General features: G+C 71.6%; 218 protein-coding genes, 2 tRNA genes and 6 pseudogenes (2 of these 226 only partly in view). 118 read left to right on the top strand and 108 right to left on the bottom strand.

The window, feature by feature from the left end; genetic code table 11:
• Both OG332_RS19215 and OG332_RS19210 read left to right on the top strand, forming a co-directional pair.
• Window positions 1-526, top strand: partial view of an enoyl-CoA hydratase family protein gene (locus OG332_RS19215; protein ID WP_327414644.1) — the 3' portion only. 212 nt of this gene lie to the left of the window's left edge; only the last 526 of its 738 coding nucleotides appear in the window; the start codon falls outside the window, past its left edge; its stop codon occupies window positions 524-526.
• A complete protein-coding gene (locus OG332_RS19210; RefSeq protein WP_327414643.1) occupies window positions 514-1,110 on the top strand; it encodes a TetR/AcrR family transcriptional regulator in 597 nt (198 codons plus the stop codon). The genes OG332_RS19215 and OG332_RS19210 overlap by 13 nt, the downstream gene beginning before the upstream one ends.
• A gap of 91 nt (window positions 1,111-1,201) precedes the next feature.
• Here the strand turns inward: OG332_RS19210 and OG332_RS19205 are convergent, their stop codons facing one another.
• Complete coding sequence (locus OG332_RS19205; RefSeq protein WP_327414642.1) at window positions 1,202-2,308, bottom strand: citrate synthase 2; 1,107 nt, start codon at window positions 2,306-2,308, stop codon at window positions 1,202-1,204.
• Window positions 2,309-2,508: 200 nt separating this feature from the next.
• Here OG332_RS19205 and pdxH point away from each other — a divergent pair, with 200 nt between their 5' ends.
• The 4 genes from pdxH to OG332_RS19185 all read left to right on the top strand — a co-directional run bounded on the left by pdxH (window position 2,509) and on the right by OG332_RS19185 (window position 6,977).
• Window positions 2,509-3,171: a pyridoxamine 5'-phosphate oxidase gene (pdxH, locus tag OG332_RS19200; protein WP_327414641.1), complete on the top strand. Its 663-nt coding sequence runs from the start codon at window positions 2,509-2,511 to the stop codon at window positions 3,169-3,171.
• A gap of 360 nt (window positions 3,172-3,531) precedes the next feature.
• Window positions 3,532-4,695, top strand: a complete 1,164-nt coding sequence (locus OG332_RS19195) for an IS701 family transposase (RefSeq protein WP_327419298.1) — start codon at window positions 3,532-3,534, stop codon at window positions 4,693-4,695.
• A gap of 234 nt (window positions 4,696-4,929) precedes the next feature.
• The gene (locus OG332_RS19190) at window positions 4,930-5,556 is read left to right on the top strand and encodes a PH domain-containing protein (RefSeq protein ID WP_327414640.1); all 627 of its coding nucleotides are present in this window, start codon (window positions 4,930-4,932) and stop codon (window positions 5,554-5,556) included.
• A 104-nt stretch (window positions 5,557-5,660) separates the two neighbouring features.
• Window positions 5,661-6,977 (top strand): PAS domain-containing protein, encoded by a 1,317-nt coding sequence (locus tag OG332_RS19185; RefSeq protein WP_327414639.1) that lies wholly within the window; start codon window positions 5,661-5,663, stop codon window positions 6,975-6,977.
• Here the strand turns inward: OG332_RS19185 and OG332_RS19180 are convergent.
• Window positions 6,974-7,492 (bottom strand): serine hydrolase, encoded by a 519-nt coding sequence (locus OG332_RS19180; protein ID WP_327414638.1) that lies wholly within the window; start codon window positions 7,490-7,492, stop codon window positions 6,974-6,976. The genes OG332_RS19185 and OG332_RS19180 overlap by 4 nt on opposite strands.
• A 115-nt stretch (window positions 7,493-7,607) precedes the next feature.
• Window positions 7,608-8,363, bottom strand: coding sequence for an SIS domain-containing protein (locus tag OG332_RS19175; RefSeq protein WP_327414637.1), 756 nt, complete (start codon window positions 8,361-8,363; stop codon window positions 7,608-7,610).
• 191 nt (window positions 8,364-8,554) lie between these two features.
• Here OG332_RS19175 and OG332_RS19170 point away from each other — a divergent pair, with 191 nt between their 5' ends.
• Together OG332_RS19170 and OG332_RS19165 are read left to right on the top strand one after the other, a co-directional pair.
• On the top strand, window positions 8,555-9,247 hold the full coding sequence (locus tag OG332_RS19170; protein ID WP_327414636.1) for a metal-dependent transcriptional regulator: 693 nt from the start codon (window positions 8,555-8,557) through the stop codon (window positions 9,245-9,247).
• A gap of 352 nt (window positions 9,248-9,599) precedes the next feature.
• Entirely contained in the window at window positions 9,600-10,475 is an 876-nt protein-coding gene (locus tag OG332_RS19165; protein ID WP_327414635.1) for an alpha/beta fold hydrolase, read from the top strand.
• A 343-nt stretch (window positions 10,476-10,818) separates the two neighbouring features.
• Here the strand turns inward: OG332_RS19165 and OG332_RS19160 are convergent, their stop codons facing one another.
• The 3 genes from OG332_RS19160 to tnpA (OG332_RS19150) form a co-directional block, all read right to left on the bottom strand.
• Window positions 10,819-12,513 (bottom strand): transporter, encoded by a 1,695-nt coding sequence (locus OG332_RS19160; protein ID WP_327414634.1) that lies wholly within the window; start codon window positions 12,511-12,513, stop codon window positions 10,819-10,821.
• Window positions 12,510-13,352 (bottom strand): ABC transporter ATP-binding protein, encoded by an 843-nt coding sequence (locus OG332_RS19155; protein ID WP_442816177.1) that lies wholly within the window; start codon window positions 13,350-13,352, stop codon window positions 12,510-12,512. Before OG332_RS19155 ends, OG332_RS19160 begins: the two co-directional genes overlap by 4 nt.
• Before the next feature lie 166 nt (window positions 13,353-13,518).
• On the bottom strand, window positions 13,519-13,947 hold the full coding sequence (gene tnpA / locus OG332_RS19150; RefSeq protein WP_327412212.1) for an IS200/IS605 family transposase: 429 nt from the start codon (window positions 13,945-13,947) through the stop codon (window positions 13,519-13,521).
• A 17-nt stretch (window positions 13,948-13,964) separates the two neighbouring features.
• Here tnpA (OG332_RS19150) and OG332_RS19145 point away from each other — a divergent pair, with 17 nt between their 5' ends.
• A complete protein-coding gene (locus OG332_RS19145) occupies window positions 13,965-15,128 on the top strand; it encodes an RNA-guided endonuclease InsQ/TnpB family protein (RefSeq protein ID WP_327414633.1) in 1,164 nt (387 codons plus the stop codon).
• A 73-nt stretch (window positions 15,129-15,201) separates the two neighbouring features.
• On the opposite strand, the gene OG332_RS19140 is transcribed toward OG332_RS19145, so the two are convergent.
• Window positions 15,202-15,894, bottom strand: a complete 693-nt coding sequence (locus OG332_RS19140; protein WP_327414632.1) for a bifunctional DNA primase/polymerase — start codon at window positions 15,892-15,894, stop codon at window positions 15,202-15,204.
• Between the two features lie 216 nt (window positions 15,895-16,110).
• Between OG332_RS19140 and OG332_RS19135 the strand changes: the two genes are divergently transcribed.
• Both OG332_RS19135 and OG332_RS19130 read left to right on the top strand, forming a co-directional pair.
• Window positions 16,111-17,493, top strand: a complete 1,383-nt coding sequence (locus OG332_RS19135; RefSeq protein ID WP_327414631.1) for a transcriptional regulator — start codon at window positions 16,111-16,113, stop codon at window positions 17,491-17,493.
• 130 nt (window positions 17,494-17,623) lie between these two features.
• Window positions 17,624-18,955 (top strand): hypothetical protein, encoded by a 1,332-nt coding sequence (locus OG332_RS19130; RefSeq protein WP_327414630.1) that lies wholly within the window; start codon window positions 17,624-17,626, stop codon window positions 18,953-18,955.
• A gap of 3 nt (window positions 18,956-18,958) precedes the next feature.
• Here OG332_RS19130 and OG332_RS19125 read toward each other — a convergent pair whose 3' ends face one another.
• The gene (locus tag OG332_RS19125; protein ID WP_327414629.1) at window positions 18,959-20,248 is read right to left on the bottom strand and encodes an ABC transporter substrate-binding protein; all 1,290 of its coding nucleotides are present in this window, start codon (window positions 20,246-20,248) and stop codon (window positions 18,959-18,961) included.
• A 196-nt stretch (window positions 20,249-20,444) separates the two neighbouring features.
• Here OG332_RS19125 and OG332_RS19120 point away from each other — a divergent pair, with 196 nt between their 5' ends.
• Window positions 20,445-20,891 carry an SCO4402 family protein gene (locus OG332_RS19120; protein WP_327419296.1) on the top strand — a complete coding sequence of 149 codons (447 nt, stop codon included), beginning with the start codon at window positions 20,445-20,447 and terminating at the stop codon, window positions 20,889-20,891.
• A 14-nt stretch (window positions 20,892-20,905) separates the two neighbouring features.
• Window positions 20,906-21,784, top strand: a complete 879-nt coding sequence (purU, locus tag OG332_RS19115; RefSeq protein WP_327414628.1) for a formyltetrahydrofolate deformylase — start codon at window positions 20,906-20,908, stop codon at window positions 21,782-21,784.
• A 61-nt stretch (window positions 21,785-21,845) separates the two neighbouring features.
• Here purU and OG332_RS19110 read toward each other — a convergent pair whose 3' ends face one another.
• Window positions 21,846-22,364, bottom strand: a complete 519-nt coding sequence (locus tag OG332_RS19110) for an EF-hand domain-containing protein (RefSeq protein WP_327414627.1) — start codon at window positions 22,362-22,364, stop codon at window positions 21,846-21,848.
• A 302-nt stretch (window positions 22,365-22,666) separates the two neighbouring features.
• Between OG332_RS19110 and OG332_RS19105 the strand changes: the two genes are divergently transcribed.
• Genes OG332_RS19105 through OG332_RS19095 form a run of 3 tightly spaced genes read left to right on the top strand, consistent with a single transcriptional unit; the run spans window position 22,667 to window position 25,171 of the window.
• On the top strand, window positions 22,667-23,230 hold the full coding sequence (locus OG332_RS19105; protein ID WP_327414626.1) for a sigma-70 family RNA polymerase sigma factor: 564 nt from the start codon (window positions 22,667-22,669) through the stop codon (window positions 23,228-23,230).
• Entirely contained in the window at window positions 23,227-24,516 is a 1,290-nt protein-coding gene (locus OG332_RS19100; RefSeq protein WP_327414625.1) for a maleylpyruvate isomerase N-terminal domain-containing protein, read from the top strand. The genes OG332_RS19105 and OG332_RS19100 overlap by 4 nt, the downstream gene beginning before the upstream one ends.
• A 28-nt stretch (window positions 24,517-24,544) precedes the next feature.
• Complete coding sequence (locus OG332_RS19095) at window positions 24,545-25,171, top strand: DUF4097 family beta strand repeat-containing protein (RefSeq protein WP_327419295.1); 627 nt, start codon at window positions 24,545-24,547, stop codon at window positions 25,169-25,171.
• A 67-nt stretch (window positions 25,172-25,238) separates the two neighbouring features.
• On the opposite strand, the gene OG332_RS19090 is transcribed toward OG332_RS19095, so the two are convergent.
• On the bottom strand, window positions 25,239-26,792 hold the full coding sequence (locus OG332_RS19090; RefSeq protein WP_327414624.1) for a class I adenylate-forming enzyme family protein: 1,554 nt from the start codon (window positions 26,790-26,792) through the stop codon (window positions 25,239-25,241).
• Window positions 26,793-26,925: 133 nt separating this feature from the next.
• On the opposite strand from OG332_RS19090, the gene OG332_RS19085 reads away from it, so the two are divergent.
• From OG332_RS19085 to OG332_RS19070, 4 genes are all read left to right on the top strand, one after another.
• A complete protein-coding gene (locus OG332_RS19085; RefSeq protein WP_327414623.1) occupies window positions 26,926-28,140 on the top strand; it encodes an amidohydrolase family protein in 1,215 nt (404 codons plus the stop codon).
• A complete protein-coding gene (locus tag OG332_RS19080; RefSeq protein WP_327414622.1) occupies window positions 28,140-29,294 on the top strand; it encodes an acyl-CoA dehydrogenase family protein in 1,155 nt (384 codons plus the stop codon). The genes OG332_RS19085 and OG332_RS19080 overlap by 1 nt, the downstream gene beginning before the upstream one ends.
• 5 nt (window positions 29,295-29,299) lie before the next feature.
• Window positions 29,300-30,211: an acyl-CoA dehydrogenase family protein gene (locus OG332_RS19075; protein WP_327414621.1), complete on the top strand. Its 912-nt coding sequence runs from the start codon at window positions 29,300-29,302 to the stop codon at window positions 30,209-30,211.
• A gap of 344 nt (window positions 30,212-30,555) precedes the next feature.
• A complete protein-coding gene (locus OG332_RS19070; RefSeq protein WP_327414620.1) occupies window positions 30,556-31,020 on the top strand; it encodes an ATP-binding protein in 465 nt (154 codons plus the stop codon).
• 181 nt (window positions 31,021-31,201) lie between these two features.
• On the opposite strand, the gene OG332_RS19065 is transcribed toward OG332_RS19070, so the two are convergent.
• The 11 genes from OG332_RS19065 to OG332_RS19015 form a co-directional block, all read right to left on the bottom strand.
• Window positions 31,202-31,648 (bottom strand): hypothetical protein, encoded by a 447-nt coding sequence (locus OG332_RS19065; protein ID WP_327414619.1) that lies wholly within the window; start codon window positions 31,646-31,648, stop codon window positions 31,202-31,204.
• A gap of 48 nt (window positions 31,649-31,696) precedes the next feature.
• Complete coding sequence (locus tag OG332_RS19060; protein WP_327414618.1) at window positions 31,697-32,149, bottom strand: hypothetical protein; 453 nt, start codon at window positions 32,147-32,149, stop codon at window positions 31,697-31,699.
• A 50-nt stretch (window positions 32,150-32,199) separates the two neighbouring features.
• Entirely contained in the window at window positions 32,200-32,712 is a 513-nt protein-coding gene (locus OG332_RS19055) for a S1 RNA-binding domain-containing protein (RefSeq protein WP_327414617.1), read from the bottom strand.
• Between the two features lie 42 nt (window positions 32,713-32,754).
• A complete protein-coding gene (locus tag OG332_RS19050) occupies window positions 32,755-37,350 on the bottom strand; it encodes a putative T7SS-secreted protein (protein ID WP_327414616.1) in 4,596 nt (1,531 codons plus the stop codon).
• The gene (locus tag OG332_RS19045) at window positions 37,350-37,751 is read right to left on the bottom strand and encodes a hypothetical protein (RefSeq protein WP_327414615.1); all 402 of its coding nucleotides are present in this window, start codon (window positions 37,749-37,751) and stop codon (window positions 37,350-37,352) included. The genes OG332_RS19050 and OG332_RS19045 overlap by 1 nt, the downstream gene beginning before the upstream one ends.
• Before the next feature lie 228 nt (window positions 37,752-37,979).
• Window positions 37,980-38,435: an SseB family protein gene (locus OG332_RS19040; RefSeq protein WP_327414614.1), complete on the bottom strand. Its 456-nt coding sequence runs from the start codon at window positions 38,433-38,435 to the stop codon at window positions 37,980-37,982.
• A gap of 194 nt (window positions 38,436-38,629) precedes the next feature.
• On the bottom strand, window positions 38,630-38,923 hold the full coding sequence (locus tag OG332_RS19035; protein WP_327414613.1) for a hypothetical protein: 294 nt from the start codon (window positions 38,921-38,923) through the stop codon (window positions 38,630-38,632).
• Between the two features lie 378 nt (window positions 38,924-39,301).
• Window positions 39,302-39,502: a DUF397 domain-containing protein gene (locus tag OG332_RS19030; protein ID WP_327414612.1), complete on the bottom strand. Its 201-nt coding sequence runs from the start codon at window positions 39,500-39,502 to the stop codon at window positions 39,302-39,304.
• 10 nt (window positions 39,503-39,512) lie between these two features.
• A complete protein-coding gene (locus OG332_RS19025) occupies window positions 39,513-39,779 on the bottom strand; it encodes a Scr1 family TA system antitoxin-like transcriptional regulator (protein WP_327419294.1) in 267 nt (88 codons plus the stop codon).
• Window positions 39,780-40,011: 232 nt separating this feature from the next.
• A complete protein-coding gene (locus OG332_RS19020; RefSeq protein WP_327414611.1) occupies window positions 40,012-40,704 on the bottom strand; it encodes a hypothetical protein in 693 nt (230 codons plus the stop codon).
• Between the two features lie 147 nt (window positions 40,705-40,851).
• Complete coding sequence (locus OG332_RS19015; RefSeq protein ID WP_327414610.1) at window positions 40,852-41,778, bottom strand: cyclase family protein; 927 nt, start codon at window positions 41,776-41,778, stop codon at window positions 40,852-40,854.
• A 108-nt stretch (window positions 41,779-41,886) separates the two neighbouring features.
• Here OG332_RS19015 and OG332_RS19010 point away from each other — a divergent pair, with 108 nt between their 5' ends.
• The 3 genes from OG332_RS19010 to OG332_RS19000 are packed head-to-tail and all read left to right on the top strand — an operon-like array spanning window position 41,887 to window position 45,136.
• Window positions 41,887-42,798, top strand: coding sequence for an SDR family oxidoreductase (locus OG332_RS19010; protein WP_327414609.1), 912 nt, complete (start codon window positions 41,887-41,889; stop codon window positions 42,796-42,798).
• 14 nt (window positions 42,799-42,812) lie between these two features.
• The gene (locus OG332_RS19005) at window positions 42,813-44,072 is read left to right on the top strand and encodes an acyl-CoA dehydrogenase family protein (RefSeq protein WP_327414608.1); all 1,260 of its coding nucleotides are present in this window, start codon (window positions 42,813-42,815) and stop codon (window positions 44,070-44,072) included.
• The gene (locus OG332_RS19000) at window positions 44,069-45,136 is read left to right on the top strand and encodes a Zn-dependent alcohol dehydrogenase (RefSeq protein WP_327414607.1); all 1,068 of its coding nucleotides are present in this window, start codon (window positions 44,069-44,071) and stop codon (window positions 45,134-45,136) included. Before OG332_RS19005 ends, OG332_RS19000 begins: the two co-directional genes overlap by 4 nt.
• 214 nt (window positions 45,137-45,350) lie before the next feature.
• Here OG332_RS19000 and OG332_RS18995 read toward each other — a convergent pair whose 3' ends face one another.
• A complete protein-coding gene (locus tag OG332_RS18995) occupies window positions 45,351-45,968 on the bottom strand; it encodes a flavin reductase family protein (protein WP_327419293.1) in 618 nt (205 codons plus the stop codon).
• 168 nt (window positions 45,969-46,136) lie between these two features.
• Here OG332_RS18995 and OG332_RS18990 point away from each other — a divergent pair, with 168 nt between their 5' ends.
• Window positions 46,137-46,310 carry a hypothetical protein gene (locus tag OG332_RS18990; protein WP_327414606.1) on the top strand — a complete coding sequence of 58 codons (174 nt, stop codon included), beginning with the start codon at window positions 46,137-46,139 and terminating at the stop codon, window positions 46,308-46,310.
• A gap of 150 nt (window positions 46,311-46,460) precedes the next feature.
• Window positions 46,461-47,252, top strand: coding sequence for a VOC family protein (locus OG332_RS18985; protein WP_327414605.1), 792 nt, complete (start codon window positions 46,461-46,463; stop codon window positions 47,250-47,252).
• A gap of 1 nt (window position 47,253) precedes the next feature.
• Here the strand turns inward: OG332_RS18985 and OG332_RS18980 are convergent, their stop codons facing one another.
• From OG332_RS18980 to OG332_RS18965, 4 genes are all read right to left on the bottom strand, one after another.
• Window positions 47,254-48,057 (bottom strand): enoyl-CoA hydratase/isomerase family protein, encoded by an 804-nt coding sequence (locus OG332_RS18980; protein ID WP_327414604.1) that lies wholly within the window; start codon window positions 48,055-48,057, stop codon window positions 47,254-47,256.
• Window positions 48,058-48,105: 48 nt separating this feature from the next.
• Window positions 48,106-50,340 carry an acetate--CoA ligase family protein gene (locus tag OG332_RS18975; RefSeq protein ID WP_327414603.1) on the bottom strand — a complete coding sequence of 745 codons (2,235 nt, stop codon included), beginning with the start codon at window positions 50,338-50,340 and terminating at the stop codon, window positions 48,106-48,108.
• A gap of 410 nt (window positions 50,341-50,750) precedes the next feature.
• Window positions 50,751-51,236 (bottom strand): MarR family winged helix-turn-helix transcriptional regulator, encoded by a 486-nt coding sequence (locus tag OG332_RS18970; RefSeq protein ID WP_327414602.1) that lies wholly within the window; start codon window positions 51,234-51,236, stop codon window positions 50,751-50,753.
• 72 nt (window positions 51,237-51,308) lie between these two features.
• Window positions 51,309-52,496, bottom strand: coding sequence for a flavin-containing monooxygenase (locus OG332_RS18965; RefSeq protein WP_327414601.1), 1,188 nt, complete (start codon window positions 52,494-52,496; stop codon window positions 51,309-51,311).
• Window positions 52,497-52,958: 462 nt separating this feature from the next.
• Between OG332_RS18965 and OG332_RS18960 the strand changes: the two genes are divergently transcribed.
• The 3 genes from OG332_RS18960 to OG332_RS18950 all read left to right on the top strand — a co-directional run bounded on the left by OG332_RS18960 (window position 52,959) and on the right by OG332_RS18950 (window position 54,363).
• A complete protein-coding gene (locus OG332_RS18960) occupies window positions 52,959-53,309 on the top strand; it encodes a hypothetical protein (protein WP_327414600.1) in 351 nt (116 codons plus the stop codon).
• 83 nt (window positions 53,310-53,392) lie between these two features.
• Entirely contained in the window at window positions 53,393-53,845 is a 453-nt protein-coding gene (locus tag OG332_RS18955) for a DoxX family protein (RefSeq protein WP_327414599.1), read from the top strand.
• Window positions 53,842-54,363, top strand: a complete 522-nt coding sequence (locus OG332_RS18950) for a Zn-ribbon domain-containing OB-fold protein (protein ID WP_327414598.1) — start codon at window positions 53,842-53,844, stop codon at window positions 54,361-54,363. Before OG332_RS18955 ends, OG332_RS18950 begins: the two co-directional genes overlap by 4 nt.
• Here OG332_RS18950 and OG332_RS18945 read toward each other — a convergent pair.
• Window positions 54,258-55,040 carry a pyridoxine/pyridoxamine 5'-phosphate oxidase gene (locus OG332_RS18945; RefSeq protein WP_327414597.1) on the bottom strand — a complete coding sequence of 261 codons (783 nt, stop codon included), beginning with the start codon at window positions 55,038-55,040 and terminating at the stop codon, window positions 54,258-54,260. The genes OG332_RS18950 and OG332_RS18945 overlap by 106 nt on opposite strands.
• 24 nt (window positions 55,041-55,064) lie before the next feature.
• Here OG332_RS18945 and OG332_RS18940 point away from each other — a divergent pair, with 24 nt between their 5' ends.
• Both OG332_RS18940 and OG332_RS18935 read left to right on the top strand, forming a co-directional pair.
• Window positions 55,065-55,643: a hypothetical protein gene (locus OG332_RS18940; RefSeq protein WP_327414596.1), complete on the top strand. Its 579-nt coding sequence runs from the start codon at window positions 55,065-55,067 to the stop codon at window positions 55,641-55,643.
• A gap of 107 nt (window positions 55,644-55,750) precedes the next feature.
• Window positions 55,751-55,957, top strand: a complete 207-nt coding sequence (locus OG332_RS18935; protein WP_327414595.1) for a DUF4287 domain-containing protein — start codon at window positions 55,751-55,753, stop codon at window positions 55,955-55,957.
• Window positions 55,958-56,013: 56 nt separating this feature from the next.
• Here OG332_RS18935 and OG332_RS18930 read toward each other — a convergent pair whose 3' ends face one another.
• Window positions 56,014-57,207: a thiolase C-terminal domain-containing protein gene (locus OG332_RS18930; protein WP_327414594.1), complete on the bottom strand. Its 1,194-nt coding sequence runs from the start codon at window positions 57,205-57,207 to the stop codon at window positions 56,014-56,016.
• A gap of 172 nt (window positions 57,208-57,379) precedes the next feature.
• Here OG332_RS18930 and OG332_RS18925 point away from each other — a divergent pair, with 172 nt between their 5' ends.
• Window positions 57,380-58,642 carry an acyl-CoA dehydrogenase family protein gene (locus OG332_RS18925; protein ID WP_327414593.1) on the top strand — a complete coding sequence of 421 codons (1,263 nt, stop codon included), beginning with the start codon at window positions 57,380-57,382 and terminating at the stop codon, window positions 58,640-58,642.
• Window positions 58,642-59,124 carry a nitroreductase family deazaflavin-dependent oxidoreductase gene (locus OG332_RS18920; protein WP_327414592.1) on the top strand — a complete coding sequence of 161 codons (483 nt, stop codon included), beginning with the start codon at window positions 58,642-58,644 and terminating at the stop codon, window positions 59,122-59,124. The genes OG332_RS18925 and OG332_RS18920 overlap by 1 nt, the downstream gene beginning before the upstream one ends.
• Before the next feature lie 66 nt (window positions 59,125-59,190).
• On the opposite strand, the gene OG332_RS18915 is transcribed toward OG332_RS18920, so the two are convergent.
• Window positions 59,191-59,838, bottom strand: coding sequence for a TetR family transcriptional regulator (locus tag OG332_RS18915; RefSeq protein WP_327414591.1), 648 nt, complete (start codon window positions 59,836-59,838; stop codon window positions 59,191-59,193).
• Between the two features lie 285 nt (window positions 59,839-60,123).
• Between OG332_RS18915 and OG332_RS18910 the strand changes: the two genes are divergently transcribed.
• The 3 genes from OG332_RS18910 (at window position 60,124) to OG332_RS18900 (ending at window position 64,233) form a co-directional block, all read left to right on the top strand.
• Window positions 60,124-60,915 carry a VOC family protein gene (locus OG332_RS18910; RefSeq protein WP_327414590.1) on the top strand — a complete coding sequence of 264 codons (792 nt, stop codon included), beginning with the start codon at window positions 60,124-60,126 and terminating at the stop codon, window positions 60,913-60,915.
• A 367-nt stretch (window positions 60,916-61,282) separates the two neighbouring features.
• The gene (locus OG332_RS18905; RefSeq protein ID WP_327414589.1) at window positions 61,283-63,667 is read left to right on the top strand and encodes a serine/threonine-protein kinase; all 2,385 of its coding nucleotides are present in this window, start codon (window positions 61,283-61,285) and stop codon (window positions 63,665-63,667) included.
• A gap of 68 nt (window positions 63,668-63,735) precedes the next feature.
• Window positions 63,736-64,233 carry a peptidylprolyl isomerase gene (locus OG332_RS18900; protein ID WP_327414588.1) on the top strand — a complete coding sequence of 166 codons (498 nt, stop codon included), beginning with the start codon at window positions 63,736-63,738 and terminating at the stop codon, window positions 64,231-64,233.
• Window positions 64,234-64,368: 135 nt separating this feature from the next.
• Here the strand turns inward: OG332_RS18900 and OG332_RS18895 are convergent, their stop codons facing one another.
• Window positions 64,369-64,839: a hypothetical protein gene (locus tag OG332_RS18895; protein ID WP_327414587.1), complete on the bottom strand. Its 471-nt coding sequence runs from the start codon at window positions 64,837-64,839 to the stop codon at window positions 64,369-64,371.
• 522 nt (window positions 64,840-65,361) lie between these two features.
• Here OG332_RS18895 and OG332_RS18890 point away from each other — a divergent pair.
• Window positions 65,362-65,856, top strand: coding sequence for a hypothetical protein (locus OG332_RS18890; protein WP_327414586.1), 495 nt, complete (start codon window positions 65,362-65,364; stop codon window positions 65,854-65,856).
• A 29-nt stretch (window positions 65,857-65,885) separates the two neighbouring features.
• Here OG332_RS18890 and OG332_RS18885 read toward each other — a convergent pair whose 3' ends face one another.
• The 3 genes from OG332_RS18885 to OG332_RS18875 are packed head-to-tail and all read right to left on the bottom strand — an operon-like array spanning window position 65,886 to window position 68,263.
• Window positions 65,886-66,662, bottom strand: a complete 777-nt coding sequence (locus OG332_RS18885; RefSeq protein ID WP_327414585.1) for an enoyl-CoA hydratase/isomerase family protein — start codon at window positions 66,660-66,662, stop codon at window positions 65,886-65,888.
• Window positions 66,659-67,108, bottom strand: a complete 450-nt coding sequence (locus OG332_RS18880; protein ID WP_327414584.1) for a Zn-ribbon domain-containing OB-fold protein — start codon at window positions 67,106-67,108, stop codon at window positions 66,659-66,661. Before OG332_RS18880 ends, OG332_RS18885 begins: the two co-directional genes overlap by 4 nt.
• A 3-nt stretch (window positions 67,109-67,111) precedes the next feature.
• Window positions 67,112-68,263, bottom strand: a complete 1,152-nt coding sequence (locus OG332_RS18875; RefSeq protein ID WP_327414583.1) for a lipid-transfer protein — start codon at window positions 68,261-68,263, stop codon at window positions 67,112-67,114.
• Window positions 68,264-68,357: 94 nt separating this feature from the next.
• Here OG332_RS18875 and OG332_RS18870 point away from each other — a divergent pair, with 94 nt between their 5' ends.
• On the top strand, window positions 68,358-70,028 hold the full coding sequence (locus OG332_RS18870; protein ID WP_327414582.1) for a FadD3 family acyl-CoA ligase: 1,671 nt from the start codon (window positions 68,358-68,360) through the stop codon (window positions 70,026-70,028).
• Window positions 70,029-70,191: 163 nt separating this feature from the next.
• On the opposite strand, the gene OG332_RS18865 is transcribed toward OG332_RS18870, so the two are convergent.
• From OG332_RS18865 to OG332_RS18850, 4 genes are all read right to left on the bottom strand, one after another.
• Window positions 70,192-71,019, bottom strand: a complete 828-nt coding sequence (locus OG332_RS18865; protein WP_327414581.1) for an LppU/SCO3897 family protein — start codon at window positions 71,017-71,019, stop codon at window positions 70,192-70,194.
• Between the two features lie 96 nt (window positions 71,020-71,115).
• A complete protein-coding gene (locus OG332_RS18860; RefSeq protein ID WP_327414580.1) occupies window positions 71,116-71,841 on the bottom strand; it encodes a methyltransferase domain-containing protein in 726 nt (241 codons plus the stop codon).
• A 156-nt stretch (window positions 71,842-71,997) separates the two neighbouring features.
• Window positions 71,998-72,210 carry a hypothetical protein gene (locus OG332_RS18855; protein WP_327414579.1) on the bottom strand — a complete coding sequence of 71 codons (213 nt, stop codon included), beginning with the start codon at window positions 72,208-72,210 and terminating at the stop codon, window positions 71,998-72,000.
• A gap of 172 nt (window positions 72,211-72,382) precedes the next feature.
• Complete coding sequence (locus OG332_RS18850) at window positions 72,383-75,436, bottom strand: AfsR/SARP family transcriptional regulator (RefSeq protein ID WP_327414578.1); 3,054 nt, start codon at window positions 75,434-75,436, stop codon at window positions 72,383-72,385.
• 132 nt (window positions 75,437-75,568) lie between these two features.
• Here OG332_RS18850 and OG332_RS18845 point away from each other — a divergent pair, with 132 nt between their 5' ends.
• Window positions 75,569-76,795, top strand: a complete 1,227-nt coding sequence (locus OG332_RS18845) for an amidohydrolase family protein (protein WP_327414577.1) — start codon at window positions 75,569-75,571, stop codon at window positions 76,793-76,795.
• Between the two features lie 19 nt (window positions 76,796-76,814).
• Here OG332_RS18845 and OG332_RS18840 read toward each other — a convergent pair whose 3' ends face one another.
• A complete protein-coding gene (locus OG332_RS18840; RefSeq protein WP_327414576.1) occupies window positions 76,815-78,056 on the bottom strand; it encodes an MFS transporter in 1,242 nt (413 codons plus the stop codon).
• Between the two features lie 552 nt (window positions 78,057-78,608).
• On the opposite strand from OG332_RS18840, the gene OG332_RS18835 reads away from it, so the two are divergent.
• Window positions 78,609-79,466, top strand: a complete 858-nt coding sequence (locus OG332_RS18835) for a hypothetical protein (protein WP_327414575.1) — start codon at window positions 78,609-78,611, stop codon at window positions 79,464-79,466.
• Here OG332_RS18835 and OG332_RS18830 read toward each other — a convergent pair.
• From OG332_RS18830 to OG332_RS18820, 3 genes are all read right to left on the bottom strand, one after another.
• The gene (locus OG332_RS18830) at window positions 79,457-80,350 is read right to left on the bottom strand and encodes a hypothetical protein (protein WP_327414574.1); all 894 of its coding nucleotides are present in this window, start codon (window positions 80,348-80,350) and stop codon (window positions 79,457-79,459) included. The genes OG332_RS18835 and OG332_RS18830 overlap by 10 nt on opposite strands.
• A gap of 89 nt (window positions 80,351-80,439) precedes the next feature.
• The gene (locus OG332_RS18825; RefSeq protein ID WP_327414573.1) at window positions 80,440-80,595 is read right to left on the bottom strand and encodes a hypothetical protein; all 156 of its coding nucleotides are present in this window, start codon (window positions 80,593-80,595) and stop codon (window positions 80,440-80,442) included.
• 163 nt (window positions 80,596-80,758) lie between these two features.
• Window positions 80,759-80,902, bottom strand: a complete 144-nt coding sequence (locus OG332_RS18820) for a hypothetical protein (protein WP_327414572.1) — start codon at window positions 80,900-80,902, stop codon at window positions 80,759-80,761.
• Window positions 80,903-81,340: 438 nt separating this feature from the next.
• Here OG332_RS18820 and OG332_RS18815 point away from each other — a divergent pair, with 438 nt between their 5' ends.
• Complete coding sequence (locus OG332_RS18815; RefSeq protein WP_327414571.1) at window positions 81,341-82,699, top strand: helix-turn-helix domain-containing protein; 1,359 nt, start codon at window positions 81,341-81,343, stop codon at window positions 82,697-82,699.
• On the opposite strand, the gene OG332_RS18810 is transcribed toward OG332_RS18815, so the two are convergent.
• Both OG332_RS18810 and OG332_RS18805 read right to left on the bottom strand, forming a co-directional pair.
• Window positions 82,669-83,202 (bottom strand): NUDIX hydrolase, encoded by a 534-nt coding sequence (locus tag OG332_RS18810; RefSeq protein WP_327414570.1) that lies wholly within the window; start codon window positions 83,200-83,202, stop codon window positions 82,669-82,671. The two genes, OG332_RS18815 and OG332_RS18810, sit on opposite strands and share 31 nt — an antisense overlap.
• A 453-nt stretch (window positions 83,203-83,655) precedes the next feature.
• Window positions 83,656-84,468 carry a hypothetical protein gene (locus tag OG332_RS18805; protein WP_327414569.1) on the bottom strand — a complete coding sequence of 271 codons (813 nt, stop codon included), beginning with the start codon at window positions 84,466-84,468 and terminating at the stop codon, window positions 83,656-83,658.
• 105 nt (window positions 84,469-84,573) lie between these two features.
• Here OG332_RS18805 and OG332_RS18800 point away from each other — a divergent pair, with 105 nt between their 5' ends.
• From OG332_RS18800 to OG332_RS18790, 3 genes are all read left to right on the top strand, one after another.
• Window positions 84,574-85,065, top strand: coding sequence for a GNAT family N-acetyltransferase (locus OG332_RS18800; RefSeq protein WP_327414568.1), 492 nt, complete (start codon window positions 84,574-84,576; stop codon window positions 85,063-85,065).
• Between the two features lie 69 nt (window positions 85,066-85,134).
• Window positions 85,135-85,992 (top strand): trypsin-like serine peptidase, encoded by an 858-nt coding sequence (locus OG332_RS18795; protein WP_327414567.1) that lies wholly within the window; start codon window positions 85,135-85,137, stop codon window positions 85,990-85,992.
• 46 nt (window positions 85,993-86,038) lie between these two features.
• Complete coding sequence (locus tag OG332_RS18790; protein ID WP_327419292.1) at window positions 86,039-86,539, top strand: cytidine deaminase family protein; 501 nt, start codon at window positions 86,039-86,041, stop codon at window positions 86,537-86,539.
• Between the two features lie 60 nt (window positions 86,540-86,599).
• On the opposite strand, the gene OG332_RS18785 is transcribed toward OG332_RS18790, so the two are convergent.
• Window positions 86,600-87,043, bottom strand: a complete 444-nt coding sequence (locus tag OG332_RS18785) for an NUDIX hydrolase (RefSeq protein ID WP_327414566.1) — start codon at window positions 87,041-87,043, stop codon at window positions 86,600-86,602.
• Window positions 87,044-87,460: 417 nt separating this feature from the next.
• On the opposite strand from OG332_RS18785, the gene OG332_RS18780 reads away from it, so the two are divergent.
• Together OG332_RS18780 and OG332_RS18775 are read left to right on the top strand one after the other, a co-directional pair.
• Window positions 87,461-88,501, top strand: a complete 1,041-nt coding sequence (locus OG332_RS18780) for an ATP-binding protein (protein WP_442816176.1) — start codon at window positions 87,461-87,463, stop codon at window positions 88,499-88,501.
• 26 nt (window positions 88,502-88,527) lie between these two features.
• Complete coding sequence (locus tag OG332_RS18775; protein ID WP_327414565.1) at window positions 88,528-89,325, top strand: L,D-transpeptidase family protein; 798 nt, start codon at window positions 88,528-88,530, stop codon at window positions 89,323-89,325.
• Here the strand turns inward: OG332_RS18775 and OG332_RS18770 are convergent.
• Window positions 89,297-89,998 carry a transmembrane-type terpene cyclase gene (locus tag OG332_RS18770; protein ID WP_327414564.1) on the bottom strand — a complete coding sequence of 234 codons (702 nt, stop codon included), beginning with the start codon at window positions 89,996-89,998 and terminating at the stop codon, window positions 89,297-89,299. The two genes, OG332_RS18775 and OG332_RS18770, sit on opposite strands and share 29 nt — an antisense overlap.
• A 10-nt stretch (window positions 89,999-90,008) precedes the next feature.
• Complete coding sequence (locus OG332_RS18765; RefSeq protein WP_327414563.1) at window positions 90,009-90,923, bottom strand: hypothetical protein; 915 nt, start codon at window positions 90,921-90,923, stop codon at window positions 90,009-90,011.
• Window positions 90,924-91,060: 137 nt separating this feature from the next.
• On the opposite strand from OG332_RS18765, the gene OG332_RS18760 reads away from it, so the two are divergent.
• The 5 genes from OG332_RS18760 (at window position 91,061) to OG332_RS18740 (ending at window position 97,647) form a co-directional block, all read left to right on the top strand.
• Window positions 91,061-92,008, top strand: coding sequence for an LLM class F420-dependent oxidoreductase (locus tag OG332_RS18760; RefSeq protein WP_327414562.1), 948 nt, complete (start codon window positions 91,061-91,063; stop codon window positions 92,006-92,008).
• A 24-nt stretch (window positions 92,009-92,032) separates the two neighbouring features.
• On the top strand, window positions 92,033-92,818 hold the full coding sequence (locus tag OG332_RS18755; RefSeq protein WP_327419290.1) for an SDR family NAD(P)-dependent oxidoreductase: 786 nt from the start codon (window positions 92,033-92,035) through the stop codon (window positions 92,816-92,818).
• 114 nt (window positions 92,819-92,932) lie between these two features.
• Window positions 92,933-94,054 carry an LLM class flavin-dependent oxidoreductase gene (locus OG332_RS18750; RefSeq protein WP_030706821.1) on the top strand — a complete coding sequence of 374 codons (1,122 nt, stop codon included), beginning with the start codon at window positions 92,933-92,935 and terminating at the stop codon, window positions 94,052-94,054.
• A gap of 384 nt (window positions 94,055-94,438) precedes the next feature.
• A complete protein-coding gene (locus tag OG332_RS18745) occupies window positions 94,439-96,178 on the top strand; it encodes an N-acyl-D-amino-acid deacylase family protein (RefSeq protein WP_327414561.1) in 1,740 nt (579 codons plus the stop codon).
• Window positions 96,175-97,647, top strand: a complete 1,473-nt coding sequence (locus OG332_RS18740; protein ID WP_327414560.1) for an aldehyde dehydrogenase family protein — start codon at window positions 96,175-96,177, stop codon at window positions 97,645-97,647. Before OG332_RS18745 ends, OG332_RS18740 begins: the two co-directional genes overlap by 4 nt.
• Window positions 97,648-97,721: 74 nt before the next feature.
• On the opposite strand, the gene OG332_RS18735 is transcribed toward OG332_RS18740, so the two are convergent.
• Together OG332_RS18735 and OG332_RS18730 are read right to left on the bottom strand one after the other, a co-directional pair.
• Window positions 97,722-97,898 carry a hypothetical protein gene (locus tag OG332_RS18735; protein ID WP_327414559.1) on the bottom strand — a complete coding sequence of 59 codons (177 nt, stop codon included), beginning with the start codon at window positions 97,896-97,898 and terminating at the stop codon, window positions 97,722-97,724.
• Window positions 97,899-97,975: 77 nt separating this feature from the next.
• Window positions 97,976-99,256, bottom strand: a complete 1,281-nt coding sequence (locus tag OG332_RS18730) for an RNA-guided endonuclease InsQ/TnpB family protein (protein ID WP_327414558.1) — start codon at window positions 99,254-99,256, stop codon at window positions 97,976-97,978.
• Window positions 99,257-99,280: 24 nt separating this feature from the next.
• Here OG332_RS18730 and tnpA (OG332_RS18725) point away from each other — a divergent pair, with 24 nt between their 5' ends.
• On the top strand, window positions 99,281-99,709 hold the full coding sequence (gene tnpA / locus OG332_RS18725; RefSeq protein WP_327414557.1) for an IS200/IS605 family transposase: 429 nt from the start codon (window positions 99,281-99,283) through the stop codon (window positions 99,707-99,709).
• A 131-nt stretch (window positions 99,710-99,840) separates the two neighbouring features.
• Here tnpA (OG332_RS18725) and OG332_RS18720 read toward each other — a convergent pair whose 3' ends face one another.
• Together OG332_RS18720 and OG332_RS18715 are read right to left on the bottom strand one after the other, a co-directional pair.
• A complete protein-coding gene (locus OG332_RS18720) occupies window positions 99,841-100,929 on the bottom strand; it encodes a DNA alkylation repair protein (RefSeq protein WP_327414556.1) in 1,089 nt (362 codons plus the stop codon).
• Between the two features lie 67 nt (window positions 100,930-100,996).
• Entirely contained in the window at window positions 100,997-101,686 is a 690-nt protein-coding gene (locus OG332_RS18715) for a hypothetical protein (RefSeq protein ID WP_327414555.1), read from the bottom strand.
• A gap of 315 nt (window positions 101,687-102,001) precedes the next feature.
• Between OG332_RS18715 and OG332_RS18710 the strand changes: the two genes are divergently transcribed.
• Both OG332_RS18710 and OG332_RS18705 read left to right on the top strand, forming a co-directional pair.
• The gene (locus OG332_RS18710; RefSeq protein WP_327414554.1) at window positions 102,002-103,567 is read left to right on the top strand and encodes an APC family permease; all 1,566 of its coding nucleotides are present in this window, start codon (window positions 102,002-102,004) and stop codon (window positions 103,565-103,567) included.
• Window positions 103,568-103,708: 141 nt separating this feature from the next.
• Window positions 103,709-103,987 (top strand): hypothetical protein, encoded by a 279-nt coding sequence (locus tag OG332_RS18705; protein WP_327414553.1) that lies wholly within the window; start codon window positions 103,709-103,711, stop codon window positions 103,985-103,987.
• A 7-nt stretch (window positions 103,988-103,994) separates the two neighbouring features.
• Here the strand turns inward: OG332_RS18705 and OG332_RS18700 are convergent, their stop codons facing one another.
• Together OG332_RS18700 and OG332_RS18690 are read right to left on the bottom strand one after the other, a co-directional pair.
• A complete protein-coding gene (locus OG332_RS18700) occupies window positions 103,995-104,342 on the bottom strand; it encodes a nitroreductase/quinone reductase family protein (protein ID WP_442816175.1) in 348 nt (115 codons plus the stop codon).
• A gap of 41 nt (window positions 104,343-104,383) precedes the next feature.
• Window positions 104,384-104,782 (bottom strand): VOC family protein, encoded by a 399-nt coding sequence (locus OG332_RS18690; RefSeq protein ID WP_327414552.1) that lies wholly within the window; start codon window positions 104,780-104,782, stop codon window positions 104,384-104,386.
• Between the two features lie 271 nt (window positions 104,783-105,053).
• On the opposite strand from OG332_RS18690, the gene OG332_RS18685 reads away from it, so the two are divergent.
• The gene (locus OG332_RS18685) at window positions 105,054-105,581 is read left to right on the top strand and encodes a hypothetical protein (protein WP_327414551.1); all 528 of its coding nucleotides are present in this window, start codon (window positions 105,054-105,056) and stop codon (window positions 105,579-105,581) included.
• A gap of 62 nt (window positions 105,582-105,643) precedes the next feature.
• Here OG332_RS18685 and OG332_RS18680 read toward each other — a convergent pair whose 3' ends face one another.
• Window positions 105,644-105,889, bottom strand: a complete 246-nt coding sequence (locus OG332_RS18680) for a DUF397 domain-containing protein (RefSeq protein WP_327414550.1) — start codon at window positions 105,887-105,889, stop codon at window positions 105,644-105,646.
• Window positions 105,886-106,767, bottom strand: coding sequence for a helix-turn-helix domain-containing protein (locus OG332_RS18675; protein WP_327414549.1), 882 nt, complete (start codon window positions 106,765-106,767; stop codon window positions 105,886-105,888). The genes OG332_RS18680 and OG332_RS18675 overlap by 4 nt, the downstream gene beginning before the upstream one ends.
• Window positions 106,768-106,849: 82 nt before the next feature.
• Here OG332_RS18675 and OG332_RS18670 point away from each other — a divergent pair, with 82 nt between their 5' ends.
• Window positions 106,850-107,290 carry an ATP-binding protein gene (locus OG332_RS18670; RefSeq protein ID WP_327414548.1) on the top strand — a complete coding sequence of 147 codons (441 nt, stop codon included), beginning with the start codon at window positions 106,850-106,852 and terminating at the stop codon, window positions 107,288-107,290.
• Window positions 107,291-107,320: 30 nt separating this feature from the next.
• A complete protein-coding gene (locus OG332_RS18665) occupies window positions 107,321-107,782 on the top strand; it encodes a hypothetical protein (protein WP_327414547.1) in 462 nt (153 codons plus the stop codon).
• A 16-nt stretch (window positions 107,783-107,798) separates the two neighbouring features.
• On the opposite strand, the gene OG332_RS18660 is transcribed toward OG332_RS18665, so the two are convergent.
• From OG332_RS18660 to OG332_RS18620, 9 genes are all read right to left on the bottom strand, one after another.
• Window positions 107,799-108,368: a hypothetical protein gene (locus tag OG332_RS18660; protein WP_327414546.1), complete on the bottom strand. Its 570-nt coding sequence runs from the start codon at window positions 108,366-108,368 to the stop codon at window positions 107,799-107,801.
• A gap of 51 nt (window positions 108,369-108,419) precedes the next feature.
• On the bottom strand, window positions 108,420-109,109 hold the full coding sequence (locus OG332_RS18655; RefSeq protein ID WP_327414545.1) for a hypothetical protein: 690 nt from the start codon (window positions 109,107-109,109) through the stop codon (window positions 108,420-108,422).
• Window positions 109,110-109,174: 65 nt separating this feature from the next.
• Window positions 109,175-110,035 (bottom strand): TIGR03619 family F420-dependent LLM class oxidoreductase, encoded by an 861-nt coding sequence (locus OG332_RS18650; protein WP_327414544.1) that lies wholly within the window; start codon window positions 110,033-110,035, stop codon window positions 109,175-109,177.
• 111 nt (window positions 110,036-110,146) lie between these two features.
• A complete protein-coding gene (locus tag OG332_RS18645) occupies window positions 110,147-111,310 on the bottom strand; it encodes an ADP-ribosylglycohydrolase family protein (RefSeq protein WP_327414543.1) in 1,164 nt (387 codons plus the stop codon).
• A 1,280-nt stretch (window positions 111,311-112,590) separates the two neighbouring features.
• Window positions 112,591-115,182, bottom strand: a complete 2,592-nt coding sequence (locus tag OG332_RS18640) for a bifunctional FO biosynthesis protein CofGH (RefSeq protein WP_327414542.1) — start codon at window positions 115,180-115,182, stop codon at window positions 112,591-112,593.
• Window positions 115,183-115,233: 51 nt separating this feature from the next.
• Window positions 115,234-116,016 (bottom strand): SDR family oxidoreductase, encoded by a 783-nt coding sequence (locus tag OG332_RS18635; protein WP_327414541.1) that lies wholly within the window; start codon window positions 116,014-116,016, stop codon window positions 115,234-115,236.
• 308 nt (window positions 116,017-116,324) lie between these two features.
• A complete protein-coding gene (locus OG332_RS18630) occupies window positions 116,325-117,947 on the bottom strand; it encodes a transposase (RefSeq protein WP_327414540.1) in 1,623 nt (540 codons plus the stop codon).
• A complete protein-coding gene (locus OG332_RS18625) occupies window positions 117,940-118,518 on the bottom strand; it encodes an IS607 family transposase (RefSeq protein ID WP_327414539.1) in 579 nt (192 codons plus the stop codon). Before OG332_RS18625 ends, OG332_RS18630 begins: the two co-directional genes overlap by 8 nt.
• Window positions 118,519-118,571: 53 nt before the next feature.
• Window positions 118,572-118,709: a hypothetical protein gene (locus OG332_RS18620; RefSeq protein WP_327414538.1), complete on the bottom strand. Its 138-nt coding sequence runs from the start codon at window positions 118,707-118,709 to the stop codon at window positions 118,572-118,574.
• Window positions 118,710-118,829: 120 nt separating this feature from the next.
• Between OG332_RS18620 and OG332_RS18615 the strand changes: the two genes are divergently transcribed.
• The gene (locus OG332_RS18615) at window positions 118,830-119,687 is read left to right on the top strand and encodes a hypothetical protein (protein ID WP_327414537.1); all 858 of its coding nucleotides are present in this window, start codon (window positions 118,830-118,832) and stop codon (window positions 119,685-119,687) included.
• 211 nt (window positions 119,688-119,898) lie between these two features.
• On the opposite strand, the gene OG332_RS18610 is transcribed toward OG332_RS18615, so the two are convergent.
• From OG332_RS18610 to OG332_RS18600, 3 genes are all read right to left on the bottom strand, one after another.
• Window positions 119,899-120,108, bottom strand: a complete 210-nt coding sequence (locus OG332_RS18610) for a DUF397 domain-containing protein (RefSeq protein ID WP_327414536.1) — start codon at window positions 120,106-120,108, stop codon at window positions 119,899-119,901.
• Window positions 120,109-120,324: 216 nt separating this feature from the next.
• Window positions 120,325-121,209 (bottom strand): helix-turn-helix domain-containing protein, encoded by an 885-nt coding sequence (locus OG332_RS18605; RefSeq protein WP_327414535.1) that lies wholly within the window; start codon window positions 121,207-121,209, stop codon window positions 120,325-120,327.
• 264 nt (window positions 121,210-121,473) lie between these two features.
• Entirely contained in the window at window positions 121,474-122,208 is a 735-nt protein-coding gene (locus OG332_RS18600) for a GOLPH3/VPS74 family protein (protein WP_030390041.1), read from the bottom strand.
• A gap of 186 nt (window positions 122,209-122,394) precedes the next feature.
• On the opposite strand from OG332_RS18600, the gene OG332_RS18595 reads away from it, so the two are divergent.
• From OG332_RS18595 to OG332_RS18570, 6 genes are all read left to right on the top strand, one after another.
• Window positions 122,395-125,106 (top strand): hypothetical protein, encoded by a 2,712-nt coding sequence (locus OG332_RS18595; RefSeq protein WP_327414534.1) that lies wholly within the window; start codon window positions 122,395-122,397, stop codon window positions 125,104-125,106.
• 110 nt (window positions 125,107-125,216) lie between these two features.
• Window positions 125,217-127,244, top strand: coding sequence for an MFS transporter (locus OG332_RS18590; RefSeq protein ID WP_442816174.1), 2,028 nt, complete (start codon window positions 125,217-125,219; stop codon window positions 127,242-127,244).
• Between the two features lie 146 nt (window positions 127,245-127,390).
• Window positions 127,391-127,594: a hypothetical protein gene (locus tag OG332_RS18585; protein ID WP_327414533.1), complete on the top strand. Its 204-nt coding sequence runs from the start codon at window positions 127,391-127,393 to the stop codon at window positions 127,592-127,594.
• A 183-nt stretch (window positions 127,595-127,777) separates the two neighbouring features.
• Window positions 127,778-128,446 carry a sortase domain-containing protein gene (locus OG332_RS18580; RefSeq protein WP_327414532.1) on the top strand — a complete coding sequence of 223 codons (669 nt, stop codon included), beginning with the start codon at window positions 127,778-127,780 and terminating at the stop codon, window positions 128,444-128,446.
• A gap of 182 nt (window positions 128,447-128,628) precedes the next feature.
• Entirely contained in the window at window positions 128,629-128,766 is a 138-nt protein-coding gene (locus OG332_RS18575; RefSeq protein WP_327414531.1) for a hypothetical protein, read from the top strand.
• Window positions 128,763-130,061, top strand: coding sequence for a HAMP domain-containing sensor histidine kinase (locus OG332_RS18570; protein ID WP_327414530.1), 1,299 nt, complete (start codon window positions 128,763-128,765; stop codon window positions 130,059-130,061). The genes OG332_RS18575 and OG332_RS18570 overlap by 4 nt, the downstream gene beginning before the upstream one ends.
• Here the strand turns inward: OG332_RS18570 and OG332_RS18565 are convergent.
• The 5 genes from OG332_RS18565 to OG332_RS18545 all read right to left on the bottom strand — a co-directional run bounded on the left by OG332_RS18565 (window position 129,985) and on the right by OG332_RS18545 (window position 134,195).
• Window positions 129,985-130,839: a nitroreductase/quinone reductase family protein gene (locus OG332_RS18565; RefSeq protein WP_327414529.1), complete on the bottom strand. Its 855-nt coding sequence runs from the start codon at window positions 130,837-130,839 to the stop codon at window positions 129,985-129,987. The genes OG332_RS18570 and OG332_RS18565 overlap by 77 nt on opposite strands.
• A gap of 230 nt (window positions 130,840-131,069) precedes the next feature.
• Window positions 131,070-131,142: transfer RNA gene (locus tag OG332_RS18560), tRNA-Arg, on the bottom strand.
• 109 nt (window positions 131,143-131,251) lie between these two features.
• A complete protein-coding gene (locus OG332_RS18555; RefSeq protein WP_327414528.1) occupies window positions 131,252-131,473 on the bottom strand; it encodes a hypothetical protein in 222 nt (73 codons plus the stop codon).
• Between the two features lie 140 nt (window positions 131,474-131,613).
• Window positions 131,614-132,834, bottom strand: a complete 1,221-nt coding sequence (locus OG332_RS18550) for an MFS transporter (RefSeq protein WP_327414527.1) — start codon at window positions 132,832-132,834, stop codon at window positions 131,614-131,616.
• A gap of 5 nt (window positions 132,835-132,839) precedes the next feature.
• Window positions 132,840-134,195 carry an NAD(P)-binding domain-containing protein gene (locus OG332_RS18545; RefSeq protein WP_327414526.1) on the bottom strand — a complete coding sequence of 452 codons (1,356 nt, stop codon included), beginning with the start codon at window positions 134,193-134,195 and terminating at the stop codon, window positions 132,840-132,842.
• A gap of 105 nt (window positions 134,196-134,300) precedes the next feature.
• On the opposite strand from OG332_RS18545, the gene OG332_RS18540 reads away from it, so the two are divergent.
• The 5 genes and pseudogenes from OG332_RS18540 to OG332_RS18520 all read left to right on the top strand — a co-directional run bounded on the left by OG332_RS18540 (window position 134,301) and on the right by OG332_RS18520 (window position 136,652).
• The gene (locus tag OG332_RS18540) at window positions 134,301-135,122 is read left to right on the top strand and encodes an NAD(P)/FAD-dependent oxidoreductase (RefSeq protein ID WP_327414525.1); all 822 of its coding nucleotides are present in this window, start codon (window positions 134,301-134,303) and stop codon (window positions 135,120-135,122) included.
• Window positions 135,053-135,352: a hypothetical protein gene (locus OG332_RS18535; RefSeq protein ID WP_327414524.1), complete on the top strand. Its 300-nt coding sequence runs from the start codon at window positions 135,053-135,055 to the stop codon at window positions 135,350-135,352. Before OG332_RS18540 ends, OG332_RS18535 begins: the two co-directional genes overlap by 70 nt.
• 44 nt (window positions 135,353-135,396) lie before the next feature.
• Window positions 135,397-135,765 (top strand): ArsR/SmtB family transcription factor, encoded by a 369-nt coding sequence (locus OG332_RS18530; protein ID WP_327414523.1) that lies wholly within the window; start codon window positions 135,397-135,399, stop codon window positions 135,763-135,765.
• 71 nt (window positions 135,766-135,836) lie between these two features.
• Window positions 135,837-136,163: an ArsR/SmtB family transcription factor gene (locus OG332_RS18525; protein ID WP_327414522.1), complete on the top strand. Its 327-nt coding sequence runs from the start codon at window positions 135,837-135,839 to the stop codon at window positions 136,161-136,163.
• Window positions 136,153-136,652, top strand: a pseudogene (locus OG332_RS18520) (GNAT family N-acetyltransferase). The gene OG332_RS18525 and the pseudogene OG332_RS18520 overlap by 11 nt, the downstream one beginning before the upstream one ends.
• Here the strand turns inward: OG332_RS18520 and OG332_RS18515 are convergent.
• The 4 genes from OG332_RS18515 to OG332_RS18500 are packed head-to-tail and all read right to left on the bottom strand — an operon-like array spanning window position 136,645 to window position 139,420.
• Window positions 136,645-137,187: a DinB family protein gene (locus OG332_RS18515; RefSeq protein WP_327414521.1), complete on the bottom strand. Its 543-nt coding sequence runs from the start codon at window positions 137,185-137,187 to the stop codon at window positions 136,645-136,647. The pseudogene OG332_RS18520 and the gene OG332_RS18515 overlap by 8 nt on opposite strands.
• A 36-nt stretch (window positions 137,188-137,223) precedes the next feature.
• Window positions 137,224-138,264 carry an ArsO family NAD(P)H-dependent flavin-containing monooxygenase gene (locus tag OG332_RS18510; RefSeq protein WP_327414520.1) on the bottom strand — a complete coding sequence of 347 codons (1,041 nt, stop codon included), beginning with the start codon at window positions 138,262-138,264 and terminating at the stop codon, window positions 137,224-137,226.
• The gene (locus OG332_RS18505) at window positions 138,261-139,055 is read right to left on the bottom strand and encodes an MIP/aquaporin family protein (protein WP_327414519.1); all 795 of its coding nucleotides are present in this window, start codon (window positions 139,053-139,055) and stop codon (window positions 138,261-138,263) included. Before OG332_RS18505 ends, OG332_RS18510 begins: the two co-directional genes overlap by 4 nt.
• 50 nt (window positions 139,056-139,105) lie before the next feature.
• On the bottom strand, window positions 139,106-139,420 hold the full coding sequence (locus OG332_RS18500) for an ArsR/SmtB family transcription factor (protein WP_327414518.1): 315 nt from the start codon (window positions 139,418-139,420) through the stop codon (window positions 139,106-139,108).
• 71 nt (window positions 139,421-139,491) lie between these two features.
• Between OG332_RS18500 and OG332_RS18495 the strand changes: the two genes are divergently transcribed.
• Window positions 139,492-139,923: an arsenate reductase ArsC gene (locus tag OG332_RS18495; protein ID WP_327414517.1), complete on the top strand. Its 432-nt coding sequence runs from the start codon at window positions 139,492-139,494 to the stop codon at window positions 139,921-139,923.
• Between the two features lie 7 nt (window positions 139,924-139,930).
• Window positions 139,931-140,092 (top strand): annotated as a pseudogene (locus tag OG332_RS18490) (FAD-dependent oxidoreductase); the annotation flags it as partial.
• Here OG332_RS18490 and OG332_RS18485 read toward each other — a convergent pair.
• Window positions 140,093-140,314: pseudogene (locus OG332_RS18485) on the bottom strand (ATP-binding cassette domain-containing protein); the annotation flags it as partial. It abuts the pseudogene before it with no gap.
• 146 nt (window positions 140,315-140,460) lie between these two features.
• Here OG332_RS18485 and OG332_RS18480 point away from each other — a divergent pair.
• Window positions 140,461-142,077 (top strand): MFS transporter, encoded by a 1,617-nt coding sequence (locus OG332_RS18480; RefSeq protein ID WP_327414516.1) that lies wholly within the window; start codon window positions 140,461-140,463, stop codon window positions 142,075-142,077.
• Window positions 142,078-142,411: 334 nt separating this feature from the next.
• Here OG332_RS18480 and OG332_RS18475 read toward each other — a convergent pair whose 3' ends face one another.
• Window positions 142,412-142,978, bottom strand: a complete 567-nt coding sequence (locus tag OG332_RS18475; protein WP_327414515.1) for an AMIN-like domain-containing (lipo)protein — start codon at window positions 142,976-142,978, stop codon at window positions 142,412-142,414.
• Window positions 142,979-143,575: 597 nt separating this feature from the next.
• Here OG332_RS18475 and OG332_RS18470 point away from each other — a divergent pair.
• Entirely contained in the window at window positions 143,576-144,376 is an 801-nt protein-coding gene (locus tag OG332_RS18470; protein ID WP_327414514.1) for an AfsR/SARP family transcriptional regulator, read from the top strand.
• Window positions 144,377-144,452: 76 nt separating this feature from the next.
• The gene (locus OG332_RS18465) at window positions 144,453-145,205 is read left to right on the top strand and encodes a thioesterase II family protein (protein ID WP_327414513.1); all 753 of its coding nucleotides are present in this window, start codon (window positions 144,453-144,455) and stop codon (window positions 145,203-145,205) included.
• Between the two features lie 188 nt (window positions 145,206-145,393).
• Here OG332_RS18465 and OG332_RS18460 read toward each other — a convergent pair whose 3' ends face one another.
• On the bottom strand, window positions 145,394-146,671 hold the full coding sequence (locus tag OG332_RS18460; RefSeq protein WP_327414512.1) for a M6 family metalloprotease domain-containing protein: 1,278 nt from the start codon (window positions 146,669-146,671) through the stop codon (window positions 145,394-145,396).
• Window positions 146,672-146,950: 279 nt separating this feature from the next.
• Here OG332_RS18460 and OG332_RS18455 point away from each other — a divergent pair, with 279 nt between their 5' ends.
• The 3 genes from OG332_RS18455 (at window position 146,951) to OG332_RS18445 (ending at window position 150,173) form a co-directional block, all read left to right on the top strand.
• Window positions 146,951-147,640: a TetR/AcrR family transcriptional regulator gene (locus OG332_RS18455; protein WP_327414511.1), complete on the top strand. Its 690-nt coding sequence runs from the start codon at window positions 146,951-146,953 to the stop codon at window positions 147,638-147,640.
• Between the two features lie 62 nt (window positions 147,641-147,702).
• The gene (locus OG332_RS18450; RefSeq protein WP_327414510.1) at window positions 147,703-149,241 is read left to right on the top strand and encodes an MFS transporter; all 1,539 of its coding nucleotides are present in this window, start codon (window positions 147,703-147,705) and stop codon (window positions 149,239-149,241) included.
• Window positions 149,242-149,348: 107 nt separating this feature from the next.
• The gene (locus tag OG332_RS18445) at window positions 149,349-150,173 is read left to right on the top strand and encodes a dioxygenase family protein (protein WP_327414509.1); all 825 of its coding nucleotides are present in this window, start codon (window positions 149,349-149,351) and stop codon (window positions 150,171-150,173) included.
• Here OG332_RS18445 and OG332_RS18440 read toward each other — a convergent pair.
• A complete protein-coding gene (locus tag OG332_RS18440; protein ID WP_327414508.1) occupies window positions 150,170-150,316 on the bottom strand; it encodes a hypothetical protein in 147 nt (48 codons plus the stop codon). The genes OG332_RS18445 and OG332_RS18440 overlap by 4 nt on opposite strands.
• Window positions 150,313-150,843 carry a GNAT family N-acetyltransferase gene (locus OG332_RS18435; RefSeq protein WP_327414507.1) on the bottom strand — a complete coding sequence of 177 codons (531 nt, stop codon included), beginning with the start codon at window positions 150,841-150,843 and terminating at the stop codon, window positions 150,313-150,315. Before OG332_RS18435 ends, OG332_RS18440 begins: the two co-directional genes overlap by 4 nt.
• A 196-nt stretch (window positions 150,844-151,039) precedes the next feature.
• Between OG332_RS18435 and OG332_RS18430 the strand changes: the two genes are divergently transcribed.
• Window positions 151,040-152,017: a sigma-70 family RNA polymerase sigma factor gene (locus tag OG332_RS18430; RefSeq protein ID WP_327414506.1), complete on the top strand. Its 978-nt coding sequence runs from the start codon at window positions 151,040-151,042 to the stop codon at window positions 152,015-152,017.
• A 131-nt stretch (window positions 152,018-152,148) separates the two neighbouring features.
• Here the strand turns inward: OG332_RS18430 and OG332_RS18425 are convergent, their stop codons facing one another.
• A complete protein-coding gene (locus OG332_RS18425) occupies window positions 152,149-153,102 on the bottom strand; it encodes a helix-turn-helix transcriptional regulator (protein ID WP_327414505.1) in 954 nt (317 codons plus the stop codon).
• 63 nt (window positions 153,103-153,165) lie between these two features.
• Here OG332_RS18425 and OG332_RS18420 point away from each other — a divergent pair, with 63 nt between their 5' ends.
• The 3 genes from OG332_RS18420 (at window position 153,166) to pfkB (ending at window position 156,641) form a co-directional block, all read left to right on the top strand.
• Window positions 153,166-154,785 (top strand): MFS transporter, encoded by a 1,620-nt coding sequence (locus OG332_RS18420; protein WP_327414504.1) that lies wholly within the window; start codon window positions 153,166-153,168, stop codon window positions 154,783-154,785.
• A gap of 147 nt (window positions 154,786-154,932) precedes the next feature.
• Window positions 154,933-155,694 (top strand): DeoR/GlpR family DNA-binding transcription regulator, encoded by a 762-nt coding sequence (locus OG332_RS18415; RefSeq protein WP_327414503.1) that lies wholly within the window; start codon window positions 154,933-154,935, stop codon window positions 155,692-155,694.
• Window positions 155,691-156,641 (top strand): 1-phosphofructokinase, encoded by a 951-nt coding sequence (gene pfkB / locus OG332_RS18410; RefSeq protein ID WP_327414502.1) that lies wholly within the window; start codon window positions 155,691-155,693, stop codon window positions 156,639-156,641. The genes OG332_RS18415 and pfkB overlap by 4 nt, the downstream gene beginning before the upstream one ends.
• Before the next feature lie 41 nt (window positions 156,642-156,682).
• Here the strand turns inward: pfkB and OG332_RS18405 are convergent, their stop codons facing one another.
• Complete coding sequence (locus OG332_RS18405) at window positions 156,683-157,771, bottom strand: CU044_5270 family protein (RefSeq protein WP_442816173.1); 1,089 nt, start codon at window positions 157,769-157,771, stop codon at window positions 156,683-156,685.
• An 85-nt stretch (window positions 157,772-157,856) separates the two neighbouring features.
• A complete protein-coding gene (locus OG332_RS18400; RefSeq protein WP_327414501.1) occupies window positions 157,857-158,627 on the bottom strand; it encodes a DUF6227 family protein in 771 nt (256 codons plus the stop codon).
• Between the two features lie 192 nt (window positions 158,628-158,819).
• Here OG332_RS18400 and OG332_RS18395 point away from each other — a divergent pair, with 192 nt between their 5' ends.
• Window positions 158,820-159,461 (top strand): vitamin K epoxide reductase family protein, encoded by a 642-nt coding sequence (locus tag OG332_RS18395; protein WP_327414500.1) that lies wholly within the window; start codon window positions 158,820-158,822, stop codon window positions 159,459-159,461.
• A gap of 136 nt (window positions 159,462-159,597) precedes the next feature.
• Here OG332_RS18395 and OG332_RS18390 read toward each other — a convergent pair whose 3' ends face one another.
• Complete coding sequence (locus tag OG332_RS18390) at window positions 159,598-160,008, bottom strand: rodlin (protein ID WP_327414499.1); 411 nt, start codon at window positions 160,006-160,008, stop codon at window positions 159,598-159,600.
• Window positions 160,009-160,279: 271 nt separating this feature from the next.
• On the opposite strand from OG332_RS18390, the gene OG332_RS18385 reads away from it, so the two are divergent.
• Window positions 160,280-160,774, top strand: coding sequence for a hypothetical protein (locus OG332_RS18385; protein WP_327414498.1), 495 nt, complete (start codon window positions 160,280-160,282; stop codon window positions 160,772-160,774).
• A gap of 155 nt (window positions 160,775-160,929) precedes the next feature.
• Complete coding sequence (locus tag OG332_RS18380) at window positions 160,930-161,169, top strand: chaplin (protein WP_327414497.1); 240 nt, start codon at window positions 160,930-160,932, stop codon at window positions 161,167-161,169.
• Between the two features lie 85 nt (window positions 161,170-161,254).
• Here OG332_RS18380 and OG332_RS18375 read toward each other — a convergent pair whose 3' ends face one another.
• The 5 genes from OG332_RS18375 to OG332_RS18355 form a co-directional block, all read right to left on the bottom strand.
• Window positions 161,255-161,602 (bottom strand): hypothetical protein, encoded by a 348-nt coding sequence (locus OG332_RS18375; protein WP_327414496.1) that lies wholly within the window; start codon window positions 161,600-161,602, stop codon window positions 161,255-161,257.
• Between the two features lie 190 nt (window positions 161,603-161,792).
• On the bottom strand, window positions 161,793-162,971 hold the full coding sequence (locus OG332_RS18370; protein ID WP_327414495.1) for a chaplin: 1,179 nt from the start codon (window positions 162,969-162,971) through the stop codon (window positions 161,793-161,795).
• Between the two features lie 119 nt (window positions 162,972-163,090).
• Window positions 163,091-163,324: a chaplin gene (locus OG332_RS18365; protein WP_327414494.1), complete on the bottom strand. Its 234-nt coding sequence runs from the start codon at window positions 163,322-163,324 to the stop codon at window positions 163,091-163,093.
• Window positions 163,325-163,555: 231 nt separating this feature from the next.
• Window positions 163,556-163,966: a rodlin gene (locus tag OG332_RS18360; protein ID WP_327414493.1), complete on the bottom strand. Its 411-nt coding sequence runs from the start codon at window positions 163,964-163,966 to the stop codon at window positions 163,556-163,558.
• A gap of 118 nt (window positions 163,967-164,084) precedes the next feature.
• Window positions 164,085-164,339 carry a chaplin gene (locus OG332_RS18355; protein WP_327414492.1) on the bottom strand — a complete coding sequence of 85 codons (255 nt, stop codon included), beginning with the start codon at window positions 164,337-164,339 and terminating at the stop codon, window positions 164,085-164,087.
• 174 nt (window positions 164,340-164,513) lie between these two features.
• Between OG332_RS18355 and OG332_RS18350 the strand changes: the two genes are divergently transcribed.
• The 9 genes from OG332_RS18350 to OG332_RS18310 all read left to right on the top strand — a co-directional run bounded on the left by OG332_RS18350 (window position 164,514) and on the right by OG332_RS18310 (window position 176,308).
• Window positions 164,514-165,602: a DUF3344 domain-containing protein gene (locus OG332_RS18350; RefSeq protein ID WP_442816172.1), complete on the top strand. Its 1,089-nt coding sequence runs from the start codon at window positions 164,514-164,516 to the stop codon at window positions 165,600-165,602.
• Window positions 165,603-165,621: 19 nt separating this feature from the next.
• Window positions 165,622-166,821, top strand: coding sequence for a glycosyltransferase (locus tag OG332_RS18345; protein WP_327414490.1), 1,200 nt, complete (start codon window positions 165,622-165,624; stop codon window positions 166,819-166,821).
• The gene (locus tag OG332_RS18340; RefSeq protein WP_442816171.1) at window positions 166,818-168,341 is read left to right on the top strand and encodes an exopolysaccharide biosynthesis polyprenyl glycosylphosphotransferase; all 1,524 of its coding nucleotides are present in this window, start codon (window positions 166,818-166,820) and stop codon (window positions 168,339-168,341) included. The genes OG332_RS18345 and OG332_RS18340 overlap by 4 nt, the downstream gene beginning before the upstream one ends.
• The gene (locus tag OG332_RS18335; protein WP_327414489.1) at window positions 168,341-169,747 is read left to right on the top strand and encodes an O-antigen ligase family protein; all 1,407 of its coding nucleotides are present in this window, start codon (window positions 168,341-168,343) and stop codon (window positions 169,745-169,747) included. The genes OG332_RS18340 and OG332_RS18335 overlap by 1 nt, the downstream gene beginning before the upstream one ends.
• Window positions 169,748-170,136: 389 nt before the next feature.
• On the top strand, window positions 170,137-172,149 hold the full coding sequence (locus OG332_RS18330) for a murein biosynthesis integral membrane protein MurJ (RefSeq protein WP_327414488.1): 2,013 nt from the start codon (window positions 170,137-170,139) through the stop codon (window positions 172,147-172,149).
• Window positions 172,139-172,915, top strand: coding sequence for a polysaccharide deacetylase family protein (locus OG332_RS18325; RefSeq protein WP_327414487.1), 777 nt, complete (start codon window positions 172,139-172,141; stop codon window positions 172,913-172,915). Before OG332_RS18330 ends, OG332_RS18325 begins: the two co-directional genes overlap by 11 nt.
• On the top strand, window positions 172,912-174,255 hold the full coding sequence (locus OG332_RS18320) for a glycosyltransferase (RefSeq protein ID WP_327414486.1): 1,344 nt from the start codon (window positions 172,912-172,914) through the stop codon (window positions 174,253-174,255). Before OG332_RS18325 ends, OG332_RS18320 begins: the two co-directional genes overlap by 4 nt.
• 47 nt (window positions 174,256-174,302) lie before the next feature.
• Complete coding sequence (locus tag OG332_RS18315) at window positions 174,303-175,169, top strand: lipopolysaccharide biosynthesis protein (protein WP_327414485.1); 867 nt, start codon at window positions 174,303-174,305, stop codon at window positions 175,167-175,169.
• Window positions 175,166-176,308, top strand: coding sequence for a GNAT family N-acetyltransferase (locus OG332_RS18310; RefSeq protein WP_327414484.1), 1,143 nt, complete (start codon window positions 175,166-175,168; stop codon window positions 176,306-176,308). Before OG332_RS18315 ends, OG332_RS18310 begins: the two co-directional genes overlap by 4 nt.
• Window positions 176,309-176,313: 5 nt before the next feature.
• Here OG332_RS18310 and OG332_RS18305 read toward each other — a convergent pair whose 3' ends face one another.
• Window positions 176,314-177,735 (bottom strand): glycoside hydrolase family 26 protein, encoded by a 1,422-nt coding sequence (locus OG332_RS18305; protein ID WP_327414483.1) that lies wholly within the window; start codon window positions 177,733-177,735, stop codon window positions 176,314-176,316.
• 150 nt (window positions 177,736-177,885) lie between these two features.
• Between OG332_RS18305 and OG332_RS18300 the strand changes: the two genes are divergently transcribed.
• The 5 genes from OG332_RS18300 (at window position 177,886) to OG332_RS18280 (ending at window position 183,468) form a co-directional block, all read left to right on the top strand.
• The gene (locus tag OG332_RS18300) at window positions 177,886-179,427 is read left to right on the top strand and encodes a carboxylate--amine ligase (RefSeq protein ID WP_327414482.1); all 1,542 of its coding nucleotides are present in this window, start codon (window positions 177,886-177,888) and stop codon (window positions 179,425-179,427) included.
• 67 nt (window positions 179,428-179,494) lie between these two features.
• Complete coding sequence (locus tag OG332_RS18295) at window positions 179,495-180,796, top strand: NAD(P)-binding domain-containing protein (RefSeq protein ID WP_327419285.1); 1,302 nt, start codon at window positions 179,495-179,497, stop codon at window positions 180,794-180,796.
• Window positions 180,797-180,820: 24 nt separating this feature from the next.
• Window positions 180,821-181,129, top strand: coding sequence for a hypothetical protein (locus tag OG332_RS18290; protein ID WP_327414481.1), 309 nt, complete (start codon window positions 180,821-180,823; stop codon window positions 181,127-181,129).
• A gap of 12 nt (window positions 181,130-181,141) precedes the next feature.
• A complete protein-coding gene (locus OG332_RS18285; protein ID WP_327414480.1) occupies window positions 181,142-183,229 on the top strand; it encodes a SpoIIE family protein phosphatase in 2,088 nt (695 codons plus the stop codon).
• Window positions 183,230-183,300: 71 nt separating this feature from the next.
• Window positions 183,301-183,468: a hypothetical protein gene (locus OG332_RS18280; RefSeq protein ID WP_327414479.1), complete on the top strand. Its 168-nt coding sequence runs from the start codon at window positions 183,301-183,303 to the stop codon at window positions 183,466-183,468.
• 150 nt (window positions 183,469-183,618) lie between these two features.
• Here the strand turns inward: OG332_RS18280 and OG332_RS18275 are convergent, their stop codons facing one another.
• Complete coding sequence (locus OG332_RS18275; RefSeq protein WP_327414478.1) at window positions 183,619-184,086, bottom strand: DUF6299 family protein; 468 nt, start codon at window positions 184,084-184,086, stop codon at window positions 183,619-183,621.
• Window positions 184,087-184,258: 172 nt separating this feature from the next.
• On the opposite strand from OG332_RS18275, the gene OG332_RS18270 reads away from it, so the two are divergent.
• Both OG332_RS18270 and OG332_RS18265 read left to right on the top strand, forming a co-directional pair.
• Window positions 184,259-184,858 (top strand): hypothetical protein, encoded by a 600-nt coding sequence (locus OG332_RS18270; RefSeq protein ID WP_327414477.1) that lies wholly within the window; start codon window positions 184,259-184,261, stop codon window positions 184,856-184,858.
• A 57-nt stretch (window positions 184,859-184,915) separates the two neighbouring features.
• Window positions 184,916-185,410, top strand: coding sequence for a DUF5949 family protein (locus OG332_RS18265; RefSeq protein ID WP_327414476.1), 495 nt, complete (start codon window positions 184,916-184,918; stop codon window positions 185,408-185,410).
• Between the two features lie 86 nt (window positions 185,411-185,496).
• Here OG332_RS18265 and OG332_RS18260 read toward each other — a convergent pair whose 3' ends face one another.
• Both OG332_RS18260 and OG332_RS18255 read right to left on the bottom strand, forming a co-directional pair.
• Window positions 185,497-186,744 (bottom strand): cytochrome P450, encoded by a 1,248-nt coding sequence (locus OG332_RS18260; RefSeq protein ID WP_327414475.1) that lies wholly within the window; start codon window positions 186,742-186,744, stop codon window positions 185,497-185,499.
• 113 nt (window positions 186,745-186,857) lie between these two features.
• Window positions 186,858-187,814 (bottom strand): annotated as a pseudogene (locus OG332_RS18255) (low temperature requirement protein A); the annotation flags it as partial.
• Window positions 187,815-187,980: 166 nt separating this feature from the next.
• Between OG332_RS18255 and OG332_RS18250 the strand changes: the two are divergent.
• The 8 genes and pseudogenes from OG332_RS18250 (at window position 187,981) to OG332_RS18215 (ending at window position 197,189) form a co-directional block, all read left to right on the top strand.
• Window positions 187,981-189,678 carry a recombinase family protein gene (locus OG332_RS18250; protein ID WP_327414474.1) on the top strand — a complete coding sequence of 566 codons (1,698 nt, stop codon included), beginning with the start codon at window positions 187,981-187,983 and terminating at the stop codon, window positions 189,676-189,678.
• A gap of 1,471 nt (window positions 189,679-191,149) precedes the next feature.
• Window positions 191,150-192,022 (top strand): annotated as a pseudogene (locus tag OG332_RS18245) (phage major capsid protein); the annotation flags it as partial.
• A 742-nt stretch (window positions 192,023-192,764) separates the two neighbouring features.
• Window positions 192,765-193,046, top strand: coding sequence for a hypothetical protein (locus OG332_RS18240; protein ID WP_327414473.1), 282 nt, complete (start codon window positions 192,765-192,767; stop codon window positions 193,044-193,046).
• Window positions 193,046-193,228 (top strand): hypothetical protein, encoded by a 183-nt coding sequence (locus tag OG332_RS18235; RefSeq protein ID WP_327414472.1) that lies wholly within the window; start codon window positions 193,046-193,048, stop codon window positions 193,226-193,228. The genes OG332_RS18240 and OG332_RS18235 overlap by 1 nt, the downstream gene beginning before the upstream one ends.
• Window positions 193,229-193,428: 200 nt before the next feature.
• Window positions 193,429-194,379, top strand: a complete 951-nt coding sequence (locus OG332_RS18230) for a helix-turn-helix domain-containing protein (RefSeq protein WP_327414471.1) — start codon at window positions 193,429-193,431, stop codon at window positions 194,377-194,379.
• Window positions 194,380-194,523: 144 nt separating this feature from the next.
• Entirely contained in the window at window positions 194,524-196,245 is a 1,722-nt protein-coding gene (locus OG332_RS18225; protein ID WP_327414470.1) for a transposase, read from the top strand.
• Window positions 196,246-196,253: 8 nt separating this feature from the next.
• The gene (locus OG332_RS18220) at window positions 196,254-196,601 is read left to right on the top strand and encodes a hypothetical protein (protein WP_327414469.1); all 348 of its coding nucleotides are present in this window, start codon (window positions 196,254-196,256) and stop codon (window positions 196,599-196,601) included.
• 306 nt (window positions 196,602-196,907) lie between these two features.
• Window positions 196,908-197,189 (top strand): DUF7848 domain-containing protein, encoded by a 282-nt coding sequence (locus tag OG332_RS18215; protein WP_327414468.1) that lies wholly within the window; start codon window positions 196,908-196,910, stop codon window positions 197,187-197,189.
• 447 nt (window positions 197,190-197,636) lie between these two features.
• Here OG332_RS18215 and OG332_RS18210 read toward each other — a convergent pair whose 3' ends face one another.
• Window positions 197,637-198,797, bottom strand: a complete 1,161-nt coding sequence (locus OG332_RS18210; RefSeq protein ID WP_442816170.1) for an ISAs1 family transposase — start codon at window positions 198,795-198,797, stop codon at window positions 197,637-197,639.
• Between the two features lie 265 nt (window positions 198,798-199,062).
• Between OG332_RS18210 and OG332_RS18205 the strand changes: the two genes are divergently transcribed.
• On the top strand, window positions 199,063-199,272 hold the full coding sequence (locus OG332_RS18205) for a DUF397 domain-containing protein (RefSeq protein ID WP_327414466.1): 210 nt from the start codon (window positions 199,063-199,065) through the stop codon (window positions 199,270-199,272).
• A 306-nt stretch (window positions 199,273-199,578) separates the two neighbouring features.
• On the opposite strand, the pseudogene OG332_RS18200 reads toward OG332_RS18205, so the two are convergent.
• Window positions 199,579-199,785, bottom strand: a pseudogene (locus OG332_RS18200) (low temperature requirement protein A); the annotation flags it as partial.
• 312 nt (window positions 199,786-200,097) lie between these two features.
• Entirely contained in the window at window positions 200,098-200,289 is a 192-nt protein-coding gene (locus OG332_RS18195) for a hypothetical protein (RefSeq protein WP_327414465.1), read from the bottom strand.
• Between the two features lie 110 nt (window positions 200,290-200,399).
• Between OG332_RS18195 and OG332_RS18190 the strand changes: the two genes are divergently transcribed.
• Window positions 200,400-200,612, top strand: a complete 213-nt coding sequence (locus OG332_RS18190; protein ID WP_327414464.1) for a hypothetical protein — start codon at window positions 200,400-200,402, stop codon at window positions 200,610-200,612.
• 31 nt (window positions 200,613-200,643) lie between these two features.
• Here the strand turns inward: OG332_RS18190 and mscL are convergent, their stop codons facing one another.
• The 9 genes from mscL to OG332_RS18145 form a co-directional block, all read right to left on the bottom strand.
• A complete protein-coding gene (mscL, locus tag OG332_RS18185) occupies window positions 200,644-201,147 on the bottom strand; it encodes a large conductance mechanosensitive channel protein MscL (protein WP_327414463.1) in 504 nt (167 codons plus the stop codon).
• 120 nt (window positions 201,148-201,267) lie between these two features.
• Window positions 201,268-201,711 (bottom strand): hypothetical protein, encoded by a 444-nt coding sequence (locus tag OG332_RS18180; protein ID WP_442816169.1) that lies wholly within the window; start codon window positions 201,709-201,711, stop codon window positions 201,268-201,270.
• Between the two features lie 220 nt (window positions 201,712-201,931).
• Entirely contained in the window at window positions 201,932-202,675 is a 744-nt protein-coding gene (gene pyrF / locus OG332_RS18175; protein WP_327414461.1) for an orotidine-5'-phosphate decarboxylase, read from the bottom strand.
• A 16-nt stretch (window positions 202,676-202,691) separates the two neighbouring features.
• Window positions 202,692-203,249, bottom strand: a complete 558-nt coding sequence (locus OG332_RS18170; RefSeq protein WP_327414460.1) for a carboxymuconolactone decarboxylase family protein — start codon at window positions 203,247-203,249, stop codon at window positions 202,692-202,694.
• 83 nt (window positions 203,250-203,332) lie between these two features.
• Window positions 203,333-203,836: a hypothetical protein gene (locus OG332_RS18165; RefSeq protein WP_327414459.1), complete on the bottom strand. Its 504-nt coding sequence runs from the start codon at window positions 203,834-203,836 to the stop codon at window positions 203,333-203,335.
• Between the two features lie 58 nt (window positions 203,837-203,894).
• Entirely contained in the window at window positions 203,895-204,728 is an 834-nt protein-coding gene (locus tag OG332_RS18160; protein ID WP_327414458.1) for an S-methyl-5'-thioadenosine phosphorylase, read from the bottom strand.
• Window positions 204,729-204,802: 74 nt separating this feature from the next.
• Window positions 204,803-205,111, bottom strand: coding sequence for an FmdB family zinc ribbon protein (locus OG332_RS18155; RefSeq protein ID WP_327414457.1), 309 nt, complete (start codon window positions 205,109-205,111; stop codon window positions 204,803-204,805).
• Between the two features lie 67 nt (window positions 205,112-205,178).
• Complete coding sequence (locus OG332_RS18150; RefSeq protein ID WP_327414456.1) at window positions 205,179-206,534, bottom strand: MFS transporter; 1,356 nt, start codon at window positions 206,532-206,534, stop codon at window positions 205,179-205,181.
• Window positions 206,535-206,900: 366 nt separating this feature from the next.
• Window positions 206,901-208,427, bottom strand: a complete 1,527-nt coding sequence (locus OG332_RS18145; protein WP_327419284.1) for a potassium/proton antiporter — start codon at window positions 208,425-208,427, stop codon at window positions 206,901-206,903.
• 215 nt (window positions 208,428-208,642) lie between these two features.
• On the opposite strand from OG332_RS18145, the gene OG332_RS18140 reads away from it, so the two are divergent.
• Entirely contained in the window at window positions 208,643-211,510 is a 2,868-nt protein-coding gene (locus tag OG332_RS18140) for a penicillin acylase family protein (protein WP_327414455.1), read from the top strand.
• On the opposite strand, the gene OG332_RS18135 is transcribed toward OG332_RS18140, so the two are convergent.
• Entirely contained in the window at window positions 211,505-212,152 is a 648-nt protein-coding gene (locus OG332_RS18135) for a 5-formyltetrahydrofolate cyclo-ligase (RefSeq protein WP_327414454.1), read from the bottom strand. The genes OG332_RS18140 and OG332_RS18135 overlap by 6 nt on opposite strands.
• A 61-nt stretch (window positions 212,153-212,213) precedes the next feature.
• On the opposite strand from OG332_RS18135, the gene galU reads away from it, so the two are divergent.
• The 7 genes from galU (at window position 212,214) to OG332_RS18100 (ending at window position 217,611) form a co-directional block, all read left to right on the top strand.
• Entirely contained in the window at window positions 212,214-213,116 is a 903-nt protein-coding gene (gene galU / locus OG332_RS18130; RefSeq protein ID WP_319727959.1) for a UTP--glucose-1-phosphate uridylyltransferase GalU, read from the top strand.
• A gap of 4 nt (window positions 213,117-213,120) precedes the next feature.
• Complete coding sequence (gene glp / locus OG332_RS18125; RefSeq protein ID WP_327414453.1) at window positions 213,121-214,458, top strand: molybdotransferase-like divisome protein Glp; 1,338 nt, start codon at window positions 213,121-213,123, stop codon at window positions 214,456-214,458.
• 74 nt (window positions 214,459-214,532) lie between these two features.
• Window positions 214,533-215,012, top strand: a complete 480-nt coding sequence (gene moaC, locus OG332_RS18120) for a cyclic pyranopterin monophosphate synthase MoaC (RefSeq protein ID WP_327414452.1) — start codon at window positions 214,533-214,535, stop codon at window positions 215,010-215,012.
• Window positions 215,013-215,083: 71 nt separating this feature from the next.
• The gene (locus OG332_RS18115; protein WP_327419283.1) at window positions 215,084-215,629 is read left to right on the top strand and encodes a MogA/MoaB family molybdenum cofactor biosynthesis protein; all 546 of its coding nucleotides are present in this window, start codon (window positions 215,084-215,086) and stop codon (window positions 215,627-215,629) included.
• Window positions 215,626-216,255: a GNAT family N-acetyltransferase gene (locus OG332_RS18110; RefSeq protein ID WP_327419282.1), complete on the top strand. Its 630-nt coding sequence runs from the start codon at window positions 215,626-215,628 to the stop codon at window positions 216,253-216,255. Before OG332_RS18115 ends, OG332_RS18110 begins: the two co-directional genes overlap by 4 nt.
• Before the next feature lie 169 nt (window positions 216,256-216,424).
• The gene (gene sepX, locus OG332_RS18105) at window positions 216,425-217,459 is read left to right on the top strand and encodes a divisome protein SepX/GlpR (protein WP_327414451.1); all 1,035 of its coding nucleotides are present in this window, start codon (window positions 216,425-216,427) and stop codon (window positions 217,457-217,459) included.
• Window positions 217,460-217,537: 78 nt separating this feature from the next.
• Window positions 217,538-217,611: transfer RNA gene (locus tag OG332_RS18100), tRNA-Ala, on the top strand.
• A gap of 194 nt (window positions 217,612-217,805) precedes the next feature.
• On the opposite strand, the gene OG332_RS18095 is transcribed toward OG332_RS18100, so the two are convergent.
• Both OG332_RS18095 and OG332_RS18090 read right to left on the bottom strand, forming a co-directional pair.
• Entirely contained in the window at window positions 217,806-218,237 is a 432-nt protein-coding gene (locus OG332_RS18095) for an ester cyclase (RefSeq protein ID WP_327414450.1), read from the bottom strand.
• Window positions 218,238-218,373: 136 nt separating this feature from the next.
• Entirely contained in the window at window positions 218,374-219,921 is a 1,548-nt protein-coding gene (locus OG332_RS18090) for an MFS transporter (protein ID WP_327414449.1), read from the bottom strand.
• Window positions 219,922-220,458: 537 nt separating this feature from the next.
• On the opposite strand from OG332_RS18090, the gene OG332_RS18085 reads away from it, so the two are divergent.
• Window positions 220,459-224,036, top strand: partial view of a hypothetical protein gene (locus OG332_RS18085; RefSeq protein WP_327414448.1) — the 5' portion only. Its footprint extends 16 nt past the window's final position; the window shows 3,578 of its 3,594 coding nt (coding positions 1-3,578); its start codon is at window positions 220,459-220,461; its stop codon lies beyond the right edge, outside the window.

The following is a 224,036-nucleotide window of genomic DNA, read 5'->3' as shown; positions in this document are numbered from 1 at the left end:
CCCCGCCGACTTCCTGGCCCTGCTCCGCGAGATCGCCGAGCTGCCCAAGCCCGTGCTCGCCCGCGTGACCGGCCACGTCCGGGCCGGCGGTCTCGGGCTGCTCGGCGTCTGCGACATCGCCGCCGCCGGGCCGAAGTCCACGTACGCCTTCACCGAGACCCACCTCGGCCTCGCCCCCGCGGTGATCTCCATGCCGCTGCTCCCGCGCCTGGACCCGCGCGCCGCCGCCCGCTACTTCCTCACCGCCGAGGCCTTCGACGCCGCCGAGGCCGCCCGGATCGGGCTGCTCACCCTGCACGCCGAGGACGTGGACGAGGCCCTGGAGCCCGTACTCGCCGGCCTGCGCAAGGCCTCCCCGCAGGGCCTGGCCGCGACCAAGGCGCTGACCGCCGCCGCCGTGCGCGAGGCACTGCAGCGCGACGGCGCCCGTCTGACGGAGCTGTCGGGGGAGCTGTTCGCGTCCGCCGAGGCCCGTGAGGGCATCACCGCCCGCTTCGAGCGCCGGGAACCGTCATGGGCACTGTGACCGGCGCGGCCGGCCCCAAGCAGGCGCGCAGCCGCGTCACCCGCCGCCACCTGCTGGAGGCGGCCGTGTCCTGTCTGGCGGAACACGGCTGGGCCGGTTCCACCGTCTCCGTCGTCGCCGAACGGGCCGGCGTCTCGCGCGGCGCCGCCCAGCACCACTTCCCGACCCGCGAGGACCTGTTCACCGCGGCCGTCGAGTACGTCGCAGAGGAGCGGTCCACGGCCCTGCGCGACCTGTTCCACGCGGGCCCGGCCGCCCGCCCCGTCGTGGTGGAGGCGCTGGTGGACCTGTATACGGGCACCCTGTTCCGGGCCGCGCTCCAGCTGTGGGTCGCCGCCTCCAACGAGGAGCAGCTGCGCCCCCGGGTCACCGAACTGGAGGCCCGGGTCGGCCGCGAGACCCACCGCATCGCCGTGGAGCTGCTGGGCGCCGACGAGTCCGCGCCGGGCGTACGGGAGACGGTGCAGGGGCTCCTCGACATGGCCCGCGGCCTGGGCCTGGCCAACGTCCTCACCGACGACACGGCCCGCCGGGCCCGCGTGGTGGCCCAGTGGGCCCGCATCCTCGACGCCGCCCTGGCCTGAGGGCCCCGGCCGGGGAGAGGGCGGGGGGAAACGACGGGGCGCCGCATCCCCGTATCGGGATACGGCGCCCAGCGGTTGCCCGTTGACGCGTTTACGCGGTCGCGGCGATGTCCTCGTAGCCCTCGATCTCCTGCGGGTTGCGCCGGCCCGGGCCCGTGTAGCGGGCCGACGGCCGCACCAGGCGGCCCGTGCGCTTCTGCTCCAGGATGTGCGCCGACCAGCCGGCGGTGCGGGCGCAGCTGAACATGGAGGTGAACATGTGCGCCGGGACCTCCGCGAAGTCCAGCATGATCGCGGCCCAGAACTCCACGTTGGTGGCCAGCACCCGGTCGGGACGGCGCGCGTGCAGTTCCTCCAGCGCGGCCTTCTCCAGCGCGGCGGCCACCTCGTAGCGCGGCGCGTCGAGTTCCTTGGCGGTGCGGCGCAGCACGCGGGCCCGCGGGTCCTCGGCGCGGTAGACGCGGTGTCCGAAGCCCATCAGCCGCTCGCCCTTGTCCAGGGCCTTCTTCACGTACGCCACGGCGTCGCCGGTGCGCTCGATCTCCTCGATCATGCCGAGCACGCGGGAGGGCGCGCCGCCGTGCAGCGGTCCGGACATGGCGCCCACGGCGCCGGAGAGCGCGGCGGCGACGTCCGCGCCGGTCGACGCGATCACGCGCGCGGTGAAGGTGGAGGCGTTCATGCCGTGCTCGGCGGCCGAGGTCCAGTACGCGTCGACGGCCTTGACGTGCCGCGGGTCCGGCTCGCCCCGCCAGCGGATCATGAACCGCTCGACCACGGACTCGGCCTTGTCGATCTCCCGCTGCGGCACCATCGGCAGGCCCTGGCCGCGGGCGGACTGGGCGACGTACGACAGCGCCATCACGGCCGCGCGCGCCAGGTCGTCGCGGGCGGTCTGCTCGTCGATGTCCAGCAGCGGCTTCAGGCCCCACACGGGGGCGAGCATCGCGAGCGCGGACTGCACGTCGACGCGGATGTCACCGGAGTGGACCGGGATGGGGAAGGGCTCGGCCGCGGGCAGGCCGGGGTTGAAGGCACCGTCGACCAGGAGGCCCCAGACGTTCCCGAAGGAGACGTGCCCGACGAGATCCTCGATGTCGACCCCGCGGTAGCGGAGGGAACCGCCTTCCTTATCCGGTTCGGCGATCTCGGTCTCGAACGCGACGACCCCTTCGAGCCCGGGTACGAAGTCGGACATCAGGCGGCTCCTCAGATAGTGCGAACACGCGCGGCTCCCGGCGTGACTCGCGGTCCGGCGCGGTCATCCCCGTTGATGCCCGGCACGGCCGTTGGTCACCCGCGTGGGGACCTTCGGACCGGCCCCAAGATTTTGGCCGCTCCGCCTCGACTGCGGAAGCGTGACATACGGCACACCGCCGACGGCCCGGCTGCGGCAGGATGGCCAGCGTGACCGACCAGGACATTGACCCCGCCATGATGCGCAAGCAGTACCGCTCGGAAATCGTCCTCGAGGAGACCCTCGCCGAGCATCCGATGGACCAGTTCGCCCTGTGGTTCCAGCAGGCCGCGGACTCGCACCTCTTCGAACCGAACGCCATGGTCGTCTCGACGGCCACCGCCGACGGCCGGCCCAGCTCGCGCACGGTGCTGATGAAGCAGTTCGACGGGCGCGGCTTCGTCTTCTTCACCAACTACGCCTCCCGCAAGGGCCGCGAACTCGCCGAGAACCCGCACGCCGCCCTGCTCTTCCCCTGGCACCCCATCTCACGCCAGGTGATCGTCACCGGCACCGCGTCCCGCATCGGCCGCGACGAGACGGCGGCGTACTTCCGCTCCCGCCCGCACGGCTCCCAGCTGGGCGCCTGGGCGAGCGAACAGTCGAGCGTGATCGGCTCCCGCGCGGAACTGGACCGCCGCTACGCCGAGCTCGACGCCCGCTACCCGGAGGGCGAGCAGGTCCCGGTCCCGCCGGAATGGGGAGGCCTGCGCGTGGTCCCCGAAGAGGTGGAGTTCTGGCAGGGCCACGAGAACCGCCTGCACGACCGGCTGCGCTACGTCCTGGACGCGGGCAAGTGGCGCGTCGAGCGGCTCTGTCCGTAGCCGTGCGGGGCCGGGCGGTTGCCCTGGCCCCGCCCCGAGCGGGAGCGGCGAACGCAGGCGACCCGCGGGCTCGGGTCTCTCCCCTGCAGTGGGAGAAGCCGGCCGGACGTACCGGCGAGCCCGCGGGTCGGGTGACTGCTGTGGATTGGCGCCTGGCGATCCCGCCGGGCACCGCACTGGGTGCGTGCGACGACGGGCGCTTAGCCCGCAGCCACCTCACGCGTCCGGTTTCCGTACATTGCGGCAACCACCTCCCTTCTCGTGTACGTCCGAGCCTAGTACTGCAACCGCATGTGGCGTGACGGTCGGTGAGGTTGCTCGTTGTTGTGACTGTGTGATGAATCGCTGACGGTTGAGCAGATCGAGTCGTGGTCCGAGGGTGTAGCGGGGTTGCATGCCCGGTTCGGGCATCGTTTTGGCAGGTCGGAGCCACGTGATCGGGCTCTGGACTACATGACGGGCCTGCTTGCGCCGCTAGAGAAGAAGAACGGGTGGACGCTGGCCGAGCAGGTCGGCCAGCTCCGCCCGGACGGTGTGCAACGCCTGCTCAACCACTCCGAATGGGACGAGAACGCGGTCCGCGACGATGTCCGGGACTTCGTCGTGGAGACCATCGGCGCCAAGGATGGCGTGCTCATCGGGGACGACACCGGGTTCCTGAAGAAGGGCACCAGGTCAGCAGGGGTCCAGCGGCAGTATTCCGGCACCGCTGGCCGCACCGAGAACTGCCAGATCGGCACCTTCCTCGCCTACGCATCCGCCAAAGGGCGGGCGCTGATCGACCGGGAACTCTACGTCCCGAAGTCCTGGACGGACGACCGCGACCGCTGCCGGGCAGCCGGGATCGACGACACCGTGCCGTTCGCCACGAAGATCGAGCACCTCAAGTGGATGCTGCAACGCGCCATCGACGCGGCTGTTCCCTTCGCCTGGGTGACCGCGGACGAGGCATACGGGCAGGTCAAGCACTTCCGCGCCTGGCTGGAAGAACGCCAGGCCGCGTATGTGCTGGCCACCAAGGTCAACGACACCGTGATCACCGCCGACGGCCGGGACGCCCGCGTCGACGAGCTGATCGCGGCCCTGCCGAAGCAGGCATGGAAGCGGATCTCCGCCGGAGCAGGCGCCCACGGCCAGCGGATCTACCACTGGGCCCGCGTCGCGATCCGGCCCGCCGGGGAGGGCGGATCCGGGCACTGGGTGCTCGCCCGCCGCAACCTGTCCGACCCCACCGACATCGCCTACTACGTCTGCTACGGCCCCGTCACTTCCCGGCTGAAAGACCTGGTCAGGACCGCCGGAGCCAGGTGGGCGGTGGAGGAATGCTTCCAGACCGCGAAGGGTGAATGCGGGCTCGATCACTACCAGGTGCGGCTCTACCGGGCCTGGTACCGGCACATCACCCTGGCCATGGCCGTCCTGGCCTACCTCACGGCCATCCGTGCCGCAGAAGCCGCAAAAGGGGCAGCGGAGATGACGAGCAAGACCTCATACCCCTCAGCGTCCCGGAGATCCGCCGGATGATCGGGCACGTCGTCGTCACGCCCCGCTGCCACAGCAACGAGCACCGTCTGCACTGGTCACGCTTCCGGCGCCGCAGCCAGGCCCGAGCCCGCCGCTGCCATTACCAACGCCGAGGCCACGACCCACACATGCGGTTGCAGTACTAGGCAGGCGTCGCGGCAGCCACAACCGTTTATTTCCCCGCCGCGGCGGGAGAGGGTGGCGCCTGTACGGAGCAAGATCCAAGGGGGAGACATGTCGGAAGTGATGCGGCCGCGCGAGTACCGGGTGGGACCGCGGGACTGGCGTTTTCACGCCGTGATCATCGTTGGGGCGGGGGCCCTCTGCCTGAAGCTCCAGGACGCGCCCTGGTCCGGTGAGGTCAAGGTGCTGCTCACCAGCCTGGCCGTGCTCCTCACCGCACTCGGCGTGTACAGCCTGACGGGCAGATTCACCACCGTCGACGATCAGGGCATCACCACGGGCAGCTGGTGCCGCGTGCGCCGGCTCCCCTGGGACGGTATCCACGACATCCGCACTGTTGCCGTGCCCGAGATCCTCTCCGGACCCAGGACCCTCACGTACGCCTATCGATCCGACGGCCGGCGCGTCCTCCTGAGGTGCGTGGACGACGAGGAGCTGCCGGTCCTCGACCTGGAAGTCGCCGTGCTTCGGTCCCTCCTGCGGGAGCGGCGCCCGGCCGACTGGGCGCCGGACCCGCGGGCGGAGCCGTACATCGCGCGCCAGACGGCGCGGACGGACCGGACGGATCGTTTCGCCCTGTGGCTGACGGGGTGGCGGGGGGTCGTCGTGGCCGTCGCCCTCGTCGTCCCCGTCGGGACGGGGTTCATCGGCTACCACATCCTCTTCGGCGGCTCCTGACCGGATTTCCCGCACCCAATCCGCGGAAAGCAGTGTGGGCTGCGTCACGTTCCAGTTGAATGATCCGACGTGCCGCACACGCGAACACCTGCTGGGGGTGCCAGGTGACTGCTTCCGGACGTAACGAGACCGCAGGCGATCTGCTCGCAGCGCTGCTGGACGGGATGGACGCCGCCTTGTGCGCGTTCGACGCCGACGGCGTGATCACCCACTGGAACCGCGAGGCCGAGCGGATCCTCGGCTGGTCCGCCGGCGAGGCCGTGGGGCGCAAGGGGTTCGAGGGGTGGGCAGTGCGGGCCGCCGACGCGCACGACGTGCAGGACAGACTCATGGCCGCCCAGCACGTGCCCGGCCGGCAGGTGCACGAGTTCGCGCTGCTGACCAAGGACGGCGGGCGCGTCCTCGTACGGACGCAGTCCGCCGGGGTGCCGGGCGCGGACGGAAAACCCGCCGGGGTGTACTGCGCCTTCAGCGAGGTGCACGCGCAGATCGACCTGGAGCGGTCCATCGCGCTGAGCGAGGCCCTGATGGAGGACGCCTCGTGGGGCGTCGTCCTCGTCGACGTCGACCTGAGGCCCGCCGTGGTCAACGCGCACGCCGCGCGCGCCTTCGGGACCGGCCGCACCGCCCTGCTCGGGCGCCCGCTCGGGGAGCTGTTGACCCAGGGCGTGGAGGAGCTCGAGGGCGCACTCCAGCACGTGCTCGCCGAGGGAGCGCCGCCCGCGCCGGTGGAGATGTGGGTGTCGGTGCGGACCGCCGAGGGGGTGCGGCGCAGGTGCTGGCGGTGCGGGTTCCTGCGGCTGGCCTCGCCGCTCGCGGAGGAGCCGGTGCCGCTGGGCGTCGGCTGGCTGTTCCAGGACGTCACCCAGGCCCGGCAGGAGCAGCTGGACACCGCGCAGCTGCGGTTCCGGTCGCACCAGCTCCACCGTGCGGGGCGGGCCGCAGCCGAGTGCGAGGACCCGGCCGAGGCGGCCGCCGTACGCCTGGACTTCGCCCTGGCCGGTTTCGCCGAGCACGCACTGCTGGATGTACTGGATCCCGCGGCCGACCCCGAGCGGCGAAGGCTCGTACGGACCGCGGCGTCCCCGCCGGTGCTGCCGGGGCCCGGGTCGATCCCGGTCCGGTACGCGGCCGGGCATCCGGCCCTCCAGGCCCTGGACCGGATCGGCTCGGTGCGCACCAGCGCCCCGCGCGGCGAGGCGGACGCGGAGTGGGCGCGGGCCCGCCAGTGGCCCGAGGGCGCGGCGCACGTGCTGTGCACGGTGCTGCGCAGCCGGGGGCGGACCCTGGGGGCGCTGACGTTCCTGCGCGGGCCCACGCGGGTGGCCTTCGAGCGCGCGGACGCGGAGTACGCGGAGGAGGTCGCGGCTCGGGTGGCCGCCGATCTGGACCTGGCGGCGGGAGGGCACCCGCCGGGCTAGCGCTCGCCCTCGTTCCCGTTCCGGTTCTCGCCGGTCTGGGACGGGGAGGGCAGGGACCACAGGTGGTCCGTGGTGACGATCTGCGTGACGGCCCGGCCGATCGTGGTGCTGTACGAGCCGCCGCGGTCGACGTCGGAGTTGACCAGGACGACCAGCGTGGCCTTCTGCTGCGGCAGTTGGGCCGCGATGGTCTCGTAGCCGGGCAGCTCGCCGTTGTGCCCGAGCCGGCCGTTGACGTCGGCGATGCCGAGGCCGTACGAGATCCCGGGCACGCCGACCGGCCCGGTGCGCAGCCGCTGCGCCTGCGTGGCGGGGGTCAGCAGCCGGCCGTCCGCCAGCGCCGGGGCCCAGGTGTGCAGTTCGTCGAGGTCGGAGACGACGGCTCCGGCGGCCCAGGCCCAGGAGGGGTTCCAGTCGATGGCGTCGGTGACGGTGCTGCCGGGGGTGAAGGCCGGGTAGCCCTGCGCGTGCGGTTCGGGCAGGGCCGAGCCGGTGGGCAGGGAGGTACTGGTCAACTTCAGCGGCTCGGGGCGGGAGTGGCGGACATGCCCGGCCACCTCTGATGTGCGGGGCCCCGAGTTCCGTACCCGTTCATCGTAGGAACGGGACGCGGGCGCGGCGACCGCTCGGTCAGTGGCGGAAGAAGATCCGGTCGCCGTACTCCTGCATCACGCGGCCGTTCCACTCGTGGCCGCCGTCGACGTTGCCCGAGCGCAGCAGCGGTGGCTCCACCCCGCGGCCGGCGAGCTCGCCGGCCGCGGCCGCCATGACCGCCTGCATGATCGCGCTGGTCACGACGGTGGAGGCGGGGGCGAAGGGCGCGTCGATGCCGTCGATGCTGAGCTCGGCGTCCCCGACCGCGATCTTGCTGTCGAGGACGACGTCGCAGTGGTCCTTGAGGAAGCTGCCGGAGACGTGGCGCGACTTGGTCTCGGTCGCGTACGCCACCGAGGTCACGCCGATGACCTTGAGGCCGATGGCGCGGGCGTTCATGGCCATCTCGACGGGCAGGGCGTTGCGCCCGGAGAGGGAGATGATCACGAGGACGTCGCCGTCGGAGGCGGGGCTGCTGTCGAGGACGGCGCCGGCGAGGCCGTCGACCCGTTCCAGGGCGCTGCCCAGGGTCGCGGGCATGACGTCGATGCCGACGGTGCCGGGGACGGCGAGGAAGTTCATCAGGGCCATGCCGCCGGCCCGGTAGACCACGTCCTGGGCGGGCAGCGAGGAGTGTCCGGCGCCGAAGGCGAAGAGCCGGTTGCCGGAGGCGACGGCGTCGGCGATGAGGGAGCCGGCCTCCGCGATGTGCGGGGCCTCCTCGTCCCGCACCCGTTCCAGCAGACCGATGGCGGCGTCGAAGAACTGACCGGCCAGCTTGCTCTCGCTCATACGACGATGGCCCTTCCGGAGGTGGGGGTGCGTCCGTGTCCGCCGCTCACCGTGCGGTCTGGACCAAGGGCGTGTCAATACGAACGCCGTGAGATGTCCGGGACCGGTCTTGACCCCCGGCACGGGACGGTTGTCGGCCCGATGCGTCAGAATTGGGGGCAGGGCCAGCGCACGCAATCCGAGGGGCACGAATGTCCGGACTGATCGATACCACGGAGATGTATCTCCGCACCATCCTTGAGCTGGAGGAGGAAGGTGTGGTCCCCATGCGCGCCCGTATCGCCGAACGGCTGGACCAGAGCGGCCCGACGGTGAGCCAGACGGTGGCGCGGATGGAGCGGGACGGCCTGGTGGCCGTCGCCAGTGACCGGCACCTCGAGCTGACCGAGGAGGGGCGACGGCTGGCGACGCGCGTGATGCGCAAGCACCGGCTCGCGGAGTGCCTGCTCGTCGACGTCATCGGCCTGGAGTGGGAGCAGGTGCACGCCGAGGCCTGCCGCTGGGAGCACGTGATGAGCGAGGCGGTGGAACGGCGGGTGCTGGAGCTGCTGCGCCACCCGACCGAATCGCCGTACGGGAACCCGATCCCGGGGCTGGAGGAGCTGGGCGAGAAGGCCGAGGCGGACCCGTTCCTGGAGGACGGCATGGTCAGCCTGTCCGAGCTCGACCCGGGTGCGGAGGGCAAGACCGTCGTCGTGCGCCGGATCGGCGAGCCGATCCAGACGGACGCCCAGCTGATGTACACGCTCCGGCGGGCGGGCGTACAGCCCGGCTCGGTGGTGAGCGTGACGGAGTCCCCGGGGGGTGTGCTGGTCGGCAGTGGCGGCGAGGCGGCCGAGCTGGGCGCGGAGGTCGCCTCCCACGTCTTCGTGGCGAAGCGCTGACCTGGACGACCCGGACGACCTCCACGGCCTCGGCGCGGGCGATCGCGAGCGCCGGCGTCGATTCGTTGCCGGAGCGGACTCGGTTCGTTGGACTGGTGGGAAGTGGGCGGTCCCGGCGCCTTGCGGCGCCGGGACCGGTCCTCCCCTTTGTGACCCGGAGCCCCGAGCTCTCAAGGTCTCCCCTTCGGACCGTCTTCCCCGAGCGGCCCGCCTCCCTGTTGAAAGGATCTCCATCGGCAGCGGCGGCCAATCCTTGAGCAAGGTCACTCGAAAGAGCGGTGTTGTCGGCGAGAACCCTGTTTTCGAATACGGGTTCGATAGTCTGGCGGGGAGCGAAGGGGGTGCATCTGCGGTGGTACAGCGCATCGATGTGACAGGGGCCGGGGGTGTCCGCCTGGCCGCCTGGGAATTCCGCGAAACGGCCGCCGAGGCCGACCCCCGCCCCGGGGTGCTGTTATTGCACGGGCTGATGGGCCGCGCCTTCCACTGGTCCGGCACCGCCCGCTGGCTCCGTGAGCACCGTCGTGTGGTGGCCCTGGACCAGCGCGGGCACGGGCAGAGCGACCGCCCGCCCGGAGGCCCCGACGTCCACACCTCTTTTGGGCGCGAGGCCTTCGTGGCCGACGCCGAGGCCGTCGTCGAGCAGCTCGGCCTGGCCCCCGTGACCCTGATCGGCCACTCCATGGGCGCCCTCACCGCCTGGCAGCTCGCGGCCCGCCGCCCGGACCTGGTCGAAGCCCTCGTCATCTGCGACATGCGCGCCTCGGCCCTCGGCGCGGCCTCCCAGCAGGAATGGGAGGACTGGTTCCACCGCTGGCCCCTGCCCTTCCCCACCCAGGACGCGGCCCGCCGCTGGTTCGGCGAGGACGACCCCCGGGTGGAGCGCCCCGACCCGGGCCGCGGTGCCTTCTTCGCCGAGGTCATGCACGAGGCCCCGGACGGCTGGCGCCCCCTCTTCTCCCGCCGCCAGATGCTGACGGCCCGCGAGACCTGGGTCCACGACGCCCACTGGGAGGAGCTGGCCCAGGTGCGCTGCCCGACCCTCGTGGTCCGCGGCCTGGACGGCGAGCTGGGCCGGGCCGAGGCCCAGGAGATGGTCCGCGTCCTCCCGGCCGGCCAGTACGCGGAGATCCCCGACGCCGGCCACTACCTCCACTACGACCAGCCGACGGCCTGGCGCGCGGCCCTGGAGCCCTTCCTGGACGGCATCAAGGCCGAGGCGCCGTGACGGGCCTGCGGGAGGTGCGTCAAGTACCCGCCGCTCGGTGAGGTTCCGGCGGCGAGGGGCGTGCCGGCGGGGTGTCCCTGCGGGCGTGCCGGTGGGGCGCGTCAGTGGAGCGTGCCAGCGGTCTGTCAGCGGAGTGTCCGGGGGCTGTCGGCGGGCGACGCCATGGTGGCGACGTCACCAGGCAGGTCCCCAGCAACGAGCAACCCCCGATGAACGCCGTCGCCGTTCTGCAGATCCTGCTCGCCGCCCGGTGACCCCCGCCGCACCGCGCCGGACCCGCAGGCGCCGAAAGGGCCGGCCTCCGCTCCCTCTCGGGAGCGGAGGCCGGCCCTTTCGCTGTACGTCAGCCCTTGCTGACCGCCGACAGGATCTCCGGCAGCTTCCGCGCCACCGTCGGGGCCGCCAGCCGCAGGCCCGCCCAGGTGGCCAGCGCGCCCCAGGCCACGCCCACGGGGAGCACGATCCAGGAAACGTCCTGGTGGTCGGCCACGTTGAGCCAGATCGTCAGGGCGATCACCGGGGCGCAGACCACCGCCGAGGCCAGCATCCCGCCGAAGATGCCCGACCAGGCCAGCCCGGCCTGGCCCGGGGCGACGTTCTTGAAGGCGCCGTCCGACGGGATGGAGTACGGGAAGCGGGCCGAGGCCAGCGCCCCCGTGCACAGCATCGAACCCAGCAGGGCCAGCGCCAGGCCCGTGGCCGCCGGGAAGGCGCGCCAGTTGCCGACCAGCGCGGCCGTGACCACGGTGACGAGGACCGTGTACGGGACGGTGACGAGGGCCAGCGCGGCGGCGCGGGCGCGCAGCTCCACGTACGCGTCGCGCGTGCCGGAGATGGTCTGCGCGACCATCCAGAACGCCGAGGTGTCCTGCCCGAACTGGTTGTACATCTGGATGCCCAGCATGCCCGCGCCGAAGCAGGCGAGGTAGAGGGATCCGGTGCCCTGGAGGGCGTTGAAGACCGGGATGATCAGGCCGATCGCCAGGGCGGTCACCCAGGAGGCCTTGGTCTTCGGGTCGCGGACGGCGTAGCGCAGGGTGCGCTGCATGGCCGCGCCCGTCCGGCCTGCGGGCAGCAGGGACCAGACGCCGGCCGTGCGCCGCTCCTTCGGCGGCCGGGCGGCCGCGATGGTCGAGCCGTCCGGCGTGACCATCAGCTTGGTCAGGCTCCGCTCCCAGAACCACAGGAGGCCGGCCAGGGCGGCGAGGGTCAGGGCCAGCTGGGCGGCCGCCTCCCCGTACGCGCCCTCGCTCGCCGAGTCCACCATGCCGACGGCGGTCGCCGGAGGCAGCCACCGCACCACCGCCTCGACGGGCTCCAGCGTCGACAGGCCGCCCGCCTGGAACAGGTGCTGGCTGCCGAAGTTGACCAGCTGCCCGCCCACCGCGATCAGCAGACCGCTGAGCACGGCCAGGTCTCGCCCCTTGCGGCTGGTCAGCAGCCGCACGTTGGCCGTGGCCACCGCCCGTGCGAGGGCCACGCAGCCGAGCAGCAGGAGCGGCGCGGCCACCACCGCGGCCACCGCCCCGGCGGCGCCGCGCGCGACGGCCACCACCGAGCCGACCGCGAGGCACAGCGTGAACATCGGCCCGATGCCGACCAGCGAGGAGGCGAAGAGGGCCCGTACGAGGGGACGCGGGCGCAGCGGCAGCATGACCAGCCGGCTGGGGTCGAGCGTCTCGTCCCCGGTGGGGAAGAACAGCGGCATGAACGCCCAGGCGAGCGCCAGGATCGCGGCCAGCAGGACGACGACCGTGCCCGCGTGGGCGTTCCCGTGCAGCAGGGCCAGGCCGAGCGTGAGGAAGAAGCCGACGAGCAGGGCGAACGCGAGCGTCGAGAAGTAGGCGGCCTTGCGCTTCGACGAGCCCTTCAGGCCGTTGCGCAGGAGCGACAGCTTGAGGCGGACGAAGACCGGGGTCAGCGGGACCGACGCGACGGAGGTGACGGAAGCCGCCGACGAGGCGGCCGTGCCGACACCGGCACCGACGCCGCTACCGGCCCCGGCGGCACCCGTGGCGGGGGTGGCGGGCGAGCTCATCGCGCGACCGTCCCGGAGCCGCCGCCGAGCCACTCCAGCGAGTCCCCGGCCGCGTCGCGTCCCTGCGCGCCGACCAGTTCGAGGAAGGCAGCCTGGAGGGAGGGCGCGGAGCCCCGTACATCGGCCAGCGGGCCCGCGGCGCGGATCCGGCCGGCGGCCATCACGGCCACCCAGTCGCACAGCGACTCGACGAGCTCCATCACGTGGGAGGAGAAGACGACCGTGGCACCGGACGCGGTGTAACGTTCCAGCACCCCGCGGATGGTCTGCGCCGACACCGGGTCGACGCCCTCGAACGGCTCGTCCAGGAACAGCACTTCGGGGTTGTGCAGCAGTGCGGCCGCCAGGCCGATCTTCTTCCGCATGCCCGTCGAGTAGTCCACGACCAGCTTGTGCTGCGAACCCGCGAGGTCGAGGACCTCCAGCAGCTGCGTCGCCCGCTTGTCGGTCTCCTCGCCCGGCAGCCCGCGCATGCGGCCCATGTAGCCGAGCAGTTCGCGCCCCGACAGCCGCTCGAAGAGCCGCAGTCCCTCGGGCAGCACGCCGATCCGCGCCTTCACCTCGGTCGGGTCCGCCCACACGTCGTGCCCCGCCACGAAGACCCGCCCCATGTCCGGACGCAGCAGGCCGGTCACCATCGACAAGGTCGTCGTCTTGCCCGCGCCGTTCGGGCCCACCAGGCCGATGAACTGGCCCGCGGGCAGCTCCAAGTCGATCCCGGCGACGGCCACCTGCTCGCCGAAGCGCTTCCACAGACCTTCCACCCGCACGGCGGACGGCGCGGTCACCGCGCCACCCGTCCCGTACGTTCCACCCATCGCATCGCCCTGGTCCGGCATGCGCCTGCCTCTCGTGCGTCCCCGTTGGTCGTTCCTTCCTCACCATAGGAGGAGGGGGAGAGGCCCGAGCAGTTACTTATGTCATGAGTTTCAGCATGATCTAGCGAGGAACCCGGGCCTTCAGGCCCGGGAGGAATCGCTTCTCTGGACTGCTCTGACCCGCAGGCTAACGCGGACGTTTCTGCTGCTCGATGTACTCCTTGATGATTGCCAGCGGTGCGCCGCCGCAGGACGCCGCGAAGTAGGACGGCGACCAGAAGTGATCTCCCCACAGGTACTTGCGGATGTGGTCGGGGAACTCCTGCCGGAGCCTGCGGGCTGATACGCCCTTGAGGGAGCCGACCAGGCGGGACAGGGCGACCTTCGGCGGGTAGTGCACGAGGAGGTGCACGTGGTCGTGCTCGCCGTTGAACTCGACCAGTTCGGTCTCGAAGTCGGCACAGACGGCCCGCATGACTTCTTCGCAGCGCGTCAGGATCTCGTCCGTGAACGGGCCGCGCCGATACTTTGGTGTGAAGACCAAGTGTGCATGGAGGCTGTAGACGACGGTTCTACCCCTACGAGTGTTGGGGTTTGGCTCCCAGCGTGGTGACATAGACCAATGCTACGATCATGGGTGTGAAGATCGTGGCGCAGGTGAAGCTGTTGCCGGAGGCCGAGCAGGCCGCCGCGCTGCGCTCCACCCTGCGCACGGTCAACGAGGCCGCGTGCTGGGTGTCCGGTGTGGCGTTCGAGCACGGTGTGCCGCGTGAGTACGAGCTGCGCAAGCACACCTACGCCGAGTTGAAGGCGCGCGGGCTCGGGGCGCAAGCCGCTCAGCACGTCATCAAGAAGACCCGTGACGCCTACACCACGTTGAAGGCGAACATCACGGCCGGGAACCTGGGCAAGCCGGGATCGAAGCGCAGGGTCAAGGCGGAGTCGAAGCCGATCACGTTCCGGCCCCAGGCCGCGCAGCCGTACGACGACCGGTGTTTGAGTTGGCAGTACGACGCCGGAACCGTGTCGATCTGGACGACGGCCGGACGGCTCAAAAGCGTTCGCTTCGCCTGCTCCCCGGACGCGCTCAAGATGCTCCGCGAGCACCGCAAGGGCGAGTCCGACTTGATCGAACGCGACGGCGTGTTCTACCTGATCGCCGTCTGCGACATCCCCGAGGCCGAGCAGTATGAGCCTGACGGGTTCATCGGAGTCGACCTCGGCATCGCCAACATCGCCACCACCTCCACCGGCTACCGGGCCGCCGGTCGCGGCTTGAACCGGCACCGGAAACGACAGCTCGATCTGCGCAGGAAGTTGCAGGCCAAGGGCACCAAGTCCGCGAAGCGCCTCCTCAAGAAGCGCTCCCGCAAGGAAGCCCGGCACACCGCCAACGTCAACCACATCGTCTCCAAGACCATCGTCACCACCGCTGAACGCACCGGCTCCGGTATCGCCCTGGAAGACCTCACGGGCATCCGAAGCCGGGTACGGCTCCGCAAGGACCAGCGGACCTCCCTGCACTCGTGGAGCTTCCACCAGCTCGCCGCCTTCGTTGAGTACAAGGCGAAGCGGGCCGGGGTGTCGCTGGTGTACGTCGATCCGGCGTACACCAGCCGGCAATGCTCCGAGTGCGGCCACATCGACCGGCGCAACCGCGCCGATCAAGCGACGTTCGCGTGCCGGTCCTGCGGGGCCCTCATGCACGCGGACGACAACGCGTCCCACAACATCCGCCGCAAGGGCGAGACCGTGTGGACAGCGGGGCGTGAGTCACGCGTCCCTGCCACCCCATAGGGGTGTCTGGACGGAGGAGCCAACCCAGCAGCCAGTTGGGCGCTACCTCCAAGCCCGGCCCTTCAGGACCGGGTCAAGTTGACGGCTGGCGCCGCTTGCGGTCCGCCGCGGCCTCGCTCCCGCACGCGTACGCCAGCGCGTCGATCAGCTCCTCCGTGTCCGGCAGCCACCGGTTCGCCGGAGTGGGCCGCCGGGCCCACTGGACCGCGCCCCGGCCGCCGAAGCGGGTGGGCGGCGCGGCCACGTACTCGCCCTCGCCGCGGGCGATCAGGTCGATGCCGGTCGGCGACCAGCCCAGCTTCCGCACGAGGTCGGCCATCTTGACGCCGGCGCCCGGCAGGACGAAGAACAGCATCCGGTGGTCGGGCGTGAGGGTGACCGGGCCGAGGGTGCGCTGCATCCGCTCCAGCCGCGCCAGCGCCAGGAATCCGGCCGACTCCGGCACGTCCAGCGCGTCGAACGTCCGACCCGTCGGCAGCAGGATCGAGGCCTCCGGGTGCTTCGCCCAGACCCGCCGGACCTGGACCGCGCTGCCCGTGGCCTGCGCCGCCCAGTCCTTCACCGCCGGGTGTGCGCCGGGCGCGGGGCAGTCCGCCGCCCCGCAGGAACACAGCTCCCGGCCGTCGCCGGGCTCCAGCCAGGTGCCGGCGAAGACGTCCCAGTGCCGTTCTTCCGCGTACCGCACGGCATGGTCCAGCAGCAGTTCGCCGCGCTGCTTGGGGATGGGTGCGGTCTCCGTGACTGTGATGGTCTCTTCCACGCCCATCACAACTCCCCGGGCCACCCGGGGTTACGGGCGTAAACCAGCGGGTGGACGGAGCATCGATCCTGCATACGGGGCGCATTGATGCACACGTGGGGGCGCGTGGGAGGCCGGGGCGCTGGAGTTGGGTAGCGACACGACGCAGAGCGGAAGATTCTCCGCACATCAGGCGGGAAGTGATCATTCCAACGGATCACCCGCGGTCAGCAGGGGGTTTTCATGGCAGCCAGGCCTCTCGTCGCCCGCCAGCCGAACGAACGGCTGCAGGCGCTCATCCAGGAAGCCGGGTGCTCCAACGCCGGGCTCGCCCGGCGCGTGAACATGTGCGGGGCCGAGCACGGCCTCGATCTCCGCTACGACAAGACCTCCGTGGCCCGGTGGCTGCGCGGCCAGCAGCCGCGCGGCCGGGCGCCCGGAATCATCGCCGAGGCGATCGGGCGCAAGCTCGGCCGGACCGTCACCATCGACGAGATCGGCATGGCCAACGGCAAGAACCTCGCCTCCGGGGTCGGCCTGCAGTTCTCGCCCACCGTCATCGGCGCGATCGAGCAGGTCTGCGAGCTGTGGCGCAGCGACGTCGGCCGCCGCGACTTCCTGGCGGGTTCGAGCGTGGCGGCGTCCGCGCTCGTCGAGCCGAGCCGCGACTGGCTGATCACCGGGGCCGACACCCAGGTGGCCCGCAGCGGCGGCTCGCGGGTCGGCATGCCGGACGTCGAGGCGGTGCGGGCGACCACCGAGGCGCTCAAGGACCTCGACCACCGCTTCGGCAGCGGGCACGTCCGGCCGGTGGTCGTGCACTACCTCAACTCGGTGGTGTCCGGGCTGATCGGCGGCTCGTACCGGGAGCCGGTGGGGCGGGCACTGTTCGCCGCCGTGGCCCGGCTGACGGAGCTGGCGGGCTACATGGCGGTGGACACCGGACAGCCCGGCCTGGCACAGCGGTACTACATCCAGGCGCTACGTCTGGCCCAGGCGGCCGGCGACCGGGCGTACGGGGGGTACGTGCTGGCGGCGTCCATGAGCCACCTCGCCGCCGAGCTGGGCAACCCGCGGGAGATCGCGCAGCTGGCGCGGGCCGCCCAGGAGGGGACGCGGGGACAGGTCACCCCGCGCGTCGAGGCCATGTTCTACGCCGCCGAGGCGCGCGGGCACGCGCTGCTCGGGGACACCCGGGCCACGGCGGTGCTGTCGGCGCGGGCGGTCAGCGCGCTGGAGCGGGCGGAGCCGGAGTCGGGCGACGACCCGGTGTGGATCAGCCACTTCGACGCGGCGTACCTCGCGGACGAGCTGGCGCACTGCCACCGGGACCTGGGCCAGGCGGACGCGGCGGGCAAGCGGGCGGAGGAGGCGCTGCGGGGCCTCCCGGCGGGCAAGGCGCGGCGCCGGGCCATCGGGCTGCTGCTGCTGGCGGCGGCGCAGGTGCAGCAGCGGGAGGTGGAACAGGCCTGCCAGACCGCCACGAAGGCGGCGGAACTGCTGGAGGGGCTCCGGTCGAACCGGGGGGCGGAATACCTGGAGGACTTCCGTTCCCGCCTGGAGCCCTACCGGGAGGAGGCGGCGGTACGGGAGTTCGGCGCGCGGCTCGAAGCCCGGGTCGCCTGACCTCCCGGCGTCCCCGGCCCCACCTGCCCGAGGGCCGTCACAAAACCGGCGGGGCTGGGTGCGGCGGTGCGTGACCGGGTAGCGTGACCGACGGTTCCGTAGGGTCGGGCGAGTCGGAGAAGGAGTCCCGGTGACGCAGAGCGGACAAGGGGGCGCCCCCCAGCCGGGTGCCCCGTGGGGTCCGGACCAGGCGTCCGGGTATCCGGTGTACCCGGAGCAGCCGCAGCCGGGGCCCGCGTACGGGTACCCGCACGTGGCACCGGGGCACGTCGTCGGGCCGGGCTACGAGGGGCCGGGGGAGCCGCACGGCTACGGGTACCCGCCGCTGCCCGAGGCCGCCACCCAGTACATTCCGCCCGTGCCGGCGGCCCCCGTGCACGGCGATGCGGCAACGCAGTACATCCCGCCCGTGCCGGCCGCCTCCGCGCACGGCGATGCGGCAACGCAGTACATCCCGCCCGTGCCGGCCGCCTCCGCGCACGGCGATGCGGCAACGCAGTACATTCCGCCCGTGCCGGCGGCCCCCGTGCACGGCGATGCGGCAACGCAGTACATCCCGCCCGTGCCGGCCGCCCCCGCGCACGACGAGGCGGCGACGCAGTACATACCGCCGGTGCCCGCCGACCGCGCCGTTGAGGGGTTCGACGGGCTGTTCCGGGGCGACGACGACTCCGCCGGGCACACCCAGCACCTGCCGCCCGTCCAGGAGCCGGTGCTGCGTCAGCCGCCGCCGCGCCCCTACCCGCCGCGCGCGCAGCGCCCCGTACCCCCACACCCCGCACAGCAGCACCCGCAGCAGCAGTACGCCCCGCCCCCGCCGCCGGAGGCACCCCGCCGGATCTCGCCGGCCGTCATCGCCGCCGTGGTCATCGGCCTGGCCGTGATCGGGCTGGGCGTCGGCTCGCTGCTCAGCGACGGCAAGCCGCAGAACAACGACCCGGGCGCGGTGCCCGCCGCACCGGCCGCGAGCGGCGCCTCCGCCGCGCCCGGCGGCGAGGCTCCCGTGGACCCGGCCCGCCCGCAGGCCGTCCAGCTGGACAAGCTCCTCGCCGACAGCAATGACAGCCGGGCCTCGGTGATCAAGGCCGTCGAGGACATCAAGAGCTGCAACAACCTCGACCAGGCGGGCGCCGACCTGCGCGACGCGGCCCGCCAGCGCGAGGAACTCGTCACCCGCCTCCAAGAGCTGAAGGTGGACAAGCTCCCGGACCACGTGAAGCTGTCCGCGGCCCTCACCAAGGCCTGGCAGTCCTCCGCGGACGCCGACGATAGCTACGCCGCCTGGGCGGACGACGTGGACGATGACAAGTGCAAGGACGGCAAGGCCAAGGTCACCAAGAACGCCTCCGACGGCAACAGGTCGAGCGGCGAGGCGACGAAGGCCAAGGAGTCCGCCGCGGTCATGTGGAACACGATCGCGGCCAAGTACGGCCTCACCAAGCGCGACAAGTCCCAGCTCTGAGCGTCAGGCCGTGCGGGGGGCCTGGACCAGGGTCGGGGTCATGTCCAGGGGCTGCTCGCCGGGCTGCGCCACGAGCCGCCCGGCCTGGACGATCTGGAAGGTGACCTGGCCGTTGACGATGCGGGGGAAGCCGGCGACGGCCCGCATGTCCTGGTAGCGCCAGCTCAGGTCCGGGGTGAGGCCGCCGGTCCTGACGGGCTGGGACTCGTTCAGCGACCGCTTGACCATGCGGGCGCTGATGTCCTCGTCCTCTTTGAAGCGCTTCACGATCTCGCTCAGCACGGTGTAGGCGATCCAGGTGGTCTGCGCCCCGCTGTCGTCGGGGTCGACGTTGTCGTCGCCGAAGGCGAACTCGGTGACGACCGTCCGCATCGGCGTCCAGACCGGATCGGAGGCCACCGGGTACCAGCTGGTGAGGTACGCGCCCTCGAAGGGGCTCTCCTTGCCGCCCGTGCGGTCCACCAGGGACTGGCTGACACTGCCCAGCACGGAGGAGATCTGCGGCTTCTTGCGCTGGGCGTCGGTCCGGCGGAAGGCGTCGAAGAAGGTCTCGGTGCGCTCGCCCAGGACCGCGGTGACGCAGCCCTTCTCCTTCTCCTTCTCCTTGCCGGTGCCGCTGGTGTGGGAGAGGGCCTCCCGGGCCTGCGGTCCGAAGTCCGCGGAGTCCTCGGCGGCCCGGATGTCGGCGGCGTCGGCCATCTTGTTGGCCCGCAGTCCGGCGTTGAGCAGCACCGGCAGCGTGTCGCCCGCGATGGTGTCGGGGCGGACCAGCGCGACCTGGTCGCAGGCGCGTCCCAGCTGGTGGCCGGCGCCGGCGATCAGGACGGACTGGCCGCCGTTGACGGGGTAGGAGAGCGGGGACTGGAACTCCTCGGAGGAGACCCCGTAACCGCCGATGAAGGGGATGCCCTCCGCCTCCAGCGGGGCCATGAAGGCGCGTCCGTGCTGGCTGTACGAGCCGACGACGGCGACGGCCTTCTCGGCGACGGCCTTGCGGGCGCAGTTGGCGGCGCCGGTGGGCGTGTTCTTCTCGTTGCAGGTCAGTACGCGCAGTTTGTGGCCGTTGATCCCGCCCTTGGAATTCACCCAGCGCTCGTACGCCTTGGCCATGCCGGTCATTCCCGGCATGTTGGTTGCTTTGGTGGCTTCCGGGGCGAACGTCATGACCGTGATGGTCTCCCCGGAGCCCGCCGAGCCTCCGGGGAGCACCCCGCACCCGGCGACGAGACACGCACCCATCGCCGTGGCCACGAAGGTGCGGGACAGGGATGTTGCGCGTCGCGAGATGGTCATGTCCATGCACCATTCCGCCCCGCAGGTAACTGTCGAGTGAGATGGACACAACATCGGGTGACGCCCAGGTGAATTGCGGGGGTGCGGTCCGCCGCAGGCGCCTGAAGATCGCGTTCAACGGGAACGTACGATCGAAAGCGTGACATTCGCCCAAGGTTCGAAGAACTCTTCCCGCCGCGGCGGCCGCTCCTCCACCATGGGTGGCATGCCCCTCAACGACATGCCGTGGTGGCGCTGGCGCAGCAACGTGCGCTCGGCGCTGCACATGCTTTCCGATCCGGCCTTCCACAAGGACACGTGGCTGACCGGCGCCGATGGGTACGGAGACATCACCGACGCCGTGTACCGGCTCGTCGAGGACACCTGGCTCGACAGCTGGTCGGCCGAGAAGTACGTCGGCACGATCTTCCGCGACTCGCAGGAGGCCGCCCTCGTCGACCTCGCGGTGCTGCGGGTGCTCCGCATCCTCCACCAGGTCGGGCCCGACGCCCCGGTCTCCGCCTACCTGGAGCACCACGCGTGGCCCGAGGCGGTCCGCGCCGCACGCGAGGCGCACGTACGGCTGGCCGAGGCGGACGGGGACGACCCGGACGTCCGGCCGACGTCGCTGGAAGTGTTGAGGATCCTCACCCGCGCGGTGTGAAAGGCTGTGCGGTCATGAGCGACCCGCACAATGAGGCCCAGGCCCAGCCCCAGTACGTCCTGACCGTGTCCTGCCCCGACAAGCAGGGCATCGTGCACGCCGTGTCGAGCTACCTCTTCATGACCGGCTGCAACATCGTGGACAGCCAGCAGTTCGGAGACCGGGAGACCGGACTCTTCTTCATGCGGGTGCACTTCGAGGCCGAGCCCGCGGTGACCGTCGAGAAGCTGCGCGCCAGCTTCGCCGCGATCGGCGACTCGTTCAAGATGGACTGGCAGATCCACCGCTCCGAGGAGCGCATGCGGATCATCCTCATGGTGTCGAAGTTCGGCCACTGCCTGAACGACCTGCTGTTCCGCTCGAGCATCGGCGCCCTGCCGGTCGAGATCGCGGCCGTGGTCTCCAACCACACCGACTTCGCCGAACTGGTCGGCTCTTACGACGTCCCGTTCGTGCACATCCCGGTGACGAAGGACACGAAGGCGGCGGCGGAGGCGCAGCTGCTGGAGCTCGTGCGCGCGGAGAACGTCGAGCTGGTGGTGCTGGCGCGCTACATGCAGGTGCTGTCGGACACCCTGTGCAAGGAGCTGAGCGGGCGGATCATCAACATCCACCACTCGTTCCTGCCGAGCTTCAAGGGCGCGAAGCCGTACCACCAGGCGCACGCGCGAGGCGTGAAGCTGATCGGCGCGACCGCGCACTACGTGACGGCGGACCTCGACGAGGGGCCGATCATCGAGCAGGAGGTCGAGCGGGTGGGGCACGAGGTGACCCCGGACCAGCTGGTGGCGGTGGGGCGGGACGTGGAGTGCCAGGCGCTCGCGCGCGCGGTGAAGTGGCACAGCGAGCACCGCGTACTCCTGAACGGCTCCCGCACGGTCGTCTTCGCCTGACACCACCCTTCTCCGGCCTCCTCCGGGCAAACCCAGCCCCGCCGGCGAGGCTGGGTTCGCGCTACGCGTCAGGGGCCTCCACGCCGCAGTACGACGCGAAGGCCGCCAGGATCTCCTCCTCCGAGATGCGGCCGTCGCCGTCGGCGTCCAGCGCGGCGGCCAGCTGTGGAGCCAGTTCGGGCGAGGTGCCCAGGACGCGCAGGACGCGGGCGGCGGCCTGCGGGGTCGCCCCCGCGCCGTCCTCGTCCGCCACCGCGATCACGGCCCGCAGGAACGGCCGCGCGATCTCCGCGAACCGCTCCGGGTTGTCGCGCAGCCGCTTCGCGGCCCCGGTGATGAACTCCTCGCGGGACACCCTCTGGTCCCCGTCGACGTCCGCGATCCCGGCCATCCCCTGCCAGAAGGCCTCGGCGCCCGCGAAGACGGCCTGGCCCCTGTCCGACCGGGCGGTGGTACCGAATTCGGCCAGGACGGCCTTCGCGGCCGCGCTGAAGTCCTCCCGGTCGATATACCCGGACCCGTCCTGGTCGAAGGTGGCGAATCGGGCGGCGATCTTGCGCTCGTATTCTGCGCTGTCCATGTTCGGCGTTCCGCCTTCACGTATGCGGTGGGGTTCAGTTCAAGACAAGGCAGGAGCGTAAGGCCTACGTGGCCTGCGCGTTAAGCGAAGTGGTCAAGGAGGCTGCCGCATCGAACCCGCGCACGGGAGCGCGGTGGGGCGCGTACACCTGTCCCCATGTGGCGTCGGCCGTACCACCGTTCACGCCCTGCCACACCCCTATCAACGGAGGGCTCACTTCCAGGGCGAGGTTCTCCCAAAACGGGCGCGAACCGCCATGTGCCCACTACATTCGTTGCGTCGACACACGGCTGGGGGCACTAATGCCGAAGGACGTACCACCGCGCTGGGACCGCCGCATGCAGCAGCGCCTGGCCCGCGGCGAGGCCGCCGCGCTCGGAGAGCTGTACGACCGCTTCGCCTCGCTCGTGCACAGCCTGGCGCACCGGGTGCTCGGCGACGAGAAGGCGGCGGACCGGATCACCCGCGAGGTCTTCGGCTACATCTGGGAGAACCCGGACGCCTACGACCCCAAGCAGGGCTCCATGCGCTCCTGGGTCGCCCGGATCACCCAGGGCCAGGCGGTGGCCCGGCTGCGCCAGGCCGAACTGGGCCGGGGCTCCCGCGAGGAGCTGGAGCAGAAGGTGCGCAGCGCCAACGCGGCCGCCCGCGCGGACTACATCGTCACCTCCATGCCCGCGCCGCTGCGCGCCGCGCTCGAACTCGCGTACTTCAAGCGGCGCGACTACCGACAGGCCGCCGCCGACCTGCAGATCAGCGAGGACGAGGCGCGGCGCCGGCTGCGGCTCGGCCTGCAGCTGCTGTCGACCGCCAACACCCTCCCGCAGGAGGACACCGCCCGGTCCGGATACGGAACGCCCCGATGAACGGCCCTGCCGAGTCGCCCGACGACGGACACGAGCGTCCCGGCGGCCAGGCGCGGATACCGGGTCCGCGCGGAGCCGCCGACGACCTGGACCCGCGGTACGCGCCGCAGCCGCCGCGCATGCCGAGGCCGCTCCCGGAGCCCGTACCCGTACCCGAACCCTTCCCGGAGTCGGTACCCGTGCCGCCTCCCTCGCACGCCGTACTGAAGTCCCTGCTCGGCGCGTGGGCGCTGGCGGCCTGCTCCGCCGAGGAGACCCAGGCGGTCGAGGACCACCTCACCGAGTGCGCACCCTGCGCGGAGGAGGCGTTGCGGCTGCGCGACGCGGTGGGGCTGCTGCACCCCGAGGAGACCCTCGACCTCAAACCGCTGTTGCGCTCGCGCGTCCTGGAGGACTGTCTGGGCAAGCGGCCGGCGCGCATCCCGGTGCCGGTGTGGGCGAGTCCCTACGACACGGAGACCGCGCGGCTCGACGCGCTGCTCCAGGACTTCGGCGACTCGGAGTGGCACACCCCGGTGCGGCTGAAGTGGTTCGAGGAGGAACGGCGCCGTTCGCAGCGGACCACGGTGGCGGGGGTGATCGGTCACCTGATGACGGTGGACGGGCTGATCGCCAACGCGCTGGGGCTGGACGACCCGTTGGGTCCGGACGCACCGAAGGGCGGTCCGACCGCACGGACGGAGCACTTCTGGAACGCCTCGGCGTACCCGGCGACACGGCAGGTCCGCGAGCCCTGGCGCGAGCAGGGGCACACGCTGGTGCGCACGGTGTCCTTCGCGGGCCGGGGCGTCGCCGAGCTGTCCGTGGACTACGGGAGCTTCGCGCTGCCGCTCGGGGACGCGTTCCTGGAGCGGGCCTTCGAGTGCTGGGTGCACGCGTGGGACATCGCGGAGGCGGTGGACTACCCGTACGAGCCGCCGTCCGGGCCGCACCTGCACGGGATGATCGACTTGGCGGCGCGGCTCCTGCCGGGCGCGCTGGCTCAGCGGCGGCGCGCGGGCCTGGCGGCCCCGGCACGGGGCCTGGTCGCGGCGGGCGCGCCCGGGCGGACCCTGCACCTGGAGATCGAGGGCGCGGGTGGCGGCGGCTGGGACATCGCACTGGACTCGCCGGGGGCGAAGCCGTCACCGGAGCGCACGGTGGCGGAGATCGCCCTGGACGGCATCGAGTTCTGCCAGCTGGCGGCCGGCCACATCTCACCCCAGGACGCGGCCGTGGGCCAGCACGGCGACCGCGAGGCCATCCGCGACGTGTTGTTCGCGGCGGCGTCTCTGAGCCGCCTGTAGCCGGAACGTCGTCTCGGCCGTCCTCGACATTCCGGCGGGTCGTATCCGCCTCATCGCCGCGGACCGGGCGGACACCCGGGTCGAGGTGCTGCCGGCGAACGCGTCGAAGGGCCGTGACGTGAAGGCGGCGGAGCAGACCACCGTCGAGTACGGCGAGGGGGTTCTCCGGATCACGACGCCGGAGGGGAGGAACCGGCTCCTCGGGGCTTCCGGGTCGGTCGAGGTGACGGTCCGGCTGCCGGCGGGTTCCCGGGTCGAGGCGAAGGCGGCCAGTGCCGAGTTCCGCGGGGTCGGACGCCTCGGTGACGTCGCGTTCGAGGCGGCGCAGGGCACGGTCAAGCTCGACGAGACCGCCGGTGCGCAGCTGACGCTGTTGGCGGGTGACGTGTCGGTCGGCCGGCTGGGCGGTCCCGCCCGGGTCAGCACGCAGAAGGGCGACATCAAGGTCGCCGAGGCGGTGCACGGTGTGGTCGAGCTGCGGACCCAGGCCGGTGACGTGTCGGTCGGCGCCGCCCGCGGGGTCTGCGCCTCCCTGGACGCCGGTACCGGCCACGGCCGGATCCACAACTCCCTGCGGAACAGCGACGGCGCCACCGCCGCCCTCACCATCCACGCGACCACCGCCTACGGCGACATCACCGCCCGCAGCATCTGAGGAAGCGGCCGTCAGGCGCGGCCGTCCCGTGCCTTCGGCGGGCTTTCGCCCCGCACGGTAGGCGCCGTCAGGCGTACCGTTCGCGGAGTTTGTACTTGAGGATCTTGCGCAGGGCCTCGTTGCGCGGGAGGGATTCCAACAGCTCCAGTTGTTCGGGGAGCTTGTGCGTGGCCAGGCCTTCCGCGCGGAGGTGGGCCGTCAGTCGGGGCAGGGTCAGGGGAGCGGCGCCCGGGGTCTGTTCGACCACCGCGCAGACGCGTTCGCCGCGGGCCGGGTCGGGGAGGCCGATGACCGCGACGTCGGCGATGCCCGGGAGGAGGTGGAGCAGGTCCTCGATCTCCTTCGCCGAGATGTTCTCGCCCTTGCGGATGATGACGTCCTTGCTGCGGCCGGTGAGGACCAGGTAGCCGTCCTGGGTCAGGTGGCCGAGGTCGCCGGTGATCAGGTAGCCGTCGGCGTCGAAGACCTCCGCCGGCTGGTCCCGGTTCAGGTAGCCCTGGCAGACGGCCTCGCCCCGGAGCCGGACCTCGCCTTCCGTGTTCGGGGGGAGCGGGGTGCCGTCCGGGGCGGTGATGCGGATGGACATGCCCGCCGGAGGGCGGCCCTCGGTGGTCGCCAGGTGGTCGGGGGTGTCGTCCGGGGCGCCCATGGTGATCATCGGGACCTCGGTCATGCCGTAGCCGTGGGTCAGCTGGCAGCCCATTTCGCGGACGACGGCGTGGTAGATCTCCGGCGGCTTCGGGGCGCCGCCGCCCGCGAGGAGGCGGAGGGTGGGGATGAGCGGGGCCGAGGGGTTCTTGCGCTGTTCCGTCAGGAACATGGAGTAGAAGGCGGTCGATCCGCCGGCCACCGTGACCCCGTGGCGGCGGTAGCCGTCCAGCGCGTCCGGCATCGCGAACTTCTCGAAGAGGACGGCCGGGAAGCCGTAGAGGAGCAGCATCACCGTGTAGTCGGGCCCGGCTATGTGCGCGAAGGGGAAGGCCATCGAGCCGACGTCGTACGGGGTCGGCTGCAGGGCGTGCGCGAGGCAGGAGCCGCCCGCGATCAGGGAGCGGTCGGTGTGCAGGACGCCCTTGGGGTCGGAGGTGGTGCCGGAGGTCCAGTAGATCCATCGGACGTCCGTGCCGGAGACGGGCGGCGACGGGAGTGCGCAGGGGTCGCCGTCCGGGAGGTCGTCGTAGGCCTCGAAGACGCCGCGCGCGCCGAGCCGACGGGCCATCGCGGGGTGGTCGAAGCCGCGCCAGATCCCGGGGACGGCGAAGAACTCGGCCTTGGACTCGCGGAGCGCGAAGCCGACCTCGCGGTCGCGGTAGAACGGGATGACCGGGGTCTGGACGGCGCCGAGCCGGGCGAGGGCCGCGGAGAGCAGCACGGTCTCGATGCGGGTGGGGAGCTGCCAGGCGACGACCGTGCCGGGGCGGACGCCCATGTCGTACAGGCCGGCGGCGACGCGTTCGGAGCGGTCGCGCAGTTCCCCGAAGGTCAGCCGGCGGTCCTGCGCCGGGTCCTCGGCCGCCTCGATCAGGACCGTGGCGTCGGGGGTCAGTGCGGCCCGGCGGGTGATCAGTTCCCACAGGGTGCGGGAGCCGCTCAGTTCTGTCGCGGTCGCGGTGTCCGTCATCCCAGACCTCCCCATAGCTGACGGATAGTCAGATCAAGCGCAGAGCGTAGGGCTCCGGCGCTTGTCGGTCCAGGGGTGGCGGGGCTAGCTTGTTTCTGACGATCCATCAGATTGGCATCGGATTGGGGAGCCCATGGAACTGCCTCGGATCATCAGCGTCGACGACCACGTGATCGAACCCGCACACCTCTTCGACGTCTGGCTGCCCGCCAAGTACCGCGACCGCGGGCCCAAGGCGCTCACCGCCGGCATCGGCGAGCTGGCGTACACGGGCGGCAAGTACGTGATCACCATGGACCCCGAGGGCCCGCCGACCGACTGGTGGATCTACGAGGACCTGAAGTTCCCGTACAAGCGCAACATCGCCGCCGTCGGCTTCGACCGCGACGACATGACGCTGGAGGGCATCACGCGGCAGGAGATGCGCCGCGGCTGCTGGGATCCGAAGGCGCGCCTCGCCGACATGGACCTCAACCACGTCGAGGCCTCGCTGTGCTTCCCCACCTTCCCGCGCTTCTGCGGGCAGACCTTCGCCGAGGCCCACGACAAGGAGGTGGCCCTCGCCTGCGTGCGCGCCTACAACGACTGGATGGTCGAGGAGTGGTGCGGCGACAGCGGCGGCCGGCTGATCCCGCTGTGCATCATCCCGCTCTGGGACATCGACCTGGCGGTCGCGGAGATCCGGCGCAACGCCGCCCGCGGGGTGCGCGCCGTGACCTTCTCCGAGATCCCCACCCACCTGGGCCTGCCGTCCATCCACTCCGGCTACTGGGACCCCTTCTTCGCCGTCTGCCAGGAGACCGGCACGGTGGTCAACATGCACATCGGGTCCAGCTCCCAGATGCCCGCCGCCTCCCCCGACGCGCCGCCCGCCGTCCAGGCCTCGCTCAGCTTCAACAACGCGATGGCCTCGATGATGGACTTCCTCTTCAGCGGCGTCCTCGTCAAGTTCCCGACGCTCAAGCTCGCCTACAGCGAGGGCCAGATGGGCTGGATCCCGTACGCCCTGGAGCGGGCCGACGACGTCTGGGCGGAGCACCGGGCCTGGGGCGGGGTCCGCGACCTGATCCCCGAGCCGCCGTCCACGTACTACTACCGGCAGATCTTCTGCTGCTTCTTCCGCGACAAGCACGGGATCGCCTCGATCGACGTCGTCGGGCGCGACAACGCCACCTTCGAGACCGATTACCCGCACGTGGACTCGACCTTCCCGCACACCAAGGAGGTCGCCCTCGACCACGTGAAGGGCCTCGACGAGGAGACGACCTACAAGCTGATGCGCGGCAACGCCATCCGCATGCTCGGCCTCGATCTCGACCGTGACCGTGACAAGGACCGGGCCAAGTAGTGGACCTGACCTACACCGAGGAGGAGCAGGACTTCCGGGCGCGGCTGCGCGCATGGCTCGCCAAGGTGCTCCCCGAGCTGCCGGCCAAGCCGTCCCCCGACGACTGGCCGGGCCGGCGCGCGTACGACCTCGGCTGGCAGCGCAGGCTGTACGAGGCCGGGTACGCGGGCCTGCACTGGCCGGTGGACGCCGGCGGCCGCGGGGCCACCCCGACCCAGCACCTGATCTTCCTGGAGGAGACGGAGCGCGCGGGGGCCCCGTACGTCGGCGCGAACTTCGTCGGGCTGCTGCACGCCGGCCCGACCATCGCCGCCGAGGGCAGCGCCGAGCAGCGGGCGCGCTGGCTGCCGCCCGTACTGCGCGGCGACGAGGTGTGGTGCCAGGGGTTCAGCGAGCCGGACGCGGGATCCGACCTGGCCTCGCTGCGTACGAGGGCGGTCCGCGACGGCGACGCGTACGTGGTCACCGGGTCGAAGATCTGGACCTCGCACGCGGAGGTCGCCGACTGGTGCGAGCTGCTGGTGCGGACCGATCCGCAGGCCCCCAAGCACCGGGGGATCTCCTGGCTGGCCATGCCGATGGACGCGCCTGGGGTCACCGTACGGCCGCTGCGCACGCTCGCCGGGTCGACGGAGTTCGCGGAGGTGTTCCTCGACGAGGTACGGGTCCCGGTCGCGAACCGGGTCGGGGCCGAGAACGACGGCTGGCGCGTCACCATGGTCACCCTCTCCTTCGAGCGGGGCACCGCCTTCGTCGGCGAGGTCGTCGCCTGCCGCCGGACCCTGGGCGAGCTGGCCCGTACGGCGAAGGCGAACGGCCGCTGGGACGACCCGGTGCTGCGGCGCAGGCTGGGGCGGCTGTACGGGGAGTTCGGCGCGCTGTGGCGGCTCACGCAGTGGAACGTCAGCGAGTCGGAGGGCTCCGGTGGGGTCCCCGGCATCGGCGGCTCGGTCTTCAAGCTCGCCTACTCGCACGCGCGGCAGGAGCTGTACGACGTGGCGGCGGAGGTGCTGGGCGCCGCCTCCCTGTCCCTGGAGGAGGAATGGACCCTGGACCGGCTCTCCTCGCTCTCGTACACGATCGCGGCGGGCACCTCGCAGATCCAGCAGAACATCGTCGCCGAGCGGATCCTCGGCCTCCCGAAGGGCCGGTGAGGGGCGTGCACTTCCAGCCGACCGAGGACCAGCGGGACCTGCGGGCAGGTGTACGGGAGCTGCTCGCGGGGCGGTACGGGCGCGGGGCGCTGCGGGCCTCGGTGGACACGGGCGCCGCCGTGGACCGGGGGCTGTGGCGGGAGCTGGGCGAGGCGGGCTTCTTCGCCCTGCGGCTGCCCGAGTCGGCCGGCGGCGTCGGCCTCGGTCTGCCGGAGGCGGTGCTCGTCTTCGAGGAGGCCGGGCGGGCGCTGCTGCCGGGGCCGCTGGTGGCCACGCACCTGGCGGCCGGGGTGGTCCCGGGGGCGGCGGCGGGGACGGCGGTGGTGACCGCCTTCGACCTGGAGGGCGGCCTGGTCGCGTACCTGGAGGAGGCGGACGCGGTGCTCGGGGAGCCCGGGGTGCCCGCCGGCTCACCGGTCCGCTCGGTGGACCCGCTGACGCCGCTGCACCGGGTGGCCCCGTACGGGGACCGCACGGACGGGGACCGTTCCCCGTACCGCGCGCAGGGAGCGCTGCTGACGGCGGCGCTGCAGGTCGGCAGCGCCCTGCGGACGGTGGAGCTGGCGGTCCGCTACGCGGGCGAGCGCGAGCAGTTCGGGCAGCCGATCGGGGCGTTCCAGGCGGTCAAGCACCTGTGCGCGCAGATGCTGGTGCGGGCGGAGGTGGCCCGTACGGCCGTCTACGCGGCGGCGGTGACGGGAGATCCGGGGGAGGTCGCGGCGGCCAAGCTGCTGGCGGACGAGGCAGCGGTACGGGGCGCCCGGGACTGTCTGCAGGTGCACGGCGGGATGGGCTTCACGTGGGAGGCGGACGTGCACCTGCACCTGAAGCGGGCGTGGGTGCGGGCCGAGCAGTGGCGGACGGCGGGGGAGGCGGAGGAACTGCTGGCGGCGGAGCTGCTGGACTCGGCGGTGTAGCCGGCCGCGGTCGTGCGTCTCCTGGCGCGGCCTTCGCGGGGCACGGGAGGGACGCCACGGGACGCATGTCCGATTACAGAGAGTTGATATCGGTTTGTGTCCTTCGCCCCTCTCGTTACGGACCGGAGTCGGGGGGCTGCTCCGGTACGCTCCCACAAATGCGAGCGGTTGAGCGGCGCGAGCGTCGCACAGTATGCACCACGCCCACTCCTTCGCGCGGGAATATGCCCGAAGCGCTTGTTGTGGTGACTGTACGTCAACCAAGCTGCTCCGCAAGGGGATCACAGTGGGTGATCCCATCCTGTCGCGAGGCGAAGTGTCCGCCGGTTCGGATGGTGTGAGCGGTGCAGGTGCTTCAGGTTCAGCTGGAGGTAGGCCCGGACCCAGCCGAGGTCGGCCGGGCCCGCCGTTGGGCCCGGTCCCGGTTGGCGGGGTCGGGCATAGGGGATGACGAGCCGCTCGCCGAGACGCTGATCCTGCTGATCTCCGAGCTGGTCACCAACGCGGTCGTGCACACGGGCTGTCCGGCGGTGCTGCGGATGCTGTTCGGGGGACCCGGGGTGCGGGTCGAGGTGGCCGACGCGAGCGACCGGGCACCGGCCCGCCGGCAGGCGGCCGGGGACGACACCGGCGGTCGCGGCCTGGAGCTGGTGGACGGCCTGGCGGACCGCTGGGGCTGGCAGCGCGAGGGTGCGGGCAAACGCATCTGGTGCGAGATCGACCGCGCGAAGAAGGCGGCGTCGGACTGCGCCTCCGACGGGCCGTCGGAAGTTCACCCCTCCGTGCGGGAACCGCGCGTGTACCTCTAACGAGGTGTTGACGTTCCGTCACATCTTGATCACCCTGGTGTGGAGCGATTCGACGCGAGGGGACGCCAAGGACACGCCTTGACGAGTGCGGGTCGCGGGGTGGCGGCTGCCGTGCCGCGCTCGGGGCGTGCACGCGCGCCGCCGCCACCCGCAGTACCTCCGAAGCGGCAGCCGGCGGTCCCTACGGGCTCAACGGTGGCCAGTCGTCCGCGAACGGGCTGTCGACACCGACCCAGTCGAAGGTGAACCGATGGTCGGATCGGTCGTAGCGGACCGCACTCCCGCAAGGCGGGAGGTGAAGGTTCTGGTGGATCCAGCCGTCGATTGCGAGGGCGGCGACTTCGGCCCGGTAGTCGGCAATCGGGTATACGAGAGAGGCGACATCCAGAACCAGGTGATCGCTGCCCGGTCGCCTCTCGGCCAGCTCGTCTGTGTGCAGCGACATCCCGAAGGCGAGCCAGGCGGCGTCCTTCCAATGCAGTCCACTGGCGGGCAGGCGAAGGTGGACGTTCCCGTATATGCGCAGCGCGTGAGGGGGAGGGGAGTCCACCTCAGCCGCTGCGGCGGTGATGTTGGCGGCAAGCCCCACGCCGCCGCTCATGAATCGATATGTGAAGGTCTCAGCCATGTCTTGCTCCCGGACGGTGGGTGCCTAGGGCTCCCAGGGCGGCGCGTGTCACTTGGGCTCTCTGATCGGGGCCGTGACCAGTTGAAAGCGCTTCAGAGCAGCGAGATAGTCGTCCGAAGCATGATGCTCAGGGTGCGGTGGCGCGAGGTGTCGGCTCGCCAGCTCCTCCGCTGCCGAAAGCACCGCTTCGGCGAGCTCGGCATGGCTGACGTGTGCCACCGGTCCGGATCCACCCTTCACGGTGATCGTCTTTCTCGTCGTCCGGAAATCGAGCCTGAAGGAAGAATCGATGGCAGCGAAGGACGCGCTGACGGAACGTCTGGTCAGCAGCCCGGCGAGGGAATCGAGAAGCTCGGGTACGGAAAGGTAGAGCATCATCCCCTGGTCGGGTACCTGCCCCACGGAGCTCGCTTCGCCCAGCGGGCCGGAGCAGACGATGTCTCCACGGTCGAACCCACTGGGTTCCCCCTGATCGGCGCGCACGGTGAATTTTACGATCACGGCTCGTGACTCTCGCCTCCCGGGAATTTAAGGGTCCGCCTTGCTTGCCTTCATTGCGAAGGTGGAGAGTTGGATGAGGTGTGAGGGTTGGAGACGCGCACCTGTCGGCGGTGCACATTGATGTACTCCACCTTGACTTCGAACTCGTCACCAACGGCGGCGTGATTTAGGCCCACATTCCGGGGCTCGCTTTTTGGTAGGAGGGCCTCGATTCCTGACGGGAAGCGCAGGAAGATTCCAATCGCGGTGAGTTTCGTAACTTTCCCGAGAGCGATCTGCCCAAGCTGAGTGCGGGCGAATTCAATAAAAGGGTCGGGTTCGATGTCTTTTAGCGATAGGGAGATAATGTTGCGATCGAGATCGGCGCTCAGGAAGACGACGGTTACGCTCTGGCCAACTTGTGCAACCTGTGAAGGGTGGTCCACCCTAACCCATGACAGGTTCGCGGATGTGATTGTGCCATGCGCTCCTCCTTCCAGCTCAACGTTCAGGTAGTGGTCGCTCACCGTGGTAACGATTCCTTTGCAGACCTGTCCGGGCTGCAACTCTTGGATCATTTGCATGTAACGGATGTCTCCTTTACGGAAGATGTGTGAAGACTGTAATCAATCTAGCCAGCGGTATCCTTCGTACCAGTTGATCCATGTGACGTCGTCGATGAATGAGTTGAAGTGGGGGATGTCGCCTTGATCGATGATCCACTGCCACTCGCCCGGCCTATTGTCGTGTGGGATTCGGAGTTTTGGTCCGCCGGGATGTCCATCCGGTGGGAATGCCTCCAAGAATCCTGGCTTCATGACGAACTCGTGGTATCCGTCCTCGTACCCTCCCTGGACTGCGTACCTACGAGCGACCTCTTCGCTCTCTCCGAGATAGGCGGTGCCAGCGCCGCCTTTCGTTGTGGCCGGGTGAAGGGAAGGGTCAAGGCCGTGAGCCTCGAGTGCTTTGTTGCCCGCGTGTGGAGATCGATACAGCTTGACAGGTTCCTCGGGGCACCCCTCCGGAGCAAGTCCGTGAGGATCCGACCAGGTGTGGGGGTTGTGGACGTAGGTGCCCGGGTTCGGGGCGGGCGTCAGGCCCAGGGGGTCCGGGGTGAGGTAGCGGGCTGTTTCGGGGTCGTATGTGCGGAAGTAGTTGTGGTGGAGGCCTGTCTCGGGGTCAAAGTACTGGCCCGGGAAGCGGAGGGGGGTGTAGGCGGTGGCGTTGCGGGTCCAGGTGGTGGAGCCCCAGAGGGTGGAGCGGGCGCGCCAGGCGATGTCGCCGGACTCGTCGATCAGTTCGCGGGGGGTGCCGATGAGGTCCGTGACGATGGCGAAGAAGCGTTCGTCGGTGGTGCCGAGGACGCGTTCCGCCTGGGTGAGGGGGTGGAGGCCGTTGTGGGTCCAGGTGAGGGTGACCTGGCCGGTCGTCTCCTCGCACAGGGTGGTGCTGTCCCACGTGAAGAGGGTTTCTTCCGACACCTCGCCGGTGGGCGCGAGGCGTTGTTTGGCCGTGCGGCGGGACAGGGCGTCGTAGCGGTAGCGCCATCGTGTGCCGTCGGGGGTGGTGACCCCGGTCAGGCGGTCTTCCGCGTCCCACTCGTAGCACCACGTGTCGGGCTTGCGGGACAGGCGGGTCTTCTGGCGGAGGACGACCCGCCCGAGGGCGTCGTGCTCGTAGCGGATCGAGCCGGCGCGGGTGATGCGGGTGCCCTGGTATGAACGGTCGCCTTGGGACTCGGCGCCTGGGTGGCGGGTCGGCCAGGAAGCGCTGGTCTGGTTGCCGGCCTCGTCGTAGGCGTAAAGCTCCGACCAGTTGGACGCGTCGACTGCCGTTACCCGGGCCGCCGCGTCCAGGGTGAAGGTGCGGAGGCCTGCGAGTGCGTCGTCGATGGCCGTGAGAGCGCCGTCGGCGCGGTAGCTGTAGCCGCGGCGCTGTAGGGTGCGGCCGTCCTGGCCGACTAGGTGCTGGTCGGTGAGGCGCCCGAGTGGGTCGTACGCCTGCACCAGGTCGAGGTCCGCGCCGATGGTGCGGGTCAGTTCCCGGCCTGCGGCATCCCGTTCGAAGGCCAGGGTGCGGCCAGATGCATTGAGGGCGCTGCGGCGGCCGGCCGCGTCGTAGGTCCACTCGGACTGCGCCCCGGCGGGGGTGGTACGGCCGGCTCTGCGGCCCGCGGCGTCGTAGGTGTGGGAGAGGGCGCGTCCGTCGACTGTTTCCGAGACGACGCGTCCGAACCGGTCCCGTAGCAGGGTCAGCGTGGTGCCGTCCGGCGAGACGGCCCGGGCGAGCTCGCCGAAGACGTCGTACGCGTACGACGTGATGCCGTCCGCTGTCTGCTTGCGGAGGAGCTGGGAGAGGGAGTCGTGCGTGTAGGTGGTTGTGGCGCCGAGTGCGTTCGTACGGGAAGCAAGGCGGCCCGCGGCGTCGTACGCGTAGGTCAGGGCGCGGTCGTCGAAGTCGGTCTCGGAGGCGAGGCGGCCGACCGGGTCGTAGGTGTAGGTCCAGGTCAGGCCCTGGGGGTTGGTGACTCCGGTGAGGCGGAGCTCCGTGTCGTGGGTGAAGGAGTAGCGGACCCCGTCCGGGCCGGTGCGGGAGGTCAGGAGGTCGAAGTCCCCGTACTCGGAGAGCGTCACTCCGCCCACCGGGTCGGTATGGGAGGTGCAGTTGCCCTCGCCGTCGTAGGTCCAGGATTCCGTGTTGCCGTCGGCGGTCGCCCGGTGGAGCAGGCGTCCCTCCACACTCCAGGTGAGACGGGTGGTGTGGCCGAGGGGATCGGTGATGGCGGTGGGACGGCCGAAGGAGTCGCGGGTGTAGCGGGTCGTCGCACCCAGCGGGTTGGTGATCTCAACGGGCAGGCCGGCTGGGTCGCAGCGGACCGTGGTGATTGCGCCCAGGGCGTCCGTCACCGAGGCCAGGTGGCCGCGGGTGTCGTAGGTGAAGTGGTTCGTGGTTCCTGCCGGGGCGGTGGCGGAGATGCGGTTGCCGCGGGCGTCGTACGTTGACTGCGTGACCCGGCCGTCCGGCTGGATCACCTTGACCGGCAGGCCCAGGGCGTCGTACTCGGCCCGTACCTCGCGACCGTCCGGGCGGACGACCGTGGTGAGCCGCCCCTGCTCGTCGTAGACGTAGCGCGTCGTGTGGCCCAGCGGGTCGGTACGCGTCAGCAGGCGGTTGTACGCGTCGTGGGTGAGGTGGGTGGTGGCGCCCGTGGCGTCGATCTCCGCCGTGATCTGGGCGCGGTCGTTGACCAGGTACCGGGTTCCGTGGCCGAGGGAGTCGGTGTAGGTGGTGGAGCCGTCCCCATAGGTGAAGCGGACGTTGAGGTGGCCGTTGGTGCCGGACTGGGCGGTGCAGCGGTGCCGGTCGTCGTAGACGTAGGCGAAATGGCGGTCGTTGGTGTCGGTCCAGGAGGTGATCCGGCCGAGTTCGTCGTAGCCGAACCGGAGGGGGCGGCCTGAGGAGTTGGTGACGTGGGTGAGGTGGCCGTCCGTGTACGCGTAGCGGAGCACCTCGGTGCCGTCGACGAGGACGAGGCCGGTTATTCGGCCTTCCCATGAGCTGAGGCGCACCTCGTAGCCGCCGCTGTGGGACAGGCCGGTCGGCGCGCCCGTCTCGTCGTACGCGAAGGCGATCCAGGCGCCGCCCCGGTCGTCGAGCTGGCTGAGGAGGCCCTCGTCCGTGAAGTGACGGACGTGGCCGGACTCGGGGTCGGTGACCGTGTATCCGCCGTCCGCGTCGAGGACGAGTGGCCAGCGCTGACCGTGGCCGGGGAGCACGGGGGTTCCGGGCTCGGGGTGCGGATAGGCGAGCAGGCTGCCGTCCTCGCGTACGAGGATGACGCCTTCCTCGTCGATCTCCAGGCGCTGGTCGACCGTGCACGCCCAGGACGGGCCGAACCAGCGGCCCGCGCGGTACGAGGACTCGAAGGTACGGGTGAACACGAGCGGCAGCGAGCCCGGGAGGACCAGGTCGGTCTGCGGCAGGACCATCCGGCCCGTCGCGACGTCGACCGGGTCGCCCTTGCACTCCAGGTCGGCCTTGCGGCGGGCCGCAGCCTCGGCTTCGGCCTTCGTGGCCGCCCGCGCGGTGCCCGTGGTCGCCGCTTCCTCGGCGAACCGTGCGCCGGCTCGGAGGGTGGGCAGGCCCTTCGAGCCGATGAGATCGGGGACGAGACGGCCCAGGAATTCGCTGGGGTCCTTCATGAAGCTGTCGATCATCGGGCCGGGGATGCGTTCGGGGTGGGACGCGGTGGAGACGAGACCGGCCAGCGTCATGCTGAAGTTCTGCTGGAAGTCGGCCGGGTGCGTCAGGTTGTACGGGTCGAAGGGGTTCAGGCCGCGGGCGAAGTTCAGCGTCCCCGCCGCGCCCTTGGCCACCCCGCCCACGAAGTGGTTGAGCTCGACGGCCTCCGAGCCCACGTAGTCGCCGAACCCGGCCAGGAGCTGGTCCATCGCCGGGGGGTCGGCCGGTGCGTGTTCCATGGCGGCCTTGAGGGTGCGCTCGGCCGTCGTGGCGGCATCGTCGCGCTGTCTGCGAGCCTCGTCGAGGATCTCCTTGGCCCGCTTGCGGGCGGCCTCACCCGGGTCGGTGCCCTCCATCGGCACCGGGCCCGGATCGCGGCCGGCTTTCGACGCGGCCTTGTAGGCATCCTCCTTGGCGACATGTGCGTCGTGGGCGTCCTTCGACGCCTTCACCGCAGCCTTGTGGAGCGCGATGGCCTCCGCTGCCTGTGTCTGTGCCCAATCCACCGTCTCCGCGTAGTGGGTGAGCGCGCCGCTCGCCGACTCGCACGCGTCGGAGGCGCGCAGCCAGTCGGTGGGGTGCATCGCGAACTTCTCGCGGAACGCGTCGGCGGCCTGCCCCTTCCACCGGTCAGAGTCGAGGGCCTTCATGCCCTGACCGACCCGCTCGAAAGCCGCCTGGAAGTCGGTGAAGTGCTTGGCGGCCGTCCGGATCGCCGACGACTTGCCGTGGACCAGCTCGTCCGCCTGCTCGCTCTGGCCGAGCTCCTGCTCCCGTACCGAGGCCCCGAGACGGGAGGCGACGCCGTCGCCGAAGTCCTCGACCTTGTCGGCCCAGTCGTGCGCGCCGGCCCGGTCGAGTGCGCCACCGACCTCGTCGGTGGCACGGTCCACCCCGTGGCCGATGACCTTCTTCGCCGAATCGACCCCGTCCCCGATCTTGTCGAGACCCTTGTCGACCAGGCCGCCCCAGTCCGTCATCAGCCCTCACCACCCGGCTGCGGCTCGGGTGCGGGGCCGACGAACTCGTTCACCATGCCGTCCATGTCGTCGCGTAGTCCGACGGCGTCGAGGATCTGGTTGGACAGGAGGATGTCGGAGCTGTTGACGTCCCGGACCGCGGTCTTCCAGGCCTCGTTGCCGTTCTCCGTGGCCCGGCCGAAGGATTCGGGGCTGTAGTCGGCATCCCGGATCTGGGTGATCGGGTTGTCGGAGAAGACCTCGCCCCAGTCCTTGTCGATGACGTCCTTCTCGGAGGCGTACGGATTGCCGAGCGCCGCGTTCGTCACGACCTTGAAGCTGCCCTGGATGTACTGGTCCTGCTCGTGCATCACGCCCGCCGACAGGCCCACGTTCTGGGCGAACGCGTTCCCCTGCTGCACCAGCGAGCGGACCCCCCCAGCCCCAGCGTTCGCAGAACGTGCCCAGCGTGGACGTCAGACCCTCGTGCCCAGTCTCCATTCCCGTGAGCCCCAGCTCGGTGAAACCGCCGCCCATGCTCGCCGTGCCCACCGACCCGAGTTCCTTCAACTCGGCCAGACTGTCCGTGATCCCCTTGGCGATCTCGCCCAACGCCTGCTTCGAGACGTCGAGATCCGCCCCGTCCCCGCTCACGCGGCCGCCTCCCCGTCCAGTGCCGCCGCGTCCGGCACGATCCCCCGCATCGGGGGAAATACGATTCCCTCAGGCCCCGCCGCGTCGAGCGCGACCCCGCACGGGAAGTCCAGCGCCGGTATCACCTCGTCCAGCAGCCGCGCACCGATCACCCGGCGGTACGTCCACTCCTGCGCGGCCTCGTCCCGAGCCACGGCGAAGCGGCTCAGGGTCTCCTCGTCCGAGAACGCGCAAATCCAGTCCAGGCCGCCGAGTTGGGTCGTCCAGAGGCCGCCCCGATCGTCTGACGGTACGAGCACGACTCGGCTACGGAAGTCCGCCAGCCGCGCAGTCGCCGCCTCCCGCGCGGCCGTCACCGGATCGACCTCGATGGCTGCGACGACAGCCGGAGCCGCGGCCGCGCGACCAGCTGCCCCCGCCCGCAGCTGAGCCCACTCCTCGTCAAACCCCACCAAGCCCCCCGTACGCCCCCGTCAAACGAACAAACCTTCGCATGATCTTTGCGTACTGGCGAGTTGCATTGTTCGGGAGTGCACACATCGAGCCAGGCGAGGTCTTGGCTCGTGGCCGTGCGGCTCAAGCTACCGCCTCGGGCAGGCCGTTGCGGCAGCAAGCGTGATGGCGGTGGTGGGCCATCGGCCGGTTCTTAGCGGTGCGCGACGGTCAGGGAGAGGTAGTCGACGGGGCGTACGCGCCACTCGGCGCGGATCCCGTTGCGCAGGACGATGCTGAAGCCGGCGACTTCGCCGCGGTGGAGTGCGGTGAGGGTCGGGATGCGGCCGCCGCTGTCCGACCAGGCGAGTGCGCGGTCCACCTCGGCCGGTGACAGGGCGAAGGGCTGGGTGGTCCGGATCTGGATCCGGACCAGGCGGACGGCCTCCTCGGGGGTGTCCAGCATGACCCGGTCGAGCAGTTCGGGCGTCTGGTCGTACGCGTCCACGTAGCAGAGGGCCTCGAACCAGTAGCCGTAGTGGATGCCACGGTGGCGTTCCGGGGGGATCGGGGTGGGGTGGTGGAGGGGATGTTCTGTCGCGCGAGCATGCGGTCACTCCTGCCAGTGCGGCGGGGCCGCCCCCTCCTGGCCGTGACGAGCGGCGGGGAGGGAGCGGCGGTGAGACTCTCCCCAACTGGCGCAGGGCAGGGGAGAGTTCGGCCACCCGCGCCGCGACCTGGCGGACCGCTCACCACGTGGTGACGTACAGCGACGGTAGCGTCACAGGAGGGTGCGTCGCAATGGTGCGACGTCCCAAAGTTGTATCGGCGCGTGTCAAACGCCCCTCACCTGGAGAGATGGGGGGCGTCTGGGTGTCGCGGCTCGTCAGATCAGGTGATCGAACTCGCCGGCCTTGACTCCGAGGATGAACGCCCGCAGCTTCTCCACCGACGTGGTCACGACCACGTCCGGATCGTCGCTCTCGCGCATCTTGATCACGCCGGCGATGGGCGCGAGCTCAACGCAGCTCTGATTGTCGTCCGGCCCTGAGAATGAGGACTTCTGCCACTTGATTTCGTCGGTCATGCGCCTTGACTCACACTTCCTGAGCGATGCGGTGAATGTGTTCTCTCGACTCTTCCGCGCCGAGCGAGATCGACTCGATGGATTCGAGCAACCCTCGGTACTTCACGAGTTGAGCCTCTGCGTCCAGGAAGCCACTGTCGAAAGCGCTGTCGATCTGGACGGTGTCGAGCGCCGGAATGGCAGCCCCTGCGTAGAGCATCGAGTGCACTGAGCCCGTGATCTGCCGATCGAACGGGATGATGCGCACGATGACTGAGGGCCAGTGCGACGCCTCCAGCAGGGCGGTGGCTGTTCGATACGGGGGGCCGTGGGCTGGCGCTGCTGCGGGCGTACGCCGACGACTGGGCGGTGCTCACCGAGGAGGGCGGGAAACGGGTGTGGTTCCGGCTCGTCGGTTGAGCGGCGGGCACCACCCCGGGGCCGGCGGCGCCCCCCGGGGTGGCGGCTGCTCTGCCGCGCTCGGGACGAGCGTGCGTGCGCGCCGCCGCCACCCGTAGAACCCGCAGAGGTCAGCCGTCGGTGCAGATCACGTCGTACGGGCGGCCGATCGCCATGGTCAGCTCGATCGGGTCGGTGGTGCCGGAGGGGCACTCGGACTTCGTCTTGACGAGGCCGAGGACCTTCTGGGCGCCCGAGCCGCCGCAGGCGACCTCCTTGGCCTGAGAGGTCACGCAGTCGCCCTTCACCAGCTGGCCGCCGCCGGCGCCCGCGTCGCCGGGGTGGTCGTTCGACAGGTTCCGGCCGCAGACGGTGTTGGTGGGGATGCCGCTCGACTTGCCGCCGCCGTAGGAGATGCTCACGTCGATCATCAGGTCCGTGCCGGGCGGGCACTGGATCGCACCCGGGAGGATGCTGGCCTCCTTGATGTCGATGGCCTTGAAGGTGGCCCCGGAGTCGGAGCATCCCGTCCGCTTGTACCCGTCGGGGGCCTTGGCCGGGTCGGGGCCGCCGCAGTCGCCGACCTTCCACGCGCTGGAGGTGTCGGAGGAGGACTCGGGGGATCCGGGGTCCTTGGCCGTGGGCTTGGCGGAGGGGGACGCCGAGGGGGAAGCCGACGGCTTGCCGTCGTCCTTGCGGAGCGACTGCAAGGCGAAGTAGCCGCCGATGATGATCACGGCGAGGACGATGACGGCGACGACGTTGCCGCCCGAGCGGCGCCTGGGGGCGGGCGGCGGCGGCGGAACCTGGTACGGGTTGGCCATGCGGGCTTCTCCTGCAGGGAAAGGTGGCGGGGGCGGGGGGTGACGCGCGAACGGTGACGCGTCATGAACACCTCATGGTTCCACGAGGGTCGGACACCCGCGTCGCCGCAGTTGCGGCCCCCTCCGGCCGCGGCGCTTCCCTGCTGGTCAGAGGATGGCCACGGGGGCCACCGGGGTGCCCGTTCCGCCGACGAAGGGTTCCGGCATCGCGGAGAGGAGGAAGGAGTACCGGTTCTCTTCTGCACAGGCTGTGGACAACTTTTCGAGATCCCAGTTCTGGCCCTGGTGCATGCCCATCTCGACCAGGTCGAGGGCGTGGACCGGCAGCCACAGGTCGTCGATCTCCGGCGGGAAGATCTCGAAGGTGAGGGTGTCGTTCGCGACGGCCGCCACGTCGCGGGCGTGGAACCACTCCGGGGTGCGGACCGAGAGGCCGGGCGAGGGGAAGCCGTAGCCGTGTTTGTCGCCGGCCAGGTAGACCTGGATCTGGCCGGTGCGGACCAGGACGATGTCGCCCGGGCGGACCGTGAGCCCGCCGAACTCCTCGGCCTGCGCCAGGTCTTCCGGGGTCACCGCATGGCCCCCCTCCAGCCGGTCCAGGCCCTTCGCGCGGGCCACGTCCAGGAGGACTCCGCGCGAGACGATGGGGCCGGCCTTGTCGATGCCGCTGTACTCGGCGCGGCCGTGCGCCGTGATGGTGCCGGCCGGGCGGCCGTTGTAGATCTTGCCCGAGTGCGAGACGTGGGTGAGGGCGTCCCAGTGGGTGCCCGCCTGGAGGCCCATGCTCACGGCGTCGTCGCTGCACGCCACCGTGCCCGGGCCGAAGATCTCCTGATTGATCTGCACCATCGTGTGCAGCGGGTTGATCCGGCCCGGGATCATGCCGACCTGCACCCCGTCCTCCTTGAGGGGGAGGGCGAGGGGGACGCGGCGGCCGCTGCGGATCTCCGCCGCGGCGGCCCGGACGACCTCGTCCGTGATCAGGTTCAGGGTGCCGATCTCGTCGTCGGCGCCCCATCGTCCCCAGTTGTTGACGCGCTTGGCGATGTCGTGGAAAGCGGCGGGCAGGGTCATGGGCGTCGACAGCTCCTTGCGTGGATACGGCAACGAGGGCTTGTGCAGGTACATCTGACTACCCATAGAATCTAACGGTCCGTCAGAAAACGCGGGAAGGGGCCGGACGTGGGGAACTTCTTGGCAGGCAAGGTCGTCGCCGTCACCGGCGCCGGCCGGGGCATCGGGCGGGCCGTGGCACTCGCCGCGGCCGCCGAGGGCGCCAAGGTCGTCGTCAACGACTACGGCGTCGGGATCGAGGGCGGCGAACCGACCAGCGAGGTCGCCGACGGCGTGGTGAAGGAGATCCAGGCCGCCGGCGGCGAGGCCGTCGCCGTCGCCGACGACATCTCCACCATGGCGGGCGGCCAGCGCATCGTGGACACCGCGCTCACCGAGTTCGGCCGCATCGACGGCGTCGTGTGCGTGGCCGGCATCCTGCGCGAGCGGATGCTGTTCAACATGTCCGAGGAGGAGTGGGACCCGGTGGTCGCCACCCACCTCAAGGGCACCTTCACCGTCTTCCGCGCCGCCTCCGCCGTCATGCGCAGGCAGGGCTCGGGCACCCTGATCGGCTTCACCAGCGGCAACCACCAGGGATCCGTGGCGCAGGCCAACTACAGCGCGGCCAAGGGCGGGATCATCTCCCTCGTCCGGTCCGCGGCGCTGGGCCTCGCCAAGTACGGGGTCACGGCCAACGCCGTCGCACCCGTCGCCCGTACCCGCATGTCGGCGAACGTCCCCATGGAGCTCAAGGAGATCGGCGAGCCGGAGGACGTGGCCGCGCTGGTCACCTACCTGCTCAGCGACCGCGCCAAGGCCGAGGACATCACCGGGCAGGTCTACACGATCGCCGGACCGAAGATCGCCGTCTGGGCGCAGCCGCGCGAGCTGCGCGCCGGGTACGCCGAGGGCTCCTGGACCCCGGAGAAGATAGCCGACTTCCTGCCCGGGACGGTGGGCACCGACCCGATGCCCATGCTGGCGCAGCTGGAGGCCATGGCCAAGGCGGCGGCCGCCAAGGACCGCCCCAACACATAGGGGGCCTGAGCAGGATGGACTTCAGCTTCGGGGCCGAGGACGAGGAGCTGCGCGGGCACGCCCGGGCGTGGCTGACGGAGCACCTCGTGGGCCCGTACGCGCAGGTCGTCGGCCTCGGCGGGCCGGGCAGCGAACACGAGGGGGTCGAGGCCCGGCGCGCGTGGGAGCGCGAGCTGGGCCGGGGCGGCTGGATCGGGCAGGGCTGGGAGGCCCCGGCCGGGGCGTACGGGCAGCAGCGGCTCTCGCTGACCGGCCAGGTGGTGTGGGCCGAGGAGTACGCGGCGCTGCGCGCGCCCGGCCGGGTCGGCCACATCGGGGAGAACCTCCTCGCGCCCACGCTGATCGCGTACGGCAGCCGGGAGCAGCGGGACCGCTTCCTGCCCGGGATCGCGCGGGGCGAGGAGCTCTGGTGCCAGGGCTACAGCGAGCCGGGGGCCGGCTCCGACCTCGCGGGGATCCGTACGGCCGCGGTACGGGACCCGGGCGACGGGCTGTACCGCGTCACCGGGCAGAAGATCTGGACCTCCCTGGCCCGGGACGCCGACTGGTGCTTCGTCCTGGCCCGCACCGAGCCCGGATCGCGGCGCCACCGGGGGCTGTCGTTCCTGCTCGTGCGGATGGACCAGCCGGGGCGCGTCGAGGTCCGGCCGATCCGGCAGATGTCGGGGACCTCCGAGTTCAACGAGGTGTTCTTCGACGGGGCGGTGGCGGCGGAGGTCGTCGGCGGGGAGGGCGACGGCTGGACCGTGGCCATGGGCCTGCTCGCCCTGGAACGCGGGGTCTCGACGCTGGTGCAGCAGATCGGCTTCGCGGCGGAACTGGAGCGGGTGCTGGCGGCGTACGCGGCGGGATCGGGTCGGGGCCCGGGCCCCGCCGCCGCCCCGGCCGCCGCCCCCGATCCGGTCTCCGTCGCCGGGGATCCCGTCCTGCGGGACCGGCTCGTGCGGCAGTGGGCCGAGCTGCGCACCATGCGGTGGAACGCCCTCCGCACGCTGGGCGGAGCCACCGACGACGCGGGCGCGCCCAGCGTGGCCAAACTGCTGTGGGGCGGCTGGCACCGGCGGCTCGGGGAGCTGGCGGTGGAGGTGCGCGGAGCGGCGGCCACCGCCGGTCCGGCGGCCTGGGCGCCCGGGCTCCCGTACGAACTCGGACTCGACGAGGAACAGCGGCTCTTCCTGTTCACCCGTGCCGACACCATCTACGGCGGCTCGGACGAGATCCAGCGGAACATCATCGCCGAGCGCGTGCTCGGCCTGCCTAAGGAGTCCAGGTGAGAGGCGTCGTGTTCGACGGCAAGCAGGCCCAGGTGGTCGACGACCTGGAGATCCGCGACCCGGGGCCGGGGGAGGTGCTGGTCGCGATCGGGGCGGCCGGGCTGTGCCACAGCGACCTGTCGGTCATCGACGGGACGATTCCGTTCCCGCCGCCGGTGGTGCTGGGGCACGAGGGTGCGGGGATCGTGGAGGCCGTGGGCGCGGGGGTCGCCCACGTGGCGCCCGGCGATCACGTGTCGCTGTCCACGCTGGCCAACTGCGGTGCGTGCGCCGACTGCGACCGGGGCCGGCCGACGATGTGCCGCAAGGCGATCGGGATGCCCGGGCAGCCGTTCTCGCGGGGCGGGAAGCCGCTGTTCCAGTTCGCCTCCAACTCCGCCTTCGCGGAGCGCACGATCGTCAAGGCAGTCCAGGCCGTGAAGATCCCCGCAGACATCCCGCTGACCTCGGCGGCGCTCATCGGCTGCGGGGTCCTCACGGGAGTGGGCGCGGTGCTGAACCGGGCCCGCGTCGACCGCGGCGAGTCGGTGGTCGTCATCGGCACCGGCGGCATCGGGCTGAACGTGCTCCAGGGGGCCCGGATAGCGGGGGCCGCGACGATCGTCGCGGTGGACGCGAACCCGGCGAAGGAGGCGGTGGCCCGCCAGTTCGGGGCCACGCACTTCATCGACGCCTCCGCGGTGGCCGACTCCTCGGCGGCGGTGCGCGAGATCCTGCCGACCGGCGCCGACCACGCCTTCGAGTGCGTGGGCAACGTCAAGCTGATCCGCCAGGCCGTGGACCTCCTCGACCGGCACGGTCAGGCGATCCTGCTCGGCGTGCCCGGATTCACGGAGGAGGCGTCCTTCCTCGTCTCCTCCATGTACCTGGACAAGACGATCATGGGCTGCCGGTACGGGTCCTCGCGCCCGCAGCGCGACATCGCCCTGTACGCCGAGCTCTACCGGCAGGGCAAGCTGCTGCTGGACGAGCTGGTGACGGAGGTCTACCCGGTGGAGGACTTCGCCAAGGCCGTCGACGACGCCCACCACGGGCGGGTGGCGCGCGGGGTGCTCACCTTCTGACCGAGGGTGCCACTGACGGGGCGGCCGGGGATCCCCCCGGCCGCCCCCTGGTGTGATCACGTGCTCGCCGTGCCGGCGGCCTCGCCGACCCACCGACGAGGAGCACCTGTCGGTGATCCCGTTCCCGGGCCGCGAGATGCGCGAGAACGGCCGGGACCGGTTCGCCCGGCGGAAGGCCGAGCGGTCCGGCCGCCGGGGCGCCGCCGCCGGCGGATCAGTCGCTGAAGCGGCCGAAGCGGCCCTTGTGGAAGAGGAGCGGATCGCCCTCGCCGGCCGCGCCCATGGCCACGACGCGGCCCACGACGATGAGGTGGTCCCCGCCCGTGTGCACGGCCTGGATCCGGCAGTCGATCCAGGCGGGCACGGCGTCGAGCTGCGGTGATCCGGTGACGGGGGCGGGGGTGTGGCTCACCCCGGCGAACTTGTCCGCGCCGCTGACGGCGAAGGACCGGCACAGTTCGCCCTGCTCGGCTCCGAGGATGTTGACGCAGAACACCCCGGCGCGGGCGATCCGAGGCCAGGCGGTCGACGTACGGGCCACCATGAAGGTGACCAGGGGCGGGTCGAGCGACAGCGAGGCGAAGGACTGGCAGGCGAAGCCGGCCGGGCCGTCCTCGTCCTCGCCGGACGGCGCGGTGACGACGGTGACCCCGCTGGCGAAGTTCCCGAGCACGGCCCGGAACTCGGCGGGACTGACCGGCGCGCGCTCGTCCTCGCCGACGGCCCGCAGATCGGGGCGCGGCAGGGCGTCGACGGGCTCGGGTTCCCGCTCCGTCGCGGCGGAGGTGGGGGCGCCGACTGACCTGAGGTATCGGACGACGGTGGCCGCCATCCCTGCATGTCCCATCACACCGATGATTGAAGCTGACGGTTCGTCAGATAGGAAGGGGTGGACGAGAGGTGCGTGGGCGGATCGCGCTGACCTCGGGCCTTCGTGCCGGGCTCCGGCTGGCCTCCGCGATCCGGCCACTGGCCTGAACTCCCTTGTGCGCTGGAGACCGTGAACATGCTGGCCACCAGCCACTCCGACCGGCTGGGCAACCGGCTGCGGCAGTTGATCGGCGAGGGCGAGGGAACCGCCGACTGCTTCAGGGAGGCGGAGCAGCGCTCGCTGCGGCTCAAGGTGGGCTTCTACGACCAGTTCCTGCCGGCGCTGGAGCGGGTCGCGATCTGAAGCGGGGAGCCTGAGGCGGGACGCCGCCCCCGTTTACACCCACACGGGTGAAACCCCCCGCCTCCGTGGGTCCGTACTCCGGGGCGGGGGCGGAGGCTCGGCATCGTGGCAGCGACCTCGTACCGCCGCCGTACTCCCGGGAGGACCCCCATGCTCGGCACCGACTTCAGCACCGGATCACCCAACTGGCTCGACCTCGGCAGCCCCGACACGGAAGCCGCCGCCGCCTTCTACGGAACCGTCTTCGGCTGGGACTTCGCCTCCGCCGGGCCCGAAGCGGGCGGCTACGGCTTCTTCCAGCTCAACGGGAAGACCGTCGCCGCGCTCGGGCCGCTCACCGAGGAGGGGGCGACGTCCGCCTGGATGCACCACTTCATGACCCCCGACATCGAGGCCACCGCCGCGGCCGTCCGCGACGGCGGCGGCACGGTCCGGATGGAGCCCGGGGACGTCATGGGGGAGGGCAAGCTCGCCCACTTCACCGACCCGCAGGGCGCCGAGTTCGCCTGCTGGCAGCCCGGGAACACCGCCGGGATCGAGGTGGCCTCCGCCGAGAACGCGCTGGTGTGGGCGGAGCTCCACGTGCCGGACCCGGTCGCGGCCATCGGCTTCTACGCCGGCCTGTTCGGGTGGCGGTACGCCGAGATGGAGGTGCCCGGGATGACGTACCGCGTCCTGAGCACCGCCGACGGGGACCAGCAGGACGCCTCCTTCGGCGGGGTCGCACCGCTGGGCGAGGGCGCGGGCGGCGAGCAGGAGAAGGCGCGCTGGGTGCCGTACTTCCACGTGGCGGACGTGGACGGCACCATCGCGAAGGCGGAGAAGAACGGCGGGTCGGTGCTCATGCCGGCGGCGGACGTACCGGACGTCGGGCGGCTCGCATGGCTGGCGGACCCCTTCGGCGCGGTGTTCGCGCTGCTCAAGCCGAACCCCGAGATGTAGCTCACCGGCCCAGGTACTTGGGCGTGCGGCGCTCCACGAAGCTCGCCACGCCCTCGTTCGCGTCGGCCGTGGTCATGTTGATCTCCTGAGCGGTGGCCTCGGCGGCCAGGGCGGCCGCCCGGTCACCGTCCAGGGAGGCGTTGACCAGCTGCTTCGTCAGGGCGAGGGCGCGGGTGGGGCCCTGCGCGAGCCGCTCGGCCCACGCGCGGGCCGTCTCCTCCAGCTCCTCGGCCGGAACCACCTTGTTGACCAGGCCGAGGCGCTCGGCGTCGGCCGCGGGGAGGGCGTCGCCGAAGAACATCAGCTCCTTGGCCTTCTGCGGGCCGACGAGACGGGGCAGCAGGTACGCGCCGCCGCCGTCGGGGACCAGGCCGCGGCGGACGAACACCTCGATGAAGCGGGCCGGTTCGGCGGCGATGACGAGGTCGCAGGCGAGCGCCAGGTGGGCGCCGATGCCGGCGGCCGTGCCGTTGACGGCGGCGAGGACGGGCTTCTCGCAGTCCAGCACCGCGGTGATCAGGCGCTGCGCGCCGAGGCGGATCATGCGGGCCACGTCGCCGGCGACCCTCTCGCCCGCGGGGGCGCCGCCGCCGCGCAGGTCCGCGCCCGCGCAGAAGCCCTTGCCGGTGGCGGTGAGGACGACGGCGCGGACGGCGGGGTCGGCGGAGGCGCCGGCGAGCAGCGCGATGACGCGTTCGCGTTGGGCCCAGGTGACGGCGTTCATCGCCTCGGGGCGGTTCAGGGTGATCCAGGCGACGCCGTTGTCAACGCGGTGGAGGACTTCGTCCCCGGGGATGCCGGTCATGGGTGAACTCCCTTTCGTCTTCAGCCCGGCGGGGCTGGATGGGGCCGGTCAGCGGCAGATGGCGAGGGCGTCCAAGGCCACCGCCCCCTGGCCGCGGGGGAGGACCATCAGGGGGTTGATGTCCAGCTCGGACAGCTCGTCGCCGAGTTCCAGCGCCATCCGCTGGATCCGCAGGACGACCTCCACCAGGGCGTCCACATCGGCCGGGGGTGCCCCCCGTACGCCCTCCAGCAGCGCGTGCCCCCGCAGTTCCGTGAGCATCGCGCGGGCCTGGTCCTCGCCGAAGGGCGGGACGCGGACCGCCGCGTCGTGGAGGACCTCGACCAGGACCCCGCCGAGCCCCACCGTGACCGTCGGGCCGAAGAGGTCGTCCTGGGTGACGCCGACGACCATCTCCACCCCCCGCTCCACCATCTGGCAGACCAGGATCCCGTCGAGCGGCACGTTCTCGTAGCGCGCGATGTCGGTCAGCTCCCGGTACGCGTCGCGGATCTGGCTCGCCGAGGTCAGGCCGATCTTCACCAGGCCGAGTTCCGTCTTGTGGCCCAGCTGCGGGCCCGAGGCCTTCATTACCACCGGGTAGCCGACCAGGCCGGCCGCCCGGACGGCCGCCGCCGCGCTCGTCACCAGCTGCTCGCGGGGGACCCGTATCCCGTAGGCGCGCAGGAGCTGCTTCGCCGCGTGCTCGCTGAGCTGCTGGCCGGGCCGCATGAGGGCCTGCGCCTTGCGGTACGAGGGCGAGGGCGTGCGTGGTGCGTCCTCGAAGGGGGAGCGGTAGCCGGCGGTGAAGCGGTGGTGGCCGAGGTAGGCGCGGACGGCGGTGATGCAGTTGCCGAAGGTACGGAAGGTGGCCACGCGGGAGGAGCCGAGGAGGGTGGTGCGGTAGGCGTCCTCGGTGCCGACCGGGGAGCCCCAGATCACGCAGATGAGCTTGTCCGTGGCCTCGGCTGCGTCGACCAGGTCCTGGGCGAGCCTGTCGCTCATCGGGGGGAAGGGGCCGGTGATCGGGCAGATCAGGACGCCGACGGACGGGTCGGCGAGGATCGCGTCGATGATCTTGCGGCCGCGCCAGTCGCCGACCGGGTGGCCGCCGTTGTCGACGGGGTTGGCGACGTTCAGGTACTCCGGGATCCACTGGTGGAGCTCGTCCTGCTTGGCCTGCGAGAGGGTGGGCAGGGTCAGGCCCGCCTCGGTGGCCAGGTCGGAGAAGTGGGCTCCGGTGCCGCCGGAGATGGAGTAGACGACGACCCCTTCGGCCTTCGGCTTGCGGGCGCGGGCGAGCAGGGCGGCGGTGTCCTGGAGTTCGTCCAGTCCGTCGACGCGGATGACGCCGAACTGGCGCATGGCGGCGTCCACGACGGTGTCGGCGCCGGTCAGTTTCCCGGTGTGGGAGGCGGCCATGCGGGCGCCGGTCTCGGTGCGGCCGACTTTGACGGCGACGACGGGGACGCCGTTGCGTGCGGCCCGGTCGGCGGCGAGGAGGAAGGAACGGCCGTCCTTGAGGCCTTCGACGTAGCAGGCGATGGCCCCCACCTCGGGCTGCTCGGCGAAGTAGGAGATGAAGTCGGAGGTCTCCAGGTCGGCTTCGTTGCCGGTCGGCGCCCAGTGGGAGAGCCGGATGCCGAGTTCCTGGAGGGTGTAGACGGGCCGGCCCTGGTGGCCGGACTGGGTGATCAGGGCGATGGCCGGGCCGTCGAGGTCGTCGCGGAACTCCTCGAAGGCGTTCAGGTTGGTGTTGGGGCCGAGGAGGCGCAGGCCGGAGCGTCGGACGGCGGCGCCGAGCTGGTCCTGGGCGGCGGCGCCCGCGTCGCCGGTCTCGGCGAAGCCGGAGGCGAAGGCGACGGCGAACTTCACCTTGGTCTCGGCCAGTTCCTCGATGACGGGGAGCGGGTCGGCGACGAGGAGGACGGCGAGGTCCACCTGTTCGGGCAGGTCGGCCACGGAGGCGTGGCAGGTCAGCCCGAAGACGGTGGGGCGGGTGGGGTGCACGGGGTGGATCCGGGCGCCGACGCGTTCCGCCCAGGCGATGAGCTGGCGGGTGATGCCGGTGTTCGCTCTGCCCTCGGCGTCGGAGGCGCCGATGACGGCCACGGACTCGGGCCGGAAGAACCGGTCGAGGTCGGGCACGTCGGCGTGCAGCGGCCGGCCGCTGACGTCCACGGCGACCGCGTCGTCGGCGGAGGGGGCCGCCGATGAGTGGACGGCCGTCCTGGGGGACTCCCCGCAGGCCTCGACACGTGCGCGGAAGTCGGTGGTGAGGGTGCCGTGAGTAGATCCAAGCATCGTTCCGCCCGCTCCTGCTCGATGAACCTTGATGGAACTGGAACTCAATAACTGACGTGTAGTCAGATTACTGAACTGACGTGCCGTCAGGAACAGGGCTGCGCAGGAAAGCTGGTGGAGGTGATGTGGTGAACGGTGTCGAATCACGGTGTCAGATCCCCGCGGGGTCGGTCCAGGGCGCGGTTCGGCCAAGGGCGTCCCGCTCGGCGGCCGCCTCCCGCGGGGCGTCCTTCGGGCGGCGCGGGACCGTGAAGGCGATGGCCGGAGCGGCGACGAGGAGGGCCGCCCCGACCGCGAAGGCCGGGTGGTAGCCGCCGGTCAGGGCCTCGGGGGCGGGGCGTCCCGTCTCGGCGAGGGACTCGGTGCGGGAGGCGGCCAGGGCTCAGGCCTGCCGGGGTGAAGCCCGGGTGTCAGCCCTTCTGGCGTGCCCGCCGGGCCGGCCGCGGCCCCTCCTCGGGTGTCTGCAGATGCCCCGTGACCAGGCGGTTCAGTGCGCGGAGCAGTACCTCGCGCTCGTCGTCCGGCAGGGCGCCGAGCGCGCTTCCGTGCACTCGGTCGACGATCTTCTGGCTCTCCTGCGCGACCTTCGCCCCCTCCTCGGTCACCGCGATGATCCGGGCCCGCCGGTCCGTGCCGGACGGCCTGCGCTCGGCCAGGCCGGCCTTCTCCAGCGCGTCCACCGTCACCACCATCGTGGTCTTGTCCATGTCCCCGATCTCGGCGAGCTGCGCCTGGGTGCGCTCCTCCTCGAGGGCGTGGACGAGGACGCAGTGCATGCGCGGGGTGAGTCCGATCTCGCCGAGCCGTGCGCTCATCTGGGTCCGCAGCACGTGACTGGTGTGGTCCAGGAGGAACGACAGGTCCGGTTCGGTGCGGGTGCGCGTCATGGCGGTCATGTCCGTCAGGGTAGCGAAAGTCGATCCGTCGCGGATTATCGACAAACGGACGACTGGCTCCGGCGGCCGGCTCTACCGGGACGACGCCCGGCGCGCCTGCCGGGCCACGGCCTTGGCGATCTTCTCCGCGTCCATGGCCATCTCCCGGAACATCCCGCTGATGGGATTCGTGAAGCCGGTGAAGTACAGCCCGCGGGCCTGCTGCGAGGTGCGGGCGCCGTGCGTACGGGGCCGCCCCCGCTCGTCGAGCACCCCGAGGCCGCCGACCAGCCCCTCCAGGGCGCGGCGGTAGCCGGTGGCCGCGATCACCGCGTCCGGGGTGATCCGCGAGCCGTCCGCGAGCACCACCTCGGCGCCGTCGAAGGACTCCACGGCGGCCACCGGCTCCACCGCGCCGCGGCGCACCGCGTCGACCAGGCCGACGTCCTGGAGCGGGATCGCCCCCTCCTTGACCCGGCTGTAGAGGCCGGTGGCGGGGCGCGGAAGCCCGTACGCCGACAGGTCCGGGACCGAGGCCCCGGAGACGAGCCGGCCCAGGCCGTCCACGAGCCTCACGGGCAGCCGGCGGACGAGGATCCCGCTGCGCTGGGCCGGCCAGCCGGCGGTGGAGCGGCGCATGATGTGCGGGGCGGTGCGCACGGCGAGCCGCACCCGCGCCGCCCCGCCCTCGACGAGGTCGACGGCTATCTCGGCGCCGGTGTTGCCGACGCCGACGACGAGGACGTCCTGGCCGGCGTACGGCTGGGGGTTGCGGTAGTCGGCGGCGTGCAGCAGCCGGCCGCCGTACGTGTCCAGGCCGGGCCAGTCGGGGATCACCGGCGTGTGGTTGTACCCGGTGGCGACGACGACGGCCGCGGCGGTCAGCACCCGCCCGCCGCTGGCGTGCAGGGTCCAGCCGTCCTCCCCTTCGGGGGCGGGCTCGATCCGGGTCACCTCGACGCCGGTCACCAGCTCCAGCTCGTGGAACTCGGCGTACTTCTCCAGGTAGCGCACGACGTTGTCGCGGGAGACCCAGCGCCCGAAGCGGCGCGGCATCGGCAGGCCCGGGAGGGCGGAGAGCCGGCGCGTGGTGTGCAGGCGCAGCCGGTCGTAGTGCCGGCGCCAGGACGTACCGACCGCGTCGGACTTCTCGACGACCACCGCGCGGACCCCGCGGGCGCGCAGTGCGGCGGCCACGGCGAGGCCGCCGGGGCCGGCCCCGATGACGTACGCGGGGCGGGGCTGGGTGGTCATGTCGGGTGCTGCGGGGACTCCAGGCATGAGGTGTGATCGTATCGCCACGCTGAGTTGATGGGTCTCGGACAAGGAGGGAATCGATTGCGGATCGGTCACGGGCGGGGCGCCGGGCGGCGCGTCCTCCCCGGTGGCGCAGGGTGAAGTCCCCGCTTCCGGAGGGGCCGGAGTGACCGATGGGGCGACCGGACGGCTGGGACGTGCGTGCCTGCCCTGGTGTCCTCATCCCGCGCGCCGACGTCGGGCCCGAGTCGGAGCCGCGCGCCTTGGCCCCGGCGGATGTGGGTCTGCACGCCGCCCGGGTGGCGTTCGGCGCGATGGGCCGCGGCGGTGCGATGGATCCGACCATCCCGCTCGCCCCGGTGCGGGCCGTCGCCGAGCCGCCGCACGTCGACCGGGGCGAGCGAGCTGCCGGCGGCGGCGCCGGTGGCTGCGACCGGCTCCGCCTTCACCGGCCCGCGTACGCGATCGGCGCCCGGGGAGGCGCGGATGCCGGCCCGCCTCTCGGCGCGCGCCCACGGGCTGCCGGTCGTCGCCCGGTGCGCCGCGGCGGCCGAGGCGCTGCGGATCCGCGTGGGGTCCTTCGCCCCGGACGAGGCCGAGGCGGTGGTCATCGGCGGCAACGGCTTCCGCGCGGTCGGCGTGATCGAGGCGTTGGAGGCGGCCCCCGGCCCCGGCCCCCGGCCCCCGGCCCCGGCCCCCGGCCCCCGGCCCCGGCCCCCGGCCCTCGGCCGTCCCGTCCTCACCGCGGACCAGGTCCTGCTGCGGGCCGCCCTGCGCGCGGCGGGCGCCGCCACCGCCGGGGTCGAGGGATGCGGGAGGCTCTTCGCCGACCCGTAGCCGGCCGGGGCCTTGCGGGATCGCCCTGCATCCGCTGAACTGACGTACCGTCAGATCAGTGATGAGAGGGGTGGGGGCTGCCGATGCAGACCATCTGGCTCAGTGGGGCCGAATGGCTCGCCGTGCTCCGGATAGGCCTCGGCCTGTGGTGGCTGGAGAGCTGGCGGCACAAGGACAAGAAGGGCTGGTTCGAACGCGGCACCGGCATCGCGTGGGCCGCCGACGTCGCGAACAAGCACCGTTGGACCTTCGTCAAGGGCGGCTTCGAACTGGTCGTCGCGCCGCGCCCGAAGGCGATGGCGTACATCGTCGTCTACGCGGAACTCGCGCTCGGGCTGGGCCTGGTGCTCGGCCTCCTGACCCCGGTCGCCCTGGTCGGCGGGCTGCTGCTGAACCTGCTCTACCTGGTGCTGATGATCCACGACTGGGCCGAGCAGGGCCAGAACGCGATGATGGCGCTCATCTCGCTCGTCGCGCTCTTCGCCATGTCCTGGCAGACCTGGTCCCTCGACGCGGCGATCGGACTCTTCCTGTGAGCGGCGGCGCGGCGCGCTACGACCTCCCGGAGACCGACGACTTCACCCGCACCTACTGGGACGCGGCGGCGGAAGGCAGGCTCCTGCTGCGCCGCTGCGGGGACTGCGGGCGGGCGCACCACTACCCGCGCGAGTTCTGCCCGCACTGCTGGGCCGGCGAGGACCGCGTGAGGTGGGAGCCGGCGAGCGGCCGGGCGACCCTCTACACCTGGTCGGTGATCCACCGCAACGACCTCCCGCCCTTCGGCACGCGCGTCCCGTACACGGCGGCGGTGGTCGACCTGGCGGAGGGCCCGCGGATGATGACCGAGGTGGTGTCCTGCGAGGCGGTGGACCTGCGCATCGGCATGCCCCTGACGGTCACCTTCCGCGAGGCGGCGGACGGGGTGCGGGTGGCGGTCTTCCGGCCGGATCAGGGCCAGAGCAGCTCGCGGACCCAGGAGCTTCCCGCGTCGGCATCGGCGTCGGTGTCGGTGTCGGCGTCGGTGTCGGCGTCGGGGCCGGTGGTGCGGCGGTAGCGCAGGCGGGTGTGGCGGCGGGTGGGGTCGCCCTGGAAGAACTCCACCTCGTCGGCGTCCAGTACGTACCGCGTCCAGGTCGGAGCGGGTGCGTCCGGCTCGGCCCCGGCCCGTTCCCAGGCCCGCTCCGAGGCCCGGACCAGGTCCTCGGCCGACTCCAGCACCTCGCTCTGGCGCCCGGTGAGCGCGGCGGCGAGCGCCCCGCGCGAGCGGACCGCCAGGTCCGCGCGGCTCTCCTCGGGCCCGCAGGCGGTGACCCGGCCCCGGATCCGGATCTGCCGGGCCACGGTCGGCCAGTAGAACCCGAGCGCCGCCCGCGGCTGCGCGGCCAGCTGCACGCCCTTGGCGCTGGTGACGTGCGAGGCGAAGTGCCAGCCCCGCTCGTCGGCGTCGTGCAGCATCAGGGTCCGCACATCGGGCCGCCCCGCGCCGTCCACCGTCGCCAGGCTCATCGTGTGCGGCTCCAACTGCCCCGCCCGGGCGGCGTGCACGAACCACTCCCGGAACAGCGGGAGCGGCTCGGCGGGTGCGGCCCCGGTGTCGAAGCCGGGAAGCGGGGAGTCCCACACGCGCAGGGAGTGCAGGGTGGCGTGGAAGCCGTCAGTGCCGTCAGTGCCGTCAGTGCCGTCCGTGCCGATCTCGCTGATCTCGCTGATCTCGCTGATCTCGCTGGTCATGCCCCCAGGCTAGGGTGCCGCTTCATGGACGTTCACAGAGGTGTCGCACGCGGCCTCGTCACTCTCGCGCCGGCCCTCGCGGTGACCGCGGTCGTCGCCCCGCTGTACGACCACCCGGGCGGCCCGGCCGTCCTGGCCGACCTCGACCACCCGGTGCTCCTCGCCGTCCTCGCAGCCCTCTCCCTGACGGCGGGGGTCCTGCTCTCCTCGCGCCGCCCCGAGGTCCGCAAGGCCACCGTCGGCGCCCTCGTGGTCGCGGCTGTCTTCGGCGCGCTGGCCACACCGGTGTACGTCATGGCCAGCGACCCCTTCCCGTCCCTGGAGTACGACGTCCCGGCCCCGGGCGGCGCCCCGCGGCGCCTGGTGGTGGAGCGCAGTTCCCCGCTCACCGACCCCGTCTGGCGGATCTACTTGGACACGGGCCGCTTCCCCACAGCCCGCCGCTGGCCGGTGGCGGAGTACGAGGAGTCCGTCTGGCCGCAGGGCGTTCTCCACGCCGAGTGGATCGGCCCGGACCGCATCCGCCTGATCGACTACGACCACAGGGACCACGAGGTCGAACTGGCCCGGGACGGCCGCCCGTTGAACGGGGTGGACTGGTAGGAGGCGGCCGTTTCCGCGGGATGCGGAAATTCACCGCAGGACCGATGAGTTCGGCGTCCGGTCGCGGTCGTACATGCAAAGGCGCCGCGACGAAGGAGACGGACACCATGGCCGAGACCGTGAAGGGCCCCGCCGCGTACTTCCCCTCGATCGAGAAGAAGTACGGCCGGCCGATCGCCGAGTGGAAGGACCTCATCAGGTCCTCGCCGCTGACCAGGCACATGGAGCTCGTCACCTGGCTCAAGACCGAACACGGCCTGGGCCACGGCCACGCCAACGCCCTCGTCGCCCACACCCTTGCCGAGGGCGAGTAGCCCGCCGGTCCTCTCCGTACCAGCAGGCGTAGCCGTCCGGGCCGGGGGGCCCGCGCCTACCCCCGGCCCAGCAGGACCGTGCCCGAGGAGCAGAACCAGCCGCCCGTGCCCGAGGCCAGGGCGATCTCCGGGAGGCGCCCACCGCGTTTGGTGACCTGGCCCGGGCCCGCCTCGCCGCGGAGCTGGCGGACCGCCTCGACCAGCAGGAACAGGCCGCGCATGCCGGGGTGGCAGGCCGAGAGGCCACCGCCGTCGGTGTTGACCGGGAGGTCCCCGTCGCGCAGCAGGCGGCCCTTCTCCACGAAGGCCCCGCCCTCGCCCTTCGCGCAGAAGCCGAGGTCCTCCAGGGTCACCAGGGTCATGTACGTGAAGGCGTCGTAGATCTCGGCGAGGTCCACGTCCGCCGGGGTGAGGCCGGCCCGCTCGAAGGCGATGCGGCCCGAGACGGCTGCCGGGGACACGGTGAAGTCCTCCCACTCCGACATGGTGGTGTGCGAGACGGAGGTGCCCGCGCCGAGGACCCAGACCGGAGCCTTCGCGGTGTCCGGTACGTAGTCCTCCGCCGCCAGCAGCACGGCGCAGCCGCCGTCCGAGCGGATGCAGCAGTGCAGCTTCGTGAAGGGGTCCGCGATCATGTCGGAGGACAGGACCTCGTCCACCGTGATCGGGTCCCGGAACATGGCGTCCGGGTTGGTGGCCGCGTTCGCCCGGGCCTGTACGGCCACCGCGGCGAGCTGCTCCAGCGTGGTCCCGTACTCGTGCATGTGGCGGCGGGCGGCCATCGCGTACTTGGAGATCAGCGTGTGCCCGTACGGGACCTCGAACTGGAGCGGTCCGCGGGCCCCGAAGGAGAGGTTCGAGGTGCGCCGGCGGGCCTTGATGTCGGCCCGCGCCGTGGAACCGTAGACCAGCAGGACGGCGTTGGCGTGTCCCGCGGCGATGGCGTCCGCCGCGTGGGCGGCCATGACCTCCCAGGTCGAGCCGCCCACGGAGGTGGAGTCGACCCAGGTGGGGCGCAGGCCGAGGTACTCGGCCACTTCGACCGGCGCGAGCGTGCCGAGGCCGGCCGAGGCGAGGCCGTCGATGACGGAGCGGTCCAGGCCGGAGTCGGCCAGGGCGCGCCGGGCGGCCTGCGCGTGCAGGGCGTAGGGGGTGGGGCCGTCCACCCGGCCGCAGTCGGAGAGGGCCACGCCGACGACCGCGACCCTCCGGCGGGCGCGGGACACGGTTCCAGGTGTGAGTCCAGGCATGGGAAGGACGGTACAACTGACGTATCGTCAGATGCTAGGGGTTCGGGCGCCGTCCCGCCCGCAACCCGCCCTCGCCGCCCCCTGTGCATCTGCCACCGCCGGGCCTAACATGACGGTCCGTCAGATCTGCCCCCGGCCACCGCCGGGAGGTGCCCCCAGGAGGAGCCAGACGATGGATGCCGCCTTCACCGCGGAGCAGGCCGAGATACGCCGTACCCTGCGCGAGATCCTGGGCAAACGCTGCGGCCCCGACGAGGTCAAGGCCGCGGTCCGCACCGCCGCCGGACATGACCGCGAGCTGTGGCAGCAGCTCGCCGAGCGGCTCGGGCTGCCCGGCCTCGCCATCGCCGAGGAGTACGGCGGCGTCGGCTGCGCCCCCGCCGACCTGGCCCTGGCCTGCGAGGAGACCGGGCGGGTGCTGCTGCCCTCGCCTCTGCTGGCCACCGCCGTGCTCTGCGCGCCCCTGATCGCCGCCCTCGGCACCGGCGCCCAGCGCTCCGCGCTGCTCCCGCCGCTGGCGGCCGGCGGGCTGACCGCCGCCCTCGCCGTCCCGGGCCCGGCGCTGGCCACGGCGCTCGCGCTGACCGGCGACGACAGCGCCGGGCAGTGGTCCGGCGGCGGCCGCGCGGGCGGGGTCCAGGCCCGCGCCGACGCCGCGGGCGGCGGCTGGCGGCTCTACGGGGAGGCCGCCCAGGTGCTCGACGGGCACAGCGCCCCGCTGCTGCTGGTCGCCGCGCACGCCGGGGGCTTCGCCCGCAGCCGTACGCTGCTGTTCCTCGTACGGGAGGACGCGCCCGGGCTCGTACGGTCCCGGCAGGCCGTACTGGACGAGACCCGCCCGCAGGCCAGCATCCAACTGCGCAATGTCCCCGCCGAGTTGCTCGGCGACGAAGAGGGCGACGTACCGGGCGCCCTCGCCGCCACCGGGCGCACCGCCTCCGCCGTGCTCGCAGCCGAAGCGGTCGGCGCGGCCGGGCAGGCGCTCGCCCGCACCGTCGAGTACGTACGCCAGCGCGAGCAGTTCGGCCGGGCGATCGGCTCCTTCCAGGCCGTCAAGCACCGGCTCGCCGACCTCTACGTACAGGTGCAGGCGGCCCGCTCGGCGGCCTACTACGCCGCCTGGGACCCGGACCAGGGCGGCCTCGCCCTCGCCCAGGCGCTCGAAGCCCTGCGGGTGACCGCCGGCGAGGCGATCCAGCTGCACGGCGGGATCGGCTTCACCTGGGAACACGACGCACACCTCTACTTCAAGCGGGCGGCGGCCGACGAGCTGCTCTTCGGCCCGGTCCACCGGCTGCGGGCGCACGCCGCGGACCGCGCGGGCCTGTTCGCCGCCCCGGCCGCGGCCCCGGCCGTGCCCACGGCGGCTGCGGCCGCGGCTCCCGCCGCGACTGCGCCCCACGTCCCGCCCGCCCAAGAGAAGGTGGCCGTCTGATGGCTCGCGTGGCTCCCGGCGTCAAGCTGATGCAGAAGGTCTCCTCGACCATGCTCTTCGCCAAGATCGCACCGCACTTCATCCCCGCCCTGGACAAGGCGGTGCACAAGCTCACCCGCGGCAAGGTCATGCTCAGCGCCCAGATGCTGCCGGGCGTGATCCTCACCGCCAAGGGCGCCAAGACGGGCGAGCCGCGCACCACCCCGCTCGCCTGCATGCCGGAGAACGGCGGCACGAGCTGGGTCCTGATCGGCTCCAACTTCGGCCGGCCCGGGCACCCGGCATGGACCGGGAACCTACTCAAGCACCCGGACGCGGACGTGAGTTGGCAAGGCCGGGACATCCCCGTACGGGCCCGGCTGCTGGCGGGGGAGGAACGCGCTGCGGCGTGGCAGGCGGTGCTGGGGTTCTGGCCGCCGTACGCGACGTACCAGGCGCGCATCGAGCGCGAGATCCGGTTGTTCCGCCTGGAGCGTCGCTGATCTCAGGCGGTCGTACACGACGGCACGGAGCCGCCCAAGGCGGCGGACCCCGGAAGGGATCCGCCGTTACTTGGTGGGCTTCTTGCCCGTGATGCCGAGGTGGACGAGCAGCGCCAGGTTCGGCTTGAGCTCGGCCTGCTTGACGCCCCAGGTCTGGAAGCCCTTCTGGTGCGAGGCGACCGCGGCCAGCATCGCGACCAGCGAACCGGCCATGGCCGCGGGACTGACGTCCTTGTCGACCTTTCCCTTGGCCTGGAGCTCCTTCATCGACTCCGTCAGGGAGTTGGTGACCGAGTTCAGGATCTTCATGCGGATCTTGTAGAAGCGCTTGTCGCCCTCGGCCGCGCCGAGGTCGACGACCCGCAGGATCGCGTCGTTGCGGCGCCAGAACTCCAGGAAGCCCTCGACGAGTTCCTCGGCGGCGGCCCAACCGGACTTGCCGACCCAGGTCCGGCCCTCGACGAGCGACGTCAACTGCGCGCCCTCGGTGGCCATTTGTTCGGCGATCTCCAGGACGGCGCCCTCGACGTCCGGGAAGTACTGGTAGAAGGTCGCGGGGGAGGTGCCGGCCTTGCGGGCGACGTCGATCACCTTGACGTCGCGGTACGGCGAGGTGCTGAGCATCTCGCTGAGGCAGTCGAGCAGCTTCTGCCGCGTCGCCTGGCCGCGCCGGCCGGCGACACGCCCGTCGACGGTGCGTACTTGTCCTGTCATGCCGTCAGCTTACCGAGGGGTGATCGGCGCGCTATTCGGCCGCCTGCAAATGGGGTTACGGAGCCCCTGGCCTGGGCGGGAAGCGGTCCGCAGGGTCGCGGAGGCGGATTTCCGGCCGGGCGCGCCCCCGGTACGCCCCGTAGTCGCGGGCCGGGCGTGTCGCCCGGTTCCGCAAGATTTCCCCCGAATAGTCTTATCAACAGGCTGTGGACAAGTCTTCGGACGGACCATGGCTGAGAGAGGTGAGAGGGTACACACCCCCGCACAACGGAAGGAACCGGGCCCATGGCCGCATTCGCGGAAGGCGCACCCTGCTGGGTGGACGCCTCACTTCCGGACGTCGAGGCGGGCAAGCGCTTCTACGGCGAGCTGTTCGGGTGGACCTTCGCGGACAGCGCGGGAGCCGAGTACGGCCACTACACGCAGGCCTACAGCCGCGGCCGCAACGTCGCCGCCCTCGCCCCCAAACCGGACGGCCGGATGCCCACCGTCTGGGGCGTCTACCTCTACACCACCGACGCCTACGCCTGCGCCCAGCGCATCCGCGCCGCAGGCGGCCAGATGGTGATGGACCCGATGCCGGTGGGCCCCTACGGCACCGCCGCGATGGCCGCCGACCCCGGCGGGGCCGTCTTCGGCCTGTGGCAGCCCGGCACCCACTACGGCTTCGAGGCCCAGCAGGAGCCGTACACGTACTGCTGGTCCGAGGTCTACACGCGGGCCCGCGACGCCGTCGACGTCTTCTACGCCAAGGTCTTCGGCTACGTCCCGCAGGACCAGGACGACGCCGGCGTCGAGTACCGCATCTGGTCTCCGCCCGGCAGCGCGCCCGGCACGGACAGCGCCGTCCTCGGGCGCAGCCTGATCACCGACGCCTTCCCGGAGATCATGCCCGCGCACTTCCTCGTCTACTTCGCCGTCCCGGACTGCGACCAGTCCGTGGCCACGGCGCAGCGGCTCGGCGGCCGGGTCACCGCCGATCCCTTCGACACCCCCTACGGGCGGATCGCGGTCGTCGCCGACAATCAGGGGGCCGTCTTCGGGCTGCTCTCGGAACCCCGCACCAAGGCGGACTAGGTGTGTTGTCCGGGGCGCTCCCCGCAGAGCGCCGAACGGCATCCGGCGCGCCGGTTCCGCCGGCGCGCGCCCGGCCCCACCTCTCCCACAGGCCCCGGCCCCGCGCGAGCGGCGCAGCCAACCGGCCCTTGCCCCGGCCCGGCCCCGAACGGTCCCGAAACGGGCGCCGACCGGGTCCCGCAGGCCGTTCGCCGGGCAGATCACACCGCGCTGCTCGACGTGCCGGGGCCGGACCCGGCCCGGGCCTGACAGAATCGGGGTTGCGCGACCCGGGCGGCGCCCGGAGTGAGACGCTGCACGGGGCCCAGGGCCCCGTGCCGGTGGAAGCGGGCCCGGCGAGGGCCCGTACGGGGAGGTGTGGAGGCGAGTGGTGGAGCAGCTGACGCAGCACGACCCGAGACGGATCGGCCCCTTCGAGGTGCTGGGACGGCTCGGCGCCGGCGGCATGGGGCTGGTCTATCTCGCGCGGTCCGCGTCCGGACGGCGGGTCGCGATCAAGACGGTGCGGACCGAGCTCGCCGAGGACCAGCTGTTCCGGGTGCGCTTCACCCGCGAGGTGGAGGCGGCCCGCGCCGTGTCCGGCTTCTACACCGCGGCCGTGGTCGACGCCGACCCCCGCGCCGCCGTGCCGTGGCTGGCCACCGCGTACGTCCCGGCGCCCTCCCTGGAGGAGATCGTCAACGAGTGCGGGCCCATGCCCGCCCAGGCCGTACGGTGGCTCGCGGCCGGCATCGCCGAGGCCCTGCAGTCCATCCACCAGGCGGGCCTGGTCCACCGCGACCTGAAGCCGTCCAACGTGCTCGTCGTCGAGGACGGCCCGCGCGTGATCGACTTCGGCATCGCCAGCGGAGTCTCCAACACCCGCCTGACCATGACGAACGTCGCCGTCGGCACCCCCGCCTACATGTCGCCCGAGCAGGCGAAGGACTCCCGCAGCGTCAAGGGCGCCAGCGACGTCTTCTCGCTCGGCTCCACCCTCGTCTTCGCCGCCACCGGGCACCCGCCGTACCACGGGGCGAACCCGGTGGAGACGGTCTTCATGCTGCTGCGCGAGGGGCCCAACCTGGACGGGCTCCCCGAGGAGCTGCGGCCGCTGATCGACTCCTGCATGCAGATGGACGCCACGCAGCGGCCGACCCCGGCCGACCTGCAGGCGCAGCTCGCCCCGCACCTGTTCGACGGCGGCGACGACAGCGGCACCGCCTCGGCGTGGCTGCCCGCGCGGGCCGTGGCGATGATCGAGGCCCGGCGCGCGGGCAACCGTACGCCCGCCGCCGCGGTGCCCGCGCCCGTCCCCGGCCCCGGCGGCCCGGCCTCCGGGCCCGCCACGCACCGCCGCCCGCGCGGCGGCGCCGACCCGTGGGTGGACCCGCGTACCGGGCAGGCAGTACCGCAGCGCCCGCACCACCCGCCGATGTCCCCGGCGCCCTCGGGCGAGCCGGTGCGCCTGGGCGGCTCGCCGGTGCCGATCGGGCCCGGTCCGCGCGTGACCGCCGCGGCTCCGGCCGCGCACGCTTCCTCCGCCGACTCGGCGACCGGCTGGGTCCGCCCGCCCGGCGGGGCGGCGGCGGTCACCCCCTCCGCCGTGGCGGTACCGAGCCCGGGCCCGGCCCCGGACAGCGGCCGCTGGCGCCCGTGGCGCTTCCGCATGTCGAACGAGGTCTGGGGCACCCCGACCGTTGCCGGCAACCTGCTCTACGTCACCTCCTTCGAGGTCCACGCGCTGGACGTGGCGAGCGGCCGCCGCCAGTTCAAGACCCGCGACGTCGCCTGGTCCATGGCGGTCGCCGACGGGCGGATCCACGCCTCCGACGGCCCCTCCCTCTACGCGCTCGACGCCTCGGACGGCTCCGAGCGGTGGCGGCTGTCCGCCGACGCCTGGGTGTACGCGCTGCGCGCCGACCGCGGCACGGTCGTCACCGCCACGCGCGGCGGCGGGGTGCAGGGCTGGGAGGCCTCCAACGGCCAGAAGCTGTGGGAGCTGACCGGCGCGCAGAGCGACTTCGAGACCCCGGAGGCGGCTCCCGTCCTCCACGACGGCACCGTGTACGTGTGGCAGGACGCCCGGCTGCGCGCGCTGGACGCCCGCAGCGGCCGCGAGTCCTGGTCGTACCCGGTCGGCGACGCGGCCTCCTGCGGGAACGTCCCCGTGCGGGTCACCCCCGCCCCCGACGGCAACGTCTACATCACGGCCGGCACCCGGGTGCTCTCCGTGGACCGGGCCTCGGGCCGGGTCCGCTGGCACTTCGAGGCCCCCGCGGTCTTCCTGGCCGCCCCGGCCTTCGCGCCGGGCGCGGCCGTCACCGGCGGCGGGGTCTACCTCGCGGACTACCTGGGCACCGTCTACGCCCTCGACGCGGCCACCGGGCACGACCGCTGGCGGATCGCGACCGAGGCCCGGCAGTCCTCGGACCCGGTGCTGGTCGCGAACGGCAACGTGCACCTGGGCGCGGGCAGCGCGCTCTACACCCTCGACGCGGTCACCGGTACCCCGAAGTGGCGCTTCGCGGCGGGTGGCGAGATCACCGGCCTGCCGGCGGTCGCGGACGGCCGGGTGCACTTCGGCTCCGCCGACCACTGCCTCTACACCCTGGACGCGGCGGGCGGCCAGCTCCGCTGGAAGCTGGCCACGGGCGGCGAGATCACGGGCGCGCCGGTGGCGGAGGCGGGCGTGGTGTACGCGTGCAGCAAGGACCGCTGCGTGTACGCCCTGGACGCGGCGAAGGGCACGGGCACCCGTACGAGCGGTTGACCTGCCCGGAGGCGGGGCTGCGGCCCCGCCGGGTAGCGCACCGCACCGGGAGTGACAGGATGGACCCCATGAGCGACAACGTCTACTTCGACATCACCATCAACGGCGCGCCCGCGGGCCGCATCGTCTTCAACCTCTTCGACGAGGTCGTCCCGAAGACCGCGCGCAACTTCCGGGAGCTGTGCACCGGCCAGAACGGCTACGGCTACGCGGGCTCCGGCTTCCACCGCGTCATCCCCCAGTACATGCTGCAGGGCGGTGACTTCACCAACCACAACGGCACCGGCGGCAAGTCCATCTACGGCGAGAAGTTCGAGGACGAGAACTTCCAGCTGAAGCACGACCGCAAGTACCTGCTGTCGATGGCGAACGCCGGCCGCAACACCAACGGCTCGCAGTTCTTCATCACCACGGTCCTCACCCCGTGGCTCGACGGCAAGCACGTCGTCTTCGGCGAGGTCGTCTCGGGCCAGGAGCTCGTGGACCAGATCGAGGCCCTGGGCTCCCAGTCCGGCGCCCCCAAGGGCAAGGTCGAGATCGCGGCCTCCGGCGTCGTCGCCGCCTGATCCCACCCGCCTGCCCGGCCGGTCGGCCCCGCCCCCACCCGGGGGCCGGGGCCGCCGCCATGTCCACGCCGTTCGTGCCCGCTGCGGTGAGGTCCGTCACCCGCGCTGCGTGTGGTCCTGGGGCGGGGCTTGCGGCTACGGCTCCGGGGCGGTGGTCGTCGTCGGGGGGAGGGCGCGGGCCCGGCGGGCGGGGCGGCCGCGCATGACGGCGGCGCCCAGGAGGATCAGCGCGCCTGCGCCGAAGGCGTTGGCGACGCCGTCACCGAGGCCCTGGCCGTCGCCGCCCACCGAGAGGCTCCCGGCGGCCTGCCCCTGGCGGACCGTCCACAGGACGGCGAAGCCGAGGACGACGACCCCCGCCAGCGCCATGAGCAGCCGCGAGCGGAGCACGACGGCGGCCACCGCGAGGGCGGCGGCGAAGACGAAGGGGAGCACGAGCGAGCCCAGCAGGGCGGGCTTGTGATCGGTGATCCCGGCGGCGGTGAAGAGCTCCTGGACGCGGTAGTCGCGTCCGTGACGGCCGTCGTACCAGGCACGGAAGGGGCTCCAGACGGCGGCCGCCGCTCCGATCAGACCCATCAGCGAGCCGAGTACGTTGCGGAGCATGCCCGGCCCTTCGCGGTAGTGGTCTCGATCCCGACGCTACGCCCGGCTCCGGTGCCGCGCATACGGGGACGGCCGGACGGAGTCCGGCCCAGCGGCCCGAAGCCGCTGAGGCCCTCCGGGGCCGAGGGGTGCGAGGGGTGCGTTGAGGGGAGGTCGCTACGCCCGGCTCCGGTGCCGCGCATGCGGGGACGGCCGGACGGAGTCCGGCCCAGCGGCCCGAAGCCGCTGAGGCCCTCCGGGGCCGAGGGGTGCGAGGGGTGCGTTGAGGGGAGGTCGCTACGCCCGGCTCCGGTGCCGCGCATGCGGGGACGGCCGGACGGAGTCCGGTCCAGCGGCCCGAAGCCGCTGAGGCCCTCCGGGGCCGAGGGGTGCGAGGGGTGCGTTGAGGGGGGTCGCTGCGCCCGGCTCCGGTGCCGCGCATGCGGGGGCGGCCGGACGGAGCCGATCTCTCCCCGGCCCGTTACCGGCGCGGCGGCGCGCTGATAGCGTGGCCCGCCGTTGTCCAGGGGAGGAGTTCGGGCCATGGTGGCTGGACGTCGTATCAGGTTCACCGCGGTGCTCGTGGCCGTCGTCTTCGCGCTGACCGGGTTCTCGTCACACGGCGGAAGCAGCAGCAGCGGAAGCAGTGGCAAGAGCAAGGGCAAGAGCAGTAGCAGCGGGGGCGGCTGCTCCAGCTCCAAGAGCAAGAAGAAGAAGAGTCACGGCACCGGGAGCAGCAGCAGCAGCCCGACGCCCTCGGCGAGCCCGACGTCGCCGCCCGCGCGGGCCGTGCTCGTCGGTTGCGTCGCGGCGGACAAGAAGGGGGCCACCGTCCAGGTCACCTCCACCGTGGACGCCGAGCGCACCGTGCGGGTGCCGGTGACCTTCAGCGGTGCGAACGGTGCGGCCCTCGACGCCGGCTCCCTGAAGATCACGCTCAAGCCGCGCGAGAGCCGGACCGTCGTGGTCCCGATGACGGTCCCGGGCAAGGCCGCAGAGGTGAAGAACTGCCTGGTGGGCGCGGTGGAGCGGGCGTAGCCCGCACGCGCCCCGCCCCGCCCCGCGCCTCACCGCACCCGCGGCTCCGGCGCCCCGCGCCGCCCCGCGAACAGTTCGGCCTGCCGCTCCGGCGCCAGGTTCCCCAGCGCGATCAGCGCCGGGGCCTGGGCCAGGGCCTGCTGGAGCGCGGCCTGCTTCGCCGACCACAGGGCCCGTACGGTGCCCTGCACGGCCTCCGTCGGGAAGCCGGCCAGGGTCTCCGCCGCCCGCAGGGCCGCCGGGAGCAGCTCGGCGGGCGCGGTCAGCTCCGAGATGAGCCCGATCTCGTGGGCCCGGCGCGCGGAGAGCCGTTCGGCCGTGCCCATCAGGGACATCCGGGCGGCCTCGCCGAAGGGCATGCGCTGCGCCATGTAGACGGCCTCGTAGGCGCTGACCATCCCGTACGTCGTGTGCGGATCGAAGAACGTCGCCGTCTCGGAGGCGATCAGGAACTCCGCCTCGCCCAGCAGGTAGAAGGCCCCGCCGCAGGCCATGCCGTTGACGGCGGCGACGACCGGCTTCCACAGGTCGCCCGCCTTGGGGCCGATCGCGATGAGCGGATCGTCGGCCGAGTACGGGGATCCCGGCTGCGGCACGTCGACACCGCGGTCGATGCCGGTGCAGAAGGCGGCCGCCCCCGCCCCCGTGAGCACCACCGCCCGCACCTCGTCGGCGAACCGGAACTCCCTCCACACCGCGCTCAGTTCGTCCGCCGTCGCCAGGTCGATCGCATTGTGCCTGCGCTCCCGGTCCAGGGTGACGACCGCGACCCCGGTCGCCTTGTCCCGCTCCACCCGTACGGTCACGACTTCTCCAGGAGCCAGCGCGGCACGGCCATCCCGCCCGTCTCGGTGAAGACCACCTGGACCCGCGCGCCGATGCGCAGCCGGGCCGGGTCCATCGAGTCCAGCGGGGCGTCGGCCGAGGTCACCAGGTTCCCGGCGAGCCGGATGTGCGGGGCGTCGGCGAGCTCCACGAGGACCACGTTGTACGGGGCCTGCGCGGCGTAGGCGGGCAGCAGCGGCGGGTGCGGCCGGACGTACGACCAGATGCGGCCGCGGCCGCTCATCCGGCGCCACTCGCTGTCGAAGGACCTGCAGTGCGGGCAGCAGGGGCGGGGCGGGAAGCGCAGCCGGCCGCAGGCGGCGCAGGCCTGGATGCGGAGTTCGCCCCGTGCGGCGTACTCCCAGAAGGGGGCGCCGTCCTCGTCGGGGACCGGCAGGAGCAGCTCGTCTGCGGATGCGGCGGTCATCGGTCAGCTCCTCAGCAGGATCGCGGACGTCGGGACACCCTCGCCCGCCGTCACCAGGCAGGTCGCGGCGTCCGGCACCTGGGCGGTGGAGATGCCGCGCAGCTGCTTGACGCCCTCGTTGATCAGGTTGAAGCCGTGCACGTACGCCTCCGACAGGCCGCCGCCCCCGGTGTTGATCGGGAGCCGGCCGCCCGTCTCCAGGGCTCCGCCCTCGGTGAAGGCGGCGCCCTCGCCGCGCCCGCAGAAGCCGTAGCCCTCCAGCGAGAGGGGGATCAGCGGGGTGAAGGCGTCGTAGATCTGGGCGACGTCCACGTCCTGCGGCCCGAAGTCGGCCTGCTTCCACAGGTGGCGGGCGGCGGTCCAGGCGGGCCCGGAGAGCGGGTCGTCGTTCCAGTAGTTGACCATTCCGTGGTGCTGGGAGGGCAGGCCCTGGGCGACGGAGTGCACGTAGACGGGCTTCTGGCGGCAGTCCCGGGCCCGCTCGGCGGAGACGATCACGCAGGCCAGCGCCCCGTCGGTCTCCAGGCAGTTGTCGAAGAGGCAGAGCGGGTCGCTGATCATGCGGGAGGTCATGTACATCTCGCGGGTCAGCGGGCGCTCGTACATCATCGCGGCCGGGTTGGCGTTGGCCCGGTTGCGGCAGGCCATGGCCACGTTGAAGAGGTGGTCGCGGGTGGCGCCGTACTCGTGCATGTAGCGGCGGGCCAGCATGCCGATCTCGTCGGCGGGGCGCAGCAGCCCGAAGGGGCGGGTCCACTGGCCGGGGGTGGGCAGCTGGACGGCGGTGTTCTTCCAGGGGCGCGGGCCGGAGCCGCGTTTGCGGGAGCGCCAGGCGACGCCGACGGTGGCCTGGCCGGTCGCGATCGCCGAGGCCAGGTGGCCGACGGTGGCGCAGGAACCGCCGCCGCCGTAGCCGATCTTGGAGAAGAAGGTGACGTCGCCGGCGCCGATGGCCTTGGCGACCTCGACCTCGTCGGTCTCCTCCATGGTGTAGGAGGAGAAGGCGTCGACCTCGGAGGGATCGATGCCGGCGTCGGCGAGGGCGGCCAGGATCGCCCGGCAGGCCAGTTCCTTCTCGGACTGCGGCAGTTGTCTGGCAAAGGCGGTCTGCCCGATGCCCACTATCGCCGTAGCGTCCTTGAGCGTTGCCGCCATCGCCACCTCCGGGGTGCGCCAGTACTGACAGCCGCGAAGGCTACAGCTAATCTGACGGTTAGTCAGCTACTGGGTTCGCGGGAGGATGACACGCATGGGCGACGACGCACGCGGGGCCGTACGCGACGACGTGAGCGACGACGTGAGCGACGGCGTGAGCGACGGCGTACGCGCAGACCTGCGCTGGGGCAGCATCGCGGGGCTCGTCCGGACGGCAGCCGTACGGTACGCCGACCAGGAGGCCGTCGTCGACGGCCGCGTCCGCATCAGCTACGGGCAGCTCGGCGAACGCGTCGAGCGCGCCGCGGCCGCCTGCATCGCCGCCGGGGTCGAGCCCGGCGACCGGGTCGCCGTCTGGGCCCCCAACACCCTGGAGTGGATCGTCTCCGCGCTCGGCGCCGTCTCGGCGGGCGCGGTGCTGGTCCCCCTCAACACCCGTTTCAAGGGCGCGGAAGCGGCGTACGTCCTCCAGCGCAGCCGGGCGCGGCTGCTCTTCGTCACCGGCACCTTCCTGGGCACCTCCTACGTCGCCTCCCTGCGCCGGGCCGCGGGCGAGGGCCCCGGCACCGGGCCGCTGCGCGGGCTCCCGCACCTGGAGCAGGTCGTCGTCCTCGCCGAGGACGCACCCGAGTCCTTCCGCACCTGGAAGGATTTCCTGGCGGGCGGGGACCGCATACCGGCCGAAGCCGTGCGCGAACGCGCCGCCTCCATCACCTCCGACGCCCCCTCCGACATCATCTTCACCTCCGGCACCACCGGCAGTCCCAAGGGCGCCGTCATCACCCACGCCCAGTCCCTGCGCTGCTACGACGTGTGGTGCGAGCTCGCGGGACTGCGCGAGGGCGACCGCTACCTGATCGTGAACCCCTTCTTCCACACCTTCGGCTACAAGGCCGGGATCATCGCCTGCCTGATGCGCGGGGCCACGATGGTCCCGCAGCCCGTCTTCAACGTGGACACCGTCCTCGCCAACGTCGCCGCCGAGCGGATCTCCGTACTCCCCGGACCGCCCACCCTCCACCAGTCCCTCCTCGACCACCCCCAGCGCGACCACCACGACCTGTCCGCCCTGCGCCTGGTCGTCACCGGCGCGGCCGTGGTCCCGCTCCGGCTCGTCGAGCGGCTGCGCGGCGAGCTGCACATCGCCACCGTCCTCACCGCGTACGGGCTCTCCGAGGCCAGCGGCATCGTCACCATGTGCCGGCGGGGCGACCCCGCGGAGATCATCTCCGAGACCTCGGGGCGGGCCATCCCGGACACCGAGGTGATGATCGTGGACGCGGGCGGGACGCCGCGGCCGACGGGCGAGGCCGGCGAGATCGTGGTCCGCGGCTACCACGTCATGCAGGGCTACTTCGAGGACCCCGGCGAGAGCGCCAAGGCGATCACCCGGGACGGCTGGCTGCACACCGGAGACGTCGGGTTCAAGGACGCGCACGGCAACCTGCGCATCACCGACCGGATCAAGGACATGTTCATCGTCGGCGGCTTCAACGCCTACCCCGCCGAGATCGAGCAACTCCTCGGCCTGCACCCGGACATCGCGGACGTCGCCGTCGTCGGCGTCCCCGATCCCCGCCTCGGTGAGGTCGGCAAGGCGTACGCGGTCCGCCGACCCGGCTCCACGCTCACCGCCGACGACCTGATCGCCTGGTCCCGGCGGGAGATGGCCAACTACAAGGTGCCGCGCGCGGTGGAGTTCGTCTCCGAGCTGCCGCGCAACGCGAGCGGCAAGGTCCTCAAGCGCGAGCTGCGCGCCCGCTAGCGCTGTACGGGAGACGGATCGGTCACCGTACGCGAGCTGCACGAGTACGGCGAAGGGGCCGTCGTCCTGACCCGCCGCGTCGTCCGGGGCCTTTTGATCACCAAGCCGGTCGAGGAGTGGCAGAGGGTGGAGCCGCCCGCCCGCTGAACCCGCGGCCGCCGGCTCAGCGGGCGTACGAGCCGAGGCCGACCAGGCAGTACACGTACTGGTTGAGGACGGTGGCACCGCGCGTGTAGCGGTAGGAGAACGCGTACTGCGTCTTGGGGTTGGAGTTGCAGCGGTCCATGTCCGAGGTGCCGGGGATGCTCTCGATCACCTTGTAGTGCGCGTCGGACGCCGAGCAGGAGACCTCGTCCACGCCGCTGACGCTCTGCGGCGTCGTCGAGTCCGGCAACTGTCCGTTGAGGCAGGTGCCCCGGTCGAAGGGGCTCGGCTCCGGGGTGGGTTCCGCGGTGGGTTCCGGTGCGGGTTCCGGGCTGTACCCGGTGGGCGCGGGGTTCGGGGCGGTGGTGGGTTCGGCCGTCCACGGCGTGGAGGACGGCGCCGACCACGCGCTGGACGAGTAGGTCGGGGTCGGGGAGGCGGCGTTCTTGCCGTCGTTGTCGTCCCCGTCGTTCACCGCGATGAAGGCGACGACCACCACGGCGGCGACCAGGAACGCGGCGATGCACCCGCGGCCGTTCGCCATGGGGGACGGGCCGGACCGCGGCACGCCCGCACCCGCACCCGCGCCGGCGGTTGCGCTGGCGGCGCCGGTCGCGAATGCGGCTCCCGCTCCGGCTGCGGTTCCCGCTCCCGCTCCCGCTGCGGCCCCCGAGACGCGGATGCGCAGCAGTAACTCCTGGTCCCCGACACGGGCCCGTACGAGATCGCCGTTCCGGCAGGACGGGATGCGCAGCCGGGCCGGTCCGTTCGCCAGCAGAACGGGGAGGACGACACCGTGGGCGGCCTGCTGAGGGGTGATCGTGATGGGCATTTCCTGCGACGACACCGGCTGCTCCAAAGGGTGAGGGTGGTGCGGAAGCAAGCTGCCTGACGAACCCTCATCGATTGTGTCCCGTGCACCGGTGGTGACGCAGTGATTCCGCTAGGTACGCCGGGCCAGTACCAGCCGCCAGCGGGGAGCGCCCCCGGCCTGCCGCCCGAAGTGATCCAGCGGCACGGTCTCCACGGTGAAGCCGGCCGCCTCCAGGTCGCGGCGGACCCCGCTGAGCGGGAAGGTCCGGTAGTACATGACGAAGGACGGCCGCCACACCGCGTTGCGCACCCGCATCGCGGCGTCGAAGCCCGCCGCGGTCCACCACACCGGGGAGCTCGGCGGGATCGGGGCGCCGATCGGGAAGGCGAACACCCCGCCGGGGCGCAGCGCGCGGTGCACCCCGGAGAAGAGGGCGGGCCGCTCGGCCGGGAGGAAGTGGCCGAAGGCCCCGAAGCTGACCGCCAGGTCGTACGTGTCCGCGAGCACGGGCGGCAGCGCCCGTGCGTCGGCCCGTACGAAGTCCACGCGCTCGTCCGGGTGGGCGCGTCCGGCCTCGGCCAGCATGCCGGCGCTGAGGTCCACCCCGGTCACCCGGTCCCGGCACAGCCTCCGCAGCATGCCGATCGCGGCGCCGGTGCCGCAGCAGACGTCGAGCCCGGCGCCGAAGGAACCCTCCCGCTGGGCGAGGGTCTCCTCCACGGCGTCGAGCATGCGGTCAGGGGTGCGGAAGGGCGTCTGGTCGAACTTCGGCGCGAGCAGGTCGTAGCCGCGCTCGATCGAGGAGAGGCCCTGCACGGCGAGTTCGCGGACGCTCGGTCCGTGGGAGGAGAACACGCTCCCAGCCTATGCCGCGAGCCGGAGCCCCGGTGCGGACCCGGACGCAGACGTGCGGCGGTCGCGGTGGCTCCCCCTCCGGGCCACCGCGACCGCCGTTCCCCCGTTGAATCCCCCGTACGTCTTGCGTTCCTGCGTCGTGCCGTGTGCGTGGTGTTACGGGCGCGGACCGGACGCGTGGTTGTCCATGGTCTGGATCTCCTCGGCCGGCGTCGCCGGGGCCGGCACGGGAGCCGGAGTCGGCTCGAGCGGCTTGATCTCGATGCCCGAGGCGTGGTTGTCCAGAGTCTCGACGTCGACGCCCGGGGCGTGGTTGTCGAGCGACTTGCTGTCACCGTCGGCCGGCAGGATGTTCTCGTTCGTCGTCATCGGTTCTCCTGGTGGATGGGTAGGGCCCGCTCGGCGATTCCCCCGATGACCGCCGAGCGGGTGGTCCTCCAACCGACCCGGATGCCCCCCGACGCGCCGGGTCGATGCACCTATCGTGCCGAGCGGCGATAAACGAACGATGAACGGCTCGTTCAACGGGGATCGTCGCAGGTCAGGCTGCGATCTCCGAGGCTAGCAGGGCCTGCACCTCGGCCAGTTCGGTGGACCCAAGCTGCCGGAAGACGGCCTCCGCGTCGCGCCAGCACGCCCGCGCCCGGTCCGTCTGCCCCAGCCGCCGCAGCGCCTTGCCCAGCACCGTCAGCACGGTCGCCCGGCGCCATTCCCCGCCGATGCCGCGCAGCGCGATCGCCTGCTCGGCGTGCGAGGCGGCCAGGGTGGGCCGGCGCGCAGCCAGGTGGGCGACGGCGAGCCGGAAGTGGGTCACGCCCTCCCACAGCGGCTGCCGGTTCTCGTGGAACAGGGACAGCGCCTCGGTGAGCTGGGTGAGGGCCTCGCCGAGGCGGCCGGCCTGGGTGAGCGCGATGCCCAGCGCGTAGCGGCCGTTGGCCAGGCGCAGGGTCAGGCCCATCCGGTCGTAGATGGCGATGCCCTGCTGGGCGAGGTCTATGGCGCTGGAGAGGCGGCCCAGCTCCACGTGGATGCGGGACAGGTTGCACAGGGCGCTGGCCTCGCCGACGTTGTTGGCGTCGGCGCGGAAGTTCTCGATGGCCTCCAGCAGGTACCGCTCGCCGTCCGCGTGCCGCCCTTCGTACAGGGCGATGATCCCGCGGTCGTTGGGCGCCCAGCAGCTGGGCAGCGGGTCGCCGGCTTCGCGGGCGAGCACGGTGGCCTGGCGGGCCTCGTCGTCGGCCGCGGTGAACCGGCCGGCGACCAGGTGGACGTTGGTGAGGGTGGTGCGGGCGCGGCCCTCCGCGTACGGGTCCTTGGCGGCCTGGCCGGCGTCGCGCAGGGCGACGGCTGCCGACTCGTACTGCTTGGAGTTGGCCCCGGACTCGGCGAGGTCCTTGGCCGCCCACAGCAGGTCCACGGCCCGCCGCAGGACCAGCGTCTCGCCGCCCCGTGCGGCTGCCTGCCGTACGCACGCCAGCAGCGGGTCGGCCTCGGCGTACAGCCAGTCCAGGGCGGCGCGCGGCTCGGCGAAGACCAGCCCGGGGTAGTGGGTGTCGGAGAGGTGGGCCGGCAGCCGGTCGCCGGGGCGTTCCAGGGCGTACACCCCGGAGGCGGTGGCCAGGTAGAAGTCCAGCAGCCGGTCCAGGGCCGCCTCGCGCCCGCCCGGGGGCTGCTCGTCGCGCTCGGCGCAGGCACGCGCGTAGAGGCGTACGAGGTCGTGGAAGCGGTAGCGGCCGGGGGCGGCGGATTCGAGCAGGGAGCAGTCGACCAAGGTTTCGAGGAGGTCCTCGGTGTCGTACTCGGGGAGGTCGAGGACGGCGGCGGCCGCCGAGAGGGAGATGTCGGGGCCGTCGGCGAGGCCGAGGAGGCGGAAGGCGCGCTGCTGAGCGGGTTCCAGCTGGCCGTAGCCGAGCTCGAAGGTGGCTTTGACGGCGAGGTCGCCGGCCTGGAGCTCGTCGAGGCGGCGGCGCTCGTCGCCCAGCTTGGCGGCGAGGACGGAGACGGTCCAGGTGCGGCGGGCGGCGAGCCGGGAGGCGGCGATGCGGATGGCCAGCGGCAGGAAGCCGCAGGCGCCGACGACGTCGAGGGCGGCCTGGCGTTCGGCGCGCACGCGCTCCTCGCCGACGATCCGGGTGAAGAGCTGGAGGGCCTCCTCGGGGCTCATCACGTCGAGGTCGACGAGATGGGCCCCGGCGAGGCCCGCCATGCGGACCCGGCTGGTGACGAGGGCGGCGCAGCCGGCGGTGCCGGGCAGCAGCGGGCGGACCTGGGCGGCGTCGCGGGCGTTGTCGAGCAGGACCAGGACGCGGCGGCCGTCGAGGGTGGAGCGGTAGAGCGCGGCCCGGTCGGCGGGGGAGTCGGGAATGGCGGTGTCGGGGGTGCCGAGCGCGCGCAGGAAGGAGCCGAGGACGGCTTCCGGCTCCGCGGGGCGGGCCTCGGTGCCCTGGAGGTCGACGTAGAGCTGTCCGTCGGGGAAGTGCGGGCGGGCGGCGTGGGCGACGTGCACGGCGAGGGTGGTCTTGCCGACGCCGCCGATGCCGGCGAGCGCGGAGACGGCCATGACCTGGTCCTGGGCGCCGCCGGACAGGATGGCGCCGAGCTCGTCGACGAAGCTGGATCGGCCGGTGAAGTCGGGCACGGTCGCGGGCAACTGGGCGGGCCACACGTGGACGGTCGCGGCGGCCGGGGCCGGGTCTTCCGCGCGGGCGAGATCGGCGTCGGCGGACAGGATGCGCTGCTGGAGCGCGGCGAGTTCGGGGCGCGGGTCGACGCCGAGTTCGTCGGCGAGGAGGCGGCGGGTGTCGGCGTAGACGGCGAGGGCCTCGGCCTGCCGGCCGCTGCGGTAGAGCGCGAGCATGAGCAGCTCGCGCAGGCGTTCCTGCAGCGGGTGGGCGGCGGTGAGGGCGGTGAGCTCGGAGACGGCCTCGGCGTGGTGGCCGACCTCCAGGTCGAGGTCGAGGCGGGTCTCCAGCAGCTGGAGGCGCCATTCGGCGAGCCGGGTGCGCTCGGTCTCGGCGTGCGGGCCGGGGACCCCGGCGAGGGGCTCGCCCTCCCACAGGTCGAGGGCGCGGGCCAGGAGCGTGCGGGCGAGGGAGCGGTCCCCGGCGGCGCGGGCGCTGTCGGCGTCGGCGGCGAGGCTGCGGGCGATGCCGAGGTCGAGGGTGGCGGCGGAGCGCAGCCGGATGGCGTAGCCGCCGGACTCGGTGACGAGCAGCCCGGGAGCGACGACCTTGCGCAGGCGGGAGGCGTACGTGCGGATGGTGGCGAGGGCCTGCTGCGGCGGGTCCTCGCCCCAGATGGCGTCGATGAGCTCGGGCGCGGTGGCGGTGCGGCCGTCGCGCAGCAGCAGGACGGCGAGCAGGGCGCGCTGCTGGGGGGTGCCGGAGGGCAGGAGCTCGGCGCCGCGCCAGGCGCGGACGGGGCCGAGGACGGCGAAGCGGGACTCGGCCGGGGCGGCGGCCGTGGCGGGGGCGGCGGAGGTGGCGGCCGGGGCGGGGTCCGGGGTCGGGGCCGGGGCCGGGTGTTTGGACGTGCTGGTGGGCCGGGCTCCCTCGGGATGCTTCCGCGGGTGCGGGATGGCCGGTACGCCGTCCATCTGTCGTCCCCCTGCCTTCCGTTCGGTGTAAGGGTCAGTCTGCCCTGTCTTGCGCGTACACGTCAGCCCGTCCATGGCCGATCACGGACCAACTAGCTGACGGTTCGTCAGATCAGCGCTACCGTATGAGCCATGGAGACCTTCCCGAAGATCATCTCGGTGGACGACCACACGGTTGAGCCCCCCCACGTCTGGCGGGACCGGCTCCCGTCCAAGTACCAGGACACCGGCCCCCGCGTCGTCCGCGCCCCCTTGAAGGAAATGACCTTCCTCGGCGGCAGGTTCGCCCCCGTCATGGGAGCCAGGGGCGACGACGGCCCGATCGGCGACTGGTGGGTGTACGAGGACCTGCACCGGCCGCTCACCCGCCTCGACACGGCCGTCGGGTACGACCGCGACGAGATCAAACTGGAAGTCATCACCTACGAGCAGATGCGCCCGGGGTCCTTCTCGGTTCCCGACCGCCTCGCCGACATGGACGTCAACCACGTCCAGTCCGCCCTGTGCTTCCCGACCTTCCCCCGCTTCTGCGGCCAGACCTTCACCGAGGCCAAGGACCGTGAGCTGGGACTGCTCGGCGTACGGGCCTACAACGACTGGATGGTCGAGGAATGGTGCGGCCCCGACGCGCGCGGCCGCCTCATCCCCCTCACCCTGATCCCGCTCTGGGACGCCCGCCTGGCCGCCGCGGAGGTCCGCCGCAACGCGGCGCGCGGCGTGCGCGCGGTCGCCTTCTCGGAGATACCCCCGCACCTGGGCCTCCCGTCCATCCACACGGACGACTGGGACCCCTTCCTGGAGGCGTGCAACGAGACCGGCACGGTCATCGCCATGCACATCGGCTCCTCCTCCCGCATGCCGTCCACGTCCGCGGACGCCCCGCCGGCGGTCGGCTCCACCATCACCTTCGCCAACTGCTGCTTCTCGATGGTCGACTGGCTGATGAGCGGCAAGTTCGAGCGCTTCCCCCACCTGAAGATCATGTACGCGGAGGGCCAGATCGGCTGGATCCCGTACATCCTCGAACGGGCGGACGTGGTCTGGGAGGAGAACCGGGGCTGGGGCGGAGTCGCGGACAAGGTGCTGCGCCCGCCGTCGGAGCTCTTCGCGGAGCACGTCTTCGGCTGCTTCTTCGACGACGCCTTCGGCCTGAAGAACCTCAACTCGATCGGCGTCGGCAACGTCCTCTACGAGACGGACTACCCGCACTCCGACTCGACCTGGCCGAAGTCCCGCGAGGTCGGCGAGGCGCAGATGGGCCACCTGGCACCGGACGTGGTGGACCGCATCGTGCGCGGTAACGCGATCGACCTGCTGGGGCTCACGGCGGACGGCCTGTGGGCGGGACCGGGGGCGTAACCCCGGGACCGACCGGCCATCAGGACCGACCGGCCGCGCGGCGCGCACCGTCGCCGCGCGGCTCCGTCCCCTCTCCCGGCCGCGCTGTCACGAGCAGCAGTGCCACGGCCAGGCCCGCCACCGTGAGCACCGGCAGCAGCACCCGTACGTCCACGAGGGCCACCAGTCCGGCCCCCAGCGCCAGGGCCAGCGCATTCGGTACGAAGACCAGGGTGTTGGCCGTGGCGGCCGCGCGGCCCAGGACGGCGTTCGGGACCTCGCGCTGCACCGCGGTCAGTGCGGCGACCAGCACGCACGGCAGCCCCGCGCCGATCGCCGCACTGCCCGCCAGCGCCGCCGCGTCGTACGGCAGCGCCCTGGCCCCGACGCCCAGCGCGAACACGGCCGCTCCCGCGGCCGTGAACACCCGCTCCGGCAACCATCGCAGGAGCGGGCCCGCCGCGAGGCCGCTCAGGACGGAACCGGCGCCCTGCACCGCGTACAGCACCCCCACGTAGGTGGGCGCGTGCCCCAGCACGCCGTCGGCGACCGCGTAGATCACCGCGCCGTTCAGACCCGCCAGGAACATCACCGCGGCGCCGGCCAGCACCAGGGGCCGCAGCACGGGTGAGCCCCACAGCTGCCGCCCGCCCTCCAGCAGCTGCGCGAAACCACCGGGTCCCGTGATCCGCTCCGGCTTCTCCTCGCGGACCCGCAGCAGGGCGAAGATCCCCGCCGCCAGCGCGAACGTCACCGCGTCGAGCAGTGCCACCGACGCTCCGCCGCAGCGGACGAACAGGCCCGCGCCCAGCAGCGGCGCGAGCAGCTTCACGCCCTCGTTCGCCGTCATCCGCAGCCCGTTGAAGTCACCGAGCAGCCGGCCGTCGACGGCCTGCGGCACCAGGGCCGCCTCCGCCGCGTCGTGGAGGGTGCCGCAGACCCCGTACACCAGCAGGACGGCGAACAGCAGCCACACCCGGTCCGCCGAATCGAGCAGGAGCAGTACGGGCAGCACCGCGGCCATCACGAGGCCGGCGCCGACCAGCACCGGCCGCCGCGGCAGCCGGTCCGCGAGCGCCCCCAGCGCCGGCCCGGCCAGCACCGGCGCCCACAGGGCGAACACCGTCAGCGCCGCGAGGGCATCCGACCCGGTCAGCGACTTCACCCAGATCCCGGCCACCAGCCACATCGCGCTCGTGCCGAACCCCGAGACCACCACCCCGGCGAGATACAGCCCCGCGTCGCGGTCCCGCAGGACCCGTCCCGTTCCCCAACTGCTCATCGGACCAGCGTCCGTCTGAGGAGGGGGTGCCGGGATCGGGCAACCTCCCTATTTCCCGTGACCCGTAGAGGGAGGAGGCTCCCCCGCGCGGCGGGGTCGTGCTGCCGCGCGATCGGCGGAGGGTGCCCGTTCGCGGAGGCTGGGTCCAGGCGGGAACGCCTGGACCGCCCACGCCAGGTTCCGTCGAGCCGTTGGCGAATTCTCCGCCGAGAAGGATCGGCGTGAGACCGAAGCTCGGCAGGTCGATTTCGGGCCCGTGCGGATCGATCCTCTGACGGTGACGCACTGCCCTTGCTGCCACCAAAGGGTGGCCCCGGGATTCTTTCCGGTGCAGCGTACTGGCCTGGCTGCGGCTGCGGCTGCGGCTGCGGTGGCGAGACGGTGATCGATGAGGGCGACTGAGCGCTGGTTGGGATGGGATCCGAAGGGGGACGACCACGTCCGGACGGGGCGGACCGTCCTGCACGCGCGGGGATAGTTCCCAGTGCTGACGGGCAGGTCGTGTCTGGGAGCCTCTGCTGCTACGGTCATCCGTTCGCCGAGGAGGTCATGATGGCTGTTTCCCTGCCTGTCTCTGCCCGAGTGGACCTGCGCCGTCAGCCGGTCGAAGACGTGCTGGAGCGTGTGGAGGGGGCCCTGCACGTGCGATTGGATCGGCAGGCGCTCGTACGTAAGCGCCGTTCCTTGGGTGGCCGAACGGAGCGGGATACGTGGGTGCGTATCGAGCGGCGGGGATTCGAGCGGATCGGCCCGCAGGGCTGGAACGGGACCGAGGCCGCTGCCGTGCTGCAAGGGGTCGCGATGCCCGAGTGGTACCAGGGCGTGGCGTGGCGCGAGCCGGGCGAGCCGGTTATGTGGCGCGCGGACGAGCTGGAGCTGCTTGCGTCGCCGTCTGTCGCCAAGGGCGCCCTGGTACTCGAAGACCCGGGCCTGCCGGATGCGTGGTGGGCGGAGCTGAAGGCTTCGCTGGACGCCCTCGGGGACCAGCAGACGCCGCGGATCGCGACGCCGGACACGGTGACGATCACCCAGGAGCAAGTGACGCAGACACTCCGTGAGGTCTTCCCCGGCCTTGCCGATACGCGCATCGAGCGGTGGGCGCCGGCTCATGCGGATCTGACCTGGGCCAACGTGATGGGACCGGAGTTCTCCATCATCGACTGGGAGGACTGGGGCATGGCGCCCCGGGGCCTGGACGCCGCAACGCTGTGGGGCAACGCGCTGGCCGTCCCGGCGCTCGCGGACCGCGTCCGCCAGGAGCGGCGTGCGGACTTGGAGAGCCGGGACGGCAAGCTGATGTCGCTGTTCTTCCTGTCGAAGATCGTCGGACCCCACGCGTACGAGGGGGATCCGCTGTTGGTGCCGGCCCGGAATGAGGCCGAGCGCCTGGTGGCTGAGCTTCAGCTCTGACGGTGCCCATGCAGGGCGCGCAGGTACTGACTGACGGCGGTGGTGTTCACATCCGCGCCCAGGGCCTGGACCAGCTCGGCCAGGTGACCGGGGTTGTCGGTGCCGGCGGCCACCGCGGCAGCACTCGGCAGGTGGAACGCCGTACGGAATGCTGCCTGCACGCGGGACAAGCCATCGTGGGGCGGTCGAAGGAAGGGGCGAGGGTCGAAGTCCTCCCAGACCTTCCCGTTGCCACCCCCGAGGGGGCTCATGCCCCAGGTCTCGCCCGGCTGCCAGACGCTGCGCAGGACGGCGGTGGTATTCGAGGAGGTCGATGCCCACGAGGAACCCGGCCCGGACCATGAGGACGTCCGGAGACGGCAGGTCGTCCACCCCGACCATGCCGAGCGGCCGGGTGTCCCAGGAAGACACACCCCATGTGCGGCACAGGCCCTCGCGGGCCGCGTCGGCCAGGGCGGTGCAAGCGCTGCCGAGGAGGGCGTGGCCATCGGCCGCACCAGCTCACGGGCCCACCACTGGAGCGCGCGGCAGGTGGCTTCCATGGCCGGGTCGAAGAAGTCGACCTCGTCCAGAACGATGGTGCAGCCCTCGCGCATCAGCGCGCCGACACGGTGCATGTCGGCCATGGGGATGGCTTGTCCCCGCCGAGTGACGGAGGGGTGGATGTAGCGGCCGGGGTGCAGTTCGGCGCCGTCCTGGAAGATGCGGAACTGGGGGGTGGTGACGCTGCGGCGCATCACCAGGTCCAGCAATTTCTTGGGGTTGAGCAGGCGATCGAGCAGATCGAGGTCCTCGATCGTTCCCCGGGCGAAAGCGGCTCCGAGTCCCCTGGGGCCGTCCCAGCCGAGGGCTTTCTCCATCGCGGTGACGAAGTGGTGGTCCACGTGTTCCTCCGGTCTGAGTCATGGGCGTGAGGCCGGGGGCCCGCCGTGGTTGACGAGCCCCCGGTTGGTGCTGTGGCGTGCTGGTGGTGCTACTCCTGCGGGAGGTTCAGGCCGTCACGGTTCTCGCCGTCGTCCCCCGCGGAGGTGCCGGTGGAGTCGGACTCCGCCGCCGCAGCGGTGAAGCGGTCCTGGACCTTGATCAGGCTCTTGACGCCGATCAGCAGGTCTTCCTTCTGCGCTGCCATGTGTGTCTCCGTTTCCTGGAAGTCCAGGGCCGACGGATGCCGGCCCAGCCCCGATGGGGCGTGCCTCACCAGCCCGGTTGTTTCCGGGCCGGTGGGGAGACGTGGGTGGCGTGTGGCCACGGATCGAGCGAACGCGGAATTCATGCCGGAAGCCGGTTGCCGGTCAGCGGCCGGGATCACCGGCGATGGCCAGGGTGACCACCAGGACGATGACGGCGGCGGCGTAGAGGAGCACGGCGAGCTGTTGGCGCCAGCCCCGCGGAGCTCGACCACGTACCCGGGAATCCCGTTCTAAGGGAGCTTTCAACGTCGGAAGGCGGCCACTACGCCGCCCCCGGCGCGATGGATGCCGGCTGAAGGGCACGGACCGACGACGAGGTCCCGCCACAGCGGGGGCACTCGCACGGGGGGTAGCGGCCGGGGTTGGAGAGGATGTCGAACGGGTCGCCTTCCAGGACCCGTGTGCTCGGCGACCACGTCCGGCCCGAGTCCCGCGATACCCGGATGCTCATCAGGACGCGGGGCTCTATGCCCAGGTCAGGGGTTGCCCCGAGGGCCGTTCGCTCTGTGTCAGGAGTGCCCGCCGAATCGTTCAAGGCGGTCGTCCTCGGTCGCTTCGCCATGTCCAGAAGGATCGCGATCAGGACGACGTGCCAGAAAGGCCCAGCGGATTACCCAACTTGGGTAACATCACGGTCGGTTGAGACCTTGAAGCGATCCGTAGTCTTCCTCCGGAGCGTGCCCGATGCCCGAGTCACGTCGCACGAAGGAACTACCGGCAAGTCTGCTCACCGATCCCGAGATGATCGACGCGTGCCGCGTGCGCGACTTCGCGAGGGTTTTTCGCCTGGTCAAGGCACGCGCAGGCATCAACCCGTCGATGATCGCGCGCCAGTGTGAGCTGACACCGAGCCGAGTGGGGGAGGTAATCGCGGGCCAGCGGCAGCTACTCCACATGGACGTGATCGAGCGGATTGCCGACGGGTTGCGCATCCCGGGGCACATGCTCGGGCTTGCCCGACGGGAGTGGGAAACGCCGGTCGCGCTTGCCGTAGAGGAGCGAGAGCCACCGGAGTCGGTGAACCCTCCTGCCGGGCTCAGGCCGCTTGCCGCCTTACCCGGGGTGGATGTGGACAGCATCCTTGCCTTGGCTGCCGGAACCAAGCCGAGCCCTGCCACTCTCCAGGCGCTCCGGTCCTCGATCGAGGACTACTGGCGACGCGACGACGAGCACGGAGGAGAGACCCTTCGACCGGCCGTCGTCGGCCAGCTGCGATACGTCGAAGGGCTGCTGAAGGACCAGCGGCCGACGCTGATACAGAACGGCCTCTACGGCATCGCGGCGGAGCTGGCGCGGCTGACGGGTTGGACGTACTTCGACGCCCGGCAGTACCAGCAGGCCCGCGCGTACTTCTCGGAGGCTCTGCAACTGGCCAGAGAGATTGACGACCATCCGTTCATGGCCAACGTGCTGGCCTGCATGAGCCTGCAAGCGACCTACCAAGACAAGCCGGCGGACGCGCTTGCACTGGTGTCTGCTGCCCAGGACCAAGCCCGTGCCGCCAGCGGAGCGACGCCGAGAGTACGGGCGATGCTGGCCATGCGCGAAGCCTTCGCCCACGCGACCTTGGGGGACCGGAAGGCGACGCATAACGCGATCTCCGAGGCTCACAGTCAGTTCGAGCGCATCCGCGAGGGCGACCCGGACCCGGCATGGGTGACGTACTTCGATGAGCCGAAGCTCATCGTGGACACCGGCATTGCGCACGGCCGTCTTGGGGAAGCTGCGATTGCCGAACCTCTGATCGCGGATGCGTTGGCGCGGGAGGATCCTGCGAACCAGCGCGGCCGGGCGTTCCATGCCTTCTGGCTGGCCCGGACGCAGCTCCAACGGGGCAAGCTCGACCAGGCGTGCCACACGGCGATAGAGGCCCTGGTGCCTGCCGCAGCGGTGTCGTCCGAGCGGGTGGCCGGGCACCTTCGCGAGTTCTACGAGCAGCTTGCGCCCTATCGCGAGGTGCCGGCCGCGGTTGCCTTCGAGGCACGTCTACGAGCGATGCTTCCCCCGCAGGGTCAGCGAACCCCTTCGTCCATCAGGACGTAGAGGAGGCCGACCAGGGAGCCGCTGCTGACGATCTCGCGGCGGTCGATCATGCCCCGGATGTTCGCCAGCGGGATCCACTCGACGCGATCCGACTCGTTCTTCTCGGTCGGCGGCCCGTCGTACGTCGCACCGTCCGCGCGGAACAGGTGGTGCTGGGAGTCGGTGATGCCGTTCGCCGGTTCGGCGTAGATCAGTGGCTTCATCGGGCCCGGACGCCAGCCGGTCTCTTCGAGGACTTCACGGGCGGCAGCCTCGCCGGGGGTCTCGTCCGCTTCCACCAGGCCCATGGGAAGCTCCCACGCCCACGCGTCCGTGATGAAGCGGTGGCGCCACATCATCAGGACCTCTTGGCGGTCGTTGATCACGGCGGCCACGGCCAGGTGGCGGAGCTTGACGACGTGGTGTTCCCAGCGGTGGCCGTCCGGCGTTTCGATGTCGGTGAGCCACAGGTTCACCCACTTGTTTTCGTAGATCGGACGTTCCCCGTGGATCTTCCACTGCATCGCTGCGGCCCCTCTCGATCGGCCTCCAGCATCGCAGAGCGAGGCTGAACGGCAGCCACGTTCAGGCCAATTCACGTCACAGTGACGAATGCGGACTCCTTACAGCTCTGCCCGAGCGATCGGTCAGGGCTGCCAGCCCATGCGTGCCGGACCCGCAGCTGCCGCGGGTCCTTCCCGCGCTAGGGCAACGCGTAGAGAGCGCATTCCTGGATGGGAGCACCACTGGCTGCCGCTCATCGACCGGCGCAACCGCGCCGATCAAGCGACGTTCGCGTGCCGGTCCTGCGGGGCCCTCATGCACGCGGACGACAACGCGTCCCACAACATCCGCCGCAAGGGCGAGACCGTGTGGACAGCGGGGCGTGAGTCACGCGTCCCTGCCACCCCATAGGGGTGTCTGGACGGAGGAGCCAACCCAGCAGCCAGTTGGGCGCTACCTCCAAGCCCGGCCCTTCAGGACCGGGTCAAGTTGACGCTGCGGTTGGCGTGCGCCAGCCCCAGCGTGTGCCCGAGCTCGTGGCTGACGTGGTTGCGCATGTACGTCTCGCCCATGGCGGCGGTCGGCTTGCCGGCCGGCGTGAAGAACTCGTCGTCTATGTACGCGTGGCCGCTGGTCACGGTCTCGGCCACGGAGGAGCTGGTGAAGCCGCAGCTGAGGTTGGCGGTGCCCGAGCCGTCGCGGACCACCTTCCAGCCCGTGCTGCCCATGCTGCCCTCACCGGCGGGGGGCACGCACGGGCGGTGCGCGACGCCGACGACCACCTCGCCCTTGGGGCGGACGTAGTCCCAGCCGACCGGCTTGGTGTCGACGGAGACCGGCAGGTTCGTGATGCGGCGCAGGTCCGCGGCGGAGGCCTGCACGTACGGGGCCAGCCAGTCGGCGGACTTCTGGTCGTAGAACTTGATCGTGTAGCCGGTCTGCAGCCACTTGGTGGCGCCGCTCAGCTTCCACCCTTCGCCCGACGGCGGTGCGGGAGCGGCCGCCGTGGCCGCTGTGCCCGACGCGGCCGACCTCGCGGCGGACTTCGGCGCCTGCGCGCCGAGCGACATGACGCCGTCCTTGAAGACGGTGCCGTCGGAGCCGTGGGCGGCGGAGTCCTCCGCAGGGGAGTCGTGGGAGTCGTGGGAATCCGGTGCCCCGGCCGTGGGCGGTGCCGTCTCGCCGGTGTCCTCGGTGCCGAACGCGGTGGGGGAGAGCTGCAGACTTCCCACGATCGCCACCGCCGCCGCCGCGGCCACCATGGATATCCGGTGCTTGCCTGTCAAACGCAAGTGTTCGTCGCCCTGTCATCAGGAATCGGAGCGACGATGAGATCAAGAGGTCAAATGCCCGCACAAACAGCATAGTTGGGGTCGGGATAGCATCGGGGCATGCCTCGACTCCAGCCCCTGCGCTTCGACCACGCCCCGGCCCTGCTCGAGTTCGAGCGGGAGAACCGGGCGTACTTCGCGGCATCCGTTCCCGACCGCGGCGACCAGTACTTCGCCCAGTTCGACGAGCGGCACCGGGCGCTGATGGCCGAGCAGGACGCCGGGCTGTGCCACTTCCACGTGCTGGTGGAGGACGGCGGCGAGGTGGTGGGGCGGGTCAACCTCGTCGACGTGGCGCAGGGTTCGGCCGAGCTCGGTTACCGGATCGCCGAGAAGGCCGCCGGGCGGGGCCTGGCCACGGCGGCCGTGCGCGAGGCGTGCGGCCTCGCGGTCACGGAGTACGGCCTGACCGCGCTGCGGGCGGTCACGACGCTCGACAACCCAGGTTCCCGCGCCGTACTGGCCCGCACGGGCTTCGTCCCCACCGGCGGAATCCAGCTCGACGGCCGCCCCGGCCTGCGCTTTCTGTGCGACCTGAGTACGCGCGCCTGACCGCCCCGCCCCTTGCATCCGGCACCGCGCCCGAGGCATGCTTCGCCAGGGCAAATCGGAAGGATCATCATGCCGGTGGACAAGCGGACCGTCGTGACGGCGGTGCTGTGTGCGGTGGCGGCTCTGGGGGCTTCCGCCGCGGTGGCCGAGCTTGTGCCGCCGCCCGAGGGGGCCGCGCCCGTGCGCGCGAAGGCCGGGCCGACGGCGTCGCCGACGGTCACATTGCGATCGCAAGCGGCGAAGCCCCAGCTTTCGACCCCGCCCGGAGCCACCCTGCCGCCTGCCGTCACGCCCCCGCCCGGTGGTCCTGCGGCCTTCACCGGGGCCCTGTTCACGGACGGCCTGGACAGTGATCACTTCTGTACGGCCACCGTGGTGCGCAGCCCCGGCCGGAACATGATCATCACTGCCGGGCACTGTCTGCTCGAGGGCGACCAGGGCGGCGGAACCGCCGTCTTCGCACCTGCGTACGCGAACGGCATGGCCCCGTACGGCACCTGGAAGATCGAGGAGGTCTTCGAGGACGACCGCTGGGCGGAGGGCACGGACGACGACTACGACCTCGCCTTCGCCCGCCTCGCCCCCGATGCCAAGGGCCGGACCATCGAGGACGTGACCGGTGCGGCCGTGCTCGACACCAGCGGGCGCGCGGGCGAGGAGGTCACCGTCACCGGTTACCCCGCCGACCGCAAGATCCCCCGTACCTGCACGGCGGTCGCCGTCCGAGAAAGCCCGACCCAACAGCGCTTCGACTGCGCCGACTTCCCCGGCGGTACCAGCGGCAGTGCGTGGATCGCCCGGGACGGCAAGATCGTCGGTATCCTCACGGGCGGCGACACCGACGACGTGTCGACCAGCACGGTCCTCGGCGAATACGCGGCCTCCCTCTACGCCAAGGCCACGGCCAAGACCCAGGCCGCCCGCTAGGACGAAGGCGGAGGAGAGGGAGGCGGAGGAGATGAAGGCGGAGGAGATGGCCACGCAGCCCCACCACGTCGACCACGAACTCATCGAGGCCGCGGCCCGGATCGCGCGCACCCGCTGCCGGGGAGACAACCACACGATGGCGGTCGCGGGCCGTGCCCGGGACGGCAGGATCGTCAGCGCCGTGAACGCCTACCACTTCACCGGTGGCCCCTGCGCCGAGCTGGTCCTCCTCGGTGCGGCAGCCGCTCAGGGCGTCTACGACCTGGACACGATCGTCGCCGTGGGCGACCGCGAGCGGGGGGTCGTTCCTCCGTGCGGACGGTGCCGCCAGGTCCTTGTCGACTACCTTCCGGCCCTGAAGGTCATCGTCGGGGAGGGCGAGCGCCTCCGGACCGTTTCCCTCACCGACCTGCTCCCGGAGACCTACATCTGGGCCGACCACCAACTCGACACCGAGAACGCCGGGCAGGCGGGTCAGGCCGGGCAGGCCGGGCAGGCCGGGCAGACGGGGCAGGCGGGGCAGGCCGAGTCGCCCGGCGCGAGCTGACACCGCCGGACAGCGGCAGGGCGGACGGTACCCGCTGCAGAGCCGGCGCCCGGCCACCGCTCAGGCCAGCAGGCCCAAATGGACCGGTTCCGTCGGGGCGTTCGCCAGGAGGTCCGGGAGGCGCGGAGGCCACAGGGGTTCGCCGAGAGTGGCCAGGCGGTCCGCGGGGAGCCACTGCCAGTGGATTCCCGGAGCCTCCAGGACCGGTTCGCGGCGGGGTCCGCGGGCGAGGTAGATGTGCTCGTGCTGGCGGACCGGGATGCCCTGGTGGGTGAAGTCGTGCTCCCAGGTGCACAGCAGCCGTTCCGGCTCCAGGTCCGTCCAGCCGGTCTCCTCGCGCAGCTCGCGCCGCACGCACTCCTCGGGGCTCTCGCCGGGATCGATGCCGCCGCCGGGCGGCAGCCAGTGGATACCGACCTCCACGTTGTCCTCGCGGAAGAGGAACACCGAGCCGGCCGGGGACAGGATGACAACGCGCGCCGCGTGACGTGGAGTTCGCCTCATCGATTCAATGTACGCCGGTGATCGGATCCGGGGGACGGTCTTGCACCTGGCCTTGTGCGGCCCCGCCCACCGGATCCGATCACTCGCGCCACCGCCCCGGCCGCCTACGCCGCCCACGGGCCGCCCGGTGCCGCGCCGGCCGAAGACCCCTCGCCCGACGACCCGTCGCCCGGCCGGGGGAGTCCTGCGCACCGAGCGCGGCCGCCTCACCGCCCTCTACGGCTCGCTGCTGCTCCTCGCGGGCGGCGGACTGGTGGCGCCGGTCTACGTCCTGGTCGGCCAGGGCCTCTACGCGAGTGCCAGCGGGGCCGTCCGCACGGCCAGCCCGGCCTACGCCCTCCCCTCGCCCGGTACCTCGCCGGGTGCCACGCCGGTACCGCCACGCCCGGTACCGCCACGCCCGGACCGCGGGCCGACGTGGGCCGCAGCCGGGAACCGGCGCAGCGGCGGCCCTCGGGCGAGCCGCTCACCCCCGAGGAGCTCAAGGGCTACGCGTTCACCCAGAACCTCTCGGACGCCGTCACCGACGCCACCCGGCACCGGCTGCTGATGTACTCCCTCCTCGCCCTGGCCGTCTTCGCCGTGCTGTCGATCTGGCTCGCCTGGTGGATGGCCGGCCGGGTGCTGCGCCCCGTCGGCGTGATCACCGAGACCGCGCGCCGCCTGTCCGGCGAGAACCTCGACGAGCGGATCTCCCTCGACGCCCCGCCCGGCGAGCTCAAGAAGCCGGCCGACACCTTCGACGCGATGCTGGGGCGGATGGAGCATCTGGTCACCGCCCAAAGGCGGTTCGCCGCCAACGCGGCGCACGAACTGCGCACCCCACCGGCCGTGCAGCGGGCGGCCGCCGAGATCGGGCTGGCCGGGGACCCGTCGCCGGAGAAGGTCGCCCGGATCCGCGAGAAGCTCATCGGCGTCGCGGACTCCAGCGAGCACCTCATCGAGTCGCTGCTCCTGCTCGCCGTGTCGGATCAGGGGCTGGGGGCGACCGGGCCGGTGGACCTGGCGGCGCTCGCGGCGGCCGAGCTGGCGGCCTGCCCGCAGCAGGGGCTGACCGTCGTACGGACCCTCGCGCCGCTGACCGTGAACGGCGACCGGGTGCTGCTCGGTCACCTCCTGCGGAACCTGTTGATCAATGCAGTACGTCACAACCGGGACGGGGGCCGGATGACCGTGGCGACCTCCGCAGAAGGGGAACTGACGGTCTCGAACACGGGTCCGGTGATCGATCCGGCGGACGTGCCGGGCCTCCTGGAGCCCTTCCGCAGGCGCGCCGAGCGGCAGCACGCCGCAGGTGAGGACGCCGGGTTGGGCCTCTCGACCGTGGCGTCGATCGTGCGGGCGCACGGGGCGGAGCTGGTGGCCGAGGCCAATCCGGGCCCGGGCGGCGGTCTGACGGTCCGTGTCCGCTTCCCGGTGTCCGGCGGGACGCGCACACCGCAGGCACACCGCCTCTGAAGACCGCCTGCTGTACGGTCGGTTTAATGAGCAAGCACGCCCGAGCCCGCTCCCGCGCCCCCCGCACGCCCCGCCGTGTGGCCCTGGCCGCGACCCTCGGCCTCGCGACCTTCGCGGTCGGCTGGGTGTATGTGGTCCAGGACCCGGACAAGGCCGCCGACGCCGCGCCGCAGACGCGCACGGACGCCCGCCCGCAGGCCGCGGAGCGCGCCGCCCGTGACGTCCAGCGGTCCGCCCTGCAGGGTCTGACCGGCATCAGCGAGCAGACCCGGGCCCGGATCCCGGCCGAGTCCCGCCAGCTCATCCTGGTCACCGGCAAGGCCGGAGACTCCTCGGAGTCCACCGCCGCGCTCTACACCCGCCCGGCAGCCGGCGCCGACTGGGTGCAGGCCGAGAAGTGGCCGGCGCGCAACGGGGCCAAGGGCTGGTCCGCGGATCGCACGTACGGGGACCTGACCTCCCCGCAGGGCGTCTTCGCGCTCACCGACGCGGGCGGCCTGCTGCCGAAGCCGCCGGGCACCCGCCTCCCGTACGACAAGGACCGGGGCTTCGTCGCCACGGGCCGCGGGGTGAACGGCGAGTCCCTGGCGGGCTCCTTCGACTACGTCGTCGCCATCGACTTCAACCGCAGGCCGGGCAAGTCCCCGCTGGACCCGGTCATGCCGGAGGGCGAGGGCAAGGGCGGCAACATCTGGCTCCACGTGGACCACGACGGCCCCTCGCAGGGCTGCGTCGGCATCCCGAAGGAGGCCATGAAGAAGGTCCTGGAGACCCTCGACCCGGCGGCGAAGCCGGTCATCGTGATGGGTCCGGAAGGCTTCTGACCCCGGGCCGGTCCCGGTTCCGGTCCCCGTCCCGGTCCCGGTCCCGGTTCCGGCCCCCGGGCCCGCTGCCGGGCCGGTGCCGGAGCAGCAGCCCGATGTAGGCGAGGTCGAAGACGCTGCACAGGATCCCCAGGCCGAGGATGAACGGGGAGTCCTCCACCACCCCGAACCGCAGGGTCGGGGCCAGCGTCCCCAGCCACTTGGCGACGGCGATGGTCAGGGACTGCCCGCGCGGCCCCTGCCGGGCGGCGTACAGGGCGATGAACAGGCCGGACATCAGCAGGTTCTGCAGGAAGGCCGAGTACCGGGTCGCGTCGTGCATCCCGAAGTGCGCGAGGAACAGCCACTGCACGGCGAAGCCGGTACCGAACACCAGAACGGACCAGGCGGCGAAGAGCGGCCGGGTCACGAAGTCCGGCAGCTCGGCCCGGCCGAAGCGCAGGTAGGTGTAGACGATCGCCACGTCGGCCGCCGCCCACACCACGTTCACCACGCCCTGCGCGGAGATTCCCGCCGTGACCTCGTGGACGGCGTAGGTCGCCTCCCAGGCGAAGTTCAGGGCGAGCGCCGCGACCGGCATCGCGTACGTCCGGTCCCGCAGCCCGACGCGGATCGCCTCCACGTACACGACCGTCCAGGCGATCCCGCTGACCAGCGTGAGCATCAGGTCCATCCGCCGCACCCTAGGGCGTCTCGTAGCTCTCGAACCAGTGGGTGTCGAAGTACCGGGCCGTCGAGAAGGGGTGCTGGCGGTCGGTGAGCATGCGGTGGACGAACTCGGCGGTCGTCCCGTCGAAGCGCCGCCACGAGTCGGGGATGTCCTCCTTCACGAGTATGGGCCACCGGTCGGGGTCCGGGTCCCCGGTGAGCCAGTAGAACTGGTCGGCCTGCTCGGAGGACGCCCACTCCAGCAGTCCGCCGGGGACCGGGTAGACCTCGTACGGCTCCCACAGGCCGCTGTGGTGCGTCCTGGCCCACTCGCCCAGCCACTGGGCGTGCAGGACCAGGTCATCGCTCTTGGAAGGTGCGCCGGGTATGCGGAGCTGGAGGTAGCCGTCGAAGGCGCCGTGCCCGAACAGCTCGGCGAGCTGCTTGTAGTCGCCGGGCAGTGCGGTCCCGATCCGGGTCTCGACCGACGCCCAGTCGATCGTGCGGGCACGGGTCGTGTCCCAACCCGTGACGGCGACGACCCCGTCCACCCAGGACGTCATCTCCGCCATGTCCGCGGCGGGATCCTCCCGTTCCGCGACCAGTGCCACCAGCCGTACGCCGTCGTCGAAGCGGGCGGTGCCGCAGCCGATCCAGCGGCCCGCGTGCGCCCACGCGCGCATCTCCACGATCCGATCGCCGAACGGGGCCAGCAGCGGCAGTCCGGTCCGTGCGCTCGCGGTCGGATCGGCGTACCCGCCCGAGGCGAGGTTGCGCGGTTGTCCGTACCGCCCGCCGAGCGCCTCCTGGAGTGCGGCGAGGTCGTTCTCGTCCGACAGCGGCAGACACACGTGTCCCGCCGGGTGTCCCGGCTCGTCACACTGCAGATCGCCCGTACCCGGCCAGGCCAGGTGGTGGACGGCCGAGAGGAGTTCTTCCTGTTCGTCCATGACGGGCATTGAAGCGGACGCCACCGACACCGCGGGCGGCGGGACCGGCCGGACCCCTTGCCTGACGGATCGTCAGCTATGACGATGGCCCGGCACCGATATGACGAATCGGCAGACGAAGGCGAGGCGGGCCCGCCATGGCGCGCGTATTTCCGGAAGGTCGGCTGGTCTACGGGATGCAGCTCCCGGTCCAGTCGCAGAGCACCATCTACGCCGAGCCCTGGGAGGCGTCGGCCACCGCCGCGGATCTCGCCGAGATCGCGCGGGCCGCCGACCGGGCCGGCTTCGGGTACGTGGCCACCTGCGACCACGTGGCCATCCCGCGGCGGCTCGCCGGCCCCATGAGCACCGTCTGGTACGACCCCGTGGCCACCCTGTCCTTCCTCGCCGGGGTCACCGAGCGCGTGCGGCTGATGAGCCACGTGGCGATCCTCGGGCTGCGCCACCCGCTGGTCAGCGCCAAGCAGTACGCCACCCTCGACCACCTCTCGGGCGGCCGGCTGATCCTCGGCGTCGGCGCGGGGCACGTCCAGGAGGAGTTCGAGATCCTCGGCGTGGACTTCGCCCGCCGCGGGGCCGTGCTCGACGAGACCCTGGACGCGCTGCGGGCGGCGCTGGGTCCCGAGGAGTACCCGCAGTTCGAGGGCGAGCTGTTCTCCTTCAAGGACCTCGGCCAGCTGCCGCGGCCCGCGCAGGAGCGGATCCCCGTCTGGGTCGGCGGTTCCTCGCCCGCCGCCGTCCGCCGGGCCGCGGTCCGCGGGGACGGCTGGCTCCCGCAGGGGGACCCGCGCGACAAGCTCCCCGCGCAGATCGCCCGTATCGGGGAGCTGCGCGCCGGGGCCGGGGTCGAGGGCCCCTTCGAGTTCGGCGCGATCACCGAGGCGCTGTACGTGGGCGAGCCCGGCTGGGACACCGGCCGCCGGACCCTCACCGGCAAGGCGGAGGTGCTCGCGGAGTCCCTGCGGGAGTACAAGGCGCTCGGCGTGGACCAGATCCAGGTCCGCTTCCGCAGCCGCGACCGCGGCGAACTGACCGACCAGATCACCGCTTTCGGGGCCGAGGTCGGCCCCCTCCTCAACGACTAGGCCGAGACGATCAGGAGCATGACCATGGGCAAGCTGGACGGGCGCGTCGTCATCATCACCGGCGCGGCACGCGGCCAGGGCGAGCAGGAGGCCCGGCTCTTCGCCGCCGAGGGCGCCGAGGTGCTCCTCGGCGACGTGCTGGACGAGCAGGGCGCGGCGGTGGCCAAGGACATAGGCGAGGACCGGGCCCGGTACGTGCGGATGGACGTGAGCCGCGAGGAGGACTGGGCGGCCGCGGTCGCCGCGGCGAAGGAGTCCTTCGGCCGGATCGACGGCCTGGTCAACAACGCGGGCATCCTGCGCTTCAACGAGCTGACCTCGACCCCGCTGGAGGAGTTCCAGCAGGTGGTCCAGGTCAACCAGGTCGGAGCCTTCCTCGGCATCAAGACGGTGGCCCCCGAGATCGAGGCGGCCGGTGGCGGCACCATCGTCAACACCTCCTCGTACACCGGCCTGACGGGCATGGCGTACGTCGGCACCTACGCCGCCACCAAGGCGGCCGTCCTCGGCCTCACCCGGGTGGCCGCGCTGGAGCTGGCGGCCAAGGGGATCCGGGTCAACGCGATGTGCCCGGGCGCCGTGGACACCCCGATGGCCAATCCGGGGCTGCTGGACCCGGCGAACATGACCGACGAGGCCAGGGACGCGATGGCGGAGCTCTACAAGCGGGTGGTCCCGATGGGGCGGGTGGGCCGGCCGGAGGAGATCGCCAAGCTGGCGCTCTTCCTGACCGGCGAGGACTCCTCGTACATCACCGGCCAGCCGTTCGTCATCGACGGCGGCTGGATGGCGGGCGTCAGCATCCTGTAGCGGTCCGCCGACCTATCTGATGGAGCGTCAGGTATTGACGCTCCCGCCCCCGCGATGGAACAGTCGAGACATCAAATCTGACGCAACGTCAGAAACCAAAGGACGGTGAACCCCTTGGAATTCGGGCTCTTTGTGCAGGGATACGTGCCTGAGGCGCGGTCCAAGGTCGACCCCGAGGCAGAGCACAAGGCGCTGATCGAGGAGACCGAGTACGTCATCCAGGCGGACAAGTCTGGCTTCAAGTACGCCTGGGCCTCCGAGCACCACTTCCTGGAGGAGTACTCGCACCTGTCGGCGAACGAGGTGTTCCTCGGGTACCTCGCCCACGCCACCGAGCGCATCCACCTCGGCTCCGGCATCTTCAACCCGCTCGCCCCGGTGAACCACCCGGTCAAGGTGGCCGAGAAGGTCGCCATGCTCGACCACCTCTCCAAGGGCCGCTTCGAATTCGGCACCGGCCGCGGCGCGGGGAGCCACGAGATCCTCGGCTTCCTTCCCGGCATCGAGGACATGAACGGCACCAAGGAGATCTGGGAGGAGACCATCGCGGAATTCCCCAAGATGTTCCTCCAGGAGGAGTACGAGGGGTTCCAGGGCAAGCACTGGTCGCTGCCGCCGCGGAAGATCTTCCCCAAGCCGTACGGGAAGGCGCACCCGGCCATGTGGTACGCTGCCGGGTCCCCGTCCTCGTACGCGATGGCGGCGAAGAAGGGCCTGGGCGTCCTCGGCTTCAGCGTCCAGAAGGTCTCGGACATGGAGTGGGTCCTCGACCAGTACAAGACGGCGATCCGGGAGGCCAAGGCGATCGGCGCCTTCGTCAACGACAACGTGATGGTCACCTCGACCGCGATCTGTGCGGAGACGCACGACAAGGCGGTGGAGATCGCGGTCAACGCGAACATGAACCGCTTCCAGTCGCTGGTCTTCCGCTACCACGACACCTTCCCGCGGCCGGAGGCGATCCCGCAGTGGCCGGAGACCCTGCCGGAGTACAACGCGGAGATCATCGAGCTGCTGATCGCGGAGGAACTGCTCATCTGCGGTGACCCGTCGGAGGTCCGCGCCCAGTGCAAGCGCTGGGAGCAGGCGGGCGCCGACCAGCTCTCCTTCGGTCTGCCGACCGGGGTCTCGTACGAGGACACGATGACCACGATCAAGCTCATCGGCGAGCACGTGATCCCGGAGATAGACACGGACCCGGTGCACCGCACCACCCGCTTCCGCCAGGCCGTCTGACCCGGCGACGGGGACGGTGTCTTCCCGGACCGCCGTCCCGGCACCGGCCCCGGCCGGAGGCCATGCCGAGGCCGCGGCCGCCCGGCGGCCTCCGGCCGGGGCACGCGGGTGCCGCGCCGCGGTCGGGGCTCCGCCCCCGCACCCCGCACTGCCACGCTCACGCTAGCCATGTCCAGCCCCGCCGGCGTTTGAGGCGCGGGGTCTGGGGCGGAGCCCCAGGAAACCCGGCTCCGCCGGGCACCGGGCTCTGCCCGGACCCTCCCCCAGACTTCGTCCGGGGGGACCCCCACTCAAACACCGGCGAGGCTGAAATACCCAGCCCCGCCGGCGCTTGAGGCGGATGTCCAGTACGGCCGCAACGCGAACACCGGCAGAAGGGACGTCATGCTCGACCACCTGATCAAGGGCGCGACCGTCGTGGACGGCACCGGCGCCCCCGCCCGCGTCGCCGACGTGGGGATACGCGACGGCCGGATAGCCGTGATCGCCGCACCCGGCAGCGTCACCGAAGAGGCCCGTACCAGCGAGGACGCCACCGGCCTGGTCCTCGCCCCCGGCTTCGTCGACCCCCACACGCACTACGACGCCCAGCTCTTCTGGGACCCCTACGCCACGCCCTCCATGAACCACGGCGTGACCACCGTCGCCGGCGGCAACTGCGGCTTCACCCTGGCGCCGCTCAACCCGGCCCGCCCGGAAGACGCCGACTACACGCGCCGCATGATGAGCAAGGTCGAGGGCATGGCCCTCAAGGCCCTGGAGGAGGGCGTCGACTGGACCTGGTCCACCTTCGGCGAGTACCTCGACGCGCTGGAGGGCCGGATCGCCGTCAACGCCGGGTTCATGGTCGGCCACTGCGCCCTGCGCCGCCACGTCATGGGCGAGGACGCCGTCGGCGGGCAGCCCACTCCCGAGCAGATGCAGCAGATGCTCGATCTCTTCCACGACGCCATGAACGCCGGCGCCTGGGGCCTGTCCACCACCCAGTCCTCCACCCACTCCGACGGCTCCGGCGCCCCCGTCGCCTCCCGGCACGCCGGGCCGGCCGAGCTCCTCGCGCTCTCCGAGGCCGTCGCCGAACACGAGGGCACCCAGCTCGAAGCGATCGTCGCCGGCTGCCTCGACCAGTTCTCGGACGACGAGATCGACCTCTTCGTCGACATGAGCGCGGCCGCCGGGCGCCCCCTGAACTGGAACGTCCTCACCATCGACGCCTCCGTTCCCGAGCGGGTCCCGCGCCAGCTGATCCCCAGCGAGCGCGCCCGCAAGGCCGGCGGCCGCATCGTCGCGCTGACCATGCCGATCCTCACCCCCATGAACATGTCGCTGGGGACCTTCTGCGCCCTGAACCTCATCCCCGGCTGGGGCGAGATCCTCGGCCTGCCCGTCCCCGAGCGGATCGAGAGGCTCCGCGACGCCGGCGTGCGCGCCGAGATGCTGAGCCGCGCCGACAGCAAGGAGGCCGGCGTCTTCCGGCGCCTCGCCGACTTCGGCCGGTACGTCATCGGCGACACGTACAGCAAGGAGAACGAGGGCCTCTCCGGGCGCGTCGTCAACGACATCGCGGCCGAGCGCGGCCAGGACCCCTTCCACTGCCTGGTGGAGATCTGCGCCGACGACGACCTGCGCACGGTCCTGTGGCCGATGCCCACCGACAACGACCCGGCCAGCTGGGCGCTGCGCGCCGAGACCTGGCAGCACGAGGACGTCATGCTCGGCGGCTCCGACGCCGGCGCCCACCTGGACCGGATGTGCGGGGCCCCGTACACGACCCGTTTCCTCGGCGACTGCCTGCGCGGCCGCAAGCTGGTGCCGCTGGAGCAGGCGGTACGGATGCTCACGGACGACCCGGCCCGGCTGTTCGGGCTGCGCGAGCGCGGCCGCATCGCCGAGGGCTACCACGCGGACCTGGTCCTCTTCGACCCGGAACGCATCGAGGCGGGCCCGGCGACGCTCGTGCACGACCTGCCCGGGGACAGCCCGCGGCTGGACGCGCGGGCCATCGGCATCGTCTCGGTACGGGTCAACGGCGTGGAGACCATCCGCGACGACGAGGTGACGGGCGCGGTGCCGGGCATCGTGCTCCGGTCCGGCCGGGACACGAGGACGGTGAGCACCCGATGACCGAGGCGCCGCAGCCGCTCTACATCGGCGGCGAGTGGGTGGAGCCCGCCGGCGGCCACTACGAGGTGGTCAACCCGGCGGACGAGTCGGTGGTCGGGCTCGCGCCCGAGGCCTCGCGCGGGCAGGTCGAGGAGGCGGCCCGCGCCGCGGCCGAGGCCTTCGAGGGCTGGTCCCGTACGCAGCCCGAGGCGCGGGCGGCGATCCTCGACCGGGCCGCGGACATCATGCAGCGGGAGTTCGAACCGTGGACGGCGCTGGCCCGGGCGGAGACGGGCGCGCCCACCGGGATCGCGCGGGGCATGCAGGTCGGCGTCGGCGTGGCCCGCTTCCGCCGGTACGCGCGCGGGGCCCTCGAACCCGTCGAGAAGGGCCTCCCGCCGCAGGTCACGGAGGCCGGCCCGATGGGGCGGGCGAGCATCCTGGGCGCGCTGGAGGTGCGCCAGCCGGTCGGCGTGGTCACCTGCATCACCTCGTACAACAACCCGTGGGCGAACCCGGCGGGCAAGGTGGCCCCGGCCCTGGCCATGGGCAACACGGTCGTCGTGAAGCCGGCGCCGCAGGACCCGCTGTCCGTCTTCAAGATGGCGCAGGCGCTGCACGAGGCCGGGGTGCCGGCGGGTGTGGTGAACGTGGTGAACGGCCGGTCGGTGGAGGTCGGCGAGGCCGCCGTGGACTCCCCGTACGTGGACATGGTGTCCTTCACCGGTTCCACGGGCGTCGGGCAGCGCATCGCGGAGGTCTGCGGCCGCACGATGAAGCGGCAGCTGATGGAGCTCGGCGGCAAGGGTGCGGCGATCGTCTTCGGGGACGCGGACCTGGACGCGGCCGTGATGGGGATCGGGACGACCTTCTCCTTCTACTCCGGGCAGATCTGCACCGCCCCGACCCGGGTGATCGCGCACCGTTCCGTCTACGACCGGCTGATCGAGAAGCTCGCCGGCTACCTGGCCTTCATGAAGGTCGGCGACCCGGCGGCGGCCGGCACGGTGGTGGGCCCGGTGATCTCGGCGGTGCACCGGGACCGGGTGGAGTCGTACGTCGAGCTGGGGAAGAAGGAGGGCGCGCGGATCACGTACGGCGGCGAGCGCCCGGTGGTGGGGGAGGGCGGCAAGGGCTTCTACGTGGCCCCGACCCTCCTCGTCGACTGCACGAACGACATGCGGGTGGTGCGCGAGGAGATCTTCGGCCCGGTGGTCGTGGTCGTCCCCTTCGACGGGGACGAGGACGAGGCGGTCCGGCTGGCCAACGACAGCGACTTCGGCCTGCTGAGCTACGTGTGGTCGGGGGACTCGGCGCGCGCGTTCCGCGTGGCGCGGCGGCTGCGGGCGGGCGGGGTGGGCGTGAACACCATCGGCCGGAACATGGAGGCCCCGTTCGGCGGCTTCAAGCGCAGCGGGGTGGGGCGCGACGTGGGCTCGTACGCGCTGCACGCGTACAGCGAGATCCAGTCGATCGTCTGGACGGGCTGAGGCGTTCTGAGCCGGGCTGAGCCGACACGGCAAGGTGGGGCACCGCCCTGCCGCGCCCCCTTGCCGTGCCCCGGTCAGCCGCCGTCCGTGAGGGCCCGCGGGTCGGTGGCCGAGAGCAGCTCCAGCGCGGCGGCGGCCTGGGCCGTGGGCGGACGGCCGTCGTCCGGCAGGGCCCACCGCAGGTACCGCCGCTGCGGGTCCGGGGCGGCATCCGGGCCCGGGTCCGGTTCGGGCGGGGCGGTGAACCACACCTCCACCGTGTCCGGTCGGGCGGGGTGGGACTCGATTCCTTGAAGTGCTCTCCCGGCTGAAGCCGGGAGATTCCTGCTTACCTTGCGGCAGCGGGTTTGACGCGCTTGGCGCGCCTGACGACTGCCCTTCCGGCAGCCGGGATGAGCGCGTGGCCCATCCGGTACAGGTGCAAGACGTTCCGGGCTGCGTTGTGGTCGGCGTTGCCCGACCAGCCGCAGTCCGGGTTCTTGCACACGAACACGGCCTGGGACTCCCGGCTCCCGGGCGTGATGAGGCCGCACGCGGAGCAGCGCCTGGAGGTGCCGGGGGCGGGGACCTTGACCAGGGTGCCGCCGTGCTGGGCGGTCTTGTACGTCAGCATGGTGACCGTGCGGCCCCACGCCTCCCCGCTGATGGAGCGGTTCAGCCCAGTTTTCTGGGCAACGTTCTTCCCCGGCTCCTCGATCGTTCCCCTGGCCGACTTGACCATGTTCGTGATGGTGAGTGCTTCGACCACAACGGTGCCGTATGTGCGGGCGATGGCGGTGGTCGTCTGGTGCTGCCAGTCCAGGGCCCGGCGCTTGGCTTTCGCGCGGAGTCCTGCAATCCGGTCGTAGGTGCGGTGCAGCCGACGGCTGGTGCGCTCGCCGGGCTTGCGGTGCTGCTTACGCTGCGCGGCGCGCTGCTCCAGGTGCAGAAGCTTGGCTTTCTCCTTCGTGGTCAGCCATTCGCCGTGCTCGTACGTTTCGCCGTCTGAGAGGGCAATGGGCACGGTGACGCCCACATCTATGCCGACGTCCGGCCCCTGGTGGGGATCGGGCTTGACCTCCAAGGTCTGAACACGGAAGGCGATGTGCCAGCCGAGCACGTCCTTGACCAGCCGCGCCCCGGTGATCCGGTTCTCCCCGTTGGCGTGCTTGCCCACGGGCAGGTCCTTGGTCCACCGGAACCGGACCCGGCCCATCTTGGGAATGCTGGCCATGCCCCAGCGGCGGTGCACGCGGACGATGTTCAGGTCCCGGCCCTGCGGAATGTCCACGGACATCACCGTGCGGAACCTGCCCTTGAAATTCGGGGCGTCGGCGCGGCCGTCCCAGCAGTTCTTCCACGCCTGGAAGTACGTCTTGAGCACCGCTTGCGCGGCCTGCGCGGGGAGGACGGCGAGAAAGTCGATGTCCTCGCGGGCCTGCCGGATCGCGGCGTCCGCGTTCGCAAGAGTCCGTTTTTCCTTCGGCATCATCCGCCACCAGGCGTGCAGCAGGTTCCACATGGTGCGGGCCGCGTGCGCCTGGCCATCAGTCTTCAACACCTCGGCGCGCGACAGCTCAAGCCGGGCACGGTGCCCGAACTGCCTCTTGACCAGGGTGTCTTGACTCACAAATCGGGACCCTAGCATTGGTTTATGTCACCGCGCTGGAACCCTAATCCCGATGTCAGAACCGGTCGCCACGTTGTCCACAACCTGCACGTTCATTTGGTTTTCGTCACGAAGTACCGGCGGAAGGCGTTCACCGACATCATGCTGACCCGCACCGAAGAGATCATGGGGGAGGTCTGCGCCGACTTCGAGGCCGAGCTGAAACAGTTCAACGGCGAACAGGACCACGTGCACCTGCTCGTGCACTACCCGCCGAAAGTCCAGCTCTCCAAGCTGGTCAACTCCCTCAAGGGCGTCAGCTCCCGCAGGCTGCGCCAGGAGTACGAGAGCCACGTCCGCCGGTACCTGTGGGGCGGACACTTCTGGTCCGGCTCCTACTTCGCCGGATCATGCGGCGGGGCACCCCTGACCGCCGTCAGGCAGTACATCGAAAACCAGCAGCGCCCCGTCTAACCGTCACCCCGGAGGCGCAGAGCACTCCGGCGCCCCGCGCCTCCGGGCCAAGGATGGCCTTCACCCCCGCCCTGAAGGGCGGAGCACTGGCCAAGATCAGAGGTAGATCATGGGGGGCCTGCCAGGCGGGGTCAGGGCGCGTCCAGCGAGAAAACGGCCTCGCCGCGGACCCGTCCGTTGACCTGGAGCTGCACCAGGTGCTCGCCGGAGTGGTAGCGGCGGGTGGTGATCGGCTTGAAGGAGTGCCGCTTGGTGCCGCCGAGGGTTTCGCCGGGGGCCAGGGCGCGGGTGAGGAGTTTGAAGACCTTGGGGGTGCGGGTGCCGTTCGCCTTGGTGTGGTGCACGACGTAGTCGACGACGAGCTCGGCCGGGAGCGTGCCGGTGTTGGTGACCGCGTAGTCGAAGACGAGGTACTCGCCGACGGCGACCCGCGGGGTGGCGACCTCGGGGCCGCGCACGGTGACCGGCACGTCGGGGGAGTGTCCGAGCAGGGTCAGGGCCTCGGGCCGCCCGGCCTTGATCAGGGTGCGCAGGCCGTGCCGTACGACGCGGTCCGTCGTGCCGGTGGGCCCGGTCAGCCAGCGGGCCGCGGTCTCGACGGCGAGGGCGGGGTGGTCGCGGCTGATGTCGTTGAGGTGGTTGGAGACGGAGCGGCGGACGTACTCGGACTCGTCGCGGTAGAGGGCGTCCAGGACCGGCAGGGCCGGGCGCGGGTCGGCGACGAAGGCGGGCAGCTGCGGGGCCCAGGGCAGCCGGGGCCGGGTGCCCTCGCTGGCGAGGCGCCGTACGTGCGGGTCCGGGTCGTCCGTCCACTTCTGTACGACGGCCAGGGCGCGGGCCGGGTCGGCGCGCAGGAAGGGCCGTACGGCGGATTCGGCGGTCAGCCGGGAGGTGAGGTCGTGCAGCAGCGCCAGCCCGGGCTCGAACGCCTCCCGCCCGCGGACGGCGACGGCCTCGTTGACGGGGAAGGTCATCCAGCCCTCGAAGCCGGGGTCGGCGAGGGCGGTGCGCACGACGGCCTCGAAGCCGGGCCAGTCCTCGGGGAGGTCGGCGAGCACGGCGTCGCGGACGGCCCCGACGCGCCCGCTGAACGACAGCCCGTCGAGGGCGTCGGCGCGGGCGCGCAGGGCGGGCGAGGACCGGCGCCCGCCCGCCCGGGCGAGCAGCCGGGCCAGGGTGGTGACGGTTTCCGCGCTGAGGAGCTCATCGGCCGTGGGCATGGGGACAGTCTTGCGGATGCCGGCCCGGTCCGGTGGGCCCCCGGGTCCACCGGACCGGGGCGCCCGCTCAGTCCACGTAGTAGTCGGTGAGGACGCAGCCCTTCACGAGGGCCGGTTCCTTCCGGTAGCCGCTCGGCGGTTTGAAGCCCTCGTGGCAGTTCAGCATCAGGAGCCCGGCCTGCGGGGTCAGCAGGGCGCTCATGGCGTCCGAGCTCTCGGATCCCATGGCGAAGTCCTGCCCGATGACGATGCCGCCGTTGGGGTCCCCGCCCTGCTGCGCGGCGATCTCGGCCTTGAAGGCGGTCTGGAAGGCCTTCGCGTCCTTGATCATGTAGATCGAGGTGCGGCCCCTGCTGCCGCAGGTTCCTTGCTCGATGACGGTGGCGGACTTGATGAACTTCTCGTCCGGGCCGGTGCTCGATCCGCCGCCCGCGGGGACGGGCCTGATCGGGTCGCAGTCGGTGAATCCGTTGACGAAGCGGGCGGCCGCGGCCATGGTGGCCGCCTTGGGGAGCTTCTGGAACGCCGTCCCGTCCTTGGGGGCGTTGCCGTTGACTCCGCCGTTCTTCGTCGGGTTGTCCAGCGTGCCCTCGTTGGGGCCGCCGTCGCCGGTGCCGTTGTAGGCGTTGTCCCCGCCCGTCGCGACGGAATCCCCGCCGATGCCGCCGAGCGTCGGGTTGTCGCCGCTTCCGCAGCCGGTGAGGGAGAGGAGGGCCGCGGTGGCCGTGACGGTGATGACCAGTGGCTTGAAACGCATGTGCGCGATGTCCCCCGTACGTAAATGACCTTGAACGGCGGCGACTCTAGGGTGGGCGTCATGTTCACGGCAAACCGGATGGCCGAAAACTCGTACGGGAAAGTTTAGAAACGCCCAAAACGGGCATGGCTGCGGTTTCCGCATACCGAAAGCTTTTCTCGGGAGCCTGCTGAAGCATGGCCGGATGTCGAAGTGAACCTTGTATTAAGCGTTCGTGAACGGTCTCGGCCGCAGAATTCCAAGGCGTTCGGAGGGGTCGGATTCCGGACTTCGATCCTCCAGATGTGGAATACGCACCATCTAACGTCCTGACCCATGACTCAGCTGGACGTTCGGCCTCGGGCCGGAGACACGGTAAGCGGCGTCGCCGAGGGCGACGTTCGCAGCAAGGGCCTCGGCAAGGGCTCCGTCGGCCTCGTGGGAAGCGCCGTCATCGGCATCTCCACCGTCGCCCCCGTCTACTGCCTGACCTCGACCCTCGGCTCGACCGCCGGGGAGGTCGGCATGCAGATGCCGGCCATCTTCCTCGCCGGCTTCCTCCCGATGCTCCTGGTCGCCTTCGCCTACCGCGAGCTCAACAAGGCCATGCCGGACTGCGGCACCTCCTTCACCTGGACCGTCAAGGCCTTCGGCCCGCGGATCGGCTGGATGTGCGGCTGGGGCCTGGTGATCGCCACGATCATCGTCCTCTCCAACCTCGCGGGCGTCGCCACCTCGTACTTCTGGCTGCTGGCCGGCGAGATCACCGGCAACGAGTCGATCGCGGCCCTGGACGACAACAAGCTCGTCCACATCGCCACCTGCCTGACGCTGATCGCCGTCGCGACCGCCATCAGCTACCGCGGCATGACCGCCACCAAGGGCGTCCAGTACGCCCTGGTCGGCCTCCAGCTCCTCGTGCTCGCCGTCTTCGTCGCGATGGCCTTCCAGAAGGCCTCCGCCGGCACCTTCGACACCGGCCTGGACTTCTCCTGGTCCTGGATGAACCCCTTCGCGGTCGAGTCCATGGCGGCCTTCACCGCCGGACTCTCGCTCTCGATCTTCATGTACTGGGGCTGGGACGCGTGCCTGGCCACCAACGAGGAGACCACCGGCTCCACGAAGACCCCCGGCCGCGCCTCGCTCATCGCGATGGTCGTCCTGGTCGGCTCCTACCTCGCCACCGGCGTCGCCGCCCAGATGGCCGTCGGCGCGGGCGGCGAAGGCCTCGGCCTGGCCAACGAGGAGACCTCCGGCAACGTCTTCGCGGCCCTCGCCGGCCCCGTGATGGGCCCGGTGCTCGGCGTCCTGCTCTTCGTGGCCGTCCTGGCCTCCGCCGCCGCCTCCCTGCAGACCACCTTCATCCCGGTGGCCCGCACGGTCCTCGCCATGTCGACGTACGAGGCCCTGCCGCCCTCCTACGCCAAGGTCCACCCGAAGTTCAAGACCCCGGGCCGCGCCACCGTCATGGCGGGTGTCGCCACCGGCGCCTTCTACACGGTGATGACCCTGGTCAGCGAGAACGTCCTGACCGACACGATCTTCGCGCTCGGCCTGATGATCTGCTTCTACTACTCGCTGACGGCCTTCGCCTGCGTCTGGTACTTCCGCGCCGAGCTGCGCCGCTCCTCCCGCGACCTGCTCTTCAAGGGCGTCTTCCCGGTCCTGGGCGGGCTGCTGCTGGCCGCGGTCTTCTTCAAGACCCTCTACGACGCCTGGGACCCGACCTACGGCTCCGGTTCCACCATCCCGGGCCTCGGCGTCGGCAACGTCTTCGTCATCGGCGTCGGCCTGCTGGCCCTCGGCCTGGTCGTCATGTTCGTCACCGAGCGCCGCAGCCCCGCCTTCTTCCGCGGCGAGGTCCTGACGAAGTCCACCCCGGCCCTGGTGGTCGAGGACTGACCACCCCCCTCCCGCGCCCCCCGCGCACCACCCGCCGAGTCATTCCCGCGGCCCCGGACCGGTCCCCCCGATCCGGGGCCGCCGGCGTTCCCGGCGGAAACGGGTGGTGACCACGGGCACGGGGGCGTCGTTGGGCGGGGCATGAACGCCATGAAGCGCACCCTCGCCGCCCTGGTCGTCTCCGGCGGCGCCGCCCTCGCACTCACCCCCGTCGCCGCGCACGCCGACCAGGCGCCCGCCCAGACGCCCCCGGTCGTCGGCCGCGTCGTCGACATCGTCGACCACCCGGCCCGGACCGTCCAGGACGCGAAGACGGCGGTCGCGGTGACCACCTCCGCCGCCGGGACCGCCACGGGCGCCACGGACGCCTCCCTCAAGGCACCCCTGGACCACCTCCCCAAGGCCCCGTCGGTCAAGTGACCCCGTCTCAGCCGGTACGGGTGACCAGGACCAGCGGGATCTCGCGGGCCGTCGCCGCCCGGTAGGCCGCGTACGAGGGCATCGCGGCCACCACCACCGGCCACAGCCGGTCCGCCTCGGCGGGCGTGGCGCGGCGGGCCGTCGCCGGGAAGGACCCGGCGCCGACCTGGAGGATGACGGCCGGGTCGGAGACCAGGTTCAGGTACCACGCCGGGTGCCGGTCCGCGCCCGCGTTGGAGGCCGTCAGGACGTACGCCGCCCCGTCCGTCTCCCCGTCGTCGAGTACGCCCTCACCCCGCTCGGCCGCGGCCTCCTGGGCCCGCTCGACGCGGCGTGCGAGTGGACCCGGGAGCACTGGGACGAGCTCCTCGACGCCCAGGAGGCCGCGCCGGCCGCTCAGCCCCAGGTACGGGAACAGAGCACGAGCCGGTAGCCGTCGGGGTCCTCGATGGTGACCCCCCACTCCTCCCAGTACGGGTTGTGGGCGGTGACGCGCGTCCCGCCGTGCTCGACCAGCCGCTGGACCAGCGCCTCGTCGGGCGTCTCGCCGAGATAGACCACGAAGAGGTCGTCGACGGTCGGTGCGGGCAGGATCGGGTTCGAGGCGTCACGGGTCAGCTCGAAGTGCCATCCGCCCCCGGCCGGCCCGACCATCAGCAGGTCGTGCTCCCCGGGCGCGCTCTCGGTGCTGCGCCACTGCACCTCCAGGCCGAGCCCGTCGACGTAGAAGCGTTCGGCGGCCTTCAGATCGAGGGAGGGCCGGGCGACGCGGACGTGGGTACGTGAATCGATCATGCTTGGCAGCGTACGAAACCCGGCCGGGGCGCGGGAACTCCGGCCACGGCGAAGCTTTGGCCAGTAAGTGCCCTGCCTCCGCCGCGCCCGCATTCCGCTTGAGCCCCGGGACCCGGCTGCCGCCTGAGTGACACGGGTCCGGCCTCGCTTCCCCTCGGTTCAAGCGAGCGGCGAGTATCGGCCACATGGCCTCTGACCTGCGAAAATGATGTCGCCCGGCTGAATGTCGCTGCATAAGATCAACCCCCACTCACCTGGGGGAGACACCGTCATGAACAAGAACCTTTTCCGAGCCTCCGCGGTCGCCGCAGCCGCCGTCGCCTTCTCGGGGATCATCTCCGTCTCGCAGTCCGCCAGCGCGGCGCAGACCTGCACCACGACCGGCAACTCCCGGATCCAGTCGATGCCGGGCGCCATCCCCGAGGCGCAGCTGAACGCGCCGACCTGCGTCGAGGCGCTCCCGGACAACAAGGTCCGCGGCAAGGCGACCGTCAACTGGGGCTTCATCAACGACGGTCAGTCCGACCTGACCAGCAAGCGCTTCACCTCGTTCAAGGTGACGACGCGGCTGGAGAGCCGTGTGCCGGGCGGCACCGACGTCGTGGTCAACAGCAAGACCTGTGACCTCACGGCCAACATCAACGCGGCGCCCGAAGGCGCCTTCGCCTGCCTGACCCCGGCGGTCACCCTGGACCCGGGCAAGCAGTGGTCCGGCGACGCGACGGTCGTCTACGACATCGAGGGCGACGCCAAGGGTCCCATCACCTGGCAGCTGGTCGGCTCGCCGCTGATGAGCTGACCGCAGGCAACGGCAGGGCCTCACCGGAACCCCGGGGAGGCCCTGCCGCATGTTCTCAGGGCCTAACCGGCCGTGATCCCACCGAGGAACACGCCCCAGCTCGCCGGCGCGACGGCCAGCTCGGGGCCGGCCGCCACCTTGGAGTCCCGGATGTGGACGGCGTCCGCGCAGGAGGCGACCTCGACGCAGCTGTCACCCTCGCTGCCGCTGTAGGTGGACTTGTGCCAGGAGAGGGCGACCTCGACGCAGTCGTCGCCGTCGCTGCTGCTGTAACTGCTCTTGAACCACCGGAGCCGGGAGCTGTTCACAGGGATCCTCGCATTCGCATCAACAGGCCCGCGCTTTCGGCGGGGTTGAGGGCCTGGATGCGAAGTTTGGCATACCGCTGATGGAGGATGCTGATGTCTTTCAGGTCGGCGATTACCTGGCCTGTCTGCTGGCCCTCGCTGTAGCCCAGCCAGTCGTGCTCCTGGGTTTCGAGGAGTCGGAAGGGGCCGCCGGGACCTGCATGCTCCGGGCTCACCGTCGGCATGATCTGAAGGTCCACATTGGGCAGCTTCCCCACTTCCAGCAGGTGGTCGATCAGCTCGCGCGTTACCGCTGGGCCGCCCGTCTGGCGCTCGATCACTGCCTGCTCGATGATGAAGCTGAAGGCGACGTACGGGGTCTTGAGGAGCAATGCCTGGCGGGCCATCCGGAAGGCGACGCGCGCCTCCGCCTCTTCCGGTGTGGCCACTGGCGGCACGTCCCGAATTTGGGCCCGCGCGTATGCCTCCGTCTGTAACAGACCGGGGATCGACCGGCACTCGTACGTGTTGAGCGCGACCGCCTCCTCCTCCAGTTCCGCCCACCGCCGGAACCACCGAGCCAGCCCCCGCCGCCGAGCCAGCTTCTTCGCCGCGATGCGGATGACTCCGAAAGCGTCCAGCGCCTCCTCCGCCTTCTCCACGAACTTCGTGGACGGGTGGCGGCGTCCCTGCTCAACCGAGGCCACGTACTGCACCGAGTAGCCGACCCGGGGGCACAGCTGCTCCTGCGTCAGGTCGGCCCGTTTGCGGAACGCCTTGATGGTCTCGCCGAAGTTCCGCAGGTCGTCGTCCGGCTCGCCCTCGGCGTCGCCGCTCTCGTCGACAGTCGTCACAGCGGTCACCTCCCCGAACAAAGGGTCACGCACGGTGACTGCCACTGTCCAGGGGGTGGACTACTACAGTTGAAAAGTAGTAGGTGCCCTGCTGGGAACTTCCCTGGCCACGCGGGACGTTCAGTCCATGACCACACCCTCCGGCACCGCCCGGACCCTCGTACGCGTGTTCACTCAGCGTTTCAGTTCCTCCCGCTGCGGGGCCCGCCTCGCCCGCCAGCTGGCCCTCGTCGAGCTGCACGACTGGGGCTTTCCCGAGTCCACCGCGCTCTCCGCCGACGCCGGACTCCTCGTGGCCGAGCTCGCCGCCAACGCCGTCGCCCACGGGCGGGTTCCCGGGCGGGACTTCGAGCTCAAGCTGACGCTCCTGGAAGAGATCCTGCGCGTCGAGGTCTCCGACGCCCGCCGCGACCGCCGCCCCGCCGTGGCGCCGCACGCCTACCAGGCGGAATCCGGCTACGGGCTGCGCATCGTGGACGCTGTCGCCGCCGACTGGGGCGTCACGGACCGGGTCGTCGGCAAGACGGTCTGGGCCGAACTGGCCCGCCGGGCCGGCCCGCGGATGTAGGCGCCGCTGGAGGTTCGGCTCATCTCCTGGGTGGAGCGCCACGTCGGCGTCTGGGTCTACGACGAGCACGGCCGCCGCGCCGCCGAAGTCGATTACCGGCTCCTGGACGGGGACCGGCTGCTGACCCGGTTGACGCGCGTCTGGGACTACACCGGGCCGCAGGCACCGGAGTTCGACGAGGAGGCCTCCCGGACCACGGTGACCCTCGGCCTCGGCGGCCGGGGCCGGGTGTCGCACGAACCGCGCGGCTCGAAGGGGCCCAGGCGGGACACCGGCGCCCACGTCCCCGAGGAGCAGCGGTGGATGGACCGGCCCGCGTTCGGGGAGTGGCCGGTCTTCTCCGCACAGGCGCACGGGCTGACCGGGCCCGTCATCCTCCGGGCGGCCGGCTCGGACGGGGTCCACCCCGTATGGGTCGGGCGGTCGGCCCACGGGGATGTCGTCGGTGTCGTGGTCCTGGTGGACGGGATGCCGGGGCTCCTGGAGCCCTGAGCACCCGTCCGGGCGGTCAGGGCCGCCAGCGGGGCGCCCCGTCGTCCGGGGTGTCCGGGCTGGCGAAGTGGAAGGGCACGCCGAGGTGGGCGGCCAGGTCACCGCCCGCGCGGGTGGCGGCGGCCGCCGAAGGGTGGAGGGCGCCCCCGTCGGCGCCGTCCAGGGCGCGTACGGCCGTGCCCCGGTAGATCGTGGCCAGGCACTTCTCCCCGGCGGGGTCGTCCGTGACGGCCAGCAGGTTCACGAACCAGTCGTGAACGGTGTCCCCGTCCCAGACGGCCTCGACGGCCACCACGCGGGCGCGGATGCCGCGGGCGAGGGCGGCGAGCGAGTCCAGGTCGAGCGGCGAGTCGGGCGTGCGGGCCACCCGGTCGCCGAAGTGCAGGCAGCGCAGGTGGACGATCTTCTGCGCTTCGTACAGGCCCACGCCCTCGGCGCGGCCGGCCTCCCACACGAGCCGGACGGCCTGGAAGCCGTCGTCCTGCAGGACGTATCCGTCGACCTGGGTGCGGATACCGGCCGGGAGCCCCTCCCACTGGCTTTCGGTGTCCCGGTCCACGTCGGCGTCCGCTCCTCGGTTCGTCATGGCGTCATGATCGGCGCGGCGGGCTGCGGCCGTCGAGGGGATTTCGGCGGCCTACTCCCGTGGCCGCCGGGCCGGGCCGTGCTTGCGGAGGTGCTTCTGGTGGACGTCCTCGTCCGAGCGGCGGCGCTGACCGGCGGTGAACATCGTGCCGCCGATGAGGAGGAAGAGGCCGCCGGTGATGCCCAGGCCCAGCGGGTCGAGGGCGCGGCTGCCGGTGGTCTCCATCCAGGGGTCGAGGCCGCCGAGCCGGTCCTCGAACAGGACGACGTGCCCGCCCGGCGCCACCTCGGCGTAGCAGTTCTGAATGGCGTCGAGCTCGTGGCTCTCGCCCGAGGTGTCGACCACGCGGCAGTAGAAGCGGGCGTCGCCCTTGGAGTTGGCGTACTCGCGGGCCTCCACCACCACCGCGTCCACCCGCTCGCCGAGCACCTTGAGGTACGACTCGTTCAGGTTGGACCCGGCGAAGAGGCCGAGCGCCATGGTGCCGAAGCCCACGATGGCGGCGGCGCCGGCCCGGTTCCAGTTCGAGCCGGCGACGGCCGCGCCGAGTCCGGCGGCGGCGAGGACGATGAGCACGCCGACGTACAACAGGCCGTACGGGAACTGGGAGATGAAGCCGCCCAGCGTGCCGCCTCCCGCGATGAGCGCGGCCCAGAACAGGGAGTTCCGTGCGCGCCGGGACCCGGAGGGGGCGGCCTTCCCCGTGGGCCCGGATGCCCGGGCCGTACCGGCCGTGTCCATGTCGCTCTCCTCAGGTCCCCCGCGTGCAGTCCGGTCGAGCCTACGCAGCGGCCGGGCGGGCGCGCTCAGAGGTACTGGGCGAACTCGTCCAGGGCGCGCAGCACCTGCGGCTTCGGCGCGGAGGGGAGCTGGAGGACGACCTCCTCGATGCCCAGGTCGGCGTAGTGGCTCAGCTTGCCGGGGGTGGGCTGGACGGCGTACGGGACCACCTGGAGGGACTTGGGGTCGCGCCCGGCGGTCTCCCAGACCTGACGCAGCACCGGGAGGGACTCGGTGAGGCCCCCGCCGCCGATCGGGAGCCAGCCGTCGGCGTGGTCGGCGATCGCGGCGAAGAGCTTCGGGCCGGCCGCGCCGCCGATCAGGGTCCGGGGGCCGTGCAGGGGGACTCCGGGCGCGAGTTCGCGCGGGGTCTGGACCGGCTTGGGGTGGGCGCTGCTGGCCTGGACGGAGCAGTGCTGGCCGACGTACGCCGTGGGCTCCGGGGCCCACAGGGCGCGCATCAGCGCCATGCGGTCGCGGACCAGTTCGCGGCGGGTGCGCCACTCCACGCCGTGGTCGGCGGCCTCCTCCACGTTCCAGCCGTAGCCGACGCCCAGGGTGAAACGGCCGCCGCAGAGGTGGTCCAGGGTGGCGACCTGCTTCGCGAGGTCGATCGGATCGTGCTGGGCGACGAGGGTGATGCCGGTGCCGAGGTGCAGGCGCTCGGTCACGGCGGCGGCCTGGCCGAGGGCCACGAAGGGGTCGAGGGTGCGCCCGTACATCTCGGGGAGTTCGCCGCCCATGGGGGCGGAGGTGTCGCGGGAGACCGGGATGTGGGTGTGCTCCGGGAGGTAGAGGCCCGAGAAGCCGCGCTCCTCCAGGCTGCCGGCCAGGCGTACGGGGGAGATGGTGCGGTCGGTGAGGAAGATGGTCGTGGCGATCCGCATGGGTTCTGGCACCTCCGAGACGTGGGACCCGCAACGGTACGGGCTGGACCCGGGATTGTTGAGGGGGCGCCAGATGGCGGGGTGGTGCTTCGGCCGTACGCCTGCCGTGCGTCAGCCTCGTGGGTAGCGGGCCAGCCAGCCGGGGGAGGCGTCCGCAGGGCTGTGGAGGGACGGGCCCTGGGTCATCTCCAGGGCGAAGTCGTCGGCGATCTCCAGCAGCGTGGCGCGGCCTTCCAGCTCGGCGAGCCAGGCGGCCGGGAGGGCCGTCTCGCTGTGCAGGGCGCCGAGGAGCGCCCCGCACAGGGCGCCGGCGGCGGTGGAGTCGCCGCCGTGGTTGACGGCGAGGCGCAGGCCCTGCGCGACGTCCTCGGCGACCAGGGCGCAGTAGACGGCTACGGCGAGGGCGTCCGCGGCGTCCGCGGCGTCGGCCGCCCGGCCCACGGTTTCGACGGCCCGGGGGCCGGGCGAGCCCTGCGTGACGGCCGACAGGCCGCGCTGGAGGGCGTCCGTGACGGGCCGGTGGCCGGGGCGGGCGCCCAGCAGGCCCAGGGTGCGCTGGACGGCGGAGTCGAGGGAGTCGCCGCGGGTCAGGCCGTGGACGATGACGGCGAGGGCGCCGGCCGAGAGGCAGGCGGTGGGGTGGCCGTGGCTCTGCGCGGCGCACTCGACGGCGAGCTGGAGGACGAGGGCGGGCTCCCAGCCGACCAGCAGCCCGAAGGGGGCCGAGCGGGAGGCGGCGGCCGCGTCACGGGCGGCGGGGTTCTTCGGCTGGTCGAGGGTGCCGAGGGTTTCGTCGGCGAAGCCCGTCAGGCAGGCGCGGTCCGGGCCGCGGCGGGCGTAGAGCCACTCCTCCTGCGCGAGCCAGCCGTTGTCCTTGCGGCGCTCGTCGGGGCCCCAGTCGTTCTGGGTGGCGGCCCAGCGCAGGTACGCGCGGTGGATGTCGGTGGGCGGGTGCCAGGCGCCGGTGTCCCGGCGTACGTGGGCCCGTATCAGCCCGTCCACGGTGAAGAGGGTGAGCTGGGTGGCTGCGGTCACCCAGCCGCGGCGGCCGTCGGCGGGCGCGGGCGAGGTCAGGCCGTCCGGGCCGTGGGCCTCGCGGATGCCGTCGAGGGTGAGGCCGGCGAGGGGGGCGCCGAGGGCGTCCCCGAGCGCGGAGCCGAGGAGCGTGCCGCGGACACGGCCGCGGAAGTCCTGCTGCTCGATGCGTCCCCAGAGCCCGGTGACGACGGCCCGCCCGAGCGTCCGGTGCGTCTCGCCGGCGGCGGGCCCGGCCACCTCCCCGCCTCCGGGGGCTCCGGCCCCGGGCCCGTCGCCGCCACCCTGCCCGGCTACGACGGCGGGTGCGGCCGTGTGCCCGTGTCCGAGGGGTTCGGCTACGGCGGCGGGTGCGAACCCGGGTCCGTGTCCGAGGGGTGCGGCTCCGGTCTCGTGTGGGGGGCCGAGCGTTGGTGCGGCGGGTACGCCCGCGGGCGCGGCTCCGGGTCCCGGCCCGGTGGCGAATCCGGCTGCCGGGCCGTCCGCGGGTCCGGTGGTGAACCCGGGTCCGTGTCCGAGGGGTGCGGCTCCGGTCTCGTGTGGGGGGCCGAGCGTTGGTGCGGCGGGTACGCCCGCGGGCGCGGCTCCGGGTCCCGGCCCGGTGGCGAATCCGGCTGCCGGGCCGTCCGCGGGTCCGGTGGCGAATCCGGGTCCGTGTCCGAGGGGTTCGGCTGCGGCGGCGGGTGCGAACCCGGGTCCGTGTCCGAGGGGTGCGGCTCCGGTCCCGTGTGGGGGGCCGAGCGTTGGTGCGGCGGGTACGCCCGCGGGCGCGGCTCCGGGTCCCGGTCCGGTGGCGAATCCGGCTGCCGGGCCGTCCGCGGGTCCGGTGGCGAATCCGGGTCCGTGTCCGAGGGGTTCGGCTACGGCGGCGGGTGCGGGCATGTATCCGTATCCGACGGGTGCGGCCGGGGGGCCGGGCACGGGTGCCGGTCCGACTCCGGTGGCGGTCGCGGCCGTTGGTTCGGCGGGGCCGTCGGCAGGTGCGGCAGCGTGGCCGATTCCGAGGTGTCCGGCCACCGGGGCCGCCGTGGGCCGGGGCCCGGCGGGGAACCTGGCCAGGGGCCCGGCGGCGAAGCCGGCCGCGGGTCCAGCCACAGGTCCTGCCGTGGGTCCGGTGGCGGATCCGCAGCCGGGTCCGGCCGTCGCTGCAGGGCCCACCGCAGGTGCAGGGCCGTGCGCCCCGCCGTTCGTACCGATCACTTCGTCCACCCCCGGCACCGCGCCCCCCGCTGACCACTTCACCCGATGCCCGGCGCCCGGCACTGCACTCGTACCCGCCGCGCATGCGAAACCCGCACTGTAGTGGACAGCTTCGATCGAATCCGGAAGTGGTTCGCCAAGAGGCCCGTAAGTGATCAGAGAACGGCCAGATTGCGAACACTTCCGGCCGCCGACTGGCTCATGGCACGTTTTGCCACTTGCCTTCGAGCCGGTTGGTTTCGGCCAATGCCCCGGCGGGAGCCCGGCCCCCGGACTCCCGCCGCGACCGCACCCGCCCCCGCGGCCTCGTGGCTCGTCGCTCAGTCGAGGACCGGCAACAGCTCCGGCAGGTGCCCGTCCGAGGCGCGGGCCGCGTCCTGCCGCTCCCGCGGCACCTCCCCGTACAGCGTCGTACGGGCCTTCGCGGGCCGCCCGGCCGCCTCGGCGACGGCGATCAGGTCCTGCACGGATTTGTACGAGCCGTAACTCGACCCCGCCATCCGGGAGATGGTCTCCTCCATCAGGGTCCCGCCCAGGTCGTTGGCCCCGGAGCGGAGCATCTCGGCCGCGCCCTCCGTGCCCAGCTTCACCCAGCTCGTCTGGATGTTCGTGATGTGCGGGTGGAGCAGGAGCCGCGCCATCGCCGTCACCGCGCGGTTGTCGCGGACCGTCGGACCGGGCCGGGCGATGCCCGCCAGGTACACGGGCGCGTTGGTGTGGATGAAGGGCAGCGTGACGAACTCCGTGAAGCCGCCCACGCCCCTGGACCGTGCGGCCTGCTGGATGCGGGCCAGCGTGCGGAAGTGGCCGAGCCAGTGCCGCGGCTGGTCCACGTGCCCGTACATCATGGTCGACGAGGACCGGATGCCGAGCTCGTGCGCCGTCGTGATGACGTCGATCCAGTCGGCCGTCGGCAGCTTCCCCTTCGTGAGCACCCAGCGGACCTCGTCGTCGAGGATCTCCGCCGCCGTGCCCGGGATGGAATCCAGCCCGGACTCCTTGGCCGCCGTCAGCCAGTCCCGTACGGACATCCCCGTCCGCGTGGCCCCGTTGACGACCTCCATCGGGGAGAAGGCGTGCACGTGCATGCCGGGGACCCGCTCCTTCACCGCGCGCGCGATGTCGAAGTACGCCGTCCCGGGCAGGTCCGGATGGATGCCGCCCTGCATGCACACCTCGACCGCGCCGACGTCCCAGGCCTGGGCGGCCCGGTCCGCGACCTGGTCCAGCGACAGCGTGTACGCGTCGGCGTCCGTGCGGCGCTGCGCGAACGCGCAGAAACGGCAGCCGGTGTAGCAGACGTTGGTGAAGTTGATGTTGCGCGTGACGATGTAGGTGACCTCGTCACCCACGACCGACTTGCGCAGGTCGTCGGCGATCCGGCACAGCGCGTCGAGGGCCGGGCCGTCCGCGTGCAGCAGCGCGAGCGCCTGCGCGTCGGTCAGCTTCGTGGGATCGTCGGCGGCCTGTGCGAGGGCGGCGCGCACGTCGGTGTCGATGCGCTCGGCCACCATCCCCGGAGCCGCCGCCTCGCGGAGCGCCTCCCAGTCCCCGTAGACGTGGTCGAAGTCGTCGCGGCGGTCGCCGGTGCGGCCCTCGGTGTCGATGGTGGCGTGCAGATCGGTGCGCCCGTAGGCGACGAACCCCTCGTCGGGCTCCTGCCAGGGCCGTCCCTCGACGGTGGCCGTCTCGTCGGCCAGCCCGGTCTCCGGGTCGGCCAGCGCCCGTACGTGCGGCAGCAGGCGGGGGTCCAGCCAGGGCTCGCCGCGCCGCAGGAACTCCGGATAGATGGTGAGGCGTTCGCGCAGCTCGAAACCGGCGGCCCGGGTGCGCTCGGCCAGCTCCTCGATGTGCGGCCAGGGACGCTCGGGATTCACGTGGTCGGGGGTCAGCGGCGACACCCCGCCCCAGTCGTCGATGCCCGCGCCGATGAGCAGGGCGTACTCGGCGTCCACCAGGTTCGGCGGGGCCTGGATCCGGGCGCTCGGGCCCAGGATGTGCCGGGCGACGGCGATGGCGGCGGCCAGCTCCTCCAGCTCCGCGTCCGGCATGCCGCGCATGGCGGTGTCCGGCTTGGCGCGGAAGTTCTGGACGATGACCTCCTGGATGCCGTGGTAGCTGCGCTGGATCCGGCGGAGCTCGAAGAAGGCCTCGGCCCTCTCCTCGTACGACTCGCCGATCCCGATCAGCACCCCGGTGGTGAAGGGGACGTTCGAACGCCCCGCGTCCTCCAGCACCCGCAGCCGTACGGCCGGCTCCTTGTCGGGGGAGCCGTGGTGGGGGCCGCCCGGCTCGGACCACAGGCGGGTGGCGGTGGTCTCCAGCATCATGCCCATGCTCGGCGCGACCGGCTTCAGCCGCTGGAGGTCGGACCACGACATGACACCGGGGTTGAGGTGCGGGAGCAGCCCCGTCTCCTCCAGGACGCGGATCGCCATGGCGCGGACGTAGGCGAGGGTGTCGTCGTAGCCGTGCGCGTCGAGCCACTCGCGGGCCTCGGGCCAGCGGTCCTCGGGACGGTCGCCGAGGGTGAAGAGCGCTTCCTTGCAGCCCATCGCCGCGCCCTGGCGGGCGATGTCGAGGACCTCGTCGGGGGAGAGGTACAGGCCGTGGCCGGCCTTGCGGAGCTTTCCGGGCACGGTCACGAAGGTGCAGTAGTGGCACCGGTCGCGGCACAGGCGGGTGAGCGGGATGAAGACCTTGCGCGAGTACGTGATGACACCGGGCCGCCCGGCGGCGGCGAGCCCGGAGTCCCTTACGCGTGCGGCGGACGCGGCGAGGTCCCGCAGGGCCTCGCCGCGCGCCCGGAGGAGCACGGCCGCCTCGGTCGCGTCGAGGGCGACGCCGTCTCGCGCCCGCCGGAGCGCGCGGCGCATCGCGTTGTCGGTCGGAGCGTCACTCGGAGTGGTCATGGGCCGAGCATACGATCCGACGTTCCGGCGGTGGAGTGGCTGTGGAGTGGCTCATCTCATCAGCTCACCGGCGTTGACCAGCAGGGACTGGCCGGTTATCGCCCGTGCCCGCTCGGAGGCGAAGAAGACGGCGGCGTCGGCGACGTCCCCGTCGGTGGCGAGATCGGGCAGTGCCATACGCCGGGTCAGCCGACCGTGCACCTCGGCCTCCGCAACGCCCTCCGTGTGGGCGGTGAAGGTGACGAACGCCTGCACCGGCGGCCCCCACATCCAGCCGGGCAGCACGGTGTTCACGCGGATCCGGTGCGGGCCGAGCTCGCGGGCCATGGAGTACATGGCGGAGGTCAGGGCCCCCTTGGAGGCGGCGTAGGCGGCCTGCTGCACCTCGTTGGGCGCGGCGACGGCGGACTGCGTCCCGATGATCACCACGGATCCCCCGCGCTCCTTGAGCGCGGGCAGGCAGGCCCGGGTCATCCTCAGGGTCCCCAGCAGGTTGACGTCGAGGATCTGCTGCCAGGTCCCGAAGTCGGCTTCCTCCAGCCCCCCGAAGTACGAGTCCCAGGCGGCGACGTGCACGACGGCGTCGAGCCGCCCGAAGCGCGTGCGCGCGAGCTCGGCGAGGGCCTCGCACTGCGTCTCGTCGGTGATGTCGGTCGGCAGGTAGGCGGTGTGCGCCCCCTCGGGGTCGATCTCGGCGGCGGACTTGACGAGATTCGCCTCGGTCCGCGCCCCGAGCACGGCATTCCCCCCGTCCCGTACGACGGCGGCGGCCACCTGATGCCCGAGCCCGGCCCCGACACCGGAGACGATGACGGTCTTCCCTTGCAGCAGCATGACGGACCTCCGGGCACGGCGTATCTGACGGTGCGTCAGGCTACGGCGCGGGCGCGGCGGTGTGAAGGGGCGGGAACCGATGAGTGGCGGGTGGTGTGTGACCCCATCGCCCTGGCCGTACCAAGGCGCGTTCCTCGGCTCAAGGCTCACCTCCCGCACCATCCGGTACCCCACGGGCTCACCCCAGGCCACAAGCGCCAGGCAGGCGAGGAACCGCTCGCGGTCGTATCCCGGGTCGTTCGGTGAGCGCGAGGATCTCGCGTACGGGGGAACCGTTCCTAGTCAGTGAGCAGGAGTGAGTCTTGGACTCACTGCCTGGCACTGCGCGCATCCCGAACGGTTTTGGATGCACTGGTCGCCCGCGTTCCCTGGTGTTTCCCCGTCCGGGCACGTGCATCGTGTGCATGTTCCGTGACGGGGCGGCGGGTTTCCTCACGTCCTCGGACACCGCGTTCGGCCTGGACGGTCCGATGCCCCACACGATCACTCTGGTCGTGTGGGGGCGGTGCCGTCCGACGCCGGATCGGGTGTCCGAGGGCGCGTCGTCCGATCGCGATGCCGGCGGCATCGTGACGGGACATCGTGCGGCGTGGGGTGACCAGCGGTTTCTGCCAGTGCTGGCCTCCCCACTGCGAGGTGTAAGCGGGATCGACTGCGACGATGACAAGACCGGCTTCGGCGGCCATCGACACGAGTCGGGCCTTGAGCCTGCCGGTCGGCATACCGGAAACGAGCTGCCGGAACCGTTTCCTGCGGCCGTGCTTCTCACGGGTCTTCTCCGCAGCGAAGTCGAGGTCTTCCAGGCCGATGGCCTTGGCCCCGGCACTCTTGGTCCAGTGCAGTACCTGGGTGATGGCATGGCGGATTTGCGCGTCTCGGTGGTCGGCCGACCCGGACAGGTCGTAGTAGAAACGGTGCGGTTCGCCTACTGGGTTGCCGTGGGTGTCGAGGCGGTAGGCGGCGAAGTGGTCGGCGTTGGTGTCCACGCCGACCATGCCGTTTGCGCGGGCGGTCGCGAGCGGGATCGTCTGGACAACCGGACGTTGCCAGGAGGCGCTGAGGTACCAGCGCCCGCGGGAGACATCCAGGTGGATGCGGTACGCGACGGCCCGGTTGTCCTCGATGCGATCGGCCCATTCCTCGCCCCGGTGCTGAAACGACACCCTGGACATGAGGATGTACCGGCCGTGCTTGCTGTTGGCCAGGTGTGCGAGCGGGGTCGGGAGCTTGATCGGCACTTCGCCGTCGGGGGTGACGCGGATGGTCTCGTTCCCCAACCGTTTGCCCGACTCGCCGTCAGCGGCCAGGAACCAGCGCTCCGCCTCCCACCGCTGCCGCCATTCGGCCTCGGTGATCTGCGTTTTCTCCAGGTTGTGCCGGTTGTTGAGGAGCCGTCGCCCGCCGCGCACCACGTGCACGCGCCCGGCTTCCCGGTCGGCGCGAGCGGCATCGAGCCGGTGCTCCAGGACCTGCAGGCGGCGGGACTTGTCAAACCACTCGCCCTTCGACCGGTATCCGCCGGCCGCCCTCTTCGTACCGCGTTCGCCGATCGGTAGGGACAGTCGGTGCTTCAGGGTCCGGATACCGGCCTCAAGGGATTGAATGTGTGCGAGCTGGCAGCGCCGGGAGAGCGCCCACTGATCGTGTGTGGCCTTCGTGATCGACCCGGCCCAGCGGGACGACGATGCGGCGGTGAGGCCATGCTTGCGGGCCGCCCACCTTTGCGCGTCATGGTCGTTGCCATCCGCGCAGCGGGCCGCCAGGTCGAGGGACGCCAGGTGTCCAAGGTGCTCACCCACAAGCCGCAACACCTTCTCGTCCTGGGGCGTGAGGTGCTTGAGGCGGTCGCGTATCGCCACACCGGACGGGCCGAGGGCCACGAACGGCGCGTCGATGGTGCGGAGCTGCCTCTTCTTCGGCTGCTCAGTCATGGGCTGCCGCCGCTTCCAGAGCCTTCTCCGCCCGGTTCTTCGCAGAGCGGCGGCCGTACAGGCGGGCACAGAAAGAGGTCAGAACCTCAACCATGTCCCGTACCGGGTCGTCCTCGACTTCGCCCTTGTCCAGGACCACCAGGCGGCGGCCGGTCGCGGACAGGGCGGCTTCGATGAGTTCGACGTTCATCCGGCCGAGGCGGTCTTTGTGCTCGACCACCACAGTGGTCACCGCCGGGTCGGCCAGCAGACGACGCGCCTTTGCCCGGCTGCCGTTCATGCCCGAAGCGATCTCGGATTCGACCCGCACCACTCGGTGCCCGGCCTCCGCGGCCCACTCGGTCAGCCGGGCGACCTGACGTTCCAGATCCTGCCTCTGACCGTGGGAAGAAACGCGGGCATACAGGCCCACGCCACCCGTCACGGACGCTGACGAGTTCGCCTCGACGTTGACCAGGATCGTGCGGGGCCCCACTCGTTCCGCAGGGACCGGCAACGCGCCCTCACGGAACCAGCGATACGCGGTCTGCGGATGCACACCCTGCGCCTTCGCCCACTCCTTGAGGTTCATACACCCGACCGTAACCACACTCACCCAAATGCACTATCACTCACAAGAGCGAATCAAAGGACCAGCAGTGACCGACCCTCGACCGAGGCGGCGCGGGCGGCGAACGCGGGCGGCGGCGATGCGGGCACGGCGGCGGTGGCGGTGGCGATGGTGGGCGCAACGGTGGTGGTGGGCACGGCGGTAGCAGACACGGGCGCTCCTCCGGAGACGGGTGCGCGCATCGTAGCCAGGCAAAGTTGTAGACGGCATGTATGTATCGGGTGGTGGACGGACCCCTCCCCATCTGATGCCGCATCAGCTAGACCGTTCCCATGACGACAGGAGAGCAGGAACCGCAGCAGGACACCCGCGTCGACGACTACGCCGCGCTCGCGTCCGTCGGCCCCTACGGCGTCCACCCCGGGCACGCGCTGATCACCCTGGTGGAACCGCACCCGGGCCACGAGTTCGCGTACAACCGCTGGTACGAGGACGACCACTACTACGCCGGCGCCATGGCCATGCCCTGGATGTACGCGGGCCGCCGCTGGGTCGCCACCCGCGAGCTCCAGGAGCTGCGCTACCCCGAGAAGTCGGCCGTCGCCCAGCCCGTCACCGCGGGCTGCTACATATCGACGTACTGGGTCACCGAGGGCCGCTACGACGAGCACATGAAGTGGACCGTCGGCATCAACAAGCGCCTGAACCGCGACGGCCGGGTCTACCAGGACCGCACCCACGTCTTCACGGCCTTCCAGGACCACGCGGCCACCGTCTACCGCGACGGCGCCGCCGGCCCGCGGGACTTCCACGCCCTCGACCACCCGTACGCCGGCCTCGTGGTCCAGGTGGTCGACGCCGACGGGCCCGAGCAGCGGGCCGGGTTGCTGGAGTGGCTGCGCTCGCGCGCCCTCCCGAAGCGGCTGCACGGCTCCCCGGCCGCGATGGTGACGGTCTTCCGTCCGACCCCGCTGCCCGGTGACCGGATGACGTACGTCAAGCAGGTCGAGGGGGTCGGTACCCGGCTGACGCTGCTGTGGTTCCTGGAGGCCGACCCGCGGGAGTGCTGGGACCGCTTCCGGGGGCTGGACGCGGAGGTCGCCGAGGCGGGGCTGGGGCGGGTGGAGCTGGTGGCGCCGTTCATCCCCACGGTGCCGGGGACGGACCGGTACGTCGATCAGCTGCGCTGACCGCTGTGCTGGCCGCTGCGCCGGCCGTGCCCACGCCCGGGGCCGTACGCGTGCCCGTCGCCGTACGAGCGCCCGTACGTACGCGGGCATGGCCGAGCCCCCTCGGCCAAGACGGCGGACCGGTCGAGAGGGCTCCAGTCAGTGGTGCACATGCGGTGAGCAGCAGTGCTGCTGCCTGTGAGAGCGGAACGGTTGGGACGCGCCGTGATCTTCAGGCGAGGCGTCCCGGCCGGCCCTCGGTGACGTCGGCGACGAAAGAGGTCCAGGAACCGGGTGCGAAGGTGAGGGACGGACCGTCCTGCACCTTCGAGTCGCGGACGGCGATGGCCTCCATGACGGGGGACTTGACCTCGATGCAGGCGCCGTTGGCAGAGTAGGAGGACTTGACCCAGTTGACCGTGGCGCCCTGACGAATAGCCATGTTTCTCTCCGGTGAGCGAGTAGTTCCGGTGTCTTGTCGGCCATTTCCGGCTGACCTGATCGACGCTACCCGCAGCTCCTGATAGGTGAATGAAGCGTTCACCCGACCGAGTGGCATATTCCATTCAGGCCTTATGTGGCCGGGGAGTGACGGTGTACCGTACCGACCCCTCTGCCACTCGCCCGGCACATCACGGCGCTGGTCGCCCCATTTGCCCTATTCGCCCTTTTTCGCATATTCGTCGATGATCCCGGAGATGAACTGCCGCGTCTGGTCGACGTTGAGGGCCTGGGCGCGCAGGTGTTCGTACATCACGCTGTACTTCTGCACGTCGTTGGCCTTCTCCAGGTACAGGTCGCTCGTCACGCCCTCGATGTAGACGACCGTCGAGTCGGACGCGTCCGGGAACTCCAGGATCGCGTACTGGCCGTTGACCCCGGGATGGGCGCCCAGCGAGAAGGGCATCACCTGCACGGTGACGTGCGGCTGCTCGGACTGCTCTATCAAGTACTCCAGCTGCCGGGTCATGAGCTGGGCGTCGCCCACCCGCCGGCGCAGGGCGGCCTCGTCGATGACCGCCCACAGGCGCAGCGGGCCGAGCTCCGGGTTGTTGTTGTCGGTCTCGGAGAGCCGCTTCTGGCGGTGCATCCGGACCTGGACCCGCTTGTCCACGTCGGCCGGGGCGGTCTCCGGCCAGGCACCGCGGACGAGGGACTGGGCGTACTCCGTGGTCTGGAGCAGGCCCGGGATCACCAGGGGTTCGTACGTGCGCAGGCTGGCGGCGTCCGTCTCCAGGCCGATGTACACGCTGTACGGGATGTCGCCGAAGGCGTGCCACCAGCCCTGCTGGCGGGAGTCCTTCGCCATCTGCATGAGCGAGTCGATGAGCCGGCGGTCCTCGACCTCGTACACGTCGCACAGGTCGCGGACGTCGCGCTGGCTGATGGAACGGCGGCCGTTCTCCAGCCGGCTGATCTTCGACTGGGAGACGAGCAGGCGCTCGGCGACCTGTTCGGCCGTCATGCCCTTGTCCTCGCGGAGCTTGCGCAACTCCATGCCCAGTCGGCGGCGTCGGACGGTGGGATTGACATTGGACGCCACGGGAACGGCACCTCCGCCTTCTTCTGTCGTGCAGCTGTCTCTCTGCGTGTCTGATGTCGAGCAGACTGCCACCGAAGCGGGCGCCGCCGCTGGGGAACGGCAGGGAAAACACAGACGCGCGGGGCGGCGGGGTCGGCGAACCGGCCCCGCCACCCCGCGCGCTGGCGGCTCCCGAACCGGGTCTTTGCGGACGTCGGTCACGGCGATGGCGTTGCTATGGAGCTCAGATGGATCCGTGGACCCGAACTGGTTGTAACCGGTTGATCAGTGCGCGGCCGCGCGGGCCATCGCACCCGTCCGGCGCGGCTGCAACGGGACGCTGCTCGCCGTGGCCCGGGCTGGTGGTGCCGGTGCGCGGTCACGGCGCGGCTGTGCGGCCACACCGTTCTGGACGTCCATCACGGCATGCGCCACGAGTCCGCCCATCGGGTCGTGCCGGATCAGGTCCCGCAGCCGGGACCTGGACGACCGCCCCTCGTTGCCGGGGTACAGGTGCTTGCCGAGTCCGACCGCGTGGGCCAGTGCGGCAAGCGCCGCGGTCCGCGGGTCCGGCGGTACGCCGGTGCGGATCGCACTGTCGAGCCGGGCTCGGATCTCCCGGCTGATCTCCGTGTCCGTCGCCTGGTAGCGAGTTGTCGGCAACACACCGCACATCTGTCCTGCGACGGCATGCACCATGCCGCAGCGCTCCAGATGAGCGAGGTAAATCTGACGGAGCCCCAGTCGGGGTCCGCCGATCCAGTGGACGGCCCGTACCGGGCTGCCGCGCCTGCGCAGCAGTTCCAGTGCGGAGTCCAGAGTCGGATCTCCTGTCGGCCGTGGCATCACCACGGCGATACGATCCCCATCAGGGGCTATCCGTCCTGCCAGAGCCAGCTCCACTAGCTGTGCCCCGGCCAGGCCGAGGTCGAGCGACTGCGGCTGCGCCGTGGTACCCGTGGCCGGGTCCAAGGCGAGCAGCAGAAGCTCCTCCGGAATTGTTCTGCGGCTCCTGCCCATCCATGCCTCCCCGCGTGGATGAGTGACAGGGTGACGCCTCTCACATTCATCTGTCGAGAGCGCGTGGCCGCTTTGTGGGGGAACCCGCAGCTATGTCGTTCTCGTCTAGCACGGGGGCGATGCCCCCGAGACGGGACACTGTTAGACATTCGGACAGCCGGACGTGGCGGCGATGGAGGAGGAACGGTGGCGGGCGAGTCCCCCGACAAGTCGGTAGATGCAGGAGCGCCGGGGGCGGCGGAGTCGTCCGCGGAGCGTGATCCGAGGCTGTCGGTGTTCCGGCCGAGGGATCCGGAAGACCGCGACGCTCGCGCCGGCGAGGCGGAGGTCGAGGCGGCGGCGGAGGTCGAGGCCGTTGCCGAGCCCGAGCCTGTTGCCGAGCCCGAGCCTGAGCCCGTTGCAGAGCCCGAGCCCGTGGCCGGAGCCGAGGGCGAGCGGGATCCGCTGCGCGAGGCGGTGGCGGCGTGGGTCGCCAAGGTCGATGGACCCGCGGAGACCTCCGAACGGCTTGAACCGGCCGCGGATGCGGTTGCGGATCCCGATGCGGATGCGGATGCGGACGCGGGTGCCGAGGCCCCGGCGGAGGAGCCCGAGGCCGACGAGCCGGCTACCGCGCCGAAGCGCGAGGCCGTTCCGGACGCCCGTTCCGAGGAGCCGGATTCAGCTTCCGGTTCCGCTTCCGGTTCCGCCGCGGAGAAGCCGAAGGCCGGGGACGGTGAGCGCACCGCTGTCTTCCGTGCGGTGAAGCGCGATGCCGATGTCGATGCCCCGGCGGCTCCCGCTGCGGAGAAGCCGGCCGACAGCGAGCGCACCGCCGTGTTCCGTGCGGTGAAGCTGGATGCCGCCGCGGAGAAGTCCAAGCCCAAGCCCAAGCCCGAGCCTGCGCCTGCGGCCGAAGAGCCTGCGGACAGTGAGCGCACGGCCGTCTTCCGGGCGCCGAAGCCGGTTTCCGCCCCGGCTGCCGAGAAGTCGAAGCCCGCGCCCGCCGTCGAGGAGCCCGCGGACAGTGAGCGCACCGCCGTCTTCCGGGCGCCGAAGCCGGTTTCCGCCCCGGCTGCCGAGAAGTCGAAGCCCGCGCCCGCCGTCGAGGAGCCCGCGGACAGCGAGCGCACGGCCGTGTTCCGGGCCGTGAAGCTGGATGCCGGATCCGGATCTGGCGCCGGATCCGGCGCCGGAGGTCGTGCCGGATCGGATTCCGGTTCCGGTTCCGGTTCTGTTCCGGGTTCTGCCCCGGCGGCCCCCGCCGAGGACAAGCCGAAGCCCGCGCCCGCGCCCGCCGTCGAGCGGTCCGCCGACAGCGAGCGCACCGCCGTCTTCCGGGTCCCGAAGGTGGATGCGGTCAAGGCGGAGACTCCGAAGCCCGCTCCTGCCAAGCCCGCCGCCCCGAAGCCGACCCTGGCCAAGCCGGCCGAAGCCAGGTTCGCCCCGGCCCAGGCCAAGCCCGCCCAGGCCACGCCCGCCGAGGCCGAGCCCACCGCCGAGGCGCCCAAGGGCAGCACCTTCGTGCCGCTGCGTCCGGAGAGCGTCGCGCCGGCGCCCGAGGTCCGGCAGCGGCCGAAGCTGCCCGCCGCCGTGGACCGGGCCGAGCGGACCACGCAGCAGCCGCTGCCGCCCAAGCCGCCGCTCGACATGCTGGCGGACCTCACGAACAACCCGCCTCCGCCGCCGAGCCCGATGCGCACCGCGGTCCGGCGGTTCAAGATCTACGCCCCGCTCGTCGTGCTCGTGGCGATCATCCTGGCCGTCGTGCAGCTGGTGCGCCCGCTGCCCGAGCCGAAGCTCGTGATGAACGCGAAGTCCTCGTACACCTTCGACGGCCCCAAGCCCCAGCTGCCCTGGCCCGCCGAGGGCCAGGCCTACATGGCCGCCGCCGGCCTCGGCACGCTCGGCCAGTCCGGCGAGCAGAAGCCCGTGCCGATCGCGAGCGTCACCAAGTCGATGACGGCGTACATCATCCTGCGCGACCACCCCATGAAGAAGGGTGAGCAGGGCGCGATGATCGACGTCGACAAGACGGCCGAGACCGAGGGCAAGAAGAACAACTCGACCGACAACGAGTCCACCCTCGACACGGTCAAGGAGGGCGAGAAGATCTCGGAGTACGACGCGATCGCCGCCCTCATGATCCCGTCGGCCAACAACATCGCGCGGCTGCTCGCGCGCTGGGACTCCGGTTCCCAGGAGGCGTTCGTCAAGAAGATGAACGACACCGCCAAGGAACTCGGCATGACCAACACCACGTACACGGACCCCTCGGGTCTGGACGCGACCACGGTCAGCACCGCCGAGGACCAGGTGAAGCTGGGCCTGAAGCTGGTCGAGATGGAAGCACTGCTGGACATCACGAAGAAGACCAGCTGGGTGGACCCGTCCGGCAAGAACTGGCGGAACTGGAACGGCCTGACCGGACCCACCGGCGCGCTCGGCATCAAGACCGGTACGACGACCAAGGCCGGCGGAAACCTCCTCTTCGCCGCCCAGAAGAAGGTCGGCAAGACCAACCAGCTGATCGTCGGAGCCGTCCTCGGCCAGCACAAGGCGCCGATCATCGACAGCGTGCTCGCCGCGAGCAAGCAGCTGATGCTCGAGACCCAGAAGGTCCTCGACGGTGCGACCGTCGTCAAGAAGGGCGAGGTCGTGGGCTACGTCGACGACGGTCTCGGCGGCCGGACGCCCGTCGTGGCCACCGCCGACGTGCAGGCGGTCGGCTGGGCCTCGCTGACCGTCGACGTGAAGCTCGCGGACGGCGGCGCGAAGATGCCGCAGACCGCGACGGCCGGGACCGAGGTCGGCGTGCTGACCGTCGGGGAGGGCGCCAGCCAGGTGAAGGTGCCGGTGGCCCTGCAGAGCGACCTGGCGGCGCCGGGCATCGGCAGCAAGCTGACGCGCGTCGGCTGACATCCGGTGAGAGCGTGGATCCGGCGCCCCGGGCAACCCCGGGGCGCCGGGGCGCGTCTTGGCACCCGGGACGTGTGCGGGTGTGGACTCATGTGTTGGGGAGAGCGGCAGTGACCACTGCTGAGCAGCAGGGCCGGCGTCAGGACGCCGTCCCGCCGGCCGACGGCGGGGGTGCCGACGGCCAGGGCCAGGGCGAAGGCGAGGGCGGGGGCTCCGGAGTACCGGAGCAGTCCGCCGGCACGGGGGTGCCCGCGCCGTCCGCCGGCCCGGGCGCCACTCCCGGCCCTGCACCCACTCCCGACCTCGGCCCCGGCGCCGTCCCCGCCCCCGGCGGCATACGGCTCCGCGGCCGCGCCGGCCTGGTCCGCGCCGCCCTCGACGGGGCCCGGCGCCACCCGGTGGCCGTCGCCACCGCCCTCGCCGCCGTACTGCACGTCGTCTGGTTCTTCAGCTTCGCCAACAGCGGCGGAGACCTCGCCGCGCAGGACGCCTGGGCCGAGTTCGTGGGCCGCCATCCCGACTCGGCGTACAACCTCGCCTGGTACGGCGGCATGCACCCCGTCTCGTACAGCGTGGTCTCGCCGTACCTCATGCACATGCTCGGCGTCCGGACCACGATGATGATCGCGGGCACCGTCTCGGCCGGGCTGCTCGCGCTGATCCTCACCCGCTGCCGCGGCGCCGTGCGCGAGCCGCTGTGGCCCGCCCTGGCCGGGGTGTACGGGCTGCTCTGCAACGCCCTGTCGGGCCGCGTCACCTTCGGTCTCGGTGCGATGTTCGCGCTCGCCGCGGTCGCAGCGGTCTTCTGCTGGCCCCGCAAGTGGGCGCGGCGGCGCTGGGCCAAGGCAGCGGTGGCGGCCCCGCTGGCCGGGCTCGCGACCGCCGCCAGCCCCGTCGCGGGCCTGTTCCTCGGGGTGATCGCGGCCGCGCTGTTCCTGAGCGGGCGGCGCCCGGGTGCGTACGCGCTGGGGCTGGCCCCGGTGGCCGTGGTCGGACTGTCGGCCTGGCTCTTCCCGTTCTCCGGGACGCAGCCGATGAAGATCGGCTCGGCCGGGCTGCCCTTCGTGTTCGCGCTGCTGATCCTGTTCCTCGTACCGAAGCGGTGGAAGACGGTCCGGATCGCGTCCGCCGTCTACGCCCTCGGGGTCTTCCTGACCTGGCTGATCGACTCCCAGGTCGGCTCGAACGTCACCCGGCTGGTGATGCTGTTCGGCGGGGCCGTACTGCTCGCGGCCCTCGCGTACGAGCTCCCGCGCTCGCGGCGCTGGTACGGGGTGCTGCTCGCCTTCGTCGGGCTGAACGCCTGGATCACCGCCAACAGCATCACGGACATCATCCGTACCACCCCGGTGGCCGCGTGGAACCGTGAGCTGGCCCCGCTCGTCGACCGGCTGCAGAAGGCGGGCGCCGACCGCGGCCGGGTCGAGGTGGTCCCCGCCAGCAGCCACCGCGAGTCCTCCGCCTTCCCCTCGTACGTGAACCTCGCGCGCGGCTGGAACCGGCAGGCCGACCTGGAGCGCAACCCGCTCTTCTACGACGACACCCTCACCGCCGACAGCTACCGGGCCTGGCTGGAGCGCTGGGCCGTGCACTACGTGGTGCTGCCGGCCGACAAACCCGACTCGGGCGGGGAGGACGAGGCGAAGCTCGTGCGCGGGGGGCTCCCGTACCTCCAGCAGGTGTGGGGCGACGCGAACTGGCAGCTGTTCAAGGTCCACGAGCCGACGGACCTGGTGGCCGGACCGGCGACCGTGGTGCGGGCGAGCGCCGACCGGCTGGTCATCGACGTGAAGAAGCCGGGGCGGGTCCTCGTGCGGATCCCGCACTCCCCGTGGCTGGGGCTGGTCGACGGGGCGGGGAAGCCCGTACCGCCGCCCCAGGAGACCTTCGCGTCCAAGGCGCGGGGCGGGAGCGGGGAGGGCGGCGCGCTCCGCAAGGAGTACGCGAACAGCGCCGGATGCCTCTTCAAGGCGGCGCCGGACGAGACCGGCGACGTGTGGACGGAGCTGCTGGCGCCCGCACCGGGGGAGTACCGGGTGGCGGCGAAGTACCAGCTGCCGCGGGGAACGCCCTGCCCGGACGACCTGGTCCACCAGACGCTGGGACAGCCGAAGCTGCCGGCTCCGCCGCGCCGGTGATCCGCGCTTGCTCCGGACCTGATCCGGACCTGATCCAGAGCCCTTGATCGGAATTCTTTACGTGCCGGTCCGGGTGCGTTGGTCCGTATATATGCATACGATCCCAGTAGTCCGATTGGGTGCTTCCCGAGGGAGTTGACGACGGGATGAACAAAGAGCAGAAGCGCGACGTCCGGACGGCCATCGCGAAGGTGCAGGAACAGGCGCAGCCGCCGCGTATGCCGGGGCACGGCTTCGACGGTCCGGTACGGAGCAAGGTCAAGGGCGGGCTGCACACGAAGGCCGCGCTCAAGCGGGCCGGCACTCCGCAGGGTGACCGCATCGGCGAGCGCACCAGTGGCCTGAGCTGACCGAGTCGACCCGTCGCTGGACGTAGCCCTTCCGGTCTCGGCCGGGAGGGCCTTTTCCGTCGGAGCCCGTTCGCCGGGTGGCGGCCGGAGAACCGTTACATCACCGACGGAATACCCACATGTGCCCCCCGTAGCGTCATGGCCGTCCCTCCCGCCCGCATGCCCGCACGGAGTACGCACGCCATGACCAGCACCCTCGCCCCCGTCCGCCGCGCCCGCACCGCCCGCGGGACCGGCCGCCGGACCGGCCGGGCCGTGGCGACCGCCGTCCTCGCCGTCGCGGTCTCCGGGGGCCTCGCGGCCTGCGGCGGCGGGACGAAGCTGCCGCCGGACCCCAAGGTCGGCAGCACCGCGGCCCCCGCCTTCGTCCCCGCGGCGGACGTCGCCCCGGCGCTGCCCAGGTCGAGGCCGACTGGTATGAAGATCGACGCGGCGGGCGTGGACGCGAAGCGGATGGTCGACCTCGCGGTGGACCCGGTCTCCGGCGAGCTCGGCGTGCCGAACGCCGACACCGACGCGGACACCCCCGGCTGGTGGACCGAGGGGGTCACCCCGGGCGAGAAGGGGGTCTCCGTGCTCGTCGCGCACTTCGACACCAGGCACGGGCCGGCGCTGATGAAGGACGTCGAGAAGATCAGGCTCGGCGACGTGGTGGAGGTGCCGCGCGAGGACGGTAAGACGGCCAGGTTCAAGGTCCGCGAGATCGAGGAGGTGAACAAGAAGGACTTCCCGACCGGCAAGGTCTACCGGGACACCGACCGGCCCGAGCTGCGCCTGCTGACCTGCGGCGGCGAGGTGAAGGACGGGCACCGCACCGACAACGTCGTCTTCTACGCCGACCTCGTGGCCTGATCCGGCGCGATCCCGCCGACCACCGGCCGAAACGGGCGCACTACCGTGAGCTCACCGGGGGAACGGTGAAGGGTGAACGCGACCGCGGAGCAGGGGACGGGGAGCAGGGGCCGCGGAGCAGGGGCCGCGGAACAGGGGACGCGGAACAGGGGACGGGGAACGGGGGACGGGGAACGGGGACCATGAGCAACATCCAGCACAGCACCATGGGCATGGGCATGCCCTCCGGCACAGCCATGCCCTCCGGCACCGCCATGTGGTCCGTCACCGTCACCGACATCGTCGCCGGCACCGGCACCCCGGCGGAGCCCCGCCGATGAGAGCGCGGCCGTCGCGCCCGCGGCTGCCCGCCTGGACCTCCACCCTGATCTGGAAGGCCGCGGTCTTCATCACCCTCATGTGCTGCGGGCTGGCGGCCCTCCTCGGCGTCCTCGTGCACCGTGCCATGACCCACCAGACCGTCGCCACCGCCCGCGAGAAGGCGCAGACGAAGCTGGAGCGGGCCATCAGGGCCTACGAGACCGGTGCGCGCCTGCCCCGCGGCGAGGGCATCGACCCGGTCGGCCTGCCCCCCGAGCTGCGCGCACGGGCCGTCGACGGCAAACGCGGCACGGCGCTCGGCGAGCACCGCGGACGCGCCGCCATGTGGGCGGCCGCGCCGGCCGAGGAGGGGACCGCGATAGCCGTGTCCGTGGACTTCCGCGCCGGCGAGCGGACCATCGCCGAACTGGACCGGGCCATCCTCGGCTCCTCGGGGCTGGCCATCGGCGCCACCCTCCTCATGGGCGCGTTCGGCGTCACCCGCATCACCCGGCGGCTGCACCTGACCGCGCAGGTGGCCCGCCGGATCACCGCGGGCGACCTGGACGCGCGGGTCGACGACGGCGCGCGGAACCAGGACGAGGTGGCGGCGGTCTCCCGGGCCCTGGACACCATGGCCGCGTCCCTCCAGCGCAAGCTCGAAGCGGAACGGCGGTTCACGGCGGATGTCGCCCACGAGCTCCGCACCCCCCTGACCGGCCTGAACGCGGCCGCCGAGCTGCTGCCGCCGGGCCGTCCGGCCGAGCTCGTACGGGACCGGGTACAGGCGATGCGCGCGCTGACCGAGGACCTGCTGGAGATCTCCCGGCTGGACGCGCGCAGCGAGCGCGTGGAGCTGGACTGGTACGACCTGGGCGATCTGGCGGTGCGCACGATCCGGGCCTCCGGCACCGACACGGCCTTGGACGTGGTCTCCTCCCCGCGGGTGGAGACGGACCGGCGCCGCCTGGAGCGGATCCTGGGCAACCTCGTGGCCAACGCGCACAGCCACGGCGCGGCCCCGGTCACGCTCACCGTCGACGGCCGGACCCTGACCGTGACCGACGCGGGCCCCGGCTACCCGGAGTACCTCCTCACCACCGGCCCGCAGCGGTTCCGTACGGAGGGCGCGAACAAGGGCCACGGGCTGGGCCTGACCATCGCCGTGGGCCAGGCACGGGCCCTCGGCGCCACCCTCGCCTTCCGCAACCGGGAGGAGGGCGGCGCCGAGGCCCGCGTCACGCTCCCAGAGCCCGCAGCACGGGGAGCAACTGCGCCTCCTCGGCGTCGAGATGAGCCTCCAGCTCCCGGCTGAGCCGCTCCACCCCCTCGCCGAATCCCGCACCGCCCGGCGCGTCCAGCGCCCGCACCAGCTCCTGCTGGAGCCGTGCGATGCCGCGGTGCTCGGCGTCGAGCCTGCGGAAGAACTCCCTCATGTGGGGGTGCTGTTGCTCCAGGTACGGGAAGAGGCCGGCGTCCTCGCTCTTGTGGTGGAACTCCAGCGAGTGGCAGAACGCGAGGCAGTGCTGGCGCAGTTGAAGCCCGAGCGGCAGTGCCCGGCCACCGCGCGGCTCCTCGTGCGCCCGCTCCCGTACGAGCTCCCGTACGAGCTCCAGCTGGGCCCGCAGCCACCCGTGCACGTCGAGCAGCTTCCCGGCGATCCCGCCCTCGCCCGAGGCCGCCTCGTGCGTCCGCTGGAGCACCACGACGGGGATCACCCGCCCGGTGCGCGCCTGGTACTCCCCGTACCCGGGCGCCTCGCGCACGACGCGCGCGAACAGCTCGTCCCGGCGCGCCCCTTCGGCGGGCACGGCGACGGCCTCGTACTCCTCGGCCGCGGTCTCCACCTGTACGAGGGGACGCGCGAGCAGGTTGTGATACCAGGCGGGATGCCGGTCGGCCCCGGCCGCGGATCCCACGACGAGCAGCCCCCCGGCTTCGCGCAGGAACCCGAGCGGGACGGTGTGGGGCTTCCCGGACCTGGCTCCGGTGGTGGTGAGCAGGATCAGCTCGGACCCTTCGAAGGGCCCGCCGACGCGACCGGCGTTGGCCCTGAACTCATCAATGACGGTCTGATGGAACGAAAATGACACGGAGTGTGAACGTCCTCACGGTGTGTGCGTGCGATGGCAGCGGCAAAACCGAGGGAGATCACCCGTAGCCGGTGGCGTAGATGCCCATGGGCCCGGTCCTTCGACAACAGGTGCCTGCCCAACCACCGCCCGGCCCACATCTCAGTAGGCGGCGTCACGCGACACGGGCGCCATGTAACCACAGAGCGAAAAGGACCTCCAACCGTTTCCGGTTGGAGGTCCTCGGAGTGTGCCCTCGGCAGGATTCGAACCTGCGACACCGGCTTTAGGAGAGCCGTGCTCTATCCCCTGAGCTACGAAGGCCGGGATCTGTCGGAAAACGTGTCTGAAAATCGGTCCATGTAGACGCGATGATCCAGAGGGGTTTACCGACAGCGCGCGGAGACCTGGCTGTGAGGCCTGGCCACCGCGGTCAGTGTAGCGGGTGGTGCTTGATCCGCATCTGCAATCCATGGCGCCTGCGCTTCCAGGTGGGTGCGTCAGGGGGTACCGGACGCAGGCGCTCGGTTCGGTTGAACCGCTGCCGCCCTGTTGACGGGTCGATCTGCCGGTCCTCCTCGGTTTCGTCGACCCGGATGTGCTCGGTGCGGATCTGCACCCGGCACTGGATGGTCACGCGGTGGTAGTGGCGCACGCGCCCGGCCTTCCTGCACTCGAGCTCCTCGACGGGAAGCGGGGTGCAGTGCGTGACGCCGTCGACCCCTATCCCTGTCTTGGTGGTGCCGTCCGCTCACAGCGGGAAGAGGGCCGGGGTCATTCTCCGTCCAGCCACCCTCAATTCGCCGCCAGGGAAGCCCTCTTTGCGGGTACGGCCGCCAGTGCTGCCGCGATGAGCGAGATGGCGGCCAGTGCCGCGAAGAGGTGTGGGTAGCCGCCGAGGGGGCCGGCGAGGGCGGCGCATGCCCAGGGGGCCAGGGCTGCGGTGATGTGGGCGGGGGCTCCGAGGAGGGCGGAGAGGCGGCCGTAGTGGGTGGTGCCCCAGCGGTCGGTGACGGCGGTGGCCTGGAGGAGGGTGAGGTTGCCGCGGACGACGCCTGCCAGGACCGCGAGCAGGACCAGGAGGGGGATGGGGCCCGGGACGACGGCGAGTGCTGCGGTGGTCGCGCCGCCGAGGGTGATCAGGGTGACGGTGCGCGTCGTGACGGAGGTGCGGGTGGACAGGCCCGCGTAGAGGGTGCGGCCGAGGGTCTGGCCTGCCCCGCCCAGCCCGAGCGCCCAGGCGGCTTGCGTGGGCGTGGCACCGCGCTCGGTGAGGAGCGGGATGAGCCCCATGACGACGGCGTACATGGCGAAGCTGGAGAGGGTGAAGGCCGCGGCCAGCAGGAGGAACGGGCGGCTGCGCGGGATGGGAGTGCGGTCGACGGCGGGTGGCTGCGGTGGGGCGCTCGGCCAGGGGGCGCGCAGGGCCAGGGCGTGTGCGGGGATGGTGATGGCGGCGAGGATCACCGCGAGGACCGCGTACGTCGCCCGCCAGCTCAGGTGCTCGGCGAGGAGGGCGGTCAGGGGTGCGAAGACGGTGGAGGCCAGTCCGCCGGCGAGGGTGACGAGGGTCAGGGCGCGGACGCGGTCGGGGCCCCACCAGCGGGTCAGGGCGGCGAAGGCGGGCGGGTAGAAGGTGGCTGCCATGGCGACGCCCGCGAGCAGCCAACCGACTGTGAATACGGTCAGGTCGGGGGCAGCCGCGATGAGCAGCAGGGCGAGTGTGCCGAGTGCGGAGCCGACGGTCATCACGGCGCGCGGCCCTCGTCGGTCGAGGACCCGGCCGATGGGGATCCCGGCTATGGCCGAGACCAGGAGCGCGAGGGAGAACGCGGCCGTTGCCGCGTTGGTGGACCAGCCGGTGTCGGCGGTCAGGCGGGGGAGGAGGACGGGGAAGGCGTAGTAGACGATTCCCCAGCTGGTGATCTGCGTGGCGCAGAGGGCGGGCAGTACGGCGCGCGGCCGCGCCCGGACCCCCGTCCCGGTCGCGGCCGCGTCGGCCTGAATGTGTTGCACGGTGGTCAGCAGCCGCCGGAAGAGGCCGGGGCGCCGATCGTGAGTGTGGCGGGGGCTGCGCAGCAGCCGCCACCGGTCGCCTCGGCGGCCTCGGGCTGGTCGAACAGGCCCGCGCCGCCGCACACTCCGGTCTCGGGGAGGGTGAGCTCGACGCGCTCGGCGGCTTCCCGGTCGCCCGCGAGGGCCGCTGCGATGGAGCGGACCTGCTCGTAGCCGGTCATGGCGAGGAAGGCCGTGGAGCGCCCGTAGCTCTTCATGCCGACGAGGTAGACGTCCTTCTCCGGGTGGGAGAGCTCCTTCACGCCGTGCGGGTAGACGGTGCCGCAGGAGTGCTGGTTGGGGTCGATCAGCGGGGCCAGATCCAGGGGCGCCTGGAGGCGCTCGTCGAGGCCCAGGCGCAGTTCGGAGACGAACGACAGGTCGGGGCGCAGGCCCGTCAGGACGATGACCTCGTCGACCGGGTCCAGGCGGCGCCCGTCGTCGGCGACCAGGACGAGCTGCTCTCCACTCTTCTCCACGGCGTCGGTGCGGAAGCCGGTGACCGCGTCGGCGTAGCCGTTGTCGACGGCGGCCTTGGCGGCGAGGCCGAGGGCGCCGCGGGCGGGGAGCTGGTCGGAGGCTCCACCGCCGAAGGTCGAGCCGCTGATGCCGCGCCGCAGGATCCACACGGAGTGGGTGCCCGGCTCGTCCTTGGCGAGGTCGGCCAGATAGGCCAGCGCGGTGAAGGCGGAGGCGCCGGAGCCGATGACCGCGGTGCGCTTGCCTGCGTAGCGGGCGCGGACGGCGGGGTCCTTCAGGTCCGGGACGCGGTAGGTGATGCGGTCGGCTGCCGCCTTCTCGCCGAGGGCGGCGAGTCCGCTGCCGCCGGCCGGGCCCGGGGTGGTCCAGGTGCCGGAGGCGTCGATGACGGCTCGTGCCCGGATGCGCTGCTCGGCTCCGTCGGCGGTCTCGTAGTTGATGACGAAGGGCTGGGCCTCGCGGTCGGCGTCGACGATGCGGTCCCGTCCGGTGCGGGAGACGCCGGTGACCCGCGCGTCGTAGCGGACCTGCTCGCCGAGGACATCGGCGAGCGGCTGGAGGTAGCGCTCGGCCCAGTCTCCGCCGGAGGGGTAGGCGGCCGGGTCGGGCTTGACCCAGCCGGTGGGGGCGAGGAGCTTCTCGGCGGCCGGGTCGACGACCTCGCCCCAGGTGGAGAACAGCCGCACGTGTGCCCACTCGCGTACGGCGGCGCCGGCTGCGGTGCCGGCCTCCAGGACGAGGGGTTCGATGCCGCGGTCGACCAGGTGGGCAGCGGCGGCGAGTCCGGCGGGTCCGGCGCCGATGACGACGACAGGCAGCTCGGTGGTGGCGGGCGCGTTCACGGCAGGCTCCTCGTTTGTTTCGACATCTATCGATGCTCGCGTCTCCAGCATGGCATCTGCTTCGATGGACGTCAACATAGACATTCATCAAATCGGAGGTCTTTCGTGGAGCGCGTGGATGTCGCGGTCATCGGAGGCGGCCAGTCGGGTCTGGCGGCCGCGGACGCACTCGCCCGGCGGGGCCGGGCGCCGGTGATCCAGGAGGCGTCGGATCGGGCGGCCGGGTCCTGGCCGCGCTACTACGACAGCCTGACCCTCTTCTCCCCGGCCCGGTTCAGCGCGCTGCCCGGCATGCCGTTCGGTGGCGATCCGGACCGCCATCCGCACCGCGACGAGGTCGTCGCCTACCTGAGCGCCTACGCCGACCGGCTCCAGGCCGACATCCGCACCGGCCACCGGGTGGCCGCGGTCGCGGCGAACGGCGCCGGCTTCACCGTCGAGCTGGAGGGCGGCGGGAACCTCGCGGCCCGCGCGGTGGTCGCGGCGGCCGGCAGCTTCGGCCGTCCCCTCCGGCCGACGCTGCCGGGCCTGGAATCGTTCACCGGGCGGGTGCTGCATGCGGCGGACTACCGCGACCCGGCCCCCTTCGTCGGGCAGCGGGTCGTCGTGGTCGGGGCCGGTAACTCCGCGGTCCAGATCGCAGCCGAGCTCGCCCGGGTGAGCCGTACGACACTGGCGACCCGGGCGCCGGTGAAGTTCGCCCGCCGGCACCTGCTGGGCCGGGACCTGCACTTCTGGCTGACCCGCACCGGGCTGGATGCCGCACCGCTGGGGCGCCTGCTCCGCACCCCGCCCGCCCAGCCCGTCCTCGATGACGGCCGCTACCGCGCCGCCTTGGGTGCCGGCACCGTCGGCCCGTGTTCCTCAGCCTGGACGGCGAGAAGGTCACCTGGGCCGGCGGGGCCATGGAAACGGTGGACGCGCTGATCCTGGCCACGGGCTACCGCCCTGACCTGCCCTGCCTCGCCGGACTCGACGGCGCCCTCGACATATCCGGCCGGCCTCGCCACCAGGACGGAGCTTCCCTCGCTCACCCGGGCCTGGCCTTCGTAGGGCTGGAATGGCAGCGCAGCCTGTCCTCGAACTCCCTGCGCGGGGTGGGCCGCGATGCCGCGCGGGCGGCTCGCCGCCTTACGGCCTTCCTGGACCGCGCCTGAGGCTGCCCCTGCCGACCTGGTTCGATGTGTGTCAACATAGACGTATGTCGAATGCGAAGGTTCTGCCGCTCCTGGAGCCCGATGCCGTCGTGCCCTGCTGCCCGCCGCTGACCGAGCGCGCCATGTCCGCGAGCGAGGCCGAGGTCGCGGCGAAGATGTTCAAGGCCCTCGGGGATCCCGTCCGTCTGCGCCTGTTCTCCGCCGTCGCCTCTCATGAGGGTGGGGAGGCGTGCGTGTGCGACATCTCCGATGTGGGGGTGTCTCAGCCGACCGTCTCCCATCACCTGAAGAAGCTGAAGGAGGCGGGGCTCCTGTCCTCCGAGCGGCGCGGGACCTGGGTGTACTACCGGGTCGAGCCGACCGTGCTCGCCGCGATGGGGGCGCTGCTGGTCGACTCCGCCCGCGAGGCGTAGGGCCGCGCGCGGAGTGGGTCCTGCCGATGTGGTGGTGCCCGACATCGTCTATCGATTATCGTCGATTGACGATGAAGACTGACCTGCCGCTCAGCGAAGAAGACGCCCACACGTACGCGGGCTGGTTCAAGGCCCTGGCCGATCCCACCCGTGTGCGGCTGCTCCACCTGCTGGCCGGCGAGGACCGCGCGATGAGCGTGGGCGAGATCGTCGCGCGGGCCGAGGTGGGCCAGTCGACGGTCTCGCACCACCTCAAGATCCTCGCCGAGGTGCGGTTCGTCCTCGCCGAAAAGCAGGGCACGTCCACCCTCTACACGGTCAACCACACCTGCCTGACCGTCTTCCCCCGCGCCGTACGCGCGATCCTCGGCGAGGAGGCGCCCGCCGATGGCTGCTGAGTTCAATATCGCGGCGATGGCGCCGGCGCACGCGGAGCAGGTGCTGGCGATCTACCAGTTCGGGATCGACGAAGGCAACGCCACCTTCGAAGCCACCGCCCCGACCTGGGAGGCATTCGACGCCGCCAAGCTGCCGGGCCACCGCTTTGCCGCGGTGGACGAGGACGGCAAGGTCCTTGGTTGGGTCGCCGCGACCGCGGTATCGGATCGATGCGCCTACGCGGGCGTGGTCGAGCATTCCGTGTACGTCGACCCGGCCGCGCGAGGCCGTGGAGTCGCCCGCGCCCTGCTGCAGGCGCTGATCGCCTCGACCGAAGCGGCGGGCATCTGGACGATCCAGTCCGGGATCTTTCCCGAGAACGCCGCCAGCCTCGCCGTCCACGAGCGGGTCGGCTTCCGCGTCATCGGAACCCGCGAGCGCATCGGCCGCCAGCGCGGCGTGTGGCGTGACGGGTCCTGTTGGAGCGGCGGAGCCCGCAGATCAGCTGAGCTCGCCGTTCAGGGTGAGCTGGCGGCGGTGGAAGTCGAAGTGCTGCGTCGGGTAGCGGTAGAGGTCCGCGAGCGTCATGAAGTCCTGGAAGAACGGGTCCCAGCGGACGGGGTAGTGCATGCCACGGGCCAGGTCTGCATCGGACTCCGCTGCCAGGCGGCGCTGCAGGGAGTCGATGACGCGGTCGAAGGCGGCGCCCGTCCGGCGCGGCCCGAAGACCTTCACCGCCCCGCACGGGCCGACGTGGTTGACCCAGCCGAACGGTACGGTCGCGGCGTTCAGCGCCCGGGCGAAGGCCTTGCCGGCGCTGCGGGGCAGCCGCCCGAAGACGCCGACCAGGACCAGCAGCACCCGGGCGATCATGTAGCCGAAGAGCATGTGCCACAGCAGTTGCTCGTTGGTCCACCGGGTACCGCGCGTGGGACGGGCGAGGTCTGCCGTCGCGGCGCTGTCGAGCAGGTCGTGGAAGGTCTGCCGCGCGCGCTCGTAGTCCGCGTACACGGCCTGCCGGTCCATCGCGATCTCGCTCATCATGGGCTGCCACTTCGATGATTCCCGCTCCTGGGCGGTTCAGGCGTTGAGGAGTTCGGCGATCCCGCGTGCTGCTTCGCGTGCCGTGCGGCCGACGCCGATGAGGGTGGCGGAGGCGGGGCCGGTCCAGTCGCCGTAGCCGAGGAGGTGGATCCGCGGGTCGGCGACGGCGCGGGTGCCTTCGGTGGGGATGCGGCCGCCCTCGGTGCGCAGGCCCAGCGGAGTCAGGTGCGAGAGCGCGGGGCGGAAGCCGGTGCACCAGATGATCGCGTCGCAGGGCCGGGTGCTGCCGTCGGCCCAGCGGGCTCCGTCGGCCGTCAGACCGTCGAACATCCGGTGGTCGGGGATGAGACCGGCGTCGCGGGCCGCGCGTACGGGCGGGACGGCGACGATGTCGCCGAGGTCGGAGATGCGGGGACCGCCGGACTGGACGCGCTGGCTGGCGAGTTCGAAGAGGGCGCGGCCGTCGATCTCGTCCGGGAGATAGCGGGCCGGGCGCTGGGTGACCCAGCGGACGGTGGCGTGCGCGGCGAGGTCGGCGGCGATCTGGGCGCCGGAGTTGCCGCCGCCCACGACGATCACGCGCTGGCCGGCGTAGTCCCAGGGGCTGCGGTACTCCACCGTGTGGTGCTGGCGGCCCTGGAAGTCCGACCGGCCGGGAACGGCGGGCAGGAAGGGGCGCCACCAGTTGCCCGTGGCGCTGATGACGGCCCGGGCGGTCCAGGCGCCGGTGTCCGTCTCGATGCGCAGGAGCGGTGAGGCGTCGTGGACACCGGTGACGCGGACGCCGCGCTGGATGGGAAGTTCGTAGCGCTTCTCGTAGTCGGCCAGGTACTCCAGCACGTGCGCGACGTCCGGGAAGGGCTTGCCCTCCTGCTGCGGCATGAGGCGGCCGGGCAGGGAGGAGTACGCAGCCGGGGAGAACAGGTGCAGCGAGTCCCACGCGTGCTGCCAGGCCCCGCCGGGAGTGGCCTGGGCGTCGAGGATGGTGAAGTCGATGCCTGCCCGACGCAGGTAGTAGCCGGCGGCGAGCCCTGCCTGGCCGCCACCGACCACCACCACATCCGCGTGCTGCGTCATGCGGCGGGCCGCTCGCTGTCCGTCTTCCCGCGCATGAAGATGACCGCCACCAGGGCGAGGCCCACCACGGCGCCGACCAGCTGCATGCCGATGAAGCCGGGCACGGAGGCGGGGGCGATGCCCGCGAAGGTGTCCGTGAAGGCACGCCCGATCGTCACGGCCGGGTTGGCGAAGGAGGTGGACGAGGTGAACCAGTACGCAGCGCCGATGTAGGAGGCGACCGCGACCGGTGCGAAGCGCAGGCGGTCGGTGCGGGCCAGGCCGAAGATCAGCAGGATCAGGCCCGCCGTGGCGACCACCTCGCCCAGGAGGAGGTTCCCCGCCGAGCGGTCGTGCGTGGACCACTTCACCAGCGGCTCGCCGAACATCGCGTCCGCCAGGATCGCGCCCGCGATGGCGCCGACGATCTGCGAGGGCACGTACACGGCGAGCTCGCGGGCGGTGACCCCGGCGCCGCCGCGGCGAGCCGTCCACCACTCGGCCAGCGTGACGGCCGGGTTGAAGTGAGCTCCGGAGACCGGACCGAGGAGGGCGATCAGCACGCCGAGGCCGAAGACCGTGGCCGTGGAGTTGGCCAGCAGCTGCACGCCCACGTCCTGCGTCAACTCGGTGGCCTGGATGCCGGAGCCGACCACGACCGCCACGAGCGCGGCCGTCCCGACCAGCTCGGCGGCGGCCCGCGCGATGAGCGGGGTGCGGGGCGGGGTCGCGCCGGGGGCGGGCTGGGGCGCGTCGGCGGCTATGACGGCCTCCGCTGCGAGTGCGGTGCCGACGGGCTCGGTGACGGACAAGGCAGGTTCTCCTCGGGTAGGTGAGGTGGAGAGCGACTACGAGCTACGGACTACGGGCAGGACCGCTTGAGGTTCGCCTCGGCGGTGGCGCGCGCACTCTGAGCGAGATCGGTGAACTGACCGGCGAGCGACTCGATGACCTCCGGACGCAGGCGGTAGTACGTGAACCTCCCGCAGGGCTCCGTATCCACGACTCCGGCCTCGCGCAGCACCTTCAGGTGGTTGGAGAGGTTCGTCTGCTTGGCGCCCGTCTCCTCCACGAGGTGGGTGGAGCAGAGCGTTTCCTTGGCCAGGAGGGTCACGATCTGGAGCCTGAGCGGGTCGGCCAGAACCCGCATCAGTTCAGTGTCGACTGACGTCATCATGTGCTGATACTCTCACATCACTCTGGGCTGATACCAGTCCGGGCTGAGTCATTGGATTGAAGGAAGAGACGATGTCCTCCACCCCGCTCGCATCCGTGCTGTTCGTCTGCATCCACAACGCAGGCCGATCCCAGATGGCCGCCGGATTCCTGCGCCACCTCGCGGGCGACCGGGTCGAGGTCCGCTCGGCCGGCTCCGTGCCCGGAGACCAGGTCAACCCCTCCGCCGTCGCCGCGATGGCCGAACTGGGGATCGACATCTCCGACCAGAAGCCGAAGGTCCTCACCCCCGAGGCCGCCCAGGCGTCCGACTACATCATCACCATGGGCTGCGGCGACGCCTGCCCGTACTTCCCCGGCAAGACCTACCTGGACTGGCAGCTCGAGGACCCGGCCGGCCAGGGCGTCGATGCCGTGCGCCCCATCCGTGACGAGATCAAGGGCCTCATCGAGGGCCTCGTCGCCGAGATCGACGCCAAGAGCACCCAGAAGCAGGAGGGCTGACCACGTCATGACGACCACCCCGACGGGCACCGGTGACGTGCGCGAGGTCGTCATCATCGGCTCCGGGCCGGCCGGCTACACCGCCGCCCTCTACACCGCCCGCGCGCAGCTGAAGCCCCTGCTCTTCGGCAGTTCCATATTCGTCGGCGGTTCGCTCACCACGACGACGCGACACGAGGAAGACCGTGCGGTTGCCGCGGAGGGCGGCCACCGACTCCTCGACCGTGTCCCGGCTCCGCTCGTCCAGGGCGCTGATGGGCTCGTCCAGCAGCAGGGCGGCGGGTTCCAGGGCCAGGGCGCGGGCCAGGCATAGGCGTTGGCGCCGGCCGTTGGAGAGTGCCTGGGCCGGGGCGTCCAGCCGGTCGCGTACCTCGTTCCACAGGCCCGATTCCCGGGCTCGGGAGTCGGGAGTGGGGAGTCGGGAGTCGGGCGTGGGCGTCGGGGCAGTTCCGCATCGAGTAATACAGTCCGCCAATCGGTTGATCTGTGTGGCGGGTCGCCGATCCGCCCGCCACTTTGGCTGGGACGATCCCGCCCATGGCATCGAGGACAGGGTCTGTCGAGAGTTCGGCAAAAGCGCGAGTCGTCTTGCTGACGCTTTCGGCCGGTCAGTTCCTGATGGCGCTCGACAGCTCGGTCATGAACGTCTCGATCGCGACGGTGGCCGAGGACGTGGGCACGACCGTGTCGGGCATCCAGGGCGCGATCACCGCCTACACCCTCGTCATGGCGATGTTCATGATCCCCGGCGGCAAGGTCGGCGCGCTGATCGGCCGCAAACGCGCGTTCCTGATCGGCTGCTGCATCTACGGGGCCGGCTCCCTCACCACGGCGCTCGCGCCGAATCTGCCGGTGCTTCTGTTCGGCTGGTCGTTCCTCGAAGGCATCGGGGCGGCGCTCATCCTGCCCGCGATCGTGGCGCTGGTGGCCGGCAACTTCGTCGCTGAACGCCGGCCCGCCGCCTACGGGCTCGTCGCGGCGGCAGGGGCCGTGGCGATCGCGGTCGGGCCGCTCATCGGCGGCATCGCGACGACGTACTTCTCATGGCGGTGGGTGTTCGCCGGTGAGGTGCTGGTGGTGCTCGGCATCCTGCTGCTGGCCCGCCGCATCGCCGACGCCCCGATCGGCGAACGCCGGCGCATCGATCTCGTCGGGGTCGTGCTGTCCGCGCTCGGGCTCGGGCTCTTCGTCTACGGGGTGCTCCGCTCGGACGAATGGGGCTGGTTCCAGCCGAAGCCCAACGCGCCGTCGTGGCTCGGGATCTCGCTGGTCGTGTGGCTGATGATGGCGGGTCTGCTGCTGATCTGGCTCTTCCTCCGCTGGGAGGCCCGCCTCGTGGAGCAGCGCAGGGAGCCGCTCGTCGACCCGGCGCTGCTGCAGAACAAACAGCTCACGGGCGGGCTGACCATGTTCTTCTTCCAGTACCTCGTACAGATGGGCGTGTTCTTCGTCGTCCCGCTCTACCTGTCGGTCGCCCTCGGCCTGTCCGCACTGCAGACAGGCGCCCGCCTCCTGCCGCTGTCGGTGACCCTGCTGGCGGCCGCCGTGCTGATCCCCCGCTTCCTCCCGGACGTCTCACCGCGGCGCGTGGTGCGGCTCGGGGTCCTCGCCCTGCTCGCGGGCGCGGTGGTCCTGATGGCCGCGCTCGACGCGGACGCCGGTGCGGAAGTCGTCACCGTCCCCCTCCTGCTGATCGGTCTGGGGATGGGCGCGCTGGCGTCCCAGCTCGGGGCCGTCACCGTGTCCGCGGTACCGGAAGAGCAGAGCGCAGAAGTGGGCGGCGTCCAGAACGCCGTCACCAACCTCGGTGCCTCGATCGGCACGGCACTCGCCGGATCGATCATGATCGCCTCGCTCACCAGTTCCTTCCTGAGCAGCGTCGAGCAGAATCCGGCTATCCCGGAGAGCGTCAAGAGCCAGGCGACCGTCAAGCTCCAAAGCGGCGCACCGTTCCTGTCGGACGCGCAGCTCGAGGCGGCCCTCGACGAAGCCGGCACGAGCAGCGCGGTGACCCAGGCCGCGCTGGATGCGAACGCCGCAGCACGACTCGACGGGCTCGAGGCCGCGCTCGCCATCCTCGCCTTCGCCGCCCTTCTCGCGCTGTTCTTCACCCACCGCATCCCGACGACCCAGCCCCGCTCGGCGGAGCCCTAGGCTGTTTCCTTCGGATCACCTCACCGGCCAGATGAAGGTGGCGGCGACTGGAGTCCGGCGAGGTAGCGGTGACGCCGGCGTCGGCAGCGACGGATCGGGCGCCAGGTGTCGGGGATTTCGGAGTTCCGGGAGATTGCGCGGAATCGGGCGCCGTAAATTCCGCTTGTGCAGGCCTTTGTGCTTATGGGGCGAGTAGTTCCGGATGGCGGCGGCTCCGTCGAAGCGCCAGGTTTCCGCGGCGAGCATTCACTGCCGGGTGAACGAATCGACGGCGGGGCGGAGGCCACCCCGCCGTCGATCACGATGGCCGGCATCCGGCGCCGGACCGTGCCGCTCAGTGGTTGATGTCGACCACGATGCGGTTCGGAGCCGTGAGCTTCGAGATCCGGTACGAGGAGTGGTCGCCGAGGGCGAGTCCGATGTTGAACTCACGTCCCTCGGGGTCGGTGGTGCCGGTGCGGCCCTGTCCCTTGAGGCTCGGGAAGTTGTAGGTGAAGTAATCCGGACTCGTGTACACCGCCTTGGAGTTGGCGAAGTCGAATCCGGTCGCCTTGGACAACTTGATCTTCAGGTACTGCTTGCCCGTGATCGGGACCACGTGCTCGTTCGTTTCGTCACCGCAGCAGGTCAGCGGGGTCGTCTGCGTGGTCGTGGTCCACTGCGGGATCGGTCCCTCGCCCAGGTCGATCACGAAGCGGTCGAAGCCCGGGTGGGTCGCGGCGCGGACGCCGAGGACACAGGTCCCGTAGCAGTCGGGGGCGGCGGCCGCGGTGGATGCGCCGGCCGCGGTGGCCGGCGCCGTGAGACCGGCCGCCTGGGCCTGCGGCACGGCTATGCACAATGCGCTCGCCGCGACGGCGACGGTGGATGCCAGCAGCCGAACGGCCCTGTTGGAATGCATGCGAGAACTCCCCCTCAAGATAATGGAATTGCACGAGTTGATGTGGCGTGACGGTACAAATGCCCCTGAGCGGGGGGACGGTGTGCGCCGGCTGCGCGGCGGGATCAACCGCTCCGCCGCTACGGCGGGTCGGCGTGCGAGCCGTGTCGCCGTCGGGATGTGCCGTCAGGCTTCGCGGCTCCCGGTGGAGGTCCCCCCGTCCCCCCGAGCGGGTGCTGCCGGGACGATACCCCGGAAACAGGCGCAGGCCGACGGGGTTTCGGGGCGCACGGCCGTGGACCGGTCGCCGCAGGGCGGTGCGCCGTTCGAATTTGGCTTGAACAGTGGAGGTGCTGGCGAAAAACGGCTCATCAAGCGGACTCGGAAAGCGGAGCCTGCCCATCCGGAATGGGTGTGAGATACGGCTCATTCGCGTGGATCGTGTACGTCACCGTCAATTGGTCAAGGGGCCTCCGGTGTTCTTCGGGTGCGAGTTCGGCGGCTTGACTCGGCCTGGATCCCCAATGAAGATCTATGGAGTGCGGAGGGGGCCGCGCGATGCGGCCGGTCGTTTGCGCCCTCCCCTCGTGGCCAAGGGATCTATCAGGGGGAAATACCGTGAAGTTCCAAGTGCTCGGACCGGTAGGGATGGAGACGGAGGACGGGGCCCAGGTATCGCCGAGACCGCTCAAGGTCCGCTCCCTCCTGGCCTATCTCTGCGCGCACCACGGTGAAGCCGTGTCCTCCGGACGGCTCATCGAAGCCCTCTGGTCAGGCACTCCTCCGCAGACCGCCGCCACCGCCCTGCACGTCTACGTCTCCCAGCTGCGCAAGCACCTCCGGGCGCTCGGCCTCGACGCCGCCGCGCTCGTCACCACCCAGCCGCCCGGATACCGGCTGCGGCTCGGCGGGTGCGATCTGGACGTCCACGCATTCGACCGGCTGCTGGGAACGGCCCGTGAATTCCGTCGGGAGGGCGAGCGGGAAAAGGCTTCGAAAGCCCTGGAGCAAGCCATTTCCCTGTGGCGCGGACAAGCCCTCGAAGACCTGCGTGGAATTCCCGCCTTCGAATCCATCGGCCGGCGGCTGGACGAGCGCCGCTCCTTCGCCCATGAGCAGCGTTTCGAGCTCGAACTCGAACTCGGGAATCATCAGGTCCTCGTCGGTGAGATCCGCGCCCTGCTCGACGGCCGCTCGACGTGGGAAAACCTTTATGCCTACCTGATGGTGGCCCTCTACCGCAGTGGACGGACCACCGAGGCGCTGGCGACGTACAGCAGGCTCCGGAGCAACCTGGTCGAGGACCACGGGATCGAGCCCGCGCCGCGCCTCCAGCGGCTCCAGCACGCGATCCTGACGCACGCCCCCGCCCTGGACGACTGTGGCGCGGAGCAACTGGTCGGCGTCAAAGCCGCATGAGGGGGCGGGCCGGCCCGCTGCGTAGGCTGACGAGGATCATCAACTGCCCGTGAACGGGAGCTTCGAGGTGACGACGATGAACGCCCCCACCGTCCCCTGGTGGCCGCTGCTGCGGCCGCCGGGCGCGGCTGCCGTGCCCCGCGTACGCCTCCTGGTGTTCCCGCATTCCGGGTCCGGGCCCAGCACGCTCTACCCCGTCGTCGAGACGCTGCCCGCGGACGTGGAAGTGCTCGGGCTCTCGCTCCCCGGGCGGGAGCGCCGCTTCGGCGAGCCTCCGGGCTGCCGGCTCGACCAGGTCCTGGACGCGGTCTCCGACGAGGTGCTCGGCCGCGACCCGCTGCCCACGGTGGTCTTCGGGCACAGCCTCGGCGCGCTCCTCGCCGCCCGCGCGGCCCTGCTCCTCGGCCCGCAGTGCCGGGCGGCCGTGGTCAGTGGCCAGGTGCCCGGCCGGACCCCGCGCCGGGCCCACGCCACGGTCACCGAGGAGGACGCCGTCCGGCTGCTGCGCGACGGCGGGGGCACTCCGGAGTGGGTCCTGCGGGACCCGGACATGCTGGCCCACGTGACGCGCGTGCTGCGGGCCGACATCGCACTCAGCCGGGAGGCCGCGGCGGGGTTCGAGGACGTACGGCTCGACGTGCCGCTCCACGTGCTGGGCGGCACGGCGGACCCGCTGGTCCCGCACGAGCCGCTCGACGGCTGGGCCGACCACACGACGGGGCCGTGCCGGGTACGCCGCTTCGCCGGGGACCACTTCTTCCTGCTGGCCCGGGAGCACCGTGGCGAGGTCGGGGACATCCTGCGCGAGGCCCTCGCGGCAGGACTCTGAGAGCCGGCCCCGCGGTTCGGAACCTGTGCCGGCGATGCGCAGGGCGAGGCGGGCCGCCGCCGTGCAGAGCAGCGGGCCGGGGCCCTGAGTACGGACGCTCAGGACCCCGCCGGTCGAAGGCTGTCGCTTCCTTTCGGGGCTCGGGGTTCGGGGCCGGGTCCGGGTCCGGGTCCGCAGCCGTGGGGTGGCTACGGCCGGGTGACGCGGACCTGGTAACTGCCGTTGCGCAGCTGGCCCACCACCGAGACGCTGATGCCCGCCTTCTCGTCGGTGAAGGTCTCGCCCGGCCGGAACGGGGCGTCCGACAGTTCCGCGTGCACATTGGGCCGGCGCGTGCAGCCGCCGCTCGCGTCGGCGCTGTCCGACACCGTGATGGGGCCGTGCCCGGTGTCCACGTCGGAGTCCACCTTGTAGACGAGGACGCCGGGCTTGCACACGGCCTCGTCGTTACCGGCCCGGGTCCGCACCTCCACCGCGTACCCGGCGCTCTCCGACAACGGGATGAAGGCCAGTTTCGTGCCGCCCCGCACCCCCAGCGGGGACAGGGTGTGGTCGCTGGTGCCCGGCTTGGACGCGCAGCTGATCTGCGTGCTGTCCAGCCAGCCCAGCTTCCACTTGTGCCACCCCATGAGGTCGTTGTTGGCGCCCCAGTCCTCGCTCATGATGTCCCAGTGCCCGACCGTGCTCCCGCCGTCGGAGGTGTAGAGGTCGGGCAGTCCGAAGACGTGCCCGTTCTCGTGCGGGAGCACCCGGTAGCCGGTCTCCCGGTAGGTTCCGGAGCCGTCGTCCTGCCGGCTGTAGACGAAGGACGTGTTGGCCAGCGGCACCCCGTCGGCGACGGGGGCCTCGCCGTTGCCCGAGAAGGTCACCGAGAGGACGGTGTCCAGGGCGGACGGCCCGGCGTTCGGCGTGATCAGGATGTTGATCAGGTCGTACCGGCTGAAGTCCACCTCGGGGTCGGCGGCCTTCGCGATGTGCTCGACGAGCTGCCGGTAGCCCGGCTCGTACGGTGACCCGCGCTCGATCCCGTACGCCGCGAAGGGCATCGGCATCCGCAGCCAGTTCCTTATGGGGGCCTCGGGCCGGTAGGTGAGCCGTCCGTAGGAGCTGGTGCGGAACCAGTCGGCGGTCTGGGGGAAGAACTCGGCCAGCCGGTCGGCGGCCGCGCCCTCCCCCTTGGCGTCGGGGAAGTCGATCATCAGGTTCAGGGCGCGGACCTCGCCGGTCGAGCGCGAGTACCCGGGCGGGGTCGGCAGGCCCTCGGACATCTGCACGCCCATCGTGCCGGCGATCCGGCAGGGCGCGAGAGCCGATTCGACGGTCGTGGCCACAGGGCCGGACGCCGAGTGCCCGCGACTGGATATCCCGGTGCTCGCGGTCGCGGAGACGCCGAGGGCCAGCGCGGTCAGACCGATGAACGCGCTGGTGCGGCGGGGCTTGCGTATCCGGTGGCGGGTCTGCGGCATGGAGATCGCCTTCGGGTCCGCGGCAGCCGGCCCTCTCCGGTCTGCGCTCTGTGCGATCACCCTCCGACGGGCGCGGCGCGCCCGCGCGTCGGGCGAGGCCGAACGTGGACGGGCTTGTGGCTCAGGTCACACGCAGGAGTGGAATAACCGGGGACGGGATCCCCGTTTGTACGTGAGTCCCTGAAAGCGGGGACCGGCTCCCCGTTTGGGCGGGCCGGGCGAGCTGCCCGTGCGGCGAGCTGTCCGTACTGCGTGTCACCGTGCCAGGGAGGCCCCGGAATGAAGCGCCCCGCCGCCACCGCCCCGGCGGCCCCGTCCGCCCGTGCGTCCCGCGTGGACGGCTCCGGCGTCCCGCGTCCGCGCGCCGACGCCGTCCGCAACCGCGAGCGCATCCTGACGGCGGCCCGCGAGGCCTTCGTCGAGTTCGGTTCCGCGGCCCCCTTCGACGAGGTGGCCCGGCGGGCCGGCATCGGCAACGCCACCCTCTACCGGCACTTCCCCGACCGCCCCACCCTCGTCCGTCACGTCGTGCTCTTCGTGATGGGCCGGGTCACGGCCTCGGCCGAGGCCTCCCTCGCCGAGGAGTCCGACGCCTTCGCCGCGCTGTGCCGCTTCACGCACGCCGCGGCCGACGAGCGGATCGGCGCCCTGTGCCCCATGCTCGCCGACGACTTCGACCGCGAACACCCCGAACTCCTCGCGGCGCAGACCGCCTTGGAGTCGGCCGTCGAGACACTGCTGGCCACCGGCCAGGGCGCCGGAGCGATCCGTACGGACATCGGCGTCGGCGACCTGATGGTCGCCCTGTCCCAGCTCAGCCGCCCGCTGCCCGGGACCGCCTGCATCGACACCGACCGCTTCGCCCACCGTCACCTCCAGCTCTTCCTCGACGGGCTCCGGGCTCCGGCCCGCTCCGAACTGCCGGGTTCGGCGGCCACTTTCGACGACCTCCGGCAAAAAACCATGTGACGCGCACAAAGCTTGCCAACTAGCCTTTTTCAGTCATTCCGCACAGTGAAGTGGGTACCCCCATGTCAAAAACAGCCGCGACACCGCCGCTGGCTGCCGATCCCAGCCGCTGGAAGGCACTCGTCTTCATAGCCCTGGCCCAGCTGATGGTCGTCCTCGACGCGACCATCGTGAACATCGCCCTGCCGTCCGCCCAGACCGACCTCGGCATCTCGGACGGCAACCGCCAGTGGGTCATCACCGCGTACGCGCTGGCCTTCGGCGGACTGCTCCTCTTCGGCGGCCGCATCGCCGACAAGTGGGGCCGTAAGAACGCCTTCGTCGTCGGCCTCATCGGCTTCGCCCTGGCCTCCGCGCTCGGCGGCGCCGCGAACGGCGAGGCCATGATGCTCGGCGCCCGCGCACTCCAGGGTGCCTTCGGCGCACTGCTCGCACCGGCGGCCCTCTCGCTGCTCGCGGTGATGTTCACCGACGCCAAGGAGCGCGCCAAGGCCTTCGGCATCTACGGCGCGATCGCGGGCGGCGGCGGCGCCGTCGGCCTGATCCTCGGCGGCTTCCTCACCGAGTACCTCAACTGGCGCTGGACCTTCTTCGTCAACATCCCGTTCGCGATCGTCGCGGCCGTGGGTGCCTGGATGGTCATCCGCGAGCCCGCCGGCTCCCGCAACCGCGCCCCGCTCGACATCCCCGGTGTGGTCCTGTCCACCCTCGGTCTCGTCGCCCTGGTCTACGGCTTCACCCGCGCCGAGTCCGCGGGCTGGTCGGACGCCGTGACCGCGGGCATGTTCATCGCCTCGGCGCTGCTGCTGGCGGCCTTCGTCCTCGTCGAGTCCAAGGTGAAGTCCCCGCTGCTGCCGCTGCGCGTCCTGCTGGAGCGCAACCGCGGCGGTGTCTACCTCTCGCTCGGCCTGGCCGTCATCGCCATGTTCGGCCTGTTCCTCTTCCTGACCTACTACCTCCAGGTCGTGAAGGGCTTCTCGCCGGTCAAGACGGGCTTCGCCTTCCTGCCGATGATCGCGGGCATGATCCTGGGCTCCACGCAGATCGGCGCCCGCCTGATGACCCGCGTCGCGCCGCGCCTGCTGATGGGCCCGGGCTTCCTGCTCGCCGCGGTCGGCATGCTGCTGCTGACCCGGCTGGAGGTCGGGTCCTCGTACCCGGCGCTGATCCTCCCGGCGCAGCTGCTGCTCGGCCTCGGCATGGGCACGGCGTTCATGCCGGCGATGTCCCTGGCCACGCACGGGGTGAACCCGGCCGACGCCGGAGTCGCCTCCGCCATGGTCAACACCTCGCAGCAGGTCGGCGGCGCCATCGGCACCGCGCTGCTGAACACGATCGCCGCCTCGGCGACCACGGCGTACCTGACCGACCACGCGGCCGAGGCCGCGGCGGGCGGCCCGGCCGGACAGCTGATCCAGGCACAGGCCATGGTCGAGGGCTACGCCTCCGCCATCTGGTGGGCGGTCGGCATCCTGGTCGCCAGCTCGGTCATCGCCCTGACGCTGATCAACACCGGCCGTCCGAACGTCGGCGGTCCGGTGGCCTCCGGTGACGGCGAGGGCGCGGACGCCGAGTTCAAGGTCCCGGTGATCGCCCACTGACGGCGGTGCCCGCACGGGAATGACTGATCACCCCGCTTGGTTCAAATTTGAACCAAGCGGGGTTAGTCTTTTCGGGCAGCCCTGTACCGACGACGGAGGAGCGTCCCATGACCCCGGCCACTGCACCCCCGACCCCCACGGGTGCGACCCCGCAGGGGGCCCGCATGCCGGCGCTGTACCTCAGCCACGGGGCGCCGCCGCTCGCCGACGACCCGGTCTGGCCGGGTGAGCTCGCCGCCTGGTCCGCAGACCTGCCCCGCCCCACGGCGATCCTGATGGTCTCCGCCCACTGGGAGGAGGCCCCGCTCGCCCTCGGCGCCACCGAACGGGCCCCGCTCGTCTACGACTTCTGGGGCTTCCCCGAGCACTACTACCAGGTCCGCTACGACGCCCCCGGCGCCCCGCGGCTGGCCGCGTCGGTCCGGGCGCTCCTCAGGGCCCCCGGTACCCCGGTCCAGGACATACCGGACCGCGGGCTGGACCACGGCGCGTACGTCCCCCTCGTGGAGATGTTCCCGGAGGCCGACGTGCCGGTGCTCCAGATCTCCATGCCCACGCTGGACCCGCGCCGCCTGATGGACATCGGCCGCAAGCTGGCGCCCCTGCGCGACGAGGGCGTCCTCATCGTCGGCAGCGGCTTCTTCACCCACAACCTGGCCGCCCTGCGGCACCAGGGCCCGGGCGTCCCCTCCTGGTCCGCCGAATTCGACGCCTGGGGCCACGAGGCCCTGGCCGCCGGCGACCTGGACTCCCTGCTCGACTTCGAGGCCAAGTCCCCGTCGGGACGCCTCGCCCACCCCCGTACGGAACACTTCGCACCGCTCTTCGTCACCCTCGGCGCGGCGGAGGCCACCGGCGACCTCGCCGCCCGCCGCGACCCGGTGGACGGCTTCTGGATGGGCCTCTCGAAGCGCTCCCTCCAGTTCGGCTAGGCCTCGTCCCGCAGCGCCCCGGTGATCGACTCCTCGATGAATCCCTCGACGATCTCGGCGTGGTAGCCCTCGGGGAGTTCCATGGCTTTCCATGCCTGCCACAGGACGTCGTCCAGGTCCGACGGCGGCGTCGCGACCTTCACTCGGACGGGTGGTGGTCCAGCCGCTTCTCGTACCAGCGGACGTCCCAGTACCGGTCGAACTTCCATCCCGCCTCCGTGAACTCTCCGACGCGGCGGAAGCCGAAGCGCTCGTGGAGGCGTACCGAGGCCTCGTTCGGCAGGGCGATCCCGGCGAAGACGCGGTGCACCCGCTCCTCGGCCAGCTCCGCGAAGAGCGCCTCGTAGAGCAGGGTCCCGATGCCCCGCCCGACCGCGTGCGGGGCGAGGTAGACGCTCGCCTCCACCGATGTGGCGTAGGCCGACTTCTGGCGAAATGGCCCACTTGTGGTGTATCCGGCGATTCCCTCGCCCGTGCAGGCAACCAGAAGCCGGTGCGGACCGTCTTCAGGGTGGGAGTGCAGCCAGGGGCGCCGCTGTTCCGCAGTGAACTCGGCCGTGTCGAACGTGACGGCCGTCTCACGAACGTAGTGGTTGTAGAGGTTCGTGAGCGCGGCGAGATCGGCCTCGGTTCCGGGCCTGACCTGCACCTCTTCAAGTTCCTGCGGCATTCGGTCCCCTCTCGTGGCGGGGCAGGATACTGCAAGATCTCGAAAAAGAGGGAGCGGCGTGGGAATTCTGTCCCGATTCCAGTCGTTGTTTCCTTCGGAAGCGGGCACTCGGGAGAGTGTCCGAGGACGCACCACCGCACCACGGTGGCCGTCCGGCAGCCGCACCGCGACCGAACTTCATCGCAAGGGAGCACGCATGGCAACCCGCGCCGTCGCCCGTCGTCAGTCCACGAGCAGCGCCCGCGCTGTGGGCGGGGAGATCGCAGACCGCGACCTGGTCGGCATGTACCTGGACGAGATCGCGCGCACCCCGCTGCTCGACGCGGCCAAGGAAGTGGAGCTCTCGCAGATCATCGAGGCGGGCGTCTACGCCCAGCAGATCCTCGACGGCGAGATAGACCGCAAGGGCGAGTCCCCGGCACGCGAGGAGCTGGAGGCGCTCGCCGCCGAAGGCGAGCGCGCCAAGGAAGTCTTCATCCGCTCCAACCTCCGCCTCGTCGTGGCCGTCGCCCGGCGCTACCCGCGCAGCGGCCTGCCCCTCCTCGACCTGATCCAGGAGGGCAACGCCGGCCTGGTCCGCGCGGTCGAGAAGTTCGACTACGCCAAGGGCTTCAAGTTCTCCACGTACGCCACGTGGTGGATCCGCCAGGCCATCACCCGCTCCATCGCGGACCAGTCCCGCACCATCCGCCTCCCCGTCCACCTCGTCGAGGAGCTCGGCCGGATCCGCCGCGTCCAGCGCGAGTTCAACCGCGAGAACGGCCGGGACCCGGAGCACGCCGAGATCGCCGCCGAGCTGGACACCACGGAGAAGCGGGTGGGCGACGTACTGGACTGGGCGCGCGACCCGGTCAGCCTCAACATGTCGGTGGACGACGACGGCGACACGCAGTTCGGTGACCTCCTGGAGGACACCTCGGCGATCTCGCCCGAGCAGTCCGTGCTCTCGCTGCTGCGCAGCGAGGAGCTGGAGGAGCTGCTCGGCAAGCTCGACCAGCGCACCGCGTCGATCATCAAGATGCGGTACGGCATCGACGACGGCCGCGAGCGGACCCTGACGGAGGTCGGCAAGCAGCACGGCCTGACCCGCGAGCGGATCCGCCAGATCGAGAAGCACGCCCTGCTGGAACTGAAGCGGATGGCGCGCGACACGGGCTTCGACGCCGTGGCCTAGAGCGGCCCGCAGCCAAGCCCCCTGCACGAGCCCCGGTGCCTACCCCCCCAGGCGCCGGGGCTCCCCCCTTCCCGGGCCCTGCCCGAACCGTCTGGGGGCGGAGCCCCCAGAGGGTCCGGGCGGAGCCCCGGCTACGGCGCCGCAGCCGCAGTCAGGCGGGCGGCCAGCGCGGCGGCGGCGGTCGCCAGGGAGCCAGGCCCCCGCACGGTGAACGCCACCCCCGTCAGCGCCAGCCGCGCGGCAACCCACTCCGGCGCGTCCCCGCTCTCGAAGCGGACCAGGGTCTCCGCGCCGTCGCCCGGGAGGGCCGCGCTCCGCAGCCACTCCGGCAGCTCCGCCGCCCCCGCGGCAAACGCGACCTCCACCACGTACGTCTCCGCGCCCCGCGCGCCGAACCCCCGCCGCACGAACTCCTCCGCATCCATCGGCAGCGTCCGTGCCGCGAACCGCGCCCCCGTTGCGAAGGCCTCGGACACCCGGTCCACCCGGAAGGTCCGCCAGTCCTCCCGCTCCAGGTCGTAGGCGACGAGGTACCACCGGCTCCCCGTGCTCACCAGCCGGTACGGCTCCACCAGTCGCCGCGACTCGGCCCCGTCCCCCGCCCGGTAGGCGAACCGCAGCCGCTCCGGCCCCGCCACCGCCGACGCCATCACGGTCAGCGTCCGAGGGTCCACGCTCGCCCCGTCCCCCCGGGTCAGCGCGATCGTGGCCGACTGCAGCGCGTTCACCCGGTGCCGCAGCCGCGACGGCAGGACCTGCTCGAGCTTCGCCAGGGCCCGTACGGAGGCCTCCTCGACCCCCTCGATCGCGTGCCCGGCCCCGGCCCGCAGCCCCACCGCGATCGCCACGGCCTCCTCGTCGTCGAGCAGCAGCGGCGGCATCGCCGCCCCCGCCACCAGCCGGTAGCCGCCCTCGGCGCCGAGCGTGGCCTCCACCGGGTAGCCGAGGTCCCGCAGCCGCCCGATGTCGCGCCGGATGGTCCGCGCGCTGACCCGCAGCCGCTGCGCCAGCTCGCTCCCGGGCCATTCGCGCGGGGTCTGGAGGAGGGACAGCAGGGAGAGCAGCCGTGCCGGGGTGTCGGTCATGGAATCCAGGTTGCCAGCGAAATAGGACACCGACTGACCTATATCGGGTCTAGGTTTCTCTCCATGACCACCGAGACGTCCAAGACATCGCCCGAAAGAGAGAACGGGCCCGTACGAGAAGAGCGGAACGACGTAGCCCACGACGCACACAGTTCACCCGCCGACCGCCGCCGCTGGCTGGCGCTCGCCATCGTGATGACCGCGGCCTTCATGGACCTGGTCGACGTCACGATCGTCAACATAGCGATACCCGGCATGCGCGAGAACTTCGGCGCGTCCCCCAGCGCGATCCAGTGGATCACCGCCGGCTACGCCCTCGCCTTCGCCGCCGGCCTGATCACCGGCGGCCGTCTCGGTGACATCTACGGCCGCAAGCGCCTCTTCCTCCTCGGCATCGCCGGCTTCACCGCCGCCTCGCTGCTCTGCGGCATCGCCGCGAACCCGGGGATGCTCGTCGCCTCCCGCATCCTCCAGGGCGGCATGGCCGCCCTGATGGTCCCGCAGGTGCTGGCGATCATCCACGTCTCCTTCCCGCCCCAGGAGCGCGGCAAGGTCTTCGGCATGTTCGGCGCGGTCGTGGGCCTCGGCGCCGTCTCGGGCCCGATGCTCGGTGCGCTGCTCACCGAGTGGAACCTCTTCGGTCTCGAATGGCGCCCGATCTTCCTGATCAACCTGCCCGTCGGCATCGCGGGCGTGATCCTGGGCCGCAAGTTCATCAGCGAGTCCAAGGCCCCCAAGGCCCTGCGCCTGGACCTCGTCGGTGTCGTCCTCGCCACCCTCGCCATGGTCATGCTGATCTTCCCGCTCACGGAGGGCCGCGAGAACGACTGGCCGCTGTGGGGCTTCGTCTGCATGGGCGCGGCGCCGTTGGTCTTCGCGGGCTTCATCGCCTACGAGAAGTACAAGATCAAGAAGGACGGCTCGCCGCTCGTCGAGCTCTCCCTCTTCAAGGTCAAGAGCTTCGCCGGCGGCATCGCCGTCCAGCTCACCTTCGGCATCGCGACCGGCATCTTCTTCCTGGTCTGGACGATGTACATGCAGATGGGCCTCGGCTGGAGCGCCCTGCGCGCCGGCACCACCGGCATCCCGTTCTCGATCGCCGTCTCGGCCGCCGCGGGAATCTCGGTCGGGAAGCTCGTCCCGCGGTTCGGCCGCAAGGTGCTCCAGGCCGGCGCACTGATCATGGCCGCGGGTCTGCTCCTCTACATCTGGGAGTCGGAGCACTACGGCATGGAGATCGCCTCCTGGCAGATGGCCGCTCCGCTGGTCCTCATGGGCATCGGCATGGGCCTGATCGTGGCCCCGCTCAACGACACCACGCTGTCCGAGGTGCCGCGCCAGGACGCCGGCTCGGCCTCCGGGCTGATCAACACCACCGGCCAGATGGGCAACGCGCTGGGCCTCGCCCTGACCTCCGTCGTCTTCTTCGGGCTGATGGACGACGACAAGGTCTACGGCCCGCCGTACGTCGAGGCCTTCCGCGGCGCGCTGTGGTGGGTCGCGGCCGTGCTGCTCGTGATCTTCGCGGTGATGTTCCTGCTGCCGCGCAAGCCGATCCCGATCGAGCAGCGCGAGGGCGCCGCCGAGCACGCCGAGCAGACCGGCCAGGCCGCCGCCGAGCAGACCGGCCAGGCCGCCGCCGAGCAGGCCGGCCAGGCCGCCGAGAAGGCCCCGGTCGCCTAGGCGGCGTACGTCCCGGCACAAGGGACACGACACGGACATGCCCGCCCCTCCTGGGTGGACATGTCCGTTTTTCTTTGTTTCTGTTCCGGAATCGTCGTACGGTGAGGGGAAGCCACAGATACGGGCATCGAACGGACGCAAACCCACATGTACGCAACGGAGCGCCGCCAGGAGATCCTCCGCCTCGCCCGCGCGGCGGGCAGCGTCGACGTGGTCGCGCTCGCCGACCGGTTCCAGGTCACTTCCGAGACCGTACGGCGCGACCTCAAGGCCCTCGACCGCTCCGGCCTGGTCCGCCGGGTGCACGGCGGGGCCATCCCGGCCGGCCGCCTCGACTTCGAGCCGGACCTCGGCGAGCGAGGGGCCACGGCCGCGGATGAGAAGGACCGCATCGCGCTCGCCGCGCTCGCCGAACTCCCCGACGGCGGCAGCGTCGTCCTCGACGCCGGCAGCACGGTCGCCCGGCTCGCCGCCGTGATCCCCGTCGAGATCGCGCTCACCGTCGTCACCCACGCGCTGCCCGTCGCCGCCCGGCTCGCCGCCCACACCGGCATCGACCTCCACCTCGTCGGCGGCCGGGTCCTCCACCGCACCCGCGCAGCCGTCGACGCCTGGGCGCTGCGCGCGTACGCCGAGATCCGAGCCGACGTCCTCTTCCTCGCGGCGAACGGCTTCACCGCCGGGGGCGGCCTGACCACCCCCGACCTCGCCGAGGCGGCCGTCAAACGCGCCGCGATGGGTGCCGCCCGGCGCGTCGTCCTGCTCGCCGACTCCGCGAAGGCCGGCCAGGAGCACTTCGCGCGCTTCGGCTCCTTCGCGGACGTCCACCTCCTGATCACCGATACGGGGCTCGCCCCCGCTGACAAGGCGGCGATCGAGGCCGCCGGTACGGAAGTCGAGCTCGTATGATCCTCACCGTCACGCCCAACCCCTCCCTCGACCGGACCTACGAGGTCCCCTCGCTGGACCGAGGCCGGGTGCTGCGCGCCACCGGCGAACAGGTCGACCCCGGAGGCAAAGGGGTCAACGTCTCCCGCGCGGTGGCCGCCGCGGGCGCCCGTACGACGGCGGTCCTCCCGCTGGGCGGCGCCGCCGGCATCCTGCTCGCCGACCTCCTGGGCGCGCACGGGGTGGACGTCACGGCCGTCTCGATCGCCGGCCAGACCCGCTCGAACATCGCCGTCGCCGAACCGGACGGCACCCTCACCAAGATCAACGCGCCCGGGCCGGTGCTCTCTCCGGAGGAAGTCGGCCTCCTCCTGGAGACCGTCGCCGCCGGAGCCGCCGACGCCACCTGGATCGCCTGCTGCGGAAGTCTCCCGCGCGGCCCCGGGCCCGGCTGGTACGCCGACCTGGTCACGCGGGCCCGCGCGGCCGGCGCCCGCACCGCTCTGGACACCTCGGGTCCGGCGCTGGCCGCCGCACTGGCCGCCCGCCCGGAGGTGATCAAGCCGAACACCTCCGAGCTGGCCACGGCGGTGGGCCGCCCGCTGTCCACCCTGGGCGACGTGGTCAAGGCCGCGGAGGAGCTCCGCGTCCTGGGCGCCGGGGCCGTACTGGCCTCACTGGGCGGGGACGGCCAGCTCCTGGTCTCCGCGGAGGGCACCTACTACGGCACCGCGCCCGCCCCCGCGGTCCGCAGCACGGTGGGCGCGGGCGACGCCGCCCTGGCGGGCTTCCTGCTCGCGGGAGGCGCCGGGCCCGATGCCCTCGCCTCGGCCCTGGCCCACGGCGCGGCCGCCGTCCAGCTGCCCGGCAGCGCCATGCCGACGCCGGCGGACCTGCGCCCCGAGCAGGTCCGCATCACCCGGAACCTGCCCCTGGACCTCCCCCTCACCGACCCCGCGACACCGTGAGAGGGCTGGGCCCCGGCCGGACCCCGTGACCTGCGTGGCGGTCAGCCGGCTGCGGCCGGCAGCTCCTTGATCCGGTCGACGACCGCCCGGGTCACGACGGCGTTGGTGAACACGACCGTGCCGGGCTTGATCAGGCCCTGATCCCCGGACTCGCCCTGCACCTGGACCGTGCGCTCGCCGAGGAACGCGAGGGTCTGGCTATCGAAGATCCACTCTTCGCGCTGGCCGGACTGCTCGTCGAGCCGGGCGACCGCGAGCCCGTGCCGGCCTGCGGCGTCGACCGCGTCGTCCACCGTCACCACACCGGGGATCTTCGCCGCTGCCTTGTAGAGCGCGGCCGTGAGCCCGGCCGGCGGGTGGCTGCCGCGCAGCAGGTCGCCGATCGTGGTGAAGGCCTGCTGGTCGGGGCTGGTGCCGCGGCCCCTGGTCTCCTCGTAGATCCGCCGCAGCAGCACCTCGGGGTCGGTGGGCAGCCCGGCGAGGTAGGCGTGGCTGGGCGCGTTGAGGTTCGGCGTCGGGGCCTGGCCCATCTCGTCGGTCCCCTCCAGGGTCACCCCCTCCGGGCCGGTGTTGCCGGGCTCGATCAGCCAGCCCTTGGCGCCGTCCGGGGAGTTCCACTGGTGGCGCATGTGCAGTTCTTCGCTGACCAGGGTGTTCTTGCCGTCGACGGTTTTCACGTAGGTGGTGGCCGTCCTGCTTCCGATGTAGACGAACTGGTCCGCGCGCACCGCCGGGCCGGAGGAAGGGGAAGAGGAGGCGGCGGCCAGGGAGATGCGGTCCAGGAGCTGCGGCGTGCCCTGGGGGTCGGCGGTGCCGATCCGCGTGGTCAGCGCCGGGCCGGTGGCGATCGTGGAGCCGGGTCCGTCCGCGGCGCCCCGGTCCACGTAGGAGAGGAAGCCGGCGGCGAGCGCGCCGGCCAGGGCGAAGGCCGCGGCGGGCACGAGGACCGCAGGACGCAGGAACGGGTTGCGCGACCTGGTGGCGGGGGCGGCGGCTCGGAGGTCTTCGTGGATCTGGGCCATCGGGCGCTCCTTGGGGAACCGGTGGCGGCCCGCGGAGAGCTCGGTGCGGACCGGACCGCGTTCGCGCGGTCGCCATATGTCTGTCGCGGGCGACCGCCGAGTTCCCACCTGTTCTCATCCGGTTCCGGTCGTGTCCCGTTCCGGAGGAGCCGCCCTCGGGGCGCGGCTCACCCCGCCGACCCCGGCGGGAGCGTCAGCGCACGCGGGCGCGCAGTTCCATGGCTTCGCGCGCGGCCGCCTCGCTCTCGTACACCTCGCACATGTGCCGTCCGTCGGGCGTCGCCGTGTGCTCCACCTCCCAGAGGCTGACCTCGGTCCCGTCCACCAGCACGAAGGCGTGCTCGTACAGGCTGAAGCCGGCGTCCCGCCCGTCCGACAGGGGCTGCCGGCCGCCGAACGCCTGCGTGATCTGGTGCGCGTACGCCGACCGCAGCAGCGCCGCCACCGGCTCGCCGGGCCGGTCCCCGTTCTCCGCGCGGCGCAGCACCCGCCGGGCGTGGTCGGCGGACTGCTCGACCGCGTACTCCCGGTGCCGCCGGGCCGGCGCCGGGCACGCGAACAGCTCGCTCAGCACCGCCATGTCGTTCTCCGGCTCCTCGTCTCCGGGCAGCAGCACCGGATCGGGGGCCGCCCCGGCAGAGGCCTCTCCGAACAGCCGGGACACCGCCAGGCAGGTTTCCGCCTTGCTCGCGAAGACCTCGTGGCGCACCCTGCGGTCACCCTCCAGCAGGTACGCCAGCTCCCACAGGGAGACCGAACCGCCGTCGGCCAGCAGGTAGGTGTGCCGGTGGGTCTCCCGCCAGATCCCCGTCTCCGGGCTGTGGTGGGTGGTGTAGAGCGAAGAGCTGTGGGCGAGCGCCGTGCCCAGGCGCTCGACCAACCTGTCCGGCAGGTCGAAGGAGTTGAGGGCGCGGCCGAGGAGTCGTTCGAGGTGCGCCTCGGTTGTCTCGTACGGATCGCTCAAGGTGGGTCTCCAGGCCGTCGCAGCTTGTCACTTCGCGGAAGCTCAACGTAACCCCTGGCTCTGACATCACGTCCGGGGTTCGGTAAAACGTCCGGGAAGCATCGGAGGTTCCCGCCACCCCTTCAGGTCAACTTGCGTACGGATGGGCACGGTTAGGCCCGCTCTGTGCGGGAGCGCGGGACTATGGGCCGCATGGCAACGAATACAGTGGGCGTCCCGCGCCGGCAGGAACGGCCCCGCAGTGGATACGAGGGCGAACGGGACACCCCGCCCAAGGGGTTGGCCTGGCTGCTGGCCCTCACTGGGGCGGCCGGGCTGCTGGCCTCCTGGGTGATCACCCTCGACAAGTTCCTCCTGCTGGAGGACCCGGACTTCAAGCCCGCCTGCAGTCTGAACCCGGTCGTCTCGTGCGGCAGCGTGATGCAGAGCGAGCAGGCGGCGGCCTTCGGCTTCCCCAACCCGATGCTGGGGCTCGCCGGGTACGCCGTCGTGGTCTGCGTCGGCGCGGGGCTGTTGGCCGGCGCCCGCTACCGCGGCTGGTTCTGGCTCGGACTGAACGCCGGCACGCTCTTCGGCGTCGGCTTCTGCACCTGGCTGATGGTCCAGTCGCTCTACGAGATCAACGCGCTCTGCCTGTGGTGCTGCCTGGCCTGGGTGGCGACCCTGCTGATGTTCTGGGCGGTCACCGCGCACAACGTCCGTACGCGCGCCCTCCCCGCCCCCGGCCCGCTGCGGGGCTTCTTCACCGAGTTCGGCTGGGCCCCGCCCGCCCTGCACATCGGAGTGATCGGCATGCTGGTCCTCACCCGGTGGTGGGACTTCTGGACCGGCTGACCGCGGGCGGAACGCCACGGCACGGCACGTGCGAGGGCCCCGGCGGCTGGACGCCGCCGGGGCCCTCGTCACTTCGTCACCTCGCTCCGCGGGCGCAGGGGCCCGCGATCGCCCCGAAGGGAGCGGGGAGCGGAAATCAGCTGCCGACGGAGGCGTTGCCCGACAGGATCGGGATGTTGTCCAGGATGTGGGAGAGCGTCTCGTCGCCCTTGGCCTGGGTGGAGTTCTCGGTGCACTGCTGGTTCTGCGGGTTCGACGCGATCGGGATGTCCTGGACGCCGATGTTGAGCGCGGCGATCAGCGACTGGGCGTTGACCTTCGCCGGCAGGCCGATGCAGGGCTTGTTCAGGGTGCCCTGGACCAGGCCGAGCTGCGGGCTCAGGTCGCCGTGGGTCTTCTGGTTGCCGTAGATCTGCTGGGAACCGTTGCCGTTGACGGTGGTGACCCCGCCGTCGTTGCCGATCGCCATGGCCGGGGCCGCAGCAGCAGCGCCCGCGCCGACGGCAACGGCGGAGACCGCGGCGGCGGTCATGAACTTCTTGAACATCTTGATCCTTCTGTCGCACGAGTGCCCGCTGATGGAGCGCCCTGGTCAACTGCCCTGCCAGGGGGTTGGTTCCGGTCCTTCACTCAAACGGCGTGCGCGCGCCGAGTTTTTCCCCGGCCCGGGTGAGTGGCCTGCGGACGCGTGCGCGAAGCCCGTACGCAGCCAGCACGCGCTCAGGTTCCGGTTGCGCTCCGTGCGAGGTGTTCGCACGGTGGGTGAAGAAGCGGATCATTCGGGTCCGTTTCTGTGCCGCCAGCCAGAAGGAACGCTCATGCGTCACACGAAGCCGTCCCGCGCCCGCCTCCTCGTCCCGTCGGTCCTCGCCGTCGTCATACTGTCCGGCGCGGCCGCCCCCGCGGGCGCCGCGGAGGGTGACGGCTCCGCCGCGCTCAACGGTCGAGTGGCCTCCGTCCAGCAGCAGGTCGACAAGATCGAGCGGCGTGCGGCGGCGGCCGGTCCGATCGACGACCTGCTCGCGGGCCTCACCAAGACCCTGCAGGACCTGCTCGCGTCCGTGGGAGGCCTGCTGCCGGACGGGGTGAAACTGCCGCCGATCGAACTGCCGAAGCTCCCGGACCTGCAGCTCCCCGACCTGTCCGGTCTGATCCCCGGAGTGCCTGCGGTCCCTGAGCTTCCCGCGGTCCCTGAGCTTCCCGCGGTCCCTGAGCTTCCCGCGGTCCCTGAGCTTCCCGCGGTCCCCGAGCTTCCCGCGGTCCCCGAGCTCCCCGTGATCCCGGATCTCCCCGACGTTCCCGTCCTGCCGTAGGGCGGGGGACGACCGGGAACCCGTCGCATGGTTACGACAATTGAGCCGAACAGGTCTGATCGTGCGCGTGGCCGTGTCGTCATGGGAGGGTGAACCGTTTCGCTCGGTGTGAGCCCCGGATCGGGGCAGAACATCGAACAGAAGGTGCACTTCCCATGAACTCTGCCAAGAAGGCCGCCCTGGTCCTGGCCACCGCTGGTCTCGCTGCGGCCGGTGCCGCCGGCTCCGCCGTCGCCGACTCGCAGGCCGAGGGCGCGGCCGTGGGTTCCCCCGGCGTCCTGTCCGGCAACCTGCTCCAGGTTCCGGTGCACGTCCCGGTCAACGTCTGCGGCAACACCGTGAACTTCATCGGTGCGCTGAACCCGGCGTTCGGCAACCACTGCTTCAACGACTGACGTTCACCGCACGACCGACTGTGGGCGCCCCGGCCTCGCCGGTGGCGCCCACAGTCGTGTCGGTACGCGTTTCAGCCGGGGCGGTTCAGCCCTGGCCGCCGTTGAGCTTCACTCCGCCGAGCAGCGGGGACGTCTGGGTGGCGCCGTTCGCGAGGCCGAGCACGGTGCCGGGCACTTCGTTGCGGACCTTGTTGACCCGCTGGGCCGTGTCCACGACCTTGTTGACGGACTCGCCCTGTTCGGCCAGCGCGTTGCCCACCGTCTGCGGGGCCGACTCGGTGAACGGCCCGACGGCGTTGAGCGCCTCCGTCGCCCCGCTGGTCAGGCTCATGGGGGGCATCGCGGCCGGGGGCTCGGCGGCGAAGGCGGTGGTGGAGGCGCCGAGGGCGGCGACCGAGCCGGCGACGACAGCGGCGACCTTCGTGAGCTTCATTATCGAAATCCTATTCTTTTCCGTGGGCAGCGGCGTCAGCGGCGACCGTCGCACCGCTTTCGCCCTGGGTAACGATTACCCGCCGCTGCGGAAACGCGGACGAGTGCGTGGTGGAGAACGCGGTCATGGCAGCGGCCGGAGAATCCGACGAGGATTCTCCGGCCTTTCTTCTTATTACCGTTATTGCCCGTCAGGCGATACGGGACCGCCGGTACAGAATGGCGCCGCCCAGGATGAGAGCCGTGGCGAGGGCCGCCGCGGCCGCGGGCTGACCCGCGCCGGTCTCCGCCAGCATGGGCGCGCTCACGTGCGCCGGAGCGGGAACCGGAGCGGGTACGGGAGTCTGCGCCGGGACCGGGGCGGGAGCCGGAGCAGGGGCGGCCGGGACCGGAGCCGGGGGCAGGTGGACGGGGGTGTCACCGGCGGGGGCGGCCGGCGGCTGGTCCGCGGGCGGTACGACCCCGGGTGCCGGCGCGGGGACGGGCGCCGGGTGCTCCACGGGCTGGCTCCCGTGCGGCGGCCGGGGCGCGGGACCCTCGTCCACGACGGGGGCCGGGGCCTGCGGTGCCGGGCCGGGCGCCGGAGCCGGAAGCGTATGCGGCGGCTCCTCGGCCGGTGCCGGGGCGGGCTCCGGTGCGGGGAGCGGGGCCGGAGCCTCCTCGGCGGGGGCCTCCGGTGCCGGGGCCTCCTCGGCGGGCGGCGCGGGCGCCTCCCGGACCGGCTCCGGGGTGGGCAGCGGGGCGGGCTGCTCCTCCACGGGCTCCGGCATCGGGTGCGGCTCTTCGGGCGAGGGCGAGGGCGCGTGGTGCTCGGGCGGAGGCGGCGCGGACCCGGGGTGGTCGTCGCACTCCTCCTCCTTGCCTTGCTCCTCGCCGTAGCCGCCCTCGTGGCGCGGCTCCTCGTGGCGCGGCTTCGCGTGCCGGGGACCCCCGGGGCGGGGCCCGTCGTTCCGGGACGCCTCGTGCCGCGGTGCCTCGTGGGGGCGCGACTCCTGGCGCTGTTCCGGTACCGCGTGCCGGCCCGGGCGCTCTTCGAGGTAGCGCTCGAAGGCCTCGGCGTTCTCGGGGCTGAGGTAGCGCCCGTAGCCGTAGCCGTCGTCGGTGTGCGAGCCGGTCGAGGCGGCGCAGGTGTTCCCCATCGCGGGGTTGAGCGCCGCACCGCCGTCCACGCTGTTGCCGCACACGTTCGGCGCGAAGGTGATCGGTACCGAGACGCTGTTGCCGGCCAGCACACCCGGCGAATGCGAGACCTCGGCCGTCGCCCCGGGGTGCGCGTACGCCGCGCCGGTCGCGATGGACAGCAGGCTCGACGCGGCCGCCGCCGTGAGCATCCCCTTGCCCAGTACCTGTCGGCTCAGTACCTGTCGCATGGGTCCTTCCCTGTCTACCGGCGCTGCGGCCGGTGCTGAATCGAAGGTGGCCTCGGAGTGCACCGCCGTGCACTCCGAGGCCACCCCGAGGAGGTTTGCCCTTGCGGGCAGGCGCTTCGTCAGGCGTTGACGCAGACGTTGCCGAACGAGGGGTTCAGCAGCGCGATGACGTTCACGGTGTTGCCGCAGACGTTGACCGGGACGTGCACCGGAAACTGGAGCAGGTTGCCGGACAGGACGCCGGGGGAGCCCACGGCCTTGCCCGCGGCGTCCGCGTCGGCCATGGCGGGGGAGGCTGCACCGACTGCCATCAGGGCGCCGGCGGCCAGCACCACTGCCTTCTTGTACGTCATTTTGATTTCGATCCTTCCCGCAGGGGCGTATCCACTGCAGAATTAACAACGAGCGGCCCGGGAAAAAGAAACCGCACATTTTCGGCGGGTGGCCGGCAATTCACTCCGATGCCCGGCTTGAATTCGGGGTGGCCGGCGGATTCGCGTCGTGAATTTCGCGGGCGGCGCGCTTCACACGCGGCGAGGCCGCCGCGACCCGAAGGTGCGGCGGCCTCGATGGCGCGGCTCGGGTCAGCTGCCCTGGGAGACGTTGCCGGACAGGACCGGAATGTTGTCCAGGATGTGCGAGAGGGCTTCGTCGCCCTTGGCCTGGGTGGAGTTCTCGGTGCACTGCTGGGTCTGGGGGCTGGACAGGACCGGGATGTCCTGGACGCCGATGTTGACCAGGGCCAGGACGGACTGCACGTTGGCCTTCGCGGGGAGGGCGATGCAGGGCTTGTTGAAGGAGCCCTGGATCAGCGCCATCTGCGGGCTCATGTTGCCGTAGGTGGCCTGGTTGCCGTAGATCTGCGCGGCGTTGTTTCCGTTGACGCTGGTGACGCCGCCGTCGTTGCCGATGGCCATCGCCTGGGGGGCCATGGCGGCACCGATGCCCACGACCGAGGCGGCAACCGCGGCCGAGGCCATCATCTTCTTGATCATTGTGGTCCCTTTTTTGCAGGATTGCCCGGTAGCGGAGCACCCGGATCAACGGCTCGGCCCCGGCTCGGGTTGCGTGTATTCACCCGGATGCAGCCGTTTCGGCCGACGCGGTTGACGGTCAGGCGTTCACACAGGTGTTGCCGAACGAGGGGTTCAGGAGGGCGATCACGTTCACGGTGTTGCCGCAGACGTTCACCGGGTCGTCGACGGGGACCTGGAGCAGGTTGCCGCTCAGGACGCCGGGGGACCCGCCGGTGAAGCCCTTGGCCGTCGCTCCGTCCCCGCCGTGCGCGGAGGCGAGGCCCGCGCCGCCCATCAGCATGGCGGCGCCCGCGACGGCGATGGTGGTGCCGCGCACCAGCCTCTTCTTCATCTCCGTATTTCCTTTCGGTTCGAGCAATGGTGCACGGCATAACGACTCGCCCGTTCCGAGGGTGCGTGCCATCGCCCAAAAGGCCGTACGAGCGAGTCCGGCGTGATTTCCCGCTTGATTTCTGCCAAAGTTCACTCCTGTTTTGTCCCCTTGATCGAAAATGGAGACAGGGTCATGGGTTCCTCCCGCAGAATCCTCGGCACGCTTGGTCTGCTGTCCTGCCTGACCCTTTCCGTGAACGCCCCGGCGGCGTGGGCAGCGCCCGCTCCCAAGGAGCTGCCGCGGGTGCCGTTCACCCAGCGTTACCAGTCCGTGCAGCACGGCGGGCTGGTACGGGCCTCCAACTCCGGCATCAGCTGCCGCAAGGAGGAGTCCCCGCAGGCCGAGCCGTGCGCCGAGGTGAAGCGCGGCGCGGCCGGCGTCAACAGCGACTTCGAGATGTTCTACAGCGAGGTCGACAAGGATCCGGACACCTACAACTCCACCCGCGCCGAGCTCAAGGTCCCCCAAGGCGCGAAGGTCTCGTACGCCCGTCTCTACTGGGGCGGGAACCTGCGGGTGGGCGAGCAGAAGCCGCCGGAGGACAACGGCCGGGTGCTGGTCGCCGAGCCCAGCGGCGAGTACAAGGAGGTCCTCGCCGACACCGTGATGGGTCACCGCACGGACGCGGGCAGCGATGCCTACCAGGCCTCCGCCGACGTGACCCCGCTGGTCCGCAAGGGCGGCGCCGGCATGTGGACGGTCGCCCAGCTCAACATCGCCATGGGCCACTCCGAGGTGGGGGCCTGGGGCGGCTGGACGCTGGTCGTCGCCTACGAGCACCCGCAGGAGCCGGTCCGCCGGATCTCGCTGTGGGACGGCTTCGAGGGGATCGCCGCCCGAGCGGGCGACGGAACGGTCGAGATCGAGGGCCTGGACGCGCCGGCCGGGTCCTCGGGCCGGGTCGGGGTGGTCGCGTACGACGGGGACCGGGGCACCCTCGGAGATTCACTCACCGTGACGGCCGACAGTGGGCGCCGGGTGAGCCTCAGCGACGGAGAAAATCCTTTCAATGATGTCATGAATTCCACGATCTCGGAATTCGGAGACCGCTCGTTCGTGCGACAGCCCGAACATATGAATAATCTCGGATATGACGCGGACGTGTTCGACCTGAGTCCCGCACTGTCCGGTGGCGCCCGCAGCCTGAACTTCAGGTTCACGGGTGAAAGTCAGGGTCATTTCCTCGGTGTGCTCTTCGTTCAGACAGACGCGCGCCGCTGAACGTAGGAGACCACTCCACGTGCCCACACAACCTCGGGCGGCACAGCCCACGACCGTCCTCCATCTCGTACAGCCCGTCGACGGCGGCGTGGCCAGGGTCGTCACCGACCTCGTCCGCGCACAGACCGCCGACGGCCTCCGCACCGTCGTCGGCTGCCCGCCCGGCGGCACCCTCGGCGACGCAGCCCGCGCCGCCGGGGCCGAAGTGCTCACCTGGCGGGCCGGGCGGGTCCCCGGGCCCGGGCTGCCCGCCGAGCTGATCGGCGCCCGGCGGCTGCTCCGCCAGGTGCGGCCCGACCTGCTGCACGCCCACAGCGCCAAGGCCGGACTCGCCGGGCGGCTCGCCGCGCGCGGCGCCGTGCCCACCGTCTTCCAGCCCCACGCCTGGTCCTTCGACGCGGTCGGCGGAGCCACCGCCGCGCTCGCCCTGCGCTGGGAGCGGTACGGGGTCCGCTGGGCCGACCGGGTGCTCTGTGTCAGCGAGGCCGAACGCCGCGCGGGCGAGACCGAGGGCGTCAACGCCCGGTGGTCGGTGATCCGCAACGGCGTGGACCTCGAGCACTTCCGCCCCGGCGGACCCGACCCAGGACAGGACCGGGCCCGGGCACGCTCCGAACTGCCGCTGCCCGCCGCCTTCCGGGGCAGCCTGGTGGACGGGGGTCCGCTCGCCGTCTGCGTGGGCCGGATCTGCCTCCAGAAGGGGCAGGACATCCTGCTGCGGGCCTGGCCGGAGCTGCTGGGCACCGTCCCGGGAGCCCGCCTCGCCCTCGTCGGCGACGGCCCCGACACCGAACGGCTGCGCCGCACGGCCCCGCCCGGAGTGCACTTCGCGGGCGCCGCCGGCGACATCCGACCGTGGCTTCGGGCCGCCGATCTCGTTGTACTGCCGTCGCGGTGGGAAGGCATGGCGCTCGCCCCGCTCGAAGCCATGGCCTGCGGTCGCCCGGTCCTGGTCTCCGACGTCAGCGGCGCCCGGGAGAGCCTGCCGCCCGGCCAGGGACGCCTGTGCCTCGTGCCGCCGGAGGACCCGACGGCGCTGGCCAAGGCCCTGGGACGGCTACTCCCCGAGCCGCGGCTCCTCGCCGAACTGGGGGAGCAGGCCCGGCAGCACGCCCGGACCGACTTCGACGTGCGGCGGACCACGGAAGCGGTCACCGGCCTGTACCACGAACTGCTGGGCAGACCCCGGCCCTTGAACCAGGAGCGCATCAGCCGATGACGATGGACAGCGCACCCGCCCGGCACACCGGGCAGGGCGGCACGGGGCCCGCCGGCGGCAGCGCCTTCGCGCCCGCGCCACACGCGGCGGCCCGCCGTTCCGCGACCGCCATCCACCCCCCGCGCGGGCCCAGGACGGACCAGGCCAGGTCCGCCGTACGCCCGCAGCGGGTCCGTCGCCGCGGCCGGGTACTGCCGCTGCTCACCACCGACGCGCTGGCCGCCGTACTCACCGCGACGACCCTGCCCGCCCCCGTCGCGGCGCCGGTCGTCGTCGCCCTCCCCGTGCTGCTCGCCGCGCTGCACGCACACGCCGGGCTGTACCGGCCGCGGCTCGCCCCCTCCGCACTCCTCGAACTGCCCGCGCTGGCCGGCCGGTCCGCCGTCCTGTGGTGCGGGGCGGCCGCCGTACTGGCCTCCGTCGACCCGGCCCGGGCCATGGGCTGGAACCTCCTCTTCACCGCCGTCTGCCTGCAGGTCGTCCTGGCCTGCGCGGGACGCGGCCTCGTCAATCAGCTCCAGCGACGCGCGGCCGTGCGCCGGCCCGCCTCCGCCCTCGTCGTCGGACCCGGCGCCGGGGCGAGCGCGGTGGCCGCCGCCCTGCACGGCCGCCCCGAGTTCGGACTGCGCCCGGTCGGGCTCGCCGACACGGCGGCCGCCACCGAGGCCGACAGCGGCGCCCTGCCGTACCTCGCCACCCACGAGGACATCCGGCGCGCGGTCATCCAGAACTCCGTGCGGCACGCGGTGTTCACCCGCCCGCCCGAGGCGGACGAGCGGACCGCCTCCCTGGTCCGGCTCTTCCACGACCACGGCTGCCGGCTGTGGCTCGCCGACCCGGCCGGCACCGCCAAGGTCACCGGGATGCGCCTCGCGCACCCCGCCGACCAGCTGTGGGGGTACGCCGTGCAGCCGCTGCTGCCGCGCCCGGCCCGGCCGCTGGAGCGCTGGGCCAAGCGGGGCATCGACTCCGTGCTGGCGCTGGTCGCGCTGATCGCCGCCGCACCCGTGATGGGTCTGTGCGCGCTGGCCGTACGGCTCTGGGACGGGCCGGGGGTGATCTTCCGGCAGGAACGGGTCGGCCTGTACGGGCGCCCCTTCACCCTGCTGAAGTTCCGTACCCTGCGCGCCGACGAGCACGAGGCCGCCACACGCTGGACCGTCGCGGGCGACCGCGGGATGAGCCCGGTTGGCTCCTTCCTGCGCAAGTCCTCGCTCGACGAACTGCCCCAGCTGTGGAACGTCGTACGGGGTGACATGAGCCTCGTCGGACCGCGCCCCGAACGGCCCTTCTTCGTCGCCAAGTTCTCCACCGTCCACCCCGGCTACGAGGCCCGCCACCGGATGCCCGTCGGCATCACCGGCCTCGCCCAGATCAACGGCCTGCGCGGGGACACCTCCATCGAGGACCGGGCCCGCTTCGACAACCACTACATCGACACCTGGTCGCTGTGGCAGGACCTGTGGATCCTCGCCCGCACCGCGGCCTCCTTCTTCCGCTTCCGGCTGGGGGGCAGCTGATGAGCCTCGTCCTCACCGGCCCCTGGGCCCGGCCCGACCTGCCGGGACTGCTGCGCCGGCACTGGCCGTTGCTGCCGCTGGCCGCGACCGTGCTGTTCCTGCTCGCCCCGCTCCCGGCGGGGGACGCGACCGCCTCCGGGAAGGTCGGCCCGGCCGACGCCGCTTCGCTGCTGCTGGCGTTCGTCTGCGCGGTGCAGGCGCTGCGCGGCCGGGTGCGGACGCTGACCCCGCTGGGCGTGCTGGTGCTCGGCACGCCGGCCGTGGGCCTCGCGATCGCGACGATGACCGCGGGGGATCCGTACGCCGCCCTGCCCGGGTTCGTGCGCTACCTCCAGGTCTTCGTGCTCGTCCCGGCGGCCGTGGTGCTGCTGGTGCGCGACGCCGCGGAGTTCCGGCTGGCCGCCGGGTGCTTCGTGGTCCTGGCGCTGGTGCAGGGCGCGGTGGGGGTCGTGCAGTACGCGACCCACACCGGGGCCTCCTACCAGGGCCAGAACATCCGGGCCGTGGGGACCTTCGGCCCCGGTGACGTCATGGGCATGGCCACCGTGGTGGCGTACGGGCTGGTCGTGGCGACCGCGGTCGCGCTGGCGCCGGGGCTGCCGCAGCGGGTCCGGCGGATCGCCGGGGGCGTGGCGCTGGTGCTGGTGCTGCCGCTGGTGCTGTCGTTCAGCCGGGGCGTGTGGATCGCCACCGCCGGCGCGGCCGTGCTGGTGATGGTGCTGGCCGGGATCCGGCGGGCACTGAAGGTGCTCCTCGCGCTCGCCGCGGCGGGTGTGGTCCTGGTGGGCGGGCTCGGCGTCGGCTCCGACATGGTCGCCGAGCGACTGACCTCCATCACCCAGGTCTCCAGCGCCCCCGACCAGTCGGTGACCGACCGCTACACGATGTGGGCCGCGGCCGAGTCGATGTGGCGCGAGCGGCCGGCGGTGGGGGTGGGGCTCAAGGGCTTCCCCGCCCACCGCGACGGCCACTCCTCGCTGGGGCTCTCCTCCGGCAGCGACACCGCGGGCGCGGGGCAGGCGTACATCCGCCAGCCGCTGCTCTCCCCTCACAACATGTACCTGCTGATCCTGAGCGAGCAGGGCCTGATCGGCCTGATCGCGCTGGCGGGCGGCTGGGCGGCGCTGCTGGTCGCGGGGCTCCGGCGGCTCGCAGCCGGCGAGCGGATCCGGGACTGCGGGCTGATCGCGACGGGGCTGTTCGTGTGGCAGCTGACCGACTTCCTCTACGCCGACATCGGGGGGCCGTCCACCGTGCTGACCGGAGTGATCATCGGCCTGGCGGCCTGGTGGGCGCTGCCCTCCCCGGGCGCCGCGGGTCCCTTGCGTGGGGCTGCTGCGGTGTCCGGGGCCGCCGGCGGTGCGGGTGCACGGGGTAGGGCCCCCGGGGTTGCGGCCCGCCGGTGACGGACACCACGCCTTGGCGGCCCGCCTCCGGCCCCCCGGCCGGGGCGGGCCACACCCGTGTCCCGTCCGCCCCGGACTCCCGTCCCCCGCGGACGGCGCCCGGCTTCACCGGCTCCGCGGCCGGACGCCACGCCGGGCAGGATCCGACCGGGGCTCCGGCCGCGGCGGGCCCTGCGGCCCCCGAGTTCGCGGCGGGGGCCGCCCCGGGCGGTGAGTCTGCCGTGCGGGAGGGCCTGTTCGGCTCCGCCGGGTACGCACGGAACGTTCCCGTGGCCGGGGCACCCGGCGGTGGGTCGGATCCGACGGCCCCCGGTTCTGCCGTCGGGGGCCGGCCGGGCCCGGGCGGCCACGGGGCGGCGCCCCGTTCGGCGACGGCGGGAGATCCGGCCGTGCCGGTTCCGGCAGCCCCGCGGTTCGCCGCCGGAGGCCGTCCGGGCCGGCGGGGCGCCGTGCCGGTCACGGCGGACCCGGGTTTCGTCGCCGGGGGCCTGCCGGGTGGTGAGCACGCCGTGCGGGAGCCCCTGTTCGGCTCCGCCGGGTATCCGGGCGGGGCCTCGGGGAAGCGCAGCGTGCGGGTGGCGGCGCGATCCGCGAGCGGCTCCGCCGACGCACCCGAAGCCCAGGTGGCGCCTGCGGGCAGCAGGCTGGGCCAGGTCCGGCGCGCCGGTGAGGCGTCCGTGCCCGCCGCCCCCGGCAGGAGCGGGGTCAGGCAGGTGGGGCAGGCGGCCGGCTCCGCCGGCCCCCGCGCCGGCCGGACGGGCGGGTCCGCCGAGCTCCCCGATCCCGCCACCCCCGGCGGGAGTCCGCCGCTCGGGCGGTTCCTGGCGAAGGCAGCCGCCGTCACGGCTGGGCTGACCGCCGCCGGGGCAGTGTTCGGGCTGGTGCGCGACCAGACCATCGCGCACCTCTTCGGGGCCGGGCACGACAGCGACGCCTTCCTGATCGCCTGGACCGTGCCCGAGATGGCCTCGACGCTCCTCATCGAGGACGCCATGGCGCTGCTGATGGTGCCCGCCTTCAGCCACGCCCTGGCCCGGCGGGCCGCCAGCCGGGCCGGCCTCACCCGCATGGAGGCCCGCGCACAGGACCCCGTACGGCTGCTCGTGGGGGCGACCCTGCCCCGGCTCGCCGTGTTCGTGGCCGCCGTCGCCTCCGTGCTCATCGTGGCCGCGCCGGCGGTCGTCGCGGTGCTCGCGCCCGGCCTGCCCGACCCCGGACTGGCCGTCCAGTGCACCCGGATGACGGCCCTGACCGTCATCTCCTTCGGCATCGCCGGATACTTCAGCGCCGCACTGCGGGCCCACCGTTCCTTCGTGCCGCCCGCCGCGATCTACGTCTCGTACAACGTCGGGATCATCGGCACCATGGTCGCCCTGCACGCCCTGTGGGGCGTGCGCGCGGTCGCCGCGGGCGTCGCCGTCGGCGGACTGCTCATGGTCCTCGTCCAGCTGCCCGCCTTCATCCGCAACGTGGGCTTCGGCCCGCCCCGCGCCAAGAGTGCCCCGCGCAGCCAGCGCGACCGCGACCGCCCCACCCTCATCGCCTTCGGGGTCATCGCCCCCGTGATCTTCTTCGCCGTCTTCCGGCAGTCGCAGGTGCTCGTCGAGCGGTTCCTGGCCGCCTCGCTCCCGCCCGGGGCGATCTCGCACCTCAACTACGCGCAGAAGGTCGCGCAGATGCCGATGGTGCTCTCCCTGATGATCTGCACCGTCACCTTCCCCGTCGTCGCCCAGGCCATGGCCGGCGGGGAGCTGGAGAAGGCCCGGCGCCGGGTGGAGCAGGACCTCGCACTGGCCTCGCTCGCCGTCCTCATGGGCACCGCCCTCGTCATCGGGTACGCGCCCCAGATCATCCAGGTCCTCTTCGAACGTGGCGCCTTCACCCACCAGGACACCCTCGCCACCGCCTCCGTCATGCGGGTCTACGGATTCGGACTGCTCGGCCACTGCCTCGTCGGGGCACTGTCCCGGCCCTTCTTCTCGACCGCCCGGCCCACCTGGTTCCCGGCGTTCGCGATGGGTGCCGGACTGCTCGTCAACATCGTGGCCGGAGCCTTCGCCGTCGGCTGGTGGGGCACCTACGGGATCGCCGCCGCCAACGCCGCCGGCATCTCCACCACCGCCGCCCTGCTGCTCACCGGACTCGGCTCGCGGATCGTCGCCATCCAGGTCCGCCGGGTCGCCGTCAGCATCGGACGGCTCGCCGTGGCCGCCGTCGCCGCCTGCGTCACCGGCTGGATCGCCGGGCCCATGATCCCCGACCCGATGCTCAGCGCAGCCCTCGGCTGCCTGCTGGTCCCGGCCATGTTCGGAGCCACCGGCATGGCCATACGCGCCCTCGAAGTCACCGCCCTGCCCGGTCAGATCTCCCAGTTCACGCAGAGGTTCCGCAATGTCCGCTGACACTGACACGGCCCCCGCCGCCGTGCTGGTCCCCGCCCGCCGGACCGCTTCGCCGTGGGTCCTGATGTACCACTCGGTCGCCGAGTTCACCGACCCCGCCGAGGACCCGTACGGGATCACCGTGACCCCGCGGGCCCTGGAGGCCCAGCTGGTGTGGCTGCGCTCCCGCGGCCTGCGCGGGGTCTCGGTCGGCGAACTGCTCCGGGCCCGCGCGGCCGGCCACGGCGCCGGGCTGGTCGGGCTGACCTTCGACGACGGCTACACCGACTTCCTGACCCACGCGCTGCCGCTGCTGCGCCGCTACGACTGCACCTCCACCGTCTTCGTCCTGCCCGGGCGGCTCGGCGTGGACAACGTGTGGGACCCGCTGGGGCCGCGCAAGTCCCTGCTCACCGCCGAGGGCATCCGCGAGGTCGCCGACGCGGGACAGGAGATCGGCTCGCACGGGCTGCTCCACCAGGACCTCACCGCGGCCGCCGACGACGTCCTCCAGCAGGAACTGCGGGGCAGCCGCGACCTGCTGCGCGAGCTGACCGGCACCCTGCCCGGAGGGTTCTGCTACCCCTACGGGCACCTCGACGCCCGGGTCGTCGACGCCACCCGCGCCGCCGGCTACGGCTACGCCTGCGCCATCGACCCCGGGCGGCTCGCGGGCCCGCACGCCCTGCCGCGCACCCACGTCAGCCAGGCCGACGGCGGCGCCCGGCTGCGCATCAAGCAGCTGCGCCACCAGGCGCGGGAGCTGCGCCGGGCGGTGTACCGGTGAAGGCCCTGCACATCATCACCGGCCTCGGGGTCGGCGGTGCCGAGCAGCAACTGCGGCTGCTGCTGCGGCACATGCCGATGCAGTGCGACGTGCTGACGCTGACCAACCCCGGGCCGGTGGCCGAGGGGCTGCGCGCCGACGGGGTCCGGGTCGTGCACCTGGGGATGCGGGGCAACCGGGACCTGGGGGCGCTGCCGCGGCTGGTGCGGTTCATCCGGCGCGGCCAGTACGACCTCGTGCACACGCACCTGTACCGGGCCTGCGTGTACGGGCGCCTCGCGGCCCGGCTCGCGGGCGCCCGGGCGACCGTGGCCACCGAACACTCCCTCGGCGAGGGCGAGATCGAGGGCCGGCCGCTGTCCGGCGGGGTACGGGCGCTGTACCTGGCCAGCGAACGCCTCGGCGCGGCCACGGTGGCCGTGTCCGACACCGTCGCCGCCCGGCTGGAGGGGTGGGGGGTGCCGGCCGCGCGGGTGCACGTCGTACCGAACGGGATCGAGGCCGTCCGCTTCCGCTTCGAGGAGGGCGTCCGGCGGGCCACCCGCGCCCGGACCGGCCTGCCCGAACGGGCCTTCGTCGTCGGCGGGGTCGGGCGGCTGGTCCCGGGCAAGCGGTTCGACGTCCTGGTACGGGCCGTGGCCGCGCTGCCCGGGGCTCACCTGCTGCTGGCCGGGGACGGGCCGGAACGGGCGGGGCTGCGCCGGCTGGCCGCCGAGCTCGGTGCGCAGAGCCGGATCCACCTGCTCGGGGAGCGGGACCCGCTGGGCGACAGCGCGGACGGCCGCACCCCCGGCATCCCGGCGCTGCTGGCCGCCATGGACGTCTTCGTCTCCCCGTCGCGGGAGGAGGCCTTCGGGCTCGCGGTCGTGGAGGCGCTGGCCGCCGGACTCCCCGTCCTGCACGTGACCTGCCCGGCCATCGACGACCTGCCGGCCGCCCAGGCCCCCGGAGCCCGCCGCATCGGCACCGGCACCGAGGAACTGGTCGCGGCGCTGCGCGGGCACATGGAGGCGGGAGCGCGCCGGCTGCCCCCGCCGCCGGTGGTCCGCCGCTACGACATCGCCCGCAGCGCCCGGCAGCTGCTGGACGTGTACGACCTCGCCCTCTCGGCCGCGCCGGGCACCGCCGGGGCCGCCCGGGGCCCGGCAGATCCGGGTCCGGCCGGCCCGTCGGACCCGAACGCGTCCCGCCCGGCCGCGTCGGTCCCGGACCCGTCGGTCCCGGGTGCGGCCGTGCCCGAGCGGGTGCCCGGCGACGCCACCGCCACCGGCACCGTCGTTGGTGCCCGGCGCAAGCCGGTCGGACCCGGACCGGCGGAGAGCCCGACCGGAACCGGCTGATCCGTCCCCTCCCCGAACCACCCTCCACCCAGGAAGCGAGCACGCTCATGGCCGATACCGCCGACCAGAAGAAGTCCGACAAGAAGTCCGAGCCGAGGTCCGAGCCGAGGTCCGAGCAGAAGTCCGAGCAGAAGTCCGAGCGCAGGTCCGAGCGCAGGTTCGCCGAGAAGAAGCCGGACCACCGCTCCGAGAAGAAGTCCCGGCGGCGGCTGCCGGCGCCGCCCGCGTGGTGGCCGCTGCCCGTGTGCGCCGTGCTGGGGCTGGCCGCGGGTGGGGCGTACGGGGTGCTCAAGGCCCCCGAGTACGCCGCCATCAGTTATGTCGTCGCCGTGCCCGACGAAACCACCGAACCGGCCACCGCCCTCGGCTTCGCCCAGGCGTACGCCCGGATCGCCACCAGCAGTTCCACCCTCGCCTACGCCCAGCCCCGCGCGGGCATCACCGCCCGGCAGCTGCGGACCCAGGTACGGGCCGAGACCTCGCCCGAGTCCCCGATGATCGCCATCACGGGCACCTCGAAGAGCCCGTCCGAGGCCGCCGACGTCGCGAACGCGGTGGCCGACGCCCTGTCGCTGAGCAGCAATCAGGCCGCCAAGAACACCGGGGTCCAGCTGCTCCTCTTCAACCAGGCCGTGGCCCCGGCCGAGCCCGCCTCCCCGTCCGCCACCATCAGCGGCGCCGTCGGCATGTGCGCCGGCGGGCTGCTCGGCGGACTGTGGCTGCTCGCCCGCCCGGGCCGGACACGGCGCCCCGAGGAGCACGCGGACGGGCCCGTGGCCCAGGTCCAGGCCCCGGTCCCGGTCGTGGCCGCGTCCCCGGCCGAGTCCGCGGTGACGTCCCCGGTCGAGGAGTACGCCTCGCTCCCCGCCCAGGGTGAGCCCACCTCGGCCAAGGAGAAGGAGTCCGTGCGATGAGTTCGGGCTCCGCCGGGGCCCTGTCGGTGACGCTGTGCCGAGACCCCCGGCAGTTCGCCGCGCTGGAGGAGCCGTGGAACCGGCTCTTCCGCGGCTGTCCCACCGCCACCCCCTTCCAGAGCCACGCCTGGCTGCACTCCTGGTGGCTGTCGTACGGGAAGGACGGCCGGCTCCGGATCGTCCTCGTCCGGCGCGGCGAGGAACTGGTCGGCGCGGCCGCGCTGATGCTCGTACACCGGCCGATGCCGCTGCTGGTGCCACTCGGTGGCCCCATCACCGACTACTCCGACGTGCTCGTGGCCGCGGAGTACGCCGACCAGGTCGTCCCGGCGCTGGCCCGCGGGCTGCACCGGGCCGCCCGCGGGGCCGTCGTCGACCTGCGGGAGGTGCGTCCCGGGGCCGCGGCCGAGGAGCTGTACCGGCAGTGGCCCGGGGTCTCCACCAAGCTCGCCGACTCCACCTGCATGGAGCTGCCCACACTGCCGTTCGACGAACTGGTCAAACGGATGCCGGCGTCGGGCGCCCAGCGGGTGCGGGCCAAACTGCGCAAGACCGACGCGGCCGGGATCGAGGAGCACGAGGTCACCGAGCAGGAAGTGCCGCGTGCCGTACGGAGCCTGCTGCGGCTCCACGAGAAGCAGTGGCGCGGCCGCGGGGTGACCCCCGAGCACCTGAGGCCCCGCTTCGCCGAGCACCTGACCCGGGCGACCCGGCGGATGGTGCGGGCGGGAGAGGGCCGCCTGACGGAGTTCCGGCTGGACGGGAAGGTGGTGGCGGCCAACGTCACGCTGCTGTCGGCCGGACTCAGCGGCGGCTACCTCTACGGGGCCGACCCGGACCTGCGGACGCGGAAGGTGGACGTGGCGACGCTGCTGCTGCGCTACGAGGCCGGGCGGGCGCTCGCCGAGGGCAGGCCGGTGGTGAGCTTCCTGCGCGGCAACGAGCCGTACAAGAACCACTGGCGGCCCGAGACGGTCGTGAACCAGCGGTTCCTGCTGGCCACGACCGCGCTCGCACCCCTGATGCGGCTGCACGAGTCGCAGGTGACGGGGCGCGAGCGGGCGGTGGGCGCGCTGCGGGAGGCGTTGCCGGCCGCCAGGGACTGGCGGGCGCGGCTCAACGAACTGCGGGTGCGATGACCCGTCTAGAAGGGCCAGAAGCCGAAGTCCTTGCCCCAGTCGAGCCTGACGCAGACCGCCTGCTTGCCGATCAGCTTGGAGAGCCACTCACCGAAGTCGAGCGGCACGCACCACTGCGAGCTGTTGAGCGGCGGCTGCTGCGGCTGCGGCAGGGGCTTCGGCGGCGTGGGATCGGGCTTCGGCACGGCCGGCGTGGGCGCCACGGGCGAGGGCTTGGGGACCTCGGGTGTCGGGACCGCGGGCGAGGGCTTGGGGACCTCGGGCGTGGGGACCTGGGGCGTGGGGACCTCGGGGATGGGGACCGAGGGCGTCGGGATCTGCGGGGTCGGGATCCCGGGCGTCGGGACAGCCGGCGTGGGCACGACCGGCGTGGGCACCACGGGGGTCGGGACCACCGGGGTCGGGACCACGGGCGTGGGCACCACGGGGGTCGGGATCACCGGGCCGGGCCGCTCGGGCATCAGTGCGTCGCGGAAGACCTTCGCGGACTCGGGGTTCTGCTTGCACTGCCACACGCCGTGCGGGCAGTAGTCGGTGATGGTGTGGTAGAGCGGCTTGTGCTGCTCGATCCACTTCAGCATGCGCCGTACGTACTCCGGATTGTCCCCGCGCCGGAACAGCCCCCACTCCGGGTACGAGATCTCCTTGCCGTGTGCCTTCGCGAAGTCCACGTGCTGCTGGAGCCCGTACGGCTGGGTGATCTGGTCGTCGAAGGTCTTGCCGGGGGCCTGGTCGTACGAATCCATTCCGATGACGTCGACCACGTCGTCGCCGGGGTAGCACTTCGTCCAGCCGATCGCGTCCGCACCCCTGTTCGGGGCGAAGTCGAACTTGAACTCCTGTCCGGGCACCGAGCGCATCGTGGTGACGATGCGCTTCCAGTACACCTTCCAGTTCTCCGGGTCCGGCGCGCAGCGGTGGGTGTAGGTGGCGCCGTTCATCTCCCAGCCGAGCACGATGACCGTGTCCGGGACGCCCAGCGACACCAGCCGCTCGGCGAGGTTCTTGAAGTGCCGGTCGTAGTACCCCAGGGCGCCCGCCCTGATCAGCCGGGCCACCTCGTAGTCGGGCACGCGGCTCTCGTTCCGTTCCTGCATGGGCACGTTGAGGACGAACATCCGGTCGTCCTCGGCCTGGCGCCATTCGGCCCAGTCCGCCAGGAAGGAGACCCTGCCCTCGATGCCGGCCCACTGGTCACCGGGGAGATAGGTGTGTCCGACCCGGATCTCTTTGCCGCCCAGCCAGTCCGACAGGTGCGGGATCCGGGCCACTCCGGGCGGACCGTAGTCGAGATAGGCGCCCATGGCGATGTCCGAGCCCTCGGACCGGTCCTCGCCGGGGGCCGCGAGTGCGGCCCCGGTGGCGAGCAGTCCGGCCGTGACCGTACCGATGCAGGTGCTCGCCAGTCGGCGGCGTGGTCTGGACATGGCGTCTCCCGAGCTTTCCTGAATCGGTGTGCTTACCAAAGACGTTAGGCATCAGATCTGACGAATGGCCTGTTCGGTGACTGCCGCGTAGGCCATTAGCAGGTGCACACCACCCCCGCTTGGTCCGACTAGGTGAAAGACACCGTTGCCATGCACGCGTATCTCAACCATGTGCCCGCCGTCGTGCTCAGACTCGATCGGAATCCGTTCCACCACGGAACCCTCGGCGCCGTCAGATCCCTTGGCCGCAAGGGCGTGGAGGTCCATGCCGTCGTCGAGGCCGGGGGAGGTCCCATGGGGCGTTCGCGGTACCTGCGCGCCGTGCACGCCGGGCCGGCCGGCGGGTTGGACCCGGAGGCGCCCGAGGCGCTGCTGGAGTGTCTGACCGGGGTGTCGGAGCGGATCGGCCGTCAGGCCGTGCTCATCGCCATGGACGACCTGAGCGCCATCGCCGTGTCCCGGGTCGCGCCGATGCTCCGCGACCGGTTCCGGATTCCCCATCAGCCCGACAACCTGCCCGCACAGGTGGCCGACAAGGCCGAGCTGTCGCGGCTCTGTTCGCGCTGGGACGTCCCGCACCCGGAGACCGTGATCCCGGCGAGCGGGGCCGAGGCGGCCGAGGCGGCCTGGCGGCTGGGCCTGCCGGTGGTCGCCAAGTGGAGCCGGCCCTGGCTGCTGCCCACCGGGGCCGACGGGCTGCGGAGCACCACGCTGGTGCACACCGCCGCCGAGGCGCGCCGGCTGTACGAACGCTCCGCCGAGGCCGGCAGCCGGCTGCTCCTCCAGCGGTTCCTGCCCGCCGGTCCGGACACCGACTGGTTCTTCCACGGCGCCTTCACCCGGGGCGGTCTTCCGCTGCTCGCGGGATCGGGCCGCAAGGAGCTGTCCTGGCCGGTGCGGACGGGGCTGACGGCGGTGGGGCGCTGGCTGCCGGATCCGGCGGTCGAGGAGGCGGCGCTGCGGCTCGCCGAACGGCTGGGCTACCAGGGGATCCTGGACCTGGACTTCCGCCGCGACGAGGAGGGGTGCTTCCGGCTGGTGGACTTCAACCCCCGTCCGGGCGCGCAGTTCAGGCTGTTCACGGATGCGGCCGGACTCGACGTGGTCCAGGCGATGTACCTGGATCTGACGGGCCAACGGGTCCCGCGGCCCTCGGGCGGTCCGGGCCGGGTGTTCGTCGCCGAGAACTACGCGCTGCTGGCGGCGGTCCGGGGCGGCTCGCTGCCGCGCCGCCGCGCGGCGGACCGGACGGCGGGCTCCGCGGGTCCGGCGGCGGCCGACCGGGCGGACGGCGCCGCGGACCCGGCCCCGCCGGTGGCCGCCGGTCAGCGGACCGGCCCGGGCCGGACGGCGGCGGGGCCGGCGCCGAAGAGGGGCGGGGGCGTCGAGACGGCCTGGTTCGCCGCCGACGACCTGCGGCCGTTCCTGGCGATGCTCGGCGCCTTCCTCGGGCGTGGTGCGGGCAAGGGGGTGCGGGTCCTGCGCGGGGTCCCGGCGCAGGGCCGCCGCACGGCGCGCGCGGTCGTCCGTACGCCCCGCCAGCGCGGCGGGGATCAGTCCGCGACCGCGCCGGCCACCGGGCCCGCCACCGGGCCCGCCACCGCACCCGCCACCGCGCCCGCCACCGCGCCCGCCTCCCGCCCCGTACCGCCGGAGGCGTCGGCCGAGCCGGACGAGCTGGTGACGCGTTGACCACGGCCGGCGCGGCGGACCGGGCCGGGCCGGTGACCATCGAGCTGGAGGAGCGGCCGTGACGCGGATCGACGATCTCGTGGTGATCGGCGCGGGCCCGTACGGGTTGTCCATCGCCGCCCACGCGGCGGACGCGGGCCTCGGCGTACGGCTGCTGGGGCGGCCCATGGCCTCGTGGCGCGACCACATGCCCGACGGCATGTACCTGAAGTCGGAGCCCTGGTCCTCCAACCTGTCCGCGCCGGACGGGCGGCACACCCTGGCCGAGTACTGCGCCACGCGCGGACTGGCCGCGGAACACGGCACTCCGCTGCCGATCGACACGTTCAGTGCGTACGGGATGTGGTTCGCCCGGCAGGCCGCGCCGGAGGTGGAGGAGGTGACCGTCACGGAGGTGACCCCGCAGGGCGACGGCTTCCGCGTCCGCACCGCCGAGGGACCGCCCCTGCTCGCCCGTACGGTCGCCCTCGCGGTCGGGGTGATGCCCTTCGTCCGCCACCCCGAGGGGCTGGGCGAGCTCCCGCCCGCCCACTACTCGCACAGCAGCGGCCACCGCGACCTGACCCGCTTCGCCGGCCGCGAGGTCGCCGTGCTCGGGGCCGGGCAGGCGGCCCTGGAGACCGCCGCCCTGCTGGCGGAGCAGGGGGCCCGGCCGTGCCTGGTCGCCCGGCGCTCCCGGCTGAACTGGAACACCGTCCCGCAGCCCCTGGACCGGCCCGCGCTGCGCGCCCTGCGCGATCCCCACAGCGGCCTCGGCACCGGCTGGCGCAGCTGGGTGTGGTCGGAGCTGCCCTGGGCGGTGCACAGGCTGCCCGCGTCCACCCGGGAGCGGATCGCGGCCACCGCGCTGGGGCCGGCCGGCGCCTGGTGGCTGAGGGACCGCTTCGAGCGGCGCGTCCCCGTCATGCTCGGGCACCGGCTGCAGCGGGCGGTCGCGGTGGGCGAGCGGACCCGGCTCGGGCTGATCACCCGGGCGGGAGAGTCCGTGGTCCTGGATGTCGCGCACGTCATCGCGGCCACCGGCTTCGTCCCGGACCTGGCCCGGCTGGAGCTGCTCGACGCGGGGCTGCGGGCGGGGCTGGAGACCGTGGGGGGCAGCAGGGCGCCGGAGCTGAGTCCCAGCTTCGAGTCCTCCTGGCCCGGACTGTTCTTCGCGGGGCTGCTGGCGGCTCCCTCATTCGGCCCTTCCATGCGATTCGTGCACGGTGCGGGCTTCACGGCGGGGAGACTGGTGAGGGGAGTCCGCAAGCGCCTCGGTGCCCGGGGCCCGCGGCCGGGCCCCACCGGTGTCGCCCGGTTCGACCGGGCTGCTTCCCCCGGACCTCCTCCGGGGGTACCCCCAGGGCATCCGACGACGTATCTGCGGTGAGATCCGCGGTGAGAGGGGTCCGTGATGAGCGCGGAGCGAGCACAGGGCCGCGGCTGGGTACGCATTCCCGCCAGCCGCGCGGAACAGCCCGCCCCGGCGGCGAGGGCCGGCGGGTTCGAACGTGCCCCGCACACGGGCCCGTACGGGGGTCCGCACGCGGGCCCGTACGGGGGTCCGTACGGGGGTCCGTACGCGACGGCCCCGTCCGCCGACCAGCCCACGATCTACCTCTCGGTCGTCAAGCGCTGGAGGGAGGCCGGGCGCACCCTTCCGGGGCATCCTGACGAGGAGTGGGAGCGGCTGATCTCGCAGCCGTGCTGGCCCGGCCGTTAGGTGGTGTGGAAGGTGGCAGCGGCGGAGCGCGAGGGACCCGAGCCGGTCCGGCGTCCCCCCGTGACCGGGCCCGGCGAGCGGCTCGCGCTGAACGGCATGGGCAGCTTCGAGTGGGACCTGGGCGCCGGGACGGTGGTGCTGGACGAGGCCGCGATGTCCGTCTTCGACCTGGGGGCGGAGGAGTTCGACGGCACCCCGGAGGGGGTCGGGCTGCACATCCGGCCCGAGGACGGGGTCCGCCTGACCGAGACCGTCACGGGTGTCCTGGAGAGCGGCGGGGACACGTGCGGCGCGTACTTCACGGTGCAGCGGCGCGACGGCCTCGACCAGTGGACGCACCTGTCGGGCCGGGTCCTGCGGGACGGCGAGGGGCAGCCGCAGCACGTCGTGGGGATCGTCCGGGACGCGACGGCGGAGCTGGCCCACGCGACGCTGCTGCGCAAGCTGGAGGCGGCGCGCGCCCAGCAGACGACGATCGTGCAGCGGACCACGGAGGCCCTGTCGCGGGCGGTGACGGTGGACGACGTCACGGCCGCGCTGACCGGGGCGGGCGCGCTGGAGCGGCTCGGTGCGGACGGGCTGGCCCTGGGGCTGGTCGAGGGCGGCACCATCAAGATCATCGCGCTGAGCGGGGAGACCCTGGAGGTCCTCGGCGAGCGGCGGTTCACCCGGCTGGACGGTTCGCTGCCGCTGTCGCACGCGGTGCTCACCCGGCAGGCACGTTTCGTCACCTCGCTCGCCGAGCTCGGCGGCGAGTTCCCGCTCCTCGCCGACTACCTGAGCCGGATCCGGTTCGATGCGGCCGCCTACCTGCCGCTGATCGCACAGGCCAAGGCGATCGGCGGGCTGGTCCTCTTCTACCGGCGGCGCAGCGAGTTCAGCCCGGAGGAGCGGAACCTGTGCCTGGGTCTGGCCGGCATCGTGGCCCAGTCCCTGCAGCGGGCGCTCCTCTTCGACCAGGAGCGGGAGTTCGCGACGGGCCTGCAGGCCGCCATGCTGCCGCGCCGGATCCCCGAGATCACCGGCGGCGAGATCGCGGTCCGCTACCACGCCGCCTGGAGCGGGCGGGAGGTCGGCGGGGACTGGTACGACGTGATCGCGCTTCCCCGGGACCGCGTCGGCATCGTGGTGGGCGACGTACAGGGCCACGACACGCACGCGGCGGCCATCATGGGCCAGCTGCGGATCGCGCTGCGGGCGTACGCGGGGGAGGGCCATCCGCCGTCCACCGTGCTGGCCCGGGCCTCGCGCTTCCTCGCCGAACTGGACACCGAGCGCTTCGCCACCTGCATGTACGCGCAGGTGGACCTGGAGACCGGAGGCGTACGGGCGGTCCGCGCGGGCCACCTCGGCCCGCTGATCCGGCACACGGACGGGCGTACGGGCTGGCCCAAGGTGCGCGGCGGCCTGCCGCTGGGGCTGGCCTCGGTCTTCGAGCAGGAGGAGTTCCCCGAGACCCGGCTCGACCTGGTCCCCGGCGAGACGCTCGTCCTGTGCACGGACGGCCTGGTGGAGGAGCCGGGCACGACCATCACCCAGGGCATGGAGGCCCTGGCCCACGCCGTGCGCAGCGGCCCGCAGCAGGCCGGGGCGCTCGCCGACCACCTCTCGGACCGGCTCTGGGAGCGCTGGGGATCCGGCGACGACGTGGCCCTGCTGGTGCTGCGCCGGGCTCCCGACCCGGGCACCCACCGGGCGCCGCGCATCCACCAGTACGTCCACCAGGCCGACCCCGAAGGCCTTTCGGAGGCCCGCTACGCCCTGCGCCACGCCCTGCGCGACTGGGGCATGCCGGAACTCGCCGACGACGTGGAGTTGGCCGCCGGGGAACTGCTGGTCAACGCCCTCCTGCACACCGACGGCGGGGCGGTGCTGACGATGGAGGTGCTGCCCGAGCCGGTCCGGCGGATCCGGCTGTGGGTCAAGGACCGCTCCAGCGTGTGGCCGCGCCGGCGCACGCCGGGCGAGGCGGCCACCACGGGGCGCGGGCTGCTGCTGGTGGACGCGCTGGCCACGCACTGGGGAGTGGAGTCCCGGGGCGAGGGCAAGGCGGTGTGGTGCGAGTTCACCGTCGGCGGCAGCCCCCGGAGCGCCGGGTGACCGGGCGGTCACCCCGGGTTGTGGGGTGCCGGAGGCGGGGTGATGATGCCGTCCATGGAACGGATCGTGTTGTGCGCGGGCTGAGCAAGGCCGCCGTGACGGGAGTCCTGGCCCTGGTCCTGCTCGCGGCCGGGGCGCCGACCGTCGTGGACTGGACGACGGGGCGTCCGCACGCGGACGCCGAGTGCCGGTCGGTGGCCTTCATGTCGATGACGGACGTCGCACCCGAGTGCCGCTGACGTCGGTCGGGGTGCGGGTGCGGGTGTGCCGCGGGGTGCGGCCGTGGGGCGGGTATGCCGGGCGGGCTGGGCGGGCCGGGGCCCGAGCGCCCGGTCCCGGTAGCGGCGGCTACCGGACGCGACGGGCGCTCGCCACGGGCCCGGTGCCGCTCAGTGCCCGGCGCGGACCTCGACGTCCTGCGTGTCCTGGGCGACCGTGGTGACCGACCGGGGCATCAGACCCGAGAGGCGGATCTCCTGGAGCTCCGCGGTGACCTTCGCGTGGCCCGGGTGCAGGCGCTCGCCGAGGGCCAGCGAGCCGACCGGCAGGCCCTCGGCACGAGCCGGGGAGTGCGCCACCCACCTGCGCTCGGTGCCGTCGCAGACGGGCTGCTCCGCGTTGATGGCCAGCTGGGTTCCGTCCTGCTCGACGGTCGCCTTGATCTGCATCGCCCCTGAGGGTGACGCCTGCTCGCAGTGGTAGGTGCCGGAAAGGATGACGCCGCCGTCCTCTGCGATGTGAGCGTCATGATGTACGGAAATACCTTGGTCGAAAACGGTGGCCCCGGCCGGGACGGTGAATACCGTGGTGGCGGCCAGTGCGGAGAGGGCTGCCAGTGCCATTCGGCGGCCGGACATGCGCATTCTTCCTCCAGATGGATCCGTGTGGCGGGAATCCGCCGGAACGCATTGTGCTGGCAGTTGGCCGCAACCGGTCGCACGCACTCCCCGGGCGCACTCGTGTCGGTGAGTGCAATTGCCCGCTCGGGCGCGTGAGACTGACCGAAATACATCCCCGAAGGGATCCCGAATGCGTCAGTCCGCCGCCCGCCGCCACACCCCCGTCCTCGCCGCCGCCCTCCTCCCGTTCCTCCTCTTCGGTGCCACGGCCTGCCAGAGCGCCCCCGAGGGAGCCGCTCTCGCCCCGGCCGTGGCGCCCGCCGTCCCGGTGGACGACGGGGCGCCGGGCGCGGAATCGCCCGTACGGACCGCCGTGAAGGACGCCCATGTGGGTGACCCCGTACGAGTGGACGGCGCACAGGTCGGCCGGCACCTCCAGGCCGTGCTGGCCTCGTACGTGGATCCCGCGATCAGCATCGAGAAGAACTACGCCCCGCCCGCCGGCAAGCGCTGGGTGGCAGCCCAGATGTCCTTCGTCAACGTGGGCGGGACCTCGTACGGGGCGCTCGGACGCATGTGGGCGCACGACAGCGCGGGGCGGCGCCACCCGGTGGTGTCCACCGGTGAGCTGACCACCGGCAAACCGCTCGTCTTCGATTCCCTGGAGGTGGGTGAGCGGGCCGAAGGATGGGTGGTGTTCGAAATCCCGGAAAACGTGCGCATTGTGCGCCTCCAGTACCAGGACGCGAACATGCAGGCGAATTCCGGAGAGGGATTCTGGGCGGTATAGCCCGCCCGGGTGAAAGGCCGTGAAAGGCCCGGGGGCGGGACCACTAGGGTGCGGCGCATGACTTCTACTCAAGCCGAAATCGACCGGTCCCAGCTCGGCACCCTTTCGGTGCTCGCCTGGATCGGCGACCCCTCCGAGGCGCACGACATCCCGTACCTCCTCGCCTACACCCTCGGCGACGGTCCGAAGGGCCGGGAGGCCGGCGAGGCGGCGGCCCGCGGGCTGCTGGAGGAGATCGGCCTGCCCATCGGCGACGTCGTCATGGACGGTACGCGCAACCCGGCCGCCTTCCCGGTGCAGATCCTGCTGGAGGGCGACCAGATCGCGCTCACCCTGCCCGGGATGAACGCGCAGTGCACCGCCCCCAAGGAGTGGGTCGCCGCCGCGGACGAGAGCGGGCAGGCCTACTTCCTGTTCGCCACGCGCGCCTGGCCCGAGGCGGTCCCCGGGCAGCCGGTCGACGCGAAGACCCTGCAGGAGTTCGCGGGCGACGAGTCCGTGCTCACGGGCAGCGCCCACTGCGTCCTCGCCGTGCGGCGCCTGCAGAAGTAACCGCACGCCGGGTGCCGCCACCACCCGCTCCGGCCGCCGGGCTCCCAGCCTGCCCGGTGGCCGGTTCCTCTCCTTCCCGGGCCCCGTCAGGGGCGCTCGAAGGCGAACTTGAGCGAGCGGACCCGGTTGTCGAAGTTCGACCCCGCCAGGTCCGGCAGCCCCACCGCGCGCAGCCCGACCGGCCGGGTGAGCAGCTCGCGGAAGAGCGCCTTCATCTCCACCCGGGCCAGGTGCGCGCCCAGGCAGAAGTGCGGGCCGCCGCCGCCGAACCCCAGGTGCGGATTGGGCGAGCGGGTGATGTCGAAGGCGTCGGGGTCGGGGAAGACCGACTCGTCGCGGTTGGCGGAGGCGTAGTACAGCACCACCTTGTCGCCCGGCCGGAACACGTGCCCGTCCATGGTGTGCTCGGCGGCCACCGTCCGGCGGAACTGGATGATCGGGGTCGAGTGGCGGATCATCTCGTCCACCGCGCCGTCCGCGTACTTCTCGAAGTCCGAGAGCAGCAGGTCCCGCTGGTCCGGGTGATCGGTGAGCAGGGTCAGCCCGTGCGTGATCGCATTGCGGGTGGTCTCCACCCCGGCCACCATCAAGAGGGAGAAGAAGGCACCGAGTTGGCGGGCCCCGAGGGCCTGGCCGTCCACGTTCGCGCAGACCAGCGCCGAGATCAGGTCGTCCGTGGGGTTCTTGCGCCGCTCCCGTCCGATGCCCGCCACCATTCGCTGCATACGGGCGAGCGCGCGCAGCCCGCGCCCGGGCATCCGCAGCCGGGCCGTCAGGCCCCGTTCCACGCCGATGTTCTCGGAGGCGTGGTTGACGCGGTCGGCGATCTCGGCGCGGTAGTGCTCGGGGATGCCCATCATGTTGCAGATGACGTCCAGCGGCAGCCGGGAGGCCACCGCCGAGACGAACTCGTCCGGCTCGTCGGCGAGTACGTCGTCCACGATGCGGGCCGACACCGCGTGGATGTCCTCCTCGGCCGCCGCCAGCAGGCGCGGCGTGAACGCCCGCTGCACGATCTTGCGGAGCTGGGCGTGGTCGGGGCCGTCCAGATTGACCATCGAGTCGCCGAACAGCGCGCGGACCCAGCGGGCCGGTTCGGGGGTGGTCACACCGGGGGCGCTGGCGAAGACCTTGGGGAGGCGGCTGGCCTCCTGCACCTGGGCGTGCCGGACGAGGGCCCAGTGCCCGGGCCCTTCGGGGACGAAGACGGGGGAGCCGATGGCCCGCAGGCGGGCGAAGGCGGCGAGGCGGTGGGCGGGGGGCTGCTGCCAGAAGCCGGGCTCGGCCAGTTCCCTGGCGGGGTCTTCGCCGGGGCGTTGCGCGGGGAGTGTCATGGCCTGGAAACGGCGGCGGGGGCGCGGGAGTGACGGTTCGACGCGGCGCCGTCTGCCGGGGCTCCGCCCCGGACCCGGATCCGGGGCGGAGCCCGGCAACGGCGCCGCAGGGGTCAGTGGTCCGTCCGGGTCGACAGAGCCACGCCGACCGCCACGGTCGCAGTCGACACCAGCCCCGCCCAGAGCACCGCGTACGCCCCCGTCCACGCGCAGGCGAGCGTCACCACGGCCGAGACCGGGAGGACCAGCTGCTGGGCGAGGCCGCGCTTGAAGTGGCGGGAGTGCAGGAGCCACACCATCAGCAGGAACAGCGCGGCCGGGACGGTCACGGCCGTGTTGGCGGCGAGCGGGGAGATGTGCGCCTTGTGGACCGCGTGCTCCACCGCGACCTCGATGCCGGCGCCGATCGCCGCACCCGAGGCGAAGATCAGCAGGTGGCCGTACCCCCACGGGATCGCCTCGCGGTTGGAGGTCAGCCTCTCGTGCATCGGTACGGCGAAGTAGATCCACCAGGCGGCGAAGACGATCAGCAGCCCGCCCGCCGCGATGGGCAGCAGCAGGTCGAGGGCCTCGTGCTCGTCGAGCGCCGATTTGACCGCGACCGTGCTCGCGGCGATCGTCTCGCCGAGCACGATGATGGTGAACAGGCCGTACCGCTCCACGATGTGGTGGGCATGCCAGGGCGTCTGGTGCCCGTGTTCGGCGATCACCGGAACGAGCAGCTCGCAGACGACCAGGACCAGGAACAGCCACCGCTTCCAGTCGTCCGGGGCGAACAGCAGCGCCACCCAGCCGAGCTGGCAGAGCACCAGTCCGGCCGCGTACTTCAGCGACGCCGTGCGGGCCGTGCCGCTCTCCCCGGAAGCAGCACGCAGCCACTGCGCCGTCAGCGCGACGCGCATGATGATGTAGCCGACGACGGCGACGGTCCAGTCGTTCTCGTCGAAGGCATCGCCCACCCCGGCCGCGTACACGAGCACGCCGGCGATCTGTACCAGGGTCGCGATCCGGTACGGCACGTCGTCGCAGTCGTAGGCGGACGCGAACCAGGTGAAGTTCATCCAGGCCCACCCGTGGACCAACGGAGCAACACCGCTCCTGACCTGCGGAAACGCGAGTCCAGGGGGTTCGCTCACCAGGGGGCTTCGAAAGCGCCTCTGAGGCCGTGCGGGCTGACTGGAATCCGTCGAACCCAAGGAAGGCCAGGAGCGGCCACCTTCGGCGATCGGGAACAGCATGGAACGCGACGACCTGGCCACTCTGCGGGCCCTCGGCTTCAAAGACGACGAACTGAAGAACCTCGGGCTTTGGGCTGTGCCGACTGGGGAGCCTGCCGACTTGGCAGAGGCGTACATCCGGCGGTCGAAGAAGCGGGATGACCTGGCCACTTTGCGGGCTCACGTGCGGGACGTGTGCCGTACTGCTGCGGCTCAGGAAAAGACCATCCGCCACATTTGGTTTGAGCAGCGCAGCGCGAGTAAGGCGCATGTCCGGCGCGAACAGTTCGACAGTGCTATTGCCGCCGTTCTTGAAGGACTCTCGAAGACGCTCTACGTCTGGAAGACCGACCGGCTTTCACGTCGAGGAATGGGCCAGGTTGGCCTACTGCTCGATGACTTCGACAAGCGGGGTGCCCGTCTTGTCAGCGTCACGGAGGGACTCGACTCCGCCCAGGGCGGCCGGATGATGTTTGCGTGGCTCTCGGAACGTGCCCGCGAAGAGGCAAAGGACATTGCCCTTCGTACGAAGACAGGAGGAGACGCACACAAGGCCGAGGGGCGTTGGCCGGGTGGCGTGGCACCTTACGGACTTCACAGCCCAAAGGGAAGCGGAAAGCTCGCCCACAACCCTGGGGAATACAAGAATGCGCGCACGCTGATTGCTGAACGGTTGTTGGATGGGGACACCCCCGCCGACATAGCCAACGATCTCAACAAGCGCAAAATCCCTACGCGCAAGGGAAAGCAGTGGAGGGCGCAGACTGTGATACACCTTGCGCATTCCCCTAGCTGGGCTGGCCTGATTCCGGACCGTGAGAGGGCAACAGATGAGTTCGGCACCCCACTGGAAAAGTGGTACCGGGGCGGTCCCCTCATGGGCGCGGACGGGCACCCTATCGAATGTGGTGAAGGTGTAGTCACCTTTGCTGAATGGCAAAAAATCCAAGTAATCATCACCGGGCGGTCTCGTCCAGGTAGCGCCATTGGGGACCGCACGCGCGGAGTACGCAAGGCGGCAACCATCATGACCGGAATACTGCGGTGCCCGTACTGCAAAGGGCCGATGGGGAACGGTGGAGCCAATTACCGCTGTCTTGCCCGCATCAATCAGGGCACCTCGGTATGCGTTGGCGTAGCCACTAAGCGCAGTCGCGTAGACGACGCTATGGAGGCGATATGGACGAACCATATCCTGAGCCTCCCGGTGGACTCGCCCACCATTCACGCGATTGCCCGACGCTGGCTCGCCTACGAAGATCCGGCAAAGGAGGCCAGGAAGCAGGCTGTATTGGCTGCACTCGACCGGGCGGCATCAAGGGAACTCAAGCTCAATAAGGAATTCTTCCTGGGTGCGACAGGCGGCATGGATGAGGCGACGTATGACCTTCTTCGGGGCGACCTGGCAGCGCAGATAGCCGGACTCAAGGCGGAGATTGCTGAGCTGGCAAAGGTCGGAGACCTCACGCCGCTTATGAGTTCGGATGCATTGGCGATTCTATGGAATGGCGGCAATATCGAAAAGCGGCGGGCCCTCATTCAGGCAGCCGTAAAGCAGGTCACCATATTGCCTCCGAAGGGGAAGGGGGACCGCACGCCCATTGAAAAGCGCCTAGTCATAGAGTGGCGGGACAAGCAGGACGCGCGAAACATCGACGCGGCCATGGGTTTCATTGAGCGGCGTCGCCTTGAGCGCGAGGCGCTGCAAGCCGTCTAAGCGCTCGCCCAAGCCCCGACCTGGCCCCGCTGGTCCCATCGACCGGCGGGGCTTTCGTGTGCCCCGGGGAATCCCTTGCACCCTAGGTAGGCCAGCGAGCGGGGTGCGTGGTGACGAGTGACGAAATTTTGAGTAGTTGGGAACCATGCATACATTCTCTAACTAAGGCTTTTATGGCAGCAATGCCAAAGTGGCGTCATCATCGTCACTCGTCACTCTTGCGTCCCGCGCCCCTCTCGCTGGAATCCCTCGCACCCTAGTACCCACATGAGGGGGTCCACTCACTAGATACTCAATGAGGGGTACGGCGGGCGCGTTCGGAGAGTTGAGCTTATTAGCTCCTCTCCAAACGTCCGCCTCTTCTCTTAGTGCACAACGGCAACCGTGCACGCCCTTGATCTTGCCCGGTGCAGGAAGACCTAGGTTGCCGCCTAGTAGGTCTTCCTGTGCCGGGCTTTTCTGCATTCCGGAGACGCTGATGACGGCGTATGACAACGTCCATAAGGCCGTAAGGCGCGCTTGGGGTCCTGCCGCGTATCACGAATGCGCGTGGTGTGGCTGCACGGCCTCTGATTGGTGCCTGGACTGGGACATACGGCGATATCCGCAAGGATGATCGCGGGCGCTCATACTGCGCTGACTGGTATCTCTACATACCTCTATGCCGTAAGTGCCACTGCATATTTGATGCCACTTATGCCCGCGACCCCAGCGGACTTGAAGCGGCCGTTCCTGCGATGCGCCGAAAGGCTTGGGATCGCGTGTCAGGCGAGAAGCGCGAACTAGAAGCCAAACGGCGCGCGAATCAAATCCGACTGTTCCTCAGGTATCACTATCCCGAACACTGCGGGAACTGAGTCATGCCCACAATTACCGAACCCAATGGAATAGAAATTCCCATCCCCAGTCGGCTGCCCCTGCCTGAATTTGCGGCAGAGGGGGCCGTTTCCGTTTCCGGAAAACGAGGAGAACCCTTGAAGACGTACGAGATGAGGAACAGCGCGAACCGCGCAGTTACTTCCAACACTGCCGAGATGCTGCGTGCTCTCAAGAATGGCGAGACTCCCGAAGATGGTGTTATTCGCCTAGCGCGCGAGACCGCAAAGCGCGACAACGCGGGTGACGCTGAGAACGCTGAGCTAAAGCGTCAGCTAGCGATTCACCAGGACGACGCAAATACGCGAATGGCTGCCCTGCTCAGCATGGGTACCACCGACGTGCGCGGTCTCGCTGCTGAGCCCCGCGCGGGTGATCAGGTCACCCCGGGCGACCTCATGAGCCGTTCCGTTCAGTCGGCTCGTGGAATTACCACGACTGGCACCGGTAAGGCTTTCAGCCCGGAACAGACGGCTAAGCAGTTCGTGGACCTCCTGGCCCCTCAGTCGGTCGTTATGGCATCCGGCGTTAACCGGGTGCAGACGAACGCTGAGACCTACTCTTTCCCGGTCTCCGTTCCGACTTCACGGCCGGATTCATCGGTGAGCTTGACGACCTGCCGACCGGCGGATTCGGTGCCGACCCGCTTAAGGTCACGCCGAAGAAGATTGCCGCCGCTGACATGCTGGCCAATGAACTTGTGCAGGATGGCGGCTCCTCGTTCCTGAACCCCGTTGCGAAGTCGCTTATGCGGTCTGTGGCTCTGGGATTCGACCGGGAGGCGCTGATAGGCACCGGCTCCGGTAAGGGCTTTATTGGCATTTCGAAGACGGCTGGTATCCAGACTCACGCGGTCACGGGCGGACTCAAGGACCTTGACCCGTTTGTCACGGCTTTTGGGAAGCTGGAGGCGGCCAACGCGAAGGCCACGGCAATCGTCATGAGCCCGAAGACTTGGTCTGGCCTTATGGCGCTGCGTGAGGCGACTGGTTCCCTAAAGCCTCTTCTGAGTGAGTCGGCTGGCTCGCCGACCACCGGCATCCAGCGTTCCATCCTCGGCGTTCCGGTGTGGCTGTCGCCCTTCCTGCCGGATGCCGAAATCCTGACTTATGAAGCGGACCAGGTTTTTGCCGTCTGGCGTAAGGACGCTGGCTTTGAGATCAGCGACCAGTTCGGATTCCTGAAGGATGGCACTGGCGGTTCGCGCCATTGCCCGCGCCACCATCGCCGTTCCCAATGCTGCTGCCGTCTGCAAGATTACCGTTTCCGCCTAAGAGGAGTACAATTCATGTCTTTCTTCAACGCTGATGAGCCGACCGTCCTCATTCAGATGACCGGGCACATGTCCTACGGGCCGCTCAATACCGTGGGCGTCCCGGCTCGCCTCCTGTTGAATGGCGAGACGTACGACGTTCCGCAGTCTGAGGCAGATTGGCTCGTTGGCGCTGATCTCGCTGAGCGCGTCTAACCGTGTTTGTTTGAACTGCTCTCAGGGGTGCGCATTGACGGCGTGCCCCTGGGGGCGGGTATGCGCGTGCAGTGCCCCAACGACATAGGGGAGTACCTCGCCGAAATGGGGGTGGGGCCGAAGGGTTGGCGCTGCCCACAAACTAAATGACGGCCGATCCATATTTGGGTTCAAGGCACGCGAGATTCCGGGCACTGGGGAGGCGCCGAATGAGTGGTCATCGTGGATGCGTCCGGCATGGATGCGACCGGATGGCCGAGCCGTGCTCAGCGGAGATGTCAGGCAATACGTCCCAGCACGCTGCTGCTCGTGTCAGCGCTGCGGATATAAAGCCAAGAACGAATTGCCCGCAGACGCGCGGCGCGATGAGCGCTCAGGTTCATGGGTCATTGAATGCGAGCGTTGCAGCCCCGTTCATGGCACAGCGTCGGGTAAATGATTGCGGATGTTCGCGCTGACCGTCGCTCAGAGAGGCGTGTGCGGCTCGAAAGTTCAGGCCGATTGCCTCTCAGCGATCCCGACCCTAGCTCCGGAAATGCGTCCGTAACGAACGGCCCTTTGGCGTTGTTCGTCTTCTCTGCAAGGAGGCTTTCCATTGAAAGTCACGAACTGCCAACACAAGCCATGTGGCAAGCCGTTCGGAAAGAATGCCGATGCGCGTCAGCGGTATTGTGATAGCCGGTGTCGGGTCGCTGCCTCACGCGCCCGTAAGGCGACTGGCCGAAGCGGCGGGCTTGCCCTCGTGAAGCCGCTCACTGCCCCTGAGACTGCCCCGGAGCGGTTCGGTGACGTCCGGGTCCTGTGGGATGCACTGACCCGTCAGATCGCCGCTGACGGCTTCATGGTCATGGGGGCGAGCGGGCTCCCGGTCCCACATCCGGCACTGAGGTACTTCACGGCGCTGCACTCCGCGATGCAGGACCTTGAGGCCGGACACGACCCCGGGAGCATGGACGGGGCGCTTGAGCAGATGCAGCAGCTTGCCCGCCAGGCGCTCAGCGAGTACGACGCGGAGAACTTCTGATGCCCGACCAGCACACAGCGAGCGGCGAACTCACCGCGCTTGCCTGCCGGTTGGCGGAGCAGCGGGACCCGCCGACGCACCCCCTGTGGGGACTCTTCGCGGCCCTCTTCACGGTGGAGGTCGGCCGTGCGCCAATCCCAACCGACCTGTACGCCTGCCTTGCCTGTCCCTGCCACTTCTGACCCTTGCCCCCGATGGCTGCCCGCGCTGGGTGGTCGTCGGGGGTATTGGCGTTTCTGTGACGGTATGTAATGGAAAATCGGACATACATGGGCGCGGAGCCTCTGCCGGCCGGAACGCTGAGTGATCAAACAGGCTGTCGTGGGCCAAGTCCCGGGCGTACTCTGGCCATACGGCTTGACTTCGTGCCAGGGAGCGCGCAATGACCGAACTGCCCCCAGAGCTGACTACCGGCGAACGTATTCGCATCCTTCGGGAGCGTCGCGGATTGAGTCGCCCCGTGCTGGCCGGTCTCGTCGGCCGTTCACCCGACTGGCTCAAGAAGATCGAGAACGGCGACCGTGACCTACGGTCGATCACTCACCTTGTGCGTCTAGCGAATGCGCTGCACGTGCCAGACGTCGCGACCCTGACAGGTGGAGACCTGAGCATCCCCGCCGATGCAGTCGGCAAGCTCTCGCACGCTTCTGTCACGCCCATCAGGGCGGCCCTGCACGGCGTCTCGTTCGCTGCCGTACCGACCGTGGGCACGGTGACCCCCGAAGCCCTGAGAGGCCGCGTAGACGGCGCATGGAAGCTGTGGCACAGCAGCACCCACCAGCGCACCGAAGTTGGGGCGCTGCTACCAGACTTGATCCGTGACGCTCACGCTTGCGTCAAGGCTCACCAGGGGGACGCGCGGCGGGCCGCTCACGCGACTACCGGGGACCTGTACCGACTCGTTCAGCGCCACTTGGCGCACATCTGTGAGCCTGAGCTCTACTGGCTCGCTCTCGACCGTGGACGCGCCCACAGCGAGGAAGCCGACCACCCCGTGTCGCTGGCCCTTGCGGCGTGGTCAACGGCGATCGGGCAGCGCGCGGCGGGCTTCGCCGAGGAGGCCGTCCAGACCGACGAAGCAGGCATGGCGCTACTGCGTAGCCAGCTGGAAGACGGCCCCGCTGAACTCCTCAGTATCTACGGTGCGTTGAACCTCCAAGCTGCTGTTTCGTGCGGCCTTGACGGGCGATCCGGAGACGCTGAGCGATACCTCACGGAAGCCGAGCGAACGGCCCGACGTCTGCCCGCCGACTACACGCATACGCAGTCGGCCTTTGACGCGGCCAACGACTCTGTTGCTCAATTCCGGCTGCGTGGTTCGGTTGGTGCGTGATGATCTATCGTGCGGTCGCTTCCCTGTCGTGCGGCCGTGGGGGTGATGTGGATGTCGCTGCGGTCGAGCGGGTTGCCGCCAGTGCCGGAACGGACGGCGCGGGTGGCCCGGGCCGCTTTCCCGAAGGGGAGTCTGCCGATACGGGTGCGGGATCGGCTCGGTGAGGTGTTCGCGGACGAGCCGTTCGTCGAGGCGTTCGGGGTTCGTGGGGCCCCGGGATTGTCGCCGGGGGTGTTGTCGCTGGTCACGGTCTTGCAGTTCGCGGAGAACCTGACCGACCGGCAGGCCGCGGTGATGGCGGTGCGGGCGATCGACTGGAAGTACGCGCTCGGGGTGGAGCTGGAGGATCCGGGGTTCGACTTCAGCGTGCTGTCGAAGTTCCGGGCCCGGCTGGTCGAGCATGACATGGAGCGGGTGGTCTTCGAGAAGTTGCTGGAGCACTGCCGGGAGGCGGGGCTGGTGGCGGCGGGCGGGAAGCAGCGCACGGACGCGACCCATGTGATCAGCGCGGTGCGGGACCTGAACCGGCTGGAGCTGGCCGGGGAGAGCGTGCGGGCCGCGCTGGAAGCCCTCGCGGCGGCCGCGCCGTCCTGGCTGGCCAGCGTGGTAGACGTGCCCGAACTCGCCCACCGCTACGGGCAGCGGATTGAGGGCTGGACGCTTCCGGCCTCGAAGACGAAGCGGGAGCGGCTCGCGCTGGTCTTCGGGCAGGATGCGCTGGCCCTGTGCCGGGCGGTCTGGGCACCGGGGGCGCCCGGGTGGCTGCGGGAGATCGAGCCGGTCGCCCTGCTGCGGCAGGTCCTGGTCCAGACGTACGTGATCAGCACCGATACGCGCGGGCGGGAGGTGGTCAGGAAGCGGGAGGCCGACACGGACGGCGTTCCGCCCGGTCATCTCCGCCTCGCCTCGCCCTATGACGCCGACGCGCGCTGGGCGGCCAAGGGCGAGGATCTGTTCTGGCTGGGCTACAAGGTCCACCTCACCGAGACCTGCGACACTCCCGCCGAAGCCGAAGCCGAAGCCGAAGCCGAAGCCGAAGCCGAAGCCGAAGCCGAAGCCGAAGCCGAAGCCGAAGCCGAAGCCGAAGCCGAAGCCGAAGCCGAAGCCGAAGCCGGGGCGGTGGGGAGGCAGGAGCCGGTCCGGGCGGTGAACCTGATCACGGATGTGCTGACCACGGTGGCCACCGTCCCGGACGTGAAGGCGACCGCCACCGTCCAGGCCGCGCTCACCGCCCGCGGCCTGAAGCCGGCCGAGCACTACCTCGACTCCGGTTACCCCTCGGCCGACCTGATCACCCAGGCCGCAGGGCAGGGCATCATCATGGTCACCCCCGTGCTCCTGGACCACTCGCCCCAGGCCAAGGCGGCCGCCGGCTATGACAAGAACGCCTTCGGCATCGACTGGAAGACACGCCAGGCCACCTGCCCCGAAGGCCGCACCAGCACCGGGTGGCACCCGGTGAAACAGCACGGACGCGACGCCATCGTCGTCGAGTTCGCCCGCTCCGACTGCCGCGAGTGCCCCGTCTTGAAGCTGTGCACCCGGTCCCGGCGCGGCAACCGGATGCTCACCCTCTACCCCGAACACCTCCACGCTGCCCTGACCACGGCCCGCGCCGAGCAGAAGTCCCGGACCTGGAAGGACAAGTACGCCCTGCGCTCGGGCATCGAGGGAACCATCAACCAGGCCCTCGACCTCACTGGCCTGCGCAGGGCCCGCTACCGCGGCCTCCCGAAGGTCCGCCTCCAACACACGTTCTCCGCCACCGCGATCAACATCGTCCGCCTCGACGCCCACTGGACCACCACGGACACCCCACCCCGAACCGGCCGCCTCGCTCGCCTCGGCTACCAGCTCACAGCCTGACCCCGGAATTGAGCAACAGAGTCGCCAACGTGGCCATTCACGGCGTCAGTGTCGGGGTGGGTCTGCTGACTCCTGGTGAGGCGCTGCGGCGTGCTGAGAACATCGCGCCCGAAGAGATCGCGTCGCTTGAGCGTCGCTCGCGTCTGCTGCTCGATATCGCGGCTGGACACGCCCAGAAGCGGGAGACTGCGGCAGCCGTGCACTACCTGAGCCACGCGCACCGTGTCAGCCCGGAGGGTGTCCGGTACGTGCCGATGGCGCGCGGACTCGCTGCTTCGCTGGCCCGTACGGCGTCCGGGCCGCTCAAGGGTGAGGCGGTCGCCCTCGCTGAAGCGGTCGGCGTAGCCGCCGCGTAGCCCATACGGGTAGGGGGACAATCTGTCCCCCTCGCCAACTCGCGTGCCCCCTACGGTCCTTCGTACCTGATGAGACCTAGGGGGCGCAGTCATGAGCAGCGCGGCGGACGACGTAACCGAGCTGGGCTCTGCGGTAAATCGTCGCGAGTTCCACCGGCTCAAGCCTGCGAGGGAGCGGGACCCGTTCCCCGCGTGGGCCGACGTTCCCACGTGGGTGCCGCGCAAGGGCTATGCGTGGCCGACGCGGGACGTTCTGCGGGCGGTTGAATCCGGGCTGAGGCGGCTTGGGGAGAGGACGGCGCAGCGATGAGCAGACAGATTCTGGCCCACGCGGAATGGACGCTCAGCGGAGACAACGCCCCCGGCGTTCCCGTGGCCATATTTCAGATGATGTGCATGAGCTGTCACGAGTTGTCCGAGGCCACGGACAACGACGGCAACCCGCATCAGACATGGGCGCTGAATCACACGGGCCGGAACCCGGATCACCGTGAATTCAAGCTCATCACCGAAACCTATTGGCGAGTGGACCCCCGCCGGGGCAATCCGCACTCGGAAAGACAACCCACCCGTTCTGAATTGAGGTAGCGATGAACTGTGGCAACTGTGGTGCCGCCGCGCAACAGGGTCCTGACGGCAAGTGGCTGTGTACGAACTACTGCGGATGGTCCGCCGTGACGCCGGGCAGTACGGCGGTAGCGTGCTCCCATGACGCAATGGGAACCGGCGCTGCCTCCACGGGATGAGGAACCCCCGTTGTCCGCGCTAGAGATCACCGAGACCGAATGCCGCCAGTGCGGGACCATGATCGCCGGTCTGAACAATCGGTACGCCTGCCCGCTTTGCGGGTGGGTGAACGATCACGCAGACGGGTCCGCACCCCTACCAGCGGCGGAGGATGACCCGGACTACCCCGCTAAGCCCCGCCGGAAGGCCAGGGGCCCGCGCAGCGTGAAGTAGGTGGGCACTCCCTCCGCCCTCTCAAGCTCCCGTCCGGCAGGGCTCCGGCATGAAGCAGGTATGACCGTTTTTTGATCACGGAATGGCCAGGATTCGCAGGGGCCGGGTGGCGTCGCGGGCGTTTCCTCTGAGAGCTGTGGCGATGCTGCGGAGACCGGCCAGGCGAAGGGCTCCGATGGCGAGGTTGCGCCAGGTGGCCATGGCGCGGGGCGCGTTGCCGGTCCGCAGCTGTGAGGCGTCCTCGGCAAAGGTCGTGTCCCTCACGTGATGGAGCGCCTCTACCGACCAGTGGCCGCGGATCAAGGACGCGAGCTGGGCCGGATTGGCCTGCTCGGCGGTCAGGCTGGTGACCGCGTACACGGTCTTGGTGCTGACCTTGCCGGTCTTGCGGTTGACTCGGCGCCGCTTGAGTTCGATGGCCTGGGCGGCGCCGGGGAAGAGCAGGCCGGCGACAGTGCAGACCTTGATCCGGCGGATCTCGCTGCGGCCGTGGCCGGTCCCGACGGTGCGGTTCTGGAGTGGGATCTGCTTCCAGGGAAGGGACTTCACCTGCTTGCGGAGCTTCTTCTGGTTTCCCTTGACGATGACGATGTAGTGGGCGCCCCGGCCTCCCAGGTACTCGGCGTGCTCGCGTTGGGTATGCATCGCGTCGCTGGTCACGACCGCTCCGGTCAGGTCGATGGCATCCAGTAGTGGCTGGTAGCAGGTGATTTCATTCGTCTTTGTCTCAACGTCGACCTGGCCCAGGACGGCGGAAGTGGCGTGGTCGACGGCCGCCAGCAGGTGGATCTTCCGGTCGTGCGCGCGGGCGGCGCCGCGCAGGGATTTGCCGTCCACCGCGATCGCCCGCAGCAACCGCTCGCTGGGTTGCGGGCATCGGGCGGACAGCCAGCTGCCGACGGCTCGGTCGAGTACGTCACCGTCGACCTGGGCGAGTACCCGGCGGATGGTGGCCTCACCAGGGGCGTGGTGTTGGCCGGTGAAGGGGTCGCAGCGGGCACCGAGCCGGGCCAGGACCGACTGCGAGGCGTCAGCCGCCCACTCACTGATCGCCAGCAGAGAGGTCGCGCCGGTCAGGACCGCAGCGGCGCAGATGGCGAGCACGCCGACCAGGGGGTGAAGCCGGCCCCGTGGGTCACGGGGGTCCGTCACCGTCGCAAGGCAGGTCAACAGGCCCGGGCACTCCTCAACCAACAGAGACGATGCGGTGGCGAGTTGGTCAAGTGAGGCGGGCATGAGGGATGATTCGGCAACGGCAGGCACGGTCTTCCAGCAGGATCATGGGACGTAGACACTCACATGATCGCCGGTGACCGTGCCTGCCACATTTCGTCACGAACCCTCCCAGCAAGGCAAGTTGGGGTGAACACCCTCAAGTCACCTTCGTGCCGATGCCCTGTCCCGTCCGGCTGTCCCCTTGGACGGTTGGCAGCTGGACGGGTTGTAAGCGAACGACGGCGCGGGGACCGATTCCCCGAGGCGCGAGGAAGGGATACGCACGATGACCGGAATCCCCGAATTCGAGTTCCGCACGTCCAGCGCGTGCCAGTACAACAACAGTGACCCGCGCTGTGTCGAGGTGGCGACAAACGTCCCCGGCAAGGTGGCGGTCCGCAGCACCGTGACCGGCGAAGCGGTCGAGTTCACGTCCGGCGAGTGGACCGACTTTCTCAGCGGTGCCAAGCTGGGAGAGTTCGACCTCTCGGCCTAGGAGTCGCCGTGCATGAGTGCCCCCGCTGTGGCAGCAACGCCGAGCCTGACCCGGAGAGTCCACGGGTGCTCTGGTGCCTGGCTTGCTGGCACTCGTGGGCGCTCCCACAAGACACGCGCTGTGCGGGCTCGCTGCCCCGTCTCATGCCCGCGCTGCGGGCGCTGTACGTACACCGGCACCTGAACCACTGAGCCCCGCAACTGTCCCGTCTGCGCGCTGCCCCCGTGGCACGTGGGCGGGACTTTGTCGTATCTGCGCTAGGCGCTGACCAGGCCAGACGCTAGGGTCAGATCAACCTGTTGCACCGTTACGCCACGCCCACCACACGCCGAAGAAGACGAAGAAGTACCCGATCACCCCGGTGCCGGGATGGCCCTCCGCCAACGAGTGCACGAGCCGGGCCCCGCACTGCGCGACCGCGACGACGAAACAGAGGTCGAAGAACAGCTCCAGCGGGGTGGCCGCGCGATGGTCCTCGTGGCGGCTGCGGGCGGTCATGGGGGAGTAGGCCATACCGGCCAGGAGACCAGAGGGACCGGCCTCCGGCAGGCCGGACGCGCTGCCGGCGCCGCCCCTGCGCCCCGGCCGCACCATCACGCAATGGCCGCCGGAGGATCCGGCCTTCTGGCGCTCCGCGGGCAAGCGGGTCGCGATCCGCAACCCGTGGATCGCGGTGCCCGCCCTGCCCTTCGTCGGCGCACTCATGCGCTGGGCGGGGGGCTGGCTCTCCGACAAGGTCGGCGGCGCCAGGGTCACCCTGCTGTCCTTCCTCGGGATGACCGCCGCCCTGGGCGTGGTGATCTTCGCGCTGCCGCACGCCGGAGATCAGGGCAGCTTCTGGGCCTTCTTCACGGGCTTCCTGGCGGCCTTCGCCTTCTCCGCCCCCGGCAACGGCTCGACCTTCCGGCAGATCCCGGTGATCTTCCGGGACCAGCACGTGTGGCAGGCCGAGGGCCAGGGGCCCGAGGCGCAGGCCGCCGCCCTGAGGCAGTCGGGGATGGAGGCGGGTGCCGTCACCGGCTTCTGCGCCAGCTGCCTCGCGGTGTGCCGGTGGTTCTACGCCCGCAAGGGCGCCGAGGCCCCCAGCCGAGCCGGGCCGCGGGCGGGGGCGGCCGTACCCTGGAGGCATGAGCAGCGCCTCCGCCTCCGACCCGCAGTCCTCGCGTCCCGTCCCCGAGGCCGACCGGCCCCGGCCGAAGCCGAAGCTGGTCTTCGACGACCCGCTGGACCAGCAGTCCTCGGACGACACCGACCGGGGCTGGGGCGAGCGGCCGCCCGCCGGCGGAAGCGCGGCCGACCTGGCCCGCTTCCTCGACGAGAAGCCCCCGCACCACATCTGACCCGCCGAGGCGGCCGGATCGGCCGGATCGGTCAGAACGCGTCGCGCGAACCCCCGGGGCCGGCGCTGCCGCCGCCGTTGGCGCGCTGCGCGACCAGCTCGTCCCGGATCTCCTTGAGGACCTCCAGCTCGGTGATCTCGACGAGCTCCTGGACGCCCTGCCGGGCCTTGCGGCGGGCCTCCTGCTTGGCCAGGTACTTCGCCATCGGCAGCACCATGAGGAAGTACACGACCGCCGCGGTGATCAGGAAGGTCAGGGTGGCGTTCAGCACGGAGCCCCAGAGGATCTCCACGCCCGTCGGCTGGCCGTTCGGGCCGACGGCGCAAGGGCTCTTGAGGCAGGACTTGTAGCCGTCCAGGCTCTGCGTGCCCACCGCACCGATCACCGGGCTGATGATCCCCTTGACCACCGAGTTCACGATGTTCGTGAACGCGGCGCCGATCACCACGGCCACCGCCAGGTCGACCACGTTGCCGCGCATCAGGAAGGCCTTGAAGCCTGCCAGCACGCTCTCCTTCTTCTTCTCGCTCACCACTGAGCCTTTCTTCACATGTGCCGAACACGGAGCCAACGGTTCCGAAAGCTACGGCAGTCCGGGCGCGGCGTGTCCAATCGACCCCCATCTCACGGTGAATTGACCGACCGCGCGTGCGAATCAACACAACGTCACCGCCAGTCGCGTCACGGCACCCGCCCCTACGAGATCCCGCGCGGTGTCCCGGGGCACGGACAGGACCACCAGTGCCCCGCCGTCCCCGACGCCCTGCTCCGGACGGGGTACTTCGGCAACCGCGGCGCCCGCGGCCACCACCCTGGGCGGTCCGGCGCGCTCCGCCGCGACCACGTCGACCCGGTCGCCGGGCCGCAGCAGCCGCACCGTCGCGGCATCCGCGATGCGCACCGGGGCCGACACCATCCGTACCGCCGCGGGGGGTGGGGCACCGTGCGAGGCCCGTACCGGCGGTGGCGCGGCACCCCGCGAAGCCTGTGCCTCCGTCCCGCCCACCGCCAGGGCCGCCGCCACGACGGCGAGCCCGGCCGAGGCGGCCCGCCGCCTGCGCCGCACGGCCCGGCGCAGCCGGGCCCCGCCCCGCCCCACACGGAGCGGCGGGAACGGCGGGACCGGGCGCGCGGGGGGACATGCGGAGGAAGTCGAAGGAGCCGTGGAACAAAGGGACATGACGAACACCACCAGACCGAGTGAGTTGCCGTGCCCGGACCCGTCGCCCGGACACGTCCCACGATCCGGCCTCCCCGGGGATTCCGCCGGGGCCTGTGGACGGTCGCCAGCCTGTGGACAACCCCGTCACCCGCAGGAGTTAACAGGCGGCCCGCGCCCGCCGCAGCGCGGCCACCGGGTCCGCGGCCCGCGCGATCGACCGGCCCACCACGACGTGCGAGGCCCCGGCCGCGAAGGCAGCCTGCGGCGTCCCCGCCCGCGCGTGCCCGCCCGCCCAGCCGCCCCCCGTACCGCCTACCGTGCCGCCCGCCGACCCGTCCGGCCCCAGGGTCACCCCCGGCGTCACGATCAGCCGGTCCGGTCCCAGCAGCCGACGCAGCGGCCCGGCCTCCCGCGGCGAGGCGATGACCCCGTCGCACCCCGCGCCCACCGCCAGCCGGGCCAGCCGCAGCACCTGCTCCTCGGCCTCCGCCTCGATGCCGATGTCGGCGAGGTCGCCGGCGGTCATGCTGGTGACCACGGTCAGCGCGAGCACCCGCAGCCGCGGGAACTCCCGCGCCGCCTCGACCGCCGCGGCCATGATCCCCGTACCGCCCATGCTGTGCACGGTCACCATGGACGCGCCGAGCGCGCCGGCGGCCCGGACGGCGCCGGCGACGGAGTTCGGGATCTCGAAGAGCTTCAGGTCGAGGAAGACCTCGTGGCCCCGCTCGACCAGGTCCCGCGCGAGCCCGGGGCCCGCGGCGGTCACGAGCTCCAGGCCGATCTTGTAGGAGCCGCACGCGTGGCCGAGGCGCTCGACGAGCTCCTCGGCGGCCCGGCGGTCGTCGAAGTCGAGGGCGACGATGACCCTGCGGTCGGCGGAGGGGGAGTCCGTGTTCACGCCGTCATTGTCGGGGTCACGGTCGGGCCGGGATCCGGCAGGCCTCCGCGAAGCCCTGACTGGTCAGGCCGAAGGCGCTGTTGACGCGCGAGCGCCAGTTCTCCAGGGCGACCATCGCGGTGAGCTCGACGAACGCCGCCTCGCCGAGCCGCGCGATCAGTTCCGCCGCGAGCTCGTCCGTGACCGCCGGCTCGGTCTCCGTCATCGCCTCGGCGTACTCCATGACCAGCAGTTCCAGGTCGGTGAACACCCCGCGGGCCTCCCGCCACCGCGGCACCTGCTCGATCTTCTCGGCCGGCACGCCCAGCTCGTGGCCCTCCCAGTAGCCGAAGTCCATGCACCACGAGCAGTTGATGCGGGCCGCCGCCGCCATCACGGCGAGGTGCTTGAGACCGGCGTCGAGCGCGTTCCACTTCGCCGCCTGCTGTTCCAGGCGGACGTACGAGAACAGCACGCGCGAGTGGTGCCCGTAGGCCTGGCCGGGGTCGAGCACCTTGCCGTACGTACGGCGCGAGTACCAGGAGCCGATGCGCAGGAGGAGGGTGCGGGGCGGGGTGAGCGAGATACGCGGCATGACGGGTCATCTCCCGGGCAGGGGCGGTCTTGTTTCCGCCTTCACCAGGGAGGACCGGACAGCGGCGCCGAACGTGACAGCCGCTACGCGCTTTCCCCGCCGAGCGAGCCGAGTGCGGCGCGGTCCATCCCGAGCGCGCCGAGGAGCCGGTCCGTGAGGTCCTCCGCGAAGGCCTCGGAGCCGGTGAGAGCGGCCCGGATCCCGTCCGGGTCGGCGCTCAGCCCGGCTGCGGCCGCCCAGTCGAGCGCGCCCGCCAGGGCAGCCTCCACGGGGAACCGGTCGACGGGTATCTCGTAGTCCTCGGCCGTGTCCCGGTTCAGCAGCGCCTTCCAGCGGCCCCCGGCGAAGGTGGCGGCCTCGACGAAGCCGACGTCGCTGTCGAGGTAGGCCACCGTGAGCACCGGCGCCCCGGTTCGCCGCGCCAGCGCCGCCGCGGCGCCGTCCGGCTGGTCGGGGTGGTACACGGCCGACCAGCCACCGCCCAGGTCCGCGTCGCCGTCGACGCCCGCGCACCCGGCCTCCGCCGCGAACTCCCGCAGCTCCTCCGCCGTGGCATGCGCCACGGCCATCCCACCCCAATCTCCCATGTGCGCAGGCTAGGGGCCGCCACTGACAACGCTGCTGCGAAGCCGGCGGCAAGGGGGACTACGGCAGCTCGATGCCCAGGTCCCAGCCGTCGTGCGCGTGCGTGCACAGGCAGGCGCGGGACTCCGTCGACGGCAGGGCCGCCACCGCATCGAAGAGGACCTCGCGCAGCCGCCCGACGTTCTCGCCGAACACCTTCAGGACCTCGGTGTGGGAGACGCCCTCGCCCGTTTCGGCGCCCGCGTCCAGGTCCGTGACCAGGGCCATCGAGGTGTAGCAGAGCCCCAGCTCGCGCGCGAGGAACGCCTCGGGGTGCCCGGTCATGCCGACGACCGACCAGCCCGCCGCGGCGTGCCACTGCGACTCCGCGCGCGTCGAGAAGCGGGGCCCCTCTATGACGACCATGGTTCCGCCGTCCACCGGCTCCCAGTCGCGGCCCCGGGCCGCCGCGATCGCCACCGACCGGCCCACCGGGCAGTACGGGTCGGCGAAGGTGGTGTGCACGACGTTCGGAACAGAACCGTCCGGCAGCGGCTCCCCGTCGAAGAAGGTCTGCACGCGCGACTTCGTACGGTCGACCAGCTGGTCGGGAACGAGCAGCGTGCCCGGCCCGTACTCGGCCCGCAGGCCGCCGACCGCGCACGGGCCCAGCACCTGGCGGACGCCGACCGAGCGCAGGGCCCACAGGTTGGCCCGGTAGTTGATCTTGTGCGGCGGGACGGTGTGGCTGCGTCCGTGCCGGGGGAGGAAGGCCACCTGGCGGCCGGCCAGCTCACCCACGTGCAGGGAGTCGCTGGGAGGCCCGTAGGGGGTCTCCACCTGGATCTCGGAGACGTCCTCCAGGAAGGAGTAGAAGCCCGAGCCGCCGATGACACCGATCTCTGCGTTCACCATGCGGCCCACCCTAACCGGGCATGCCGAAGGCCCCGCTGCCCGGTCAGGGGCGGGCGGGGCCTTCGGCGAAGCGATCAGGCTGCCGACGTGGAGCTGCTGCTCGACGACGTCGAGGAGGACGAAGCGGCAGGAGCGGCGGCGGTCGACGTCGTGGACGAGGACGAGCTCGAGGCCGGCTTCGAGGCAGGGGTGCTGCTCGACGAAGCGCCACGGCTGTCGTTCCGGTAGAAACCGGAGCCCTTGAAGACGATGCCGACCGCGGAGAACACCTTCTTCAGGCGTCCGTCGCAGCTCGGGCACACGGTCAGTGCGTCATCGGTGAACTTCTGCACGGCCTCAAGGCCCTCACCGCACTCGGTGCACTGGTACTGGTAGGTCGGCACGAATTTCCTCCTGGCACTCTGACTCAATGAGTGCTAACGACGCTCCATGGTGACGTATTCCGGCGGATCAGTCCACCGTCACCGGTACGCGGTGACCCATCCCACGCTCGTTCACCCGGTTACGGGAGGCCGGCACGGAGGCGGTCGAGCCCGCCGGAGCGGCGGTCGCGTCCGCCGGCCCGGACGCGTTCACGATCCGGCTCGGGGCCTTCGGGGCCAGCTTCGCACGCAGTGCCAGCAGGGTGGCCAGCGCGAGCGCGGTGGCGCCCATGGGCACCAGGAAGCCGTACGAGGATCCGTGCGCGTCCGTCAGGCGGCCGGCCAGGATGACGGCGATGGCCTGACCGAAGGCGATCGAACCGGTCAGCCAGGTGAAGGCCTCGGTCCGGGCGTTCGCCGGGACGAGCTGCTCGACCATCGTGTAGCCGGTGATCAGCGCCGGGGCGATGAACAGACCGACGACCAGGCCGAGCGCGCCCAGCAGGATCATCGAGTGGGCGGCCCACAGGACGGACGCGGCGACGGTGAGGCCGATGTAGCCCAGGATCAGCCGGCGACGCGGGCCGATCTTCCAGGCGACGGCGCCCATGGCGATGCCGGCGATCATGTTGCCCGCGGCGAAGACGCCGTAGAGCAGGCCGTTGGCGCCGGGGTTGCCGATCTCGTTGGAGAAGGCGGCGAGCGACACCTGCATGCCGCCGAAGACGGCGCCGATCCCGAGGAAGGCGAAGATCAGGACGCGCAGGCCCGGGAAGGACAGGGCGAAGGCGCGCTTCTCACCGGCGGCCGTCGGGGCGTGCGGCTTGGGCTGGGTGGCGCGCCGGGCCGCGAAGAGCAGGCCGCCGAGCAGCGTCAGCGTGGCCTCGGTGACCAGGCCGGCGGCCGGGTGGACGCCGGTGCACAGGGCGGTCGCCAGGACCGGGCCGACGACGAAGGTGAACTCGTCGGTGACGGACTCGAACGCGGCGGCCGTGGGCAGCAGCGGCGAGCCCTCCAGCTTGGCGGCCCAGCGGGCCCGGACCATCGGGCCCACCTGCGGCACCGAGGCGCCCGCGGGTACGGCGGCCAGTGCCAGTGCCCAGACCGGAGCGCCCGCGAGGGCGAGCGCGGCCAGGCCGCTGACGGCGGCGGCGTGCGCGAGGACCACGGGGAGCAGGACGGCGCTCTGGCCGAAGCGGTCGGTGAAGATGCCCATCACGGGGGCGGAGAGCGCCATCGAGACGCCGGTGACGGCGGCGACGATGCCGGCGCTGCCGTAGGAACCGGTGGTGTGCTGGACCAGGAGCAGGATGCTGATGGTCAGCATGCCGAAGGGGAGTCGTGCTGCGAAGCCGGGGAGTACGAAGCCGAGGGCGCCGGGCGTGCGCATGAGCTGCCCGTAGCCCGGGCGGGCGAACTTGTCGGTCGTGACCGCGGATGTCACGGCCTTGCCTTTCCGCTGCCTGGTAGAGCTTCCCCGTCTGCGGACGGTGCTTCGCCTTGTGAGCGGCCGCACCCGTACATGTGGGAGCCCCGAGAGCTGTCCTCTTGCGCAGAACCGAGTGATACCTGGGCACCCGATGCGGGAGGGAGCCACGGCCGCTTTGCGGTCGCGCCAGCTCTGCGTCAGGCAGAGTTGGTTCGATCTGTTGTGCCTTCATCGTACAGGGGAAGCCTCTACCACGCCCTGTGATTACGGTGACAGGCCATGTCTTCACCTGTGATTAACGGGAGCTTCGCACGTGAGAGGCTTGGAAATGGGGACAAATTCGGGCAGATCGCAGTGAAAATGCCGAATGAGAACGTTGCTCTAATGCGGCCCGGTCCCGTTCCCCGTGCCCAGCCACCCCGCCAGCTTGCCGCCCCGCGCCACCGCCCGCAGCCGTGCCTCGGCCGCGTCCCGTACCGGATCCGTGGCCACCACCAGCAGCTCGTCCCCGCGCCGCAGCACGGTCGACGGCAGCGGTACGAAGCTCTTCGCCTCCCGGACCACCAGCGTGACCGAGGCTCCCGGCGGCAGCCGCAGCTCGCTCACCTCCACGCCGTGCATCCGCGAGGCCGGCGGGATCTCGAACGAGAGCAGGTGTCCGCGCAGCTTCTCCAGCGGCGCCGACTCGATGCCGAGGTCGGACGCGGTCTCCTCGCCCTTGCCGAGGTTCAGCTTGCGCGCCAGCCAGGGCAGGGTCGGCCCCTGCACCAGGGTGTAGACGACGACCAGCACGAAGACGATGTTGAAGACGCGGTCGCTGCCCTCGATCCCGGACACCATCGGGATGGTCGCCAGGATGATGGGCACGGCGCCGCGCAGGCCCGCCCACGACATGAGGGCCTGCTCCTGCCACGGGATCCGGAAGGGCAGCAGGCTGATGAAGACCTCCAGGGGCCGCGCCACCATCGTGAGCACCAGCCCGATGACCACGGCGGGCCAGAAGTCGTGGATCAGCTCGTGCGGGGTGACCAGCAGGCCGAGCAGTACGAACATGCCGATCTGGGCGATCCAGCCGAGCCCGTCCGCGAATCCCCGGGTGGCCGGCCAGTGCGGGAGCTTCGCGTTCCCGAGCACCATCGCGGCGAGGTACACGGCCAGGAAGCCGGAGCCGTGCGCGATCGCGCCGGCCGCGTAGGCCGTGATGGCGATGGCCATGACGGCGATCGGGTAGAGGCCGGAGGCGGGCAGGGCCACGTGCCGCAGGCCGTACGCGCCCAGGAAGCCGACCGTGAGGCCGATCGCGGCGCCGATCGCCAGCTCCAGCGCGATCTTGCCGAGCAGGACGTACCACTCGTCCACCGGGCCGACGGTGGAGAAGGCCACCACCAGGATGACGACGGGTGCGTCGTTGAAGCCGGACTCGGCCTCCAGGACGCCCGTGATCCGCGAGGGCAGCGGGACCTTCCGCAGCACCGAGAAGACGGCCGCCGCGTCGGTCGAGGAGACGACCGCGCCGATCAGGAGGGCTTGGCGCCATTCCAGTCCGACCAGGTAGTGCGCTCCTGCCGCCGTCACGCCCACGCTGATCGCCACGCCCACCAGTGACAGCGTGATCGCCGCCGGCAGGGCCGGCTTGATCTCTTTCCACTTCGTGCCCAGACCGCCCTCGGCGAGGATCACCACGAGCGCGGCATAACCGATGACCTGGGTCAGCTCGGCGTTGTCGAATACGACGTTGCCTATGCCGTCCTGGCCTATCGCGACGCCTATGCCGAGGTAGATGAGCAGGCTGGGCAGGCCGCTGCGTGAAGAGATGCGCACCGCCGCGACGGCGACGAGCAGTACGAGCGAGCAGACCAGCAGAAGCTCATTGAGCGTGTGGACAGTCAGCGGGCGGCCCTCCTCAATGCGCCCGGCGGATCGATCCTCCCGGCGACAAGTTCGGCAAGTAGTTCGTTACCTTACCTAATCTTTGACGCGCCCTTTACGCGATAACCACATTGTGAAACGCCTGTCCGCCCCTGTCGTTCGGACCTCTACCCCTGGAGGATCAACGAAGACGGTCCTGCGCCTATGGTTGCTCCCAGAACTCCCAGGACCACCCTGCCCCTCTAAGGACAGCGATGCCCGCCAACGAAACCGCTCCTCCCGCCAAGAAGAAGGGACGACGTGCCCGTCTGATCGTGCTCGTACTGGTCCTGGCGCTCTTCGCGGGCCTCGGCTACGGGGCGTACTGGGGCGTGGACAGCGTGCGCGCCTCGTTCCCCCAGACGACCGGCTCCCTCAAGGTGCCGGGCCTGACCGGGACCGTCGAGGTCAAGCGAGACGACCACGGCATTCCCCAGCTCTACGCGGACAACGACGACGACCTCTTCCGCGCACAGGGCTTCGTGCACGCGCAGGACCGGTTCTGGGAGATGGACGTACGCCGCCACATGACCTCCGGGCGGCTCTCGGAGATGTTCGGTTCCGGCCAGGTCGAGACCGACGCCTTCCTGCGCACGCTCGGCTGGCGCCAGGTCGCGCAGGCCGAGTACGACACCAAGCTGTCGGCCGAGACGAAGAAGTATCTGCAGGCCTACTCCGACGGGGTCAACGCGTACCTGAAGGGTAAGTCCGGCAAGGACCTCTCCGTCGAGCACGCGGCGCTCAAGCTGAGCGACGGCTACCAGCCCGAGCAGTGGTCGCCGGTGGACTCGGTGGCCTGGCTCAAGGCGATGGCGTGGGACCTGCGCGGCAACATGCAGGACGAGATCGACCGCGCGCTGATGTCGAGCAAGCTCTCGGCGGCGCAGATCGACGAGCTCTACCCGCCGTACCCCTTCGACCGGAACAAGCCGATCGTCGAGGGAGGCAAGGTCGAGGGCGGAAAGTACGCACCCCAGGCCTCCGGCGGCACGGGCTCCGGCTCCAACGGCACCGGCTCCAACGGCACCGGCTCGGGCAGCGCCACCGCTCTGGGCTCCCAGGCCTCCGCGGGCCCGGCCGCCACGGGAACCGGCCTCGCCGACAACGTCACCGCGCAGGGCGCGACCGTGGGCCTGCGCAACCAGCTGACCGCCCTCGCCGCCACCCTGGACAAGGTCCCCGCGATCCTCGGCCCCAACGGCAGCGGCATCGGTTCGAACTCCTGGGTCGTCTCGGGCAAGTACACGACCACCGGCAAGCCGCTGCTCGCGAACGACCCGCACCTGTCCCCGCAGCTGCCCTCGGTCTGGTACCAGATGGGCCTGCACTGCCGCACCGTCTCGGCCCAGTGCCAGTACGACGTGGCCGGCTACACCTTCTCCGGCATGCCGGGCGTGGTCATCGGCCACAACGCCGACATCGCCTGGGGCATGACCAACCTCGGCGCCGACGTCACCGACCTCTTCCTGGAGCAGGTCAAGCCCGAGGGCTACGTCTACGACGGCAAGGTGCTCCCCTTCACCACCCGTGAAGAGGTCATCAAGGTCGCCGGCGGCGACAGCAAGAAGATCACCGTCCGCACCACCAACAACGGCCCGCTCGTCTCCGACCGCAGCGAGGAGCTCGCCACGGTCGGCACCCGCGCCCCCGTGGCCAGCTCCGCCCCCGACCGCGGCGACGGTTACGCCGTCGCCCTGCGCTGGACCGCGCTGGACCCGGGCAAGTCGATGGACGCGGTCTTCAAGCTCGACCGGGCCAAGACCTTCGACGACTTCCGCAAGGCGGCCGCCGACTTCGAGGTCCCCTCGCAGAACCTGATCTACGCCGACGGCAAGAACCTCAACGGCAACATCGGCTACCAGGCCCCGGGCCGCATCCCGATGCGCGGCCAGGGCGACGGCCGGATGCCCGCCCCCGGCTGGGACTCCAAGTACGCCTGGAAGGGCGGCAAGGACGGCAACGCCGGCTACATCCCGCAGAGCGAGATGCCCTTCGACTCCAACCCGTCGCGCGGCTACATCGTCACCGCCAACCAGGCCGTCGTGGAGAGCGGGACCGGCGCGGGCAAGTACCCGTACCTGCTGACCACCGACTGGGGCTACGGCGCCCGCAGCCAGCGGATCAACGACCTCATCGAGGCGAAGATCAAGGACGGCGGGAAGATCTCGACCGATGACATGCGCACCATGCAGATGGACAACAGCAGCGAGATCGCCGCGCTGCTGACCCCGATGCTGTCGAAGATCCAGGTCTCCGACCCGGGTGTGCGCGCCGCGCAGAAGCTGCTGGACGGCTGGAACTACACCCAGGAGCCCGACTCGGCGGCCGCCGCCTACTTCAACGCGGTCTGGCGCAACATCCTCAAGCTGTCCTTCGGCGACAAGATGCCCAAGGAGCTGCGGATCGAGGGCAGCTGCATGAACGTCCTCGGCAACGGCAACGGCACCGGCCCCGCCGACGACCTCGCCAAGACCGTCCGCGAATGCGGCACCCGCGGCCCCGACTCGGCGCAGCCGGACGGCGGCGACCGCTGGTTCGAGGTGGTCCGCCGCCTGGTCAAGGACGAGAAGTCGCAGTGGTGGAGCTCGCCCAGGACCCTCACCCAGCCGGAGACCACCACCCGCGACGAGCTGTTCGCCCGGGCCATGAAGGACGCCCGCTGGGAGCTCACCGCCAAGCTCGGCAAGGACCAGTCCACCTGGAGCTGGGGCCGGCTGCACCAGCTGAACCTGAAGAACCAGACGATCGGCACCGAGGGCCCCGGCTTCATGCAGTGGCTCCTCAACCGCGGCCCGTGGAACCTGGGCGGCGGCGAGGCCACCGTCAACGCGACCGGCTGGAACGCCTCCAGTGGGTACGGGGTCACGTGGGTGCCGTCGATGCGCATGGTGGTCAACCTCAACGACCTCGACAAGTCCCGCTGGATCAACCTGACGGGCGCCTCGGGGCACGCGTACAACTCCCACTACACGGACCAGACGACGATGTGGGCCAAGGGCGAGCTGTTGGAGTGGCCCTTCGGCAAGGACGCCGTCGAGAAGGCCACGGTCGACACCCTGACCCTCAAGCCGGAGGGTTCATGAGCTGAAGCGGCGCACCCCCGACGGGGTCGCCACCGCTTGTACGGGGTGGTCGTGCGGTTCCTCCGGGACCCGCGCGACCACCTCGTCGTCGTAGAGGAGCACCACCAGCGCGGGATGGGCCCCGGCGCGTCCCAGCCGCTCCAGCACGCGGTCGTACGAGCCTCCGCCGCGGCCGAGCCGCATGCCGCGCCCGTCGACCGCGAGGCCGGGCAGCAGCACGGCGTCGGCCCCGGTCACCGCGTCCGGCCCGAGCGCCGGCCCGGTGGGCTCCAGCAGCCGCATCTTTCCGGGGTGGGCGGCCTCGGCGAGGCTCTGCGGGCCTTCGTACGCCGCCCAGTCGAGGTCGTTGTCGGGCAGCAGCAGGGGCAGCAGCACGCGCTTGCCGGCCGCGCGCAGGGCGTCGAGGAGTGCGCGGGTGCCGGGTTCGGTGCCGACGGAGACGTAGGCCGCCACCGTGTGCGCGTCGGCCAGTTCGGGCAGTTCGAGGGCCCTGACGGCGAGTGCGGCGGCCGACGTGCGGCAGGTCTCGGGGGACAAGGCACGGCGTGCGGCGAGGAGTTCTCGGCGCAGCCCGGCCTTCGCGGACGCGGTGGGCGGGTTCTCGGTCACGAGGAAACCAAATATCCTTGCGAATCGGGTCATACATGGATCTACCTGCTGCGATCTCGTCAGGCGTTCGGCAGGACCCACTATCGTTCGGGGCATGACTATGTTGCACCCCGTGATCAAGAAGGCCGTGATTCCGGCCGCTGGCCTCGGTACTCGCTTCCTTCCGGCGACCAAGGCGACCCCGAAGGAAATGCTCCCGGTTGTGGACAAGCCGGCCATCCAGTACGTGGTCGAGGAGGCCGTCGCGGCCGGGCTCGACGACGTGCTGATGATCACTGGGCGTAACAAGCGTGCCCTGGAAGACCACTTCGACCGGAACTACGAGCTGGAGTCGGCCCTCATCGCCAAGGGCGACGACGACCGGCTGAAGAAGGTCCAGGAATCCAGCGACCTCGCGACGATGCACTACGTCCGCCAGGGCGACCCGCGGGGCCTCGGCCACGCCGTGCTCTGCGCCGAGCCGCACGTCGGCCGCGAGCCCTTCGCCGTCCTGCTCGGTGACGACCTCATCGACCCGCGCGACCCGCTGCTGCGTCAGATGGCCGACATCTACGCCCGCACCGGCGGCACCGTCATCGCGCTCATGGAGGTCGACCCGGCCAGCGTCCACCTCTACGGCTGCGCCGCCGTCGAGGCCACCGACGAGCCGGACGTGGTCCGCATCACCGGCCTCGTCGAGAAGCCGGAGCCCGAGGACGCGCCCAGCAATTTCGCGGTTATCGGACGTTACGTCCTCAACCCCGCGATCTTCGACATACTGCGGGAGACCGAGCCGGGCCGCGGCGGGGAGATCCAGCTCACCGACGCCCTGCAGAAGCTTGCCGCCGACGAGAGCGTCGGCGGTCCGGTGCACGGCGTGGTCTTCCGGGGCCGTCGCTACGACACCGGGGACCGCGGCGACTACCTGCGGGCCATCGTCCGCCTCGCGTGCGAGCGCGAGGACCTCGGCCCGGAGTTCCGCACCTGGCTTCACCGTTACGTCACGGAGGAGATGTAGCACCTTGAGCAGTTCCGCACCGCAGGACACCGGCCACCGTCTGTGGTCCGTGGACGAGCACCTCGCGGACGTCCTCGCGGCCGTCCGGCCGCTGGAGCCCATCGAGCTCCAGCTGCTGGACGCCCAGGGCTGTGTCCTGGTCGAGGACGTCACCGTGCCCGTCGCCCTCCCGCCCTTCGACAACAGCTCCATGGACGGCTACGCCGTCCGCACGGCCGACGTCCAGGGTGCGAGCGAGGAGTTCCCCGCGGTGCTGACGGTCGTCGGGGACGTCGCGGCGGGCAGCGGTGAGCTGCCCACCGTGGGCCCCGGCGAGGCCGCCCGCATCATGACCGGCGCCCCGCTGCCGCCCGGCGCGGAAGCCGTCGTACCGGTCGAGTGGACCGACGGCGGCACGGGCGGGGGCGCGGCCGCCGGGATGACCCCGGCCAGCGCCGCCCCCGAGCACGCGGGCGGCGAGGTGCGGGTGCACCGCGCCGCCGAGGCACGGGCGCACGTCCGCGCGCGCGGCAGCGACGTACAGGCCGGCGACCTGGCGCTGGCGGCCGGAACCATCCTCGGGCCGCCGCAGATCGCCCTGCTGGCCGCCATCGGGCGCGGCACCGTCCGCGTACGGCCGCGGCCGCGCGTGGTGGTCCTGTCCACCGGCAGCGAGCTGGTCCAGCCCGGCGAGGCGCTCACCTCGGGCACGATCTACGACTCCAACAGCTTCGCGCTCGCCGCGGCCGCCCGGGACGCCGGAGCCATCGCGTACCGGGTCGGCGCCGTCGCCGACGACGCCGACACCCTGCGCGCCACCATCGAGGACCAGCTGATCCGCGCCGACCTGCTCGTCACCACGGGCGGGGTCAGCGTCGGCGCCTACGACGTGGTCAAGGAGGCGCTGTCCTCCGTCGGCACGGGCGACGACGACGTGGAGGGCGGCGGGATCGACTTCCGCAAGCTCGCCATGCAGCCCGGCAAGCCGCAGGGCTTCGGCACGATCGGCCCGGACCACACCCCGCTGCTGGCCCTGCCCGGCAACCCGGTGTCCTCGTACGTCTCTTTCGAGCTGTTCGTGCGCCCCGCGATCCGCACCCTGATGGGCCTGCCGGAGACCGAGGTCCGGCGGCCGAGCGTGCGGGCGGTGCTGACGGCCGACAAGGCGCTCGGCTCCCCGGCCGGCCGCCGCCAGTTCCTGCGCGGCACGTACGACGCCGAGAGCGGCACGGTCAGCCCGGTCGGCGGATCGGGCTCCCACCTGATCGCCGCGCTGGCGCACGCCGACTCGCTGATGGTCGTACCGGAGGACGTCACCTCGGTGGAGCCCGGGACCGAGCTGGAAGTGGTCCTGCTCGGCTGAAGTGGGGCCGGTGCGGGTAGCGTGTTGCACCACACAGGCCCCTCGGGGGCCCGGACGGAAGCGACGCGCAGAGTATGAGTACGCAGAGCAGGCTGACCCACATCGACGATGCCGGGGCGGCCCGGATGGTCGACGTCTCGGAGAAGGACGTCACCACCCGGACGGCCCGGGCCAGTGGACGTGTGCTCGTCTCCCCCCGGGTGATCGAGCTGCTGCGCGGCGAGGGCGTCCCCAAGGGCGATGCCCTCGCCACCGCGCGGATCGCCGGGATCATGGGGGCGAAGAAGACCCCCGACCTGATCCCCCTCTGCCACCCGCTGGCGGTCTCGGGCGTGAAGGTCGACCTGTCGGTCGCCGACGACGCCGTCGAGATCCTCGCCACCGTGAAGACGACCGACCGTACGGGCGTCGAGATGGAGGCGTTGACCGCCGTCGCGGTCGCCGGCCTCACCGTGATCGACATGGTGAAGGCGGTCGACAAGGGCGCGGTCATCACGGACGTCCGGGTGGAGGAGAAGACCGGCGGCAAGTCCGGCGACTGGGCGCGCTCGTGAACGCCCCGCGCGGCGGTGAGGTGCACAGCCACGTGGGCCACGTGGACCACGTCCCGCAGACCCCGGAAGCCGTGTCCGCACCCGTACCGGCGGCCGCACCGGCACCTGGCGCCACGGGCCGGGCGCTCGTCGTCACGGCCTCGAACCGGGCCTCGCAGGGCGTGTACGCCGACAAGGGCGGCCCGTTGCTGGCGCAGGCGCTGGAGGAGCTCGGCTTCACGGTGGACGGCCCGCGGGTCGTCCCGGACGGCGATCCCGTCGAGCAGGCGCTGCGCGAGGGCGTGGCCGGCGGGTACGACGTCATCCTGACCACCGGCGGCACCGGCATCTCGCCGACGGACCGCACCCCGGACGCCACCGCGCGGGTGCTGGACTACGAGATTCCGGGGATTCCGCAGGCCATCCGCGCAGAAGGCCTGGCGAAGGTGCCGGCCGCGGCCCTGTCCCGGGGCCTGGCGGGGGTCGCCGGGCACACCCTCATCGTCAACCTCCCCGGCTCGACGGGCGGGGTGCGCGACGGCCTCGCCGTCCTCTCCCGCATCCTTCCGCACGCCGTGGACCAGATCCGGGGCGGCGACCACCCCAGACCGGCGGGACCCTCCGGGAGCGAGAGCTGAACGGCCCCTCCTGGCCGGTCGTCTTGACGGACGGCGACGTGACCCTCCGGCCGATAAGACTGCGGGACCAGAAGGCCTGGCGCGAGGTCAACCGGCGCAACCGGGACTGGCTCCGGCCGTGGGAGGCGACGATTCCGCCGCCCGCGCCGTGGGGGCCGGTGATACAGCGGCCCACGTACCGCCAGATGGTCCGCCACCTGCGGGCGGAGGCGAACGCGGGCCGGATGCTGCCCTTCGTCATCGAGTACCAGGGCCGCCTGGTGGGCCAGCTGACGGTCGCCGGGATCACCTGGGGCTCGATGTGCGCGGCCCACGTCGGTTACTGGGTGGACCGCGAGGTGGCGGGCCGCGGCGTGATGCCGACGGCGGTCGCGCTGGCGGTGGACCACTGCTTCGGGAAGGTCGGCCTGCACCGGATCGAGGTGTGCATCCGCCCCGAGAACGGGCCGAGCCGGCGGGTCGTGGAGAAGCTGGGCCTGCGCGAGGAGGGGCTGCGGCCGCGCTACCTGCACATCGACGGAGCCTGGCGTGACCACCTCGTCTACGCGGTCACGGTGGAGGAGGTGCCGGAAGGGCTGCTGCGCCGCTGGCACCGGGCGCGCCACACGCAGGCGCCGCCGAAATAGATAACCGAATATCCGTTCGAATTAATCGGCGCTGCAAGGGGTCGGGGGCCGATTCGCCCATAACCTGATCCGAAGAATCACAAAAAAAGTCCGTGATATCAGCGAGATCGCGCGACACACCGGCCCAATTGGCCGATCCCCCCGCCCGCGTCCCTCTACGGTGTGAGGTGTGAGCAGCAGCGGCCTCATCTACGCAGTCATTGTCGGGGCCTGGGCCGCCTACTTGGTGCCCATGTGGCTCCGGAGGCAGGACGAGCTGAACGAGGCTCGTCCGACGGAACGCTTCTCCACTGCCATTCGGCTGCTTTCCGGCCGGGCGGGAATGGAGCGCCGTTACGCCAAGGGGCTGCGTGAGCGCGGTGACGAGGAGGCGGGGCCCCAGCCCCACGCGGACCCGGACGCCGCGACGGAAAAGGTGAATTCCGTCGACGCCGACGCCCGGGCCGTCGTCGTGCCCCCGACCAGGGCGGAGCCGAGACCGGCCGCCGCCGAGCGGGAGCAGCGCGCGGAGCGGGCCCGGCGCGAACAGCGCCTCCAGGTCCTCGCACGCCGCCGGCGCACCACCGCGCTCCTCTTCCTGGTCTTCACCCTCGGTGCGGTCGTCGCGGCGGTGGGCGGCCTGCGTTTCCTGTGGGCCCCCGCGGTGCCCGCCCTGCTGCTGAGCACGTACATCGTGCACCTGCGGGTCCAGGAGCGACGGCGCTACGAGTTCACGATGGACCGGCGGCGCGCCGAGGCGGCCGCGCGGCAGCTGCGGGAGAACCGCCCGCGCCGCCGCGACTCCGGGGACACCGCCCCCGCGGGCACCGAACCGGACCCTGCGCCACCGGTCTCCCCGCAGGAGGCCGGGCGCCGCGCGCTCGTCGAGCAGACCGACCACGCCGAGTGGGTGGACCAGCAGCGCGAGCGCGAACGCGGCCCCGCCCGCGGTGACAGCTGGGAGCCGGTCCCGGTCCCGCTGCCGACGTACGTGACGGCCCCGGTCGCCCCCCGCGCCACCGGCCCGGCGTCCCCGGACGCCTGGAGCGCGACCCGCTCCAGCACGGCCGAGCCGACGGAACCCCGCCTGCGCGCCCAGCCCGCGGCCCCCAAGCCGGACGCGAATCCGCAGACCACCCCGCGCCCCCGCGGCCAGGCCGGCGGCCGCACCCCGCTGTTCGACCAGTACGAGAGCGACGACCGCCCGCGCGCCGCCAACGAGTGATCGGTGACCTGCGCGGACGCTCCGGAATACGCGTTTTGGAGCAGCCGCGCGGGGATGCTAATGTTTCACACGTCGCAAGGGCCTGTGGCGCAGTCTGGTAGCGCACCTCGTTCGCATCGAGGGGGTCTGGGGTTCAAATCCCCACAGGTCCACAAACGACAGTTCGCGAGTAGCTCTCGAGGATCGTCACAAGATCCCGTTCAGCCGAAAGGCTGGGCGGGATCTCGGCGTTTTTGGAGCGTGGGGGCGTCGGTGCTGCTGTCGGACGGGCGTGAGCCCGTTGTGTGGTGCCGGGTTGTCAGGTGCGCGTGCCGGCCTTCATCGGCGGCCGGGGCGCTTCTCGCGGTCAGGCCCGCAACTGCTCGGTCAGACCGAGCTGGCTCATAATCGCGCCGGTGTCCAGATAGGCCCGGCCCTCCTGGATCTTGCCGTCCTTGACCTCGTAGATGTCGCACGCGTGCAGCGTGATGTGACGTCCAGTGGCGGGCACGGTGCCCGCATGCAGGACCAGGTCCCCGGTCTGTGTCCCGCTGCCCGTGTACTCGACGACCACTGTGTCCCCCTGGGACGTGAGGCGGTCGAGGGTGAACGTGCCGTCAGGCATCGCGTTGAACAGGGTTTTGGCGAGCCAGGTGAACCCCTGCGGGCCCTCCAGCTTTCTCCCGCTGCCCTTGTCGATGAGAGTGCAGTCCGGAGCGACTGCCCCGGCGATGGCGTCGTAGTCCCGGTCGTTCCACGCCCGGAAGAGATCGCGGACGAGAGTCTCGTTGTCAGCCATGGGAACCTCCGCTCGGAAACATCCCCTTCTTCCATGCTGACCCGCCGCGTCCGACCCCGCAGCCCCAGCGGGACCTGCCGGGTGCCTGTCCGTCCCCCGTTCGGAACCCTGCTGGGGAAAGCAGCCGTTCGATCCGTCACTCCGGTCGGTCCTGCGGTGCGGTCCGGCTCCGGCGGGGCATGAGCACGTACGCCGCCACGGCCAGGGCGAGCGGTAGGAGGCTCGTGACCAGCATGGTGAGCCTCAGGCCGTTGGTGAAGTCCAGCCCGAGGTCCAGTCCGGACTGCCGGAGCAGGTTCGGGTCGTATCCGGCGGTGCCCGGACTGCGCGCCATAGCGCTTCGTGTCGCGTCCACGGCCTGCTCGGCCTGGGTCGCCGACATACCGCGCGCATCGGCGTCGTTGAGCCACTGCCGTTGGAAGAAGAGGTTGAGCAGCAGGAGGTAGACGGCGGGGCCGAGCGCGTAGCCGGTCATTCCGAACGCCGGCTGAACGGAGGCCACGGCGCCGGACTTTCCGGGTGGGGCGTGCGAGAGGATGGTCTCGGCCACCGAGGCGGAGGCCACCAGCGACCCGAGGTTGGTGAGCCAGGTGGCCAGTACGAGGATCCACAGCGCCATCGTGGGCTCGGCGGTGGCCGCCATCAGCAGCCCGCTCGCGACCAGCAACAGCAGGCCGGTGATGAGGATCGGCCGGGGGGTGTACTTCTCGATCAGGTGCCCGGCGAGGATGACGGCGCCTGCGATCAGCAGGGTGCCGGGCAGAAACAGCAGGCCGATCGTGCGCGGGGGCAGCGACAGGATCACACTGCCGAACTGCCCCAGGACGAAACTGAACCCCGCGACGGCGAAGTTCAGCGTCAGACTGGACAGCGCGGCCACGGTGAACGCGCCGCTGCGGAACAGCGACAGCTCCAGGACCGGTTCGGGTGTCCGGCGCTCATGGAACACGAACAGCACGCCGGTGATCGCACTGATCACCAACGGCAGCCAGGCCTCGATCCGGGTGATCCCGTTCTCCGCCTCGGCGATGCCGTGGACGAGGGTCAGCAGGGCGAGGCCGACCAGGCTGACGCCGACGACGTCGACTCCGCGGCGCTGCTGGACGGGGGGCTCGGTGACGTACCGGGCCGTCAGCCCGAGCGCGATCAGCGACAGGAGTGGGGCGACCAGGAACAGCCACCGCCAGCCGAGTGTCTCCGCCAGCCAGCCCCCGGCCGCGGGGGTCACCCCGCACAGCACCATCTCGATGGCCATGAAGATGCCGATGGCCGCCGGCCGTCTTTCCGCCGGCACCGACGCCTTGAGCAGGGCCAGCGACACTCCCAGCATCGCGGCCAGCGCCAGGCCGTCGAGGAGGCGCATCACCAGCAGGAACATGTAGCCGGGGGAGAGCGCGGAGAGCAGGTTGACGACGATGTCGCCGACCAGCCCCAGCATCAGCAGCCGCTTGAGGCCGAAGGCGTCCCCGAGACTGCCCACGGCGAGCACGGCGGCGGCCACGACCAGCGTCGCCGCGCCTCCCAGGAACCCGACGACGTCGGGCGGCACGTCGAGGGCCCGGCTGATCTGCGGCATGTTCAGGCTGAGGATCAGCGGGTCGACGGCCGTGACCGTGAAAGCGAGGGAGAGCCCCGAGATGATCGGGAGGACCGCGATGGTGGATGGGGTCTCCGCAGTCGACACCGCAGCACCTCCCGTACGTCGGCCGGCGCCGACCGCTCGTAGGACCGACCGCAACCCGGTCACCGCTTCAGGCCCTTCTTCTCCCGGCCGACGTGTGCGGCCCGATGCCGGGCTCGTACAGATGCGGATCCAGCACCGCTGCCGGCCGCCCTCCGCCGGTCCCGGAAAGGCGTTGGAAGGCTTTTGGCCCAGCCTTTCAGGGCGTCGGCGACGGTGCGTTCTCATCCGTACGCGGCCGGGGCAGGTTCACTCACCTGTACGCCGACAGAATGGACACCCGCCTCCTGCGGCCATCGAACAGCACCGCAGTCTCGACCGGCTACTCGTCGGCCGACAGCCGGTCCTTCCGCTTTCCCGGTGTGACCGTACCGGCGGGTAAACCCCCTGCGTTCCGTCAGTCACCGGCGGATAAACTCCGTCTGCCCGCAACTCCCGTGATGGTCACCGGAGTCGGGCCTGCTTGAACTGGGGGGTTCATGAGCTTGCTGCCGATCGGCAGAAGACTGCGGGACAGACGGGGGAGGGGCGCCCGGGCGGGTGTCGTCTCCGGGGCGTTGCTCCTCGCCGGCCGGGCCCAAGGCCCCGCCGAAGGCGGACCCGAAGGCCGACCGCGAGGCCGCCGTGCGTGCGCTCGCGAAGAGCGACGCCGCCGAGGCCTGCCCGGCGGCCCTCGCGCCGCACACGACCGTCACCTGCACGGTCGACCCGTACAAGACCGCCTCCTTCACGCTCGCACTGCCGCAGCAGAAGGACGTGGTCCTGTACCAGGTCGTCACCCAACGCTGGGCCAACTACAAGCTGGTGGCCCCGGACGGCACCACGGTCGCCTGTGAGAACGTCCTCGGTTCCGGCAGTGCCGGTGGGGCACAGCGCTGCGCCACGGGCACGGCCGGCACGTACAAGCTGGAGGTCACGGACTCCTACGGTGCGGAGAACGCCGTCTCCGTGTCGTACGTCCCGCTGCTCTCCTCCACCGCCTGCAAGGCGGTCGGCGCCGCCGACCGCAAGCTCGGCGCCCCGACCGTGTTCCACGGCTCGCCGGCCGCGGGTTCGGCGGGCGACTGCTACACGCTGGACCTGGCCGCGAACGACGTGCTGCGCAGCTACGCGTCCACGTACCGGGTGGGTCAGGACGTCTACGACGCCACCGGCAAGATGGTCTGCAGCACGGAGAGCCACCGCGGCGAGACCCTCGACTGCAAGCTCACCGGTACCGCGCCGTTCCGGATGTCGGTGCTCCAGGGCTCCGGCACTGCCGAGACCTACGACCTCACCGTGGCACGGCTCTCCACGCCCGAGGGTTGCGCGGTGGTGGAACCGCAGGCGTTCGGGGCCGCCCCGGACCTGAGCTCCACGGCCCGCTGCCGCACCCTGCGGGTAGCGCAGGCCGCGCACCACACGTTCGCTCCGGTCGCCTCCGGAAGCGTTCCGTACGGCGCGCTGTTCGACGCCCAGGGCACCGCGATCACGGCCTGCGGGCAGGGCGCCTGCGACCTGACCCCCGGTGACCACACCTGGGCCGTCGACCCCCGGAGCACCGACGCCGGCGCGTTCGGCATGGCGTTCCACTCCGCCAAGGAGACCCGCGGCTGCACCGCGACGCACGACAACGGCCTGGTGGCCGGTCCGGCCACCGGCACCTTCGGCGGGCCCGGGCAGCAGCTCTGCCTGACCCTGCCGACCGCCAGCGGCCAGGGCGTCTACCTGCTCAACCGGCCGCCCGCCGAGGGCACCAGCGCTGCCGTCACGATGTACGACGCCGCCGGCGCCAAGCAGTGCGAGGAGGACGGCTACTCGTACTACGTCTGCAAGCTGACCGGCACCGCCCCGTTCCGTGCGGTGCTGAGCGGCACGGAGTCCCAGGCGTTCCGGCTGGTGATCCACCGGACCGGCGATGCCGCGGGCTGCGCCGCCTGGCCGCAGACCGGCTTCGACGGCTCCTGGGGCGCCGAGGTCCCGCTCGGCGCGGAGGCCCGGCAGCAGTGCCTGAGCCTGCCGGCGGACAAGCACTCCACGGCCGAGATGCTCGACTACACCAACGAGCAGAACAAGGTGAACGGCTCGATCCAGGTGGTCGACGCCGCGGGCACCACGGCGTGCTCGACCGATGGCGGCTCGACCAGCATCTGTGCTCTCAGCGCCGGTGTGCCGTACACCGCGATGGTCGTCTTCACCGGCTGGGGAACGGACACCTACAAAGTGGTCCGGCGTGACGTCTCGGCGACCGCGAAGTGTGCCGCTCCGGCCTCGACGACCGTCGGCGGCCAGTCCACCCCCTTCGACCTGACCTCGGCCCTGGACGCCCGCTGCGTCCGGGTCGGCGCAGCGGCGACCGACAGGATCTGGCTGAGCTCGCGGACCCTCGAGGACCCGCGGTACGGACCGTCGACGCAGCTGATGGCGGTCGACGCCAACGGCAAGTACGTCTGCAGGCAGTGGGGCATCTCCTGCCAGGTCACCGGCTCGACCTCGTACGTCGCGATCGTGCTCGCCTCCGGGTACAAGGACAAGCCCATCCACACCAATGTGGACACCTGGAAGGTCGCCACGGCGACCGGGTGGGCACCGGAGTGCACCGCCAACCGGGTCTCGGTCGACGGCTTTCCGGTACGGAGCGGGCTGCTCACCGAGTCCTCCACCGCCTACTGCGCCGTGATGGACGTGAAGCCCGAGCAGGCGTTCAAGGTCGTCGGAACCACCAGCGCCACGAGCTTCTTCAAGCCCGGCCTGCACCTGTTGAGCCGCGCCAATTGGGACAACTCGTACCTCGGGTACCAGTGTGGCGGCGAGTGGGGAAGGTTCGGCGCCGGCTGCTCGACCGACAGCCACTCCGAGGCGGGTGAAGCCCTGCTGCTGATGAGTGCGGCCAGGAGCGAGACCCCTGCCGAGTACAGCATCCAGGGAATCTGCGACCGCGGGTGCACCCGCCCGCCGAACCAGTTGCCGACTTCGATCAGCCCCGCCACCGGTGCGGCCGGGACGCAGACCCAGGCCGTCGTCCGTGGTACCGGGCTCACCCTGGGCGCCAAGGTGACGCTGAAGTCCGACACCACGAACGCGACGTTCATGAAGCCGGTCTCCGTGAACGCCGACGGAACCGAGCTGACCGTCCTGGTCGACACCAACGGGCTGGCGCCCGGCAAGTACGACGTGGTCCTCGACGGCACCGGGTACACCAGCGGCGTGCCCTCCCCGGGGTACCTCCCCAAGGCCTACACCGTGACGGCTGCGGCGACTCCGGCGAAGAGCCGGTTCGTGCCGATCGCTCCCTCACGGTTCCTGGACACGCGTGACGGCACTGGGGCCAACAAGGCTCGGATCGGTCCCGGTGGGGTCGTGACGCTTCAGGTGGCCGGTGTGAAGGGCGTCCCGGCGACCGGGGTGACCGCGGTCGTCATGAACGTGACCGCCGTTTACCCGACCGAGGCCGGGCACGTGATGGTCTACCCGAACGGGCAGCCCAAGCCCGCGGTGTCGAACCTCAACTTCTCGGCGGGGCAGATCGTGCCCAACCTGGTGACCGTTCCGGTCCTGAACGGGAAGGTGGACCTGCGCAACAACGCCGGTTCGGTGGACCTGATCGCGGACGTCACCGGGTACTACACCGACAAGGCGGACACCGGTTCCGCGCTGACGCCGATCACGCCCACCCGGTTCCTGGACACGCGTGACGGCACTGGGGCCAACAAGGCTCGGATCGGTCCCGGTGGGGTCGTGACGCTTCAGGTGGCCGGTGTGAAGGGGGTCCCCGCGAGCGGGGTGACCGCGGTCGTCATGAACGTGACCGCCGTCGGTCCGACCGAGGCCGGCCACGTCACCGTCTACCCGAACGGGCAGGCGGCGCCGGGAGTGTCGAACCTCAACTTCACCGCCGGGCAGGTCGTCCCGAACCTGGTGACGGTGCCGGTCGTGAACGGGAAGGTGGACCTGCGCAACAACGCCGGTTCGGTGGACCTGATCGCGGACGTCACCGGGTACTACTCGGCCACCGGGTCGACGTTCTCGGCCGGTTCGCCGGTTCGCCGGTGCGGCTGCTGGACACCCGCTACGGTCTCGGCGCCCGCGCCGGGTCCGTCGGCCAGGGCGGCGTCGTCAGCCTGCAGATCGCCGGCGTC

This window comes from Streptomyces sp. NBC_01233 (assembly GCF_035989305.1).
Taxonomy (GTDB): Bacteria; Actinomycetota; Actinomycetes; order Streptomycetales; family Streptomycetaceae; genus Streptomyces.
Note: the sequence above shows the minus strand (reverse complement) of the source record. Positions and strands in the feature narration are given on the sequence as shown.

Excerpts from the sequence above, each read along its gene's own strand:
- OG332_RS19210 (WP_327414643.1), top strand. The coding sequence starts at position 514 with ATGGGCACTGTGACCGGCGCGGCCGGCCCCAAGCAGGCGCGCAGCCGC.
- OG332_RS19205 (WP_327414642.1), bottom strand. The coding sequence starts at position 2,308 with ATGTCCGACTTCGTACCCGGGCTCGAAGGGGTCGTCGCGTTCGAGACC.
- pdxH (WP_327414641.1), top strand. The coding sequence starts at position 2,509 with ATGGCCAGCGTGACCGACCAGGACATTGACCCCGCCATGATGCGCAAG.
- OG332_RS19190 (WP_327414640.1), top strand. The coding sequence starts at position 4,930 with ATGTCGGAAGTGATGCGGCCGCGCGAGTACCGGGTGGGACCGCGGGAC.
- OG332_RS19175 (WP_327414637.1), bottom strand. The coding sequence starts at position 8,363 with ATGAGCGAGAGCAAGCTGGCCGGTCAGTTCTTCGACGCCGCCATCGGT.
- OG332_RS19170 (WP_327414636.1), top strand. The coding sequence starts at position 8,555 with ATGTCCGGACTGATCGATACCACGGAGATGTATCTCCGCACCATCCTT.
- OG332_RS19160 (WP_327414634.1), bottom strand. The coding sequence starts at position 12,513 with ATGAGCTCGCCCGCCACCCCCGCCACGGGTGCCGCCGGGGCCGGTAGC.
- OG332_RS19155 (WP_442816177.1), bottom strand. The coding sequence starts at position 13,352 with ATGCCGGACCAGGGCGATGCGATGGGTGGAACGTACGGGACGGGTGGC.
- tnpA (WP_327412212.1), bottom strand. The coding sequence starts at position 13,947 with ATGTCACCACGCTGGGAGCCAAACCCCAACACTCGTAGGGGTAGAACC.
- OG332_RS19145 (WP_327414633.1), top strand. The coding sequence starts at position 13,965 with ATGGGTGTGAAGATCGTGGCGCAGGTGAAGCTGTTGCCGGAGGCCGAG.
- OG332_RS19140 (WP_327414632.1), bottom strand. The coding sequence starts at position 15,894 with ATGGGCGTGGAAGAGACCATCACAGTCACGGAGACCGCACCCATCCCC.
- OG332_RS19135 (WP_327414631.1), top strand. The coding sequence starts at position 16,111 with ATGGCAGCCAGGCCTCTCGTCGCCCGCCAGCCGAACGAACGGCTGCAG.
- OG332_RS19125 (WP_327414629.1), bottom strand. The coding sequence starts at position 20,248 with ATGACCATCTCGCGACGCGCAACATCCCTGTCCCGCACCTTCGTGGCC.
- OG332_RS19120 (WP_327419296.1), top strand. The coding sequence starts at position 20,445 with ATGGGTGGCATGCCCCTCAACGACATGCCGTGGTGGCGCTGGCGCAGC.
- purU (WP_327414628.1), top strand. The coding sequence starts at position 20,906 with ATGAGCGACCCGCACAATGAGGCCCAGGCCCAGCCCCAGTACGTCCTG.
- OG332_RS19110 (WP_327414627.1), bottom strand. The coding sequence starts at position 22,364 with ATGGACAGCGCAGAATACGAGCGCAAGATCGCCGCCCGATTCGCCACC.
- OG332_RS19105 (WP_327414626.1), top strand. The coding sequence starts at position 22,667 with ATGCCGAAGGACGTACCACCGCGCTGGGACCGCCGCATGCAGCAGCGC.
- OG332_RS19100 (WP_327414625.1), top strand. The coding sequence starts at position 23,227 with ATGAACGGCCCTGCCGAGTCGCCCGACGACGGACACGAGCGTCCCGGC.
- OG332_RS19090 (WP_327414624.1), bottom strand. The coding sequence starts at position 26,792 with ATGACGGACACCGCGACCGCGACAGAACTGAGCGGCTCCCGCACCCTG.
- OG332_RS19085 (WP_327414623.1), top strand. The coding sequence starts at position 26,926 with ATGGAACTGCCTCGGATCATCAGCGTCGACGACCACGTGATCGAACCC.
- OG332_RS19065 (WP_327414619.1), bottom strand. The coding sequence starts at position 31,648 with ATGGCTGAGACCTTCACATATCGATTCATGAGCGGCGGCGTGGGGCTT.
- OG332_RS19055 (WP_327414617.1), bottom strand. The coding sequence starts at position 32,712 with ATGCAAATGATCCAAGAGTTGCAGCCCGGACAGGTCTGCAAAGGAATC.
- OG332_RS19050 (WP_327414616.1), bottom strand. The coding sequence starts at position 37,350 with ATGACGGACTGGGGCGGCCTGGTCGACAAGGGTCTCGACAAGATCGGG.
- OG332_RS19030 (WP_327414612.1), bottom strand. The coding sequence starts at position 39,502 with ATGACCGACGAAATCAAGTGGCAGAAGTCCTCATTCTCAGGGCCGGAC.
- OG332_RS19020 (WP_327414611.1), bottom strand. The coding sequence starts at position 40,704 with ATGGCCAACCCGTACCAGGTTCCGCCGCCGCCGCCCGCCCCCAGGCGC.
- OG332_RS19015 (WP_327414610.1), bottom strand. The coding sequence starts at position 41,778 with ATGACCCTGCCCGCCGCTTTCCACGACATCGCCAAGCGCGTCAACAAC.
- OG332_RS19005 (WP_327414608.1), top strand. The coding sequence starts at position 42,813 with ATGGACTTCAGCTTCGGGGCCGAGGACGAGGAGCTGCGCGGGCACGCC.
- OG332_RS18995 (WP_327419293.1), bottom strand. The coding sequence starts at position 45,968 with ATGGCGGCCACCGTCGTCCGATACCTCAGGTCAGTCGGCGCCCCCACC.
- OG332_RS18985 (WP_327414605.1), top strand. The coding sequence starts at position 46,461 with ATGCTCGGCACCGACTTCAGCACCGGATCACCCAACTGGCTCGACCTC.
- OG332_RS18980 (WP_327414604.1), bottom strand. The coding sequence starts at position 48,057 with ATGACCGGCATCCCCGGGGACGAAGTCCTCCACCGCGTTGACAACGGC.
- OG332_RS18975 (WP_327414603.1), bottom strand. The coding sequence starts at position 50,340 with ATGCTTGGATCTACTCACGGCACCCTCACCACCGACTTCCGCGCACGT.
- OG332_RS18970 (WP_327414602.1), bottom strand. The coding sequence starts at position 51,236 with ATGACCGCCATGACGCGCACCCGCACCGAACCGGACCTGTCGTTCCTC.
- OG332_RS18965 (WP_327414601.1), bottom strand. The coding sequence starts at position 52,496 with ATGCCTGGAGTCCCCGCAGCACCCGACATGACCACCCAGCCCCGCCCC.
- OG332_RS18960 (WP_327414600.1), top strand. The coding sequence starts at position 52,959 with ATGCCGGCCCGCCTCTCGGCGCGCGCCCACGGGCTGCCGGTCGTCGCC.
- OG332_RS18955 (WP_327414599.1), top strand. The coding sequence starts at position 53,393 with ATGCAGACCATCTGGCTCAGTGGGGCCGAATGGCTCGCCGTGCTCCGG.
- OG332_RS18945 (WP_327414597.1), bottom strand. The coding sequence starts at position 55,040 with ATGACCAGCGAGATCAGCGAGATCAGCGAGATCAGCGAGATCGGCACG.
- OG332_RS18940 (WP_327414596.1), top strand. The coding sequence starts at position 55,065 with ATGGACGTTCACAGAGGTGTCGCACGCGGCCTCGTCACTCTCGCGCCG.
- OG332_RS18935 (WP_327414595.1), top strand. The coding sequence starts at position 55,751 with ATGGCCGAGACCGTGAAGGGCCCCGCCGCGTACTTCCCCTCGATCGAG.
- OG332_RS18930 (WP_327414594.1), bottom strand. The coding sequence starts at position 57,207 with ATGCCTGGACTCACACCTGGAACCGTGTCCCGCGCCCGCCGGAGGGTC.
- OG332_RS18925 (WP_327414593.1), top strand. The coding sequence starts at position 57,380 with ATGGATGCCGCCTTCACCGCGGAGCAGGCCGAGATACGCCGTACCCTG.
- OG332_RS18920 (WP_327414592.1), top strand. The coding sequence starts at position 58,642 with ATGGCTCGCGTGGCTCCCGGCGTCAAGCTGATGCAGAAGGTCTCCTCG.
- OG332_RS18915 (WP_327414591.1), bottom strand. The coding sequence starts at position 59,838 with ATGACAGGACAAGTACGCACCGTCGACGGGCGTGTCGCCGGCCGGCGC.
- OG332_RS18910 (WP_327414590.1), top strand. The coding sequence starts at position 60,124 with ATGGCCGCATTCGCGGAAGGCGCACCCTGCTGGGTGGACGCCTCACTT.
- OG332_RS18900 (WP_327414588.1), top strand. The coding sequence starts at position 63,736 with ATGAGCGACAACGTCTACTTCGACATCACCATCAACGGCGCGCCCGCG.
- OG332_RS18895 (WP_327414587.1), bottom strand. The coding sequence starts at position 64,839 with ATGCTCCGCAACGTACTCGGCTCGCTGATGGGTCTGATCGGAGCGGCG.
- OG332_RS18890 (WP_327414586.1), top strand. The coding sequence starts at position 65,362 with ATGGTGGCTGGACGTCGTATCAGGTTCACCGCGGTGCTCGTGGCCGTC.
- OG332_RS18880 (WP_327414584.1), bottom strand. The coding sequence starts at position 67,108 with ATGACCGCCGCATCCGCAGACGAGCTGCTCCTGCCGGTCCCCGACGAG.
- OG332_RS18875 (WP_327414583.1), bottom strand. The coding sequence starts at position 68,263 with ATGGCGGCAACGCTCAAGGACGCTACGGCGATAGTGGGCATCGGGCAG.
- OG332_RS18870 (WP_327414582.1), top strand. The coding sequence starts at position 68,358 with ATGGGCGACGACGCACGCGGGGCCGTACGCGACGACGTGAGCGACGAC.
- OG332_RS18855 (WP_327414579.1), bottom strand. The coding sequence starts at position 72,210 with ATGACGACGAACGAGAACATCCTGCCGGCCGACGGTGACAGCAAGTCG.
- OG332_RS18850 (WP_327414578.1), bottom strand. The coding sequence starts at position 75,436 with ATGGACGGCGTACCGGCCATCCCGCACCCGCGGAAGCATCCCGAGGGA.
- OG332_RS18845 (WP_327414577.1), top strand. The coding sequence starts at position 75,569 with ATGGAGACCTTCCCGAAGATCATCTCGGTGGACGACCACACGGTTGAG.
- OG332_RS18840 (WP_327414576.1), bottom strand. The coding sequence starts at position 78,056 with ATGAGCAGTTGGGGAACGGGACGGGTCCTGCGGGACCGCGACGCGGGG.
- OG332_RS18835 (WP_327414575.1), top strand. The coding sequence starts at position 78,609 with ATGGCTGTTTCCCTGCCTGTCTCTGCCCGAGTGGACCTGCGCCGTCAG.
- OG332_RS18825 (WP_327414573.1), bottom strand. The coding sequence starts at position 80,595 with ATGGCAGCGCAGAAGGAAGACCTGCTGATCGGCGTCAAGAGCCTGATC.
- OG332_RS18815 (WP_327414571.1), top strand. The coding sequence starts at position 81,341 with ATGCCCGAGTCACGTCGCACGAAGGAACTACCGGCAAGTCTGCTCACC.
- OG332_RS18810 (WP_327414570.1), bottom strand. The coding sequence starts at position 83,202 with ATGCAGTGGAAGATCCACGGGGAACGTCCGATCTACGAAAACAAGTGG.
- OG332_RS18800 (WP_327414568.1), top strand. The coding sequence starts at position 84,574 with ATGCCTCGACTCCAGCCCCTGCGCTTCGACCACGCCCCGGCCCTGCTC.
- OG332_RS18795 (WP_327414567.1), top strand. The coding sequence starts at position 85,135 with ATGCCGGTGGACAAGCGGACCGTCGTGACGGCGGTGCTGTGTGCGGTG.
- OG332_RS18790 (WP_327419292.1), top strand. The coding sequence starts at position 86,039 with ATGGCCACGCAGCCCCACCACGTCGACCACGAACTCATCGAGGCCGCG.
- OG332_RS18785 (WP_327414566.1), bottom strand. The coding sequence starts at position 87,043 with ATGAGGCGAACTCCACGTCACGCGGCGCGCGTTGTCATCCTGTCCCCG.
- OG332_RS18775 (WP_327414565.1), top strand. The coding sequence starts at position 88,528 with ATGAGCAAGCACGCCCGAGCCCGCTCCCGCGCCCCCCGCACGCCCCGC.
- OG332_RS18770 (WP_327414564.1), bottom strand. The coding sequence starts at position 89,998 with ATGGACCTGATGCTCACGCTGGTCAGCGGGATCGCCTGGACGGTCGTG.
- OG332_RS18765 (WP_327414563.1), bottom strand. The coding sequence starts at position 90,923 with ATGGACGAACAGGAAGAACTCCTCTCGGCCGTCCACCACCTGGCCTGG.
- OG332_RS18760 (WP_327414562.1), top strand. The coding sequence starts at position 91,061 with ATGGCGCGCGTATTTCCGGAAGGTCGGCTGGTCTACGGGATGCAGCTC.
- OG332_RS18755 (WP_327419290.1), top strand. The coding sequence starts at position 92,033 with ATGGGCAAGCTGGACGGGCGCGTCGTCATCATCACCGGCGCGGCACGC.
- OG332_RS18745 (WP_327414561.1), top strand. The coding sequence starts at position 94,439 with ATGCTCGACCACCTGATCAAGGGCGCGACCGTCGTGGACGGCACCGGC.
- OG332_RS18740 (WP_327414560.1), top strand. The coding sequence starts at position 96,175 with ATGACCGAGGCGCCGCAGCCGCTCTACATCGGCGGCGAGTGGGTGGAG.
- tnpA (WP_327414557.1), top strand. The coding sequence starts at position 99,281 with ATGTCACCGCGCTGGAACCCTAATCCCGATGTCAGAACCGGTCGCCAC.
- OG332_RS18720 (WP_327414556.1), bottom strand. The coding sequence starts at position 100,929 with ATGCCCACGGCCGATGAGCTCCTCAGCGCGGAAACCGTCACCACCCTG.
- OG332_RS18715 (WP_327414555.1), bottom strand. The coding sequence starts at position 101,686 with ATGCGTTTCAAGCCACTGGTCATCACCGTCACGGCCACCGCGGCCCTC.
- OG332_RS18710 (WP_327414554.1), top strand. The coding sequence starts at position 102,002 with ATGACTCAGCTGGACGTTCGGCCTCGGGCCGGAGACACGGTAAGCGGC.
- OG332_RS18705 (WP_327414553.1), top strand. The coding sequence starts at position 103,709 with ATGAACGCCATGAAGCGCACCCTCGCCGCCCTGGTCGTCTCCGGCGGC.
- OG332_RS18690 (WP_327414552.1), bottom strand. The coding sequence starts at position 104,782 with ATGATCGATTCACGTACCCACGTCCGCGTCGCCCGGCCCTCCCTCGAT.
- OG332_RS18685 (WP_327414551.1), top strand. The coding sequence starts at position 105,054 with ATGAACAAGAACCTTTTCCGAGCCTCCGCGGTCGCCGCAGCCGCCGTC.
- OG332_RS18670 (WP_327414548.1), top strand. The coding sequence starts at position 106,850 with ATGACCACACCCTCCGGCACCGCCCGGACCCTCGTACGCGTGTTCACT.
- OG332_RS18660 (WP_327414546.1), bottom strand. The coding sequence starts at position 108,368 with ATGACGAACCGAGGAGCGGACGCCGACGTGGACCGGGACACCGAAAGC.
- OG332_RS18655 (WP_327414545.1), bottom strand. The coding sequence starts at position 109,109 with ATGGACACGGCCGGTACGGCCCGGGCATCCGGGCCCACGGGGAAGGCC.
- OG332_RS18650 (WP_327414544.1), bottom strand. The coding sequence starts at position 110,035 with ATGCGGATCGCCACGACCATCTTCCTCACCGACCGCACCATCTCCCCC.
- OG332_RS18640 (WP_327414542.1), bottom strand. The coding sequence starts at position 115,182 with ATGACCACTCCGAGTGACGCTCCGACCGACAACGCGATGCGCCGCGCG.
- OG332_RS18635 (WP_327414541.1), bottom strand. The coding sequence starts at position 116,016 with ATGCTGCTGCAAGGGAAGACCGTCATCGTCTCCGGTGTCGGGGCCGGG.
- OG332_RS18630 (WP_327414540.1), bottom strand. The coding sequence starts at position 117,947 with ATGACTGAGCAGCCGAAGAAGAGGCAGCTCCGCACCATCGACGCGCCG.
- OG332_RS18625 (WP_327414539.1), bottom strand. The coding sequence starts at position 118,518 with ATGAACCTCAAGGAGTGGGCGAAGGCGCAGGGTGTGCATCCGCAGACC.
- OG332_RS18615 (WP_327414537.1), top strand. The coding sequence starts at position 118,830 with ATGACGACAGGAGAGCAGGAACCGCAGCAGGACACCCGCGTCGACGAC.
- OG332_RS18610 (WP_327414536.1), bottom strand. The coding sequence starts at position 120,108 with ATGGCTATTCGTCAGGGCGCCACGGTCAACTGGGTCAAGTCCTCCTAC.
- OG332_RS18600 (WP_030390041.1), bottom strand. The coding sequence starts at position 122,208 with ATGGGCAGGAGCCGCAGAACAATTCCGGAGGAGCTTCTGCTGCTCGCC.
- OG332_RS18585 (WP_327414533.1), top strand. The coding sequence starts at position 127,391 with ATGAACAAAGAGCAGAAGCGCGACGTCCGGACGGCCATCGCGAAGGTG.
- OG332_RS18580 (WP_327414532.1), top strand. The coding sequence starts at position 127,778 with ATGACCAGCACCCTCGCCCCCGTCCGCCGCGCCCGCACCGCCCGCGGG.
- OG332_RS18575 (WP_327414531.1), top strand. The coding sequence starts at position 128,629 with ATGAGCAACATCCAGCACAGCACCATGGGCATGGGCATGCCCTCCGGC.
- OG332_RS18570 (WP_327414530.1), top strand. The coding sequence starts at position 128,763 with ATGAGAGCGCGGCCGTCGCGCCCGCGGCTGCCCGCCTGGACCTCCACC.
- OG332_RS18530 (WP_327414523.1), top strand. The coding sequence starts at position 135,397 with ATGTCGAATGCGAAGGTTCTGCCGCTCCTGGAGCCCGATGCCGTCGTG.
- OG332_RS18525 (WP_327414522.1), top strand. The coding sequence starts at position 135,837 with ATGAAGACTGACCTGCCGCTCAGCGAAGAAGACGCCCACACGTACGCG.
- OG332_RS18515 (WP_327414521.1), bottom strand. The coding sequence starts at position 137,187 with ATGATGAGCGAGATCGCGATGGACCGGCAGGCCGTGTACGCGGACTAC.
- OG332_RS18510 (WP_327414520.1), bottom strand. The coding sequence starts at position 138,264 with ATGACGCAGCACGCGGATGTGGTGGTGGTCGGTGGCGGCCAGGCAGGG.
- OG332_RS18500 (WP_327414518.1), bottom strand. The coding sequence starts at position 139,420 with ATGATGACGTCAGTCGACACTGAACTGATGCGGGTTCTGGCCGACCCG.
- OG332_RS18495 (WP_327414517.1), top strand. The coding sequence starts at position 139,492 with ATGTCCTCCACCCCGCTCGCATCCGTGCTGTTCGTCTGCATCCACAAC.
- OG332_RS18480 (WP_327414516.1), top strand. The coding sequence starts at position 140,461 with ATGGCATCGAGGACAGGGTCTGTCGAGAGTTCGGCAAAAGCGCGAGTC.
- OG332_RS18475 (WP_327414515.1), bottom strand. The coding sequence starts at position 142,978 with ATGCATTCCAACAGGGCCGTTCGGCTGCTGGCATCCACCGTCGCCGTC.
- OG332_RS18465 (WP_327414513.1), top strand. The coding sequence starts at position 144,453 with ATGAACGCCCCCACCGTCCCCTGGTGGCCGCTGCTGCGGCCGCCGGGC.
- OG332_RS18460 (WP_327414512.1), bottom strand. The coding sequence starts at position 146,671 with ATGCCGCAGACCCGCCACCGGATACGCAAGCCCCGCCGCACCAGCGCG.
- OG332_RS18455 (WP_327414511.1), top strand. The coding sequence starts at position 146,951 with ATGAAGCGCCCCGCCGCCACCGCCCCGGCGGCCCCGTCCGCCCGTGCG.
- OG332_RS18450 (WP_327414510.1), top strand. The coding sequence starts at position 147,703 with ATGTCAAAAACAGCCGCGACACCGCCGCTGGCTGCCGATCCCAGCCGC.
- OG332_RS18445 (WP_327414509.1), top strand. The coding sequence starts at position 149,349 with ATGACCCCGGCCACTGCACCCCCGACCCCCACGGGTGCGACCCCGCAG.
- OG332_RS18435 (WP_327414507.1), bottom strand. The coding sequence starts at position 150,843 with ATGCCGCAGGAACTTGAAGAGGTGCAGGTCAGGCCCGGAACCGAGGCC.
- OG332_RS18430 (WP_327414506.1), top strand. The coding sequence starts at position 151,040 with ATGGCAACCCGCGCCGTCGCCCGTCGTCAGTCCACGAGCAGCGCCCGC.
- OG332_RS18425 (WP_327414505.1), bottom strand. The coding sequence starts at position 153,102 with ATGACCGACACCCCGGCACGGCTGCTCTCCCTGCTGTCCCTCCTCCAG.
- OG332_RS18420 (WP_327414504.1), top strand. The coding sequence starts at position 153,166 with ATGACCACCGAGACGTCCAAGACATCGCCCGAAAGAGAGAACGGGCCC.
- OG332_RS18415 (WP_327414503.1), top strand. The coding sequence starts at position 154,933 with ATGTACGCAACGGAGCGCCGCCAGGAGATCCTCCGCCTCGCCCGCGCG.
- pfkB (WP_327414502.1), top strand. The coding sequence starts at position 155,691 with ATGATCCTCACCGTCACGCCCAACCCCTCCCTCGACCGGACCTACGAG.
- OG332_RS18395 (WP_327414500.1), top strand. The coding sequence starts at position 158,820 with ATGGCAACGAATACAGTGGGCGTCCCGCGCCGGCAGGAACGGCCCCGC.
- OG332_RS18390 (WP_327414499.1), bottom strand. The coding sequence starts at position 160,008 with ATGTTCAAGAAGTTCATGACCGCCGCCGCGGTCTCCGCCGTTGCCGTC.
- OG332_RS18385 (WP_327414498.1), top strand. The coding sequence starts at position 160,280 with ATGCGTCACACGAAGCCGTCCCGCGCCCGCCTCCTCGTCCCGTCGGTC.
- OG332_RS18380 (WP_327414497.1), top strand. The coding sequence starts at position 160,930 with ATGAACTCTGCCAAGAAGGCCGCCCTGGTCCTGGCCACCGCTGGTCTC.
- OG332_RS18375 (WP_327414496.1), bottom strand. The coding sequence starts at position 161,602 with ATGAAGCTCACGAAGGTCGCCGCTGTCGTCGCCGGCTCGGTCGCCGCC.
- OG332_RS18370 (WP_327414495.1), bottom strand. The coding sequence starts at position 162,971 with ATGCGACAGGTACTGAGCCGACAGGTACTGGGCAAGGGGATGCTCACG.
- OG332_RS18365 (WP_327414494.1), bottom strand. The coding sequence starts at position 163,324 with ATGACGTACAAGAAGGCAGTGGTGCTGGCCGCCGGCGCCCTGATGGCA.
- OG332_RS18360 (WP_327414493.1), bottom strand. The coding sequence starts at position 163,966 with ATGATCAAGAAGATGATGGCCTCGGCCGCGGTTGCCGCCTCGGTCGTG.
- OG332_RS18355 (WP_327414492.1), bottom strand. The coding sequence starts at position 164,339 with ATGAAGAAGAGGCTGGTGCGCGGCACCACCATCGCCGTCGCGGGCGCC.
- OG332_RS18350 (WP_442816172.1), top strand. The coding sequence starts at position 164,514 with ATGGGTTCCTCCCGCAGAATCCTCGGCACGCTTGGTCTGCTGTCCTGC.
- OG332_RS18340 (WP_442816171.1), top strand. The coding sequence starts at position 166,818 with ATGACGATGGACAGCGCACCCGCCCGGCACACCGGGCAGGGCGGCACG.
- OG332_RS18335 (WP_327414489.1), top strand. The coding sequence starts at position 168,341 with ATGAGCCTCGTCCTCACCGGCCCCTGGGCCCGGCCCGACCTGCCGGGA.
- OG332_RS18325 (WP_327414487.1), top strand. The coding sequence starts at position 172,139 with ATGTCCGCTGACACTGACACGGCCCCCGCCGCCGTGCTGGTCCCCGCC.
- OG332_RS18315 (WP_327414485.1), top strand. The coding sequence starts at position 174,303 with ATGGCCGATACCGCCGACCAGAAGAAGTCCGACAAGAAGTCCGAGCCG.
- OG332_RS18310 (WP_327414484.1), top strand. The coding sequence starts at position 175,166 with ATGAGTTCGGGCTCCGCCGGGGCCCTGTCGGTGACGCTGTGCCGAGAC.
- OG332_RS18305 (WP_327414483.1), bottom strand. The coding sequence starts at position 177,735 with ATGTCCAGACCACGCCGCCGACTGGCGAGCACCTGCATCGGTACGGTC.
- OG332_RS18300 (WP_327414482.1), top strand. The coding sequence starts at position 177,886 with ATGCACGCGTATCTCAACCATGTGCCCGCCGTCGTGCTCAGACTCGAT.
- OG332_RS18290 (WP_327414481.1), top strand. The coding sequence starts at position 180,821 with ATGAGCGCGGAGCGAGCACAGGGCCGCGGCTGGGTACGCATTCCCGCC.
- OG332_RS18275 (WP_327414478.1), bottom strand. The coding sequence starts at position 184,086 with ATGTCCGGCCGCCGAATGGCACTGGCAGCCCTCTCCGCACTGGCCGCC.
- OG332_RS18270 (WP_327414477.1), top strand. The coding sequence starts at position 184,259 with ATGCGTCAGTCCGCCGCCCGCCGCCACACCCCCGTCCTCGCCGCCGCC.
- OG332_RS18265 (WP_327414476.1), top strand. The coding sequence starts at position 184,916 with ATGACTTCTACTCAAGCCGAAATCGACCGGTCCCAGCTCGGCACCCTT.
- OG332_RS18260 (WP_327414475.1), bottom strand. The coding sequence starts at position 186,744 with ATGACACTCCCCGCGCAACGCCCCGGCGAAGACCCCGCCAGGGAACTG.
- OG332_RS18250 (WP_327414474.1), top strand. The coding sequence starts at position 187,981 with ATGGAACGCGACGACCTGGCCACTCTGCGGGCCCTCGGCTTCAAAGAC.
- OG332_RS18235 (WP_327414472.1), top strand. The coding sequence starts at position 193,046 with ATGCCCGACCAGCACACAGCGAGCGGCGAACTCACCGCGCTTGCCTGC.
- OG332_RS18230 (WP_327414471.1), top strand. The coding sequence starts at position 193,429 with ATGACCGAACTGCCCCCAGAGCTGACTACCGGCGAACGTATTCGCATC.
- OG332_RS18215 (WP_327414468.1), top strand. The coding sequence starts at position 196,908 with ATGAGCAGACAGATTCTGGCCCACGCGGAATGGACGCTCAGCGGAGAC.
- OG332_RS18210 (WP_442816170.1), bottom strand. The coding sequence starts at position 198,797 with ATGCCCGCCTCACTTGACCAACTCGCCACCGCATCGTCTCTGTTGGTT.
- OG332_RS18205 (WP_327414466.1), top strand. The coding sequence starts at position 199,063 with ATGACCGGAATCCCCGAATTCGAGTTCCGCACGTCCAGCGCGTGCCAG.
- OG332_RS18190 (WP_327414464.1), top strand. The coding sequence starts at position 200,400 with ATGAGCAGCGCCTCCGCCTCCGACCCGCAGTCCTCGCGTCCCGTCCCC.
- OG332_RS18170 (WP_327414460.1), bottom strand. The coding sequence starts at position 203,249 with ATGCCGCGTATCTCGCTCACCCCGCCCCGCACCCTCCTCCTGCGCATC.
- OG332_RS18165 (WP_327414459.1), bottom strand. The coding sequence starts at position 203,836 with ATGGGAGATTGGGGTGGGATGGCCGTGGCGCATGCCACGGCGGAGGAG.
- OG332_RS18160 (WP_327414458.1), bottom strand. The coding sequence starts at position 204,728 with ATGGTGAACGCAGAGATCGGTGTCATCGGCGGCTCGGGCTTCTACTCC.
- OG332_RS18140 (WP_327414455.1), top strand. The coding sequence starts at position 208,643 with ATGCCCGCCAACGAAACCGCTCCTCCCGCCAAGAAGAAGGGACGACGT.
- OG332_RS18135 (WP_327414454.1), bottom strand. The coding sequence starts at position 212,152 with ATGACCCGATTCGCAAGGATATTTGGTTTCCTCGTGACCGAGAACCCG.
- galU (WP_319727959.1), top strand. The coding sequence starts at position 212,214 with ATGACTATGTTGCACCCCGTGATCAAGAAGGCCGTGATTCCGGCCGCT.
- moaC (WP_327414452.1), top strand. The coding sequence starts at position 214,533 with ATGAGTACGCAGAGCAGGCTGACCCACATCGACGATGCCGGGGCGGCC.
- OG332_RS18095 (WP_327414450.1), bottom strand. The coding sequence starts at position 218,237 with ATGGCTGACAACGAGACTCTCGTCCGCGATCTCTTCCGGGCGTGGAAC.